Source organism: Bradyrhizobium sp., assembly GCF_016219575.1.
Classification (GTDB): domain Bacteria; phylum Pseudomonadota; class Alphaproteobacteria; order Rhizobiales; family Xanthobacteraceae; genus Bradyrhizobium.
The window spans coordinates 1-189,588 of sequence record NZ_JACRMG010000016.1 but is presented as its reverse complement, the minus strand read 5'-3'; the positions used below and the strand labels follow the sequence as shown (position 1 = coordinate 189,588).

The 189,588-nt window shown below is 64.2% G+C and carries 177 protein-coding genes, 2 tRNA genes and 4 pseudogenes; 98 read left to right on the top strand and 85 right to left on the bottom strand.

The genetic code is table 11. From position 1 onward, the window contains the following. Window positions 1-276: 276 nt before the first annotated feature. Window positions 277-1,371 carry an HD domain-containing phosphohydrolase gene (locus HZB49_RS15405; protein WP_291612785.1) on the top strand — a complete coding sequence of 365 codons (1,095 nt, stop codon included), beginning with the start codon at window positions 277-279 and terminating at the stop codon, window positions 1,369-1,371. Between the two features lie 189 nt (window positions 1,372-1,560). Here the strand turns inward: HZB49_RS15405 and HZB49_RS15400 are convergent, their stop codons facing one another. Both HZB49_RS15400 and HZB49_RS15395 read right to left on the bottom strand, forming a co-directional pair. Further along, on the bottom strand, window positions 1,561-3,147 hold the full coding sequence (locus HZB49_RS15400; protein ID WP_291612783.1) for an AMP-binding protein: 1,587 nt from the start codon (window positions 3,145-3,147) through the stop codon (window positions 1,561-1,563). 215 nt (window positions 3,148-3,362) lie between these two features. Further along, a complete protein-coding gene (locus HZB49_RS15395) occupies window positions 3,363-3,779 on the bottom strand; it encodes a VOC family protein (RefSeq protein WP_291612781.1) in 417 nt (138 codons plus the stop codon). Window positions 3,780-3,913: 134 nt separating this feature from the next. Here HZB49_RS15395 and HZB49_RS15390 point away from each other — a divergent pair, with 134 nt between their 5' ends. The 7 genes and pseudogenes from HZB49_RS15390 (at window position 3,914) to HZB49_RS15360 (ending at window position 7,904) form a co-directional block, all read left to right on the top strand. Continuing rightward, window positions 3,914-4,888 (top strand): tripartite tricarboxylate transporter substrate binding protein, encoded by a 975-nt coding sequence (locus HZB49_RS15390; RefSeq protein WP_291612778.1) that lies wholly within the window; start codon window positions 3,914-3,916, stop codon window positions 4,886-4,888. An 82-nt stretch (window positions 4,889-4,970) separates the two neighbouring features. Further along, complete coding sequence (locus HZB49_RS15385) at window positions 4,971-5,237, top strand: DUF3551 domain-containing protein (protein ID WP_291612776.1); 267 nt, start codon at window positions 4,971-4,973, stop codon at window positions 5,235-5,237. Between the two features lie 53 nt (window positions 5,238-5,290). After that, window positions 5,291-5,482, top strand: a pseudogene (locus HZB49_RS15380) (metalloregulator ArsR/SmtB family transcription factor); the annotation flags it as partial. 137 nt (window positions 5,483-5,619) lie between these two features. Next, window positions 5,620-6,084: an SRPBCC domain-containing protein gene (locus HZB49_RS15375; RefSeq protein ID WP_291612775.1), complete on the top strand. Its 465-nt coding sequence runs from the start codon at window positions 5,620-5,622 to the stop codon at window positions 6,082-6,084. A gap of 16 nt (window positions 6,085-6,100) precedes the next feature. Next, complete coding sequence (locus HZB49_RS15370; protein ID WP_291612773.1) at window positions 6,101-6,838, top strand: thioredoxin family protein; 738 nt, start codon at window positions 6,101-6,103, stop codon at window positions 6,836-6,838. A gap of 118 nt (window positions 6,839-6,956) precedes the next feature. Continuing rightward, on the top strand, window positions 6,957-7,316 hold the full coding sequence (locus HZB49_RS15365) for a DUF1428 domain-containing protein (protein WP_291612771.1): 360 nt from the start codon (window positions 6,957-6,959) through the stop codon (window positions 7,314-7,316). 141 nt (window positions 7,317-7,457) lie between these two features. Further along, the gene (locus HZB49_RS15360) at window positions 7,458-7,904 is read left to right on the top strand and encodes an aminoacyl-tRNA deacylase (RefSeq protein ID WP_291612769.1); all 447 of its coding nucleotides are present in this window, start codon (window positions 7,458-7,460) and stop codon (window positions 7,902-7,904) included. A 5-nt stretch (window positions 7,905-7,909) separates the two neighbouring features. Here the strand turns inward: HZB49_RS15360 and HZB49_RS15355 are convergent, their stop codons facing one another. Then, window positions 7,910-8,551: a glutathione S-transferase gene (locus tag HZB49_RS15355; protein ID WP_291612767.1), complete on the bottom strand. Its 642-nt coding sequence runs from the start codon at window positions 8,549-8,551 to the stop codon at window positions 7,910-7,912. A 55-nt stretch (window positions 8,552-8,606) separates the two neighbouring features. Between HZB49_RS15355 and HZB49_RS15350 the strand changes: the two genes are divergently transcribed. From HZB49_RS15350 to HZB49_RS15335, 4 genes are all read left to right on the top strand, one after another. Continuing rightward, a complete protein-coding gene (locus HZB49_RS15350) occupies window positions 8,607-9,233 on the top strand; it encodes an aspartate/glutamate racemase family protein (protein ID WP_291612765.1) in 627 nt (208 codons plus the stop codon). A gap of 14 nt (window positions 9,234-9,247) precedes the next feature. After that, window positions 9,248-9,526: a hypothetical protein gene (locus HZB49_RS15345; protein WP_291612764.1), complete on the top strand. Its 279-nt coding sequence runs from the start codon at window positions 9,248-9,250 to the stop codon at window positions 9,524-9,526. Window positions 9,527-9,668: 142 nt separating this feature from the next. After that, the gene (locus HZB49_RS15340) at window positions 9,669-10,160 is read left to right on the top strand and encodes a hypothetical protein (protein WP_291612762.1); all 492 of its coding nucleotides are present in this window, start codon (window positions 9,669-9,671) and stop codon (window positions 10,158-10,160) included. Window positions 10,161-10,400: 240 nt separating this feature from the next. Then, window positions 10,401-12,071, top strand: coding sequence for an adenylate/guanylate cyclase domain-containing protein (locus HZB49_RS15335; protein ID WP_291612800.1), 1,671 nt, complete (start codon window positions 10,401-10,403; stop codon window positions 12,069-12,071). A gap of 47 nt (window positions 12,072-12,118) precedes the next feature. On the opposite strand, the gene HZB49_RS15330 is transcribed toward HZB49_RS15335, so the two are convergent. After that, a tRNA-Arg gene (locus tag HZB49_RS15330) sits at window positions 12,119-12,213 on the bottom strand. A gap of 91 nt (window positions 12,214-12,304) precedes the next feature. Between HZB49_RS15330 and HZB49_RS15325 the strand changes: the two are divergent. The 7 genes and pseudogenes from HZB49_RS15325 to HZB49_RS15295 all read left to right on the top strand — a co-directional run. Continuing rightward, window positions 12,305-12,580, top strand: a pseudogene (locus HZB49_RS15325) (Arm DNA-binding domain-containing protein); the annotation flags it as partial. A gap of 27 nt (window positions 12,581-12,607) precedes the next feature. Next, a complete protein-coding gene (locus HZB49_RS15320; RefSeq protein ID WP_291612798.1) occupies window positions 12,608-13,591 on the top strand; it encodes a tyrosine-type recombinase/integrase in 984 nt (327 codons plus the stop codon). Between the two features lie 89 nt (window positions 13,592-13,680). Next, complete coding sequence (locus HZB49_RS15315; protein ID WP_291612760.1) at window positions 13,681-14,436, top strand: hypothetical protein; 756 nt, start codon at window positions 13,681-13,683, stop codon at window positions 14,434-14,436. A gap of 659 nt (window positions 14,437-15,095) precedes the next feature. Next, window positions 15,096-17,210 carry an AAA family ATPase gene (locus tag HZB49_RS15310; RefSeq protein ID WP_291612758.1) on the top strand — a complete coding sequence of 705 codons (2,115 nt, stop codon included), beginning with the start codon at window positions 15,096-15,098 and terminating at the stop codon, window positions 17,208-17,210. A 36-nt stretch (window positions 17,211-17,246) separates the two neighbouring features. Beyond that, the gene (locus tag HZB49_RS15305; RefSeq protein WP_291612757.1) at window positions 17,247-17,474 is read left to right on the top strand and encodes a hypothetical protein; all 228 of its coding nucleotides are present in this window, start codon (window positions 17,247-17,249) and stop codon (window positions 17,472-17,474) included. Window positions 17,475-17,535: 61 nt separating this feature from the next. Then, a complete protein-coding gene (locus tag HZB49_RS15300; protein WP_291612755.1) occupies window positions 17,536-17,838 on the top strand; it encodes a hypothetical protein in 303 nt (100 codons plus the stop codon). Between the two features lie 933 nt (window positions 17,839-18,771). Next, the gene (locus tag HZB49_RS15295; protein WP_291612753.1) at window positions 18,772-19,758 is read left to right on the top strand and encodes an HWE histidine kinase domain-containing protein; all 987 of its coding nucleotides are present in this window, start codon (window positions 18,772-18,774) and stop codon (window positions 19,756-19,758) included. 247 nt (window positions 19,759-20,005) lie between these two features. On the opposite strand, the gene HZB49_RS15290 is transcribed toward HZB49_RS15295, so the two are convergent. Beyond that, complete coding sequence (locus HZB49_RS15290; protein ID WP_291612751.1) at window positions 20,006-20,395, bottom strand: hypothetical protein; 390 nt, start codon at window positions 20,393-20,395, stop codon at window positions 20,006-20,008. Between the two features lie 198 nt (window positions 20,396-20,593). Further along, window positions 20,594-20,827 carry a hypothetical protein gene (locus HZB49_RS15285; protein ID WP_291612749.1) on the bottom strand — a complete coding sequence of 78 codons (234 nt, stop codon included), beginning with the start codon at window positions 20,825-20,827 and terminating at the stop codon, window positions 20,594-20,596. A 290-nt stretch (window positions 20,828-21,117) separates the two neighbouring features. On the opposite strand from HZB49_RS15285, the gene HZB49_RS15280 reads away from it, so the two are divergent. Both HZB49_RS15280 and HZB49_RS15275 read left to right on the top strand, forming a co-directional pair. Next, the gene (locus HZB49_RS15280; RefSeq protein WP_291612747.1) at window positions 21,118-21,366 is read left to right on the top strand and encodes a hypothetical protein; all 249 of its coding nucleotides are present in this window, start codon (window positions 21,118-21,120) and stop codon (window positions 21,364-21,366) included. 52 nt (window positions 21,367-21,418) lie between these two features. Further along, a pseudogene (locus tag HZB49_RS15275) lies at window positions 21,419-21,601 on the top strand (hypothetical protein); the annotation flags it as partial. Between the two features lie 20 nt (window positions 21,602-21,621). Here HZB49_RS15275 and HZB49_RS15270 read toward each other — a convergent pair. Together HZB49_RS15270 and HZB49_RS15265 are read right to left on the bottom strand one after the other, a co-directional pair. After that, window positions 21,622-23,691, bottom strand: a complete 2,070-nt coding sequence (locus HZB49_RS15270; protein WP_291612745.1) for an ATP-dependent helicase — start codon at window positions 23,689-23,691, stop codon at window positions 21,622-21,624. A gap of 116 nt (window positions 23,692-23,807) precedes the next feature. Beyond that, the gene (locus HZB49_RS15265) at window positions 23,808-23,993 is read right to left on the bottom strand and encodes a hypothetical protein (RefSeq protein ID WP_291612743.1); all 186 of its coding nucleotides are present in this window, start codon (window positions 23,991-23,993) and stop codon (window positions 23,808-23,810) included. A gap of 159 nt (window positions 23,994-24,152) precedes the next feature. Between HZB49_RS15265 and HZB49_RS15260 the strand changes: the two genes are divergently transcribed. Genes HZB49_RS15260 through HZB49_RS15250 form a run of 3 tightly spaced genes read left to right on the top strand, consistent with a single transcriptional unit; the run spans window position 24,153 to window position 24,781 of the window. Then, window positions 24,153-24,317, top strand: coding sequence for a hypothetical protein (locus tag HZB49_RS15260; RefSeq protein ID WP_291612741.1), 165 nt, complete (start codon window positions 24,153-24,155; stop codon window positions 24,315-24,317). A 3-nt stretch (window positions 24,318-24,320) separates the two neighbouring features. Next, a complete protein-coding gene (locus HZB49_RS15255; protein ID WP_291612739.1) occupies window positions 24,321-24,554 on the top strand; it encodes a hypothetical protein in 234 nt (77 codons plus the stop codon). Beyond that, window positions 24,551-24,781 (top strand): hypothetical protein, encoded by a 231-nt coding sequence (locus HZB49_RS15250; protein ID WP_291612737.1) that lies wholly within the window; start codon window positions 24,551-24,553, stop codon window positions 24,779-24,781. The genes HZB49_RS15255 and HZB49_RS15250 overlap by 4 nt, the downstream gene beginning before the upstream one ends. 163 nt (window positions 24,782-24,944) lie before the next feature. Here HZB49_RS15250 and HZB49_RS15245 read toward each other — a convergent pair whose 3' ends face one another. Continuing rightward, window positions 24,945-26,225: an O-antigen ligase family protein gene (locus HZB49_RS15245; protein WP_291612735.1), complete on the bottom strand. Its 1,281-nt coding sequence runs from the start codon at window positions 26,223-26,225 to the stop codon at window positions 24,945-24,947. A gap of 121 nt (window positions 26,226-26,346) precedes the next feature. Continuing rightward, window positions 26,347-26,910 carry a UDP binding domain-containing protein gene (locus HZB49_RS30055; protein ID WP_365858012.1) on the bottom strand — a complete coding sequence of 188 codons (564 nt, stop codon included), beginning with the start codon at window positions 26,908-26,910 and terminating at the stop codon, window positions 26,347-26,349. 240 nt (window positions 26,911-27,150) lie between these two features. Between HZB49_RS30055 and HZB49_RS15240 the strand changes: the two genes are divergently transcribed. Then, window positions 27,151-29,088: a hypothetical protein gene (locus HZB49_RS15240; protein WP_291612732.1), complete on the top strand. Its 1,938-nt coding sequence runs from the start codon at window positions 27,151-27,153 to the stop codon at window positions 29,086-29,088. A gap of 15 nt (window positions 29,089-29,103) precedes the next feature. On the opposite strand, the gene HZB49_RS15235 is transcribed toward HZB49_RS15240, so the two are convergent. The 6 genes from HZB49_RS15235 to HZB49_RS15210 all read right to left on the bottom strand — a co-directional run bounded on the left by HZB49_RS15235 (window position 29,104) and on the right by HZB49_RS15210 (window position 38,160). Next, window positions 29,104-30,762 carry a hypothetical protein gene (locus tag HZB49_RS15235; protein WP_291612730.1) on the bottom strand — a complete coding sequence of 553 codons (1,659 nt, stop codon included), beginning with the start codon at window positions 30,760-30,762 and terminating at the stop codon, window positions 29,104-29,106. Window positions 30,763-30,789: 27 nt separating this feature from the next. Beyond that, entirely contained in the window at window positions 30,790-31,626 is an 837-nt protein-coding gene (locus HZB49_RS15230) for a class I SAM-dependent methyltransferase (protein WP_291612728.1), read from the bottom strand. Between the two features lie 64 nt (window positions 31,627-31,690). Then, complete coding sequence (locus HZB49_RS15225; protein ID WP_291612726.1) at window positions 31,691-32,590, bottom strand: class I SAM-dependent methyltransferase; 900 nt, start codon at window positions 32,588-32,590, stop codon at window positions 31,691-31,693. Next, window positions 32,587-34,770 carry a bi-domain-containing oxidoreductase gene (locus HZB49_RS15220; protein ID WP_291612724.1) on the bottom strand — a complete coding sequence of 728 codons (2,184 nt, stop codon included), beginning with the start codon at window positions 34,768-34,770 and terminating at the stop codon, window positions 32,587-32,589. Before HZB49_RS15220 ends, HZB49_RS15225 begins: the two co-directional genes overlap by 4 nt. A gap of 27 nt (window positions 34,771-34,797) precedes the next feature. Beyond that, entirely contained in the window at window positions 34,798-36,723 is a 1,926-nt protein-coding gene (gene asnB, locus HZB49_RS15215; RefSeq protein WP_291612722.1) for an asparagine synthase (glutamine-hydrolyzing), read from the bottom strand. Between the two features lie 270 nt (window positions 36,724-36,993). Further along, on the bottom strand, window positions 36,994-38,160 hold the full coding sequence (locus HZB49_RS15210; RefSeq protein WP_291612720.1) for a glycosyltransferase family 2 protein: 1,167 nt from the start codon (window positions 38,158-38,160) through the stop codon (window positions 36,994-36,996). Between the two features lie 153 nt (window positions 38,161-38,313). Between HZB49_RS15210 and HZB49_RS15205 the strand changes: the two genes are divergently transcribed. Together HZB49_RS15205 and HZB49_RS15200 are read left to right on the top strand one after the other, a co-directional pair. Then, complete coding sequence (locus HZB49_RS15205) at window positions 38,314-38,514, top strand: hypothetical protein (protein ID WP_291612718.1); 201 nt, start codon at window positions 38,314-38,316, stop codon at window positions 38,512-38,514. 159 nt (window positions 38,515-38,673) lie between these two features. Beyond that, window positions 38,674-38,991, top strand: a complete 318-nt coding sequence (locus tag HZB49_RS15200; protein WP_365857989.1) for a hypothetical protein — start codon at window positions 38,674-38,676, stop codon at window positions 38,989-38,991. 170 nt (window positions 38,992-39,161) lie between these two features. On the opposite strand, the gene HZB49_RS15195 is transcribed toward HZB49_RS15200, so the two are convergent. The 6 genes from HZB49_RS15195 to HZB49_RS15170 form a co-directional block, all read right to left on the bottom strand. After that, window positions 39,162-39,344, bottom strand: a complete 183-nt coding sequence (locus HZB49_RS15195; RefSeq protein WP_291612716.1) for a hypothetical protein — start codon at window positions 39,342-39,344, stop codon at window positions 39,162-39,164. 55 nt (window positions 39,345-39,399) lie between these two features. Further along, window positions 39,400-40,986, bottom strand: a complete 1,587-nt coding sequence (locus HZB49_RS15190; RefSeq protein WP_291612714.1) for a recombinase family protein — start codon at window positions 40,984-40,986, stop codon at window positions 39,400-39,402. 86 nt (window positions 40,987-41,072) lie between these two features. Further along, window positions 41,073-41,936, bottom strand: coding sequence for a hypothetical protein (locus tag HZB49_RS15185; protein ID WP_291612713.1), 864 nt, complete (start codon window positions 41,934-41,936; stop codon window positions 41,073-41,075). Next, window positions 41,936-42,145 carry a hypothetical protein gene (locus HZB49_RS15180; RefSeq protein ID WP_291612712.1) on the bottom strand — a complete coding sequence of 70 codons (210 nt, stop codon included), beginning with the start codon at window positions 42,143-42,145 and terminating at the stop codon, window positions 41,936-41,938. Before HZB49_RS15180 ends, HZB49_RS15185 begins: the two co-directional genes overlap by 1 nt. Window positions 42,146-42,446: 301 nt before the next feature. After that, window positions 42,447-42,523 (bottom strand) — tRNA-Arg (locus HZB49_RS15175). A gap of 106 nt (window positions 42,524-42,629) precedes the next feature. Further along, on the bottom strand, window positions 42,630-43,382 hold the full coding sequence (locus tag HZB49_RS15170) for a GntR family transcriptional regulator (protein ID WP_291612711.1): 753 nt from the start codon (window positions 43,380-43,382) through the stop codon (window positions 42,630-42,632). 145 nt (window positions 43,383-43,527) lie between these two features. On the opposite strand from HZB49_RS15170, the gene HZB49_RS15165 reads away from it, so the two are divergent. The 5 genes from HZB49_RS15165 (at window position 43,528) to HZB49_RS15145 (ending at window position 48,104) form a co-directional block, all read left to right on the top strand. Then, a complete protein-coding gene (locus tag HZB49_RS15165) occupies window positions 43,528-44,535 on the top strand; it encodes a TRAP transporter substrate-binding protein (protein WP_291612710.1) in 1,008 nt (335 codons plus the stop codon). 74 nt (window positions 44,536-44,609) lie between these two features. After that, entirely contained in the window at window positions 44,610-45,158 is a 549-nt protein-coding gene (locus tag HZB49_RS15160; protein ID WP_291612709.1) for a TRAP transporter small permease, read from the top strand. Window positions 45,159-45,184: 26 nt separating this feature from the next. Beyond that, window positions 45,185-46,495, top strand: a complete 1,311-nt coding sequence (locus tag HZB49_RS15155) for a TRAP transporter large permease (RefSeq protein ID WP_291612794.1) — start codon at window positions 45,185-45,187, stop codon at window positions 46,493-46,495. 194 nt (window positions 46,496-46,689) lie between these two features. Next, complete coding sequence (locus HZB49_RS15150) at window positions 46,690-47,769, top strand: LLM class flavin-dependent oxidoreductase (protein WP_291612707.1); 1,080 nt, start codon at window positions 46,690-46,692, stop codon at window positions 47,767-47,769. 8 nt (window positions 47,770-47,777) lie between these two features. Continuing rightward, entirely contained in the window at window positions 47,778-48,104 is a 327-nt protein-coding gene (locus tag HZB49_RS15145) for a hypothetical protein (protein WP_291612705.1), read from the top strand. Here HZB49_RS15145 and HZB49_RS15140 read toward each other — a convergent pair. The 3 genes from HZB49_RS15140 to HZB49_RS15130 are packed head-to-tail and all read right to left on the bottom strand — an operon-like array spanning window position 48,101 to window position 50,429. Further along, window positions 48,101-49,468: a HAMP domain-containing sensor histidine kinase gene (locus tag HZB49_RS15140; RefSeq protein ID WP_291612703.1), complete on the bottom strand. Its 1,368-nt coding sequence runs from the start codon at window positions 49,466-49,468 to the stop codon at window positions 48,101-48,103. The two genes, HZB49_RS15145 and HZB49_RS15140, sit on opposite strands and share 4 nt — an antisense overlap. Further along, complete coding sequence (locus HZB49_RS15135; protein WP_291612701.1) at window positions 49,465-50,130, bottom strand: response regulator transcription factor; 666 nt, start codon at window positions 50,128-50,130, stop codon at window positions 49,465-49,467. Before HZB49_RS15135 ends, HZB49_RS15140 begins: the two co-directional genes overlap by 4 nt. Next, the gene (locus HZB49_RS15130; protein ID WP_291612700.1) at window positions 50,130-50,429 is read right to left on the bottom strand and encodes a PepSY domain-containing protein; all 300 of its coding nucleotides are present in this window, start codon (window positions 50,427-50,429) and stop codon (window positions 50,130-50,132) included. The genes HZB49_RS15135 and HZB49_RS15130 overlap by 1 nt, the downstream gene beginning before the upstream one ends. A gap of 175 nt (window positions 50,430-50,604) precedes the next feature. On the opposite strand from HZB49_RS15130, the gene HZB49_RS15125 reads away from it, so the two are divergent. Continuing rightward, complete coding sequence (locus HZB49_RS15125; protein ID WP_291612698.1) at window positions 50,605-50,871, top strand: hypothetical protein; 267 nt, start codon at window positions 50,605-50,607, stop codon at window positions 50,869-50,871. Between the two features lie 131 nt (window positions 50,872-51,002). Next, window positions 51,003-51,245 carry a hypothetical protein gene (locus HZB49_RS15120; RefSeq protein WP_291612696.1) on the top strand — a complete coding sequence of 81 codons (243 nt, stop codon included), beginning with the start codon at window positions 51,003-51,005 and terminating at the stop codon, window positions 51,243-51,245. 78 nt (window positions 51,246-51,323) lie between these two features. Here HZB49_RS15120 and HZB49_RS15115 read toward each other — a convergent pair whose 3' ends face one another. The 5 genes from HZB49_RS15115 to HZB49_RS15095 all read right to left on the bottom strand — a co-directional run bounded on the left by HZB49_RS15115 (window position 51,324) and on the right by HZB49_RS15095 (window position 59,101). After that, window positions 51,324-51,728: a YccF domain-containing protein gene (locus HZB49_RS15115; protein WP_291612695.1), complete on the bottom strand. Its 405-nt coding sequence runs from the start codon at window positions 51,726-51,728 to the stop codon at window positions 51,324-51,326. 88 nt (window positions 51,729-51,816) lie between these two features. Then, complete coding sequence (locus HZB49_RS15110) at window positions 51,817-52,884, bottom strand: diguanylate cyclase (protein WP_291612693.1); 1,068 nt, start codon at window positions 52,882-52,884, stop codon at window positions 51,817-51,819. Further along, window positions 52,884-55,922, bottom strand: coding sequence for an EAL domain-containing protein (locus HZB49_RS15105; RefSeq protein ID WP_291612691.1), 3,039 nt, complete (start codon window positions 55,920-55,922; stop codon window positions 52,884-52,886). Before HZB49_RS15105 ends, HZB49_RS15110 begins: the two co-directional genes overlap by 1 nt. 276 nt (window positions 55,923-56,198) lie before the next feature. Beyond that, a complete protein-coding gene (locus HZB49_RS15100) occupies window positions 56,199-57,965 on the bottom strand; it encodes an EAL domain-containing protein (RefSeq protein WP_291612689.1) in 1,767 nt (588 codons plus the stop codon). A 173-nt stretch (window positions 57,966-58,138) separates the two neighbouring features. Next, window positions 58,139-59,101, bottom strand: coding sequence for an HWE histidine kinase domain-containing protein (locus tag HZB49_RS15095; protein ID WP_291612688.1), 963 nt, complete (start codon window positions 59,099-59,101; stop codon window positions 58,139-58,141). A gap of 186 nt (window positions 59,102-59,287) precedes the next feature. Between HZB49_RS15095 and HZB49_RS15090 the strand changes: the two genes are divergently transcribed. Both HZB49_RS15090 and HZB49_RS15085 read left to right on the top strand, forming a co-directional pair. Next, window positions 59,288-60,127 (top strand): glucose 1-dehydrogenase, encoded by an 840-nt coding sequence (locus HZB49_RS15090; RefSeq protein ID WP_291612686.1) that lies wholly within the window; start codon window positions 59,288-59,290, stop codon window positions 60,125-60,127. Between the two features lie 104 nt (window positions 60,128-60,231). Further along, the gene (locus HZB49_RS15085; protein ID WP_291612684.1) at window positions 60,232-60,756 is read left to right on the top strand and encodes a cupin domain-containing protein; all 525 of its coding nucleotides are present in this window, start codon (window positions 60,232-60,234) and stop codon (window positions 60,754-60,756) included. A gap of 187 nt (window positions 60,757-60,943) precedes the next feature. Here the strand turns inward: HZB49_RS15085 and HZB49_RS15080 are convergent, their stop codons facing one another. Further along, window positions 60,944-62,320, bottom strand: a complete 1,377-nt coding sequence (locus tag HZB49_RS15080; protein ID WP_291612682.1) for a cytochrome P450 — start codon at window positions 62,318-62,320, stop codon at window positions 60,944-60,946. Window positions 62,321-62,570: 250 nt separating this feature from the next. On the opposite strand from HZB49_RS15080, the gene HZB49_RS15075 reads away from it, so the two are divergent. After that, complete coding sequence (locus tag HZB49_RS15075) at window positions 62,571-63,545, top strand: ABC transporter substrate-binding protein (RefSeq protein WP_291612681.1); 975 nt, start codon at window positions 62,571-62,573, stop codon at window positions 63,543-63,545. A gap of 34 nt (window positions 63,546-63,579) precedes the next feature. On the opposite strand, the gene HZB49_RS15070 is transcribed toward HZB49_RS15075, so the two are convergent. Continuing rightward, window positions 63,580-64,821 carry an LLM class flavin-dependent oxidoreductase gene (locus tag HZB49_RS15070; protein ID WP_291612678.1) on the bottom strand — a complete coding sequence of 414 codons (1,242 nt, stop codon included), beginning with the start codon at window positions 64,819-64,821 and terminating at the stop codon, window positions 63,580-63,582. A 416-nt stretch (window positions 64,822-65,237) separates the two neighbouring features. On the opposite strand from HZB49_RS15070, the gene HZB49_RS15065 reads away from it, so the two are divergent. Next, a complete protein-coding gene (locus tag HZB49_RS15065; RefSeq protein WP_291612676.1) occupies window positions 65,238-66,470 on the top strand; it encodes a PHB depolymerase family esterase in 1,233 nt (410 codons plus the stop codon). Between the two features lie 46 nt (window positions 66,471-66,516). Here the strand turns inward: HZB49_RS15065 and HZB49_RS15060 are convergent, their stop codons facing one another. Further along, the gene (locus tag HZB49_RS15060; protein WP_291612674.1) at window positions 66,517-67,203 is read right to left on the bottom strand and encodes an MBL fold metallo-hydrolase; all 687 of its coding nucleotides are present in this window, start codon (window positions 67,201-67,203) and stop codon (window positions 66,517-66,519) included. A 140-nt stretch (window positions 67,204-67,343) separates the two neighbouring features. Here HZB49_RS15060 and HZB49_RS15055 point away from each other — a divergent pair, with 140 nt between their 5' ends. Then, on the top strand, window positions 67,344-68,156 hold the full coding sequence (locus tag HZB49_RS15055; protein WP_291612672.1) for an RMD1 family protein: 813 nt from the start codon (window positions 67,344-67,346) through the stop codon (window positions 68,154-68,156). A 251-nt stretch (window positions 68,157-68,407) separates the two neighbouring features. Here HZB49_RS15055 and HZB49_RS15050 read toward each other — a convergent pair whose 3' ends face one another. Beyond that, on the bottom strand, window positions 68,408-69,526 hold the full coding sequence (locus tag HZB49_RS15050; protein WP_291612671.1) for a vWA domain-containing protein: 1,119 nt from the start codon (window positions 69,524-69,526) through the stop codon (window positions 68,408-68,410). 173 nt (window positions 69,527-69,699) lie between these two features. Here HZB49_RS15050 and HZB49_RS15045 point away from each other — a divergent pair, with 173 nt between their 5' ends. Further along, window positions 69,700-70,185, top strand: coding sequence for an MmcB family DNA repair protein (locus tag HZB49_RS15045; RefSeq protein ID WP_291612669.1), 486 nt, complete (start codon window positions 69,700-69,702; stop codon window positions 70,183-70,185). Window positions 70,186-70,253: 68 nt separating this feature from the next. Here the strand turns inward: HZB49_RS15045 and HZB49_RS15040 are convergent, their stop codons facing one another. Both HZB49_RS15040 and HZB49_RS15035 read right to left on the bottom strand, forming a co-directional pair. Further along, window positions 70,254-70,811 (bottom strand): ActR/PrrA/RegA family redox response regulator transcription factor, encoded by a 558-nt coding sequence (locus tag HZB49_RS15040; protein WP_291612667.1) that lies wholly within the window; start codon window positions 70,809-70,811, stop codon window positions 70,254-70,256. 108 nt (window positions 70,812-70,919) lie between these two features. Then, a complete protein-coding gene (locus tag HZB49_RS15035; RefSeq protein WP_291612665.1) occupies window positions 70,920-72,245 on the bottom strand; it encodes an ActS/PrrB/RegB family redox-sensitive histidine kinase in 1,326 nt (441 codons plus the stop codon). 95 nt (window positions 72,246-72,340) lie between these two features. Between HZB49_RS15035 and HZB49_RS15030 the strand changes: the two genes are divergently transcribed. From HZB49_RS15030 to HZB49_RS15015, 4 genes are all read left to right on the top strand, one after another. Further along, window positions 72,341-73,132, top strand: a complete 792-nt coding sequence (locus HZB49_RS15030) for an ABC transporter ATP-binding protein (RefSeq protein WP_291612791.1) — start codon at window positions 72,341-72,343, stop codon at window positions 73,130-73,132. Further along, window positions 73,129-73,953 carry an ABC transporter permease gene (locus tag HZB49_RS15025; RefSeq protein ID WP_291612663.1) on the top strand — a complete coding sequence of 275 codons (825 nt, stop codon included), beginning with the start codon at window positions 73,129-73,131 and terminating at the stop codon, window positions 73,951-73,953. The genes HZB49_RS15030 and HZB49_RS15025 overlap by 4 nt, the downstream gene beginning before the upstream one ends. A 126-nt stretch (window positions 73,954-74,079) precedes the next feature. Then, window positions 74,080-75,420 carry a polyhydroxyalkanoate depolymerase gene (phaZ, locus tag HZB49_RS15020; RefSeq protein WP_291612661.1) on the top strand — a complete coding sequence of 447 codons (1,341 nt, stop codon included), beginning with the start codon at window positions 74,080-74,082 and terminating at the stop codon, window positions 75,418-75,420. A 197-nt stretch (window positions 75,421-75,617) separates the two neighbouring features. Further along, on the top strand, window positions 75,618-76,457 hold the full coding sequence (locus tag HZB49_RS15015; protein WP_291612659.1) for a SprT family zinc-dependent metalloprotease: 840 nt from the start codon (window positions 75,618-75,620) through the stop codon (window positions 76,455-76,457). 151 nt (window positions 76,458-76,608) lie between these two features. Here HZB49_RS15015 and HZB49_RS15010 read toward each other — a convergent pair whose 3' ends face one another. Next, window positions 76,609-78,849 carry a PBP1A family penicillin-binding protein gene (locus tag HZB49_RS15010; protein ID WP_291612657.1) on the bottom strand — a complete coding sequence of 747 codons (2,241 nt, stop codon included), beginning with the start codon at window positions 78,847-78,849 and terminating at the stop codon, window positions 76,609-76,611. A 137-nt stretch (window positions 78,850-78,986) separates the two neighbouring features. Here HZB49_RS15010 and HZB49_RS15005 point away from each other — a divergent pair, with 137 nt between their 5' ends. Next, entirely contained in the window at window positions 78,987-79,412 is a 426-nt protein-coding gene (locus tag HZB49_RS15005; RefSeq protein ID WP_291612655.1) for a DUF1330 domain-containing protein, read from the top strand. Between the two features lie 105 nt (window positions 79,413-79,517). On the opposite strand, the gene HZB49_RS15000 is transcribed toward HZB49_RS15005, so the two are convergent. Then, on the bottom strand, window positions 79,518-79,880 hold the full coding sequence (locus HZB49_RS15000; protein WP_291612653.1) for a DUF1304 domain-containing protein: 363 nt from the start codon (window positions 79,878-79,880) through the stop codon (window positions 79,518-79,520). Window positions 79,881-79,967: 87 nt separating this feature from the next. Between HZB49_RS15000 and HZB49_RS14995 the strand changes: the two genes are divergently transcribed. Continuing rightward, on the top strand, window positions 79,968-80,489 hold the full coding sequence (locus tag HZB49_RS14995; protein WP_291612651.1) for a methylated-DNA--[protein]-cysteine S-methyltransferase: 522 nt from the start codon (window positions 79,968-79,970) through the stop codon (window positions 80,487-80,489). A 166-nt stretch (window positions 80,490-80,655) separates the two neighbouring features. Here HZB49_RS14995 and HZB49_RS14990 read toward each other — a convergent pair whose 3' ends face one another. Beyond that, window positions 80,656-83,454, bottom strand: a complete 2,799-nt coding sequence (locus HZB49_RS14990) for a [protein-PII] uridylyltransferase (protein ID WP_291612789.1) — start codon at window positions 83,452-83,454, stop codon at window positions 80,656-80,658. 228 nt (window positions 83,455-83,682) lie between these two features. On the opposite strand from HZB49_RS14990, the gene HZB49_RS14985 reads away from it, so the two are divergent. From HZB49_RS14985 to HZB49_RS14975, 3 genes are all read left to right on the top strand, one after another. Next, on the top strand, window positions 83,683-84,192 hold the full coding sequence (locus tag HZB49_RS14985) for an OsmC family protein (RefSeq protein WP_291612649.1): 510 nt from the start codon (window positions 83,683-83,685) through the stop codon (window positions 84,190-84,192). Between the two features lie 131 nt (window positions 84,193-84,323). Next, window positions 84,324-85,124 (top strand): hypothetical protein, encoded by an 801-nt coding sequence (locus HZB49_RS14980; RefSeq protein ID WP_291612647.1) that lies wholly within the window; start codon window positions 84,324-84,326, stop codon window positions 85,122-85,124. A gap of 92 nt (window positions 85,125-85,216) precedes the next feature. Then, a complete protein-coding gene (locus HZB49_RS14975) occupies window positions 85,217-85,930 on the top strand; it encodes a hypothetical protein (protein ID WP_291612645.1) in 714 nt (237 codons plus the stop codon). A gap of 25 nt (window positions 85,931-85,955) precedes the next feature. Here the strand turns inward: HZB49_RS14975 and mutS are convergent, their stop codons facing one another. Further along, a complete protein-coding gene (gene mutS / locus HZB49_RS14970; protein ID WP_291612643.1) occupies window positions 85,956-88,688 on the bottom strand; it encodes a DNA mismatch repair protein MutS in 2,733 nt (910 codons plus the stop codon). Between the two features lie 218 nt (window positions 88,689-88,906). Between mutS and pcaF the strand changes: the two genes are divergently transcribed. The 13 genes from pcaF to HZB49_RS14905 all read left to right on the top strand — a co-directional run bounded on the left by pcaF (window position 88,907) and on the right by HZB49_RS14905 (window position 101,509). Beyond that, window positions 88,907-90,115, top strand: coding sequence for a 3-oxoadipyl-CoA thiolase (gene pcaF, locus HZB49_RS14965; protein ID WP_291612641.1), 1,209 nt, complete (start codon window positions 88,907-88,909; stop codon window positions 90,113-90,115). Window positions 90,116-90,148: 33 nt separating this feature from the next. Continuing rightward, entirely contained in the window at window positions 90,149-91,042 is an 894-nt protein-coding gene (locus HZB49_RS14960; protein ID WP_291612638.1) for a dioxygenase, read from the top strand. Beyond that, on the top strand, window positions 91,042-91,959 hold the full coding sequence (locus tag HZB49_RS14955; RefSeq protein ID WP_291612636.1) for a DMT family transporter: 918 nt from the start codon (window positions 91,042-91,044) through the stop codon (window positions 91,957-91,959). The genes HZB49_RS14960 and HZB49_RS14955 overlap by 1 nt, the downstream gene beginning before the upstream one ends. Then, entirely contained in the window at window positions 91,956-92,894 is a 939-nt protein-coding gene (locus HZB49_RS14950; RefSeq protein ID WP_291612634.1) for an alpha/beta hydrolase, read from the top strand. The genes HZB49_RS14955 and HZB49_RS14950 overlap by 4 nt, the downstream gene beginning before the upstream one ends. A gap of 76 nt (window positions 92,895-92,970) precedes the next feature. Further along, a complete protein-coding gene (locus HZB49_RS14945; protein ID WP_291612632.1) occupies window positions 92,971-94,404 on the top strand; it encodes a 1-acyl-sn-glycerol-3-phosphate acyltransferase in 1,434 nt (477 codons plus the stop codon). A 230-nt stretch (window positions 94,405-94,634) separates the two neighbouring features. Then, window positions 94,635-95,834 carry an ABC transporter substrate-binding protein gene (locus HZB49_RS14940; RefSeq protein WP_291612630.1) on the top strand — a complete coding sequence of 400 codons (1,200 nt, stop codon included), beginning with the start codon at window positions 94,635-94,637 and terminating at the stop codon, window positions 95,832-95,834. A gap of 158 nt (window positions 95,835-95,992) precedes the next feature. Continuing rightward, window positions 95,993-96,883 carry a branched-chain amino acid ABC transporter permease gene (locus tag HZB49_RS14935; RefSeq protein WP_291612628.1) on the top strand — a complete coding sequence of 297 codons (891 nt, stop codon included), beginning with the start codon at window positions 95,993-95,995 and terminating at the stop codon, window positions 96,881-96,883. Between the two features lie 9 nt (window positions 96,884-96,892). Then, window positions 96,893-97,822 (top strand): branched-chain amino acid ABC transporter permease, encoded by a 930-nt coding sequence (locus HZB49_RS14930; RefSeq protein ID WP_291612626.1) that lies wholly within the window; start codon window positions 96,893-96,895, stop codon window positions 97,820-97,822. Further along, window positions 97,797-98,546, top strand: a complete 750-nt coding sequence (locus HZB49_RS14925) for an ABC transporter ATP-binding protein (protein ID WP_291612624.1) — start codon at window positions 97,797-97,799, stop codon at window positions 98,544-98,546. The genes HZB49_RS14930 and HZB49_RS14925 overlap by 26 nt, the downstream gene beginning before the upstream one ends. After that, window positions 98,546-99,274, top strand: a complete 729-nt coding sequence (locus tag HZB49_RS14920) for an ABC transporter ATP-binding protein (protein ID WP_291612622.1) — start codon at window positions 98,546-98,548, stop codon at window positions 99,272-99,274. Before HZB49_RS14925 ends, HZB49_RS14920 begins: the two co-directional genes overlap by 1 nt. Before the next feature lie 14 nt (window positions 99,275-99,288). Beyond that, a complete protein-coding gene (locus HZB49_RS14915) occupies window positions 99,289-100,200 on the top strand; it encodes a branched-chain amino acid ABC transporter permease (protein WP_291612621.1) in 912 nt (303 codons plus the stop codon). Beyond that, window positions 100,185-101,120, top strand: a complete 936-nt coding sequence (locus HZB49_RS14910) for a branched-chain amino acid ABC transporter permease (protein WP_291612619.1) — start codon at window positions 100,185-100,187, stop codon at window positions 101,118-101,120. The genes HZB49_RS14915 and HZB49_RS14910 overlap by 16 nt, the downstream gene beginning before the upstream one ends. A 2-nt stretch (window positions 101,121-101,122) precedes the next feature. Beyond that, window positions 101,123-101,509: a FixH family protein gene (locus tag HZB49_RS14905; protein WP_291612617.1), complete on the top strand. Its 387-nt coding sequence runs from the start codon at window positions 101,123-101,125 to the stop codon at window positions 101,507-101,509. Window positions 101,510-101,513: 4 nt separating this feature from the next. Here HZB49_RS14905 and HZB49_RS14900 read toward each other — a convergent pair whose 3' ends face one another. From HZB49_RS14900 to HZB49_RS14890, 3 genes are read right to left on the bottom strand one after another with little or no spacing between them, the layout of a single operon-like run. Continuing rightward, complete coding sequence (locus tag HZB49_RS14900; protein WP_291612616.1) at window positions 101,514-103,073, bottom strand: DHA2 family efflux MFS transporter permease subunit; 1,560 nt, start codon at window positions 103,071-103,073, stop codon at window positions 101,514-101,516. Window positions 103,074-103,080: 7 nt separating this feature from the next. Continuing rightward, a complete protein-coding gene (locus tag HZB49_RS14895; protein ID WP_291612614.1) occupies window positions 103,081-104,253 on the bottom strand; it encodes an HlyD family secretion protein in 1,173 nt (390 codons plus the stop codon). After that, window positions 104,246-104,725 carry a MarR family transcriptional regulator gene (locus HZB49_RS14890; RefSeq protein ID WP_291612612.1) on the bottom strand — a complete coding sequence of 160 codons (480 nt, stop codon included), beginning with the start codon at window positions 104,723-104,725 and terminating at the stop codon, window positions 104,246-104,248. Before HZB49_RS14890 ends, HZB49_RS14895 begins: the two co-directional genes overlap by 8 nt. 162 nt (window positions 104,726-104,887) lie before the next feature. Between HZB49_RS14890 and HZB49_RS14885 the strand changes: the two genes are divergently transcribed. Further along, complete coding sequence (locus tag HZB49_RS14885) at window positions 104,888-105,373, top strand: transcriptional repressor (RefSeq protein WP_291612610.1); 486 nt, start codon at window positions 104,888-104,890, stop codon at window positions 105,371-105,373. A 35-nt stretch (window positions 105,374-105,408) separates the two neighbouring features. After that, window positions 105,409-106,350, top strand: coding sequence for a DMT family transporter (locus HZB49_RS14880; protein WP_291612608.1), 942 nt, complete (start codon window positions 105,409-105,411; stop codon window positions 106,348-106,350). Between the two features lie 99 nt (window positions 106,351-106,449). Here HZB49_RS14880 and HZB49_RS14875 read toward each other — a convergent pair whose 3' ends face one another. Further along, window positions 106,450-107,322: a sulfurtransferase gene (locus HZB49_RS14875; RefSeq protein WP_291612606.1), complete on the bottom strand. Its 873-nt coding sequence runs from the start codon at window positions 107,320-107,322 to the stop codon at window positions 106,450-106,452. A 264-nt stretch (window positions 107,323-107,586) separates the two neighbouring features. Here HZB49_RS14875 and ispG point away from each other — a divergent pair, with 264 nt between their 5' ends. Then, the gene (gene ispG, locus HZB49_RS14870) at window positions 107,587-108,873 is read left to right on the top strand and encodes a flavodoxin-dependent (E)-4-hydroxy-3-methylbut-2-enyl-diphosphate synthase (RefSeq protein WP_291612604.1); all 1,287 of its coding nucleotides are present in this window, start codon (window positions 107,587-107,589) and stop codon (window positions 108,871-108,873) included. A 149-nt stretch (window positions 108,874-109,022) separates the two neighbouring features. After that, a complete protein-coding gene (locus HZB49_RS14865; RefSeq protein ID WP_291612602.1) occupies window positions 109,023-109,916 on the top strand; it encodes a TauD/TfdA family dioxygenase in 894 nt (297 codons plus the stop codon). A gap of 83 nt (window positions 109,917-109,999) precedes the next feature. Here HZB49_RS14865 and HZB49_RS14860 read toward each other — a convergent pair whose 3' ends face one another. From HZB49_RS14860 to HZB49_RS14850, 3 genes are all read right to left on the bottom strand, one after another. Beyond that, window positions 110,000-110,800, bottom strand: coding sequence for an outer membrane beta-barrel protein (locus HZB49_RS14860; RefSeq protein ID WP_291612600.1), 801 nt, complete (start codon window positions 110,798-110,800; stop codon window positions 110,000-110,002). Window positions 110,801-110,986: 186 nt separating this feature from the next. Continuing rightward, window positions 110,987-111,772 carry an outer membrane beta-barrel protein gene (locus HZB49_RS14855; RefSeq protein WP_291612598.1) on the bottom strand — a complete coding sequence of 262 codons (786 nt, stop codon included), beginning with the start codon at window positions 111,770-111,772 and terminating at the stop codon, window positions 110,987-110,989. Between the two features lie 191 nt (window positions 111,773-111,963). Continuing rightward, on the bottom strand, window positions 111,964-112,728 hold the full coding sequence (locus HZB49_RS14850; RefSeq protein WP_291612596.1) for an outer membrane beta-barrel protein: 765 nt from the start codon (window positions 112,726-112,728) through the stop codon (window positions 111,964-111,966). A 392-nt stretch (window positions 112,729-113,120) separates the two neighbouring features. Between HZB49_RS14850 and HZB49_RS14845 the strand changes: the two genes are divergently transcribed. Further along, window positions 113,121-114,404 (top strand): Rieske 2Fe-2S domain-containing protein, encoded by a 1,284-nt coding sequence (locus tag HZB49_RS14845; RefSeq protein ID WP_291612594.1) that lies wholly within the window; start codon window positions 113,121-113,123, stop codon window positions 114,402-114,404. A gap of 3 nt (window positions 114,405-114,407) precedes the next feature. Next, window positions 114,408-115,373 carry an N-acetylmuramoyl-L-alanine amidase gene (locus HZB49_RS14840; protein WP_291612592.1) on the top strand — a complete coding sequence of 322 codons (966 nt, stop codon included), beginning with the start codon at window positions 114,408-114,410 and terminating at the stop codon, window positions 115,371-115,373. A 7-nt stretch (window positions 115,374-115,380) separates the two neighbouring features. On the opposite strand, the gene HZB49_RS14835 is transcribed toward HZB49_RS14840, so the two are convergent. Next, entirely contained in the window at window positions 115,381-116,991 is a 1,611-nt protein-coding gene (locus HZB49_RS14835) for a Na+/H+ antiporter (RefSeq protein ID WP_291612590.1), read from the bottom strand. Window positions 116,992-117,168: 177 nt separating this feature from the next. Here HZB49_RS14835 and HZB49_RS14830 point away from each other — a divergent pair, with 177 nt between their 5' ends. Together HZB49_RS14830 and HZB49_RS14825 are read left to right on the top strand one after the other, a co-directional pair. After that, window positions 117,169-118,569: an FAD-binding monooxygenase gene (locus HZB49_RS14830; RefSeq protein ID WP_291612588.1), complete on the top strand. Its 1,401-nt coding sequence runs from the start codon at window positions 117,169-117,171 to the stop codon at window positions 118,567-118,569. Window positions 118,570-118,650: 81 nt separating this feature from the next. Continuing rightward, a pseudogene (locus HZB49_RS14825) lies at window positions 118,651-118,866 on the top strand (DUF6429 family protein); the annotation flags it as partial. 333 nt (window positions 118,867-119,199) lie between these two features. Here HZB49_RS14825 and HZB49_RS14820 read toward each other — a convergent pair. Next, window positions 119,200-119,574: a nuclear transport factor 2 family protein gene (locus HZB49_RS14820; protein WP_291612587.1), complete on the bottom strand. Its 375-nt coding sequence runs from the start codon at window positions 119,572-119,574 to the stop codon at window positions 119,200-119,202. Between the two features lie 347 nt (window positions 119,575-119,921). Between HZB49_RS14820 and HZB49_RS14815 the strand changes: the two genes are divergently transcribed. Then, on the top strand, window positions 119,922-121,712 hold the full coding sequence (locus HZB49_RS14815) for a caspase family protein (protein ID WP_291612585.1): 1,791 nt from the start codon (window positions 119,922-119,924) through the stop codon (window positions 121,710-121,712). 54 nt (window positions 121,713-121,766) lie between these two features. On the opposite strand, the gene HZB49_RS14810 is transcribed toward HZB49_RS14815, so the two are convergent. Together HZB49_RS14810 and HZB49_RS14805 are read right to left on the bottom strand one after the other, a co-directional pair. Further along, window positions 121,767-122,453: a DUF1345 domain-containing protein gene (locus tag HZB49_RS14810; protein ID WP_291612583.1), complete on the bottom strand. Its 687-nt coding sequence runs from the start codon at window positions 122,451-122,453 to the stop codon at window positions 121,767-121,769. A 10-nt stretch (window positions 122,454-122,463) separates the two neighbouring features. Then, a complete protein-coding gene (locus tag HZB49_RS14805) occupies window positions 122,464-123,381 on the bottom strand; it encodes a polyprenyl synthetase family protein (RefSeq protein ID WP_291612581.1) in 918 nt (305 codons plus the stop codon). A 213-nt stretch (window positions 123,382-123,594) separates the two neighbouring features. Here HZB49_RS14805 and mtgA point away from each other — a divergent pair, with 213 nt between their 5' ends. The 3 genes from mtgA to HZB49_RS14790 all read left to right on the top strand — a co-directional run bounded on the left by mtgA (window position 123,595) and on the right by HZB49_RS14790 (window position 125,396). Further along, window positions 123,595-124,272, top strand: coding sequence for a monofunctional biosynthetic peptidoglycan transglycosylase (gene mtgA / locus HZB49_RS14800; protein ID WP_291612579.1), 678 nt, complete (start codon window positions 123,595-123,597; stop codon window positions 124,270-124,272). A 157-nt stretch (window positions 124,273-124,429) separates the two neighbouring features. After that, a complete protein-coding gene (gene rpmF / locus HZB49_RS14795) occupies window positions 124,430-124,615 on the top strand; it encodes a 50S ribosomal protein L32 (protein ID WP_291612577.1) in 186 nt (61 codons plus the stop codon). Window positions 124,616-124,781: 166 nt separating this feature from the next. Then, complete coding sequence (locus HZB49_RS14790; RefSeq protein WP_291612575.1) at window positions 124,782-125,396, top strand: hypothetical protein; 615 nt, start codon at window positions 124,782-124,784, stop codon at window positions 125,394-125,396. Window positions 125,397-125,461: 65 nt separating this feature from the next. Here the strand turns inward: HZB49_RS14790 and HZB49_RS14785 are convergent, their stop codons facing one another. Beyond that, a complete protein-coding gene (locus tag HZB49_RS14785) occupies window positions 125,462-125,746 on the bottom strand; it encodes a hypothetical protein (protein ID WP_291612573.1) in 285 nt (94 codons plus the stop codon). A 205-nt stretch (window positions 125,747-125,951) separates the two neighbouring features. Here HZB49_RS14785 and HZB49_RS14780 point away from each other — a divergent pair, with 205 nt between their 5' ends. Continuing rightward, complete coding sequence (locus HZB49_RS14780; protein WP_291612571.1) at window positions 125,952-127,643, top strand: bifunctional diguanylate cyclase/phosphodiesterase; 1,692 nt, start codon at window positions 125,952-125,954, stop codon at window positions 127,641-127,643. A gap of 143 nt (window positions 127,644-127,786) precedes the next feature. On the opposite strand, the gene phaR is transcribed toward HZB49_RS14780, so the two are convergent. After that, on the bottom strand, window positions 127,787-128,383 hold the full coding sequence (phaR, locus tag HZB49_RS14775) for a polyhydroxyalkanoate synthesis repressor PhaR (RefSeq protein ID WP_291612569.1): 597 nt from the start codon (window positions 128,381-128,383) through the stop codon (window positions 127,787-127,789). 326 nt (window positions 128,384-128,709) lie between these two features. Between phaR and HZB49_RS14770 the strand changes: the two genes are divergently transcribed. From HZB49_RS14770 to HZB49_RS14760, 3 genes are all read left to right on the top strand, one after another. Further along, window positions 128,710-129,888 (top strand): acetyl-CoA C-acetyltransferase, encoded by a 1,179-nt coding sequence (locus tag HZB49_RS14770; RefSeq protein ID WP_291612567.1) that lies wholly within the window; start codon window positions 128,710-128,712, stop codon window positions 129,886-129,888. A 217-nt stretch (window positions 129,889-130,105) separates the two neighbouring features. Next, entirely contained in the window at window positions 130,106-130,831 is a 726-nt protein-coding gene (gene phbB, locus HZB49_RS14765; protein ID WP_291612566.1) for an acetoacetyl-CoA reductase, read from the top strand. A gap of 132 nt (window positions 130,832-130,963) precedes the next feature. Next, on the top strand, window positions 130,964-131,836 hold the full coding sequence (locus HZB49_RS14760) for an EamA family transporter (protein WP_291612564.1): 873 nt from the start codon (window positions 130,964-130,966) through the stop codon (window positions 131,834-131,836). On the opposite strand, the gene HZB49_RS14755 is transcribed toward HZB49_RS14760, so the two are convergent. From HZB49_RS14755 to gloB, 3 genes are all read right to left on the bottom strand, one after another. Continuing rightward, window positions 131,833-132,528, bottom strand: coding sequence for a flavin reductase family protein (locus tag HZB49_RS14755; RefSeq protein ID WP_291612562.1), 696 nt, complete (start codon window positions 132,526-132,528; stop codon window positions 131,833-131,835). The genes HZB49_RS14760 and HZB49_RS14755 overlap by 4 nt on opposite strands. A gap of 73 nt (window positions 132,529-132,601) precedes the next feature. Continuing rightward, on the bottom strand, window positions 132,602-133,030 hold the full coding sequence (locus HZB49_RS14750) for a cupin domain-containing protein (protein WP_291612560.1): 429 nt from the start codon (window positions 133,028-133,030) through the stop codon (window positions 132,602-132,604). 2 nt (window positions 133,031-133,032) lie between these two features. Further along, window positions 133,033-133,800, bottom strand: coding sequence for a hydroxyacylglutathione hydrolase (gene gloB / locus HZB49_RS14745; protein ID WP_291612558.1), 768 nt, complete (start codon window positions 133,798-133,800; stop codon window positions 133,033-133,035). Window positions 133,801-133,972: 172 nt separating this feature from the next. Here gloB and HZB49_RS14740 point away from each other — a divergent pair, with 172 nt between their 5' ends. Beyond that, on the top strand, window positions 133,973-134,704 hold the full coding sequence (locus tag HZB49_RS14740; protein ID WP_291612557.1) for a class I SAM-dependent methyltransferase: 732 nt from the start codon (window positions 133,973-133,975) through the stop codon (window positions 134,702-134,704). 137 nt (window positions 134,705-134,841) lie between these two features. On the opposite strand, the gene HZB49_RS14735 is transcribed toward HZB49_RS14740, so the two are convergent. The 5 genes from HZB49_RS14735 to HZB49_RS14715 form a co-directional block, all read right to left on the bottom strand. Then, the gene (locus HZB49_RS14735; protein WP_291612555.1) at window positions 134,842-135,612 is read right to left on the bottom strand and encodes a DUF4167 domain-containing protein; all 771 of its coding nucleotides are present in this window, start codon (window positions 135,610-135,612) and stop codon (window positions 134,842-134,844) included. A 471-nt stretch (window positions 135,613-136,083) separates the two neighbouring features. Then, window positions 136,084-136,956 (bottom strand): peptide chain release factor N(5)-glutamine methyltransferase, encoded by an 873-nt coding sequence (prmC, locus tag HZB49_RS14730; protein WP_291612554.1) that lies wholly within the window; start codon window positions 136,954-136,956, stop codon window positions 136,084-136,086. 129 nt (window positions 136,957-137,085) lie between these two features. After that, complete coding sequence (gene prfA / locus HZB49_RS14725; RefSeq protein ID WP_291612553.1) at window positions 137,086-138,165, bottom strand: peptide chain release factor 1; 1,080 nt, start codon at window positions 138,163-138,165, stop codon at window positions 137,086-137,088. Between the two features lie 55 nt (window positions 138,166-138,220). Next, window positions 138,221-140,488 carry a phosphoenolpyruvate--protein phosphotransferase gene (ptsP, locus tag HZB49_RS14720; protein ID WP_291612552.1) on the bottom strand — a complete coding sequence of 756 codons (2,268 nt, stop codon included), beginning with the start codon at window positions 140,486-140,488 and terminating at the stop codon, window positions 138,221-138,223. A 267-nt stretch (window positions 140,489-140,755) separates the two neighbouring features. Continuing rightward, complete coding sequence (locus HZB49_RS14715; protein ID WP_291612551.1) at window positions 140,756-142,012, bottom strand: aspartate kinase; 1,257 nt, start codon at window positions 142,010-142,012, stop codon at window positions 140,756-140,758. Between the two features lie 189 nt (window positions 142,013-142,201). Between HZB49_RS14715 and HZB49_RS14710 the strand changes: the two genes are divergently transcribed. From HZB49_RS14710 to HZB49_RS14700, 3 genes are all read left to right on the top strand, one after another. After that, window positions 142,202-142,672, top strand: a complete 471-nt coding sequence (locus tag HZB49_RS14710; RefSeq protein ID WP_291612550.1) for a PH domain-containing protein — start codon at window positions 142,202-142,204, stop codon at window positions 142,670-142,672. Between the two features lie 12 nt (window positions 142,673-142,684). After that, complete coding sequence (gene ubiG, locus HZB49_RS14705) at window positions 142,685-143,437, top strand: bifunctional 2-polyprenyl-6-hydroxyphenol methylase/3-demethylubiquinol 3-O-methyltransferase UbiG (RefSeq protein WP_291612547.1); 753 nt, start codon at window positions 142,685-142,687, stop codon at window positions 143,435-143,437. Window positions 143,438-143,688: 251 nt separating this feature from the next. Further along, window positions 143,689-144,588: an EamA family transporter gene (locus tag HZB49_RS14700; protein ID WP_291612545.1), complete on the top strand. Its 900-nt coding sequence runs from the start codon at window positions 143,689-143,691 to the stop codon at window positions 144,586-144,588. Between the two features lie 3 nt (window positions 144,589-144,591). Here the strand turns inward: HZB49_RS14700 and HZB49_RS14695 are convergent, their stop codons facing one another. From HZB49_RS14695 to HZB49_RS14680, 4 genes are read right to left on the bottom strand one after another with little or no spacing between them, the layout of a single operon-like run. Beyond that, complete coding sequence (locus HZB49_RS14695; protein ID WP_291612543.1) at window positions 144,592-145,074, bottom strand: DUF1178 family protein; 483 nt, start codon at window positions 145,072-145,074, stop codon at window positions 144,592-144,594. Beyond that, a complete protein-coding gene (locus HZB49_RS14690) occupies window positions 145,071-145,949 on the bottom strand; it encodes a carbon-nitrogen hydrolase family protein (protein WP_291612541.1) in 879 nt (292 codons plus the stop codon). Before HZB49_RS14690 ends, HZB49_RS14695 begins: the two co-directional genes overlap by 4 nt. Further along, on the bottom strand, window positions 145,949-146,221 hold the full coding sequence (gene grxC / locus HZB49_RS14685; RefSeq protein WP_291612539.1) for a glutaredoxin 3: 273 nt from the start codon (window positions 146,219-146,221) through the stop codon (window positions 145,949-145,951). The genes HZB49_RS14690 and grxC overlap by 1 nt, the downstream gene beginning before the upstream one ends. A 25-nt stretch (window positions 146,222-146,246) precedes the next feature. Beyond that, window positions 146,247-147,032 carry a ComF family protein gene (locus tag HZB49_RS14680; RefSeq protein ID WP_291612537.1) on the bottom strand — a complete coding sequence of 262 codons (786 nt, stop codon included), beginning with the start codon at window positions 147,030-147,032 and terminating at the stop codon, window positions 146,247-146,249. 78 nt (window positions 147,033-147,110) lie between these two features. Here HZB49_RS14680 and HZB49_RS14675 point away from each other — a divergent pair, with 78 nt between their 5' ends. Then, on the top strand, window positions 147,111-147,956 hold the full coding sequence (locus tag HZB49_RS14675) for a methyltransferase domain-containing protein (protein ID WP_291612535.1): 846 nt from the start codon (window positions 147,111-147,113) through the stop codon (window positions 147,954-147,956). Window positions 147,957-148,011: 55 nt separating this feature from the next. Here HZB49_RS14675 and mutT read toward each other — a convergent pair whose 3' ends face one another. Next, window positions 148,012-148,422, bottom strand: a complete 411-nt coding sequence (mutT, locus tag HZB49_RS14670) for an 8-oxo-dGTP diphosphatase MutT (RefSeq protein WP_291612533.1) — start codon at window positions 148,420-148,422, stop codon at window positions 148,012-148,014. 196 nt (window positions 148,423-148,618) lie between these two features. Between mutT and HZB49_RS14665 the strand changes: the two genes are divergently transcribed. After that, on the top strand, window positions 148,619-149,941 hold the full coding sequence (locus HZB49_RS14665; RefSeq protein WP_291612532.1) for a TadE/TadG family type IV pilus assembly protein: 1,323 nt from the start codon (window positions 148,619-148,621) through the stop codon (window positions 149,939-149,941). Window positions 149,942-150,092: 151 nt separating this feature from the next. On the opposite strand, the gene argJ is transcribed toward HZB49_RS14665, so the two are convergent. After that, a complete protein-coding gene (argJ, locus tag HZB49_RS14660) occupies window positions 150,093-151,334 on the bottom strand; it encodes a bifunctional glutamate N-acetyltransferase/amino-acid acetyltransferase ArgJ (protein ID WP_291612530.1) in 1,242 nt (413 codons plus the stop codon). Window positions 151,335-151,482: 148 nt separating this feature from the next. Continuing rightward, the gene (locus HZB49_RS14655; protein WP_291612528.1) at window positions 151,483-152,397 is read right to left on the bottom strand and encodes a peptidylprolyl isomerase; all 915 of its coding nucleotides are present in this window, start codon (window positions 152,395-152,397) and stop codon (window positions 151,483-151,485) included. A 391-nt stretch (window positions 152,398-152,788) separates the two neighbouring features. Here HZB49_RS14655 and secA point away from each other — a divergent pair, with 391 nt between their 5' ends. Then, window positions 152,789-155,635: a preprotein translocase subunit SecA gene (secA, locus tag HZB49_RS14650; RefSeq protein ID WP_291612526.1), complete on the top strand. Its 2,847-nt coding sequence runs from the start codon at window positions 152,789-152,791 to the stop codon at window positions 155,633-155,635. A gap of 165 nt (window positions 155,636-155,800) precedes the next feature. On the opposite strand, the gene HZB49_RS14645 is transcribed toward secA, so the two are convergent. From HZB49_RS14645 to HZB49_RS14635, 3 genes are all read right to left on the bottom strand, one after another. Next, a complete protein-coding gene (locus HZB49_RS14645; RefSeq protein WP_291612524.1) occupies window positions 155,801-157,261 on the bottom strand; it encodes a murein L,D-transpeptidase family protein in 1,461 nt (486 codons plus the stop codon). A 274-nt stretch (window positions 157,262-157,535) separates the two neighbouring features. Next, window positions 157,536-158,498 (bottom strand): acetyl-CoA carboxylase carboxyltransferase subunit alpha, encoded by a 963-nt coding sequence (locus HZB49_RS14640; protein WP_291612522.1) that lies wholly within the window; start codon window positions 158,496-158,498, stop codon window positions 157,536-157,538. Window positions 158,499-158,662: 164 nt separating this feature from the next. After that, window positions 158,663-160,402 carry a hypothetical protein gene (locus tag HZB49_RS14635; protein ID WP_291612520.1) on the bottom strand — a complete coding sequence of 580 codons (1,740 nt, stop codon included), beginning with the start codon at window positions 160,400-160,402 and terminating at the stop codon, window positions 158,663-158,665. A 361-nt stretch (window positions 160,403-160,763) separates the two neighbouring features. On the opposite strand from HZB49_RS14635, the gene HZB49_RS14630 reads away from it, so the two are divergent. Next, window positions 160,764-161,606: a caspase family protein gene (locus HZB49_RS14630; RefSeq protein WP_291612517.1), complete on the top strand. Its 843-nt coding sequence runs from the start codon at window positions 160,764-160,766 to the stop codon at window positions 161,604-161,606. Window positions 161,607-161,716: 110 nt separating this feature from the next. Here HZB49_RS14630 and HZB49_RS14625 read toward each other — a convergent pair whose 3' ends face one another. Both HZB49_RS14625 and HZB49_RS14620 read right to left on the bottom strand, forming a co-directional pair. After that, complete coding sequence (locus HZB49_RS14625; protein WP_291612515.1) at window positions 161,717-162,613, bottom strand: HlyD family efflux transporter periplasmic adaptor subunit; 897 nt, start codon at window positions 162,611-162,613, stop codon at window positions 161,717-161,719. A gap of 214 nt (window positions 162,614-162,827) precedes the next feature. After that, window positions 162,828-163,166 (bottom strand): hypothetical protein, encoded by a 339-nt coding sequence (locus tag HZB49_RS14620; protein WP_291612513.1) that lies wholly within the window; start codon window positions 163,164-163,166, stop codon window positions 162,828-162,830. Window positions 163,167-163,186: 20 nt separating this feature from the next. On the opposite strand from HZB49_RS14620, the gene HZB49_RS14615 reads away from it, so the two are divergent. Next, window positions 163,187-164,182, top strand: a complete 996-nt coding sequence (locus HZB49_RS14615; protein WP_291612511.1) for a tripartite tricarboxylate transporter substrate-binding protein — start codon at window positions 163,187-163,189, stop codon at window positions 164,180-164,182. Window positions 164,183-164,205: 23 nt separating this feature from the next. Continuing rightward, on the top strand, window positions 164,206-164,493 hold the full coding sequence (locus HZB49_RS14610; RefSeq protein ID WP_291612509.1) for a GlsB/YeaQ/YmgE family stress response membrane protein: 288 nt from the start codon (window positions 164,206-164,208) through the stop codon (window positions 164,491-164,493). Window positions 164,494-164,497: 4 nt separating this feature from the next. Here the strand turns inward: HZB49_RS14610 and HZB49_RS14605 are convergent, their stop codons facing one another. From HZB49_RS14605 to HZB49_RS14595, 3 genes are all read right to left on the bottom strand, one after another. Then, window positions 164,498-164,992, bottom strand: coding sequence for a septal ring lytic transglycosylase RlpA family protein (locus HZB49_RS14605; protein ID WP_291612507.1), 495 nt, complete (start codon window positions 164,990-164,992; stop codon window positions 164,498-164,500). A 462-nt stretch (window positions 164,993-165,454) separates the two neighbouring features. Next, on the bottom strand, window positions 165,455-165,763 hold the full coding sequence (locus tag HZB49_RS14600; RefSeq protein WP_291612505.1) for a HigA family addiction module antitoxin: 309 nt from the start codon (window positions 165,761-165,763) through the stop codon (window positions 165,455-165,457). 8 nt (window positions 165,764-165,771) lie between these two features. Continuing rightward, the gene (locus HZB49_RS14595) at window positions 165,772-166,068 is read right to left on the bottom strand and encodes a type II toxin-antitoxin system RelE/ParE family toxin (protein WP_291612503.1); all 297 of its coding nucleotides are present in this window, start codon (window positions 166,066-166,068) and stop codon (window positions 165,772-165,774) included. Between the two features lie 895 nt (window positions 166,069-166,963). On the opposite strand from HZB49_RS14595, the gene aroQ reads away from it, so the two are divergent. Further along, on the top strand, window positions 166,964-167,395 hold the full coding sequence (gene aroQ / locus HZB49_RS14590) for a type II 3-dehydroquinate dehydratase (RefSeq protein ID WP_291612501.1): 432 nt from the start codon (window positions 166,964-166,966) through the stop codon (window positions 167,393-167,395). A gap of 121 nt (window positions 167,396-167,516) precedes the next feature. Here the strand turns inward: aroQ and HZB49_RS14585 are convergent, their stop codons facing one another. The 3 genes from HZB49_RS14585 to HZB49_RS14575 form a co-directional block, all read right to left on the bottom strand. Then, complete coding sequence (locus HZB49_RS14585; RefSeq protein ID WP_291612499.1) at window positions 167,517-167,765, bottom strand: hypothetical protein; 249 nt, start codon at window positions 167,763-167,765, stop codon at window positions 167,517-167,519. A 303-nt stretch (window positions 167,766-168,068) separates the two neighbouring features. Beyond that, window positions 168,069-170,534: an adenylate/guanylate cyclase domain-containing protein gene (locus tag HZB49_RS14580; protein WP_291612497.1), complete on the bottom strand. Its 2,466-nt coding sequence runs from the start codon at window positions 170,532-170,534 to the stop codon at window positions 168,069-168,071. Between the two features lie 177 nt (window positions 170,535-170,711). Next, window positions 170,712-172,802: an AsmA family protein gene (locus HZB49_RS14575; RefSeq protein WP_291612495.1), complete on the bottom strand. Its 2,091-nt coding sequence runs from the start codon at window positions 172,800-172,802 to the stop codon at window positions 170,712-170,714. 173 nt (window positions 172,803-172,975) lie between these two features. Between HZB49_RS14575 and HZB49_RS14570 the strand changes: the two genes are divergently transcribed. Continuing rightward, entirely contained in the window at window positions 172,976-173,650 is a 675-nt protein-coding gene (locus HZB49_RS14570) for a Crp/Fnr family transcriptional regulator (protein WP_291612493.1), read from the top strand. 3 nt (window positions 173,651-173,653) lie between these two features. Here the strand turns inward: HZB49_RS14570 and HZB49_RS14565 are convergent, their stop codons facing one another. From HZB49_RS14565 to HZB49_RS14550, 4 genes are all read right to left on the bottom strand, one after another. Then, the gene (locus tag HZB49_RS14565) at window positions 173,654-176,815 is read right to left on the bottom strand and encodes an efflux RND transporter permease subunit (protein WP_291612491.1); all 3,162 of its coding nucleotides are present in this window, start codon (window positions 176,813-176,815) and stop codon (window positions 173,654-173,656) included. Beyond that, window positions 176,815-177,750: an efflux RND transporter periplasmic adaptor subunit gene (locus HZB49_RS14560; protein WP_291612490.1), complete on the bottom strand. Its 936-nt coding sequence runs from the start codon at window positions 177,748-177,750 to the stop codon at window positions 176,815-176,817. The genes HZB49_RS14565 and HZB49_RS14560 overlap by 1 nt, the downstream gene beginning before the upstream one ends. Window positions 177,751-177,960: 210 nt before the next feature. Continuing rightward, entirely contained in the window at window positions 177,961-178,620 is a 660-nt protein-coding gene (locus HZB49_RS14555; RefSeq protein WP_291612488.1) for an OmpA family protein, read from the bottom strand. Between the two features lie 139 nt (window positions 178,621-178,759). After that, complete coding sequence (locus HZB49_RS14550) at window positions 178,760-180,214, bottom strand: caspase family protein (protein WP_291612486.1); 1,455 nt, start codon at window positions 180,212-180,214, stop codon at window positions 178,760-178,762. Window positions 180,215-180,590: 376 nt separating this feature from the next. On the opposite strand from HZB49_RS14550, the gene HZB49_RS14545 reads away from it, so the two are divergent. From HZB49_RS14545 to HZB49_RS14535, 3 genes are read left to right on the top strand one after another with little or no spacing between them, the layout of a single operon-like run. Then, window positions 180,591-181,397 (top strand): N-acyl homoserine lactonase family protein, encoded by an 807-nt coding sequence (locus HZB49_RS14545; protein WP_291612485.1) that lies wholly within the window; start codon window positions 180,591-180,593, stop codon window positions 181,395-181,397. A 12-nt stretch (window positions 181,398-181,409) separates the two neighbouring features. Continuing rightward, window positions 181,410-182,300, top strand: coding sequence for an NAD(P)-dependent oxidoreductase (locus HZB49_RS14540; protein ID WP_291612483.1), 891 nt, complete (start codon window positions 181,410-181,412; stop codon window positions 182,298-182,300). 19 nt (window positions 182,301-182,319) lie between these two features. Next, entirely contained in the window at window positions 182,320-182,664 is a 345-nt protein-coding gene (locus tag HZB49_RS14535) for a RidA family protein (protein WP_291612482.1), read from the top strand. A 5-nt stretch (window positions 182,665-182,669) separates the two neighbouring features. On the opposite strand, the gene HZB49_RS14530 is transcribed toward HZB49_RS14535, so the two are convergent. Beyond that, window positions 182,670-183,185, bottom strand: coding sequence for a MarR family transcriptional regulator (locus HZB49_RS14530; protein ID WP_291612787.1), 516 nt, complete (start codon window positions 183,183-183,185; stop codon window positions 182,670-182,672). Between the two features lie 145 nt (window positions 183,186-183,330). Between HZB49_RS14530 and HZB49_RS14525 the strand changes: the two genes are divergently transcribed. The 5 genes from HZB49_RS14525 (at window position 183,331) to fahA (ending at window position 188,923) form a co-directional block, all read left to right on the top strand. Then, window positions 183,331-184,944 carry an FAD-dependent oxidoreductase gene (locus HZB49_RS14525; protein WP_291612481.1) on the top strand — a complete coding sequence of 538 codons (1,614 nt, stop codon included), beginning with the start codon at window positions 183,331-183,333 and terminating at the stop codon, window positions 184,942-184,944. Window positions 184,945-184,954: 10 nt separating this feature from the next. Then, the gene (locus HZB49_RS14520; protein ID WP_291612480.1) at window positions 184,955-185,182 is read left to right on the top strand and encodes a DUF2783 domain-containing protein; all 228 of its coding nucleotides are present in this window, start codon (window positions 184,955-184,957) and stop codon (window positions 185,180-185,182) included. Window positions 185,183-185,222: 40 nt separating this feature from the next. Then, on the top strand, window positions 185,223-186,182 hold the full coding sequence (locus tag HZB49_RS14515; protein ID WP_291612479.1) for an MBL fold metallo-hydrolase: 960 nt from the start codon (window positions 185,223-185,225) through the stop codon (window positions 186,180-186,182). Between the two features lie 2 nt (window positions 186,183-186,184). Continuing rightward, on the top strand, window positions 186,185-187,531 hold the full coding sequence (gene hmgA, locus HZB49_RS14510; RefSeq protein ID WP_291612478.1) for a homogentisate 1,2-dioxygenase: 1,347 nt from the start codon (window positions 186,185-186,187) through the stop codon (window positions 187,529-187,531). A 123-nt stretch (window positions 187,532-187,654) separates the two neighbouring features. After that, window positions 187,655-188,923 carry a fumarylacetoacetase gene (fahA, locus tag HZB49_RS14505; protein ID WP_291612477.1) on the top strand — a complete coding sequence of 423 codons (1,269 nt, stop codon included), beginning with the start codon at window positions 187,655-187,657 and terminating at the stop codon, window positions 188,921-188,923. A 93-nt stretch (window positions 188,924-189,016) separates the two neighbouring features. Here fahA and HZB49_RS14500 read toward each other — a convergent pair whose 3' ends face one another. After that, window positions 189,017-189,328, bottom strand: a complete 312-nt coding sequence (locus tag HZB49_RS14500; protein WP_291612476.1) for a DUF1272 domain-containing protein — start codon at window positions 189,326-189,328, stop codon at window positions 189,017-189,019. Between the last annotated feature and the right edge of the window lie 260 nt (window positions 189,329-189,588).

The following is a 189,588-nucleotide window of genomic DNA, read 5'->3' as shown; positions in this document are numbered from 1 at the left end:
TCAACACCAGACCCCGGAAAACCCTCGGCTGGAAAACACCAGCGGAAACTCTCGACGAATTTCTCCGAGTGAGCCATACCTGAAGTGTTGCGACGACCGGTTGAATCCGCCCTGGGTCGCCCGGTCAAGCCGGGCGATGACGAGAGTTGTATGCCGCCGCAACCGCTAAACCTTTAGCGATCGCGGCAAGGCCGTATTCACGACGCCCCTTAAGCTGCAGAGAACTCCTCGTCAGGTAGCGTTGTGCCAACATTGCTACGCGTAGCCGAGGGGTTCATGACCGCTTCCACCAACAAGACGTCGCCAAAGCGCCGCCTGCTGCTCGCTTCCGACCGGACCGACCACAGCAGCGAGCTCGCCGCCATCCTGCAGTCCGTCGGCGAGGTGGAAACGGTCGCCACCTCGCAGATCCCGGAAAAGCCCGACCAACTCTCCGGTGTCGTCGTCGACATCAATCTGCGCTCGCCCGAGAGCGTGCAGATGGTGCGCAACAGGATGCGCAGCGAGGCCTATCGCGAAATGCCGCGCCTGTTCGTGCTGGCGGATGCGCTGCATCACGGCGCCATGCAGGCCTGGGCGCTGGGCGCCACCGATACGATCTGGCGGCCGTTCGATGCGCAAGGCATCCTGCAGCGCATCCGCGCCGCCTTTCCCGACGCCAGCGAGTATGACGAGACAGATCGCGGCAAGAGCCTGAACCGCGGCGTCGAGGCTGCGCATGCGGTGATGGTCAAGATTTTCGAGAAGCTGCCGGCCGGCCAGCCCCTGAAATTCGACGACATCGTCCAGGCCGAAACCAGGATACTGAAAGCGATCAAGCATTCCTCGCTGCGCGAGTGGCTGACCACGGTCGGCTGCCACCATCATGCCAGCTACCGCCACTGCCTGTTCGTGACCGGCTTTGCCGTTGCCTTTGCCCAGCATCTCGGCATGCGTGAGGACGACCAGCGCCGGCTTGCCCGGGCAGCCCTGCTGCATGACGTCGGCAAGGCCTTCGTCCCGCTTGCCATCCTCGAAAAGCCCGACGGGCTCACAGAGGAGGAACGCGCCGCCGTCCGCGCCCATCCGCGGCGCGGCCATGAGGCGCTGGTGGCGCAAGGCGGCTTCCCCGCGGAGATGCTCGACGTGGTGCTGCATCACCACGAGTTGCTCGATGGCTCCGGCTATCCCGATGCGCTGTCGGGCAAGGAGATCTCCGACATCGTCCGGTTGACCACCATCGTCGACATCTATGCCGCCCTGGTCGAGAACCGCTCCTACCGCGTGCCCTATACGCGGCTGAAGGCGTTCACGATCATGGAAGAGATGGGCGGCAAGATCGACCAGCAATTGCTGCAGGCGTTCCGGCCCGTGGCGGTGGGGATCGGCTGAACTGCTTCGCCGCTTCGCAGAACGAGCTAGCGCCTCTTGCTCTTCTTCACCTCCCCCTTGCGTGGGAGGTCGGAACGCATCGCCAGATGCGTTCCGGGAGAGGGGTGGCGTCATCGGCAGTCTTTCCGCGGGCCCCTCTCCCCAACCCTCCCCCGCAAGGGGGGAGGGAGTCCAGTCAGCGTGTGTCCCTCACGCGCCTTCCAGCATCTTCCGCAGCTCCGCCTTGGCCACCTTCTCCAGGGTCGAGCGCGGCATGTCGTCGACGAAGCGGATCTCGCGCGGCACCTTGAAGTCGGCGAGCGCGCTCTTGCAGGCGGCCATCACGTTGTCGTGCAGTTCGGCCGGCATCCGCGCCACGCCGTCCTGCGGAATGATGAACACCACCGGCACCTCGTCCAGCATCGGATGCTTCTTGGCGACCACGGCGGCCTCGCGCACGCCGGGGATCACGGCGATCACCTGCTCGATCTCGGATGCCGCGACGTTCTCGCCGCCGACCTTGAGCATGTCCTTGGCGCGGTCGCCGAACTTGATGAAGCCGTTGCCCAATAGCTCGACGCGGTCGCCGGTGAGGAAGAAGCCGTGCTCGTCGAAGCTTTCGCGCGTGGCCCTTTCGTTGTGCAGATATTCCGCAAACAGCGACAGGCCGGGAACGCCCTTGATGGAGAGATTGCCGGTGTCGCCGACTTTCGTCGGCGCGCCGTCATCGTCGGTGATGCGGATGGCGTATTCCGGCGCGGCGCGGCCGATCGACATCGGTATGTTGGGCTGATCGACCTCGCCGACAATGCCGTGGGTGATGGTTTCGGTCATGCCCCACCAGCCGATCATCTTGATGCCGAAGGCGGCAAAGGGCGGTGGCTCGTTGATCGCGGTGCCCCAGAGCCGGAACCTGTGATTCTCTGGAATCTCGTGCTCGAGCAGCGCCTTCATGCAGAACGGAATGGTCGAGGTCCAGGTCGCGCCATGCTCCAGCGCCACCGGCCAGAAGCGGCTCGCCGAAAAGCGCGGCTGGACGATGCAGGTCGCGCCGACCCACAGCGACGCCAGCATGGAATATGCGAGCGCATTGGTGTGGAATAGCGGCAAATAGGTCTGGTGCACGTCGTCCTGGTGCAAATCCTCATGCGCGGCGTTGATCTTGGCGCCCCACAGGGCATTGGCATGGGTCCACAGCACTGCCTTCGGCCGCGACGTGGTGCCGGAGGTGTATTGCACGCTGCAGGGTGCGAGCGGATCGGTGGCGCGGCGCGGCCGGTCGGCGCTGTCGGCAAACAGCGATTCAAAACTGTCGCCGCGTTGCGGGGCCTGCGCGGGTGCTGCGCCTGCGTCGTGCGAGATCACCGCCATCCAGCGCAAGCCCTTGCAATTGGCTGCCACCAGCTCGGCATAGGCCGGCTGCGTGATCGCGGCGACCGCGCCGCAATGGCCGGCGAAATACTCGATCTCGGCGGCGGCCGAGCGCGTGTTGGTGGTCACGGCGATGGCGCCGAGCTCGACGCAGGCAAACCAGGCCAGCATCGCCTCGATGCAATTGTCGAGATGGATCAGGACATAGTCGCCCTGCTTAATGCCGCGCCTGGCCAGGCCCGCGGCGAGCGCGCCGACGCGTTCATGGAATTCGCCGTAGGACCATTTTCGCGCGGGCGCGTCGAACGGCGCCCAGATCAGGAAAGGATGGTCGCGCCGCACCTCGGCGCGCATCCTGAGCAGCCAGGGCACGTCGAGCCCGTCAAAGGGGCTGATGACGCCCGGCGCTTGCCGTGAATGGATCATGCTTCCTCCCGTGCGGCCTTCGGGCCGCTGATTGTTGTCTTGGGTGGAGGTCTTTCTGCCACTGGATTGGGCGGGGGGCAAATGGGGGACGCACTGCTCTTTCCTTCGTCATGCCCGGGCTCGTCCCGGGCATCCACGTCTTGACGGTATCGCGGTCACGCAGACGTGGATGGCCGGGACGAGCCCGACCATGACGAGTGAGTGGAGACACCGCGCTACTTCAATTCCCCATACGACGAAATCTCGATCAGGCTGCCGTCCGGATCCCGGCAATAGACCGAGCGCAGCGTGCCGCGGGCGCCCTGTTTTGCCACCGGGCCTTCCTCGATGCTGACGCCGTTCGCCTTCAGATGCGCGACCACCTGTTCCGGCGTGCTCGAGGTGAGGAAGCAGAGGTCATCGCTGCCTGCCGTCTCGTGGTCGGCGGTGAACCATTCCACCTTGTCGGCATCGCGCGGCCGCACGTTGATCTTCTGGTTGCCGAACACCAGCGAGGTCCGCGGCGTCTTGCCGGGGCCGGGATCGAACACCTTGATCTCCATGCCCAGAATGGTTGCGTACCATTTTGCGGAACGCTGCACGTCCGAGACGTTGATCACGAGGTGATCGAGCGCGTTGACCTTCACGGACATTCCTCATCCTTTCGTCGTGGCGTTCGGTACTTCTGTCGCACTGGCCGCTTCCGGCGTTGTTTGTTACAACGCTGCCCGCTTCGACTTCAACAGACAAGGGCCGGCATCGCACCGGGCCTGCAGGGAGAAACTTCATGATTTCACGCCGTTCCGCCATTGGCCTCATCGCGCTCGCCGCTGCGGCCACAGCCCCGATCGGAAGCGCCATGGCGCTGGATTATCCGACCCGGCCGGTGAAATGGGTGGTCGGCTATCCGCCGGGCGGCGCCACCGACATCATCGGGCGCCTGATCGGGGCGCGGCTGTCGGAACGGCTCGGCCAGCAATTCGTGATCGAGAACAAGCCCGGCGCCGGCAACAACATCGCGACCGAGTCCGTCATCAACGCGGAACCCGACGGCTACACGCTGCTGTTCATAAATCCGGCCAACTACATCAATGCTTCGCTCTACACCAATCTCAAATTCAATGTCATTCGCGACATTGCCCCGATCGCGTCCTTCAACCGCGTGCCGAACGTGATGACCGTCAACAAGGACGTGCCGGCAAAGACGCCTGCCGAGTTCATCGCCTATGTGAAGGCCAATCCCGGCAAGGTGAACCTGGCTTCTTCCGGCAACGGGACGTCGGTGCATCTGTCCGGCGAGATGTTCATGGCGATGACCGGCGCCAAGATGACGCATGTGCCCTATCGCGGCGCGGCGCCGGCCCTGACCGATCTGATCGGCGGCCAGGTGCAGGTGATCTTCGACAACATGCCCTCGGTGCTGCAGCACATCAAATCCGGCACGCTGCGCGCACTGGCGGTGACCTCGACCGGGCGCACGCCGCAACTGCCCGACGTTCCGCCGCTGGCCGAGACCGTGCCCGGCTATGAAGCGAGCGCGCTGTTCGGTGTCGGCGCGCCGAAGAACACGCCGAAGGAAATCATCGCCAAGCTGAACGCGGAGATCAATTCGATCCTTGCCGAGCCCGCCATCAAGGCCCGCCTGACCGAGCTCGGCGGCGAGCCGCTGATCCAGACGCCCGAGCAGTTCGGCAAGGACATCGCCGCCGAGACCGAGAAGTGGAAGAAGGTGGTCGAAGGCGCGGGCCTCAAGGTCGAGTGACTGTGATCTGGCGCACGGAACTTTTCCGGACGCCATGGCGTATCCAGAGTAGGGTGACGCGGCCACACAGGAGATTACGGCCATGCGCAAGACACTATTGGCAATGATGATGGTACTGGCAGCCGGCGTTGCAAGCGTGACCGGCTCCGCGCCGGCCGCGGCCTATGATTATCCCTACTGCCTGCAGGGCCGTGGCGTCGGCATTCCCGGCGACTGCTTCTATCCGAGCTACGCGTCGTGCATGGCGGCGGCCTCGGGCCGCGCGCTTTCCTGCAACATCAATCCGCGCGTGGCCTTTGGCCAGCAGCAGCAACGCCGCGTTAAGCCGCGCTATTATTATTACGACTGAGAATTCGAGGCGGGTCGCTTGACTCGCCTCGCTTTGCGCCTATACTAAACTCTATGGTTAAGTATAAGGATGCAACGCTCGACCGCACTTTTGCGGCCCTTTCCGACCCGACCCGTCGCGCCTTGCTGGCGCGGCTGGTGGAGAGGGAGAGCCTCTCCGTGAGCGAATTGGCCCAGCCCTTTCCGATGTCGCTGCCGGCGATCATGAAGCATCTCGACGTGCTGTCGGATGCAGGCCTCATCGCGCGCGAGAAGACGGGCCGCACCGTGGCCTGCCGCCTCACCGCGCAGCCGATGGAGCAGGCGATGAACTGGCTCACTCGCTATGCGCGCTTCTGGTCCGAAAGTTTCGACCGCCTTGCCGCCCTCCTGGAGGAAGAACCATGGCCCAACCCGCAGCAGCCAAGCCCGCCTTTGTCGAGCGCCCGAGCCTCACCCTCACGCGGCGCTTCCGTGCGCGCCCGGAAAAAGTCTGGGCCGCGTGGACCGACCCGGAAACGCTGATCGGCTGGTTCTGCACGACGAAGGCGAAGCCCGGGACCCTGCGCGCCGAGCTCGACGTCCGCATCGGCGGCCGCTACCGCATCTCTTTCGACATGGAATCCGGCGAGCATTCCGAGGTCGGCGGCGTCTACCAAGAGGTCGTGCCGAACGAGAAGCTGGTGTTCTCCTGGGCCTGGCATTCGACGCCGGAGCGGGAGTCGCTGGTGACGGTGGCGATCAAGCCCGACGGCGCAGGCAGCCTCATGGTCTTCACCCACGAACAGTTCTTCGACGAGACCGCGCGCGACAACCATACCAAGGGCTGGAACGAGCTGTTTGCGCAGCTGGAAGCCATCCTCGCCTGAATTACGGGAGGCCACCATGCAGCCGCACAAGGTCGTCACGCGCGAGGAATGGATCGAGGCCCGCAAGGTCCACATGGCGCACGAAAAGGAGTTCACGCGCGCCCGCGACCGGCTCGCCGAGGAGCGCCGCGCGCTGCCCTGGGTGAAGGTCGACAAGGACTATGTGTTCGACGGCCCGAACGGCAAGGCGAAGCTCGCCGATCTCTTCAGGGGCCGCCCGCAGCTCGTGGTGCAGCATTTCATGTTCGCGCCGGACTGGGACGCCGGCTGCAAGAGCTGCTCGTTCTGGGCCGACGGGTTCGAGCGCATGATCCCGCATCTTGCGGCTCGCGACACCACGCTGGTCGCGGTTTCGCGTGCGCCGCTGGCGAAGCTCGAAGCCTTCAGGAAGCGGATGGACTGGACGTTCGACTGGTATTCGTCCGATGGCGGCGACTTCAACTACGATTTCGCCGTGTCGTTCACGCCGCAGGAGATCGAGGCGGGGCATCATCGCTACAATTTCGGCACCTCCGGCTTCGGCATCGAGGACGCGCCGGGCATCAGCGTGTTCTACCGCGACGAGGCGGGCAACATCTTCAATACCTATTCCTGCTTCGCCCGCGGCCTCGACATGATGAACGCCGCCTATCACTATCTCGACCTTACGCCGCTCGGGCGGCACGAGGAGGGCCTGCCCTATCCCATGGACTGGGTGCGGCTACGTGACCAGTACCGGCCGGAGCCCGCTCAGGCATCATGTTGCCACAGCTGACGCGCATCATCCGTCATTGCAAGCGAAGCGAAGCAATCCATTTCTCCACCAGCGAACTTATGGATTGCTTCGTCGCTTCGCTCCTCGCAATGACGGCATGTAACGGAAGGAACGTCCCATGGCCTATGTCGACGGCTTCATCGTCGCAGTCCCGAAGAAAAATCTCGCCGCCTACACGAAGCTCTCGAGACTGTGCGGCAAGGTCTGGCGCGAGCATGGCGCGCTCGACTATCGCGAGTGGGTCGCCGACGATGTCAAGCCCGGCAAGTGGACGTCTTTTCCCCGCGCGGTGAAGAAGAAGCCCAACGAGACCGTTGTGTTCGCCTGGATCACCTACAAGTCGCGTGCGGCGCGCGACAGGATCAACGCCAGGGTGATGGCCGACCCGCGGCTGAAGGTGCTGATGGACGCGAGCAACGCGCCGTTCGACGCCAAACGCATGATCTATGGCGGCTTCGCGAGCCTCGTGAAGGTGTGAGCCGCCGTTCGCCCGGCGGAATTCCGAAACCCTTTGGATAACCGGCCGCGTGCGCTGGACGCGCACGGTCAGGAAGATATTCTCAATGCGATTTTCTGGCTGCGCAGAAAAACAAGAACCGCTGCGGTCCTGGGCATCTATTTGAGCATACAGATTGCGATCCTGAAGATATTGGCGAGCCACGGCAGCGGCCGAGCGACGCTTTCTTCGCTCAATCGGGACATCGCCATCCTCACATCCAGCGGCGGCGAATGGAATGCGCGGATCAGGCGGCTGGCCGCCCGCGTTCCCGCGATCGACATTTTCGGCGACGGCTATGTGATGCGCGGCGACGAAGGCTGGGAGATCACCGCCGGGGGCCGCGATTTCCTCGCCATGCTGGAGGCCGTCACGCAGGACAATCTGCCGCAGGAGACGGAGCCTGAGCCGGATGGCGCTGGCGCGGCCGAACCGCTCACCCGCGGCGATCTCATCGTGGTCGGCCACCGCTTCAGGAACCGGGTGCATCGCCCCGGCACGCCGCTGCGCCGTGCGCGCGGCATCGCCGGCAGCGCGGGCATCCGCCACGGCGAGAACGCGTCGAGCTGATCCTCCTACGTCAGCAGCAGCGTCATCCCGGGATCGCCCTTCTCCATCGCGCGCCGGTAGGCCGGGCGCTGCCCGATCCTGGCGAGATAGCGCACGATGTCGGGGCAGCGGCCGATATCGTAGGGCAGGAAGTAGCGCATCGTGGTCAGCGAAAAGCCGATCATGATGTCGGCGGAGGTGAATTCGCGTCCCGCCAGATAGTCCGCTTCGCCAAGCCGCGCATTGACCAGATCGAACGCGCGATCGACCCGGGCGCGGTTGGCCTGCAGCACCGGATTGTCGGCGGCGAGGTTGAGCCGGTTCAGGATCATGTTGCGGCCCATCTGGGCCTGCAGCGTGCCGTTGGCGAAATGGAACCAGTAGAGGAACGCCGCGAAGTCGGGATGGTCGGGCGCAAGCGCGAGCCGCCCCCTGCCGTGTCTGGCGATGATGTATTCGACCACGGCGCCGGATTCGGCGAGCGTCAGGTTGCCGTCGGTGATCACGGGGGCCGCGCCGATCGGATGCAGCGCCTTGTACTCCGGCGGCGCCAGCATGGTGACGCCATCGCGCGTGTAACGTTTCAGCGCATATGGAATTTCCAGCTCCTCGCACAGCCAGACGATGCGCTCGGACTGCGACTTGCCGAGATGATGGACGGTGAGCATGTCCGGCTTCCTTTGGCGGGTTGACACTGACGCTGCGGCGGGGAGACTTGAGCGCATGCGCATTACCCTGATCCACGCCCTCAAACATTCGATTGTGCCGATTGAGGCGTCGTTCGCAAGGCTCTGGCCCGAGGCGCGGCTGATGAACCTGCTCGACGATTCCCTCTCGGCGGATCTCGCCCGCGACGGCGGGCTGAGCGATGCGATGACCGCGCGCTTCCTCGATCTCGGGCGCTACGCCGCATCGACCGGGTCGGATGCGATCCTGTTCACCTGTTCTGCATTCGGGCCCTGCATCGAGGCGGTGGCCCGCGCGCAGGCGCCGATGCCGGTGCTCAAGCCCAATGAGGCGATGATCGAGCAGGCCGCGAAATCGCGCCGCGTCGGCCTGCTCTCGACCTTCGCGCCGACACTGGCCTCGATGCCCGCGGAATTTCCGGCGTCCGTCACGATCGTGAAGAAACTGGCGGAAGGCGCGCTCACGGCGCTCGACCGCGGCGACCGCGCCGAACACGACCGCCTGGTGGTGGAGGCTTCGCAGGACTTGCGCGATTGCGACGTGATCGCGCTCGCCCAGTACAGCATGGCGCCGGCAGCCGCTCTGGTCGCTCGGGCCACGGGCCGGCCGGTGCTCACCACGCCCGACAGCGCGGTGACGAAGCTGAAGAAGATGCTTGGCTGATTGCGGGATGGTCGATGCGCAGTCCGATCGCAGGTTCGACGCTTCTGCTCGCCGCGCTGACCGCGCTCGGCGGCGCGGATGGGGCAGGCGCGCAGTCGCTGACGCCGTTCCGCAGCCAGGCGCAGGCGCAGCGCTATTGCCCTGATGATGTCGTGGTGTGGCTCGATTTCGCCAAGGGCATCTACTACGCGAGGGGCCAGAAGCTTTATGGCCGCGGCTTCGAGGGCAGCTTCGTTTGCCGCGAGGAGGCCCGCTCCAGCGGATATCGCCGTTCCCTGCTCGGGCTGCGATAGCTGCCGCTCGCCCGTCTTTGATCCAGGTCACACAACCACTTGATGGCGGACGCCCAAAAAAGCGGCTAAGCTGAACCGGTTGGATGCCGGGACACCCCGGCCGGGACAATTCCCTCCGCGTGTTCTGAAGGGAGAAGCAGCCATGTTGCGAAAAGCGATCGTTACCATCCTTGCCGTGGCCGTCATCGCCGTGATGTCGGTGACGGGGGCGCTGGCGAGAGGCGGCTTCGGCGGCGGTGGTTTCCGCGGCGGCGGTGGCGGCGGATTCCGCGGTGGCGGTTTCGGCGGTTTCCGCGGTGGCGGCATCGCCCGCGGTGTAGGATTCGGCGGCATGCGCGGCGGTGGCATCGCCCGTGGCGTCGGCATCGGCGGTTTCCGCGCTGCCGGCATCGGGCGCGGCGTCGGCATGCGTGGCATCGGCTGGCGCGGTGGCGGCGTGCGCGGACGCGGCTGGGGACGCGGCGTCGGGCTGGTCGGCCTCGGCGTCGGGCTCGGCTACGGCCTGGGCTATCCCTATTACGGCTACGACTATCCCTACTATTACGGCGCCTATGGCGGCGATTGCTACTGGGTGTATCGGAACGTCATGACCCCGTGGGGATGGCGCCGCCGGCTGGTCCAGCTCTGCTACTGATCGAGGCGGCCGCGCATCGCAACGGTGCGCGACATCTTGGCCGCGCCCGTTGATCGGGCCCGGCGCGCGGCGTAATGCTGGCTGTTTCGATCTGTCGCGCAGGGCTCGTACTTGAAACAGCTTGGCTCCGCTTCCCCGGCCTCGCCGCAATCCATTCGCGGCGTCGTCAAGTCGTTTTCCCTGTTCAGCCAGTCGATCCGGCGCAAGATCGTCGGCGTCGCGCTCGGCCTGATCGTCCTGATGGTGGTCACCTCCGTCCTGTCGATGTTCATGTCGGCGCAGGTCGGCCGCCTCCTCGACGAGCTGACCAATCGCTACATCCCCGCCTATGGCAATCTCGCGCGCGCCAATATCCGCTCGCTGGAGCGCGCGCTGTCGCTGCGGCAGATGGTGATCGCCAAGATGCAGGTGCCGCCGGACGAGGACGGCTACAAGGCCCGGCTGAAGCTGTTCCGCGACAAGGACGGCGAGGTCGAGCAGGAAACCGGCGCCGCGCGAAAGCTGATCAACGCGATCATCGCCGACACCGGCACGCCCTCCGACAATGCCGCGCTGGCGCGGATCGACACCAGGATCGAGGTCGCCGTCACCGATCTTCGCCGCGAGCTCGCAGGCGAAAGCGCAAAACTCATTGCCGCGCTCGAGGCCGGGAAATTCGAGGAGGCGCGCAGCACGCTCGCGCATGTCGACGGGCTGCGCGACCAGTTCACCGGCAAGGTCGATGCGATCCGCGCCGACATGCTGTCGCAGCTGCTTGCCTCCAGCAGGGTCGTGATCGGCAACCAGCGCCAGGCCATCATCGTCTCGGCGGCCGTCACCGTGCTGGCCGCCGCAATCGGCTGGATCTTTTCGCTCCTTGTCGCGAGCGGCATCACCCGTCCGGTGCGCCAGCTGTTGCAGGGCACGCGCGAGGTCGAGGCCGGCCGGCTCGACCGCTCGATCGACGTCTCCACCCAGGACGAGATCGGCCAGCTCTCCGCCGCCTTCAACCGCATGGTCGAGCAATTGCGCCGCAACGAGCGCATCCGCGAAACCTTCGGCCGCTACATCGATCCCAGAGTGGTCGAAGGCCTGCTCGACCGGCCCGAGGTCACGCTGACACAGGGCCAGCGTCGCACCATGACCATCCTGTTCTGCGACATGAAGGGCTTTACCGCGATGAGCGAGGGCATGACGCCGCAGGGGCTCGTCAAGGTCGTCAACTGCTATCTCTCGACCATGTCGGCGCCGATCCGCAGTCACCGCGGCATCATCGACAAATATATCGGCGACGCCATCATGGCCTATTGGGGCCCTCCCTTCATCGACGAGGCCGACCAGGCGCGCTTCGCCTGCGCCGCCGCAGTCGACATGGCTGAGCGCGTGCCGTCGCTGCGCACGCAACTGCCGGAGCTGCTCGGCATGCGCGCGATCCCCGTCGAATGCGACATCCGCATCGGCATCGCCACCGGCGAGGTGCTCACCGGCAGCATCGGCTCGGAATTCATGATGAGCTTTACCGTGATGGGCGACGCGGTGAACCTCGCCTCGCGGCTGGAGGGAGCGAACAAGCTCTATGGCACGCGCGTGCTGATCGCGGGCGCCACGGCGGCGGCGCTCGGCTCGGCCTTCGAGCTGCGCGAGGTCGACCGCCTCACCGTGGTCGGCCAGCACGTGCCGCAGACGATTTTCGAGGTGATGTCGCGCAACGGCGAGCTCACCCCGCAGCAGCGCCAGCTCCGCACCCGCTACGGCGAGGCGCTCGCCGCCTACCGCGCCGCGCGCTGGGACGAGGCGCGCGCCGCCTTCAATTCGGCGCTGGAAATTTCCCCCGGCGACGGCCCGTCGCTCGCGCTGCTCGCGCGCATCGACCTGCTCGCCGCCAACCCGCCGGCGGACTGGGACGGGTCGTGGCACATGGAGCACAAGTAGCGCGCGCTTTCACTGCGTACGCGGCGGCCAGTCCGGAATTATTAGGCTGGCGCACCCGACACGATTCGAACGTGTGACCTTTGCCTTCGGAGGGCAAGGGTGGGGAGATAGCCCACGCTTACCCAAAATTGCCTCAAGTTGCCAAATGCGATATAGTGGGCCCAAATTGGCCTAAGTTGGGGGCTACGGTCGTTTACCGAACTTCCCCCGGTTTTCCGGTCCTTGCTTACCTGATGCTTACCTGGGGGAAAATGCCCAAGCTAACCAAAAGGGTCATAGATGGGGCTACGGCGACCGCTGGTGAGCTATTCCTTTGGGATGACGAATTGCCCGGGTTCGGCCTGAGGGTTAAGAAAAGCGGCGCCAAGTCCTTCCTGGTGCAATACCGGAACGCCAATGGTCGGAGCCGGCGACTCACCGTTGGAAGGTACGGGGTCCTTACGGCTGAGGAGGGCCGGAAGGCAGCCAAACAAGCGCTGGCGGAGGTCGTCGGTGGGGCGGATCCAGCGGAGAACAAGAAGCTCGCTCGCGGAGCCATGACGATCGAGGAGCTTTGCCGCGAATATTTGGCCAAAGCTGAGGCTGGGCTGGTCCTAACACGTCGCGGCGAGGCCAAAAGCGACAGCACGCTCTACAGCGATACGGGGCGGATCAATCGGCACATCATTCCCCTGATCGGCAAGCGGACGGTCAAGGACTTCACTCCCACGGATGCCGGCAAGTTCCAGCGGGACGTTATCGCCGGAAAATCGGCCGCCGACATCAAGACGAAGCTGCGAGGCCGAGCAATCGTCACGGGCGGGAAGGGTACTGCTGCGCGAACGATGGGGCTGCTAGGCGGCATTTTCAGTTACGCCGTCAGCGAGGGCTATCGGACTGACAATCCTTGCAGCGGCATTGTGCGCCCGAAGGATGGTACGGATGAATGGCGCCTCGATGATGCCGGCTACCGTCAACTGGGGAAATGCCTCGCTGCTGCGGAGGCCGGCGGCCACCACTGGCAACGAGTACTCGCCAGTAGGGCGGCAACGTTGACCGGGTGCAGGCTAGACGAGATCGAAGGTCTGCTGAAAACAGAAGTCGATGTCGCCGGAAAGGCGCTTCGCCTCGGTGACACCAAGACAGGAAAAAGCATTCGCCCCGTCGGGTCCGCCGTCATAGCGGTTGTGAAGGAAGCATCGGCAAAATCTAAATCGAAGTACGTCTTTCCGGCCGTCACGACGAATGCAAAGCACCATACCGGCCTGACCAGGTGGCTTCAGAAAATTGCAGCCAAGGATGTTCCAGGCATCACCTGCAAGGGACTCCGGCATTCGTTCAGTTCGACGGCAGATGACCTTGGCTATTCACTACCAACTATCAAGGCGCTGGTGGGTCACTCACGGGCGAGCGTGACCGAGGGATACATTCATAAGATCGACACGGTGCTACTTGCGGCAGCCGATCGGATAGCGAAACACATCGACGACGCGATGACAGAACGAAAGCCAAATAGGTCCGGCCATCGTCGGGCGGCCTGACGCCATCGGCGCGGCTAGGGTAGCTCCCGAAAAGCTGGTCCGCACCAGCCTGCCGCGTCGTCACCAAGCGGATGCGCGACGGTTTGCAAATGTCGAAGGCAGGAGAAGTACCTGACGCCGTACAATTTGATCCCTTAAAGCTCGCCTATTGGACCTTACCAATGGCGCTCGGCTGGATCATCTGGAGAACGCCAGAGGCGGTGAAATCTCAATGGGAGTTGTATGACTTCCATTTGAGGGATCTAAATCGCGCTGCAGACGGTTCGCGGCCTCAATCGAAATTGAGATCGCTCCACGATCTCTTGCTTTCAACGGAAGGCGACGAAGTCGATCAATCAGCAGTTCTCGTGAAAGGCGCCGCGGCGCGCAACGATCTTTGGAACAAGCTCGGCTCAGCCAAGCTCACCGCTACGGGCATTGGGGTCCAATCTGGAAAGCGCGAGCCGATTGCCTGCACCGAGTGGCAGGACCTCGACTCATTTGATCCTGGCCTTGGTTGGCCCCTCGATGCAGTCGGCAAAGGACATAAACATGAGCTTAGATTCAAGAACGTAAGTGTCTCCGCAAAAGACGCGCTCGATCTATGGCCGCCGATTAGTGGTAGCTCTCGCACAGAATCAGAAGCGCCGAAGAAACAGGAAGGAAAGCCCCGGTCTCCGCGAACACCGCAGTCTCAAATTGAGCCCATATTTCAAACCTGGCGCGCGGAGCAGCGAGACGGCTACCTTCCTACCTACAATGAGGATGTCGCTCACATGAAGCAGTTTGGCGTTGGCCGCGACAGAGTTAGGGACCTTCGAAAGAAGTATGACGTTAGGAAGCGGGGGGAAAAGAATCCCCGATAGTAACGGCAAACCAGCGAAGAAATAGGCGGATAATCGGCGGCTAAATTTGCCGCATATCTTTACTGCGAATTTCCCGATGTTCCATTTACCACGCACCCACGGAGATGGATCCGTGATGATGTGAGGCTATGATGGACGCCGACGTATCCTCTCCTGGTGAGCGCCACCTCCGCCGCAAGGAGGCCGCCAACTACGTTGCCAATACCTACAATGTCCCCTGCTCACCCAAGACGCTGGCTAAACTCGCCTGCGTGAGTTCGGAAGGCCCTCCTTTTCGGCTCGCCGGGCGCTTCCCGCTTTATCCCATTTCGGGGCTCGACGCCTGGGCTCAAAAAAAGATCGGGCCTTTGGTCAGGTCGACGTCGGAGCGTCGCCTAATCCCATCCCCCAAATGAAAACCCGGCGGCACGATCCATCTTTGCAGGATTTGTTCGTGCGCACCGGGCTCGAAAGGATTTCAACGTGAAGAAATATACCAAAGCCGTCCTGAAAAGTCACACGGTTTCTGGCCTCCCGCTATTTGATTGGCGTCAGGCCGTTGTAATACAGCCGCCCTGCACTCGCGCCGGCATTCACCTTGCGCGCCGCTACCGTGTTCACCCATCCATCGCGGACGTCGTCGCCGACCTTGCCGGCCTCGGACCCAAGGAGGCAACGCGATGAATGACGCCACCCAAGGATACATTGATGCTGCGATTAGCAATGAAGCAGCAGTCGTTGCCGAGGCCCAAGTTTCAAGCCGGAATCACGTTCTAAATCGATCGGCCTTTAAACTAGGTACTATTCCAGGAACGCGGTTGGATGCTGTGGTTGACACCCTTTTGCCGGCTGCTCGAGAGAATGGCTATTTGGCAGAGCACGGCGAGAGCGCCACTCGTAAAGTAATCGAGAGCGGCTTCCAGAATGGTCAGCGCAAACAACGAACAGTGCCTCGTCACAATCGAGCGGAACGTCGCTTGCGGACCTTTGAAAGCAAGCGCGCACCTGGCACCGGCTCGTCGCCAACAGCCCCTTCGCCGGTACCGGGTGCTCTTCCCGGCCGTTTAACCTTTCCGGTCCGCACCCAGCCAGATCGGGATGGGAAGCCGCGCTTCTTAATGGTTGGCAACGAAGGTCCGCCAAGGAGGGACGACGAAAAACGCCGTCACGTATATTTGCGAGAATCGGCGCCGGTGCGGATCAAGATCATGCTCAAGAACGGCGGGGCCGCGAATTGGTATCGCGTGCAGGATGCTGACGGCGCTCTCGGCTGGCAGGCCAGAAAACCCGACGGGTTCGTTGACGTGCCCTATGTCGGTGGAGCCGATCCTTTTAACCTAGAGGTCGTTTCTGATGAAATCTATTGGCCGGAAGGCGAGAAAGACGTGGATACCCTTATTCGCATCGGCCTTTCGGCAGTCACATTTGGCGGCACTGGTGACGGGCTGCCGGAGGGGTGCGCCGCATATTTCGCTGGACGCAATGTTGTTGTTCTCGCTGACAACGACACCGGCGGACGCCAACATGCTGAGAAGAAGGCGGCACTCGTGGCTCCAGTAGCGGCAAGCATTCGCGTAGTCCATTTCACTGAGCTGGCGGAGAAGGGCGACGTGTCTGACTGGATGGCCTCGGGCAAGGACCGGGGAGATCTTGAACGTCGGATTGATGAAACCCCTTCTTGGAAACCAGTTCGGGTAGTCGAGAGCCCAGCCATTGCCGGGCTTGATGTCGTGTGTATGGCCGATGTTAAGCCGGCCTCGATCGAGTGGCTCTGGCCGAACTGGGTCGCCATCGGGAAAGTGTCGGTACTTGCCGGCGAGGGTGGTCGCGGCAAGTCCACCGTCCTGTGTGATCTGGCTGCGCGTACGACGGCCAGCGATAGATGGCCTGACGGAGCGGCTGCTAGCCCCGCTGGCGGCGTCATTATCCTAGCTGCGGAAGATGACATCGGAGACACCCTGGCCCCAAGGCTCCGGGCAGCGGGAGCGGTTATGGCGCGCGTCTTTGTCATTCGCTCCGTTCGTGACGAGGAACGGAAGAGGCGCGGCTTCAATCTTCAGGCTGATCTGGAGCGATTGGAAGCCGAGATCAGGAAGAGGGACAATATCCGACTGATCATCATTGATCCCGTGTCCAGCTATCTGGGTCGTGTCGATTCACATAAGAACGCAGACGTTCGGGCAGTGCTGGAACCTCTTGGTGAAATGGCAGCGCGCATGCGGGTCGCAATCATCTGCAATAACCATTTCAGCAAGGGCGCAGGCAACGCAAACAGCCGCGTGATTGGCAGTGTGGCCTTCGTCAATCAAGCCCGCGCAGCGTTCATCGTCACGCCGGACGAAGAGGACAGAACCCGGATGTTACTCATCCCCTCCAAGATGAACATCGCCCCCATTCGACACGGGTTAGCTTACAGAATCGAAGGTTGTATGATCCATTCCGAAGGATCGGAAATCGCCGCCTCCCGGATCATGTATGAAAGTACCCCGGTCATGATCAGCGCCGATCAGGCGTTGGCAGCCTTGAACGCCCCAGGGGAAAACAAGTCGGATAAGTCCGAGGCGGTTCAATTTCTCAAGGAAGTGCTCAAAGCCGGCCCTGTAGCCGCCAAAGATGTCAAAAAAGAAGCCAATGATGCGGGCATTTCCTCGAAGTCTCTGCGTAGCGCCCGCGAGGCCCTTCGAGTCAAACCCGAGAAGGCCGGCTTTGAAGGCGGATGGGTTTGGAAGCTCCCGAAGATGCCCTCGGAGGCCGAAGATGCCCGTGAAAATCAAAGGGCACCTTCGAGGGACTGAGGGCATCTTCGACGAGTGGAGGAGCGTTTCACCGCTATGACAGACGCCGCCAGACCGTCAATCTCTCCTGCCGCCGCGCGCATGCGCCGCCATCGTCAGCGTCAGCGCGAGGGCATGCATTGCCTGACTGTCCAGTTACGCGAAACGGAAATCGACGTTCTCATACACAAAGGGCTGCTAAAGCCTGAAATGCGTCACAGTAAGAACGCTATCATCAATGCGCTGCATGCCTTTTTTGATCATACTTTAAGTAGGATGCCATGACGCGCAACGGTGTAGAACGAAAAACACGTTCCCAAATGATTTAGGAACCCGCGAGGGAATGATGACAAAGGTCAATCAGAAGCCAAAGGTCAAGAGGAGAAAACGCGACGATGAAAACTCGATGTGGAGCTGGTTCGAAGATTTTGTGATCGACGGCGATCTGTTTTCGTTTACTGATCATGCTGGAATTAAGCTCGAGGACGTGCCGCCGGAAAAGGTCTGGGACGTATTTCGGGACCACTACACGAGATCGGGCGCAATCGACATCCATAAGTTTGCTACGGATGTGGCAACCTGGGGGCGAATTGCCTCACGTGTCGTTGAACTTCAACTTGAGAGGTCCCGCAGTGCGCGCCGCGCCTAAGCGGCTGACCACGCAGGCGCCGCAACTGGATATTTGCCGACTTTCGAATCCGGGCGTATCCCGCCAAAGTGATGTCGTAACGGTGTTTTGGCGGGGCATCGTGTCGAGGATCGAAATTACCTCGACGGCCATGCGCCTCGGCGGGAGACGGGAATGGTTCAAATGCCCGGTCTGCTCCAAGCGGGTGCGGATCCTGTACGGTCCGAGTTTCGCTTGCCGATCGTGCCAGCGGCTGAACTATCCATCGACTAGGCAGTCTTCGCGAGACAGAGCCACCACTCGAGCCGTTCTGGTGCGGCGCAAGCTGGGTGGTGATGGCAGCCTCCTTGAACCCTTCCCCGGCCGGCCGAAAGGGATGAAGCGCAAAACCTGGTGCCGGCTCTTTGCGAAGGCTAGCCGCGACGAACAACGTGTTATTGCCGGAATGGCAGCGGCTGTGGCTAAGTTGTCGGCGCAATTAGGGCGTGGACGCAAAAGCGCGTAGCCAGATGCGGATAGTGGAGCCGCCGATGTCCGCTTTCAGGAGTGAAGCGGACATGCCGTCCGTGGCCGGGCATGTCTGCTTGTGACCCAAGTCGGACATCGGGGTCATCCCCGCACGGCGAACGCCGAAGCGGTCCTCAGGGCTGACTTGATCTCTCGCCATCGAGCCAATCCTGCTCCACAGCGAGCGATCGCCGTGCAGCCTCCATGCGCTTGAATCGACGAAATGCCGCGCCATCCACAGCGCGTTCGGCGAAGTGCGCGCAGTTCTCGGCGCTTTCCAAATAACCGTCCGACTGTTTCATAACTGTCGAAACGCTCTGGACAAATGGAAGTTCCTTGCAAGGAACCGAGTGACAACACTCACAATGGGTGCCTCATAAGAACCCGCGAGGTCGGGAAAGCGTGATATCGGTGCAGTTCTTTCTGCTTCTAGCGACGAGTATCGCCATGACCGGCCTAGTCTGGGACGTTAATAAACTCCGCATTGCAACGGACGCGGCGGGCATCGCCTTGTGGTCTTGGAACGTCGATACAGACCGATTGGAGATGGACGAGCGGGGCCATGTGCTCTGGGGAGTTCCAAACACCGGGGTCATCACCTTCGAGGTCCTGTCCGCATGCATTCACCCCGAGGATCTGGACCGGGTTCGAGCCGCCTTTGCGGCTACGCGTGATGTGCTGGGTGGTTACGAAACGGACTTTCGCATTCTGTGCGATGGCAAGGTTCGTTGGATTTCCGCAAGGGGACGCGGCGACGACCAAGGGATCGTCGGCAGGATTATGTATGGCGTGTTCATCGATGTTACGGAAAGGAAGAAGGCAGAGGAAGCCCGCGAAATGCTCGCTGGCGAAATGAACCATCGAGTGAAGAATATCTTCGCAATAACTTCAGCTCTTACAACAATATCTGCCCGTTCGACGACAACAAAAGACGAAATGGTGAAAGACGTCCGCCAGCGCATAATGGCACTCTCAAGAGCCCACGACATGGTTCGCCCCGATTTTGGCCAACAGAAAAAGGCGGCACAGCTCGGCGACTTGCTGGGTACGCTTCTGGCGCCCTATGCCAACGCGCATTCGGAAACGGAACGTGTTCACATTTCTACGCCAAAGTTGCTGGTGGGCGAAAAGTCAGCGACGACGCTGGCACTAGTCGTGCACGAGTTGGCGACCAATTCCGTTAAGTACGGAGCTCTGTCGACTGCCAATGGCACGCTCGATATAAAATGCAGCGTCACTGATGGTGAAGTAACGGTTGTCTGGAGCGAAAATGGCGGACCATTGGTCTTTAAACCGTCCGGGCAGTCCGGGTTTGGTACGAAGCTGGTTGTTAGCAGTCTTTCGGATCAGCTGGGGGGCACGATTTCGGCGAGCTGGCCACCGGCCGGCGCGGTCATCACCCTTAAAATGAGTGAGGCCCGGCTCGGCGCATAAGACGGCGAACTTGTCGGAGTTTAGCACCTTTGAGACATCCCGGGGCGGTCTGATCATGTCCGTTTCCGGGGCTAGACCGGAAGTCACCGCCAGACCGCCAAACCGACGCGAATGACCCTAAGGGGACATTCTAAAGCATGTCTTTGTAGTCCGTTTTCGGGTGAGAAGCGGACATGGACTGCCGAGCGCGCCCGGCCAATGGCCGGCTTATTCCGTAACATCTAGCTTGCGAATCCGGCCGCGATGTTCACATCGCCTGGAGCGCGCCGAATTTCTTCAAGAGCCAGTTCAGAGCCTCGGCTGTCACCGCATCGACGTCGCCGTTGCCTCGGCCGGCGACAACCGACCCCGGCGGGACCGACCCCGGGAGATTTTGCACTTTCGTTTTGAGAGCTTTGGGGAGAGCAGGCAGATAATCAGGCCAATTCTTCAGCTGATACTGCCAGATCCCAACAAGTTCGGCGGTCGCATCTCCAAAGGTCTGCGCGCGCAGCTCGGGCGCGAGCCGTCGCTGCAGCGTTTTTCGGTCGTTGTCGGAAATGCCAGGTTGATGTAGCACAAGAAACAATAGTCCCTTGTGTAGGTTGGATACCTTGGGACCCGTGTCATGCAAATGAACCGGCTTAATCTCCTTCATCTGATCACCTCCAGCGATGAACCTGCTTCGAAAGTGCTGCTCCACTTAATCTAGGCAAGATCCGGAAATGCCGTCCATTCATCCTAAGCGGGTATTTGTCCGTTCGCAAGCGTGGCTAAACTAGGCCACGGACCAACTAATTCCGTAACATCTGATTTTCGGAGTGTGGACGGGCGGCGCCGTTGGTCACAGCGCTGATCAGGCCGCCCGGCTTGGTGCGGTCTCATCTTCTGCTATTTCATCTCGCGCCATGTCGTCGATCGACGGCGAACCGGCAAGGTCCTGCGCGACAAGCCGCAGCATCAGCGCCTGCTGGCGAGGCGGCAGCGATGTGGTTTCGCGATCAAGAACGATTCGCAGACGCTCGCCGATCTCGTCGCAGATCGCGCGGCAATGCGAACTATCAATTTGCAGCCTGGTACCGGCGCTCATTGTCTGATCCCTGTTCGGTCGAGATGATAGGGCCAGCATTTTAAGGCTCCGGACCCGAACTGCCGCACATTCGAGGGGACGTGTTCAGAAGAAGTTCACCGTGCCGGCTGCTCGTTCCTGGCGCGGCAAAGCAACCAGTATCGAAAAAAGCCGGCGCGATTTCGCGTTCACAGCGCGAAAAATCGCCTCGAATAAGGCTTCATTTACGGGTCTCGGTCAGCTTCCCAACCCGGTGATCATTGCTGCGGCTGTAAAGAGGTTGCAGCTTCCCGGATGGGCAGTCCGCTCCGATGCTTGAATTCGATAGCTCCACGCTGGCTAACATGACGGCAGCACTGGATCATGGTTGCAAAATGCTGTCTGGCGACGTCGACACCGCCGGCAATCGTAAGCGCATCGGAGATGCCATCATTGCCGCGGCAAGATCCTACAAACGCTCGCTGCCCCAACTCAATGAGGTTGCGGAGAGTGAGGCCGCAGCAATCTTAGGTCATCGAGAGGGGCCGTTTTTCATTCGACTCAAACCGCATTGGTGGTGAGAACTCCACGGTTATGCGGAGCCTCCCGACCACCTTGCAGCGAGCCTCGAACAGATATCCGACCGTGATCCTTACAAGCGGATATAGCGAGGTCTTGGCGGAGAAAGCGCATATCGGGTTCGATCTGATTCAGAAGCCGTACTCCGTAGAATCGCCTTTTGGTCTGCTGCGAAAGGCGATCGAGCGGCCTGAAGCGCACGGGCTGATTTCCTGGCGTATGCCCGTTGAGTTTTGAACGGCTGAGTTCCGCGGCCGTTAGCGCCACATACCGCGCATTCGCTCGCGTATATCTATCCGTGGCGCTTGCCCGGGTGTTGGCTTGCTCGATGCGCTCGGTGCGGCCGGCCACGCCTGTCGTTCGAAAAGCTGCAGCAGGTGATCCGGAATGAAGCGCGTGCGCGAGGCATAGAGGTGACGATCGCCGCGCGAATGTTGGCCGTGTACGAAGAATCGCTGCGGGACAATGAGGTGGAGGGCGTCTTTGGCCCGCGTCATGGCGACGTAGAGCAGACGCCGCTCTTCTTCCAGTTCGGCCGTGGTACCGGCACCGAGATCAGACGGCATGCAGCCATCAACGACGTTCAGGGCGTAGACCGACTTCCATTCCTGGCCCTTGGCGGAATGAATCGTGGAAAGGATCAGATAGTCCTCATCGCGCAGTGGCGGTCCTGAGCGGTCGCTGGTCGCGTCGGGAGGATCGAGAGTAAGTTCGGTCAGAAAGCGTTCGCGCGAGGGGTAGCCGGCAGCAATCTGTTCAAGCTGCAGCAGGTCGGCGAGGCGGACTTCGCTGTCCTCATGGATGCGCTCAAGGTGGGGCGTGTACCAAAGCCTTGTCCGTTCAATGTCAGCCGGCCATTCGGAATGGCGGAGGTTTGTGATGGTTCGGACAAAGCCGGTCCAATCGTCGCCTGCGCGCGGTGGGACCGGCAGAGCGGCAAGTGCCGAAACGGGATCAGCTGCAACGGCCATCTGGTCAAGAATGCGCTGGGCCGACGCCGGCCCGATGCCGGGCAACAAATGAAGCACCCGAAAGCCGGCCACCCGGTCGCGGGGATTCTCCACAAACTTCAGGAGCGCCAGAACGTCTTTGACGTGCGCGGCGTCCAGAAACTTCAAGCCGCCGAATTTGACGAACGGGATATTGCGCCGTGCCAGTTCGACTTCCAACTGGCCGCTATATGACGACGTCCTGAACAGCACGGCCTGTTCCTTGAGGAGCGATCCTTCTTCCCGGCTGGCCAGCACCTGTTCGACGACATAGCGCGCCTGGTCGGCCTCGTCGCGCACCGTGACGAGCTGCGGAAGCTGTGCCGAACTGCGCTCCGTCCAGAGGTTCTTGGTGAACCGTTCCCGCGCCAGTCCGATCACGCCATTGGCAGCGGCGAGCACCGCCTGCGTAGAGCGGTAGTTGCGGTCGAGCGTGACGATCTCCGCCTTCGGGCTGAAGTGATCCGGAAAGTCCAGAATGTTCCTGACGGTGGCCGCGCGAAACGAATAGATCGACTGGGCGTCGTCGCCGACCACCGTCAGCCCCCGGCCATCTGGTTTGAGCGCGAGCAGAATTGTCGCCTGCAGCCGGTTTGTGTCTTGGTATTCGTCGACCATGATGTGATCGAAGCGCCCGCCGATCTCTACGGCGATTGCGGGCTCGGACATCATCTGAGCCCACCATAGCAGCAGGTCGTCATAGTCCAAAACGTTCTGCTTCTGCTTGGCTTCGACAAAGGCAGCGAACAGCTGCTTGAGCTCGCCGGCCCAGCCGGAGCACCACGGATAGTGCTGACCGAGCACCGTCTCGATCGGCAGCTCCGCATTCACGCAGCGGGAGTAGATGGCGAGACACGTGCCCTTCGTGGGGAAGCGGCTCTCGGCCCTGGAAAAACCAAGCTCGTGGCGCACCAGATTCATCAGGTCCGCCGAATCTTCGCGGTCGTGAATGGTGAAGGCAGGATCAAAGCCGATGCGCTCGGCATACTCCCTCAGGAATCGCGCTCCAATGCCGTGGAAGGTGCCGGCCCACGTCAGGGCGTCCGTCATGATGCCGGCTTTGTCGCTCAGGACACGGCGCGCGATGCGCTCGACGCGCTGGGTCATCTCTGAGGCGGCGCGACGCGAAAACGTCATCAGAAGAATCTTGCGGGGATCGGCGCCCTTGATGATGAGATGAGCCACGCGGTGGGCGAGCGTGTTGGTCTTGCCAGATCCGGCGCCGGCGATGACAAGCAGCGGCGAGCCGATCACACCATCCGGCCCGACGCCATGCTCCACGGCGCGGCGCTGCTCCGCGTTGAGGCCTTCCAGATAGTTCTCGGCGGTCGCGAGCACGAATCATTCTCCACGTCGATCCAAACGCTCTGACAATTCAGGCGTGCTCGCAATGAAAGATGTCGGAGATCCCGGTTAGAGAGGTTAAGAGCGGCTTGCCGTTGCCGTCTCCATTGTCAGAACGGGTAGGCCAGCGCGATTTCGCGTCGGAGCGCTTCGATGCGTCGTGCCGCTTCATCGGCCGAAAGATGCTCGGCGAATTGGCGGGGTTGGTACGCCTCGATGGCCAGTGATTGCAGCATCTCGGCCTCGCCCCTCGTCGTGGGCGCGTCCAGCCGGTCGGGAAGGCGGAGGCAGGACATCCAAGGCTCCAATTTTGATTCTTGAGGGCTTGCGCATGTGTTCTTTATTTGTTCTTATGGAGGACAAAGCGCAAGGGCTTGGCCATGGACAACAGAGTAAACGAATATCGACGTAGAATCAGCGCCTTAAGGTTAGAGATGGGCAGGGTTGAGGCGGCGATGCGCGCCGAAATTGCCCGCGATCAGGACTGTTCGGTGACGGCCATGCGGTTGATGGGTTTGCGCGCCGAGGTCGCTGAACTGGCCAGGCTGAGAACCAGCCTTGGCGATAGCGCTCCGATCGGCACGGCAGACATTCGAAAGCCGCGCTTTGCCAGGGGCTGATCGATGCCCGACATCGGATTTGTCCGGTCAGAGATCGAACGCCTGCGCGTTCAGCTCGCCGGACAACGCAGGGAGATTCTGCAGCTGCAGAAGGCCGGCATTTCGACAGCGGCGGCGGAAGCGCTGCTGCAGCGATTGCTCGACAGGATCGACGCGCTCTGTGTGCAGCGCGACCGGCTGAAGGCAGAACTCCCGGGGGCGCCCATGGTCAGGCGCGCGGGAGGTTCCCCTCGGTGAGCGGACATCCAAGGTATTTCTCGGATGAGATTGAACCGCCGGTCTGGCTGAAGGCGCTGGCCGAAGTCCGCCGCATGGCGCCCCGGCAGGGTTACTGCTTTCTGCACGTCCAGGCGATTACCGTTGCCATCGATCAGTACGCCGAAGCGGTGACGGGCAATCGCGACTACTTTCTCGACAAGCCGTACAGCATCGGCGGGAGTCGCAGGGGCGGCGACGTGCCTTAGCCGACTGTTATGCGAGGCTCGTTCAGCGGCCGACTTGTTTCATAACATCTGTTTTGCGAATCCGTGAAGCGGCGTTGCGAGATCGCGATGACCTCGAGCCCTTGATTGCCGGCGCCACGACATCGCCAACGGCCTTGTTGCTGGCACGCCAAAAATAGCCCCATCAGGCCGAAGTGCCTTCTTTGGCCTGTCTTGCCTGGTGCTGACTGCGAAGTTGCATGCCACCGGCAATCCCCACACCAAGAACGTATATCCAGCCTTCAGTGAAATCGAATAGATGCGAATTGAACAACGAACTGATGACATTCTGCAGGACGATTGTTGCACCGATACCCGCGGCCCAGCCGCCCTCACGAAACAGCAGGAAATGAGACAGCCACATTGCATAAAGAAGCAGAACTCCGAGCGTACCCCATTGAACGGCAACGTAGAGGGTCTGATTGTGCGGATTTCTGGTAACGACGGCCTCTGCGCCGCTCTTCCCGATCGCGGCCTTCTGAAAAAGATCGCGGATGGAACCCGTTCCGTGTCCGACAACGGGAGCTTCGTGGAAGAACTGCAGAGACTTCTTCCAGAACTCAACACGCAGCCCAGTTGACGTTTCGGCGTTGTCATCCTTGTATCGCTCATAGTCTCTGGTCGTATCAAACGTCGGGCACATACGAGGCGATTGCACCATTGCTACGCTCAACAAGACGGCAACAACAGACAAGGAAAGAGCCGCGCGCCAGTTTAGGCATCGAAAGGCGATCGCCGCCAGGAGGACCGGAAGTGTCAGGAGGGTAGTTCGCGATGCAACAACAAACGTCATGTTGAGAATGAAGCACAAAGCAAGGGTGATCGCCGCAGCACCCCAAGGCCATCGGCGTTCTTTTGGAAGAAGTGTCGCGCAATAGATCAGTGTGACTGCGCATAGGGCAAATTCCTGACCTTGATCGATGTAGTTCTTCACGAACACACCGCAGACTTCCGAACCTGGAGGCTTGATCGTAAAAGTTGGATTGAACGCGACAGCCCACGACATGGCCATGTTCACGGCGCAGGAGGCAACAAACGCCACCATCACCCACGTGCCGCGAGAAGAGCGTTCAAAATGATAAAACAATCCGGGCAGCATCAATAATCTTGCAGCAGGATTGATTGCGTGAGCGCGATCGCTCCACGTCGCCTCCGACCAGAGGGTCCCAGCGACCGCCAGTGCGAAGAACGCAAATGGCAAATAGCATATGGGCCGCTTCAGGCTCTCAAAGTAGACAGTGTAATCTATGGTCAAAGCGGCCGCGCCGAGCCAGCACAAGCCAAATACAATGACCATTGATGTCGACCACGGAAGTGCGCCGGCGGTCAACACTGCGAAGAAATCTGCAATTCCAGCAAACAGGGCCGTATTTCGCCAAAGCCGCAGAATTGCCGACGACGAGGGCTGTGTCTCACCTATTGACATGCGAGCAAACACCTTGCCCGACGTTTGCGGGCTGCAACCGAAAGAATAGCTTTGCTGCTGATTACGACAATGATTTGGACCATCGAAGGGGACAGGAACTATTGGACTGACGAAATGATACTTAAGTTAAGCACCACCGATGTGGCGGGGTCCGAGATCGCGGCCAACTGCAGCCACGTCTTTCACTAGCCACGTCTTTCACTCTGCACCATCCAGCACCCACGCCGAGACGTGTTGGCGGCCAAAGACCGATCGCATCGATAATGGTCTTTCCGATCGGTTGACGAACTACCTTCAGCTCGTGGTGTCCAACTAGCGCGACGATGATATCGCATTCCACAACGGCCTGGTCATACTCCATGAAGGTGAGGGCGCAAGCGCGATGGTCCCTCTGAATCGACGCGTCGCGACAAGGGTCGACCGCCACTACCCGTCCCGGCCAGAAAGCTGACAGCTTAAGCGTGTTCTGAAGCGCCGGACTTTCACGGCAATCATCGGTATTTGGCTTGTAGGAAAGTCCCAGACACGCGGCTTTGGCAGTCGGGCTGTGGCCAAGCTGGTCTCCACCTTCTGATCTTCCCTGGCGTAGTTTGAAGGGGCGGACATACGGAACACTGGGAAAAGCAGGAAAGCCAGCTGTTGCCGAATGGCAACAACTAGTACAAATCTGAAACCACCTGTCCACCAATCCGCTGGGCCCTGCTCCCCCAGGATACGGCCCCGACCGCTTCGCCTCATGCTGACGAGTCCATCAGCACAACGATTTTCCGCTACACCTCGAATCACCCGAGCCGAGCGAAGCGTACTATTGACTGGCGGACGAGGGCCTTTGAAGGCTGTCCGAAAAGCAATAAAGGCTCACATTCGAAGAGGGTTGCCGACCCGCTTTCGTTAACGGCAACGAAAACCAAATGAGGACGTAGGAGTGAATCAAATTCGCCTTGAGCGTGTCTGCGCCGTCCTGGCGGTGGCCATCGCAACCATCGTTGCGTGGTACTTCTGTGCTGCTGACCTTGATGCTCAAACAGCTTTTCTGGGCATGACGCCCGAAGAGTTCGCGATGACAACGCTGCATTCTGAACTCTTCACATCCGGATTCCCAAGCAGCAGCCCGACTCTCGGAAACTCCCTCACCTACAACATCTATCTCGCTGCCCACGTCCTCGGCATTTCCGTCAATGCAGTATGGAGCGTGATGATTCTTCTGGAGATTCTTGGCTTCATCTTCGCGGGCATTTACGCCGCTCGCATTCTGATGCCGACCAAGTCCTGGCTGGCCGCCGTAACCGCCGGCCTGCTTGTGGCATTTGGCGCTTACTGGACGCCGGACATCGCCAACTTCCACTTTCCCTACTACGGCTGGACGTACCACTGGAGTTATGCGGGATTTCTGTTGGCAATCACGGAAACAGCGCGCAATCGCCTGTCGCAGGCCGCGATCTGGACCGTTCTTTCCTTTGCCACTCATCCCGTAATCGGAGTGCTGACCGGTACGTTCGCCACCGGGATGGTCATCAGCTCGTGGCGAACGACCTCGTTCAAGTCGTTGATCGTGCCTGTCGTTATCGGCGTGGTCGGCTGCGGGCTGTGGGGCCTGTACGTCGCCAGTCGAACAACAATCTCTGGCGGCTCAATCAATCCGGAGTTATTCGCGGCCTTGAACAGGGCGCAGAATTTTCACTGGTATCCCGTTTATCAGGGCATTTTCTGGGAGGAGCATTATCGACAGTTTCTGCCGCTATTGTCGATGTTGTTGCTCATAGCTGTATCGCTGAACGGCAAACTCGCGGAATGGAGCTCGGTCGATCGCCAACTCGGGCTGGGTATGATGGCCATGGCTGTCCTCACAGTTTCCGGAGTCGCTATTTCATTGACCACAGCACCACCTACGCTGATCAAGCTCGCACTGCACCGAGCGGACACGAATTTGCTTCTCGCGGGCTTCTTCATTGTCTTTCGTCGCCTTTGGCGGGACATGACGCAAGGAAACAAGGTCGAGCGATTGATGGCTGCTGTTCTCCTCGTCGCCCCATTTATGACGTCGCTCGGAATGCCGGCTGGGCCCGTGCTCGTCCGGGCCGGCTGGGAATTTCGGGCCAACTGGCGCCAAAGGTCGTTTCCTCTGATTACGGCGCTGGCCGCCGCTCTCGCGGTGACGATCGTCGCGTTGATCGCTTTCTATTGGGCCGCGGGAGTAGTGAGGTTAACGCAACTCACTGAAGCCCACTACTCGGGCGTCAGCATTCGGGCTGTGATCGGTACGGCAATATTGGCCGGGCTGCTGGTCTGGCCGCCCGCAGCTCGCTTCTCCGGGCCTGTCATCCTGGCGATCGTAACGGTGCTGGTCTTGCGCATGGCGCACACGCTGCGTCATCTCCCTAATCCGGAGCTTCGCAAGGACGCCTACGCGATGCTCGATGCCGAACTTTGGGCGCGCAATAACACTCCGTCCGGCTCGTTGTTCATGCCGGACCCGAGCATGCAGGAGGCTTGGCGTGGAAAGTCGCACCGACCATCATTCGGAGTTGCGCGGGAATGGCTGCTTTACAGCACGCTCTACAATTCAAACACCGCTGATCTCGAAAATGGCTTGAGCCGCTATCGCGCGCTCGGGCTCGAGGCTCCGCCGCCCTACATATTCGACAAGTCGGAACGACGGATGTCGCCGCTCCTCGATCGCATAACGCGGTTCGCCCAGCAACGTTACTACACAATGGACAAGGCGGATTTTGTCCGTTTGGCGAACACCTACGCCATTCGTTATTTTGTGCTGCAAAGGAAGAACCTCGTGCAGCCTGTTTCGCTGGAGATCGTCTTTGAAAATTCGCACTACCTGATTGCCAAGGCTCCAACCGAGCAGTGACAGGTATGGCAGGAGTCAGACAGTAGAGCGAGCGCCGGAAGTCTCAATTGTTACGGTGCGCGCTCCGTTCGGAAGCTGCACGCTGGGCGGCGGGCACTCGACTTGCGGACCGAACCAATCGTGCATGTCCGCGTAGCGGGAAGATCCCATGTGGAATGGTACATGTCGCGCGATTGGAATCGGCGTTGCAGCGAGATTCTGGAGGCGGTCCGAAACGGCAAGCGTCCCGTCATCCCCGATCCGCACGGCCCTTTCTAATGAGGCAGGATGCCGAACCCTCCGTCGAATGAGAACGGAGACCAGCAATTGCTTCAATCCGCGCGCGATCGGCGGCCAACGACCGATCGTCAGCGTGAACACACGAAACAACAGAAAACGCCAGGGATCGAAGCGCGCATTCGGCAAGCCTTCAAACCTGACTCGAATGACGAACGACGCCGCATCTTCCCCGCCTTGCCACTCGCTTGCGCCTTGGGACGAGAACCATTTGTGCTTTTCCTGGACCGCATACCCGGCATCTTCATAGATCAGCGCATTCGATTGGGCGTCCCACATCTTCACCACGCCGCCGGTCGCCAGTCCTATCGCAGCTATTCGATCGGCTTTGCGGATCAAGGCCAGACCCGCGCGCTTGAACACGCGGGAGGCATCCGCCGCTTGCCAAGGCAATTGCCGCGGCTGGATATCCGTCGCCGCTTCCGCCGCGAAAAGGTAGTTATTGAGCATGGGAAACATGTTCCATGCGTCCATCTGGGCGGCACCGACGCCGCGCCCCTGGCTTATGCACTGCCGCAGATGAGCCGCTATTGCGGATGCCGCCTCGCTTTCCGCCGACAGAATCTCGAACGCGGCCGGAAAGACGAATTTAGTGCCTCGGCTGGCATATTCGCCACCCATCGTCCCATCTGGATGGGCAAACCAGGCGAGAAACTCACACCCCTCTCGCAGCCGCTGCAGAAGTTCGGCATTTCGGGTACGCCGCCATATCGCGGCGAGATAGAACATTCCGTGGCTTTGATAACCCGGATCGGCTCCGCCGTACTCGCGGAACCAACCCTCCTCACGATCCTGATTGTCATAGATTCGGCCCAGGAACCGGTCCCGCGCCGCGGCGAACCGATCCGTCTGCAGGACATCGCCAGCAACCTGTAGCGCCGCAGCAGCGGCCGCCAGGTGGTTCGACAGCACCCCGTGAAACTCATCGTTCCGCGTCAGCCAGAGCGCGGCCCTTTCGATCGATTGCAAGCCGTTCTCTAACGCAACGGCGTCGAGCGCACCACGTATGCGCTCGATACCGGCTGCAACATAGAACGTCGTGAATGCCGTTGCGGCCAAACTGCGCTCGAACGGATAGGCTTCGTCAAAACTTCCATCGGAGTGTTGCAGGGCGGACCAGAACCCGATGGCGGACGCCGCCTGGCGAAGCAGTCTTTCGTTTCTGCGCGCGCCATCAGGCGCATTTGCGGACCCATAGAGCCAGGCAAGCGTGTACACCCCCTCCTGGAATCGCGGCGCGGAAAAATCCGAGAACTTCCAACACCACCAGGTACGGTCGAAACTTCCCTGGCTCGGTGAGGTAGCCTCGGCGTCGAGAAATGACAGTGCCCGGCCGAGAACGGGTTCGCAAACCGCCAAATAGGCGTCTGCCGGTGCACCGACTCTCAATTCGCCCACGTTATGAATCTCCTGACAAATGCACCTTTACCGTCGGGCCTCTTTGTGCGCGATTGCGGTGTACATCAGGCCGAATCGCCGCGCCAACATCCGCTTGAACGGCGCGAGCAATCCCGCAACCGGACCGAACGCCCGCCGCGGAAAGTAGTATCGAAAGCTGCCCCTCACGTTGAGACCGACATTTCTGAACATCGCTTCGAATTGATCCGCGGTATACGACTTTCCCAACGGATTGCCGCTTCCGTCATAGAGCCTGACGATTTCATCGGGATCGCCGGATGCCAGCATGTTTGCGCGTCCCCTCCCCGGCAGCGACACCCAACCGCCGAGCACGAGCGCCGCGAGACGGGTCAATGCGCGCGAGCGAAGAATGCTGTTCTTGTAGTACACGCTGACCACCGCCAGGCCACCCGACTTCAGCACGCGCGCCATTTCGGCGATGCATCGCTCCGTATTCGGCGTGTGATGTATCACGCCGTGCGACACAACGCCGTCAAAGGTTTCGTTCGGGAATGGGAGGTTCTCCGCATCGCCGGTCTGGACCTCGGCAGTGAGTCCAAACATCGAGAGGCTGTGCCTGGTCAGCACAACCGCGTTTTCCGTCAGATCGACGGCGGACGTCCGGTATCCGCGTCGCGCCAGTTCGCGCGTCCAGATACCGGGCCCGCAACCGACATCGAGCACCGAAGCTCCTTCCGGAAATGGAAAGAAGACATCGGAAAACCCGCCCGCCAGCACATCGTTTCGATAGGTGTGCTCATGGCGCTCAAAGAATTCCCGGGACATCGGGTCGAGGTCAACCTCTCCCTTGAAGAGAGGATTACGCTCCCAGAACTCCTTCACCGCCTCCTTGCTGACTACCATGACCACTCTCCGAGGAGCGGACGAATTGCTACGGGATAACCGGCGGCCGAAGAATCAGGCTCGCTCATGATCGGATAACACTTAGGGCTGGCTTGCGTGCGATCGCGGTCAGCAGTGTAGTGGCACCGATGGCGCGCGACAATGCGAACACACTCTGCACGGCGAGACGCAGCAGGGGTTGCGACACGGCAAGTTCCGAGGATTCCAGTTCGCGCCCCTCAAGACGCACCACCTCAAAACCTGCCGTCTTCAGCAATAGCGTCAATGAATCCTGTGTGAAGTACTGAATATGAAACGGCGGCCACAGCCGCTCCTGCAATGGCCGCAGCAACCCCGACGTACCCGGCAGCGCCGCCAACCAGCGGCCGATCCGGTAGACCAGTCCACCATAGTTGGGTGTTTCAAGCGCGAGCGTTCCGCCGGGCTTGAGGACGCGCATGACCTCGCGGAGAAACCGGGCGGGATCGTCGACGTGTTCGATCAAGTCGAAACCACAGACCATATCGGCGCTTGCAGCCGGCAGAGCGACGCTTTCCAGCGTCCCCACCCTCAGATCGCGGCCTGCAGCCCGGCCAAGTTCAACCACCTTGGGGAAGATATCGATGCCAATGGACGTCATCTGCCGGCTTTCGGTAGCGTAGGCAACGAGGAGACCGAGATCGCAGCCGACATCGACAATACTCTTGTTCCTGAGCGATCCCACTGAGCGTTCGACACGCGACAGTTTCGCTTCGCATGCCGCCCGCACTGTCGTCGTCAGTTCGCGCCTCTCAAGAAAATACGGGTGGTTGAAGTAATCGTCGCTCCCGTGCAGTGCGGTCAGATCGAGCAAAGAGGGGCGCGGCTCCAGTAATCCAGAACCACAGGCACTGCATTCGCGGATGCCACCATACGTCAGCGTCAGTCGCAACGGCCGCAGCGCTACTGAACCACAAACGACACATGGTGCGCGATCGATCATCATGCGTCGTCCGACCCCGACCCGTCCTGCGGGGACCCGACTCCGCGAATTGCCTCAGAAACCGCGAGCGTCACCTCGGTCGTGGCAAGAAGGCCTTCCAGTGGAATTGCGGGATTTCCCGTTCGGCAGGCAGCTACGAATGCGGAGGCCTCTGCAGCGAAGCCTTTGTCGACACTCAAGGTACGGCGGCGCTCCGTCCTATTTGCGGCAACCAGATCCAGCGTGCGGAAATTGTCGAGGATCGCCATGCGCTCCTGCGCAAAAGCCTCGAACCGTTCCTTGGGATAACTTGCATCCCCGTTCGACCAGTAGTGCACGGTACCGATCGAGCCGTCGGCAAATGTTACAGTGAACGTGACGATATCGTCACCCGCCACGTCAGAACGGCGCGGATTGACGTGCGCTACCTGAACGGCCACGGGCAGTGATCCGGAAACGCTCTGCATGGTATCGATGAAATGACAGGCCTCGCCGATGATCCTTCCGCCGCCACTGGCGGGATCATGCACCCAGCTCAACTCGGACTTAAGCGGAATCCGGCCGGCATTGATACGATAGAGCATCGCCATCGGCTCCGACCGGCCGGCGAAATGCGTGGCCATGGCTTGCACGAGACGGGAGAAGCGTCTGTTGAACCCGACGGTCAGCGTAGCTGACGACGCACGGGCCGCGGCCTCAACCTCGGAAAGCTCATGGCGGGAAATCGCCAGCGGCTTCTCTACAAAGACATGCTTGCCCCGGTTCAGTGCCTCGATCACATAGCGGGCGTGACTGTCATGCCGCGTCGCGATCACCACGGCCTGGATCGAGGGATCGTCAAGCAGGGCGGCACCATCGTTGTGCGCGATGCGTGCCCCGTATCGCTCGGCGACGCTTTTGGCCGAAATTCCCTTGCCGGTGGCGACGCCGACCATGTCGAATGCCTTGGTGTCCATTAGCGCGGGCAATAGAATGCCCTTCGCGAACGTACCTGCGCCGATGACACCCAGTCCGATCTGACCCGATATCCGTTGCCGTGAAGGCGAAACAACAAGCGATGCCGATGGCGCTGCTTCCGTGGGATACTCGAGCACGATACCGACGCTGAAATCCTGCTTCTTGCCGGTGACGAGATCGTAAGCCTCGGCTGCCTCCGCGATCGGAAATCTGTGGGTCGTAAGCCGGGCCGGATCGAGCCGGCCATCTCCGATCAATTCGACAAATGAAGAAAGGTTGCGCCGTTCGGTCCAGCGCACGTAGCCGATTGGATAGTCCTGCCCCTTCGCCTCGTATGCCGGATCATATCTGCCCGGCCCGTACGAGCGCGATTGCAAAATCTCCAGCTCCTTTTCGAAATAGGTTCGCCGGGCGATATCCATCTTGACATCGCCGACCACGACAACGCGTGCGCGATCACGGCAAAGTTTCGCGACATCCTCGAACACCGCGCCGCTGTCGCGCGATCCCACCGTAAGCAATACTGCGTCCACCCCGAAGCCGCCAGTCACGTCGGCGATGCGGGCAGCGAGCCCGGAATCCGACGGCACCATGGCGACGGTCGCGCCGGCCGCGCGCGCCATGTCGAGCTTGCGTGGATCGAGGTCGAGGCCCACAACGCGCAGGCCCGCCGCCACGCATAGCTGCAGGGTAAGTTGGCCAACCAACCCGAGGCCGACGACCAGCACCGTCGCACCGATCTGCTGATCTGCTTGCCTCAATCCGTGCAAGGCAATCGCACCGAGCGTCACATAGCTCGCCTGCTCGTCACTCACCGTGTTCGGGACGCGAACGCATAGATTCTGCGGAACGGCCACCAGCTCGGCGTGATTTGCGTATCCAAGACCCGCGCAGGCAACGCGATCGCCAACCGAGATGTCACCGACGTCACGTCCCACTTCCACAGCCGTGCCAACGAGCGAGTATCCAAGCGGGATTGGCTCCGCGATCAGATTCTTCACAACCTTATACGTCGGCCAGAGTCCTTCGGTGCGGGCCCGATTGATGACCTTTCGTGCAAGATCGGGACGATCGAGAGCTTTTCCGAGGTATCCCTTCTTGCCCAGTCCGATGATCGCGCGATCGGTGCCGGAGCTGATCAGCGAACTGTGGGCTCGCACCAGAACCTGACCCGCGCCGGCACGCGGCGCCGGAACATCGGCAACCGATAGAACGCCGGTTTTGAAGTTTTGAACGACAATCTTCATACGGAACCTTTTGCGGCAACGCGCAAGTCAAGTCCAGCTTGAGGATGGGGCAAAATGCTCAAACCAAAGCTCCAGCATGACAATCGAAAACAGCCGCTTGAGCGGCAGGAACCCCTGGGCTCGACCAGCGGCGCGCTGCTTGGCGATCCACTGTGGACTGAAGAGACCCCGCTTCTTGACGCGCACCGGATCGAGCGCCCAATCGAAAATATCGGCAAGTGGCTTGGTGGTCGCATAGGCCTCAAGCGGAACATAAAAGGCCCGCTTGGGCGCCCGCAGGACTTCCGGCGGCAAGAGCCCGGACGCAAAGCGGCGCAGGGCAAGCTTGTTTCCCGACATCCCGATCTTGGTTGCATCCGGCAACGAGGCTGCAGCCGAGATGACCAATTCGTCCATGAAAGGAACCCGTCCTTCCAGAGAGTGCGCCATGGTCATCTTGTCCGCCTTCATCAGGATGTCGTCTGGCAGCCAATCGGGATACTGCATCGAAACCAGCGACTGCAGCACGGTTTCTCCTGGCTGCCGGGTCAGCGGCGGGCCGATTTTCTGACCTGCTGTCCCGGCAAGCCAGTGGTTCTCTGCCATGGCGCGAATATCGTCAGCGTCAAACAGCGAGATCGCCGACCTGTAGAGTTCGGGAAGCGACGCATCGCCCATGCGCTCCAGCATGGACACGACCTTGCGGCGCCCTTCATTGCCGAGCGCCCCCGGATAATCGAAGAGCTTCTCGAAAACAGCGACTGGAACCAGCGATGCCAGACGTGCAGCCACGGGGAACAGTTGTGCAGGCAAAAACGACTTGATCATCGCGATCTGCTGCAGCTTGCGATGAAACATGTACCCGCCAAGGATCTCGTCGGCGCCTTCGCCGGACAGTACAACCGTGACCTCTTTTCTGGCCTCGCGAGCGAGCACGCTCATCGGCACAACGATCGCATCGCCCACCGGCTCGTCCAACTTGATGGCGATATCCGGCAGACTTGCCATATCCTGCGCGCGACAATCGATCGGATGATGGTCGGTCCCGATGCGCTTTGCAGTCAGTGCGGCGAGTTCGCGATCATCATCGGGAAAGTCGGGAAAGCCGATCGAGAACGTCTTTACCGGACTGGCAGCAACCTCCGCCATCAGGGCAACGATAATGTTGGAATCGATGCCGCCGGACAGGAATGCACCAACCGGAACATCTGCAATCATGTGCCTGTGAACGGCGGTGCGTAGGGCTGCGCCGAGGCGATCCGCCGCTGCACGGATATCCAGCGCAGAGTCGAGCGCAGCCGGACCCGGGGGATGCCACCAGCGCCGCATCTCAATGTCCCCGTCGCACCAGACAAGGTCGTGTCCGGCAGGAAGCTTTTCAACGCCGGCCAGAAGCGATCCCGGTCCTGGCACATAACGTAGCGAAAGATAGGAGCGTACCGCAGTCAAATCGACGTCGGAGGAGAGGCTGCTGTCCGCCTGAAGCGCCTTGATCTCGGACGCAAACAGCAGAGTCCTGGCTTGACGAAAGAAGTAGAGCGGTTTGATGCCGGGCCGGTCCCGGACAAGCAGCAGTTTCGTCTTGGCTCCGCGTTCATCAACGATGGCAATCGCGAACATGCCATGAAGCCGCGCCCATGCCTCGCGCCCCCACGCCAGATAAGCGTTCAATACGACCTCTGTGTCGCTCTGGGTGGAGAAATGATAGCCGAGCCCCTGGAGTTCGGCACGCAGCTTGCGAAAATTATAGACCTCGCCGTTGTAGACGATGTGCACGCGATTTCCGTCGCCATGCAGCGGCTGATCACCGGTGTTGAGATCAATGACCGCAAGGCGCCGCATCCCGACGCTGATTTGCGCACGTGGAACGTCTTGAAATCCTGCACCGTCCGGCCCGCGGTGCGCAATCCTATCCGCCATGCGGCGCACCAGTGCCGGATCCACCCGGCCTGCGATTCCGACAATCCCGCACATCGTGTCAGCTGATTCTCACTAGGAATACCAACGCTGCAGGCTTCGCGGTCGGCGGGATGGCCGCGCCATATCCTCGCATCAGCACAGCGGGCGGGGGCTCGGGTGATTGATCCCGCGATCCGAGCATACACTGAACCGCTCGCTCGATGATCGCCTCCTCAATAAAGAAGGGACGAACGACCGATACAGCGCGTACACCAAAATCGAGCTTCTCAGGTGACATTGATCCCACGAGCTTACCTAGTCAAAGCGCCTTATGCCACACATCGACTATTCAGCCAAAGGTTTGTCGAGCGCCACGGGCGCGCCTCGCTGCGCGGCAGGCGGGTGCGGTAATGGATAGGAGCGCATCCAATCTTCTCGCATGTTCTCCCGCATCTGGAAAAACACAACGGAAAAGCCGAGAAAGAGCAGGCTGAAAAGCAGCATGATCAGCCCGATGATTGCGAGGAACACGGCCGGGCCATGTATGAGCAGCATCCACACTGCGGATGCAATAAATCCAAGGCCGACCAACAATGAGAGGACAGCGAACCAGGCAAAATATCGAACCGGTTGAGCAATGGCGACGAAGCGTAAATGGCTGTTGATCGTTTTTTGAATGTTTGTAGAGGACTTACGCTTGGACTCGGCGTGTCGCGCGAGCTTTTGGTCCTGCCAGGTAATTGTTGCGGGTATCTCGCTGACCTTGAATCCCAGCGTCAGCAGTTTGAGAAGCACCTCAAGGTGAAATTCTTTGCCGTTCTCATGCGCGACTAAAGGCTGGATCACGCCCCTCCGGTAAGCGCGCGTCATCCCCGTGTTCATGGTCACACCGGATGCAAAAAGGCCCCGAATGATTACGTTTCCAACGGTCGTAAGGAACGCGCGATTCAATGGTACATTGGCCAACCCGCCGCCGGGTAGGTGAGGGGACGCAACGACGAAGTCGATCTCGGGCCGTTCGACAAGAACATTCGCCAACCGCAGCACAATGTCGTCTCCCCAAGAACAATCGACTTCGGTTGTGACGATCACATCGCCGCGAGCTGCATCGATGCCTGTCTTGAGCGCGCGGCCACGCCCTTGATTGCGCGCAAGCCGGATCACGCGCACGGCTTCCGACTGATTTCCCAAAGTGCGAAGAAGCAGTTCAAGCGAAGAGTCTTTGGAGCCGTCATCGACAAGTATGAGCTCCCATCCATGGTGTCCGAGTTGCTGCCGCAGGTTGCAGAGCATGCGCAGCGCGGCCAACTCGATAATGGACTCCTCATTGAAAAATGGGCAGACGACCGAAATACGTATGCTATCGCCCATCAAAATGACCTCGCCCACGTTCTTCAGGGGGTTGTGGTCACGAATTGCAAAATACCGTAATTGAGTCAATACGCTATGAAGGACCAGACGGGATCGTGGCCGTAGCTCATGGCTATTTCCGAAGTTGATCTGGTCGGTCACCGGCCGATTTAAGTCATAACATCTCATATCGGAATCCGCCCGCGGCGCCGCTGCCGCCCCAGGAAATGTTCCGAAAAGCGGAAAAAGGACTTGCCCCGTCGGGCAAATCAGTGCTTAAAGGAGCGCCTTCGTAAAAGCAGAAGGAGGGCACCGATGACCGGGCAGTGCCAGCGACATTCCGATCTCGTCGAGATCGCCAGGCGCAACGGCGATTTCAGACGCAACTACGGAACGCTGATCGGCGCCTTCCTCTATCTGCGTTCGCTCAGTGCAGCACGCGGCAGCCCGGTGAGCTGGACCGGCCTCGTGCTCGCGCTGATGGCGGCCGCCTGGCCCTGGCCGCGACCTCATTGACCGCGAGGCTTGCAGGCCCGTCCCTGGCGTCGGCGTCGAACCTGGCCCGTATGGGGAAACGCATGAACCGCTTCACATCTCCCGAAGGCAGAAAACGAAGCCTTTCTAACCCAATCCAATCCGGCTAGGTTTTTTTGACATGCACAGAGGAGCACCACTTTGGCCAATCCGCCCCCCGACATCGATCCGACCGGCAAGGGACAGGCTCCCACCTTCGAGAACCGAAACGACATTCCAATTATCTATTTCGATATTGCGCCGGCCTACGGAGTCATGAGCGGGATCGTGCAGGTGGAGCTGGGCGCGCGGGTCCTGGTCCCGCACCAGGACGACACGGTGGATGTCAGATTCGTCTCGTGCGGGCGGCTGCGATGCAGCGCTGCGGCCGCCGTGCATCTGAGGAATGCGATCGACGCCTCTCTCAAGATGCTGGAACAGCCCCAGCCTAATCCGGTTGGCGCATCCAAGCTGAATTGACCATTGGCGCCGCGGCGGCCGAGGCGCCGGGTGTATCCCGCGTTCGCATCCTGGGTATCGAGGCGCTCACCTTGCAATAACTGGCAGCGACCGAGCCCCGGGGCCACGATCGACGCTGACATCGGTGGTGGCGACAACTGCCCGGCGCATTAAGCGTACGACACTTCAGCCTAGCTCGATTTTTTGACGATCTGGAACCCGTTGGCTTCAAGCTCCGCCAGCACCACCTTGGTCAGATGCGCGCTTTCTTCCGGCTGAATCCAGTGATCGTGCGAGGCGGGGTCATCTTCGCGGGGGTATTTGACAAAGGCAGAATGAATTGCGGCGTAAATAATATCTCTCGGATCGGTCATTGGGGCCTCCAGCCTGAAAAAATAGCACAGTCGACCCCAAAAAGTACCGACGAGATTACCTCTCGTGACGTTTCTGGCGGCGACCGGTCCGGTGCAGGACCGCCCTGGCCACGGCCGCCAGATTTTCGCAACGATAGGGCTCAAGTCGGCTCAGTCCAGCTTCCATGAAGCGGATTTTATCCTTCTTCATTTCGCGGGTAGGGAGCAGGAAATAATCCAGCACACCTTCGTTTGCTTCATCCAGCCTTATCGCGAGAATGAAACCGGTGAGCATAACGCTGCGGCGATAAATGGTCCAGATTGGGCGTCTGCCCTCGCTGAACCAGGACCGGGTTATCCGAAGCGACATTGCGACATTGTTTGCCATTAGTGTATCGGTCCCGGCTTCGTAGCGAGCAGCTGTGCCCGCCTTCCCTAATCTCGCGATCAGATCGGCCGCGGTGTTGTTGACGATTGAATTGAACGCATCCTTCCGGTCAATCCAGTCTGCATTCCATTTTTGCTGGTAGCCGATGAGGCGGTAGGCGTTCCGAAGACTGCCGAATCTCTTGCAGAATACCCCGATGGAAGGGACTCCCAGGGTATCATTGATGACCGCCTCGCTCAGCCGGCCTTGCTTTTCCAGCAGCGACCTGAGGCGCTGGAGTAGTTCGTCATCCGTCAGATGTTGCCAACGAAGAACCGATCGTCGCTGGGCACGAAGGAAAGTGCCTCGATCCACAATAGCCGGGATGACGCCTTTGCTTCTGACCCACTCGGAGGGCGGATTCGAAACCCTCTGCAAGCGAAGTCTGAATGACTTCCGATTGTAGACCGTGTTGCCGATGTAGTTCTCGTTTCGCAGGAGGTATGTGACGATCAGCCGAGTCCAGGGACGCCGCCGATGATTTGGAACGCCTTCGCGGTTGAGGCGGCGCGCGATTTCCTCTGCCGAAAGGCGCTCCTCAACATATTCTCGGAAGATCCTTCGGACCATCTCGGCTTCTTCGGGCGGACCGAGCCTGAGGACGACACGGTCCGCCTTCAGGTTCTTCTGCTGACCACGCCTGAGGGCGCCTTTTGAAACCCGGTTCTCATCGACCAGTTCGCGGCGAAGAGCATAAGTGAGCGGGCCGCCTACCCGGAAGCCCAGACCTGCAACCCGGCATTGCCCGGCATGAACCTTGGCGGAAAGTTCGCGGCTGAACTCCGCCGCCATCACGCGCTTGAGGTTCTTGACGATGCTCGACAGCAGGCTGCCATCGTTGTCGAACTGCTCTGCGCAGTATTCAACACTTATGCCGGCCTGACGGCAGAGAAATTCGTAGTGAGCGCTCTCATCGACATCCTGGAAGCGTCCCCAGCGGCTTACGTCATAGACCAGCACCCGGCTGAAGTCGGCGTGGCCCGAGCAGACATCAGCAATGAGCTGCTTCAGACCGCCTCGCTTATCGATCCTAAGGCCGCTAATGCCGTCGTCCCGATATGTTCGAACAATCGTGAGGTTGTAGCGCGCGGCATAAGCCGCAATCGCAGCCGCCTGGTTTTCGATCGAGTAGCGCTGATGGATCGTCGACATCCGAACGTATTGGGCAGCCCGCTGGCTAAGCTGGCCTCCAAACTTTGACAACTCCGCGCGGCGCACGATCAGCGACTTCGTCACAGGTAGACCCCATGTCGTGCAGGCAACCGCGATCTTGCATCGGGCCGGAGGGCTAGACCAGTGTTTTTCTGGCCTCGGTGCAGACGCTAGCGAGCGGATGACTGGCCGGCCAGGAAATGGTCGAACTGGCGTGCCACTAGGATCGCTGATCGCTCATCGAAATGAGAGGAATCGACCCAACGAAGTTCCTTGTCGGAAATTTGCAGCCATCGGCCTTCCTCGGGGAACGCATCACGCGCGAGGCGATGAGCCACGCGAAAATATGCGTTGTTCCTCAACTCCGGAACGACAGGAAGTTCGAATAGCACAACACGACAGCCACGTCGCTCCAACTCGCCAACCAGATCCGATAGCTCGCGCATTTGAGGGCGCATTATCACGTCCCAATCCTTGCCGGCAAATTCGGCGATAGTCGCGTTGACGTTGTCCCGTATGTCGTATGTTGACGGCGGCAAGAGAGGCAGACGCGTCACCTTTTCGACTTCGGAGCTGTATTTGACGTAGTAATAGACCCACGAAATGACGGCCCTTATAGGCTTGAACCATTGGTATGGCTCGGAGGGGTTGTCACCGAATGCATCAACCAGGTTCTGCTCGATGCGCCTGGAGAGGATATTGGTTTCTACCAGGATGAGCTTGGGCAGTGACCGATAACTGGCGACAATGGCGAGCCCAGTTGCCGCTGAACCGCCGCCGATTGATATGTTGCGCAGTGGAGTGCTGAAGTACCCTTCGTACATCCGAAATGACATCGAACTGCCTACGATTGCGACGTCGGGGGTTCGCTCGAAGGCATATCTGCTAAGGGCAGGGTAGGACCGGTCGAGTTTCACCCGGGCATAGAGAGAAGAGAAATTGACAGCGAAATAAGCGAGGAAAATCGCCAAAGCGATCCCGGCGAGGCGAAGCGGCCATTTCAGGGCCAGAATGGTCTTCGCAACAGGTCGCATCACGGAGCCAAAGCGTGCGTGGCCGATACCGGTGCGGACGCCAGAGTATGAAGTGCAATGGCAATAGCTGCGTCCACCGCGAGTCCTTCGTTTATCGCATTGAGGTCAATGTCTTGGCCGATTGCTGGCTCTCGCCGCAACTGCTGACCAGCTTTGAACTCCGTATCGATTTTGAAAATCGCATCGGTGGTAATTCGATCAATCGCCATGACATGTAAGCGAGCGGGGTTGTCAGGAGAACCGCCACGACGCAAACAACTGCGAATCCCATCAACTGCGGCAACTGAGTTACGTCGATCAATTTTCCAAGGCGAGTTCAAGTCTCAGTACAGCACGCTCGCGGCGCCGAGAAAATACCTTGGGAATGTTCGTCCGACCGCGTCGCGGGCGGCTGATGATCCCGACTTGGAGCGCTTATTCAGGATTCGAGAAAGGCGCTAGCCTGCTTACCCGGTGCTTACCCGGCGCTATCCATAAAAAGCCATAAGTTAGAAAAATTGCTTGAAATACTGGCGCACCCGACACGATTCGAACGTGTGACCTTTGCCTTCGGAGGGCAACGCTCTATCCAGCTGAGCTACGGGTGCTTTGAGCGCTCCCATTTAGCCGATTGGCCGGGCAGGGGCAACCTGCCGCCGGACCTGTCGGCGCCCGCGCCCGCGGGCGAACTGTCGACCGGCGGAGCGCCCGGGTTCAGGCGTCGGCCTCGCCAAAACGCAGCCGGTAGGCGTTGACATAGGCGAGCACCGCCGGCTTGAGGTGACGTCGCGTCAGGTCGACCAGATGGTCGCGGCGCGAGCTGTGCAGCGCCTTGATCATGGCGACGTGATCCCGCCTTGCATCGTTGAGCGCCTCCGGCATGGCATGCGCATAGGAGCGGATGCCGGAGGCCTTCTGCGCCAGATGCTCGATGGTTTCGATCAGGCAGGTGTTGCCGCACAGGCCGAACAGGGCGCGGTGGAACTGCACGTTATTGTGAAACACGGCCAGCAGGTCGCCGGCATCGACGGCCTTGCCATGCGCGTGCTGGATCGCCTCCAGCCTTGCGATGTCGGCATCCGGCACCGGAAACGGCAGGATATTCACCGCCATCACCTCGAGCTCCTCGCGCACGGCGTAGATATCGCGAACATCGCGCGGCTTGAGATCGCGCACGATAGCGCCGCGGTTCGGGATCCGCTCGACGATCCCCATCTTTTCCAGCTCGAACAGTGCGAGCCGGACGTCGCCGCGATGGGTATCGAACGCCACGCACAGATCCTGCTCGACCAGGCGCTCGCGCGGATGCCGCCGCCCGAGCACGATTTCCTCCTGCAGCTTTCTGACGATCAGGTCGACGATCGACGGCTCGCGCGCCTGGGGCTCGATCGCCCTCGATGACCTGCCGGTGAGTTCAGCCGTGTTCCTGCGGGACGGCGGTTTCCTGGAAGTTCTAGCGGTCGCCATTGGCGAAATCTGCCACCTTCCCAAATAGTATACAATATTAAAAACTATCTTGTTTGCAGAAATCGGCGGGTTGATAATGACCTGCCGGAACCGACGTCCGGCGAACGATCAGCCGGCAAAAGCGGCGACAGCAGGGGAGGAAGCAATGTCCGTTTCACGGTATCTGCCGCTCGCGCGCGGCATTCTGCTCGGCGCGGCGCTGGCGATCATCTCGTCCGCGGCGCATGCGCAGAAGCGCGAATTCTCGTTTGCCTATGACCAGCCCAGGAACAGCGGCTACGGCATCGGCGCCGACATGTTCAACAAGAAGCTGGGCGAGCTGAGCAAGGGCACGCTCTCGATCAATCAATATCCCGGCGCCCAGCTCGGCACCGAGGCACAGACCCTGCAGAAGGTGCAGACCGGCGACATCGATTTCGTGATGCTGTCGACCGCGAACGCCTCGACGGCACAGCCGGAGTCCGGCGTCTTTTCGATCCATTTCATTTTCCGCGACGAGGCCCACGCCATCAAGGTGCTGGGCGATCCCGCCGTGATCGCGGCGATGAAGGAGCTCTACGCGGCCAAGATGAAGGGCGCCCACATGCTGGGCCTGGGATCGCAGGGCCTGCGGCACATCTACGGCAAGAAGCCGGTCGAGAAGGTGGCCGACCTCAAGGGCATGAAGATGCGGGTGCAGGCGACCGTGACCGAAGACACGCTGTTCCCGGCTTACGGCGCCCAGGTGGTGCACATGCCGTTCGGTGAGGTCTATACCTCGCTGCAGACCGGCGTGGTCGACATGGCCGAAAACGGCATCAACAACTACCTCGTCAACAAGCACTACGAGCCCGCGCCGGTGCTCTCGCTCAGCGAGCACGAGGCCAACAACGCCGCGCTGTTCGTCAGCGACAAGGTCTGGAGCAGCCTCACCGACGAGCAGAAGAAATGGGTGCAGGCGGCGGCTGACGAAGTCAGCAGGAACGAGCCGACGGCCGCCTTCAAGCTCGAGCATGAAGCGCTGGCCAAGCTCGAGAAGATCGGCGTCAAGGTCGTCAAGAAGGTCGACAAGAGCGGGTTCGCCGAGATCAGCAAGCCGATCCAGGACAAGCTGGCGTCCGACCTCGGACCGCACGCCGTGAAGGTCCTCGGCATGGTGCGTAACGTCAAGTAGGTCCATTGCGTTCGCGAGGCGGGGAGCCGGAGCGCTCCCCGCCGCCTTTTTCCGGTTCGGACACCAGATCGATCATGAGCGGATTCGACAGCCTCGTCCTCGACGACCAGCGGCACCTGAAGTGGCGATCGCTGGACTGGCTCGAGCAGCTCCTGATGATCCTGTGTGGCGTGGCCATCACCGGATTTTCCGTGCTCGTGATGTGCGACATCGTCACCCGCACCATCGGCCGCCCCTGGCTCTGGCTGCAGGAGGCGACGATGACCTTCTTCATCTACGGCATCTTCATCGGCGTCGCCGCGGCGACACGGCGCAACGATCATCTCTATCTCGCCGTGCTCGCGGAATCGCTGACCGGCAACAAGCGGCTGTTCTTCGAGATCTTCAACCGCGTGGTCGTCGCCGGCGTTGCCGTCTGCATGATCTATTTCGGCTACCTGAATTTCCTCGACGGGTTCAAGAGCCTGCGCATGCCGTCGTTGACGCCGCTGTCGAGCCTCTATGCGGCGATCCCGCTGTGCGGCGTCCTGGTGCTGGTCTTCACCATCGAGCAAATGGTCAACGGCTGGAACAACGGCTTCGGCAGCACGGCGCATGCGGACGAGAAGAGGAAATCGCTGTGACCACCAATGGCGTGCTCATCTTCACGATGGGGTTCCTGTTCCTGTTCCTCGGCTATATGGGCGTGCCCGTGGCGTTCGCGCTGATCGCCGCTGTGCTGGTGGTGACTGCGTTCACGCCTGTCAGCCTCGCCTCAATGATGGCGCAGCTCTTCAACGGCATGGATACCGAAGCGCTGCTGGCGGTGCCGTTCTTCCTGCTGGTCGGCGACCTCATGACGTCGTCCAACGTCACCGGGCGCATGATCGCGCTGTCGCAAACCATGGTCGGCCACCTGCGCGGCGGCCTGGCGCAGGTGGTGACGATCTTCAGCATGTTCTTCGCCGGCATCTCGGGCTCGTCCGCCGCCGACGTCGCCGTACTGTCGCGAACGCTGGCGCCGGAAATGAAGCGGGAAGGCTACGACCTCGCCTTCACCGCCGCGCTGATCGCTTCCGCCTCGACCATGGCGAATTTGATTCCGCCCAGCATCATGGCCGTCGTGTACGGCGCCACCGGCAATGTCTCGATCGGCGGGCTGTTCCTCGGCGGCGTCGTGCCCGGCGTTCTCGTCGGCATCGGCCTGATGATCTACAGCCATTTCTTCGGACCGGTCGGTATCATGCGTCCGCGTGCGACGTTCGGCCAGTTCACCACGGCCACCAAGCAGGCAGCGGTGCCGCTGATGATCCCGCTCATCATCATGGGGGGCATCCTCACCGGGCAGTTCACGCCGACCGAGGCCGGCATCATCGCGGTCGCCTATATCGTGTTCGTAGCGATCCCGCTGCTCAACCCCAGGCATGTGATTCATTTGCCGCGTGACATGGCGATGACGGGACTGCTGTACTCCATCCCGCTGATCACCATCGGTGCGGCGTCGGTGTTCGGCTGGATGCTGGCCTATCTGCGCGGACCGGCCGTAGTGTCGGGCTGGATAGCGACGGCGGCGGGCGGCGATCCCTTCATGATCATGCTCTTGCTGGTAGTGCTGTTCGTGATCGTCGGCGACTTCATCGATGCCATTCCCGCGATCATCATCTTCATGCCGATCATCACGGACCTGACGCAGAATGCCGACATCAATCCGGTGCATATGGGTGTGGTCATCATCGTGACGCTGGCGTTCGGGCTGATCACGCCGCCCTACGGGCTGGCGCTGCTGATGGCGTCGAAATTCGTCGGCGTACGCTTTGGCAGGGCGATGTTCGCATCGCTGCCGATCTACGTGGTGTTTTTCGCGGCGATCGCCTTCTGTATCTTCTTGCCCGAAATCGTGCTGTGGCTGCCGAGGCATCTGCTGCCGGAATCGGTCGGTTGCTTCAAGAATCCGAGTGGTGCGGGCTATCTCTGCCCTTGAGCCGTTCCTGGGACAGCCGTCCCGGTTGGGCCTCTTCCATCATGTCGAGGGCACGAAGCGCAGGGCTTTTCTTGATCCATATTAAGAGACCGGCCGGTGCGCCCGATTGTCTCGCCCGCCGCAGCCTGTAAACTGGCCGGCAAAACGGCAACCGCGCGGGCTTCGTCCGCCGCGCAGGAACGGGAGAAACGCGCATGCGTCCGCTGGAATTTGGCTGGTACCTGCCGACGCACGGCGACACCACGGCCTATGGCCTGCCCGAGGCCCAGATTCCCGGCTCGGTGGAACTGTGCGACCGCGTGGTAGCCGCGGCCGAGCGGGCCGGCTTCGAATATCTGCTGATCCCGGTCGGCTCGGTGTGCTGGGAGGCGTGGATCGCGGGCGCCTTCATGGCGGCGCGCTCGGGCAAGATCAAGCCGCTGATCGCGGCGCGGCCGGGCTATATCAATCCGGTGCTGATGGCCAAGATGATCTCGACCTTCGACCAGATGTCGGGCGGGCGCATCTGCATCAATTTGATCGCCGGACAGAACGAGAGCGAGGTCGAGGCCGAGGGCGTGCGCTACGCCAAGGAAGAGCGCTATGGGCTGATGGAGGAGGAGGTCTCGATCCTGAAGGCGCTGTGGTCGACGCGCGGCCCCGTGCATTTCGACGGCAGGTTTCACAAGGTCTCCGGCGCCTTCATCCGGCCGCGGCCGCTGCAGCAGCCGCACCCGAAATTCTATCTCGGCGGCGGCTCGCGCCAGGCCTGGGAACTGTCGGCCAGGCATTCCGACGTGCATCTGTTCTGGGGCGACCTGCCGGAGAAGATCGCATCCAACATCGCCGAGATCAGGGAGCTGGCGCGCGCGCATGGCCGGGCCAGCGAGATCGGTTTCGGCATGCGGCTGCAGGTGATCTGCCGCGAGGACGAGAAGGACGCCTGGGAGGCGGCCGACCAGCTGGTGCGCCACGCCACCGAGCGGCAGAAGCAGGAGATCAAGACGCTCTACACCAGGTCGGAAGCAAATCTCCGCGTGCAGCAGCTCGCCCGCGAGCATGGCGACCTGCTGCTGCCGCATCTGTGGACCGGCATCACCAAGGTCCGTCCGGGAGCCGGCATCTGCGTGGTCGGCAATCCCTTGCAGTGCGCGGCGACCTTGCAGCAATTCATCGACGCCGGCTGCCACTCCTTCTGCCTGTCCGGCTATCTCCACGACGAGGAAGCCGAACGCTTCGGCCGGCTGATCCGCCCGATCCTCGCCGAGAACAACCGCGGGCGGCTCGCTGCCTAGGAGGAGTTATGTCGCGCAGGCTGATGCTTCCGCTAGCTCTGGCCGTGGTGATGCAGGCCGGCGCCGCCCATGCCGACGCCATCGACGGCGACTGGTGCAGCGCCGACGGCCAGCGCATGTCGATCCGCGGCGACAACATCACCATTCCCAGCGGCAGGCAGATCGCCGGCAATTACAGCCGCCACGCCTTCGACTACGTGATCCCGCCCGGCGACAGCGGCGCGGGTGACACCGTGAACATCATCCTGCGCAGCGAATATCTGGCCTTCTCGCGCCAGGGTGCAAATGGCGACAAGCCGACCGAATGGCGCCGCTGCAAGGATTTGAACAGCTAGCCGCCGTCGTCCCGATCTGCTGCGGCGCGCGGCTTGATCGTCGCACGCAGCCCGCCGAGTTCTGAACGGTCGAGCTGCACGGTCCAGCCATAGGCCTCGACCACGTCCTGGACGATGGCAAGACCGAGCCCGGCGCTCCCGCGCTGGTCGAGCCGTCCGCCGCGGGCGAGCACGATCGGGCGCATTGCCTCGGCAATGCCGGGGCCATCGTCCTCGACATCGATCTCCCCGCTGTCCGCGGCGGCGATCCGCACCCGGTTGTGGGCGTGGCGCGTGGCGTTTTCCAAGAGGTTGCCGAGCGCCTCGGCCAGATCGGAGCGCTCGAACGGCACGGTGACGGCGTCGGCCACTGCGATGTCGTATTCGATCCCTGCGCCTTCCGGCGTCCGCGCCAGCGTCGCCACCAGTGAGCGGCTCAACGGCGCGAGTTCTGTCGAAACATCCGGCTGCGAGCCGGCGATGCCGCGCAGCCGGGCCCGCGCCAGCTCGCGGTCGACATGGCGGCGCATGGTTCCGATCACGTCGTCGATGCCGTCGGCAATGTCCGGCTGTCCCGCCTCGCGCAGCCGGGCGGCATCCGCCGCCAGCGCCGCCAGCGGTGTCTTCAGCCCGTGGGCGAGATCGGCGGCGCGGTGACGGGAACGTTCGACTTCGGAGGCGCGGGCTGCGAGCAGCGCATTCACCTCCTCGACCAGCGGCCGTACCTCGTCGGGCACGCCGGAAGCGAGCTGAAAGTCGCGGCCGGCACGGATGTTCGCGACACCGCGCCTCAATACGTCGAGCGGCCGCAGCCCCAGCCCGACCTGGATTGCGGTCGCCGCCGCCAGCACGATCCCGAGCAGGCCGAGCGCGATGACGAGGTCGTTGGCGAACGCGGTGGTCGCCGCCGCCACATGCGCGGCATCGATGGCGACTGCGACCGTGATCGGGGTTTCGCGTCCGTTGATGGTGAGCTGAACCTCGCGTTCGGCGATCAGCACCTTTGCATCGCCCGGGCCGATCGCCACGTGCCGATGCACCTCGCCCGGGGCCGGCGTGTCCTTCGGCAGCAGCAGCGACGAATCCCACAGCGAGCGCGAGCGCAGCGTCTGGCCGCGGTCGTCGGCAACCTGCCAGTACAGCCCCGACAGCGGCTCGATGAATCGCGGATCGGCGGGGCCGCCGGTCATCACAATGCGGCCATCGGCGTCGACCTCGAGGTCCGCCAGAAGCTTCTTGAGATGGACGTCGAGATCCTGGGAAACCGTGCGGCCGACGTGACGCTCGAACAGCAGCGTCAGGCCCAGACCGGCCATCGCCAGGGCGAGGACGATCGCCGCCACGCCGGTAGCGACAAGGCGCAGCCGCAGCGAATTCCCCTTCATTCGACCGAATCCGGGATCAGATAGCCGAAGCCGCGCCGGGTCTCGATGAGATCGATGCCGAGCTTGCGGCGCAGCCGGCCGATCAGAACCTCGATCGCATTGGTATCCTGGGCATCGTCGGTGCCGTGGATATTCTCGCTGAGCTCGAGCTGCGACACGACACGGCCGCGCTGGTGGATCAAGCAGGCAACGGCGCGATATTCCAGCGCCGACAGGTTGATCGGAACGCCGCGGACGCTGACCTTCATCTGGCGCTCGTCGATGGTGAGGTCGCCGATCGTCACCACGGAAGAGGCGCGGCCGGCCGAGCGGCGCAGGATCGAGCGCAGCCGCGCCAGCAGCTCCTCCATCTGGAACGGCTTCGGCAGATAGTCGTCCGCGCCGGCATCGATGCCGTCGACGCGTTCGCTCCAGCTGCCGCGCGCGGTCAGGATCAGGACCGGCGTGGTGCGGCCGCTGGCGCGCCAGCGCTTGAGCACGGCCAGGCCGTCCATGCCGGGCAACCCGAGATCCAGGATGATCGCCGCATAGTCCTCGGTGTCGCCGCGGAACCAGGCGTCTTCGCCCTTGCTTTCGCGGTCGACGACATAGCCGGCCGCGAGCAGCGCGCGCTCGACATCGGCGGCGATCCTGCGGTCGTCCTCGACAAGCAATATGCGCATCATTTCTCCCGGGTGCGGCCGATCTCGCCGGTCGCCGCGTCGACATGAACCTCGAGAAGGCGTCCCTGCGCGCCGACGACCCGGAGTTCGTAACTCAGCCGTCCGTGTTCGCGTTCGAGCTTCACGCTCGTGACCTCGCCGGGAAGCTTGCCGCGCACGATCCGCAGGATCTCGGCCAGCGGCTTGATCTCGCCGCGTTCGACCGCCTGTCGCGCCAGATTGTGGTCGCGCTCATCGCTGTCGGCGCGCGACGCCGCCGGGGCGAACGCCGCAAGCGCCGCCGCTAACGCAACTGCCATGACTCTCGCATTCAACCGCATGACCGGACCCGATACCTCTCAGGCTTCTCCTCGCATGGATCACCTGACAATTCGCTGACATCGCTCAACAGGCGGCTGTCAGTGCTGCCGGCCGATAGTTCCCGGCGTCGCTGGCCGAATAGGCGGCCGGGACCCGAGACCAGGAGACACTACGATGCGCAAGATCATCATGCTGGGCACCCTCATCGCCCTGTTCGGCGCCGGAGCCGTGGCACAGGCCGAGGAGGCCGTCACGACGCAACCCGGGGCCGCCGTCGGGGCAACCCGGCCGGCGATGCGCGGCGAAGAGTATCGACGTGAGCGCCACCATGATTCCCGCAGCGAGTACCGCGAGGCCCGTCGTGGCTACCGCAATCATCATGACGACGATGGTCACGAGCGCCATGATGAGAGCAGGGAACACGGCCGGTACCACCGCTGACGAGTAAGGCTACCGATGGGGCGCCGGTCATTCCATGACCTGGATCAAAAGCGTCCCATCGGCGCCGATCACCCCGCTTCCAGACCCACGCCAGTGCCTGCGGCCGGCGCCAATCATGACGGAGATCTTCCATGACCAGAACCGCAATGCTCGCCACCAGAATCCTTCTCGCTACAATGACCCTTGCGAATGCCAGCGGCCCCGCCGATCCCCACGCCGGGGTGCCGCAAGGCCAATGGCCGTCCCTCGATGCCGTCCAGGCCAGGCTTGAGTCGCTCGGCAACAAGGCCGCGCCCAAGGTCACCTGCGGCATGCCGGGTACAATCGACTGGCGCGCCGTCCCGATCTCCGGCGCCATCGCTGGCCAGTCGTAGCGGAGGCCCGGCCGTGAGCGGGGGCAGGGGCCGAGTGATGCGAGGCTTCAGTCCCACCAGCCTCGCGGAGGTCGCTTGCTACGCCGGCACGATCGTCCTGCCGATCGGCCACAGCGCAATGCCCGCGAGCTTGAGATGCGCCCAGGCGAAGGGCAGCCCGATGATGGTCACCGCCCAGATGATCGCGGTGATGAGATGGCCGAGCGCCAGCCACCAGCCCGCGAGCACGAACCAGATGATGTTGCCGATCACGCCGAGCGGTCCGGTGCCGATGTCTGACATGCCGGTCACCTCGTCGCGGCGCACCGCGCGCGAGCCGAACGGCAGCAGCGTATAGACCGCGATATTGAACGCCGCGCGCGCCCAGGGCAGGCCGATGATGGTGATCGCCATGATCACGGCCGCCACCAGCCAGCCAAACGCCATCCAGGCGCCGCCGATCAGGATCCAGAGGATGTTGAGGATGATGGAGACCGGTTGCATGGCAAATCCCTCACGCCTTGGGTGACGAGGGGCAATATAGGGACGGCAGGAGTGGCGCGGTAGGGCTTGCGCCCGGCGGATGGAAGAACTAGCCGCGCGCCTTTTTCGGCTGGTCCTGCGCCGGTTTGCCGGTGCCGGCGCGGATCAGGCGCGCCTTGGCGAGCTCGAGCAGCATGCTGTCGGTGGAGACCACGCGATTGCGGCCGAGATGCTTTGCGGCATAGAGCGCCTGGTCGGCCTGTCCGATCAGCCAGTCGGGCCCGACGACGTCCTGGCCGGGGACATAGGTCGCCACGCCGACGCTGAGCGTGACGCATGAATCGGCCGCAGGCTCCCCGAGCGCGATGCGCATCTCGGCGACCGCGTGGCGCAGCCGCTCCGCCACCGCGCAGGCGGCAGCCATGTCGGTATCGGGCATGATGATGGCGAATTCCTCGCCGCCATAGCGGGTGGCGAGGTCGGTCGGCCGGATCGCGGTCTTGCCGATCATGGCGGCGATGTCGCGCAGGCACTCGTCACCGTGCTGATGGCCGTGATTGTCGTTGAACAGCTTGAAATGATCGACGTCGGCAAACAGCAGCGCCAGCGGCCGGCCGGAGCGGTCGGCGCGCGACCATTCCATCTCGATCGCCTGATCGAAGGAGCGGCGGTTGGCAAGCCCGGTCAGTCCGTCCTTGGCGGCCAGCGTCTTCAGCGCCATCTCGGCGCGCTTCTGGTCGGTCATGTCGCGCAGCGTCTCGACCACGGCGATCAAATTGCCGTCGTCGTCATGGATCGGGCCAGCGTCGATCGCGAGATAGAGGTGATTGCCGAGCCGCGGCATCACGCACCAGTTTTCCGCGCTGGAGCCGATGCTGTCGTCCTTGGTGACGACGAATTCCGCATAGAGATCGCCGATCAGGTCCTGGCGGCCGAGCGCCACGAGGTCGGCGAGGCAATAGCGGTTTTGTTCATAGAAGCCCTGCCAGTGATTGCGCGTGCCCAGCACCTCGGTGGCGGAAACGCCGGTCAGGCGCTCGCAGGCGCGGTTCCAAACCACGACGCGGCGGTCGGCGTCGATCACGAAGGTCGGCACCACCAGGTGCTGCAGCAGCCGCGCGGCATAGTGGTCCGCGGCGTCGCCGGTCTTGCGGTTCCTGGTCGGATCGTTGGCCATCACGCCACCGCCGCCACGTCGTCGGAGGAGGAGGGGACGAGCAGCTTGCGCACTTCCGCGCTCGGCCTGGCGCCGGAGAACAGGAAGCCCTGCATCTGGTTGCATCCGAGCGCGCGCAGCAATTCCTTCTGCTGCGGCGTCTCGACGCCTTCCGCCACCGTCGTCATGTTGCAGGAGGCCGCGATGTTCACCACCGCCTGCACGATCACCGACGAGCCGTCGGCTTCGGCGATGTCGGTGACGAAGCAGCGGTCGATCTTGATCTTGTCGAAGGGGAAGCGCTTCAGATAGCTCAGCGAGGAATAGCCGGTGCCGAAATCGTCCAGCGCGATCCGCACGCCGATGGATTTCAGCTCATGCAGGATGGCGAGCGCCGTGGCGTCGTCGCCGATCAGCACGGCCTCGGTGATCTCGATCTCCAGCCGGTTTGCCGGCAGGCCCGAGGCGGCGAGCGCGCTGGCGATCCTGAGCGCCAGCGTCGGCTCGCGCAGCTGCACGGGCGACACGTTGACCGCGAGCCGGACATGCTCCGGCCAGTTCGCCGCCTCGGCGCAGGCCGTGCGCAGCACCCATTCGCCGAGCTCGACGATCAGGCCGGTGTCTTCCGCGACCGGGATGAACGCGGCAGGCGAGATCATGCCGCGCTCCGGATGGCGCCAGCGCACCAGCGCTTCGCACCCCGTCACCTGGTCGTTCCTGAGGTCGACCAGCGGCTGATAGTGGATTTCGAAGCCGCCATTGGTCAGCGCGTGGCGCAGATCCTGCTCCAGCGCGAGCCGCGCCTTGGCGCTGGCGTCCATTTCCGGCTCGAAGAAGCGATAGGTGCGGCGGCCGTCGGCCTTGGCGCCGTACATCGCAAGATCGGCATTCTTGATCAGCTGGTCGATATCGGTGCCGTCCTGCGGCGCCAGCGCGATGCCGATCGAGGCGTCGGAGGACAGATGATGGCCCAGGCACTGGAACGGCTGGCGCAGCGCTTCGTGGATCCGGGTGACGACGTCGAGGACGTCGTTGACGCCCTTGACGGAGGTCTGGATCACGGCGAATTCGTCGCCGCCGAGCCGCGCGATCATATCGCTCTCGCGGATGCAGCCCCTGATCCGCCCCGCCACCGCCTTCAGCAGCTCGTCGCCGACATGGTGGCCGAGCGAGTCGTTGATGCCCTTGAATTCGTCGACGTCGATATAGAGCAGCGCGAATTGATCGCCGCGCGAGACCTTCTGCAATTCCCGCTGCATCTGCTCGCGGAACAGCACGCGGTTCGGCAGGTCGGTCAGCGGATCGTAATGGGCGAGATGGGCGATCCTCTCGTGGGCACGACGGTGTTCCGTGACGTCGTTGACTACGTTGACGATGTAGCGGACGTCCCCGCCGTTGTCGCGGATGCCGATCCGGGTCGAGGTGATGTAGCGCTTGCCGAGCGCCTGGCTGTCCCAGAGGTGCTCGTCCTTGAACAGGCTGCCGGACTGCAGGGTCTTCTCGTCGTCGGCGTTGATGATTTCGACGGAATGCGGCGGGAACAGGTCGGGAGCGGTCTTGCCGACGATCTGTTCGCGCGGCATGCCGAACTGTTCCTCCGCAACGCGGTTGGCGAGCAGGTAGCGGCGGTCGCGGGCATCCTTCACCGTGATCTGCGAGGGGATGTGGTCGAGGATCTGGCTCAGGAAGGCGTAGTTGCGGTCGCGTTCCTGCTCGAGCCGCTGCCGCTCGGTGACGTCCTCCATGGTCGCAACCCATCCGCCCTGCGGCAGCGGCTGGTTGACGATCTGGAACGTCCGGCCGTCCCTGGAATTGACGATCGACGTGGTGACCTCGCCCTTGGCGACACGGAGCTGGATTTCGTCGTGGAACTTGACAGGGTCGCCGTCGAACGATCCCGTTGCATGGCGATGCTTCATGATGTCGAGCGAAGACGTGCCGGGTTTGACCATATCCGGCGACAGTCCGAACATGTTCATGAATCGCTGGTTGCACAGCACCAGGCGCTTCGAACCGTCATACAGCACCAGCCCCTGCGTCATGTTGTTGAGCGCGGTGTCGAGCTGCTGCTTCTGCGATTCCAGGCGCTGCTGGGATTCGCGGTTCTGCCGGCCGATCTGCCGGATGATCAGGAGCAGGGTGGCTCCGATCGCCAGCATCAGCAGGCAAGCGCCCGCGATCATGGCGTGGGTCTGGTCGCGCCAGTCGGCGAGCACGTTGGCCAGCGTCGTGGTCACAACGATCGTGATCGGATAGTCGCGCAGCGCCGCGGCGGTGCCGATGCGCTCCTTCCCGTCCACCGGGCTCCTCACCTTCATGGAGCGGACCCCGCCATGGGTCTGGACGCTTTCGACCAGGGGCGCGTTGAAAAGCTTCTGCCCGATCATCGCAGCGACATGCGGGTGGCGCGCAATCAACGTGCCGTCGCGGTGGAACATGGAGATCGCGGCGCCCTTGCCGAGCGAAAGGGAAGCGAAGAACTTCTCGAAATTGGCGGGATCGATGCGGCGGCCCATCGCACCGAGGAAGCTGCCGTCGGGACCGCTCAGGCGGTGGGCGACGACCGTCGTCCAGTTGCCGGTGAAGTAGCTGCGCACGGACTCGGCGAGAACCGACTGGTAGGGAGGACCGGAGCGCAGCGTGGAGAAATAGGCGCGGTCGGAGATGTCGATCTCCGGCAGCGGCCATGAGCCGGAGGAATTGATCAGCCGCCCGTTGATGTCGAAGAAGTTGACGTCGCCGATATAGGACAGCACGCTGACCTTGGATTTCAGGGCCTCGTGCGCCTCGAAGGTCGACAGTCTCTGCCGGAACTCATCCGGCGAGGTGACATGCGGAATTCCCATCTGGGCGATGATGTTCCGCGCGATGGTGTCGGAATCCTCGAACTGCTGGTCGAAATGGCGCGTCAGCAGCAGGACGGTGTTTTCCAGCTCGCGCTGCCCGTTCGCCAGCGCGCGCTCGCGGAACTGGTCGATCATGACGACGGTACCGACCAGGATCGCCGCCGACAGGACGGCGCCGCACAGCACGAGCCACGTCACGGGGCCGCGGAGCATGGATGTGGCTTTGGCGCGCGATTCATCGGTCGCGTTGACCCAACCAATCCCGGAAAGCAATTTGCGCATCCACCCTGGCCCCATGGAACCCATGGGTACGACAGCAGAAATGGCATTCGCGTTAGGAAATCCGGTTACCTCGTTCTTAATCGATGCTGCAGTTGCGCAAGGAGCCTGCCCATCGTGCCTAACGCGGGGTTAAGACCGAAGCATGCGCCAGATTCCTGATTTGACGGTTTCCTTCAGGCGCGCGGCAGGCTTTCGCTTGAAAGCGCCCTAGCGGCGGTAGCCGGCGGCGCGCGAATAGCCGGTGCGGTTCTCCTGCACCGGACGGCTGGCAAGGCGGCCGCGCGACTCGCTGGTCGGCGGGGTCGCGCGCTTGAGATCCTCGAGGAAGATCGGCTTGTCGAAATAATAGCCCTGCGCGTAGCGGATTCGGGTCGCCGCCTGCAGGTAGGCGAGTTCCTCGTGGGTCTCGATGCCTTCCGCGACCACGGTCATGCCGAGCGCTTCGGAGAGCGATTCGATGGCGCGCAGGATGCCCTGGCTGCGCGGCCGCTTGTGGATGTCCGTGATGAAGGAACGATCGATCTTGATCTCGTCGGCGGTTATGTCGGCAAGGGCCGACAGCGACGAATAGCCGGTGCCGAAATCGTCGATCGAGATGCCGACGCCGATCCTGCGCAGGATCGGCAGGATCTCGTCCTGGAACGAGGTCCTGGTGACGAAGGCGTCTTCCGTCACCTCGATCATGAAGCGCTTCGGGAAGCCGGTCTGCTCCAGCGCCTCCGCGAACGGGCGCATGAATTCGGGATTGCCGGCCTGTTTGGCCGCGACGTTGATGCTGATGGTAGTTTCATGACCGAAGGTCTCGTTGATCAGGTCGATCGACCTGACGATATCGGCCAGCACCAGGCGCGTCAGTTCGTCGATCAACCCGAGCTCGGTGGCGAGATTGATGAAGGTGCCGGGCGCCTGGATCACGCCCTGATCGTCACGCAGGCGGACCAGAGCCTCGATGCCGATGACGTCGCGGGTACGGATGTCGACCTTGGGCTGGAACGCGCAGCAGAAGCGTTTCTCCAGGATGGCGAGCCGCAGCGACTGCTCGACCTTCATGCGCGCCTGTGCTTCGCGCTCCATGCTGTCGTCGAAGAACGCCGCCGCGCCCTTGCCGGCGTTCTTTACGCGGTACATCGCGATGTCGGCGTTGTGGCGCAGCGCGTCGTAGCTGCCGCCGTGCTCGGGATAGAGGCTGACGCCGATCGAGGTGGAGGCGAAGATTTCCGAATCGTCGATGAAGAACGGCGCCTTGATCCGCTCCAGCATGAAACGGATGAACTCGGCGACTTCCTCCTGGCCCTGCACGGGATGCAGCAGCAGCACGAATTCGTCGCCGCTGATCCGCGACAGCATGTCGGAAGCGCGCAGGTTCATGGCGATGCGGCGCGCCATCTCGACCAGCAGCGCATCGCCGATCGCGTGGCCGTAATAGTCGTTGATGTGCTTGAAATTGTCGACGTCGAGGAAGGCCAGCGCGAAGGGCGAGGTCTCGCCGGCCTGGAGCAGCTTGTTGACGCGGTGCTCGATCACCCGCCGGTTCGGCAGGTCGGTCAGTTCGTCATAATAGGCCGAGCGGAACAGCTCGTCCTCGAACGCCTTCTGCTCGGTGATGTCGGCGGAGCTCGACAGCAGGAGATCGCGTTCGGCGATGCGGACCGGGTGGTGGCGGGTGAGGAACACCTGGCGGCCGCCCTCGTGGACGAAGCTTTCCTCGGCCACCAGTGGCTGGCCGGTACGAAAGGCTTCGCGCGCGGCTTCGCGGCGGTGTTCGTGCCCGGGAATGCCGTCCGCGCCGATCTGCAATTGCGCGGCTGCCGCGTCGTTGGCCAGCAGCACGCGGCCATGCTCGTCCTGCACCGTGACGCCGTTCGGCAGCATTCTGAGAACATCGCGCAGGATGCTCAGTTCGGAGGCGGCTTCACCGTCGTTTCCGGGCGTCGCCGCGCCGGATTCCGGGACGGCATTGCGGGGGCGGTACATCAGGCGAGAGTGGCGAAATCCGTTGTAATTTTAGTTAAATGAAGCCGATAAAGCCTGGATCATCGCACCGGCAGCGGCAATCGAAGGGGCGTTGCCGCGGACGTGATTAACGGAACGTCAACCTCCACCCGCGGCAGTTGCGCGTGAGACACGGTTCGTTCGGGCAATTGCGCTCAATCGGCGGGGATCCGGCACTGCATGATGCAGTGAATGCCGGACTTCAGGAAGCCGATCTCAGTCTTGCCGTCGAACGGCCGCAGCGCGGAATTCAGCAGCTTCGTGCCGAAGCCAGGCTGTCCGACATTCTCCACCGCCGGGCCCTCGGTCTCGTCCCAGGTGATGCTGAGCCGGTCGCCGGAAACCGTCCACGACACCTGAAGGAAGCCGCGGGCGGATGCGAAGGCCCCATACTTGCTGGCATTGGTGGCGAGCTCGTGGAACATCAGCGCCAGGCTGACGGCGAGCCTTGCCGGCAGGAACAGCGCATCCCCGTTCAGGTTGAAGCGGACATGGCCGTAAGGGCCGAGTTCGGACCGCAGGAGATCGCGGATGTCGCATCCCCTGCCTTCCACGCGGGCAATCAGGTCGTCGGTTGCCGAAAGTGCCCGAATGCGCCGGTCAATGGCGCTCCAGATTTGCGGCTGGTCGGCCAGCACCTGGTGCAGCACCGCATGGACAGTCGAAATCTTGTTCTTCAGCCGGTGCTGCAGCTCGTCGACCAGCAGCTTGCGGTATTCCTCTTCCTCGATCAGACGCCTGGAGATTTCGCGCTGATGCGCCGCGATGGCGCGGTAATGCTCGACGCCCCAGATCGTCACGCCGCATACCGCCCAGTAGATCACGAGCAGCACGAAACGCGCCGAGTCCGCCGTCGCATTGCTGAAATTGACCGTCATGCCGAGCGCGCCGGCCGCGAGCGCCGTTAGAATGCCGATCCGGTAGCCGCCGAACATGGTCGCCAGCACCACGGCCGGAAAATACGGCGTGAAGAACACGTCGGGCCGGATTTGGGCCAATCCCCATCGCGCCAGCGTCGACAGCGCCAGGCAGACCACCGCAAAGCCGATGGCAAGCGGCAGCGCGGGCTGGGAAGCCCCCCGCCAGGCCCGTCGGAATTCGTCGATCAATTTTGCCATGAGTCTGTCACTTCACGTGATCAGCCGCACCAAATTATGGCCGAGCATAGGGCAAAACACCCGTTTTACAGAGCGGCGATGCCCGCAACCGTGTCATGCCGCCGTGCCGCCCGCGCTTGCGCCGGTTCCGCGCTGCGGGGATAGTGTCAGCAACAAGACAGGCATTTGCGACAAAGGGGAAACATCATGGGGCGGCTAGACGGCAAGGTTGCGGTGATCACGGGCGCAACGAGCGGCATCGGGTTGCGCACCGCGGAGCTCTTCGTCGCCGAAGGCGCCAAAGTCGTGATTGCTGGGCGCCGCGTGCCCGAGGGCGAGGCGCTGGCCAGGCAGCTCGGCGGCGCCTGCGTCTTCCGCCAGACCGACGTCACCCAGGAAGACCAGATGCGCGCGCTGATCGCGCTTGCGGTCGACAAATTCGGCAAGATCGATTGTCTGTTCAACAATGCCGGCGGCCCTGCGCAAACCGGCGGCATCGAGGGCCTCGAGGTGGATCGCTTCGACGCTGCGATGGCGACTTTGGTGCGCAGCGTCATGCTCGGGATGAAGCACGCTGCGCCCCACATGAAGAAGCAGGGTTCCGGCAGCATCATCAACAATGGCAGCATCGCCGGGAACCTCGCCGGCTTTTCCTCCTCGGTGGTCTATGGCGCGGCCAAGGCGGCCGTCATCCATCTCACCAAATGCGTGGCGATGGAGCTCGGCGAGTCCAATGTCCGCGTCAACTCGATCTCGCCGGGCGCGATTGCGACTGGCATCTTCGGCAAGGCGCTCGGGCTCTCGACGGACGCCGCCGAAAAGACTCCGGCCGTGATGCGCGAGGTCTACAAGACCGCCCAGCCGATCCCGCGCGCCGGGCTGCCCGACGACATCGCGTATGCGGCGGTGTTCCTGGCCAGCGACGAATCCTCCTTCGTCAACGGCCATGACCTCGTCGTCGACGGCGCCATCACCGGCGGCCGCAACTGGACCCAGCAGCAGCAAGGCTACGTCGCCCTGCGCAAGGCGTTCGATCAGGGGACGTGAGGCTTGCCGTCATTCCGGGGCGCGCGAAGCGCGAACCCGGAATCTCGAGATTCCGGGTCTGGTCCTTCGGACCATCCCGGAATGACTGGGAAGGAGATTCGACCATGCTCGCAGCAACCACCCTCAAACTACCGGACGTGTCGGCCGTAGCTCAAAGAGCGAAGGCCGAAGCCCGCCCGTTCCATCTTGCGGTCATCGCCGGCCTCGCCTGCGCGTTCCTGATCGCGAAAACCGCGCCGCTGACGCGCGATCTCGTCGCCGCCGTGATCGAGCCGCTCTGCATGACATCGGCGTCGTCCCAGGACGTGGTCGAGCCCATCAGCTCGCATGCGCTGCCGAACGTGCCGGGCAAGCGCGTCACCGTGGTGCGCGTGTTCTACGGCCCCGGCGGTTTCACGCCGGCGCATTATCATTCCGGTTCGGTGACGGCCTATGTCACCAAAGGCGAGATCCGCTCGCAGCTCGGCGGCGGACCGGTCGAGACCTTCAAGGTGGGGCAATCCTTCTTCGAGCCGCCGGGCTCGACGCATCTGGTTTCGGCGAACGCCAGCAGCACCGAGCCCGCGGAACTGATCGCGATCTTCGTCGCCGACGAAGGAGCCCAGCTGACGACGCTGCTGAAGCAGTGAGAGAGCCCTTCCTTCTCTCCTTGTGGGAGAAGGTGGCGCGCACGGAGTGCGCGACGGATGAGGGGTTTCTCTCCGCGGACGCCGGCTGGCTGATACGAGGGATGCTCGCTCGGGGAGGCAAACCCTCACCCCGCTTCGCGTTCCGCGAAGCGACCCTCTCCCACAAGGGGGAGAGGGTAAGCCCTCATCACACCGGCTTGATCTTCACCTTCAGCCCATCGCGTGGTTTCGGGATCGGCCACATCTGCCAGTCCGGCTTGTAGCCGGGCTCCAGCGACACTTCGAGGTTCTGCAGCAAGTGCCGCGCAAAGGTCTTCGCCTGCATGTAGGCGAAGTGCAGGCCGAGGCACATATGCGCGCCGCCGCCGAACGGTACCCAGGCAAAGCGGTGGCGGGTGCGCTGCGCCTCGTCGGTGAAGCGCATCGGATCGAACTTGTCCGGGTCCGGCCAGATCTCCGGCATGTGGTGCGTATACAGCGGGTTGACGCCGACCGAGGTGCCGGCGGGAATGTCGTAGCCGCGGAAGGAAAAATCGCGCACTGCGCGGCGCGGCATCGACGGCACCGGCGGCTTCAGCCGCAGCGCTTCCTTGAACGCCATTTCCGACAGCGGCATCTTTTCCAGATTGTCCATGCTGGAGGGATCGTTGGCCTCGATGCCGAGGCCCTTGACCTCCTCGCGCAGCCGCGCCTGCCACTCGGGATGGGCGGCCAGCTCGCCGACGAAGGAGGTCAGCGACGACGTCAACGTGTCATGCGCCGCCATCATCAGGAAGCTCATGTGGTCGATGATGTCCTGGGTCGACAGCAGCGCGCCGTCCTCGTGGGTGGCCTGGCACAGCTGCGAGAACAGATCGTCGCCGCCGCCCCGCGCGCGGCGGACCGGAATCTGCTCGGAGAAATAGTCCACGATCCGCTTGCGGCCGCTGACACCGCGGCCCATCTGCGTGAACGGCAGCGGCTGCCTGATCGGTGCGACGGCCGCCGCCACCATGTCGACGAAGGCGCGGGTGATGTCGTCGACCTCGGGCCCGATCTCGGCGCCGAGAAAGGATGTCGCCGCGAGATCAAGCGTGAGCTGCTTCATCGCCGGGTAGACCAGCATCTCGCCTGGCTGCTTCTTCCACTGCCTGACCCGCGCGGCAATGCCGCGGTCGAGATCGACGAGATAGGACTTCATCGGCCCCGACTTGAACGCCACCGACAGCGCGCGGCGGTGCAGGCGGTGCTCCTCGAAATCCAGCAGCATCAGCCCGCGCGGAAACAGCAGGCCCAGGATCGGCCCCCAGCCGTGGGTGGAGGAGAACAGGCGCGCCTGATCGAACAGCACGAGTTCGTTGGCGTCGGGCCCGAGCAGCGTCACGCTGGTCTCGCCGAACAGGCGGGTGCGGTAGATCGGGCCGTATTTGGCGGCCTGCCGTTCGATCTGCCCCTTGGGGTCGGCCAGCACCTTCAGCGTGTTGCCGACGATCGGCCAGCCCTCGTCGCCGGGGATGTGCCGCAACGCCCTGGGATTGGGCGGCACCGGGATATTGGCAGGGGAAAGCACGCTCTGCATCGACATGGCGACTACTCCGGTTGGCCCGGCAGAAAATAGCCGGTTGTGCGCGTGCTGCAAAGCCTTCCCTGTTCGCGCAATTGGCGTCACAAAGCTGCAACGCCGTGCTACGCTCACCAAAATGTCAGAACAGCAGGTGGCGACGCCATGTCGGAATCGTTGCGCGCGGTCACGATTGTCACTCTAGCCGCCGTTGCGGCGCCGGTGCCTCAGGCCGGACTGACTTCGACCGAGTAACGTGCGCCGGGGCGATTTCATGAAGCGGCGCACGTTCATGGCAGGCGTTTGCGCGATGTCCGCGCTGCCGTTTGCCGTTAATGCGCAACCGGCGGCCAGGAAGACCATCGGCGTTCTCGGTGCGACGACTCCGGAGCTTGGAAAGCCCTGGATTGCCGTATTCGAGCAGAGGCTGCAGCAGCTCGGCTGGGTGCAGGGGCGCAACCTGACCATCGAATATCGCTGGGCGGAGGCGAGCCTCGAACGTTACAACGCGATCGCGGCGGAATTCGCGGGCCTCAACGTCGATGTGATCGTAACCTGGGCCTCCGCGCCTGTACTGGCCGCGAAGCGGGCAACCACGAAGATCCCCGTCGTGTTTGCCGCACAAATGGACCCGGTCGGCACCGGCGCCGTCAGCAGCTTGGCCCGGCCCGGCGGCAACGTGACGGGCGTATCGATCCAGCAAACCGACACCGCGGGCAAGCGAATTGCGCTGCTGCGGGAACTCGTGCCGGGACTTACCCATCTGGCCGTCATGGCCAATGCAGGTGCACCGGGTGCGATGCTGGAAATGCGCGAAGTGTTGACGGTGGCACGCGCGCTCGGCCTTGAGGCGACAGCTCTGGAAATCAAGGACGCTGCCGAGATTGCGCCGCAGATTACAGCCCTCAAGGGACGCGCCGAGGCGCTCTATGTCGCGACGGACCCCTTGATTTTCGGCAATCGTGTCCGCATCAATGCGCTGGCGCAGGATATGCGCCTGGCGACGATATATGGCGGCCGTGAATACGTCGACGCCGGTGCGCTGATGTCTTACGGACCTTACTGGGCCGATCTTTTCCGGCAGGCCGCCGATCAGGTCGACAAGATACTGCGCGGCGCCAAGCCTGCCGACATTCCCGTCGAGCAGCCGACGAAGTTCTATCTCGTCGTCAACCGCCGCACGGCGACAGCGCTCGGTCTGACCATCCCGCCGTCGCTGCTCGCCACCGCCGACGAGGTGATCGAGTGAGGCGGCGCGGCTCGTAGCCGCACCGCCGTCAGCGTCAAGCCTTGCGCTTCGCCGCCTCCTTCTGCAGGTCGGGCGCGTTCGCCGTTGCCATCGGGACGCGGCCCGGGCCGGTATCGGCGAGCGCGGCGGCCGCCTTCTCGTTGCCCAGGATCTTGGCCATCACGGCCTCTCCGGCGCGCTCGAAGATGGCGCGGTTCTCGATCACGAATTTCTGCGACTTGCGTAGGCTATCGATATAGCCGTTGATCTCCGGCACCACATAGCGCGCCACCAGATCCCAGCTGCGCCGCGTCGCTTCGACATTGGCCCAGTCATGGGCGAAACCGATGATGGCGCCGACGCCGCCCGACAATTTCATCACGTTCTTGATCAGGTTGACGAGATCGTCCGGCGTGCCGATGGCGGACGCCGCGCCGTCGACGAAGGCGGTCTGGTCGACGGCATCATCGGGCGATTTGAACGCAGTGACGCCCGGCCGCATCAGCGTGCCGACATTGTACTCATTGTGCCAGCGCATCAGCCCCTCCCGGGCCTCGCGCCGCGCCTGCTCGCGGGTCTCGGCGATGTGCCACGTCAGCAGCACGCGCCAATTCGCGCGGCTGACGGTCGTGCCGTTCTTCTTCGCCGCATCCTCCGCGAATTCCCATTGTTGCGCCAGCGACATCAATCCCTTGGTCGACATCGAGCCGAGCGAGATGATGCCGATGCCGTATTTGCCGGCCATCGTCATGCCTGACGGCGAGATCATGGAGGCGACCACGCACTCCATCTCTTCCTGCATGGGCAGGATCTGCAGCGCGGCGTCGTTCATCGTGAACCAGTCGCTCTTCGCCGTGACGCGCTCGCCGGCGAACAGGCGGCGGATGATGCCGACCGCTTCGTCCTGACGGTCGCGCTGCGTCATCGGATCGATGCCGAGCGTATGCGCGTCGGACGCCAGCGCGCCGGGGCCGGAGCCGAAGATGGCGCGTCCGCCGGTCATGTGGTCGAGCTGCACCATGCGCTGCGCGACGTTGAAGGGATGGTGGTAGGGCAGCGAGACCACGCCGGTGCCGAGCCTGATGCGCTTGGTGCGCTCGCCGGCCGCCGCCAGAAACATCTCTGGTGACGCAATGGTTTCCCAGCCCGAGGAATGGTGCTCGCCGCACCAGAATTCGTCATAGCCGAGCCCGTCGAGCTGCTCGACGAAATCGAGGTCGCGGCGGAATTGCAGCATCGGATGCTCGCCGATCGGGTGATGCGGGGCGAGGAAAGCTCCGAACTTCAGGCGCGCCATGTGCGTTGTCTCCCGAGCATTTATTGTTATGGGTTTTCGGCGCCCAAGGTACGGGCTGGCAGCGCCCAAGGCAATCGCGCCAGCACAGCCTGCGATGCATGGTGGCCGTGCAAGCCATGTGTCATGCCATGGGTCGGAATGCGCAATAGCCGATTGACGCAAGTTTCATCGTCGGGCCGGCGAGGCGAACCAGGTCGCTCGAACGCCGGCTGTTCATTTCGGTGTCATTGATTGCTCTCGCAATCGTTACCGCCGCCGCATTCCTGTCATGTATGCGCCGCGTGCTGCCGTGATGCCGAATTAACACTTCACCGACATTTCAGGGGACCGTCAGCTTACGGTCTTTTTATTCCGCGCCGCAGCAACTATGTCTGGAATTCTGCGCCAAGAATCACGACTGCTCCCAGGGGCCGCTTTTGCGATCGCTCGCCGCCAACATCGATTTCCTGCGCCGTTTTCCAAAGCTGCCGCACCTCAACGGCTTTGGCTTGTACGGTCGTGGCCGGCCGCCTGGCGTGCGCAGCCCGCTCACCGAGGTGACGGATTTCGGCGCCAATCCCGGCGCCTTGCGCATGTTCACCTATCTGCCGCCGGAGCTGCCAAGTCGTCCCGCGCTGGTCGTGGTGCTGCATGGCTGCGGCCAGGATGCCGCCACCTACGATCACGGCGCCGGCTGGTCCACTTTGGCGAAGCGCTACGGCTTTGCGCTGCTGATGCCGCAGCAGCAGGAAGTCAACAACGCCAACGCCTGCTTCAACTGGTTCAGTCCGGAAGACACCGCGCGCGACCAGGGCGAGGCCGCCTCGATCCGCCGCATGATCGACAAGATGGTCCACGACCACAACATCAACCGCCGCCGCATCTGCATCACCGGCCTCTCCGCCGGCGGCGCCATGACCTCGGTGATGCTCGCCACCCATCCGGAACTGTTTGCGGCGGGTGCGATCATCGCCGGCCTGCCGTTCGGCATCGCCGGCAATATGCGGGAGGCGCTCAACGGCATGATGGCTTCGCCTTCGCGGCCGGGACGCGAGCTCGGCGATCTCGTGCGCAACGCCTCGAACCATCGCGGGCCGTGGCCGCGCCTGTCGGTGTGGCACGGCAGCGCCGACCGCACCGTGCATCCCGGCAATGCCGACGAGATCGTCAAGCAATGGCTCGACGTGCACGGCCTGCCGGAAGCTGCGATGTCGGAAGCGGATGTCGACGGCCATCCGCGCCAGGTGTGGTGGAATGCGGAAGGCCAGACGCTGGTGGAGTCCTACACTATCTCCGGCATGGCCCATGGCACGCCGCTCGGCCTTGCCGACAATGACGAGCGCTACGGCGCCGAGGGCGCGTTCCTGATCGAGGCCGGCATTTCCTCTTCCTACCACATCGCAAAATTCTTCGGCCTGACGAAGCGTGTGCGTCACAGCAAGGTGCAGGCCGAAGCTGCCGCGAAAAACGTGTTGAGCCTTGCCGCAAGGGAACGCGCAAAACCGTTTCCGGCCGTGGCGCCCGTCACGCTGCAGGCCCCCGATCCCTCTGCAACGCCGTGGCCGCGCACGACGGCCGTGGGTCACCCCAAACCCGCAAAGCCGCGCCGCGGCCTCGATGTCAGCGGCATGATCACCCGCGCGCTGACTGCGGCCGGGTTGAGGAAATAACGCAAATTCACCGTCATGCCGGGACAGGCCCGGCCATGGCGAGGTATCAGCCCTCGATCTCCCCCGTCAGGAACGGATTCGTCATCCGCTCCTGGCCGAAGCTCGAGCCTGCGCCATGGCCGCAGACGAAGCCGATGTCGTCGCCGAGCGGCAGCAGCTTGGTCGTGATCGAGCTGATCAGCTCGGCATGGCTGCCGCCAGGCAGGTCGGTGCGGCCGACCGAGCCCGCGAACAGGACGTCGCCGACATGGGCGAAGCGCAGCTCGTTCGAGAAGAACACGATCGAGCCGGGCGAATGGCCGGGGCAGTGATAGATGTCGAAGCTGAGATTGCCGACCGTGACCGTCTCGCCTTCGTCGAGCCAGCGGTCGGGTCCGAAATTGCGCACGCCGGTCATGCCGAAGCGCGCGCCGGACGAGACGACATTGTCGAGCAGGTGCTTGTCGGCGATGTGCGGGCCTTCGATCTTCACGCCGAGCGCGTCGCGCAATTCCGCCGCGCCTCCGACGTGATCGATATGGCCGTGGGTGATCCAGATCTTCTCGACCGTGACGCCGGTCTGCTTGATCGCATCCAAAATCTTCGGCACGTCGCCGCCGGGATCGATCACGACCGCCTTCTTCGTGGCCTCGCACCAGATGATGGTGCAGTTCTGCTCGAACAGCGTCACCGGCACGATCATCGCGCCGGCCTTCGCCTTGGTCTGCTCGTCGGTCTGGGTTTGCTCGTTCATGAGGCCACCATAGCTCTCCCGCCGGAGGGGTCAACCGAGGGGGCATAAGCGCGGCCCGCCGGCATGTGATAGGATCGTTTCGATCGAACAGCTGTGGGGCGAGGCCGATTTCCGCAAGGGTTAAGGCCGCGTATTTTGGCATGAATCAGGCATCGAAACCGCCGCTCGGCGGAACACGCGTCACCGCGCGCGCCTTCTTCGTTGCGGAACGCATCAACACCGCCGGCCTCGAGCGCGGCGACGTGCTGTCCACCGCGCCGCTCGCATTCCGCGTCGGCGACGACGGCGTCGCCGTGCTGTTCCGCTACGGCGTCGTGGTGCTGATCGGACTCAACGCGCTGGCGGAAGACGAATTCCTGCGCGGCCTCGATCGTCGCATGACGGGCGCCTTCGCGCGGCGCGAGGAGGAGATTGCGGCCATCGAGCTCATGCCCGACAAGGAAGACCAGATTCCGCCGGGCGGGCCGATCTGCCTGCAAGGCCTGTCGCCGGAGCGGCTGATCCTGGTCGGCGAGGCATTGGCCAAGAGCGTCGTGCTGGCCCGGCACGAACGCGAGGTCGCCGCCGTGTTCGAGAAGACCGAGCCGTTCGCGCGCCAGCTTGCCGAAAGCGGACAGATGCATGGCGGCCGGCGCGCGATCCTGCAGCAGATCGGCAATGCGCTCTCGGTGCAGCATCGCGTCACCGGGCCGGTCGCGGTCTCCGAGAAGCCCGACATCCTCTGGGACCGGCCACAGCTCGAGCGGCTCTATGCGCGGCTGGCCGACGAATACGAGCTGAAGGAACGCGCCGAGGCGCTCAACCGCAAGCTTGCAGTGATTGCCGAGACCGCGCAGGTGCTGACCGACATCATCGATACCCGCCGCTCGCTGCGGCTCGAGCTGATCATCGTGTTCCTGATCCTGTTCGAGGTGCTGATCACCGTCTCCCAGCTCGCCGCGCGGTACCTCTGACCGCCGCGGCGCCTCGCGCGCCGCGTTGCCCGACAAGGCCGTGTGCATTGTGACCTCGCCCCGCTTGCGGGGAGAGGCATAGGCCGCCTTCGGCGTCCGTCCTTGAGAACGACGAAGCGAAGCTTCGGCTATGTCGCATCGCCAGATGCGATCCGGGTGAGGGGGTACAGGTCGATCGTTGGAGCGACCGTGGCGGAGAGAGCCCCTCACCCCGACCCTCTCCCCGCGAAGGGCGGGGAGAGGGAGCAGGGTCACCGCTTGATCTGCGCGCGCAGCGTATCCTCGACCACGCGGTCGAACGACGAGGCCTTCGGCGGCGCCTTGTCGCGCGCTTCGGCGACGAACTTGTCGCGCTTGGCCACCAGCGCCCCGAGCTTTTCGTTCAGCGCCTTGCGGCTTGCCATCTGCCGGTTGACCTCGGCCATGCGCTCTTCCGGCTTCATGGCCCGCAGATTCGCCGGCAGGTCGTCGTCCTTGATCGCGGAGAAGGAGGTGCGGCCGGCATTGAGGTCGGCGACGAGATCGCCGTCGCCGGTCACGGCTTCCGAATTCACCTTGGCGCGCTTGTTGAGATAGCTCGCCATTTCCGAGGCCTGCGCGGGTGCGGCGGCTGCGACCTGCGACAGCTGCTTGGTCTTCTCCTCGGTGCGGCGCTGCAGGGTGCGCGGGCCGTAGGGGATCACGGTGCCGTTGATCTCGCGCTGCAGGATGATGATGTCCTCGTCATAGGGCGTCTCGATGATCACGACCTGGCCGCCGTCCTGCGGGATCGGGATGAAGCGGCCGTTGCCATGCTGGGCGATGTCGCGCCACACCCGCTCGGTGTCGCGCGCGACGCCGGCCAGCACCGCGTTGACGATGATGTCCTTCTGCTTGGCGACCTTCAGCGTCACCGGATATTTGGTGTCCTGCTCGTAGTCCATGTGCGGCGGGGCATCGCCGACCAGGAAGACGATGCGGCGGACGTCGCCGCCATCGGTCCACTTCATCTTGTTGACGGCGGTATCGAGCGCTTCATTGACGCTCTCCGGCCAGTCGCCGCCGCCGCGCGCCTTCAATTCCAGCAAATTGGCGTAGAGATTCTGGATGTCGGTGGTGAGCTCGAATTTCCGGGTGACGTATTCGTCGCCGATGTCGCGATAGGCGACGAGGCCCATGCGGATGTCGGCGTCGGGATTGGAATCGACGATCGCAGTCGCGATCGACCAGATCTTGCGCTTGGCGCCCTCGATCAGGCCGCCCATCGAGCCCGTGGTGTCGAGCACGAAGGCGACTTCGACGGCGGGTTTTGCGATGGCGACCGAGGGGGTGGCGAAGGGCAGGGCGGCGAGGGCGGCGAAGACAAGCGTTCGGGTGACGATGCGCGGCATCGTTGTTCTCCTCCAGAGTGTTCGTCCCCTGTGAGGCAGGTTCCCCCGCCTTCGCGGTTCCCTGAGGTCGAAATCATGGCGCGCCGCGTACCAATTTGCGGCCGGTCCGGCCCAATGATGAACGGGTGTTGGCCGATGTGCGTCAGCGCGGAAATGGGCTAGGCTTGCCCGGCATGGAATCGCCCGCCCGCCAGATCCACCTCGTGCCCCCGCCGGACCGCCGCCAGTCGGAGACGGCGCTGGCGATCGCCCGCGGCACGACGCGGCTGTTGCGTTCGCTCGGCTTTGCCTGCGTCGCCGAATTGCCGCTGCCCTCCGGCCGCCGCGCCGACCTGGTGGCGCTGAACGAGAAGGGCGAGATCTGGATCGTCGAGATCAAGTCCTCGGTGGAGGATCTGCGCGCCGACCAGAAATGGCCCGAATACCGCGCCCATTGCGACCGGCTGTTCTTCGCCTTCACGGCCGAGATGCCCTGCGAAATCTTCCCGGCCGAGACCGGCCTGATCGTCGCGGATGCCTATGGCGCCCACCTGCATTGCGGCGCGCCGGAGCATCGCCTGCCTGCGGCGACGCGCAAGTCGATGACGCTGCGCTTTGCCATGGCCGCAGCGCAACGCATCAACCGCCTGGTCGACCCGCAGGGTCACGAAGAGATTTAGAACACTACACTAACAATCGTCATGGCCGGGACAAGCCCGGGCATGACGGAGAAACAAAATCGAAGTTGTCAGCGCGGCGCGCGCTTGGCGAGAATGCGCTGCAATGTGCGGCGGTGCATGTTGAGGCGGCGCGCGGTTTCCGAGACGTTGCGGTTGCACATCTCGTAGATGCGCTGGATGTGCTCCCAGCGCACGCGATCCGCCGACATCGGGTTGGCCGGCAGTTCCGACTTCTCGGTGCCGGTGGCGAGCAGCGCGGCGACGACATCGTCGGCATCCGCGGGCTTGGAGAGATAATCCACCGCGCCCATCTTCACCGCGGTGACGGCGGTGGCGATGTTGCCATAGCCGGTCAGCACGATGGCGCGCGCCTCGGGGCGCTTGCGCTTCAGCGCGGAGACCACGTCGAGGCCGTTGCCGTCGCCGAGCCGCAAGTCGACCACCGCGAAGGCCGGCGCCGCGCGGCCGATCTGGGCGAGGCCGTCCGACACCGTGTCGCAGGAAGTGACGGTGAAGCCGCGGGTCTCCATGGCGCGCGACAGGCGCTCCAGGAAGGGCTTGTCGTCCTCCACGATCAGGAGCGAGCGATCGGCATGGTCGGCGAGTTCGGGGGCGGCAGCGGTCAAGTCGGTCGTCCCTGTTGTGAACAGTCACCAACATATGGCGCGCCAATCGGCCACTGCCAAGGCCGCAATAGGTCTGACCCGGCGCGGCGAAATACCGCGACGGCTTGGTTAACCCGTTGGTTCGTCTGCAGGTTCCGCAGGTTCCGTCGTCTCGAAGCGATTGCGGGGCCACACGATCTGCACCACGGCGCCGTGATCGGGAAAGGTGCGGTTGGAAAACGACACCTTTGCGCCGGTGCGTTCCAGCAATGTGCGGGCGATGAAGACGCCGAGCCCGAGGCCCCTGCGGACGCCGTCCTCGGCGCTCGGGCGGCGCGACACATAGGGCTCGCCGATCCGCCTCAGCATGTCGGGCGCAATGCCCGGGCCGTCATCGGAAATCACGATCTCGACCGTCTCGCTGTTCCACCATGCGTTCACCTCGACCGCATCGCGGGCGAAGTCGACGGCGTTCTCCAGGATATTGCCGATGCCGTAGAGGATCGCCGGGTTGCGCGCGCCGACCGGTTCGCTGGTCGGCGCGACCGCGATGCGAACCTTGATGTCGACGCCGAAATCGCGATGCGGCGCCACCACCTCCTCGATCAGCAGCGACAGCTTCATGTGGTCGAACGGCGCGCCGGAGGAGGAGAGCTGGGCGATTTTTGCCAGGATGTCGCGGCAGCGCGTCGCCTGTTCGCGCAGCGTCCGGAGATCGGCGGAGAGCGGACCCTCCGGCACGGCCTTCTCCAGCTCGCGCGAGATCAGGAAGATGGTCGACAGCGGCGTGCCGAGCTCGTGGGCGGCGGCCGCCGCCAGGCCGTCGAGCTGGGTCAAGTGCTGCTCGCGCGCCAGCACCAGCTCGGTGGCGGCCAGCGCATCGGAGAGCTGGCGGGATTCCTCGGTGACCTGGAACGCGTAGAGACTGGTGACGCCGATGGCCAGCGTAATGGAGAGCCAGACGCCGAACAGATAGATCGGCGGCAGCACCAGCGGGTCGTCGGAATCCCAGGGCAAGGGGTAGTGATAGAATACGAGGTTGGAGGCGCAGGCGACCGCGACAAAGCCGAGCGCCATCGTCAGCCGGGCCGGCAGCGCGGTGGCGGAGATCAGCACCGGCGCCAGGAACAGGAACGAGAAGGGATTTTGCAGGCCGCCGGTCAGGAACAACAGCCCGGCCAGCTCGACGAGGTTGAGCGCCAGCAGCGCCGCCGCCCAGAACGGGTCCAGCCGCTGCATCGGATTGAAGATGCTTTGCACCGCCAGATTGATCATCGCTGACAGGCCGATGATCACGAGGCAGGGAACGACCGCGAAGCTGAAATTCAGTCCCTGCGATACGATGAAAACCGCGGCGAGCTGGCCGAGCACCGCGAGCCAGCGCAGCCGCAGGATGGTGTCGAGACGGACATAGCGGCTCGGCTGGCGGAATTCGGAAGGCGCTACGTCGGTCATGTCCGGAGTTTAGCTGCCTGTCGGCGCGATCACAAATTGGCCAGGCGGGCGCAAAGCCTTGCGCTGGCGTCGCCGATAGCCCAATGAACGGCATTATGACACTCGTCGCCGATGCGCCCGCAAAGCCGCCCGCCGCCGACCCGAAATCGGCGGCGATCGATGTCGAGCATCTGGTCAAGCTCTACAAGACCACCCGCGCCGTCGATGACGTCAGCTTCCACATCGCGCGCGGCAGCATCACCGGCCTGCTCGGCGGCAACGGTGCCGGCAAGACCACGACCATTGCCATGATCATGGGGCTGGTGCTGCCGACTTCGGGCCGCATCCATGTGCTCGGCCATCCGATGCCCGAGGAGAGCGATGCGGTGCGGGGCCGGATGAATTTCGAGAGCCCCTATGTCGACATGCCGATGCGGCTGACGGTGCGGCAGAACCTCACCATCTTCGGCAAGCTCTATGCGGTGGCGGACTTGCGGGCGCGCATCGCGCAGCTGGCGGACGATCTGGACCTCAACGATTTCCTCGACCGCGCCAATGGCAAGCTCTCGGCCGGGCAGAAGACCCGCGTGGCGCTGGCCAAGGCGCTGATCAACGAGCCCGACCTGCTGCTGCTGGACGAGCCGACCGCTTCGCTCGATCCGGATACGGCCGACTGGGTGCGGCAGCATCTGGAGGATTACCGCAAGACCCACAACGCCACCATCCTGCTGGCCTCGCACAACATGTTGGAGGTGGAGCGGCTCTGCGACCGCGTCATCATCATGAAGCGCGGCCGCATCGAGGACGACGACACGCCGGAGCAGATCATGGCACGCTATGGCCGCGACACGCTGGAGGAAGTCTTCCTCGACGTCGCCCGCGGCCGCGACCGGGAGGAGCTGCGATGAGCGAGCTTGCCGCGGGCGAGGGGCGGGGCATCGCGCTGCATCGTATCGGCGCGATGGTGTTGCGCTACTGGTATCTGTTGCTGTCGTCCTGGCCGCGGCTGCTCGAGCTGATCTACTGGCCGGCGCTGCAGATCATCACCTGGGGCTTCCTGCAGAGCTATATCGCGCAGAACGACAGCTTTTTCGCCCGCGCCGGCGGCACGCTGATCGGTGCCGTGATCCTGTGGGACATCCTGTTCCGCGGCCAGCTCGGCTTCTCGATCTCGTTCCTGGAGGAGATGTGGGCGCGCAACCTCGGCAACCTCATGATGAGCCCGCTGAAGCCGATCGAATTCCTGCTCGCGCTGATGATCATGAGCCTGATCCGGCTGGCCATCGGCGTGATCCCGATGACTTTGCTTGCCTACTTCTTCTTCGGCTTCAATTTCTATTCGATCGGCCTGCCGCTGATCGCCTTCTTCTGCAACCTGATCTTCTTCAGCTGGTCGATCGGGATCTTCGTGTCGGGCCTGGTGCTGCGCAACGGGCTCGGCGCCGAAAGCATCGTCTGGACGCTGATGTTCGGCGTGATGCCGCTCGCCTGCATCTACTATCCCGTCAGCGTGCTGCCCGGCTGGCTGCAATATGCCGCCTGGGCGCTGCCGCCGACGTACGTCTTCGAGGGGATGCGTTCGCTGCTGATCGACGGCACCTTCCGGGCCGATTTGATGCTTGATTCGCTCGTCATCAACGCCGTGCTGCTCGTTGCATCATTTCTGATCTTTCTTGCCCTTTTGCGCAGCGCCAAGCGGCTCGGATCGCTGCTCGGGGGTGGCGAATAAGTCACATTTCCCCGTGAAATTGCGGGCCTTTTCGCATTTCCGCCCCCAACCATTAACTAACCGGTACATTGACGCTTTATTACGCTTCTTGCAGTATGCTGCGGCGCAACAGGGTTTGAGGGACAGATGCCGATTGGTGAATTTGGCGGTGCACCGCCACTGGTAAGCGAAGGAAGTCCGGTACTCACGACGCCGATGTACTGGATGTACGAGATGGCACACGCCTCTCTCAATCCGGCCCGCGCCGTCACCGACGCCACCAAGATCCTGTTTCAGAATCCGCTCAATCCCTGGACCCATACCGAGCTCGGCAAATCGGTCGCCGCTGCCTGCGAGCTGTTCGAGCGAACCACGCGCCGCTACGGCAAGCCGGATTGGGGCCTCGACGAGACCCAGGTCAACGGCGTCCGCGTCCCCGTCGAGGTCCGCTCGGTGTGGGAGAAGCCGTTCTGCCGGCTCCTGCACTTCGACCGCAAGGTGACACGTCCGCTGAACAGCCCGGCGCCGCGTGTGCTGATCGTGGCGCCGATGTCCGGCCATTACGCGACGCTGCTGCGCGGCACGGTCGAGGCCTTCCTGCCGACGCACGAAGTCTACATCACCGACTGGTCGGATGCGCGCATGGTGCCGGTCACCGAGGGCCGTTTCGACCTCGAGGACTATGTCGATTACCTGATCGAGATGCTGCATGCGCTCGGCGGCAACATGCATGTGGTCGCGGTGTGCCAGCCTTCGGTGCCGGTGGTGGCTGCGGTCTCCGTCATGGAGGCCAACAACGATCCCTATGTGCCGATTTCGATGACGCTGATGGGCGGCCCGATCGATACCCGCCGCAATCCGACGTCGGTGAATGCGCTGGCCGAAGATCGCGGCATCGAGTGGTTCCGCAACCACGTCATCACCAAGGTGCCGTTCCCGCATCCCGGCGTGATGCGCGACGTCTATCCGGGCTTCCTGCAGCTCAACGGCTTCATCACCATGAACCTCGACCGGCACATGGACGCCCACAAGGCGCTGTTTGCCAATCTGGTGAAGGGCGACGGCGACCTCGTCGACAAGCACCGCGAATTCTATGACGAATATCTCGCGGTCATGGACCTGCCTGCCGAGTACTATCTGCAGACCGTCGATCTAGTTTTCGTCAAGCACGCGCTGCCCAAGGGTGACATGACTCATCGCGGCCGCCCGGTCGATCCCTCGAAGATCCGCCGCGTGGCGCTGATGACGGTGGAGGGCGAGAACGACGACATCTCCGGTCTCGGCCAGACCGAGGCCACGCATGCGCTGTGCCCGCTGATTCCCGCCCATCGCCGCGTGCATTACGTGCAGAAGGGCGTCGGCCATTACGGCGTGTTCAACGGCTCGCGCTTCCGCTCGGAGATCGTGCCGCGCATCAATGATTTCATGATCTCGGCGGCGACCAACAAGAAGCCGGCGCTCAAGGTGGCGCATTCAGCCGCTGAATAATGGAAACCCGAACGCGAATCGGCGTTCGGGTTAACCCCCTGAATCGGCACCGGTAATCGGGATTCGCACCCCTCCGAACGAATGAGTTTGGACTCAGTTTTTGAGTCCCCTGTTTGGTCCGGAATCGACCTAATTTTTTTGGTTCCAGCCCCTGCCCCTAGGGGCGCCGGGCGGCCCGACCCCTGTATATTGGGCAAATGATTTGTTTTTGCGCCGAGCGATTTCCCTGGCGGCGGATATGGCAGATTCCGGGCGAACTACTCCTCCCCGGACTTCCAGACATGGCTACTCGCGCGCTCCTGTACCGGCGGCCCGCCGAACCCTCGACTATCGTGGTCAGGCACGGCTCGCAGTTCTTCTCCGTCAAGCTCCGCCGGCACCGGCGCGCGCGCCGCTACACCTTGCGCATCCACCCGACCGACCGCGAGGCGATCCTCACCATGCCGCCGCGCGGCACCATCGCGGAGGCAAGGGAGTTCGCCAACATGCATGGCGGCTGGATCGCCGCGCGCCTCGGCCGCCTGCCGAAGGCGGCGCCTTTCCAGGCCGGCACGGTGCTCCCGCTGCGCGGCGTGCCGCACCGGATCGTGCACCGCGCCGGCGAGCGCGGCACGGTGTGGACGGAGACGCGCGACAGCGGCGAGAGGATTCTCTGCGTGGCCGGGGGCGGCGAATTTACCGAGCGCCGGGTGCACGACTATCTCAAGCGCGAGGCACGCAAGGAATTGCACAAGGCTTCGCTGGCCTATGCGGAAGCCCTCAGCGTGCGGGTCAAGCGGGTTTCGATCCGCGACCAGTCCAGCCGCTGGGGCTCCTGTACCTCGGCGGGCTCGCTGTCATTTTCCTGGCGGCTGATCCTCGCGCCGCCCTTCGTGCTGGATTATCTCGCCGCCCATGAAGTCGCCCATCTCGTCGAGATGAACCATTCGCCGCGGTTCTGGCGCGTGGTCGGCCGCGTCTGCGTCCACGTCGAGCGCGCGAAAGTCTGGCTCGATACCCACGGCAACGATCTGCATCGTTACGGGATCGAGGATTAGCAGCTCTTCGAGCGGCCTTGCTCAAGGTTGTCGTCGCCCGCGGATGCGGGCGATCCAGTATTCCAGAGACAGCAGCGATTGAGCCGCGAAGCCGCGGCGTACTGGATGCCCCGCATGCGCGGGGCATGACAATGGAGGGTGCGGGCGCGGCCTAACGTCCCCCGAACAGCCGGTCCACCAGCCAGCCATCGAGGCCGGCGGCGGGTTCCGGCCGCGCATTCGGCTGGGGCGGCGGTGCGGAAGCGCGGGTCGGCGGCGGGCGGTAGCCGCCATCCGACGGCATCGGCCGCGGCGGCGCCTGCACCGGCGCGACGCTCGACGGCGCAGTGTTCTGGAAGAAATTCGACAGGAAGCCGCCGACGCCGCCGCGCGAATTCGGCAGGCCCGCCACCGGCACGCCCTGATGGGCTGTACGCATGAAGCGGGTCCAGACTTCCACCGGCAGGCCGCCGCCAGTCGCCTTCTTGGTCGGCGAGTTGTCGTCATTGCCCAGCCAGACGCCGGTCACGAGATTGGCGGTGTAGCCGATGAACCAGGCGTCGCGGAAATCCTGGCTGGTGCCGGTCTTGCCGGCCGCGGTCCAGCCGGGGATGTCGGCCTTGCGTGCGGTGCCGCTGGCGATGGTCTCCTGCATCATGGTGTTCATCATCGCGACATAGCGCGGCTCGATCACCTGGTTGACCTGCTCCGCCTGGCGCGCATAGAGCAGCTTGTTGCCTTCCATGGTGCGGATCTTCGTCACCACATGCGGCGACACGGCCTGGCCGCCATTGGCGAGCGCCGCATAGGCGCCGACCAGTTCTGTGACCGAGACTTCCGAGGTGCCGAGCGCGATCGACGGATTGGCTTCCAGCTTGGAGGAGATGCCGAGCCGGTGCGCGGTGCGCACCACGTTCTTAGGCCCGACCTCGATGCCGAGCCGCACCGCCACCGTGTTGAGCGACATGGCGAGCGCCTGCGTCAGCGTCACCGCGCCGAAATATTCGTGGGTATAGTTCTCCGGCCGCCAGCCCTTCAGGTCGAGCGGCGCGTCCTGCCGGATGGTCTCCGGCGTCAGTCCCGATTCGAGTGCGGTCAGATAGACGAACGGCTTGAACGCCGAGCCGGGCTGGCGCTTGGCGGTCACCGCGCGGTTGAACTGGCTTTCCGCATAGTTGCGGCCGCCGACCATGGCGCGCACGGCCCCATCCGGCGTCATCGCCACCAGTGCGCCCTGCGTGACGTTGAACTTCACGCTCTTGGCCGCGAGTTCGTCGATGATGGCAGCTTCCGCTACGCCCTGCAGCTTCGGATCGATGGTGGTTTCGACCACGATGCTCTGGTCGATCTGGCCGACGAGGTCGTCCAGCACTTCGCCGATCCAGTCGGCGACATAGTTGACGGTGCCGGCGCCGGCCGGCTTCACCTTGTAGGAGGGATGGCCGATCGAGGCCTGCGCCTGCGCATCCGTGATGAAATTGGCGTCCGCCATGGCTGTCAGCACGATCTGCGCGCGCTGCTCGGCGCCTTCCGGATTGCGGTTCGGCGCCAGCCGCGACGGCGACTTGACGAGGCCGGCGAGCATCGCGGCCTCCGCCAGCGTGACCGATCTCGCCGACTTGCCGAAATATCTCTGCGCGGCCGCCTCCACGCCATAGGCGCCGGAGCCGAAATAGACGCGGTTGAGATAGAGCTCGAGGATCTCGTTCTTGGAGTGCTTGCGCTCCAGCCACAGCGCCAGCTCCACCTCCTGCAGCTTGCGCTTGAAGGTGCGCTCCTGGGTCAGGAACAGGTTTTTCGCCAGCTGTTGCGTCAGCGTCGAGCCGCCCTGCGAGACGCCACGGTGCAGCACGTTGGTGACGGCGGCGCGCGCGATGCCGACGGGGTCGACGCCGAAATGCGAATAGAAGCGGCGGTCCTCGATGGCGATGAAGGCCTTCGGCAAATAGGGCGGCAGATCCTTCAGCGCGACATTGGAGCCTGCCATTTCGCCGCGGGTGGCCAGCACGCTGCCGTCGAGGCCCGTGATCTGGATGGTCGGCGGCCGCTTGGGGATTTCCAGCGACTGGATCGCCGGCAAATGCGCACCGGCGTAGATCACGAGGCCAACAATCATGATGACCGCCCAGAGCGACAGCACCGCGCCCCAATAGACGAGGCGGCCGAGGCGGAAGCGCCGCGGCGATTTCGCGCGTCGTTTGGCGCCGCTCTTGCTCACGCGGGATTTGCGCTCCGGAGGTGGGGGCGGGGCATCGTCGTCATCATCGTCCGCCCTCCGTTTGGCGGATTTCTTCGGCTTATCTTGGGCGGCGGGAATGCGGTCCTTGGGGTCGAGGCGCAAATCGGCCATCGCGGCCGCCAGGCCGAATTGCGGCTCCTTGCGTCCGCTGCTTTTTTTCCGTCCCCACGCCATACGCCACGCCGTTCACACCGGGTCCCCGCCGCACGCTACGGTGCGGACTTTAAGGGGCGGTTAGCAAGAGGTTAACCCGGGATTAGGAGCTGGGGCGGCGCGTGCTAGAAACCCCCTCGCAATCAAGGGAGAACGGCATGGGCCATATCGATCCGACCAAGGAAGTCTTTGCGCAGTTCCGCGACAATGATCGGCCCGGCCCGATCCACATGCTCAACCTGGTGCGGCTGCGCGCGCAGGCTGCCTATCCCGACGGGCGCAAGGCGACCGGGGCGGAGGCCTATGCGGCCTACGGGCGGGAGAGCGGGCCGGTGTTCGAGCGGGTCGGCGGGCGGATCGTCTGGCAGGGAAAGTTCGAGCTGATGCTGATCGGCCCCGAGGCCGAGCGCTGGGACCACTGCTTCATCGCGGAATACCCCTCCGTCGCCGCCTTCGTCGAGATGATCCGCGACCCCGTCTATCGCGAGGCCGTCAAGCATCGCCAGGCCGCCGTGGAGGATTCCCGCCTGATCCGCCATGCCGTGCTGCCGGTGGGGAAGACGTTCGGGGAGATTCCGAGGTAATGCGCGCGCCAGCGGAACGCAGCGCAGCACGAATGTTGCGAGCCGGACCCCATTCTACTTTGCATGGGGTTGTTTTCGCGATTTTGTATCGGGCGGGCGCCAACTTCAGGCGAACCAGAGAATGATCAAAGCGAGGGCAGCAGGCGCCGCCTGCACAAAGAGAATCCTCCGGCTGACCGAGTAGGCGCCGTAGGCACCCGCGACGATCACGCAGACCAGGAAGAACACCTTGATCTGGAACGCGAAGGCGGGAACCGAGTGCAGCAATCCCCAGAACAGGCCGGCAGCGAGGAAGCCGTTATAGAGGCCCTGGTTGGCGGCCAGCACCGCCATCGCCTCGGCGCGTTCCGGGGTGTTGCCGAACGTCTTCAAGCCCACCGGCTTGGTCCAGAGAACCATTTCCAGGAACAGGAAATAAACGTGCAGCAAGGCGACCAGCGCCACCAGGACATTGCCGATCACGATCATGTCTTCCCCCAAGCATCCGGTTTTCGGGTGGACGCTAACACGGCCGGCATGGAGAGTGCGAGATACCAGTAACTTCGGGATGCGCCGATGACCGCCGGAAGGCCTGACGTTTTTCGCCTCGACCGGCTGAAAACGCCGATCGGTATCGCGCTGTTTGTGACCGACGGGGACGGCGTGCTGCGCGCGCTGGACTGGGAGGATCATGAGCCGCGCATGCGCGAGCTGCTGCGGATGCACCACGGTGCGGTCGAACTGAAGAATGCGCGGGCGCCCGCTGCCGTGAAGGCCGCGCTGTCCGGCTATTTCCGGGGCGATCTCGACCGCCTCGGCGACATCGACTGGCGCGTCAATGGCACGCCGTTCCAGCGCAAGGTGTGGCATGCGCTGCCGAAGATTCCCGTGGGCTCGACGCTGAGCTATGGCGCGCTGGCAGCGAGGCTCGGCGCGCCGCGCGCGATGCGCGCCGTCGGACACGCCAACGGCGCCAATCCGGTTTCCGTCGTCGTGCCCTGTCACCGCCTGATCGGCGCCGACGGCTCGCTCGTGAAGTATGGCGGCGGGCTGGCGCGCAAGCGCTGGCTGCTGCGGCATGAGGGCGTGGAGGTGTAGGCGGCTCTCTCCATCGTCATTCCGGGACATCGCGTAGCGATGAGCCCGGAATCTATCCCCAGGCGGATGTTGGTTCAAAGAAAGCCGTCGACGAGTCCTTAAGCCCGTCAAGGTCACGGCGTATGGGTTCCGGGCTCGCGCCAAGTGGCGCGACCCGGAACGACAGTTACGCCGCCGGCTGCGCGGCCTTCTCGTCCTGCGCCAGCAGGTGCAGCAGCGCGCTCTTGATCGCAGCTTGCCGGGTCGGCGCGTTGATCTGCGCGCCGAGGAGGTCGGTGACGTAGAACACGTCGCGCGCCCGCTCGCCAAAGGTCGCGACATGGGCGGAGGCGATGTTGAGGTTGAGCTTCGAGATCGCGGTGGTGAGTTCGTAGAGCAGGCCGGGCCGGTCGAGCCCCGACACCTCGATCACGGTGTAGCGGTCCGACCACTGGTTGTTGATGGTGACTTCCGGCTCGACCACGAAGGCGCGCACCTTGCCGTTGCTCTTGGCGGTGCGGCGCGCCACCACCTCGGGCAGGCGCAGCTTGCCTTCCAGCACCTGCTCGATCATCTCGCCGATCCGCGTGGCGCGGCGGCCCTCGTCCTCGTCGCGGTCGTATTCCCTCGAGATGGCGATGGTGTCGAGCGCGCGGCCGTCGGTGGTGGTGTAGATCTGCGCATCGACGATGTTGGCGCCGGCGGAGGCGCAGGCGCCCGCGATGATCGACAGCAGCCAGGGATGGTCGGTCGCCAGAATCGTCAGTTCCGTGACGGCGCGCGCCTCGTCGAACCCGACATTGATCGCCAGCTTGTGATCGGCCTGCTCGCTGCCGCGGATGAAGCGTGCATGGCGGATTTTTCTCGGCAGGTCGACCTTGAGCCAGTAGGCCGGATAATGCCGGGCGATGTAGGCGTTGAGTTCGGCTTCCGGCCATTCCGTGAAGTTGGCGCGGAACTCCGACTGCGCCACGGCAATGCGCTGGGCGCGGTTCACTTCCGAGAAGCCGCCGGTCAGGACCGGCTCGGTCTCGTAATAGAGCGTGCGCAACAGCTGCGCCTTCCAGCCGTTCCACACCCCGGGGCCGACGCCGCGGATGTCGGCGGTGGTGAGGATCGTCAGCAGCTTCATCTGCTCGACCGACTGCACCACGGCAGCGAAATTCTCGATGGTCTTGCGGTCGGAGAGGTCGCGCGACTGCGCGACCGTCGACATGGTCAGATGCTCCTCGATCAGCCAGGCCACCAATTCGGTATCGGCTGCCGAGAAGCCGAGCCGCGGACAGAGTCGCCGCGCCACCTTGGCTCCCGCGATCGAATGGTCCTCGGGCCGGCCCTTGGCGATGTCGTGCAGCAGCGTCGTGATGTAGATCACCGCGCGGTGCTCGGGACGGATTTTCCGGAACAGGTCGCTTGCGAGCACAAACTCGTCATTGCTGCCGCGCTCGATCTCCTGCAGCCAGCCGACGCAACGCAGCAGGTGCTCGTCCACCGTGTAGTGATGATACATGTTGAACTGCATCATCGACACGATCTTGCCGAAGGCGCGGATGAAATGGCCGAGCACGCCGGTTTCGTTCATCCGCCGCAGCACCGACTCGGCATTCTGGGATGTCAGGATCTCGAGGAACAGCCGGTTGGCTTCCGGATCCTCCCGCAGCTGCGTGTTGATCAGCCGGAGCGAGCGCGTCACCGTGCGCATCGCGTCGGGATGGAACGCGAGATCGTTCTTCTGCGCCAGGCGGAAGATGCGGATCAAGTTGACCGGGTCGTGCTTGAAGACGTCGGGCGCGGCGAGATTGATGCGGTTGTTGTCGATGATGAAGTCGTCGGAGTCGGGCACCCGCCGCCGCTTCGTGCTCGGGCGGAATTTCGCCACCATGCGGGAGAGCACCGGCGCCGGCTTGGCGTTCTCGTCCTCGAGCTTGGCGCACAGGATCGCGGTGAGGTCGCCGACGTCCTTGGCGACCAGGAAGTAGTGCTTCATGAAGCGCTCGACGTCCTGCATGCCCGGGTGCGAGGTGTAGCCGAGACGGACCGCGATCTCGCGCTGCATGTCGAAGGACAGCCGCTCTTCGGCGCGGCCGGCGAAGAAGTGCAGATTGCAGCGCACCGACCATAGGAAGTCGGCGCAGCGGCGGAACGTGCGGTATTCCTGCGCGTCGAACACGCCGCGCTCCAGCAGCTCGTCGGTCTCGCGCACGCGATAGACGTATTTGGCGATCCAGAACAGCGTGTGCAGGTCGCGAAGCCCGCCCTTGCCGTCCTTCACATTGGGCTCGACCAGGTAGCGCGACTGGCCGCCGCGGCGATGCCGTTCCTCGCGCTCGGCGAGCTTTGCGGTGACGAATTCGGCCGCGGTGCCCTGCACCACTTCCTTGTCGAATCGCGCGACCAGCTCGTCGTAGAGCGGCTGGTCGCCGGTGAGAAAGCGTGTCTCCAGCACGGCGGTGCGGATGGTCATGTCGCCGCGCGCCTGCCGGATCGACTCATCGACCGAGCGCGTGGCATGGCCGACCTTCAGCCCCATGTCCCACAGGCAATACAGGATGGCTTCGGCCACCTGCTCGCCCCATGCGGTCTGCTTGTAGGGCAGGATGAAGAGCAGATCGATGTCGGATTCCGGCGCCATCAGCCCGCGGCCGTAGCCGCCGGTGGCGACCACGGCCATGCGCTCCTCGCCGGACGGAATGTGCGAGCGATAGAGGTGGCGGGTGGCGGCGTCGTAGAGGATGCGGATGATTTCGTCCTGCATGAAGCACAGCCGCTCGGCGCAGCGCCGCCCGTGGCGATCCCTGAGCAGGATCGCCTGCGCCTTGGCGCGCGCGTCGACCATCTCGGCCTTGAGCAACTGCGCCAGGGCCGAGCGGAACACGTCCTCGCGGCCGGCATGCTTTTCGGCGAGCGCATCGACCGCCGCGGTGATCCGCGCGGTCTCGAAACGGTCGTCCGCTTCGCCGCGGCTCTCTTTCACGACACTATCCATGTTGCTAAGGGGATAACGGACCGCGCCCGCGCTGTCACGGGCCATTATTCCGATGCCACAGCTCTGCGCCGGCTAGGTCGTGGCGCGTGCCGGGCGTGACTGCGGGACGAATAATTAACTGATTGAAATATCGTGAATTTCCGCCGCGCATCGGTGCCGGCAAAGGTCGGGAGATGACACGCGTTCCCGGCGGCGCTACATCAGGACAACAGCCGGGAGAAAAAGAAGATGGACGCCGCCGAACTCCGCGCCCTGCAGGCCCCGATCAAGGAGCGCTACAAATCCGACCCCTCCGCCGCCGTCATCACGCTGAAAGCCAAAGGCTCGATCGACAATGAAGGCATTGCCTGCAAGGTCGAGACCGGCCGGGCGCTGGCGGTTGCCGGCCTCCACCCCGGCACCGGCGGCTCCGGGCTCGAGCTCTGCTCGGGCGACATGCTGCTGGAAGCGCTGGTCGCCTGCGCCGGCGTGACCTTGAAGTCGGTCGCCACCGCCGTCGAGGTGCCGTTGAAGTCCGGCCATGTGATCGCCGAGGGCGATCTCGATTTCCGCGGCACGCTCGGCGTCGACAAGGAAGCCCCGGTCGGCTTCGCCGAGATCCGCCTGCGCTTCGAGGTCGATACACCTGCGCCGCAGGACAAGCTGGATTTGCTGCTGAAGCTGACCGAGCGTTATTGCGTGGTCTATCAGACCATCAAGAACGGCCCGAAGGTGTCGGTGTCGATGAAGCGGGTGTGATCCGTCGCCCCGGCGAAGGCCGGGGCCCATAACCACGACTTCACGTGATTATGCCCGGCTGGAGTTCCAGTTCGTCTCAACAACAAACATTGGTGGTTATGGGTTCCGGCTTTCGCCGGAACGACGGTTAGATGTCCCCCGAACTCTCCTTCCTCCTGATCCTCCTCTTCCGCATGGCGATCACCGCGGCGTTCGTGGTGTCGGCCTCCGTCATCACCGAGCGTTCCGGGCCGGTGATCGGCGCGCTGGTCGCCACGTTGCCGATCTCGGCGGGGCCGTCCTACGTCTTCCTCGCGCTCGACCATGATGCGGCGTTCATTGCCGAAGGCGCGCTGGCCAGCCTGCCGATCAATGCGGCGACCATCTTCCTGGCGCTCACCTATTCGGTGCTGGCGCAGCGCTTCAGCCTGGTGATCAGCGCCGGAGCCGCCATGGTCGTGTGGCTGGTGCTGGCAACGATCATCCGTCACCTCGAATGGACGCTCTCGGCAGGCGTGATCGTCAACGTGATCACCTTTGCGGTGTGCGTGCCGCTGATGCGGCCCTATATGCTCGTGAAGAAGATGCCGCCGATAGACCGGCGCTGGTACGACATTCCCCTGCGCGCCGGACTCGTCGCCACGCTGGTGGCGACCGTGGTCACGACGTCAAGCTGGGTCGGTCCGAAAATCTCCGGCATCATCGCGCTGTTTCCGATCGTCTTCACCAGCCTGATGCTGATCCTGCATCCGCGCATCGGCGGGGTGCCGACCGCGGCCGTGATCGCCAACGGCGCCTGGGGCCTGATGGGATTCGGCCTCGCGATCGCCGTGATGCATGGCGCGGTGCTGAGATTCGGCTCGGCGATGGGCTTAAGCCTCGGGCTTGCGACCTGCATCGGCTGGAACCTGGCGCTGTGGTGGAACGGCCGGCGCAAGGCGTCGCGTTCCTGACCCCCTTGGGACTTCAGGCCTGCGTCAGCATCGATAGTTACCGATGCCGGCAGACCCGCTAAGGTAGCAGCCCAGCAGGACCGGGGCGCGCGGTGGAGGGATTGTACAAGGTCGAATACGACATCAACGACGGCTCCGGCCGCAGCGTGCTGTACGCGCATGCCGGGAAAATGCTCGGCGGCAACACGGCATTCGCCCATTTCGGCACCTACGAGAATGTGGACGGCGAAATCGTCGCGAGGCTCAGGACCCGGCGCCATAGCCGGTCGCCGCAGCGCCGGTCGCTGGTCAGTTCTGATGCAGTCACCATTCACATCCGCGGCAGGCCGCAGGGCAAACTCTGGCGTTTCGAAGGAGACGTGGTGGAGGACGCCTCGCTGTTTCGTGCCGTGATGACGCCGCTCGGCGACGACGACGTTCCGCCGGCAGGTTGGGTCGGCGAGGGCGGCATCGTCAGCGGATTGTATTCGATCGACATCCGGATGCTGGACGGGATTGCCGGCGGCCACACCGGCGTGATGCTTCTGCATGACGGCCGCATTCTCGGCGGCGATGCCTTCTTCTATTATCTCGGCGCCTACTCTTCGGCGAACGGCCGCTGGAAGGGCGAGTTCGTCAATCAGGAACACACGCCGGCGAAGAGCGCGCACCCCTTGTTCGGCGGCTATGAGGTGGGCATCGGCTTCTCCGGCCGCTGCGATGCCGAGGGCGCCGAAATAGAAGCGACCGCGCTGGCCGGCAAGCGCAGCATCCGCCTCGCCGCCACCTTGAAGTTGATCGAGCCGTTTGCCAAAACGGGCCGCTGAGTGGCCTCTCCGTCATTGCGACGAGTTATTTCGGCAGCTTGGCCTTCAGCGCATAGAGCGCCTCGAGCGCTTCGCGCGGCGACATTTCGTCGGGGTGCAGCGCCTTCACGGCTTCCATCAATTGCTCGGCCTCGCTCGGCGGCGCATTCTCGGCCGCGGCGCGCGAGGGGACCGCGAACAATGGGAGGTCGTCGACCAGCGCGCGGGCGGTCTGGCCGCGGTCTTGCGCTTCGAGTTTTGCCAGCACCGATTTGGCGCGGGCGATCACGGCGGGCGGCAGGCCGGCGAGTTTCGCCACCTGGATGCCGTAGGAGCGGTCGGCCGAGCCGGGCAGCACCTCGTGCAGGAACACGACGTCGCCCTGCCATTCCTTCACCCGCACCGTCGCGTTGAACATCCGCGGCAGTTTCGCTGAGAGCGCGGTCAGTTCGTGATAATGCGTGGCGAACAGCGTGCGGCAGCGGTTGGCCTCATGCAGATGCTCGATCGCGGCCCATGCGATCGAGAGGCCGTCGAAGGTGGCGGTGCCGCGGCCGATCTCGTCGAGGATGACAAGCGAGCGCTCGCTCGCCTGGTTGAGGATGACGGCGGTCTCGACCATCTCGACCATGAAGGTGGAACGGCCGCGGGCGAGATCGTCGGCGGCTCCGACGCGCGAGAACAGGCGGTCGATGATGCCGATGCGCGCACGCGTTGCCGGCACGAAGGAGCCGATCTGTGCCAGCAGCGCGATCAGCGCGTTCTGGCGCAGGAAGGTCGATTTGCCGGCCATGTTGGGACCGGTGACCAGCCAGAGCTGGCCGTTGTTCTGTGACGGCCCCGGCGAGAGGTCGCAGGAATTGGCGATGAACGGCTGGCCGTCGCGCTTCAGCGCCTGCTCGACCACGGGATGCCTGCCGCCTTCCACCGCAAACGACAGGGAATGATCGACGTCGGGGCGCACATAATTGTCATCGACCGCGAGCCTTGCAAGCGCGGTTGCGACATCCAGCATGGCAAAGGCATGCGCGGCGGCGCGCAGATCGTCGCTGGCAGCGAGCGCCATCGCGGAAAGGCGGTCGAAAATTTCCAGCTCCAGCCCCAGCGCGCGGTCGCCGGCATTGGCAATCTTGGCTTCGATCTCGCCGAGCTCCGATGTGGTGAAGCGGACTTGCCCGGCCAGCGTCTGGCGATGGATGAAGGTCGCGTTCAGCGGCGGCGACATCAGCTTGTCGCCGTGCTGGGCGGTGACTTCGACGAAATAGCCGAGCACATTGTTGTGCCGGATCTTCAGGCCCTTGATGGAGGTGTCATCGGCGTAGCGCGCCTGCATCGCCGCCACCACGAGGCGGGAGGCATCGCGCAGGCTGCGCGTCTCGTCCAGCGCGGGCTCGTAGCCCTCGCGCACGAAACCGCCGTCGCGCTTGACCAGCGGCAAGTGGTCGGCCAGCGCACGCGCAAATTCCGCTGCAAGGTCGCGCGAGGGACGGCGCAGCGCATCCATCACGGCCGCAATTTCCGCCGGGGGATCATCGAGCCATTCCAGCCGCGTCAGCGCCTGGTCGGCGGCCAGGATGCCGTCGCGAAGCCCGGCCAGATCACGGGGGCCGCCACGGCCGACGGAGAGGCGCGCCAGCGCCCGCGACATGTCCGGCGCATTGCGCAGGGCATCGCGGATATCCTCTCGCGCAGCGCTGTCGGCGACGAACTCGGCGACCGCATCGAGCCGCCGCGCGATGGTGGCGCTGTCGGTCAACGGCGCCGCGAGCCGCTGTGCCAGCAACCGCGATCCCGCCGGCGTCACCGTGCAGTCGATGGCATCGAGCAGCGAGCCGCGGCGCTCGCCGGCGAGCGTGCGCGTCAGTTCGAGATTGGCGCGGGTCGCCGGATCGATCGCCATGGTGGTGCCGGCGGCCTCGCGTGCCGGCGGCGACAGCGGCGGGCGCTTTCCGACCTGCGTGCGGTCGATATAGGTGACGGCGGCGGCCGCAGCGGTCGCTTCCAGCCGCGACATGGCGGCCAGGCCGTCCATGGTGGCGACCGCAAAATAGTCGCACAGCCGCCGCTCGGCGGTGGCGCCATCGAAGACGTCGCGGGTCAGCGGCGTCACCGCGGTCAATTCGCGCAAGACCGGCGCCAGCTCGGTGTCGGAATAGAGCGCGTCCGCAACGATCGCTTCATTGGGATTGATGCGCGCCAGCGTCGCGGCGAGTTCGCTGCCTGCGCATTCCGTCACCATGAATTCGGAGGTCGAGATATCGATCCAGGCGAGCCCGAAGCGGTCGCCGCCGGAGGACGAGCGCGCCCGCGCGACCGCCAGCAAATAGTTGTTGGTGCGGGCATCGAGCAGCGTGTCTTCGGTCAGCGTGCCCGGTGTCACCAGCCGCACCACGTCGCGGCGGACCACGCTCTTGTTGCCACGCGCCTTTGCCGCGGCCGGGTCTTCCATCTGCTCGCAGACCGCCACGCGAAAACCCTGTGCGATCAGCCGGTGCAGATAGTCGTCGGAGCGCTCCACCGGCACCCCGCACATCGGGATGTCCTGCCCCTGATGCTTGCCGCGCTTGGTCAGCATGATGCCGAGCGCTTTCGAGGCGATCTCGGCGTCCTCGAAGAACAGCTCGTAGAAATCACCCATCCGGTAGAACAGCAGGAGGCCGGGGTTGGCGGCCTTGATCTCCAGGTATTGTTCCATCATCGGCGTCACGCGCGCAGGCGGTTCCTGCGTGGAAGCAGGCTCTGATGGCGCGGGGGCAGGGATGGCCTTCTGGACGGTCATGGGCAGCGGAAATTACAGAATTTCGCCGCGCGGTCCTACCGCTTTGCCCCTGCGAGCGGCGTTTTCCACCTGATCCACGGCTATTCCGCATGGCGGGCATCGCGGCAATGCGCCCGGTTGAGGCATCGCGGTCGATTGACCTGCCGCAGGGGCGCTCCTACAACTCGCCTCAACCCGTCATCAGGCGCGAGAAAGCGCGGCATTTTGGGAGAGAATCGATGCGTGATGTCTTTATTTGCGATGCCGTGCGTACTCCGATCGGCCGTTTCGGCGGCTCGCTCGCCAAGGTGCGCGCCGACGATCTCGCGGCCGCCCCGATCAAGGCGCTGATGGCGAAACATCCGAAGCTCGACTGGTCGCAGGTGGACGAGGTGTTTTTCGGCTGCGCCAACCAGGCCGGCGAGGACAACCGCAACGTCGCGCGCATGGCGCTCTTGCTGGCCGGCATGCCGGAGACGGTTCCCGGCCAGACGCTGAACCGCCTCTGCGCTTCCGGCCTCGATGCGGTCGGCGCCGCGGGCCGCGCCATCCGCGCCGGCGAGATCGAGTTCGCGATTGCCGGCGGCGTCGAATCGATGACCCGGGCGCCGTTCGTGATGGGCAAGGCGCCGGAAGCCTTTGCGCGCACGGCCGACATTTTCGACACCACGATCGGCTGGCGCTTCATCAATCCCCTGATGAAGGCGCAGTATGGCGTCGATGCGATGCCGGAAACCGGCGAGAACGTCGCGGAGGAATTCCAGGTCTCGCGTGCCGACCAGGACGCGATGGCGATCCGCTCGCAGCAGCGCGCGGGCGCGGCGATCGCATCCGGCTATTTCGCCGAGGAAATCACGCCGATCTCGGTGCCCGGCGGCAAGGCCGGTCCCGTGATCGTCGACAAGGACGAGCATCCGCGTCCCGAGACCACGCTGGAGGGTCTCTCGAAATTGAAACCGATCGTGCGCAATCCCGGCACCGTCACAGCGGGCAACGCATCCGGCGTCAATGACGGCGCCGCCGCGATGATCCTCGCCTCGGAAGCCGCGGTGAAGAAGCACGGCCTGACGCCGCGTGCGCGCATCCTCGGGCTCGCATCGGCCGCGGTGCCGCCGCGCATCATGGGCATCGGCCCGGTACCGGCGACGAAGAAGCTGGTGGAGCGGCTCGGCATCAAGGTCAGCGATTTCGACCTGATCGAGCTCAACGAAGCTTTCGCCTCGCAGGGCATCGCGTGCCTGCGGCAACTCGGCGTCAAGGACGACGCCGATTTCGTCAACCCGCATGGCGGCGCGATCGCACTCGGTCATCCCCTGGGCATGAGCGGCGCGCGGCTGGCGATGACGGCGGTGCACGGCATGGAGAAGCGCGGCGGCAAGCTCGCGCTCGCCACCATGTGCGTCGGCGTCGGCCAGGGCGTCGCGCTCGCGATCGAGAAGCTGAATTAACCGCGGCGGCGCCGCCGTGACAGTGGAGGCGCCATGATCATCGAGCGCGAGCAGGATGTGACGGCGGCGGCGCTGGCGGCGATGCAGCGCGCCGCCGATCCGCGGCTGCGCGAGATCATGGTCTCGCTGGTCAGGCATCTGCACGGTTTCGTTCGCGACACAAGACTGACCGAAGCGGAATTCCGCGAGGCCACGGCCATCCTAGCCGAGATGGGCCGGCTCACCAACGACACCCATAACGAATTCGTGCTGATGGCCGGCTCGCTCGGCGTCTCCTCGCTGGTTTGCCTGCTCAACAATGGCGACAACGGCAATACCGAGACCGACCAGTCGCTGCTCGGGCCGTTCTGGCGGCTGAACTCGCCGCGGGTCGATAACGGCGGCTCGATCGTCCGCTCCGACACGCCGGGCGCGCCGCTGTTCGTGAACGGGAGGGTGGTCGACAGGGATGGCCGCGCCATCGCGGGCGCCGAGGTCGACGTCTGGCACGCTTCGCCGGTGGGGCTCTACGAGAACCAGGATGCCGGGCAGGCCGACATGAACCTGCGCGGCAAGTTCACGACCGATGCCGACGGCCGCTTCGCCTTCCGCTCGGTGATGTTCGTCGGTTATCCCATTCCGACCGACGGCGTGGTCGGCCGCCTGCTGAAGGCGCAGGGCCGTCATCCCTACCGCCCCGCGCATCTGCATGCCCTGATCTTCAAGCCCGGCTTCAAGGTGCTGATCTCGCAGGTCTACGATCCCGCCGATCCCAATATCGAGAGCGATACGCAGTTCGGCGTGACGCGCGCGCTGATCGGAAAATTCGTGCGGCATGACGGACCGCATCCGGCCGCGCAAGACGTCGCCGCGCCTTGGTACTCGCTCGACCACACCTGGCGGCTGGAAGCGGGTGAGGCGGTGTTGCCGCGTCCGCCGATCAAATGATGCAATTGAAATCCGGCAAGGTGCGGGAGGTGCTGGGCCTGCTCGGCTTTCTCGTGCTCGCGACCGCGCAGGTCTCCAACATGATCCTGGCGCGCGGCGTCGCCGGCTCCGTGCCGCCGTTCTCCATCGCGTTCTTCCGCTGGTCGATCGTCGCGGTCGGCCTCTCGCCGCTGATCGTCGCCGCGCTACGCCAGCAGCCGGGAATCCTGCGCAAGGAAGGGCTCGGTATCGCAGCCGCCGGCTTTCTCGGCATGTTCGTTTGCGGCGGTCCGGTTTACCTCGCCGGCACGACCACTTCGGCGATCAATCTCGCGCTGATCATGGCGATGGCGCCGCTGATGGTGCTGCTTTTCTCGCTGGTGATGGGACTGGAGAAGGTCAACCGCTGGCAGATCATCGGCATGATCATCGCGCTGTCGGGCGCGGTGCTCGTCATCACGCGCGGGCAAACGTCGGGCGAGCATGGCCTGACCCAGGGCGATATTCTGGTGGTGTTCGCGATGCTCGGCTGGGCCGGCTACACGCTGGTGCAGAACCGCATCGGAGCCGGCGTGAGCTTTCTTGCGCGCATCGGCATGTTTGCGGCTGCGGGGGCGCTGTTCTCGCTGCCCTTCGCCATCCACGAGATGTGGTCCGATCCATCGGCCGTGCTGAGCCTCAAGGCGGCGGAAGTATATCTCTTTGCCGGCCTCGTGCCGGGCCTGTTTGCCTATTCCGCCTATTCATATTTCGGCTCGGCGTTCGGCGCGCTTTCGACGTCGCTCAGCATGTATCTCGGCCCCGTGGTCGGGGCGGTGCTCTCGATCATCTTCCTCGGCGAGGCGCCGACCATCGTTCACCTGATCGGCGGCGCCTTGTCGCTTGGCGGCATGTGGCTGAGCCTGCGCCGCAAATCCGGCGGCGGTGCCGCGGCATGACGCTCATCTCCATGCCAGGCAACCCGATTCCCGATGGCGCCATCGTCGGCAAGCTGAGGACGCCTGATGGCGTCGAGTTGCGCTTCGCGCGCTGGGATTCGACATCCGGCAAGGGAACGGTCTGCGTCTTCGGCGGTCGCGGCGAGTTCATCGAGAAATATTTCGAGACGGTCAACGACCTCCGGCAACGCGGCTTTGCGGTCGCCGTCATGGACTGGCGGGGGCAGGGGCATTCGTCTCGCCAACTGCCGGATGCGCGCAAGGGGCATGTCGGGAACTTCGGGGAGTACGAGGCCGACCTCGAGACGTTCATGCAGCAGGTGGTGCTGCCGAATTGTCCGCGGCCTCATTTTGCACTTACCCATTCGATGGGCGGAGTGGTCGTGCTGCGCGCCGCGCATTCCGGCAAGCGCTGGTTCGAGCGCGCCGTGCTCGTTGCCCCGATGGTCGATTTTCCCCGCGCCTGGATCGCGCGGCCGCTTCGCATCCTGATCCGCGCTTTGCGCCTCGCCGGCCTCGGCGAGCGCTTTGTTCCGGGCGGCAACATCGATGGCGGGCGGACGTCGCGCTTTGCCGGCAATCCACTGACTTCCGACCCCGCGCGTTACGCACGCAACGCCGCTGTTGTCGCCAACGACCCGACGCTCGGGATTGCCGGGCCAACCGTGGCATGGCTGGACGCGGCGTTCGATACGGTGGCTGCGTTCGGGGCCGCCGACTACCCGCTGCAAGTCGATCAGCCGACGCTGATGCTGGCGGCGGGCGCGGACAGCATTGTGTCGTCGGCCGCGATCGGGCGATTTGCCGCGCGGCTTCCCTCTGGATCGCATCGCTTGATCGAGGGAGCCAGGCACGAGATCCTGCAGGAGCAGGATGGTTTTCGCGCGCAGCTGTGGGCAGCGTTCGATGCCTTCGTGTCGGGGCCGTCGATTTAGGCGAGCATTCGGCAACAAAGCCCTTGCAGCCCGGTGTCGCCTCGATGGTATCCTGCGTCCCCGAGGGGGGATCGATATGGGGACGCAAGTTACCCTTCCGCTGTGGGCAGCCATCATACTGGCATTGCTGGCGGCGTGGGCTGCGATCGATCGCATCCTGGTGCCGAGCGTGCGCTGGGCGGTGCGGCGGCGCGCCAACCGCGCGATCGAAGAACTCAATACCCGCCTCAAGCTGCGCATCCAGCCGTTCAAGCTGACCAAGCGCCAGGTGCTGATCGATCGCCTGGTGTTCGATCCCGAGGTGCTGCATGCCGCCGACGAGTATGCGAGCGAGGCCGGCGTGCCGCGCGAAGTCTCGATGGAGAAGGTGAAGCGCTACGCCGCCGAGATCGTGCCGTCGTTCAGCGCCTACGCCTATTTCCGCATCGGCACCCGCATCGCCCGCAGCATTTCGCAAATGCTCTATCGTGTCCGCATCGGCTATCGCAACGACGACGCGCTCGCCGCGGTGGATCCGTCGTCGTCCGTCATTTTCGTCATCAACCACCGCTCCAACATGGACTACGTGCTGGTGACCTATGTCGCGGCGACCTCGTCGGCATTGAGCTATGCCGTCGGCGAATGGGCGCAGGTCTGGGGGCTGCGCGGGCTGATCAAGTCGATGGGGGCCTATTTCATCAACCGCGATTCCCGCGAGGCGCTCTATCGCAAGGTTCTTGCGCGCTACGTGCACATGGCGACGTCGGCCGGCGTGACCCAGGCGATCTTCCCGGAAGGCGGCCTGAGCCGCGACGGCAGGCTGCGTCCGCCGAAGTTCGGGCTCCTGAGCTACATGGTGTCCGGCTTCGATCCGCTCGGGCCGCGCGACGTCGTGTTCGTCCCGGTCGCGGTCAACTATGACCGGGTGCTGGAAGACCGCATGCTCACGTCAGCCGCCAGCGCCGAGCCGGGCAAGAAGCCGGTGTTCGGATTCAACGCCGCCGTCTTTGCAAGTCACGTCTTCCACCACATCTGGATGGCGATACGCGGCGAGTGGTATCGCTTCGGCTACACCTGCGTCAGTTTCGGCGAGCCGGTGTCGTTGCGCAAATATGTGTCGGAAGCCGGAATCGATTTCCGCCTGCTGGGTCCGGAAGCGCGGCATGCCGAGACCGAAAAGCTGGGAAACAGCCTGATGCAGGCCGTCGGTCGCGTGGTTCCGGCGCTGCCGGTCTCGCTGGTCTCGACCGCGATGCTGGAGGCCGGCGACACCCCGCTATCCCTGCTCGACATCAAGCAGCGCGTCTCGAACCTGATCGGCGAGCTGGAGCGCCGCGGCAGCTACGTCCACATACCCCGCACCGACCGCGACTACGCGATCTCGGTGGGCTTGCGCATGCTGACGCTGCGCCATCTCGTTCTGGAGGAAGACGGCAATTACCGCGTCAATCCGAATGAGTTGATGCTGCTGAAATACTACGCCAATGCCATTGCGCATTTGTTCGAGCATACGGCGAAGCCGGCGCCATGATCCGCCGGAGCTCCTGGCGGCGGAGGATCGCGGCTGGCGGGCGGCAGCCGGCCCGGCAATTGGCTTGACAGGTTGGACAGCGGTATCCGAAACTCACGCCATCGCTTCGCGGGACCATGCTCAAGGTGTCGCTATCCGACGATATTCCCGCACTAGAACCGGGCGCCAAGTTCCGGATAATTGCAGATTTCGCCGCCTACGATGCGGTCGCCGATCGGGAGGGAAACGTCATGATCAAGAAGTCTCTGACTATCATTGCTGCTCTGGGCGCATTCGCCGGAGCCGTCGTTGCCGTACCCGCCGAAGCGCAGGAGCGTGCGGTCAAGATCGCAGGCTTCGGCGCCAAGTCCGGTGTCGTGCGCGTCTTCGGCATCAACAGCGAAGCGGCGCTGAAGGCCGCGCTCGAGCAGATCAACAATGCCGGCGGTGTCACGCTCGGCGACGGCACCAAGGGCAAGATCGCCCTCGAATACTACGATGATCGCTGCAATGCCGAAGAAGGCATTTCCGTCGTGCGCCGCATCGCCTCCACGGAGGCGATCATTGCGGTCGGGCCGACCTGCTCGAATGTCGCCGAATCGCTGTTCGGCATTCTGCAGAAGAAGGTCGGCGACAGCTCTGACTCGGGGCTGCAGTTTCCGATCATCGCCGACGTCGCGGCGAAGGGCGGACTTGCCAAGATTTCGGAGTGGGCATTCCGCAACGTGCCGAGCGAGTTCGAGATGTACAAGTCGTTGTTCGCCTGGGTGAAGACGCAGTACCCGGACGTCAAGACGATCTACGGCGGCGTGGAGAAGGACTTCGCGCATTCCAACGCCACCTTCGGCGTCATCAAGGCACAGGCCGAGGCCGGCGGCCTCCAGCTGCTGGGACAGGGCGAGTGGCTCCTGAACGACACGACGTTCTCGACCCAGGTGCGCGAGATGAAGCGCGCCAACGCGGACGTGGTGGCGATTTCCGCCCATCCGTTCACGACCTGCGGCGTGCTCAAGGAAATGCAGCGCCAGGGCGTCAAGCCGAAGCTGCTGATCGGCCTCACCTCGTCGTCGTCGATCGAAACGCTGCAGGGCTGCGGCGTGCAAGCCGAAGGCATCGTGATCCCGACCAGCTTTGCGCCGGTCACCCCGGAAGCCGCCAAGGCCGCCGAGCAGGTTGCCAAGTTCGGCGGCAGCGCCGATCTGCACAGCGCTGCGGCATACGAGATCGGTTTCATCCTGAAAACCGTGATCGAGTCCCAGAAGGTCATGGGCAAGCCTGACACGGTTGCCGCGGATCGCGAGAAGATGCGCGCGGGGCTCGCGGCATTGAAGGAGACTGACGGTCTGCTCGGCAAGGTCGGCCGGACGGCCGATCGCGAAGCGATCAAGCCGTTCCTGTTCGTCCATGCCAAGGACAGCACCTGGAAGGTTCTGCATCGGCCGGGATCCTGACCACGCACGGCGGGGCGAGCCGGTCTTGACCCGGCTCGCCCCGCCGGCGGCATCGACGAGCCGGCGATCCATTTCCGGGATCATGAAGGCCCGTTGTTCGGCGCGACCCGCTGTTCGGCGCGAAATGACTCAGCTTCACCGGCCCGGATCCCCAAGGCATGTCCTATCTCGACGTCATCGACACGCTGCAATCGATCGCCGATGGCGTTCTGTTCGGCGCAACCTATTCACTGCTCGGGATCGGCTTCACGCTGGTGTTCGGCGTCATGCACAAGATCAACCTGTCCTACGCCGCGGCGTCGATCGGCGCGGCCTATGCCAGCCTGATCGTCCTGTCGGTGGTCAAGGCGCCTGCGATCTTCATATTCATGCTGGCGGGCCTCTCCGGCGGCATCATCGGTTTCGTGATCTACGTCGTCTGCTTCCGCTTCATTCCACAGGCCAATCCGCTCGCCACGCTGATGTCGACGGTCGGCGCGCTGCTGCTGATCGACGAAATCATCGTGCACGCGACCGTGGGCATCCCCGTGCCCTATCCCGCGCTGTTCTCAGACGTGATCGTCAATGCCGGATCTTTCACCCTGCGCGGCGATCTGATGTTCATGTTCGCGCTGGGCTGCCTGTCGATGCTGCTGCTGCTGGTGTTGCTCTATCGCACCAAGCTTGGCATCGCGACGCGCGCGGTCGCGCAGCAGTCCGTCGCGGCGCAGTTGTGCGGAATTTCAATCCCGCGCATCAACGGCCTGACCTTCGTCATCACCGGCGTGGTCGGCGGCATCGCGGGCGCCATGATCGGGGCTGCCATCGGCGTGTTGTCGCCGCTGTTGTCGCTGCCGCTCACCACCAAGGGCCTGATCGTCACCGTGATCGGCGGACTGGGTTCAATTCCGGGCGCGATCATAGCCGGCCTGCTGGTCGGCGGTTTCGAGAACCTGTTTCAGTATTTTCGCGGCGTTACCGAACGTGACCTCTACGTCATGCTTCTGCTGTTCGTATTTCTGGTGTTCCGGCCGGGTGGCATTTTCTCTCCCGCCGCCGGGCGGGACTGAGGGGACCGCATGGATTTCTATCTCGGGCTTGCCCAGATCGTCGGCGTCCACACCTTGCTGGGGCTCTCCGCCTATTGCGTTCTGCTGACCGGCCAGGTCAGCCTCGCGCAGGCAGGGTTCTTCGCCATCGGCGCCTATGTCGCAGCGATGCTGACGGTGCTGGCCGGCTGGCACATCGTCCCCGCGCTTGCTGCCGCTTCGCTGGTCGCCGGCGCAACCGCCTGCGCGGTCGGCTTTCCCGCGCTGCGCGTCAGGGGCTTGATGCTGGTGGTCGCGACGCTGGCGTTCGGCGAGGCGGTGCGGCTGTTCTTCTTCAACTTCGACTACCAGGTTGCGAAGGGCGAAGTGAAGATCGGCCCGGCAGGCGGCGAAGGCTTCCGGCAGATCAGGTTCTTCCCGGAGAACGGCTGGTCGACGCTCGACGTCCTGGTCTTCATCTGGGTATTCGTCGCGCTGGTGATGACGGCGCTGTGGTGGATGGACCGTTCGCGCGCCGGCGCAGTGCTGCGCGCCGTCGGTGAGGACGAAGTCGCGGCCCAGAGCGCCGGGATCAACGTGACGGCGGTCAAGGTGTCGGCGATGACCGTCGGCGGCTTCATTGCCGGCCTTGGCGGCGGAATCTTCGCCCATTACACCGCCCACATCGAGCACGCCCAGTTCGGCGTCGCGCTCGCCACCTTCGCAATCGCCTACCCCATCCTCGGCGGCCTTTCCAGCGTGTTCGGAACCCTGATCGCCGTCGTCTTCGTCCAGGCCTTTCTGATCGAGGGGCTGCGCTTCCTCGGCGACTGGCGCAACCTGCTGTTCGGCGGCCTCATCCTCTTCGCCATGAACGTCAGGCCGCGCGGGCTCATCGATGCGGCCACCATCGCTGCGGTCAAACGCATGCGGATTCGCAACAGGGAGCCGGGCAATGCTCGAACTCAAGGCGCTGAGTAAGCATTTCGGCGGCGTGCGCGCCGTCGACGGTCTCGACCTCCATGTTCGGCAGGGTGAGGTGTTCGGCCTGATCGGTCCGAACGGCTCCGGCAAGTCGACGGTCGTCAATCTCGTCTGCGGGCTGTTCCCGGCCACCGCCGGCCAGGTTCTGCTGCGTGGCGAGGACATTACCGGGCTCGCCTCGCATGTGCGGGTTGCGCGCGGGGTTACCCGCACCTTTCAGAACATCCGGCTGTTCGGCCAACTCAGCGTCTGGCAGAATCTGTGGGTGGCGCAGAACTCGACCGAACACCGGAGCGAAGGAATTCTGCGCCGCTGGCTTGGCGGTCCGGGCCGCGCACGCGAGGAAATCGACCGGATCCTCGAGTTTTCCGACCTGTCCGGCAAGCGCGACGAACTCGCGGGCAATCTCGCATTCGGCGAACAGCGCCGGCTCGAACTCGCGCGCGCCATCGTCGCCAAGCCGGTGCTGCTGCTGCTCGACGAACCGGCCGCCGGAATGAACGCCGAGGAGATCGACCAGCTCGACGCCCGCATCCGCAAGCTGAAGCAGGATGGACTGACGGTGCTGCTGATCGAGCATCACATGGAGCTTGTGATGGCGGTGACGGATCGCATCGCGGTTCTCAATTTCGGACAGAAGATCGCCGAGGGTACGCCGGACGAGGTGCAGACCAACCGGCTGGTCCAGGAAGCCTATCTCGGCGTGGCGGAGGCGGCGTGATGGAGGCGATGCTGGAGATTGCCGAAATCGTCACGGCCTACGGCAAGATCGAAGCGCTCAAGGGCGTCTCGCTCAGCGCAAGCCGGGGCCGCATCACCTGCCTGCTGGGGCCGAACGGGGCGGGCAAGACGACGCTGATGATGACGATTGCCGGCCTCTTGAAGCCGCGCCAGGGCTCGATCAAGCTCGAGGGCAGCGAGCTTGTCGGCCTTTCGCCGGCCCGTATCGTCGGCAACGGCGTCGCGCTTGTCCCGGAGAACCGGCTGGTGTTTCCGCAGATGAGCGTGCGCGAGAACCTGCTGGCGGGCGCCTACCAGCGCAGCGATTCCGTCGAGGTCGCCGCCGACGTCGAGCGGATGTATGCGCGCTTTCCGCGGCTGAAGGAGCGCCGCGAGCAGCTTGCCGGAACGCTGTCCGGCGGCGAGCAGCAGATGCTGGCGGTGGCGCGCGCGCTGATGTCGCGTCCGCGGCTTCTGCTGATGGATGAACCGTCGCTCGGGCTTGCTCCTATCGTGGTCAAGGAAATCTTCGGGATCATCGCCGAACTGAACCGCGAGGGTGTGACGATCTTCCTGGTCGAACAGAACGCCCATCTGGCGCTGCAGGTTGCGCACCATTTCTATCTGATGGAACAGGGTTGCGTCACCTTCTCCGGAAATCCCGGCGAACTGGCGGAGGATGAAGTCATCAAGCGTGCCTATCTCGGCACGCGCCGCTCAGCCGGTTGACCGGATTGGCGCCCATGATCCCCTTCATCCAGACCACGCTCGACGGTCTGATGGTCGGTTCCTCATACGGGCTCCTTGCGCTCGGCTTCGCACTGATCTTCGGCGTCATGCGCCGGCTCAATCTGAGCTATGGGCCCTCGATCATGGTCGGCGCCTATCTCGGCACGCTTCTTTACATCAAGTTCGGCGCACCGACCTACGTTGTGGCGATCGCCGCGGTCGCAGGCTCGGTGATGGCCGGGGTCTATGTCGAGCGGCTTTGCTTCGCGCCGCTCGGCGTCGGTGCGGGCGTCGCCTCGATGGTGTCGAGCTTCGCCATCTGGATGCAGCTCGAACAGGCTAGCCTGCTGATGCTGCCGCGCCACAGCTACCCGTTCCCGTCGCTGACCGGCGGTGAGCTCTGGTCTCTGGGACCGCTGGTGGTGCGTCCCGACTATCTGATCATGCTCGGCGCGATGCTGGCGATCACGGCTTTTCTCCATGTCCTGCTCTATCGCACCCGGTTCGGCCTGGGCTTGCGCGCCATCATCGAAAACAGCGTCGCGGCGAGTCTTTCCGGGATCGACGTCCAGCGCACGTTGTTGAAGGCCTTTGCGCTGGCGTCGGCGATCGGCGGCGTCGCCGGCTTTCTCGTGCTGTCGGCCAACCAGCAGGTCACCGCGATGCTCGGGATGTGGGCGACGTTGAAGGGGCTGATCGCCATGATGATCGGCGGTCTCGGCTCGATCCCCGGGGCGATCGTCGGCGGCCTGGTTCTCGGCGTCGTCGAGGTCCACAGCCAGAGCCTGTTCGGGCCGCAGGTTCGCGATCTGGCCGCCTATGCCGTGCTATTCGTCCTGCTGGTGTTGTGGCCGGGCGGCATCCTCGGCGCCACGGCGATCCTGGGGAGCAAGGGCGAGCGGGGGGATCGATGGACGACCACCTGATCGGCATTCTCTCCAATATCGGCGTGATCTCCTTCGTCGCCTTGTCCGCCTATCTGCTGCTGCTGACCGGGGAAATCTCCTTCGGCCAGCAGGCCTTCTTCGCCATCGGCGCCTACACGGCCGGCGTCGTCACTGCGATGTGGCAGTTGCCGTTCGCAGTCGGGCTCGGCGCGGGTGCTGTGGCAGGTGCCGCCGCCGCCCTGCTGGTCGGGCTGCCGACGCTGAGGCTGCACGGGCTACAATTCGCCATCGCCACGCTGGCGTTCGCGGAGGCCGTGCGGATCCTGTTTGAACTGTTCCGCTACCAGGTGGTGCGGGACGGCGAACCGGTCGGACCGAACGGCATCGAAGGCTTCCGCAACATCCGCTATATCTTCGAGAACGACGTCAGCGCGATCCAGTTCATGCTGATCGTCTATGGATTGCTCGGCGCGACGCTGGTTGGATTTCTCCTGCTCGAACGGTCGCGGCTCGGCACCGCCTTCCGCATGATCGGGGAGGACGACGTGCTCGCCGCGATCAATGGTGTCCCGGTGATCCGCGCAAAGTTGATTGCGGCCTGCCTGGCCGGCGCCATCGCCGGCCTCGGCGGCGGGCTCTATGCGCATCTCACCACCTATGTCGAGCCCGCCATCTTCGACGTGATGCTCGGGGTGCACAGCCTGGCCTATGGCCTGATCGGCGGCCTCGGCACCGCGCTCGGCCCGTTGCTCGGCGTCGTCGTCGACATCGGTTTCCTGGAGTCGACGCGCTGGTTTGCCGGCTATCGCATGATCGTGTTCGGCGGGCTCGTGGCGGTGCTCCTGATCGTACGCCCGCGCGGGCTGCTCGACGAGCGGCTGGTGCACCGGATAAGGCGCATGCTCGGCCGCCGTCCACCGCTGGCGCCCGCGAGCCCCACCGCTCCCGGAAAGGAATAGCCATGATCGCTGCACGGAACCTGGCGCTGTCGCTGCTTGTCATACTGGCCTCCGTCGAGCGCGGACTGGCGGCCGACATCAAAGCCAAGGCAGAGGTAAGCTGCACACCCACCGCAAGACCGCTCGAATACGACTGCGCGATCAAACTGTCGGACTCGCGAAGCGGGGAGGCGCTGACCGGCGTCGAGGTGACGGTCGGGGCCGACATGCCGTCGATGCCGATGGCTCACAACGTCAAACCCGTCAAGGCCGCTCCTGGCGGCGAGCCGGGAGCCTATCGCGCCCGCATCCTACTGGAAATGTACGGCGACTGGGCGGTCAGGGTCGATCTCGCCGGCCAGGTCAGGGACCGCATCGTCAAGTCGATGCGGTTCGAGCCGAAGCGGTGAACCGCTACTCGATGATGGCATCCTCCGGCGGCGACGACTGCCTGCGCAGCGTGGCCTTGGTCGAGCCGATCATGATGGCGAGCGGGATGGAGCAGAGGATGAACAGCGTCACCATCTGGTAGTCGTGGGAGAAGGCGATGATCTGCGCCTGCGCCTTCAGCATTGCGTCGGCCATGGCGCGGCCGGCGTCGGTGGAGAGGTCGATCAGCCGGCGGACATCCGGCATCTGGATGGCGTGATTGAACGGATTGATGTGCTCGTTGAGGATCGCGTAGTTGCGGCGCGAACCTTCGGTGAGCTGCGAGATCACGATCGAGATGCCGATCGAGCTGGCGACATTGCGCATCAGGGTCAGCATCGACGTGCCGTCGGTGCGCAAGTGAGGGGATAGCGTCAGGAACGCCACGGTCGAAAGCGGCACGAAGACGAGGCCGAAGCCGAATCCCTGTGCGATGCTGATAGCCGCGATCTCGTTCGTGCCGGTCTGATCGGTCCATCCGGACATGTGGTAGAGCGTCCAGGCGGTCAGCGACAGCCCGCTGACGATCAGCGTGCGCGCCTCGATATAGCGCATCAGGCGGCCGACCATCATCATGGACAGGAAGGTGCCGAAGCCGCGGGTGGCCAGCAGCAGCCCTGCCGAGATGACGGGATAGCCGATCACGTTCTGCAGGAACGGCGAGGCCAGTGCCATCGTGGAATAGAGCACGAGGCCCATGACAGCCATGAAGATGCAGCCGGTGACGAAGTTGCGGTCCCTGAACAGCGAGAACTGGATGAAGGGCGACGAGGCAGTGAGGGAGTGCGCAAAGAAATAGTAGAAGCCGACCGCCGAGATGATGAACTCGGCGATGATCTCGTTCGACTCCAGCCAGCCGAGCTGCTCGCCGCGGTCGAGCGCGAGCTGCAGCGAGCCGATCGCGACCGCGAGCGCCGCAAAGCCGAACCAGTCGAAGCGCAGCGCCTGGTCCTTTTTGGTCTCGTCCATGAAGATCAAGAGGCCGAGCACGGTGAAGATGCCGAACGGCAAATTGACCAGGAACACCCAGTGCCAGGAATAGGTTTCGGTCAGCCAGGCGCCCAGCGACGGGCCCATGATCGGGCCCATCATCACGCCCATGCCCCAGATCGACATCGCCTTGGCACGTTCCTGCAGCGTGTAGGAATCCAGCATCACTGCCTGCGACAACGGCACCAGCGCGGCGCCGAACACGCCCTGCGCCAGGCGGAACGCCACCATCTGCGTGATGTCCTGCGCGATGCCGCACAGCACCGAGGCGATGGTGAAGCCGGCCGAGCAGATGATGAAGATGCGCTTGCGCCCGAAGCGGTTGGCGACCCAGCCGACCGGGGCCGTCATGATCGCGGCTGCGACGATGTAGGAGGTCAGCACCCAGTTGATCTGGTCCTGCGAGGCCGACAGCGTGCCCTGCATGTAGGGCAGCGCCACATTGGCGATGGTGGTGTCCAGCGCCTGCATGATGGTCGCGGTCATGGCGCAGATCGTCACCATGTTCCGGCGCAGGCCGGGAACCATGCTGGACGGTTGCGCGGTCGCGTTCATGCCGGGATCAGTCCTTGTCGTGATCCGAGTTGGCCGTTGCCGACAGGCCGAACAGGCGGGCGAGCGAGCGCTTGTGCTTTGTGTCGATCGTCGCGTAGACGCTCATGCCTGCCTTGAGCTTCTTCACCATGCGGTCGTTCTTGTCGAGATAGATCCGCACCGGCACGCGCTGCACCACCTTGACGAAATTGCCGGTGGCGTTCTGCGGCGGCAGGATCGCGAATTGCGCGCCGGTGCCCGGCGACAGCGAGCCGACGGTGCCCTTGAACACGTGGTTGGGGAACGCATCCACCTCCAGCGTGACGCTTTGTCCGACCGCGACATAAGTGAAGTCGCTTTCCTTCGGATTGGCGTCGACCCAGGGATTGCCGACGTCCATCACCGAAAACACCGGCGTGCCCGCGGTGACGAAGCGGCCGAGCTGGATCTGCTCGACCTGCGTCGCCGTGCCGTTGATCGGGGCGCGGACCGTGGTGAGATCGAGATTGCGTTGCGCGTCGTCGAGCGCGGCCTTTGCCTGCAGGAAAGCGGGGAATTCCTCCAGCGGCAAGTCGGGATTGCCGAGCAGTTGCGTCAGTGCGTTGGAGCGCTGCTGCCGCACCAGCTGCCGTTGCGCCTGCGCCGTGACCAGATCGGTCGAGGATTTGTCGAGATCGAGCTGCGAGCCGACATTGCTCTTGACCAGCGAGGACTTGCGCTCGACGTCGCGCTGCTTGATCTCGATGCCGGCGGCAACGATTTCCAGTGTCTGCGAGTAGAGCTTGACGTTGGCGACCAGGTTGGCGTGATTGGTCCTGGCGTCCTCGAGCTTGGCGCGCGCCTGCGCCAGCGCCAGCTGATAGGGCACGGGATCGATCTGGAACAGGGCGTCGCCGGGCGAGACGATCTGGCCTTCCTTCACCGCGATGCTGACGATCTTGCCGGAGACGTCGGGCGTGATCAGAACCTTCTGTGCACCGACATAGGCGTCGTCGGTCGTCACGTAACGGCCGCCGTTGAGATACAGCGTGAAGCCGGCCATCGCGGCCACCAGCGGCACCACCACCAGCAGCAGGAAGCGCCGGTAGCGGCGCAGGCCCGCCATCAGGCGGCGGCGCGGTTCGGCGGCGAGCTTCGTGCGTCCGGGCGAGGGTGGATTGCCCTTCTGCTCCGGCGGGAATTTGAGAACGGGATCAGCCATAACGCTGCTCCTTTCCGGAGGCGTCGGCGGACGGATTCTGGATCGCGTTGCGGACGTTCTCCTTGATGGCCTCCAGCTGCGCCAGCATGCGGTGGGCGTCGGCGGGATTGATGCCTTCGAGCGCGGTCGCGGTCAGTTCCGAGCGCAGGCCGGCGAGCTTGCCGAGCAGCGGGCGCGCGGCCTTCTTCAGATAGAGGCGGTTGACGCGGCGGTCCTTCTCGTCACCGCGGCGCTCGATCCAGCCATTGTCGCAGAGCTTGTCGATCAATCGCGTCAGCGTGATCGGCTGCATCTCCATCTGCTCGGCGAGTTCCGACTGCTTCATGCCCTCGTTGCGCTCGATCTTGGCCAGTACGGCCCATTGCGCGCGGGTGATGCCGTAGCGCGCGGCTTCACGGTCGGCCCAGGCGCGCACCATGCGCTGCACCTCGCTGAGCGTGAACAGGAAGTTCATATCCACGGAACCGCGCATCCTGGCCCTCGCCTTGTCTCGGTAAGCTTGTGATATAATAAGCTAGCTTATGAATTCCGCATGGCGTGTTAACCGGGGCCTGCCCTGCGGGGCGGGCATGGCTGAAGCGCCGCAACCGCACGGGCTTTGGCATTGCCGGCCAAAATGCTACAAATCGGGGCAATGACACTGGCAAAACCGGCTTTTCCCGCGCCCGATCACGATCACGGCCGCTGCACTGCGGAAGCGATCGCGCATGCGGAAGCGGTTTGTGCGAAGCGCTCGCAGAAATTCACCCCGATCCGCCGTCAGGTGCTGCAGGCGCTGCTGTCGAGCCACAAGCCGCTCGGCGCCTACGAGGTGATCGACGAACTCGCCAGGTCGATGCCGCGCCCGGCGCCGATCACGGTCTATCGCGCGCTCGACTTCCTGATGGAGAACGGCCTCGTGCACCGTATCGAGAGCCGCAACGCCTGGCTTGCCTGCGCGCACGACCATGACGAGACCGCGATGGTGGCGTTCCTGATCTGCGACCTCTGCGGCTCCGTCGGCGAGATCCCGGCCGCGCCGGTGGCGAGGAGCGTCAGCGCGGCGGCGCGCGCCTCGGGCTTTGCGCCGAAAATGAGCGTGGTCGAGATCGCCGGCACCTGTGCGCACTGCCAGAAGTAACAAGACCGGCGCTGCAGGCCGGCCCTAGGGGAACAATGTCTTCGACACCGCAATCACCTTCCGCCGGGCGGCCGCTCAGCCCGGGCGCCATCGCCTTGATGCTGATGCTGTGCCTGAGCTGGGGTTTCAACCAGATCGCGGTGAAGCTGGTGCTGCCGGACGTGCCGCCGATGCTGCAGGCGCTGTCCCGCTCCGCCGGCGCGCTGCCGGTGCTCCTGATCATCGGTTGGTTTCGCGGCGTCAAATTTTTCGACCGCGATGGCACGCTGTGGGCGGGCGTCTCCGCCGGCATCATTTTCGGCATCGAATTCGTGCTGATCTATCAGGGCCTGCTGCTCACCTCGGCCTCGCGCGCCGTGGTGTTCCTCTACACCGCGCCGTTCTTCGTCGCGCTCGGCTCCTACGTCTTCCTCGGCGAGCGCTTGCGCGCGGCGCAATGGGCGGGACTGGGTCTGAGCTTTGCCGGCGTCGCGCTCGCCATCGGCGTGCCGCAGGCCAATGTCGATGCAAAGGTCCTGTTGGGCGACATGCTGATCGTGGGCGGCGGCGCGCTGTGGGCGGCAACGACGCTGATCGTCAAGGCGACGCCGCTGATCCGCGCTCCCGCGGAGAAGGGGCTAGGCTACCAGGTCGCGCTGTCGATCCCGATCTTCATTCTGGCCGCCTGGTTCGGCGACGAGAAGCTCACGCACATGCCGAGCGCGCTGTCGCTGTCGCTGCTGGCCTATCAGGCGTTCTGGGTGGTCGGCCTGACGTTCCTGTTGTGGTTTGCGCTGGTAAAGGCCTATTCGGCGAGCAAGCTCTCGGCCTTCACCTTCATCACGCCGCTGTTCGGTGTGGTCGCGAGCTATTTCATCATGCACGACACGCTGACGCTCGCCTTCGGCGCGGCGGCGCTCCTGGTCATCGCCGGGCTCTATCTCGTCAATCGGCCGGAATCCGCGCGGGCGGAAGTGGCGCCTGATCCGAACGTGTAGCCCCTCGCAGTCCGTAGGATGGGTAGAGCGCAGCGAAACCCATCAATCTTCGGTAAAGGCGATGGGTTTCGCTGCGCTCTACCCATCCGACGCGATCCCTCAATCCGTCTCGATCGGCAGCGATTCATCCTTCGCCCATTCGCCCATCGAGCCGTCGTACAGCGTGATGTCGTCATAGCCGAGGCGATATAGCTGGAACAAATCGATGGTGGCGGAGATGCCGCCGCCGCAATAGGCGACCACGCGCTTGTCCTTCGTCACGCCTTGTGCGGCGAATTTCGGCGCGACCTCGTCTGGCGGCAGGAAGGTCTTGGCCTGAGCATCGATCAGCGTCGCCGCCGGCACGTTGACGCTACCGGGGATGCGGCCGGGCCTGCCGTAGCGGCTGGGCTCCAGCCCCTTGTGGAATTGCGGCCCCAACGCATTGACGACCACGGTCGAGCGGTTGGTGCTCGCCTTCTGCGTCTCGCGCCTGTCGATGAACAAGCCGGGCTTCGGCTTAGCGGCGAATGTCGCGGGCGGATAACCTTTCGCAGGGCCCGTCTCGATCGCGCGGCCCTCGGCCTTCCATTTGTCGAGCCCGCCATCGAGCACAAGTGCGTCGAAGCCGAGCGATTGCAGCATCCACCAGAACCGTGTCGCCCACATCGCCGTGCCGATGGAATAGAGCACCAGGCGGCTGTCATTGCCGACCCCGTGACGCCCGAACGCCGCTTCCAACTGCGCAATGCCGGGCATCATGAATCTCAGCTCGGTGGTTTGATCCGAAAACTCGCCCTGCAGGTCGAGGAAGTCTGCGCCCGGGATGTGGCCTTCCGCGAAGGTGCGCTTGCCCGGCACGACGAGATAGGGGACGCCGCTTCCTTCCGGCTGATAGTCGAGATAGGTCGTGCAGTCGTACACGCGCAAGTCAGTTTGGCCGAGGAGGCCAGCGAGTTCCTGGGTCGAGATCAGCCCGCCGCGCTCCGCCATGTTTCGCTCCCCTGACATGATTGGCTGCGATGCTAGGGTGTTAGCCCTGTCGATGGAAAGACAGCGCGGCCCTTTAATCTCTGTTTCCGAGCCCCGATATACGGCTCACGATCGCCATGACAGACGCCGAATCGGTGCCGTAAGTCACTGAATCAATGCCGGAAACCGCCTTTCTGATGGTGGCCGGTTCCGCGCGTCGCGCAGAGGCCGTCCGCTGAACCGCCCCCTTGGTGAAGATGACCAAAACCTGATATTCGAGACCGCATGAACAAGCCCGAAACCATGAACCCTTCCGACGTCGCCGGCCCCCGGCCGCGGCACCAGACCACGCAAGTGATGGTCGGCAATGTCGCCGTTGGCGGCGGTGCGCCGATCGTCGTGCAGTCGATGACCAATACCGACACCGCCGATGTCGAGGGCACCATCGCGCAAGTGGCCGCGCTGTCGCGCGCGGGCTCCGAGATGGTCCGCATCACGGTTGACCGCGAGGAGGCCGCCGCCGCCGTGCCGCATATCCGCGACGGCCTGCGCAAGCGCGGCATCACCACGCCCCTGATCGGCGATTTCCATTACATCGGCCACAAGCTGCTCGCCGAATATCCGGCCTGCGCCGAGGCGCTCGACAAGTACCGCATCAATCCCGGCAATGTCGGCTTCAAGAACAAGCGCGACACGCAGTTCGCCGACATCATCGAGATCGCCAACAAGAACAACAAGCCGGTGCGCATCGGCGCCAATTGGGGCTCGCTCGACCAGGAGCTGCTGACGAAGCTGATGGACGAGAACACAGCCTCGCCCACTCCGCGCGATGCCCGCGCGGTGACGCGCGAGGCCATGGTGCAGTCGGCGCTGCTCTCGGCGGCCCGGGCGCAAGAGCTCGGCATGCCGAAGAACAGGATGATCCTGTCGGCCAAGGTTTCGGCCGTGCAGGATCTGATCGCGGTCTACCAGGATCTGGCGCGCCGTTCCGACTACGCCATCCATCTCGGGCTCACCGAGGCCGGCATGGGCTCGAAGGGCATCGTCGCGTCCTCGGCGGCGCTCGGCATCCTGCTGCAGGACGGCATCGGCGATACCATCCGCATTTCGCTGACGCCGGAGCCCGGCGGCGATCGCACCCTCGAGGTTCAGGTCGCGCAGGAATTGCTGCAGACCATGGGCTTTCGCACCTTCGTGCCGCTGGTGGCGGCCTGCCCCGGCTGCGGCCGCACCACCTCGACCACATTCCAGGAGCTGGCGCGCTCGATCCAGGATTTCATCCGCGAGGAGATGCCGGGCTGGAAGACGAAATATCCCGGCGTCGAGCAGCTCAACGTCGCTGTCATGGGCTGCATCGTCAACGGCCCCGGCGAATCCAAGCACGCCAATATCGGCATCTCGCTGCCCGGCACCGGCGAAGCCCCGGCAGCCCCCGTGTTCGTCGACGGCAAGAAATTCCGCACCCTGCGCGGCACGACGATTGCCGCCGACTTCAAGGCGCTGGTGATCGACTACATCGACCAGCGCTACGGCGAAGGCAGGAAGCTGCCGGAGACCACGGCGGCGGAGTAGCTCCCCGGAATCGTTGAATCGTAGGGCGGATTAGCGCAAGCGTAATCCGCCTTATTTTTTGCGTGCGCGAAGCGGCGGGTTACGCTTCCGCTAACCCGCCCTACATTGCTACCATGCTGCCCAATCAAGAACGATCGGGAGGACCGCCCATGAGCTCGCTGTCCGGCAAACAGGGCCCGCGCTACCGCCATCTCGTCGGAGAATCCGAGCCCTATGAGACCATCGCGGTCGAGAAGCTCACGCCGATCATCGGCGCCGAAATCACCGGCGTTGACATCGCTAAGCTCGTCTCGGACGAGGCGCGCTCCAATCGCCAGATGGACGAGATCCATCGCGCGCTCGCCGAAAACCTCGTGATCTTCTTCCGCGACCAGCACATCACGCCGGCCCAGCATCTCGCCTTCGGCCGCAAGTTCGGCGAGCTGCATGTGCATCCGGCCGCGCCCAACGAGGGCGATCCGGCCTTGATGAGGATCTATGCCGACAAGGATTCACCGCGCGCCAATGGCGAGGGCTGGCACTCGGACGTCTCGTGCGATCTCGAGCCGCCGATGGGCTCGATCCTCTACATCAAGCAGTGCCCGCCGCGCGGCGGCGACACGCTGTTCGCCAACATGTATGCCGCCTATGAGGCGCTGTCGGATCGCATGAAGGTCTATCTCGATGGCCTGACCGCGTTGCATGACGGCGAGCAGACTTATCGCGGGCTCTACGCCAATTATGGTGTCGCCGACAAGCAGACCTATCCTCGCGCCGAGCATCCGGTGATCCGCACCCATCCGGTGACGGGCAGGAAGGCGCTCTACGTCAACCGCGGCTTCACCCGCTTCATCGTTGGAATTCCGCGCGACGAGAGCGATGCGATGCTGGCCTATCTCTACCAGCACACGGAGAACCCGCTGTTCCAGTGCCGCTTCCGCTGGACCGAGAACGCCATCGCCTTCTGGGACAACCGCTGCGCGCAGCACCGCGCGATGTGGGATTACTGGCCGCATACGCGCTCGGGCACGCGCGTCACGGTGAAGGGCGAAAGGCCGGTTTAGCGGGACCGGAATTCGGTCTGCCCATACCCCAAGAAAAAAGCCCCGGACGATGCCGGGGCTTTTGTTTGTCGAGGAGTGAGCGATCAGTACTTGGCGACGACCGGGCCGCCGAAGGTGTAGTTCACGCGAACCGTCCCGATGTCGACGTCCTGACGGATGCGGTGGGTGAACGCAAGGCCGGTTCCAAACGGCGGGATCAGGTTGGTGTTGACGTCCCTGGTGCCCATGAACAGGTGATCGTATTCGAGCGCAACCGACCAGCGCGGCGCGAAGCTGAATTCGATGCCGACACCCGCCACACCGCCCCAACGGGTCTCCGAGCCGGTCGCGAAGGTTTGACCCACGGCGGCCAGCACACCGTTGACGAAGACATTGGGCTGGTTGACCGATTGGGAGTACTTGTCGCTCACAACGGCCGCGCCGCCCTTTGCATACAGGAGCACGTTGTTGAAGGCGTAGCCGATCTGCCCCGTGAAGAGGCCGAACGCATCGATCCGGGTGGTGTTGTCGACGACATTGGCGATGGCCGGATTGACGTTGCTGCCCCTGAAGTTGGCCCAGTTGCCCTGCGCTTCCAGGCCGAACACCCAGTTGGTGGCCTGCCAGCGATAGCCGATCTGACCGCCGGCGGTGCCGCCGGTTGCGTCATGACAACCTTCCGGAAGCGCCGGATTCACCGGTCCGTTAGCGCCACCGATGAGGTCCCAGCACTTGTGAGCCGAACCGCCACCGCCGTTGAGGCCAATATAGAAGCCGCCCCAGTTGTAGACGGGTGCGACAACCGGCGCCGGCGCCTTGGCGTAGGGACGGGCGGCGAGGTCAGCGGCGGAGGCCGCGCCAGTTGACAGGCCCGAGGCAGCGACGAGCAGGATGATCTTTTTCACGACAGTTCTCTCGCGGGGAGCCACGGGGCGCGGTTCCAATGCCGGGAGTTTATCGCGGGGCGGCGGGCGCGTCTGTCGCGCGTCGGCAACAGTCCGCTGGTCAATGGAAGCGGGCCCTGGTGGATTCGACCCAAAAGAAAAGCCCCGAACGATGCCGGGGCTTTTGATTGCGGGAGAGAGCCTCCCTCAGTACTTGGCGACGACGGGGCCGCCGAAACGGTAGTTCAGGCGAATGGTGCCGACGTCGACGTCCTGGCGGATGTTGTGGAAGCTGGCCGGGCCGGCCGCGACCGGCGGGATCAGGTTGAGGCCGACGTTCTTGGTGCCCATGAACAAATGGTCGTATTCAGCCGCGACCGACCAGTTCGGCGCGAAGCCAAACTCGATGCCGACGCCGGCCACGCCACCCCAGCGGGTTTCAGTCCCCTCGCTGAAAACGACGCCTACCGGCACAACCACGCCGCCGCCGAGGTTGTTGTACTTGTCGTTGACGACCGCCGCGCCGCCCTTGGCATAGAACAGCACGTTGTTGACGGCATAGCCAACCTGGCCGGTGAAAAGACCGAAGGCCTCGACCCGCGATTGGTCGGTGAACCGGAAAGCCAGGTTTTGCGGAGCCTGGTTCAGGTTGCTGCCCTTGAAATTGGCCCAGTTGCCCTGTGCTTCGACGCCGAATACCCAGGTGCTCGCCTGCCAGCGGTAGCCGACCTGTCCGCCAGCCGTGGCCCCAGTGGCGTCGTGGCAGCCTTCGTCGATCGCGGGATTGACCGGCACGCCGGCATTGTTGGTCAAATCCCAGCACTTGCGCGCCGAACCGCCGCCGCCGTTGATGCCGACATAGAAACCGGTCCAGTTGTACACGGCCACCGGCGCGACCGGCGCCTTGGTGTAGGGACGGGCGGCGAGGTCTGCCGCCGAGGCGGCGCCGGCAAACAGGATCGAGGTAGCGGCAAGCAGGACAATTTTTTTCACGGGGCTCTCTAGGTTGGCAATCGGATTTCAATAGACGCGGCGCGACCTTAGAGCCCCGCTCGGGCCGAGTCTGTCACTAAAGGGCAACAGTTCTGACCATTCCGGGGAACCCGAACCTGTCGCAGATCGATCCCAAAAGAAAAAGCCCCGGACGATGCCGGGGCTTTTGTTTGTCGGAGAGAGGGCGCCGATCAGTACTTGGCGACGATCGGGCCGCCGAAGCGGTAGTTGATGCGGGCGGTGACCATGTCGATGTCCTGACGGATCGTCTCGCCGCGGGAGAATGCACCGACGGGCGCGATCGCATTGTAGAAGGAGACATCGCGGCTGCCCATGAACAGATGATCGTATTCGAGCGCCAGCGACCAGTTCGGGGTGAAGCCGAACTCGATGCCAGTGCCGACCACGGCGCCCCAGCGGGTTTCGCTTGCACGATCAAACACGATGCCGGTGCCGGTGATGACTCCCTCGTACTTGTCGCGCGCGACGGCGGCGCCGCCCTTCACATACCAGAGCACGTTGTTCCAGCTGTAGCCGACCTGACCGGTGAACAGGCCGAACGCATCGACCTTGGTGCGGTTGGTGGCGCCGAGGAAGAACAGGCTGCTGTTGGAACCGGTGAAGTCGGCCCAGTTGCCCTGCGCTTCGAGGCCGAACACCCAGTTGCTGGCCTGCCAGCGGTAGCCGACCTGACCGCCGACGGTGGCGCCGGACGCAGTGTGGCAGCCTTCACGGAAGGCCGGGGCGACGACGGCGCCGAGGTTGTTGTAGATGTCCCAGCACTTGTCGGCCCAGCCGCCGCCGCCGTTGACGCCGATGTAGAAGCCGCCCCAGTTGTAGACGGAGGCCATCGCCACAGGAGCCTTGGTGTACGGACGGGCCGCGAGGTCGGCGGCCGAAGCAGCGCCGGTGAGCAGCAGGGTCACAGCGGCAGTCGCGAAAGCAATTTTCTTCATTTTGTATTCCAGGTCCTCTTTGATTGAACGCGAGTCGATTTCGAACTTGGCGCTTACATACAGATGGCCCACCCGAATGTCCGTCACCCATCGGCAACAGTCGTCGGCGATCGAAGCTGGAAAGATATTGCCGTGCTGCGAACCGGCCTTGGAAGGGCCGCTGATCCGGCTTGGAAGTAGCAGAATTATACATTTAGATTCAAATACTAAGCAGCTCCTCTTTGCGACCTGCGATGCGATCGAAAAAAGGCGCGATTGCCACAATTGTGGCATGCGTTGACGCTCCGGCGACCGTGAGTCTAGCTTTACGCCGAGTTAAAAAATTCGGGGGTCCGCCCATGCTCCGCGCAGAAGATAACCGGTTCTTAACCGAGAGCGATTCGGGCACGGCAATGGGCGAACTGTTGCGGCGATTCTGGCTGCCGGTTCTGCTCTGCGAAGAGCTGCCCGAGCCCGACGGCGAGCCGAAGAAGATCACGGTGCTCGGCGAAGAACTGCTGGCGTTCCGCGATTCGCGCGGGCAGGTCGGCGTCATCGACCAGTATTGCCCGCACCGCGGCGCCAATCTCTGGCTCGGCCGCAACGAGGAATGCGGCATCCGCTGCGTCTATCACGGCTGGAAATTCGACACCGACGGGCACTGTGTCGACATGCCGACCTCCTATCCCGATCTCAACGCCAAGGATCACATCCGCATCAAGTCCTATCCGGTGCGCGAATGGGGCGACATGATCTGGGCCTATATGGGCCCGGCCGGCGAGTTGCCGGAATTGCCGGCGCTGGAAATGGCGCTGCTGCCGGCCTCGCACCGCTACGTCTCCAAGAAATGGCAGGACTGCAACTGGGTGCAGGCGCTGGAAGGCTCGATCGACACCGCGCATTTCACCTTCGCCCATCTCGCCTTCGAGAAGGAAGAGAACGAGATCCTCGACATCAGGAAGCATTTCGTGAATCCGCTGGTGCGGGTGGCGACCGACCACATGCGCTGGATCGCCGAGGACCCGCGCCCGGTGATCAAGATCAACCCGCATGAGGCGGGACTGACCATCGCCGGCGGCCGCCTCACCGGGTCGGACAACATCTACTGGCGCATTGCGCAGTTCCTGATGCCGGTCCACGCCTATGCGCCATCGGCGATGCCCGGCGAGAATATCTTCGGCCAGAGCTTCGTGCCGGTCACCGACACCAATTGCTGGATCTACACCTACGCCTGGAATCCGGAGCGGCCGATCACGCAGGCCGAACGCGAAGCCTATGACCGCGGCAACGGCGTGATCGCGGAGGTCGACGACAACTACGTGCCGCTGCGCCACAAGGGCAATGACTATCTGATCGATCGCAAGCTGCAGAAGACCAGGAGCTACACCGGCATCAAGGGCGTCTCCGAGCAGGACGCCGCCGTGCAGGACAGCCAGGGCCCGATCGCCGACCGCACCCGCGAGCATCTCGGCCCCACCGATCTCGGCATCATGCATTTCCGGAAACTGGTGATGGAGGCGGCCCGCGCGCTGCAGCAGGGCGAGGAGCCCGAACAGCTCGAGCACCAGGACCGCTACACCGTGCGCTCCGGCGCCTGCGTCACCAGCAAGACCAAGGACCTGACTGCGGTTATGATCGAGCGATTCGGCGATCCCGCGGGCTTTGTCGGCCCGCCCCGGATCGCGGCGGCGGAGTAGGCATTGGCGCAGGGCGGGCGCGATAATTCTTCCAGAGGTGCATGGCCGTGCAGCCGCGCCGTCATCGCCCTGGTGCTTGCATCTGCGCTGCTGCCGACCGGCGGCGCTCGCGCCGCGCCTCCGAGCGAAACCACAGCGGCCGCGCCGGCGGCGGCATCGGCCGATTCGAAGTGCGACCGCGCCAAGTTCCGCATCATCCTCGACGTCGGTCACACCGCCGAATCCTACGGCGCAATGAGCGCGCGCGGCGTCCCCGAGTTCGAATTCAATCTCAATCTCGGCAAGCGGATCGACGAGCGGCTGAAGGCGGACGGGTTCGCCGAAACCGTCCTGCTGGTGACGGAGGGCAAGGCGCGGCCGAGCCTGATGAAGCGCGTCGCAAGGGCCAACAAGAAGGGCGCCGATCTCTTTCTCTCGATCCACCACGATTCCGTGCCCGGCATCTATGCCGAGAAGTGGGAGTTCGAAGGCAAGAAGAGCATATTCAACGATTTGTTCGGCGGTTATTCGGTGTTCGTCTCCAGGCAGAACCCGCATTACCAGGAGAGCCTGCGTTTTGCCCGCCTGGTCGGCAACCAGATGGCGTCGAAGGAGCTGCAGTTCGCCCGGCAATACGATCAATGGTTCATGGGCAAATTCCAGCGGGAACTGCTCGATATCGAGGCGGGCGTCTATCGCTACGACCAGCTCATCGTGCTCAAGATGACGAGCATGCCGGCCGTGCTGCTGGAAAGCGGTTCCATCATCAACCGCGAGGAAGAACTGGTGATGGCCTCCGACGACCACAAGAACAAGGTCGCCGCGGCCGTGTCGGCGGCGGCGCTGGAATATTGCGGGACCCGCGGCCCGGCATCGCCGCAGGTGGCGCAGCCTCCGCCCAAGAGTTCGAAGCCGGCGCAGCGCGTGGCACAGCCGCGCGTCGTGCAGCCGAAGAAGCCTGCTGCGGCGCGCGCGGCACAGAAGCGCTGACGGCTGCCTACAAGGATATCCTCCGGAATTCGCGGTTGGCGAGGCTCGCCTCCTCGAGGTCGAGGTCGCGCTCGATCCGCCGCCGGGTCTCGTCGGTGATGCTGCCGTTGCGCAGCAGGGTGTGGATGCACTTGCGCTCGATTCCGATCAGCTCGCGCGTCAGGTTGGCGCCGATGGTCGTCACGGCGCGGCTGTCGGGGTCGAGCGAGGCCGGCAGCTGGCTGGTGCGGGTTTCGTGCCGTGCGCGCAGCAGCCTGAGCACCTCCTCGGACATTTCCGGATCGCTGCTCCGCGCTTCAAGCGATTCCAGCGCCTTCGCCAGCGCATCGCGCCGCGCGGCGATCTCGGCCTCGTGCTCGGCGGCATGTTCGCTGCGCCCGTCGCCGGCGACCCCGAGCCAGCGCACCAGGGGCGGCAGGCCGAGGCCGGTGCCGACCAGCGTGACCAGGATCAGGCTGAAGGTGACGAACAGGATGAGGTCGCGGTTCGGAAAGGGATCGCCGTTGGCGAGCGCGTAGGGAAGCGCCAGCGCAGCCGCCAGCGACACCGCGCCGCGCACGCCGGTGAACGCGATCACGAACACGGTGCGCCAGGACGGGTAGGGGTCGCGCTCGCGCAGCCGCCGGCTCAGGAGGCGCGGCAGATAGGTTGCGGGATAGACCCAGGCAAAGCGCGCGACGATCACGATGACGATCACGAGGCCGGTCGCAAACAGGATGTCGTGCAGCGGGAACGCCCTCGATTTCTCCAGGACCATGCGCATCTGGAAGCCGGTGAGCAGGAACAGGAGGCCCTCGATCATGAAGATCACGAGATCCCAGAAGAAGATGCCCTGCAGCCGCGTCGCCGCCGAGATCAGCAACGGACCGTTCCAGCTGACATAGAGACCGCAGGCGACGGTGGCGATCACGCCGCTTCCGCCGAGATGCTCGGGGATCCAGTAGGCGATGTAGGGCGTGATCAGCGACAGCACGATCTCGACCTGCGGATCGCGCGCGTAGTGGCGCGCCCGCAAGGAGACCCATCCGACCGCGACGCCGAAGACGATTTCGCTCGCCACGATGGCGAAGAACGTGCCGGTCGCCTGCGGCAGCGAGAACAGCCCGGTCGAGATCGCCGCCACCGCGAATCGGTAGAGGATCAGTGCGGTGGCATCATTGGCGAGCCCTTCGCCCTCCAGCACGACGAGAATGCGCCGCGGCAGCCCCAGCTTGCGTGCAATCGCCAGCGGCGCCACCACGTCGGGCGGCGCGACGATGGCGCCGAGCAGAAAGCCTACGGCCCATGGCAACCCGATCAGGTAATGTGTGGCGGCGGCGACCATGAAGGCGGTGAAGATCACGCAACCGACCGACAGCAGCACGATGACGCGCAGGTTGAAGCGGAACTCGCGCCAGCTCATGGCAACCGCCGCCGAATAGATCAGCGGCGGCAACACCAGCAGCAGCACCAGTTCCGGCGGCAGCTCGACCTGCGGCATGCCCGGCACGAAGGCGAGTGCGATGCCGGCCAGCAGCAGCAGGATCGCAGGCGCGGCATTGATCCGCCGCGCCAGCAGCGCGGTGCCCGCGAGCACGGCCAGCAGGATCAGGAAAATCTGGAATCTGGCTTCGATCATTGTTCCAGTTCGCCCGGAAGTCACGGTGCGGTCAATGCACCCGGCGGCTCACGGCAAGCCCGGCCGGCGGTTTCAGACCCCGCCTGACATTTTTGTGACCGTTCGCTCCCGGCGGCCGACAAACCGGTTCCGGCCGGCCTGCGTATCAGCGGAGGTAGAGAGAGCGGGAGCATCACCATGAAGCGGATCGGCGAGCATGCGGTTGTGATCGGGGCGAGCATGGCGGGCCTGCTGGCCGCGCGGGCGCTTGCCGATTTCTATGGCACCGTCACGGTGCTGGAGCGCGACGCCTTTACGGTCTCCGACATTCCGCGCAAGGGCGTGCCGCAGGGGCGTCACGCCCACGGCCTGCTGGCGCGCGGCCGCAGCGTGATCGAGCAATTCTTTCCCGGCTGGACCGACGAGGTGGTCGCCGCCGGCGGCGCGCGCGGCGACATCGCCGGAGACGTCAGCTGGATCGGGCACGGCGTCACCATCAAGAGCGCGCCAAGCGATCTGGTCGGGCTGTTGGCGTCGCGGCCGGTACTGGAGGGCCATGTGCGGCGCAGGCTGCTGCAGCTTCCGAACGTGCGGGCGATCGAGAACTGCACGGTGCAGGGGCTCGTTGCCGGCGACGACAATGCCGCGATCAGGGGCGTGCGCGTCAAGATCGGCAGCAGCGAAGAGATCATCGATGCCGACCTCGTGGTCGATGCGTCCGGGCGCGGCTCCTCAAGCCCGGCCTGGCTGGAGAGCCTCGGTTATGCGAGGCCCGAAGAAGAGAGGATCGAGATCGGCATCGTCTACACCACGCGCGTCTATCGCCGCCGCCCCACCGACCTGAACGGCAAGTACGCGGTGGTGGTTGCCGGCAGCGGCCCGAACTGGCGCAACGGCGTGGTGCTGTACCAGACCGAGGACCGCTGGATCGTCTCGATCGGCGGATTCTTCGGCGATCACGCCGCCGATGACGAGTTGCTGTTCGCAGCCTATGCCGGCTCGCTGCCGACCTCGGAAATCTACGACATCGTGGCGCATGCCGAGCCGTTGTCCGATTTCGTCAGTTACCGCTATCCCGCCAATCTGCGGCGGCGTTACGAGAAGCTGAAGGACTTCCCGAAAGGCTATCTCGTGCTCGGCGACGCCGTGTGCAGCTTCAATCCGGTCTACGGCCAGGGCATGACGGTGGCGGCGCAGGAAGCGGCACTTCTGCAGCAATGTCTCGAAGCAGGCGATGCCGACCTGGCGCGGCGCTTTTTCGTGGCGGCAAAGGATGCGATCGACGTTCCCTGGGACATCGCCGTCGGCAACGATTTGCGGCACCCGAAAGTCGTGGGCCCGCGTTCGCCGAAAGTACGCTTCATCAACTGGTACATCGGCAAGCTGCACATGGCCGCGCGCAACGATGCTGAACTTGCGACCGCCTTCCTGCGCGTCGCCAATCTCGAGGCGCCGCCGACGCTGCTGCTCAGTCCCGCCAACCTGCTCCGGGTGATCCGCGGCAATCTTTCGCGCGCCAAGCCGTCGCACGGTGCGGATCGCGCGGGGCGGGTTAGCGACTTGTCCGCCGAAGCTCGGCGGGCGAAGGCGGAAGCCTGATCCGCCGCAGCTTCCGGACATGGAACGCCGTAGCCAATCGGGTTAGGGTTGCGGTGTTATTGCCTGCGGAGGCTTTTTGCGATGGCGGTCGATACCGATCGAATCGATGATGCGGTTTTGGCATTGCTCTATCTCACATTGCACGATCGGGATCGGGCCTGGAAAGGCTTCGATTGGGATGCCCTGGGCCGATTGCACGAAAGAGGGATGATCGAAGATCCGCTGAACAGTTCGAAATCGGTCGTGTTCACGCCCGATGGACTGCAGCGTTCAAGGGAGTTGTTCGAGTCGATGTTTGCCGGGCCCGCGACGGCAGCGCCGGTCTCGGCAACCGTTGCCACGGAGCAAGCCGCCAAATATCCAGGTGTCCGGGTTGAACTCGCAGACCTCGGCGGTGAGATGTATCCGATCCTGCGCCGCGTCAGCTATGCCTTGAGCGATGCCGACATCGACGACGCCGAGATCGAACGCTACAAGAGCGAAGTGAAGGCAAGCGACGATCCGGTCGGCGTCAGCCGCCGTTGGGTTACCGTCGCGTAGGGCGGATTAGCGTAATCCGCCAACTTATCGTCGTTTGATTTGGCGGATTACGCCTTCGGCTAATCCGCCCTACGGCTCGACACCTGCGAATCACTCCTTCAGATCGTACCGATACGACTTCGACACGATCTTCCAGCCGTCCTTCAGCTTCATCGCCACCAGGTAATCGGTGAAATAGCGCGGCGGCAGCTGGCAGCGCACCTTCACGAAGGCGGTGTTGTCGTCGGAGCGGTCGATGGTGACGATGAAATCCTCGCGCGGCTTGCCTTCGGCTTTCGCCGACGGGCGCTTGCGAACGCGCTCCAGCCAGTCCGGCACGGTGAGCACCTGCAACTCGCCCTTCTCGATCCAGCGCAGGTCGGCGCTGGAATCGAAGATCGCTCCCAGCTTGTCGGCATCGCCTTCATAGAGCCCGTCGAAATAGTGCTTCACGACGGCTTCGACGGTCGAACGATCGGTGCTCACGGCCTATCCTCCCCACGACATTTTTTGAGCCGGCGTACGGCGCCAGGCCGCGTATGGTTAGCGGGACCCGAGCGGCCGGTCCAATCAGAAGAACAGAAGGCAGGTTTTCCGGGCGCAAAACCCCCGCAATACGGCCCGAATTGCCGCATTGTGTGGTGGAGGTCACGGAACCCTAACCTCAAGGAAAACTGGACGCCATGCAAAGGTATTTTGGCGAACCCGCAGGCGCTCCGGGGTACTAAATCCTAGAGGAGGCCGGTCCGCCCGTTGGGTGACTGGCCTCACAAAGCCCCGCTTTGGCGTTTGCTAATCCAGGGGCCAGAAATTGCCAGTTTACCGGTGTCGCCATGACAAACCTGTTCGGACGTACAAAGTTTTATCAGTTCTTCCTCGCCGCGGCGTTGCTGCTGACGGCTGGGCCGGCCCTTGCCGAGAAGCGCGTGGCGCTGGTGATCGGCAACGCCGCCTATCAGAACGTGCCGAAGCTGCCGAATCCCGTCAATGACGGCAACACCATCGCGACAACGCTGAAGGATGCCGGATTCGACGTGGTCGAAAACCGCCATGACATGTCGGCCGCGGACACCCGCCGCGCGCTGCGCGATTTCGCCGACCGCAGCAGGGATGCCGATATCGCCGTCGTTTATTACGCCGGCCATGGCATCGAGGTGGACGGCGGCAATTATCTGATCCCGGTCGACGCCAAGCTCGAGCGCGACACCGATGTGTATGACGAGGCGCTGTCGCTCGATCGCGTGCTGCTCGCCGTCGAGCCCGCCAAGAAGCTGCGCCTGGTGATCCTCGATGCCTGCCGCGACAATCCCTTTTCCAGGAACATGAAGCGTACCGTGGCCTCGCGCGCGATCGGCCAGGGTCTCGCCAAGGTCGAGCCGAACAGCCCGAACCTCTTGATCGCCTACTCGGCGAAGGCCGGATCCACTGCCGCCGACGGCGACGGCAAGAACAGCCCGTTCACGTCGGCTCTGTCGAAGCATCTGACCACGCCCGGCCTCGACGTGCGCCGCGCCTTTGGCTTCGTGCGCGACGACGTGCTGAAGACCACCAACAACCGCCAGGAGCCGTTCGTCTATGGTTCGCTGGGCGGCGAGGACGTGCCGCTGGTGCCCGCGCCGAAGGTTGCGGCTCCCGCACCCGTTGCCAATCCGCAGGCCGACATGCGCCGCGACTACGAGCTCGCGCTGCAGATCGGCAACAAGGCCGCGCTGAACGCTTTCCTCGCGCAATATCCCGACGGCTTCTATGCGAGCCTCGCCAAGCTGCAGCTCGAGAAGGTCGCAGCTGAAGATGCCCGCGTGGCCGCCACCGAAAAGGCGCGTCTCGCCGAACAGGAACGCGCCCGCCTTGCAGCCGAGGGCGCGCAGAAGGCGGCGCAGGCCAAGGCCGACGCTGACGCCAAGGCCGCCGAACAGGCGCGAATTGCGGCCGAGAAGGCCAAGGAAGTCGCGCAGGCCCAGGCAGCTGCCGGCGAGCAGAAGCGCCTCGAGACCGAGAAGGCTGCGGCCGATGTTGGCACCAAGGTTGCCGCGATCGCGCCGGCTGTCTCCGGCGACAAGCCCAATCTGGCTTCGCTGAGCGCGGGCGCTCCGCAGGCCGACGTGACCAAGTCGGTGCAGAGCGAACTGCGCCGGGTCGGCTGCCTCTCGGCTGAAGCGGACGGCAACTGGAACACCGCGTCGCAGCGTTCGCTGTCGCTGTTCAACCGCTATGCCAAGACCAGGTTCGACACCAAGCTCGCATCGACCGACGCGCTCGACACGATCAAGACCAAGACCGCGCGGGTCTGCCCGCTGGTCTGCGACCACGGCTTCAAGACGCAGGGCGATGCCTGCGTGAAGATCGTGTGCGCCGAGGGTTCGTTCCTCAATTACGACAATGAGTGCGAGAAGCGCCGCGAGAAGAAGCCGGTTGCCAAGCGCGAGAAGCCGGAACCGAGGCAGGCTCCGGCAGCAAGGCTCGCTCCGTCGGCGCCGCAATATCAGACACCGCAAGCCAGGCAGGCGACCGCCGGGCGTCCGAATGGCCCGGGCCTCGGCCAGAGGGGCCAGGTGCTTACCGGCCAGGAACGCGCGCAGGGCTGCAATTCATACAGTGCTATCATGTCGGGCGTGTGCCCATAACCATCGCCGCTGTTCAAGGCCACATTGGCCCCGCGAGAGCGGGGCCAATTGCTTTCAGATCGCGCTCGCCGCGATGTTTACCATCAGCGCCAGCAGGGCCGTGTTGAACGCGAACGAGATGATGCCGTGCACGGTGGCGGTGCGGCGGATGATCCTGTCGGTGATGCCGACGTCGGAGACCTGCGCCGTCATGCCGATGACGAAGGAGAAATAGACGAAGTCCCAGTAGTCGGGCTTTTCCTTGGCGTCGCCGCCCGGGAACTGCAGGCCGCCGGGCTTGCTGCCGCGATAATAGTCATGCGCGTAATGCAGCGCGAAGGTGGTGTGCACCAGTGTCCATGACAGCGCGATCGTGACCACCGCGAGCGTGAGCCCGGCAGCGCTCTTCCTGGAAGCGCCGAGTTCGAACACGATCGCCGCAATGCTGGCGAGCGCGCCAAGCTGCGTCAGGACCATGATGAGGAAGCGACCGTCGTCCTGCAGGATGGCGCTCGGCTTGATATGCTCATGGCCGCAGCGAAGCATCATCGCGTAGGCTGCCACGAGATAGATCGCCGCGAACACGTCCCAGCTGACCAGCACGCGCGTCACCAGCCGCCGCGACTCCGGTATCAGGAAAAATGCGACGATGGCGATCGCGAGGCCGACAAAGGTGCGCGGTCGCGACACGACCACGCGCAAGAACATCGGTAGCTTTCGGAAGCGGGCAAGGCGTTGTTCGAACTCCTTGTCGTCCGCCATCGATATTGCTCTAGTTTTTCCGCTCCGCGACGAAGCGCGAGGTGGCGCGGAGCACGTCGCCGCGGCTGCCGAAGATCGACAGGGCAGCATCGCCGCGCGCCAGCAGATCGCGCACGCGCTGCTTGGCGCCGTCGATGCCGAGCTGAGTGACGAAGGTGGTCTTGCCCAGAGCCGCGTCCTGGCCGGTCTGCTTGCCGAGTGCGGCCGCATCGCCCTCGACGTCGAGCAGGTCGTCGGCGATCTGGAAGGCTTCGCCGAGCGCGCGGCCGTAATCGTCTAGCGCCTGATGTTCCGCTTGCGTCGCCTGGCCGAGGATGGCGCCCGCGATGCAGCCATAGCGCAGCAACGCGCCCGTCTTCATCTGCTGCAGCCGTGCGACGTCCACCGGCTCGCGGTCGCCGAAGCGGCCTTCGCCGGCGAGGTCGAGCATCTGGCCGCCGACCATGCCGCCGAGCCCGGAGGCGCGGGCCAGCGCCCGGGTCAGCAGCAGCCGCACGGTGGGATCGCGGTGCACCTCGTCGCGGCTGATGATGTCGAAGGCGAACGTCAGGAGGCCGTCGCCGGCGAGGATGGCGGTGGCGTCATCGGTCTTCTTGTGCAGGGTCGGGCGGCCGCGGCGCAAATCCGAATTGTCCATCGCCGGCAGATCGTCATGGATCAGCGAATAGCAGTGGATGCATTCGAGCGCCGCGCCCACGAGCAGCGCGGCCTGGCGCGGCACGCCGAACACGGCCGAGCTCTCCACCACCAGGAACGGCCGCAGGCGCTTGCCCCCGCCGAGCGTGGAATAGCGCATGGCCTCCATCAGCCGCTTCGGCCGGGCGATCTCGTCGGGCATGAGCGTATCCGACAACAGCTGCGCCAGCAGCCGCTCGGTCTCCTCGGCGGTCTGGTCTAGTCGCTTGGCGAAGTCGGCGGCGGTCGTCATTCGGAAGGGCTCCAGCAAAGGCTCTAGGGTCGAATTCGGGGGCGGACAATCGTTGATGGGGCGGGCTTCGTCAATTGCCGGATGCGGCCTCATGGCGCCTTAAAAGTGCTGGAAAATCCGCCTGATGTCGTCACCATGTCGTTTCCCCCAGGGCCTTGTGATCGCCTTGTGATTGCCTCGTCATCCCCGGCATCAGAACCAGAAGCCTCCCATTTGCGCATCCTCCGCTACCTGCTCCTGATCGTCCTGTTCCTGCTGTTGCTGCCCTATCTGGTGGCACCATTCTATCGCGTCGGCCATCCGGTCTCGACGCTGATGGCCTGGCGCTGGCTCAAGGGCGCGCCGGTCACGCGGCATTGGGTCGATCTCACCGCGATGTCGCCGCACCTCGCGCGCACGGTGGTGGCATCCGAGGACGCCAAATTCTGCAGCCATCGCGGCGTCGACTGGGACGCGCTGCGTGAGGTGATGGACGATGCCGAGGACGGCGAGGTGACGCGTGGCGGCTCGACCCTCACCCAGCAGGTAGCGAAGAACCTGTTCCTGTGGCCGGGCCGCAACGTGGTGCGCAAGGCGCTGGAGCTGCCGCTGGCACTGTGGATCGACCTCGTGCTTTCCAAGCAGCGCATTCTCGAAATCTACCTGAACATCGCCGAGCTCGGCCCGTCCGGCCAGTTCGGGGCAGGCGCGGGGGCCGCCTACGCCTTCGGCAAGCCGGCATCGGACCTGTCGCCGCGCGAGGCGGCGTTGCTGGCGGCCATCCTGCCCAATCCGGTCAGGCGAAGCGCCCGCAATCCCGGCCCCGGCGTGAGGCGGCTTGCCGGGATCTACATGGCGCGGGCACAGGCCTCGGCGCTGCAGCGCTGCTGGGCCGAGAAACGCGGCTTCTGAGCCGATTTTGGGCCATTTTTACCCGCTTCGGCTCTGGATTTACCTAGGCCCATCCTCTATAAGCGCGGCCTTGTCGGCATCTTGAGCCCGCGCTTTTGTGAGCTGCGGGCCGTCTTATTTGGACAATGCCTCCGCGATACCCCTAGAGGATACCGAAATGGCCGTTCCCCGCAGAAAAACCTCGCCGTCGCGCCGTGGCATGCGCCGCTCGGCCGACGCGCTCAAGAAGCCCACTTATGTCGAGGACAAGGACTCCGGCGAACTGCGCCGTCCGCACCACCTCGACCTCAAGACCGGCATGTACAAGGGCCGGCAGGTGCTGAAGCCCAAGAAAGAAGCTTGAGCGGGAAGCCTGAGGCGGGGGTCGCCTCACGGCATTTCCTGCGAAAGCAGTGGGCAGGTCGCCAACCTGCCTGAATTCGGCCAACGAGTGAGTTAAGACGGTTCCCGGGGCGGATGGATCCGCCCGGGATTACGGATTTCTCCCCTTCGCAAAAAAGCCATTGGCCATGGTCGGTTTTCCGCTGCTTCTGATTCCGCTCGCGGTCTACAACATCATCGTGCTGCTGATGCGCGAGGTGTCGCTCGGCGATCCCGTGCTGAAGCTGCCGCTGATGTCGGGTGCGGAGTGGTCAATCTCGCTCGGCGACATGCTGCTGGCCCTCGCGGCCGTCATGCTGCTGCTCGAGATCGTCAAGGGCGCGCGGCCGGGTGCGAAATTTCTCATGGACCATCTGCTGTCGCTGGTCGTGTTCGGCGCGGCCGCCGCGGAGTTCCTGCTTCTGCCGAAGTTCGGCACCTCCATCTTTTTCCTGCTGGCGCTGTTTTCGCTGGTCGATTTCCTTACCGGCGTGACGCTGCGCCGGCGGCGCTATGCGGCTGCCGCGGCATCTGTGCCCGTCGCGCGGAAGGCCGTGCGGCAGGCCGAGCCGGAAGCAGCCGAGCCGCCGCGCGAGCCTGCTGCGGCGCCGGTCCCTGCGGCTCCGGCCCCGTCGGCGGCATCCGTCGCCGAATCCGTGTTGCTCGATCATCCCGAGCCGTCGATGTCGCAGCCCGCCGTGCCCTCGCCGGGCATCCAGCCGGGCAATGGCACGCATCCGTCGTCGCCGGACGCGCCGCGCTGAACCCATGGCGTTTTCAAGCGAAGTGGGAACCGGTTCGCGTCAAGAAAACGCGTCAAGAAATAGAGCTAGATGATCTGCTTGGTCCGCCGCGTCACGCTGCGGCGCTCGGTGACGTGCGGGCCGTAGGCCGCCTGCGCGTCGGCAGGCGATCCCCGGCGCAGGCTGCGGGTCTGGGGGACATGATCGGCGGTGGCGATCAGTTGCGTGACGAAGCTCGCATCGGGCCGGTTCAGCGCCGCCGCCGGCGGAACGTCGGGGCGGGCGGAGAGCGGCACGAGCTCGACCGAGGCGGCCGGGATGTCCACGAACTCCGCGTCGATAACCACGTCCGGGCGCCCTGTGCCTGTCATCGCCAACCTGTCGCGTTTTGGGACGGTCGATCCGCCTTTCACTTCTCCTCGCAAGAGATGTGCCTCGGCATGCCCTTTGGTTCCAGACAACCGCAAAACGTGGTTTGCGGACTGTTAATGAACTTTACCTAGGGTCAAGGCTGCGAGTCGCCCTATCCTTGGGTGGAGAATCACCCGGGGTGCTGTCCCGAAACGAGGCGAGCTGATGCCGTCTGTCCCGCAAGCCGCCGACATCCTTGCCTCGCTCGGCCAGGCCAGTTTTGTCTGGGACATCGGCAGCGACCGGCTCACCTGGAGCGAGAATGCGGCTTCCGTGTTCGCCGACATCCCGGCGGAATCGCTGGAGAGCGGCGCGGCTTTCGCCAGCCTGATCGAGCCCGCGCGTTCCATCCGTCAGGACGCGTTGACCCACGCGCCGCCCACGCGTGCCGATGAGGGCGTGCCCTACCGTATCGAATATGGCATCCGCGCCGTCACCTCCGTCCCGGTGATCTGGATCGAGGAGACCGGCGTCTGGTTTGCCGGTTCCGACGGCCGGCCGTTGCGCGCCCAGGGTGTCATGCGCATCAACAACGAGCGCCACGCCCGCGACGAGCAGCTCCTGAAGCTGTCGCGGCACGATCCCCTGACCGGCGAGCTCAACCGCACCCATCTGATCGCGGCCCTTGCCGAGGCGATCGAGGAGAACACGCGTTTCCGCTCGGCCTGCGCCTTCATGCTGATCGGGATCGACCATCTGGCGCGGGTCAACGACGCCTTCGGCTTCGACGTCGCGGACGCCGTGATCGCGGAGGTCGCCGCCCGCATCCGCACGCGGCTGCGCGCCGGCGACGTGCTCGGCCGCTTCTCCGGCAACAAGTTCGGCCTGATCCTGAAGAACTGCACTGTCGACGACACCAATATCGCTGCAGAGCGCTTTCTCGCCGGGATCCGTGACGAGGTGGTGCCGACGAGGTCCGGGCCCGTCTCGGTGACGGCATCGATCGGCGCGGTCAGCGTGCCGCGCTACGCCCGCAATGCCGACGAGGCGATCAACCGCGCCCAGGAAACGCTGGATGCCGCCAAGCGCCGGCGCGCCGGCTCGTTCGGACTGTGGCGGCCGAATGCCGAGCGCGACGCGCAGCGCCGCGTCAATATCCGCGTCACCGACGAGATCGTCACCGCGCTGAACGACCGCCGCATCGTCGCGGCCTTCGAACCCGTAGTGACTGCGCACTCGCGCGAGCCCGCCTTCTACGAATGCCTGGTGCGGATGGAGCATGGCGACGGCCAGATCCTGCTGGCGCCCGACATCGTGCCGGTGGCGGAGCGGCTCGGCCTGATCCGCCTGGTCGATCACCGCATCCTCGAGCTGGTGGTCGCCGAGCTGATCGCCTCGCCCAAGGTGCAGCTCAGCCTCAACATCTCGCCCGAAACCACCATGGATCCGGACTGGTCGGCGACGATCGAGTCGTTGATGGGCACGCATCCCGGCGTCGCCGAGCGCCTGATCGTCGAGATTACCGAGACGGTGGCGATCCAGGACATCGACGACATCAGGGGCTTCGTCACGCGGCTGAAGAATTTCGGCAGCCGGATCGCGATCGACGATTTCGGCGCCGGCTACACCTCGTTCCGGAATTTGCGCAAGCTCGGCGTGGACATCGTGAAAATCGACGGCGCCTTCGTGCAGAACATCGCGCGCTCCGCCGACGACCGTGCCTTCGTGCAGACCCTGATCGACCTCGCCCGGCGGCTCGACATCAAGACGGTCGCCGAATGGGTGCAGGACGAGGAAGCCGCCGCGATGCTGCGCCAATGGGGTTGCGACTACATCCAGGGCCGGCTGATCGGACTGGCCTCGCCGGAGCGGCCGTGGGCGGTGACGCCGGCAGCCGCAGTGCCCGTCGCGGGCTGATTGTCGTTCCGGCGCAGGCCGGAACCCATACCCACAACTGAAAAAGATCAAGCACGCTGGGGGGCTCCAGCGTGCTCACCAACTCGCATCTGTGGCTAAAGGCCCCGGCCTTCGCCGGGACGGCGGAGAGAGGCGAGGAAGGACTACTCTTCCTTTTTCGCCGGCTCCTTCGACATGCGCTCGAGGCGCTCCTGCATCTCCTTCATCTGCTTGCGCAGATCGTCGATGTTGTCCTCGTCGACCGCGGGCTCCGGCACCTTCTCAGGCTCGCCCGATCCGGTGCGCGACGGCACGAACGGCTTGAACATCGAGAAGGTCTGCTGGAACAGCTCCATGTTGCGGCGGACGTGCTCTTCCAGCGGGGCGAAGGGCGTGCCGCTGAAGGTGTTGGTGAGCTGCTTGCGGAATTTTTCCTGCTCGCGCGTCAGCGTGTCGATCGATTGCTCGAGATATTTCGGCACCACCATCTGCATGCTGTCGCCGTAGAAGCGGATCAGCTGCCGCAGGAAAGTGGTCGGCAAGAGGTTCTGCCCCGCCTTGTTCTCCTGCTCGAAGATGATTTGCGCCAGCACCGAGCGCGTGATGTCCTCGCCGGTTTTGGCGTCGTAGACGAGAAAATCCTCGCCTTCCTTCACCATCGCCGCGAGATCCTCGAGCGTCACATAGGTGCTCGTACCGGTATTATAGAGCCGCCGGTTAGCGTACTTCTTGATCGTGGTGGGTGTTTCGGATTTTGCCATGGGTTCACACAAGACCAGCCGAGAGCGGGAACCCGACGGCGCAGCCGCAGGGTCGAATGCAACGCATCGCAGCAAAGGTAAGCATTTTCAAAGGGCTTCGGCTACCGTTTTGTGCGGCACGGTTAATCCCAAGGCTCGGCCAAGGCTTCGGGACTGCTCAGGAAACTCCCGGCCCCGCCATTTTGGATGCGGCGCGGCAGCTTTTCGCTGCAGGGCGATTGACATGCCTCAATGACGTTAACAGGATGGGAATTAAGACTGGCCCGCCAACCCGGCCCGCCCGCCGTCAAGAAACCAACCCAAGAAAACCCAAACAGGAGATGTCCATGTCAGACGATGTCGTCATCGTCAGCGCCGCCCGCACCCCGGTTGGCAGCTTCAACGGCGCATTTGCCACCACCCCGGCCCACGATCTCGGCGCCATCGCCATCAAGGCCGCGCTGGAGCGGGGAGGCATCGAGCCCGGCCGCGTCTCCGAAGTCATCATGGGCCAGATCCTGACCGCGGCGCAGGGCCAGAACCCGGCCCGCCAGGCCTCGATCGCGGCCGGCATCCCGGTGGAAAGCCCGGCCTGGGGCGTCAACCAGCTGTGCGGCTCGGGCCTGCGCACAGTGGCGCTCGGCTACCAGGCGCTGCTCAACGGCGATTCCGAGATCGTCGTCGCCGGCGGCCAGGAATCCATGAGCATGGCCCCGCACGCGCAATACCTGCGCGGCGGCGTCAAGATGGGCGGCCTCGAGCTGGTCGACACCATGATCAAGGACGGCCTGTGGGACGCCTTCAACGGCTACCACATGGGCAACACCGCCGAGAACGTCGCCCGGCAATGGCAGATCACCCGCGCCCAGCAGGACGAGTTCGCCGTCAAGTCGCAGCAGAAGGCCGAGGCTGCGCAGAAGGCCGGCAAGTTCAAGGACGAGATCGTCCCGGTCATCATCAAGACCCGCAAGGGCGACATCGTGGTCGACACCGACGAATATCCGCGTCATGGCGCAACCCTCGAAGGGATGGCCAAGCTGAAGCCCGCCTTCGAGAAGGAAGGCACGGTCACCGCCGGCAGCGCCTCTGGCATCAATGACGGCGCCGCCGCCGTGGTGCTGATGACGGCCAAGCAGGCCGCCAAGGAAGGCAAGAAGCCGCTGGCCCGCATCGTGTCCTGGGCCCAGGCCGGCGTCGATCCCAAGATCATGGGCTCGGGCCCGATCCCGGCCTCGCGTGCCGCGCTGAAGAAGGCCGGCTGGAATATCGGCGACCTCGACCTGATCGAGGCCAACGAGGCCTTCGCGGCGCAGGCCTGCGCCGTCAACAAGGACCTCGGCTGGGATACCGGCAAGGTCAACGTCAATGGCGGCGCGATCGCGATCGGCCATCCGGTCGGCGCCTCCGGCGCCCGCGTGCTGGTGACGCTGCTGCACGAAATGCAGAAGCGCGATGCCAAGAAGGGCCTCGCCACGCTGTGCATCGGCGGCGGCATGGGCATCGCGATGTGCATCGCGCGCGACTGAGCGCATAGCGATTCCGGGCGAGGAGTAAATGAGGCAATGAGGCGCGCCCAGCGATGAAAACATCATCTGTCAAACGCGGCTCAAGCTGCTAGGAATGAATGCCCGGCCTCGCGCCGGGCATTTTCGTCTCAAGCGCTTGTTTGAATTGTTCGCTTGAGAAACGTCAAAAGACCGGGACAATTCCGGTCTATGAAAAGACTACCAAGGAGGAAATTACATGGCACGTGTTGCATTGGTCACCGGGGGAACGCGCGGCATTGGCGCATCGATCAGCAAGGCACTGAAGGCGGCCGGCTACAAGGTTGCGGCCAGCTATGCCGGCAACGATGCCGCCGCCGAGAAGTTCAAGTCGGAAACCGGCATTCCCGTCTACAAATGGGACGTCTCCTCGTTCGACGCCTGCGCTGCCGGCATCAAGAAGGTCGAGGCGGACCTCGGACCGGTCGATGTGCTCGTCAACAATGCCGGCATCACCAAGGACGGCGCCTTCCACAAGATGACGCTGGAGCAGTGGAACGCCGTCATCAACACCAATCTCGGCGGCCTCTTCAACATGACGCGCCCGATCATCGAGGGCATGCGCGCGCGAAAATTCGGCCGCATCATCAACATCTCCTCGATCAACGGCCAGAAGGGCCAGTTCGGCCAGGTCAATTATTCCGCGGCCAAGGCCGGCGACATCGGCTTCACCAAGGCGCTGGCGCTGGAGAATGCCAAGGGCGGCATCACGGTGAATGCGATCTGCCCCGGCTACATCAACACCGAGATGGTGCAGGCGGTGCCGAAGGATGTGCTGGAAAAATCCATCCTGCCGCAGATCCCGATCAATCGCCTCGGCGAGCCCGAGGAAATCGCGCGCGCGGTGGTGTTCCTCGCCGCCGACGAGGCCGGCGCCATCACCGGCTCCACGCTCACCATCAATGGCGGGCAATACATGGTGTGACGGCGCGCTTTCTAATCTCCAATGAGTCGTCATGGCCGGGCCTGTCCCGGCCATCCACGTCTTTGCAGACGCGCGTGTGCCAAGTAAGACGTGGATGCCCGGGACAAGCCCGGGCATGACGAGAACCCCCGAATGTCACCCCGCACCGCCACCCTGATCGGACTGACGGCGATCCTGATGTGGTCGCTGCTCGCGGTGCTTACGGTGGCAACCGGAAAGACTCCGGCGTTTCAACTTGCCGCCATGACCTTTGCGATCGGCGCACTGGTTGCGTTTGCGAGCTTCCTCTTCCGTCCTTCCGCCTTCGCGGCATTGAAGCAACCGCTCACCGCCTGGATCGTCGGCGTCGGCGGGCTGTTCGGCTATCACGCGCTGTATTTTCTCGCGCTGCGCTTTGCTCCGCCTGCGGAAGCTGGCCTGCTGAATTACCTCTGGCCGCTACTCATTGTACTGTTCTCCTCGTTGCTGCCCGGCGAGCGCCTGCTGCCGCACCACATCATCGGCGCGCTGCTTGGGCTCGCTGGCACAGTTCTGCTGTTGATGGGTAATGGCGGGAGCGGCTTCGAGGCCGGCCAGTTGCCCGGCCTGTTCGCGGCCTTCGTCGCGGCGTTCGTCTGGGCGTCCTATTCGGTGATGTCGCGCCGGCTGAAGGCGGTACCGACGGATGCGGTCGCGGGCTTCTGTCTCGCGACCGCGATACTCGCCGCGATCGTGCATCTCGTCGTCGAGAACACCGTGTGGCCGGAAACGGCGGCGCAATGGCTCGCCATCGTCGCGCTCGGCGTCGGCCCGGTGGGCGCGGCGTTCTTCACTTGGGATATCGGCATGAAGCGCGGTGATATCCGCGTGCTCGGCGCCGCTTCCTACGCCACGCCGCTGCTCTCGACCGCATTCCTGATCCTCGCCGGCTTCGCCAAGCCGACCGCGACCATTGCCGTCGCCGCGATCCTGATCGCCGGCGGCGGCCTGATCGCGGCGAGAGATATGTTCCGGCTTCGCGCCTAAGTGGCCGGCCGCCAGTCTGGCGGCTTGTACATGCTTTCCGGAATCTGGCCGAGTTCAGAGCGCTGCAGTTTTTTCGGCGTGAGCCCGTAGAATTGCTGGAAGCTCATGATCAGCGGCCGCCATTTGTCGGGGTCGATGCGGTTCGGCTCGCCCGCCATCATGATCTGCGGATGCGCGTGCACCCGCGTCACTCGTACCTCGATGGCGGTGAGATTGCCGCGCCATACGGCGTCCTCCTGCGCCATCTCATGGACATGCGCGAGCTTTGCCTCGATCTGAACGGGGCATTCCAGTGCGCGAGGTGCCGCGACCGTGTCGCCACGCGTGGCTGTCAGCCCGCAAAGCCCGAACTTGTCCTTCTCATGCCGGTAGCCGCGCCAGAGCTTTCCGGGCGGCACCGGGTCTGAGCCGGTGCTGCGGGCGAGGCGATCGACGGCGCCGACCAGCCCGGCCGACGGCAGGTTGAGCACGCATTCGCCGCTGCGGATCAGGTTCGCCGTCGTCTTGGACTCGCGCGCCAGCCCCAGCATGCAGCGCCAGCCGACCCACCAGGCCGACGACATCGGCGCGAGGTTGTATGAGCCGTCCTCATTGCATGTGCCGACCAGCACGACCGGCGTGCCGAAATAGAGGATTGCCGGCTCGATGATGTCAGCCGTTGCGATCGTCGGGGATTCAATCGTGTCTTGCATGTCTCTCTCCAGATGAGGCTCTGGAGGTAAGCGAACGCATCGGGTGTTCCCACCCGATTCCCGACCAGGGCCGTCAATCCGAGGGCGTCCAGTCGTTCGCCGCGAGCTCGAACTTCGCGAACTCGAACGCCGGCGCCACGCTGCATCCGACCAGTGTCCAGTCGCCGGTGCTTTCCGCCGATTGCCATGCGCCCGCCGGCACGATCGCCTGCGGCCGTTCGCCGGCGCCGACATCGGAGCCGAGCGTGATGGTGTGCGGCGCGCAGCCGTCATTGGCGATTCTGAGCGTCAGCGCCGCGCCCGAATAATAGTGCCAGACTTCCACCGCATCGATGCGATGCCAATGCGAGCGCTCGCCGCGCGCCAGCAGGAAATAGATCGCGGTCGAACACGCGCGGCCCTGCGCGTCGGTGCGGACGTCGCGGAACGTCTCGCGGTAGTACCCGCCCTCCGGATGCGGCTTGAGCTCGAGCCGCGCGATGATGTCGGAGGCTTCTCGCATGGTCAGGACTTGTTCTTGCGTTCGCGCAGCTCGCCGAACACGTCGGCGGCAGCCGCGCCCTTCATGTGCAGCGCTGCCGCGACCGCAGGATCGTCGGCACGCAGGAAGACGTTGGATTTCTTCTCCTCGCCGAGCAGCACGGGAATCGTCGCCCTGTTCTGCGCGCGCAGTCTTGCCACTTCCTCGGCGCGTGCCTTCAACGCGGGATTGTCGCCGTCCACGGTGAGCGCGAACTTGACGTTCGCTGCGGTATATTCATGGCCGCAATAGAGCGAAAAATCGTCGGGCAGCGCGCGCAGCTTCAGGAGCGAGTCCCACATCATCGGATGTGTCCCTTCGAAGACACGGCCGCAGCCGATCGAGAACAGTGTGTCGGCGGCAAACACCGCCTTCTCCCTGTCGAACACGTAGGACACGTGGTCGAGCGTATGGCCTGGCGTTTCCAGCACCCGCGCCATCAGATTGCCGACCATCACCACGTCGCCATTGGCGACGCGCAGATCGGCATTGGCGATCGCCGCCTTCTTTTCATGCGGGGCGACAACGCGGCACTTGTACTTCTGTTTCAGTTCCGCGACGCCGCCGACATGGTCGTGATGGTGGTGGGTGATCAGGATATCCGTCAGCGCCCAGTTCTCCTGCGCCAGCGCCTTCAGGATGGGCGCGGCTTCGGGCGCGTCGATCGAGGCGGTCGCCCGGGTTTCGGTATCGTGGATCAGATAGCCGAAATTGTCGGACAGGCAGTTGAACACGCGAATTTCGGCAGCCATGATTTCTCCACCAACTTGGGTCCGAGCCGGTCCAAGAGATATGGCGTTAACGTTGCTGCGGCAATGCCAATTTGGCCGCTTCGCCGGGAACATCCTCGTGTTACACTATGATCGACGCGTTTTCTTCACGCGAACCGGTGCCCACTTCGCTTGAAAACGCCATGGGAATCCTATGGACGTCATCGATCTCCGCGATTTCTATTCGCAGCGCCTCGGCATCGTGGCGCGGCGGCTGATCAATCGCGGCATCCATGCCTGCTGGCCGGATGCGGAGAGCCAGCGCGTGCTCGGCCTCGGTTATCCGACGCCTTATCTCGGGCTGTTCCGCGACAACAGCGAGCGCTGCGTCGCCTTCATGCCGGCGGCGCAAGGCGTGCTGAAATGGCCGACCGGGCGGCCGGCGCTTGCGGCTCTGGTCGACGAATTCTCGCTGCCGCTGCCGGACGCCGCGTTCGACCGCATCCTGCTCGTGCATGCGCTGGAAATGTGCGACGACCCGGAGAACCTGTTGCGCGAGGTGTGGCGCGTGCTCGCCCCCTCGGGCCGCATGATCGCCGTCGTGCCCAATCGCCGCGGCGTGTGGACGCGCACCGACAACACACCGTTCGGGCACGGCCGGCCCTATTCGCGCGCGCAGATCACGCAGCTGTTGCGGCACACCTGGTTCACGCCGGCCTCCTGGGGCGAGGCGCTGTTCATGCCGCCGGTCGGCAATAGCTGGTTCCTGCGCTCGGCGATGGCGTGGGAGCGCGCCGGCGAGGCGCTGTCGATGCCGTTTGCCGGCGTGCATATCGTGGAAGCGACCAAGCAGGTCTATCGCGCGCTGCCCGCGCATCGCGAGCGCGCGCGCCTCATTCCCTCGCTGCAGCCGGTGCTGGTGCCATCGCCAAGCACGCGGGGATGAACGTGCCGTAGGGTTGGGCAAAGGCGCATGGCGCCGTGCCCACCGTTTATCCGAGATGCCGGAAAGAAAAAAGGTGGGCACGCTTGCGCTTTGCCCACCTTACGATTCTGCGCCGAGGCGCGATGTCGCTCGCGCGACTACTCGTTGCCGATGTCCTCGCCCGAGGCGGCAGGCGCTGCGCCCGCCATGCCGTTGTCGGGGCGGGGGCCGCCATGCGGCCGGCGGCGCCGGCGCGGAAACCGCTCGCCGCCACCGCCGCCTTCATAGGAGCGCTCGCCGCCATTGATCTGCGGCTGCGGGCCGGTGATGAAGGAGGGCAGGCGGTCGACGCTGTCGGCAATGGCCGGCTGCGGTTGCGGTTGCGGCGGCTGGTATTGCGGCTGCGGGCGGTGTTCGCGATCGCCGCGATGCTCGCGGTCGCCGCGATGTTCGCGCGGCTGCTGGTCGCGCTGATAGGACGGCTGGTCGCGGTCGCGCGGATTGTTGTCGCGCATATAGGGCTGGGGCTGCGACTGCTGCGGTTGCGGCACGAAGCCCGGCTCCTGGCCGAACGGCGAGAAACCGTCGCCCTCATCCTCGCTCTCGTCCACCGACATGTCGTTGTCCGGGCGCGGCTGCTGCTGATGCTGCGGCTGGTTCTGCCTGAACTGCTCCTGGGCGGCCGCGATCAGGCGGAAATAATGCTCGGCGTGCTGATAGTAGTTCTCGGCGGCGACGGGGTCGCCGGAAGAGCGCGCGTCGCGGGCGAGCTGGACGTATTTCTCGGCGACGTGGGAAGCGGTGCCGCGGATCTTGATGTCGGGCCCGTTGGATTCGTAGACCCGGGTCATCGGGTTCTGGCCGCGCCGGTTCTGATTGTTGTTGTTGTTCCGGTTGCGCATCCGCTGCTTGTTTTGACCGTTTCTCATGTGTCGCCTTTATTCCAGCCCTAAGAAGTTGCCTTGAATTGCAGAAGTCGGTTTGGATTGCCCGTTCATGGCGCGGCATGCCGCTCGCGTGCACCGAATCACGGTGCCGACACGCGCATTGCCGATTTTGCCAACATTCGCGTTCAACAACGACGCGTTCCCCAACCGCCGGCGCTCACCGCCGGCGACCAATCATTCACCTTGCCGAAACAAGCCCAGCTCTGTTGCGTAGATGTTCAAGCGCAATATCAGGCTTTCGTTCGCTTTGCGGTCGAGAGCAGCACAGCTTCAGCCATTGCGCTCAAAAGACCTTTGCGTTCTGGAACCGTTAATCGGCGGGGCTAAAGTGCCTCTGGTTTCATCCCGCTTCTCCTGCGGGGCCAGCCTGCAACCCTTTGACCGATGTTGTGGCCGGAACGTAGTCGTTCCCGGGGGCAATTCCAAGAGGTTTTTTTGCGTTCCAATAGGACTTTATCGGGGCATTTTGCGGGCCCCGACCGCCCTCGGAATACCGCCCAGATCGGCCTTGGGAGCCCCGTGGGGCACCAATCCCGCCGCAGTCATCAAAGCTTCAATCTGGGCCGCCTGGCCCTGTCCGGCCTCCACAACCAGTGCGCCGCCGGGGCCAAGGATTCGCGCCGCCTGGGGAATCAGCGCCCGGTAGGCATCGAGCCCGTCGGGTCCGCCGTCCAGGGCTTTCCTGGGATCGTGGTTGCGCACCTCGATCGCGAGACCGGCGATGACGCCCGAAGGGATATAGGGTGGATTCGACACGATGAGATCGAACGGGCCGGTCAGCCCCACGGCATAGTCGCAGCGGACAAAACTCGTGCGGTCGGCGAGGCCAAGCCGCATCGCATTGCCGCGCGCAGTCTCCAGTGCCTCCTGCGAAATGTCGGTGCCGACGCCGACGGCGCCGTGCAGTTCGGACAATAGCGCGAGCAGGATCGCGCCGGAGCCGGTGCCGAGATCGGCAATACGCGTGCCCTGCCTTGCGGGGTTCGCGCGCAGCATCTCGAGCGCCAGTTCGACGATCGTCTCGGTGTCCGGCCGCGGCACCAGCGTTGCCGGCGACAGCGCAAGCGACAGTCCCCAGAATTCCTTGCGGCCGAGGATGCGCGCGACGGGTTCACCGGCGAGCCGGCGGCCGGCGAGAGCTTCGAGACGATTCGATTCGTCCGCGGTGAGGGCGCGATTTGCAGACCGAATCAGGCCGGTGAGATCGAGGCCGAGCGCGTGGCCGATCAACAGTCGCGCATCGAGCTCGGCGGAGTCGATCCCGGTGGTTTGCAGCCGCCCAGCCAGCGCGCGCCGTGCGACTTCGATGGTGATGGATTCACTCATGCGCTGCAATCGCGGTGTCGCCGGGACCCATACGCCGCGGCCTGTCGGGAGAGGCAGGTGGAGTTGCCTTCATGAACAACGACTCACACTCGTGGTTATGGGTCCCGGCCTGCACCGGGACGACATCTGTTATGCCGCCGCGCCCTGCGCAGCGAGTTGCGCCGCCTGGTGCTCCGTGGTCAGTGCGTCCACCAGTTCGCCCAGCGCTTCGCCTGAAATCACCTGCGGCAGCTTGTAGAGCGTCAGGTTGATGCGATGGTCGGTGACGCGGCCTTGCGGGAAATTGTAGGTGCGGATGCGTTCGCTGCGGTCGCCCGAACCGACCTTCTCCTTGCGCTCGGCGGAGCGCGCCGCATCCTGCCGCTGCCGCTCGGCGTCGTAGATGCGCGAGCGCAGGATGTTCATGGCGGAGGCGCGATTTTTGTGCTGCGAGCGGCTGTCCTGCATCATCACGACGATGCCGGTCGGGATATGGGTGATGCGGATCGCCGATTCCGTCTTGTTGACGTGCTGCCCGCCGGCGCCGCCCGCGCGCATGGTTTCGATGCGCAAGTCGTCGTTCTTGATGTCGACGTCGACGTCCTCGACCTCGGGCAGCACCGCCACCGTCGCCGCCGAGGTGTGGATGCGCCCTTGCGTCTCCGTATCGGGTACGCGTTGTACGCGGTGCACGCCGGATTCGAATTTCAGCCTGGCGAAGGCGCCGCGGCCCCGCACCTCGGCGATGATTTCCTTGAAGCCGCCGACGGTGCCTTCGCTGGCCGAGATCACCTCGACCTTCCAGCCCTGCAAATTGGCGAAGCGCTCATACATGCGGAACAGGTCGCCCGCGAACAGCGATGCCTCGTCGCCGCCGGTGCCGGCGCGGATTTCCAGCACGACGTTGCGGTCGTCCATGGCGTCCTTGGGCAACAGCGCGACGCGGATCTTCTGCGCCAGCTCGTCGCGCTTCGCCTGCAGCTCGTCGCGCTCGGCTTCCGCCATGCCGCGCATTTCGGCGTCGGTTGCGGGATCGGCGAGCAGGGCTTCCGTGCCGGCAAGCTCGGCTGCCACGCCGCGATAGGCCTTCACCGCCTCGATCAGCGGATTGAGGTCGGCCAGCTCGCGCGTGATCTGCACATAGCGGTCGGAGCCGACCTGGCCGAGCAGCTCGTTTTCGAGCGCGGCATGGTGGGCGAGCAGGATATCGAGTTTGGCTTCGGGCAGCATGGCGGTTCTCAAATAGCAGAAAAGCTGACGGGGCGGAGCGAGGAACAGAGCCTCGCTACAATGACAGCCCCTCGGCCTCCGCGAATTCCGCCAGCTTCTGCTTGATCGAGACGCTGCCGGCCGGTGCATCCAGCAGCGGGTTGATCATCGCCTCCGCCTTCCTGGCGTCGAGGTCGAGGATCATCGCCTTCACCGGGCCGTGCGCGGTCGCCGACAGCGACAGCGAGCGATAGCCGATCGCGATCAGCGCCAGCGCGCCGAGCGGTTTTGAGGCCATCTCGCCGCACAGCGAGACGCCCTTCTTCGCAGCATTGGCCTTGCGCACGATGTCGCGGAGCGCGCGCAGGATCGGCGCCGACATGGTGTCGAACCGCTCGGAGACCTTTGCGTTGCCGCGGTCGACCGCGAACAGGAACTGGAACAGGTCGTTGGAGCCGACCGAGACGAAATCGACCTTCTTCAGCAGTTCGTCCATCTGGTACAGCAGCGCCGGCACTTCCACCATGGTGCCGATGTCGATGCGCTCCGGCAGCGAATGACCGTGCTGGCGCAAATATGTCAGTTCGCGCTCCACGATCGCCTTCGCCGCATCGAACTCGGCTACCTCTGAGATCATCGGGAACATGATCTTCAGGGAGCGCCCGCCGCCGGCGCGCAGCAGCGCGCGGATCTGGCCGCGCAGCAGGCCCGGCCGGTCGAGACCGAGCCGGATTGCGCGCCAGCCCAGCGCCGGATTCTCCTCGATCACCGTCTCCATATAGGGCAGCGCCTTGTCGCCGCCAATGTCGAGGGTGCGAAAAGTCACCGGCTTGTCGCCGGCCGCATCGAGCACGGTGCGGTAGAGCGCGAGCTGGTCAGAGGAACGCGGCAGGCTCGCACTCACCATGAACTGCAGTTCGGTGCGGAACAGCCCGATGCCGGCGCTGCCGGTGTCCTCGATATGCGGCAGGTCGATAACGAGGCCGGCGTTGATCAGCAGTTCGACCTTCTGGCCGTCTTTGGTCTTGCAGGGTAGGTCGCGCAGCGCCGAATATTGCGCCTGCCGCCGCGCGCGCAGCCGCACCCGCTCGGCATAGGCGGATTCGATCTCGTTGGACGGACGCACATAGATCGAGCCCGAGGTGCCGTCGACGATGATGGCATCGCCGGGATCGGCAATGCCCGGCGCGTTCGGTACCTCGCCGACCGCGGGGATGCCGAGCGCGCGCGCCACGATCGCGACATGGGAGTTGGCAGTGCCTTCCTCCAGCACGAGGCCGCGCAGCCGCTTGCGGTCATAGTCGAGCAGCGCCGCAGGGCCCATCGCGCGCGCGATCAGGATGGCGTTGTCGGGCAGCTGTTCCCTTGACGGCGCGTGGTCGCGGCCGACCAGCTGGCGCATCAGGCGGTGCCCGAGATCCTCGAGGTCATGCAGCCGCTCGCGCAAATAGGGATCGGTCGAGCGCAGCATGCGCGCGCGGGTGTCGGACTGCACGCGTTCGACCGCGGCCTCCGCGGTGAGGCCGGTGCCGACGGCCTCATGAAGCTTGTGCGACCAGCCCTGGTCGTTGGCGAACATGCGGTAGGCCTCCAGCACGTCGCGGTGCTCGCCGCCCTCGGCGACGTCGCCGCGCTCCAGCATGCGGTCGAGATCGGCGCGCAGCATCGCCAGCGCCGCGTCCAGCCGCTTGATCTCCTTCGGCAGGTCCTCGGCGATGTAGTCCTTGATGACGACGCGCGGCTCGTGCAGCACGACATGGCCGAGCGCAATGCCTTCGGACAGCACGCTGCCGCTCTTGTGCAGGGAGTGCCGCGCCGCCGGCTCGGCGCCGGGTTGCGCCAGGGACGATAATTCGCCCGAGGCGATCATCTCCGCCAGCACCATGGCGGTGGTCTGCAGCGCCTCGACTTCTTCCTCGACGTAAGTGCGCTTGGCGCGGTTCTGCACCACCAGCACGCCGAGCGTGTTGCCGGCGCGCAGGATCGGCACGCCGAGGAAGGAATGGTAGATTTCTTCGCCGGTTTCCGGACGGTAGGAGAAGGCCGGGTGGCTCTGCGCGTCCGAGAGATTCAGCGGCGTCGCTTCGCTCGCGACCAGGCCGACCAGGCCCTCATGCGCGCTCAAGACCGTGCGGTGCACGGCTTCGCGCTTCAGGCCCTCGGTGGCGTAGAGCTCGAGGGTGGTGTCGACGCGCAGCACGTAGCAGGAGCAGACCTCGGCCACCATGTTGGCCGCGATCAGCACCACGATCTTGTCGAGGCGTTCCTGTGCGGAGACTTGCTCCGCCATGGTTTCGCGGAGCCGTCTCAGCAAGACGCGGGGACCTCCCGACGCGCTCCGCATGATCAGCCAATCCTCCCCCGCGGGGCCAGTCCACAGTCTGGCCGGCCACTGGCGTAATACCCGTACAAAACAACAATTTTATTCATTTCGGCGCCGGCGCGAGCCCCTCCCGGCCGAATCGGGCACAGCAAAACTGTGGCACAGTTTGCGGCAGCTCACCTATCAGGCCGTATAGCCAATCGAAGCGAGTTTTGCCAAGCAAAACGCCTGCCAGAGGCAATAACGTCTCTGTGGGGCCGATGCTGCGACCGCTAAGAGAAAGTTATTCTAAACCTGGTCGAGCCCGTAGAGCGTGTGCAGGGTGCGCACCGCAAGCTCGGTATAGGCGGCGTCGATCAGCACCGAAAACTTGATCTCCGAGGTCGTGATCGCGCGGATGTTGATCTGGCGCTCGGCGAGCGCGGAAAATGCCTTCGCCGCCACGCCGGCATGGCTGCGCATGCCGCTGCCGATCACAGAAACCTTGGCCACGTCGGTCGCGCTGTCGAGCCGCGCATAGCCGATCTTGGCCTTGGACGAGGTAATGGTTTCCCGGGCGCGGGTATAGTCGGAGGCCGGCACCGTGAAGGTGAGGTCGGTGGTCTTGCCGTCCTCGGAGACGTTCTGCACGATCATGTCGACGTTGATGTTGGCATCCGCCAGCGGTCCGAAGATCGCGGCAGCGACGCCCGGCTTGTCCTCGATCTGGCGCACGGAAATCTGCGCCTCGTCCTTGGAGAAGGCGATGCCGGTGACGACGTGGTTTTCCATGATTTCCTCCTCGCTGCAGATCAGCGTGCCCGGCGGCTGACTGGCGTGCGGGTCGATATCCTCGGGCTTGTCGAAGCTGGAGCGCACGAAAATCGGCATATTGTGCACCATGCCGAGTTCCACCGAGCGCACCTGCAATACCTTGGCGCCCTGCGAAGCCAGCTCCAGCATGTCCTCGAACGCGATCTTGTCGAGCCTGCGCGCTTTCGGCACCACGCGCGGGTCGGTGGTGTAGACGCCGTCGACGTCGGTATAGATGTCGCAGCGGTCGGCGTGGATCGCCGCCGCCACAGCCACCGCCGAGGTGTCGGAACCGCCGCGGCCGAGCGTGGTGATGCGGCCCGTCTGGGGGTTGATGCCCTGGAAGCCGGCGATGACGGCGACCTCCTTGCGGTCCTTGAAGCGCTCGATGATCTCGGACCCGTCGATTTCGAGGATGCGCGCGGAGGCATGCGCGTCGCTGGTCTTGATCGGGATCTGCCAGCCCTGCCAAGAGCGGGCCTGGATGCCCATGCCCTGCAACACGATCGCAAGAAGGCCGGAGGTGACCTGCTCGCCGGACGCCACCACGGCGTCATATTCCCGCGCATCATGCATGGGAGAGGCTTCGCTGCACCAGGCCACCAGCTCGTTGGTCTTGCCGGCCATCGCCGACACCACCACGGCCACGTCATGGCCGGCGTCGACCTCGCGCTTCACATGGCGCGCGACGTTGCGGATTCGGTCGATGTTGGCGACGGACGTGCCGCCGAATTTCATCACGAGGCGGCCCATGACGACGCGTGCATTCCCTGGAAGGATAGGTTAGGGGGACCTGCGCTTAAAACCGGCAGCGCAGCCACCGAAACGCGCGTATACATAGCGGCGCGGCCGGGGGCAAGCGGGTTCCTGCGGGGTCCCGGGACGGCTGGCTTGCGGGCGTGGCGCAGAAGCTGTGGCGCAGAGGTAACTGAGGCAAGGCGTATGGGTCGGTATATCGACGAAAACCTGCAGCCGGGGGAGAAGGTGCTGTATTCCACCAATGCGCACTGGATCTTCTTCCTGCCGGCGGTCGGGCTCTGGATGCTGGCCGCCGTGTTTCTCGCCCTGTCGGGAATGGTTCCGGTGGGCAGCCCGCTGATCGTGGCGTGCTGGGCGCTGGCCGGCATCGTGGCCCTGTTCGCGCTGTACAGGACGGTCACGGCCTGGTTCCAGCACTGGACCACCGAGACCGACGTGACCAATCTGCGCGTGGTGCACAAGACCGGCTTCATCAACCGTCAGACGTTCGAGATGAGCCTCGACAAGATCGAAAGCGTGGATGTGGAGCAATCCATCCCGGGCCGCATTTTCGGCTATGGCAACGTAACCATCACGGGCGTGGGCAAGAGCGAGGAAAAGCTCGCCACCGTCACCTCGCCGCTGGCGTTTCGTAACGCCATCACCGCACGATAGAGGCGCCGCGACATGCCAACGACTTCTGCAGGCGCCACGGGACCCACGGTCGATCCGGCCGAAGTGGCGAAATTCTCGAAGCTGTCGGCCGAGTGGTGGGATCCCAACGGCAAGATGGCGCCGCTGCACAAGATCAATCCGCTGCGGCTGGCCTATATCCGCGACGCGGCGTGCCGGAAATTCTCGCGCAACGCCAAGAGCCTCAACTGCCTCTCGGGCCTGCGCATGCTCGACATCGGCTGCGGTGCGGGGCTGCTGTGCGAGCCGTTCACGCGGCTCGGCGCGCAGGTGATCGGCATCGATCCGTCCGCGACCAACATTGCGGCGGCGAAGCTGCATGCCGACAAGGGACATCTCTCGATCGACTACCGCTGCACCACGGTGGAAGAGATGGACCACCGCGAGCGCTTCGACATCGTGCTTGCGATGGAGGTGATCGAGCATGTCGCCGACGTCGGCATGTTCCTCAACCACTGTGCGGCGATGCTCAAGCCCGGCGGGCTGATGGTGGTCTCCACCATCAACCGCAACTGGAAGAGTTTTGCGCTCGCCATCGTCGGCGCCGAATATGTGCTGCGCTGGCTGCCGCGCGGCACCCATGAGTGGAACAAGTTCGTCACCCCCGACGAACTCGCGCGCCATCTCGCCGCCAGCAAGCTCGCCGTCACCGAAGAGACCGGCGTGGTCTACAGCCCCTTCGCCGACAAATGGGGTCTCTCCGCCGACATGGACGTCAACTACATGGTGGTGGCGGAGGAGATGTGAGTTTTCCTTACCTCGCCCCGCTTGCGGGGAGAGGTCGGATCGCATCGCAGATGCGATCCGGGTGAGGGGGACTCTCCGCGCGTCATACTCCCACTTCTCTTGCGGAAGCAGCCCCTCACCCCAACCCTCTCCCCGCTAAAGAGCGGGGAGAGGGAGTGAGAGGGAGCCCGCGCAATCCTGTCATGCGCCGCCCCCGTTGACCGCGTAGCCTGCACCCGGCACCTTGGCGGTCCCGCCGCCCGGTCGCTCCCATGTTCACCGTCGCCTCGCTCTGGATTCCCTTCACCATCGTCGCTGCGCTCGGCCAGGTCGCGCGCAACGCGATGCAGCGTTCGCTGACCGGGCCGCTCGGCACCTGGGGCGCGACCAATATCCGCTTCCTGTTCGGTTTTCCGTTCTCGGTGGTCTTCTTCGCGGTGGTCGTGGCGGTCAGCGGCGACCGCGTGCCGTGGCCGACCGCTTCGTTCTGGCCGTGGCTGCTGCTTGGCGCGCTCAGCCAGATCGTCGCCACCGGGCTGATGCTGCTCGCGATGAACGAGCGCTCCTTCGTGGTGACTACGGCGTATCTGAAGACCGAGGCGATCCAGACCGCGATCTTCGGCTTCGTCTTTCTCGGCGATCACCTGACCTGGCTGAAGGTGCTGGCGATCGTCATTGCCACGATCGGCGTCGTCATCACGGCGCTGCGGCCGGGCGGCGAAAAGGGCTTTGCCGAATTGCGGCCGACCATCATCGGCCTCGTCGCCGCCGGCTGCTTTGCGCTGTCGGCGATCGGCTTTCGCGGCGCCATCATCACGGTGCCCGGCGTGACCTTCGTGACGGCGGCGTCCTACACGCTGGTGTGGGGCCTGTTCGTGCAGTCGCTGGTGCTGACCATCTATCTGCTGGCGCGCGCGCCCCAAATCCTGAAGGCGATCCTTTCCCTGTGGCGGCCCTCGATGCTCGCCGGCTTCATGGGCGCCTTCGCCTCGCAATTCTGGTTCCTGGCGTTCGCGCTGACGGCGGCCGCCAACGTGCGCACGCTGGCGCTGGTGGAAGTGCTGTTCGCGCAGGCGGTGTCGTATTATTCCTTCAAGCAGCCGGTGTCGGCGCGCGAAGGGGTTGGCATCCTGCTGATCGTGGTGGGCGTGGCGCTGCTGGTGGCGGTGTAAGCGTCAGTTCCGGTCTTCCGGCAGCGTCGGCAGCGGCGAGACTTCGACACCCTCGTCGATCAGCGCGCGCGCCTCTTCGGGCGAGGCCTCGCCGTAGATCGGGCGGTGTTCCTTGTCGCCGTAATGCATGGCCCGCGCTTCGTTCGGGAAACGCTCGCCGACATTGTCGGCGTTCTTGACGATGTGGTCGCGCAGTTCCTTGATCTTGGCGCGCAGCTCGCGCTCCTGCGCCATCATCAGCGAGGTCGGCTCGTTGGCCGGCGCTTCCGCGGGCGCAGCGGCTTCCACCGGTGCAGGCGCCGGCGCCTTGTCGCGGCCCTTCTTGCTGACGATGCGCGGGGCCATGATGGCCTTTTCGACCTTGACCGAGCCGCACACCGGGCAAGTGACGAGCTTGCGCTTCACCTGCTGGTCGTAGGCGGCAGAACTCTGGAACCAGCTCTCGAACGAGTGGCTCTGCTCGCAGCGCAGCGTGTAGCGGATCATGCCGAGCCCCGCACCAGGTGCAGATGTTCGGGCCCTGCCTTGGGATCGGCGATGCCGAAGCGGCGGCCATGCTGCAGCGACGGAATGGTCTTGCGCGCGGTCTCGACCTTGGCCGGATCAATCTCGGCCATGAACACGCCGGGCTCGACACCGCCCTCGGCGATGACGACGCCCCAAGGATCGATGATCAGCGAGTGCCCGAAGGTCTCGCGCTTGTTCTCATGCATGCCGGCCTGTGCTGCGGCGAACACGAAGCAGCCGGTCTCGATGGCGCGCGAGCGCAGCAGCACATGCCAGTGCGCCTCGCCCGTCTTGCGGGTGAAGGCCGACGGCACCGTGAGGAAGGAGGCGCCGCTCTCGGCCAGCGCTCGATACAGCGCCGGGAAGCGCACGTCGTAGCAGATGGTGAGCCCGATGCGGCCCCAGGGCAGGTCGGAGATCACCGCCGTCTCGCCCGGCTGGTAGTTGGCGGACTCGCGGTAGCTCTCACCGCCGGGCAGGTCGATGTCGAACATGTGGATCTTGTCGTAGCTTGCCAGCACGGCGCCGTCGGGCGAGATCAGGAAGGAGCGGTTGACCGCCTTCTCGGCCGAGAACTTCAGCGCCAGCGATCCGACATGGAGATGGATTTTCAATTCCTTCGCCAGCGCGCGGTACGCCTTCAGCGACGTGTCGTCTTCTTCCGTCGCCAGATGCTCGAACAGCGCCTTGCGGTTCAGCTGCATCATGTTGCTGACCTCGGGCGTCTGCACATAGTCGGCGCCCTGCGCTGCGGCCTCGCGGATCAGCTTCATGCCCTGCTCGAGGCTCGGCTCGGGTAGAAGGGAGGTGCGCATCTGCACCATCGCGGCGGTGAATTTGTTGTCTGTGCCCATCAGAGCACGCCTTCGGCTGCAAGCAGCCCGTCCAGTTCGCCGGCGCGGTCGAGCGCATAGAGCTCGTCGCAGCCGCCCACATGGGTCTTGCCGATGAAGATTTGCGGGAAGGTCGAGCCGGCGCCCGCGCGCCGATACATCTCGTCGCGATAGGCGGGGTCGGCCGAGAGGTTGAACTCGGTGAACGGCGCGTTCTTGCGCGTCAGCAGCGTCTTTGCAGCGGTGCAATAGCCGCAGCCCGGACGGGTGTAGATTTCAATGGCAGCCGGCATCTCGATTCCTGCGAATACGCCCCGATTATATGGGCGCTTTGTGGCTGTCCACAACCCGGGCGAACACCAGCACGTCGACCTGCGCTGCTTTGGCGCGCAGCAATGCCCGGGCGCAGGCATCCGAAGTGGCGCCGGAGGTTAACACGTCGTCGATCAGCACCACGCGGCGGCCCTGGATGTCAGCCATGCGGTCCGGTGCGACCTTGAACGCGCCCTGCACATTGCTGGCGCGCTGGGCACGCGAAAGGCCGATCTGCTGTTCGGTCGCGCGCACCCGCCGCAGCGCTTCCGCGGCCACTTTCACCCCGCTTTGCCGCCCGATCGCCTGCGCCAGCGCCCCGGACTGGTTGTAGCGGCGGCTCCAGCCGCGCCGCCAATGCAGGGGAACCGGCACCAGCACATCGGCTTCATCAAGCAGCTCGCGGCCCGCCCGCGCCATCCAGCGTCCCATGGTCGGAGCCAGGTCGGTGCGGTCATGGTATTTCAGCGCATGCACCAGAGTGCGCGCGACGTCGTCATAGCGCACCGCAGCGCGAGCGCGCCGGTAGGCCGGCGGGTTGGCGATCGCCTCCATCGACAGCAGCTCCGGCCCGGGATCGTAGACAAAGGGGATGCCGAGCCGCGGGCAGTAGGGCGGTTCGATGAACGACAGCTTTGCCCAGCATTCCGCGCAGACGCCTTCGCCATCCACTGGCTCGCGGCAGGAAACGCACAGCGTGGGCAGCGCGATATCGAGCGCGAATTTCGCGGCCACAGCCCAGGCGCCGCGCAGATGGCCGACGATCGAGGGGAAAGAGGTTTTGGCATCCATGGGTCGAGGCTAGCGCCGCCCCGCACGCTGCTCAAGCAGGCGATTGCAGAGCCGGGCCCGTCGGCGTACCAACCGGCCATGGCCGCGACCGCCAATCCCACGCCCCTCCTGTTCGACCGCGCGCTGCTGCGCGCGCGGCAGGCGCGGGCGCGCAGGCAGGGAGAGGCGACCTTCCTGCTCGATCGCGTCGCCGAAGACATGGCCGACCGCCTTGCCGCGGTGACCCGCGATTTCGCCGATGTCGCCGACATCTGGACGCCGGGCGAGGTGCTGCGCCCGCCGCTGGCCGACCGTTTCAGATCGGTGGCGCGGATCGCGCTCGATGGCGGCAGCGAGGTCCTGCCGCTGCAGCCGGAATCGCTCGATCTCGCCGTCTCCGCGCTCGCCTTTCAATTCGTGAATGATCTGCCCGGTGTGCTCGCGCAAATCCGCCGCGCGCTGCGGCCTGACGGTCTGTTGCTGGCGGCCATGCTCGGCGGCGACACGCTCACCGAGCTCAGGCAATCCTTTGCCCATGCCGAAGCCGAGATCGAGGGCGGCGTGTCGCCGCGCGTCGCACCCTTCGCCGACCTGCGCGACATCGGCCATCTGCTGCAGCGCGCGGGACTGGCGCTGCCGGTGACCGATCTCGATCCCGTGGTGGTGCGTTACGACAATGCCTTCGCGCTGATGCAGGATCTGCGTTGCATGGGCGCGACCAATATTCTCATCGAGCGGCGGCGCAAGCCGACGCGCATCGCCACCATGCTGCGCATGTCGGAAATTTACGCCGAGCGCTTTGCCGATCCGGACGGCCGCATCCGCGCCACCTTCGACATCGTCTGGCTCTCCGCGTGGGCGCCGCATGAGAGCCAGCAAAAGCCGCTGCGCCCGGGTTCGGCGAAGGCGAGCCTCGAGGCGGCGGTGAAGAACGTGAAGCCCTAGCGTCTTGCTCCGTCATGCCCGGGACAAGCCCGGCCATGACGACGTTGAGTGCGAGCTACAGCAGCAAGTCGATCAGATGCGGGATCAGCGGAATGTCCGCGGGCGGCATCGGATAGTCGCGCAGCTTGGTCGCGCGCACCCAGGCGAGGTTCTGGCCCTCGCGCGCCATCACCTGGCCTTCCCAGCGCCTGCAGATGTAGAGCGGCATCAGCAGATGAAACGTCTCATAGCCGTGGCTGGCGAAAGTCAGCGGCGCCAGGCACGGCTCGGCGACGTCGATGCCGAGCTCCTCATGCAGTTCGCGGATCAGCGTCTGCTCCGGCCGCTCGCCCGGCTCGACCTTGCCGCCCGGGAATTCCCACAAGCCCGCCAGCGTCTTGCCTTCCGGCCGCTGAGCGATCAGCACCCGCTTGTCGGTATCGATCAGCGCGCAGGCGACCACGAGGGTGAGTTTGAAGTCGGCCATGCGAAGCGCGGTTTGCCTATTTTGAGTGCAGCTGTCGGGAATAATACGGACTTCCATAGCCGCCGGACCGGCCTTCACCAACTGCTTTGTTCATCCCGCCTGCGTCGCGTGGCCCGTTAAGCCTGAAATTAACCGATTGGGTGCAAAGCTGCACTTGTATTGTCCAGACAAGTCTTGCCCAGAACAGGCGTCCCTAATGCGTGCTTTGCTTCGTGAATTCAGCCGTTTCCTCGGCGACCGCTCCGGCAATATAGCCGTCATCTTCTGTCTCTCGCTGGTGCCGATGGTCTCGGCGGCCGGAGGGGCCCTCGACTACATCCGTGCGACCGCGATCAGGTCCAAGCTGCAGGCGGCCGCTGATGCCGCCAGCGTCGGCTCGGTGGCGAAGAAGTCGCCGGCCTTCATCGCCGCCGGCAATATGAGTTCGGATGGCGCGATCGCCTCCGGCGTCACTGACGCCACCAACCTCTTCAATGCCAATATGAGCGGCGTCACCGGCTACACGCTGAAGGGCCTGACCGTCACCGTCAACAAGGTGAGCGGCGTCCTCACTTCCAAGGTGGATTTCTCCGCGGAGGTGCCGATGATGTTTCTCGGCGTCGCCGGCCTGAGCAAGATGACGGTCACGGGCGCCTCCACCGGCACCGCCACGATGCCGCAATACGTCGATTTCTACCTGCTGCTCGACAACTCGCCGTCGATGGGCGTCGGCGCGACGACTGCGGACGTCGCCAAGATGGTGGCCAACACCAAGGATGCCTGCGCCTTCGCCTGCCACGATCTCAAGGATTCCAGCAACTACTACAATCTGGCGAAGTCGCTCGGCGTCACCACGCGCATCGACGTGCTCCGCAGCGCGACGCAGCAGTTGATGGATACGGCCGCCAACATGCAGACCTATTCGAACCAGTTCCGCATGGCGATCTACGACTTCGGCGCTTCCGCCTCAACCACCGGGCTGCGTAACCTGTTCTCGCTGTCATCGAGCCTGACCAGCGCCAAGTCGGCGGCGGGCAATATCGACCTGATGACGGTCAACGGTCAGAACGAGAACAAGGACCAGCACACGCAGTACACCAACATCTTTCCGGCGATGAATTCCGCGATCTCCTCGCCGGGGACGGGTACTTCCTCGGCGCCGCTGAAATACCTGTTCTTCGTGTCCGACGGCGTTGCCGACGAAGACAATTCGGGGTGCCTGAAGCCGGTGACGTCGGGCTCGCGCTGCCAGTCGCCGATCGATCCCGCGCTCTGCACCACCATCAAGAACCGCGGCATCAAGATCGCGGTGCTCTACACCACCTATCTCGATCTGCCGACCAACAATTGGTACAATAAATGGATCGCGCCGTTCAACGCCGGCCCCTATGGCCCGTCGCCGAACAGCGAGATCGCCCAGAACATGCAGAGCTGCGCCTCGCCGGGCCTGTATTTCGAGGTCAGCATGACCCAGGGCATTTCCGATGCCATGAACGCGCTGTTCAAGAAGGCAGTGGCAGACGCGAGGATATCGGGTTGACGCTGTTGTTCCGCTTTGGGGCTTCATCCTTCGAGACGCCACGCTGTGCGTGGCTCCTCAGGATGAGGTCTAACTCCTCATGGTGAGGAGCGCGGCATCGCCGCGCGTCTCGAACCACGAGGCCCCAACACACGCGCCTTGAGCCGGAGTTCTACGACCTGTAGTCGCCGTTGATCGCGACATATTCCTTGGTGAGGTCGCAGGTCAGCACGCGGTCGCGGCCCTTGCCCAGGCCGAGCGCAACCTTGATCTGGACCTTCGGCGCCTTCATCGCCTCCGACACTTCCGTCTCGTTGTAGGAAGGGTCGCGCGCACCGCTTTTCGCCACGCGGATGCCGTTGAAGGAGATCGAGAGCTTGTCGCGATCGGCGGGTTGGCCTGCCTTGCCGACCGCCATGACCACGCGGCCCCAGTTGGCGTCCTCGCCTGCGATTGCCGTCTTCACCAGCGGCGAGTTGGCGATCGACATCGCGATTTTCCGCGCGGAAGCCTTGGTGGTCGCGCCCTCGACCACGACCTCGACCAGCTTTCGCGCGCCTTCGCCGTCGCGCGCCACCTGTTCGCTGAGATCGGCGAGCACCTCGTAAAACGCCTTGGCAAACGCCTTCAGCCGGGGATCGCTGGCGCGCGTGATCTTCGGCGCGCCGTTCGCGGCGGCGGCGCCCGTCGCGAAGGCCAGCAGCGTGTCCGACGTCGACGTGTCGCCGTCGATCGTCACCGCATTGAAGGTGTCCTCGACGCCGCTCTTCAGCAGCGACTGCAGCACGGCGCTCGACAGCGGCGCATCGGTGAACACGAACGACAGCATCGTCGCCATGTCGGGCATGATCATGCCGGCGCCCTTGGCCATGCCGTTGATGGTGACGCTGGCCTTGCCGAGCTTGACGGTGGCGGTGGCGACCTTGGGAAAGGTATCGGTGGTCATGATGGCGCGCGCGGCGCTCATCCAGTCGCCGGGCACGGCCGTTTCGTTGAGCTGCGCCAGCACGCCGTCGAACTTCGTCGCATCGAGCGGCTCGCCGATCACGCCGGTCGAGGCGAGGAAGATGTCGTTGACCGTGCAGCCGACGGCCTTTGCCGCGATCTGCGCCGTCAGCGCCGTCGACTGCTTGCCGGTCTTGCCGGTGAAGGCGTTGGCATTGCCGGAATTCACCACCAGCGCGCGGGCCTGCCCGCGCTTGAGCTTGGCGCGGCACCATTCCACCGGCGCCGAGGGGCATTTCGACTTGGTGAAGACGCCCGCCACCGTGGTGCCCTCGTCCATCACCGCGAGCAGCACGTCGGTGCGTCCCTTGTAACGGATGCCGGCCGCCGCGGTCGCAAGCCTCACGCCGGCGATTTCGGGCATGGCGGGCACGTCGGTGGGGGCAAGGGGCGAGACGGCAGTGGACATGGGTCAAATCCAAAAAAAGATAGGAGGAATCGTCATGGCCGGGTTTGTCCCGGCCATCCACGTCTTTCTTGGAGGGTCTTAAGACGTGGATGCCCGGCACAAGGCCGGGCATGACGTCAAATTACTGAAATTTTCCTGCGAAGTCGATTTACTTCTTCGGCGGCGCCATCTTGGAATCGGACTTGGCCGGCTCCTTGGCGGCTTCCGGCTTTGCATCCGCCGGCTTGGCGGCGTCGGCCGGCTTGTCGGTGCGCTCGACCTTGGCGGCTTCGCGGAGCTTTCCGACATACTCGGCCTGCGCCTTGCGCGTCACATAGGTCTCGATCTGGCCCTTGACCTGGTCGATCGGCGGAGCCTGGCGGTTGCGCTTTTCCTCGACCTTGATCACGTGCCAGCCGAACTGCGACTTCACGGGGTCGGAAATCTTGCCGGGCTCCAGCGTGAAGGCGACCGCCGAGAATTCCGGCACCATCTGGTCCTTGGTGAAGAAGCCGAGGTCGCCGCCGTCGGAGGCGCCCGGATCCTTCGATTTCTTCTTGGCGAGTTCGGCGAAATCGGCGCCCTTCTTCAGCTCCTCAACCACGGCCTTGGCCTCGGCCTCGGTCTCGACCAGGATGTGGCGGGCGCGCACCTCAGCCTCGCCGGTGATCTGCTTGGCGGCCTCCTCATAGACCTTCTTCATGGCCTCTTCGGTGGTGGCGGCCTTGCCCTCGGCGGCGAGCAGGCTGTCCATCATCAGCCGCTTGCGGGTGAAGGCGAGGCGCTTCTTGAAGTCGTCGGTGTTCTCGATCTTCTTGTCTTCGGCGGCCTTGGCCACGATCTGCAGGTCGATCAGGAAGCCCAGCACGTTCTCCTTGCGGGCGGCGGGGTCCATCTGCTGCAGCGACGGCGCCAGCTCCTCTTCGGCGAGAGCCACGTCGCTCTCCTTGATCTCCACCCCGTTTACCTTGGCCAGCACCTTGTCGTCGGCGCGTGCCGGCGAACCGGCAATCAGGGCCAAAGCGACGGCCGCGGCAAAGCCGAGGCGCAGGCCGGTTTTCGTTTCCGGGAACGAGGCGGTCATGCAAAATCCTTGAACTTGAGACGGGGGGGTGTTCGGGCGGCGGGACACTCGCCCAATCGAGGGGGCTTGGCAACGCGAAAAACCTGTCAAAATGATGAATTTCCTGACATTCAGCGCGCTCTCGAGGCGCGCTCAAAGCGCCCTTGGGCCACGTTGACATCGCCCCGGCCCGGCCATATCTCTCCGCCAACGTATCGACGGCGATGGCGTTTATTTTGCTCGCGTTTTTTGCCGTTGAACCTCGGATTGCCCGTTTCCCACTCAATTGGCGGATCACCCCGGGCCTTGCCCGTTTCCCGGGGCCGGCACCGCGAAGCGTCACGGTGAGTTGATGGGCTATCCAGACCAACTCGCGGCCTTGACCTGAGGACCGCAGCAACAGGACTTGTCCATGATCGGCGCGCTCGCCCGCAAGCTTTTCGGCACCCCCAACGACCGCCGGGTCAAGGGTTACCAGTCCCGCGTCAACGCCATCAACGCGCTGGAGGGCGAGGTCGAAAAGCTCTCCGACGAGGCGCTGAAGGCGCGCACCGAGGAGTTCCGCAAGGAACTGGCCGAAGGCAAGACGCTCGACGACATCCTGGTGCCGGCCTTCGCCACCGTGCGCGAGGCCGCCAAGCGCACCCTCGGCCAGCGCCATTTCGACGTGCAGCTGATCGGCGGCATGGTGCTGCATGAGGGCGACATCGCCGAGATGAAGACCGGCGAAGGCAAGACGCTGGTGGCGACCCTTGCCGTCTACCTCAACGCGCTCGCCGGCCGCGGCGTCCACGTCGTCACCGTCAACGACTACCTCGCCCGCCGCGACTCGGCCTGGATGGGCCAGATCTACTCCTTCCTCGGCATGACCACCGGCGTGATCGTGCACGGCCTCGACGACGCCGAGCGCAAGCAGGCCTACGCCTGCGACATCACTTACGGCACCAACAACGAATACGGTTTCGACTATCTGCGCGACAACATGAAGTACCGTCTGGAGGACATGGTCCAGCGCGGGCACTTCTACGCCATCGTCGACGAAGTCGACTCCATCCTGATCGACGAGGCGCGCACGCCGCTGATCATCTCAGGCCCGCTCGATGATCGCTCGGACTTCTACAACACCATCGACACCTTCATGCCGAAGCTGGAGAAGAAGACCGATTACGAGGTCGACGAGAAGCAGCGCACGGTGACCCTGACCGAAGGCGGCATGGAGAAGATCGAGGTGCTGCTGCGCGACGCCGGCCAGCTCAAGGGCGACTCGCTCTACGACGTCGAGAACGTCTCCGTCGTGCACCACATCAACCAGGCGCTGCGCGCGCATTCGCTGTTCACTCGCGACAAGGACTACATCGTCCGCGACGACGAGGTCATCATCATCGACGAGTTCACCGGCCGCATGATGCCGGGCCGCCGCTATTCGGAAGGCCTGCACCAGGCGCTGGAGGCCAAGGAGCACGTCCAGGTCCAGCCGGAAAACCAGACGCTCGCCTCGATCACCTTCCAGAACTATTTCCGGATGTACGAGAAGCTCGCCGGCATGACCGGCACGGCGGCGACCGAAGCCGACGAACTGTTCGACATCTACAAGCTCGAGGTCGTGGAAATCCCGACCAATTTGCCGGTGGCCCGCCTCGACGAGGACGACGAGGTCTACCGCACGCAAGGCGAAAAATACGCGGCGATCCTCGCCGAGATCGAGCGCGCCAACAAGCGCTTGCAGCCGGTGCTGGTCGGCACGGCCTCGATCGAGAAATCCGAGGTGCTGGCCGATTTCCTGAAGAAGAACGGCTACAAGCAGATCGAGTTCGGCAACGAAAACGCGATGGAGAAGCTTTATGCCGCCGCGCGCGCCGGAAAGCCGGCAAAGCTGTTCGCGGTTCTGAACGCGCGCTTCCACGAGCAGGAAGCCTATATCGTGGCGGAGGCCGGCGTGCCCGGCGCGATCACGATCGCCACCAACATGGCCGGCCGCGGCACCGACATCAAGCTCGGCGGCTCGCTCGACATGCGTATCCAGCAGGAGACGGCCGGCATCACCGACGAAGCCGAGAAGGCGAAAAAGATCGAGCAGATCAAGGCCGACATCGAGCGCTTCCGTGACATCGTGCTGAAGGCGGAAGAGTCCGTCGAGCTCGAGCCGGCCAAGGGGAGCAAGCCCGCGCGCACCGAGCAGAAGCCGGGCGGCCTCTACATCATCGGCTCCGAGCGCCATGAGTCCCGCCGCATCGACAACCAGCTGCGCGGCCGTTCCGGCCGTCAGGGCGACCCCGGCCGCTCGAAATTCTTCCTGTCGCTGGAAGACGACCTGATGCGAATCTTCGGCTCCGACCGGCTCGATTCCATGCTGCAGCGGCTTGGCCTCAAGGAAGGCGAGGCCATCATCCATCCCTGGATCAACAAGGCGCTGGAAAAGGCGCAGCAGAAGGTCGAGGCGCGCAACTTCGACATCCGCAAGAACCTCCTGAAGTTCGACAACGTCCAGAACGACCAGCGCAAGGTGATCTTCGACCAGCGCATCGACCTGATGAAGGACGACAGCGTCGCCGAGACCGTTTCCGACATGCGCCACGCCTATGTCGACGACGTCGTGGCCAAGCACATCCCCGAGCACGCCTATGCCGAGCAGTGGGACGTCGCAGGGCTGAAGGACGAGCTCAACCGCGTGCTCGGCCTCGAGCTCCCGGTCGACGAATGGGCCAAGGAAGAGGGCATCGCCGACGAGGAGATGCTCGCCCGCATCGAGAAGCACGTCGACGAGCACATGGCGGCCAAGGTCGCGCAATGGGGCCCCGACGTGATGCGCTACGTCGAGAAGACGATCCTGCTGCAGACGCTCGACCATCTCTGGCGCGAGCACCTGATCATGCTCGACCATCTGCGCCAGGTCATCGGCCTGCGCGGCTACGGCCAGCGCGATCCGCTGCAGGAATACAAGTCGGAAGCCTTCAACCTGTTCGAGACCATGATCGCGCATCTGCGCGAGGCGGTCACCGCGCAGCTGATGCGGGTCGAGATCGTGCCGCCGGAGCAGCCGCCCGAGCCGCTGCCGCCGATGGAGGCGCACAAATACGATCCGAACACCGGCGAAGACGAACTGGCGTTTGCCGGCGCCTCGCTGGTCCCGGCCAACGGCGGCAGTGCCGAGCAGCGCGACCCGCAAAACCCCGCCAGCTGGGGCAAGGTCGGCCGCAACGAGGACTGCCCCTGCGGCAGCGGCAAGAAGTACAAGCACTGCCACGGCAAGTACGCGTAAGGCGATAGCACGCGCAACGCTTACGCAATGCTGTCATCATCCGCGAAAGCGGATGATCCAGTATGCTGCGGCTTCTCCGCATTTCACAACCGTCATTGAATACTGGATGCCCCGCTTTCGCGGGGCATGACGGCTATCGTTGTGGAAGAGAAGCGCGCTCGCGCTTTACTTCATCGCGCCGAAACGGCTCTCGAACGAGTTCGCTGGTACGACCGGCTGGGCGCCGGCGATCGTTGCGGCCGGCGCGGGTGCTGCTGCGGCAGGGGCAGGCGCGTCGGAAACCGACGGCTTCAGCGCAGGCGTTGCCGCCGGCTTGGCTGCGACCTGCTTCGGGGCGGCGGCGAGGGCGCGCACGACCGACGGCGGCGAGAGCTTGCTCTCCGACTTTGGTTTCGCGGCGGGCGCGGGCGGCGGGGCGCTGGCGGTGGTGTCGGAGCCGCCGAGGCCGACCTTGCGGGCGAGGTCGGAGAAGAATCCGCCGGACGAGGATTGCGCGGGCTGCTGTGCCGGCGTGGCGGCTGCGACGCGCGTGGCGGGCACGGCGACAACAGGCTCTTCCTCCGGCGTCAGCTTCGGCTTCGGCGGATTGACGTGCGAGGGGATGGTGCCCGGCGCGCGCGAGATGGCGAGCAGCGAGAGGCCCTGGCCGTCGCCGCCTTCGGACAGGCCGGTATTGCCGTCGGGCAGCTTCGCCGCAAACACCCTGTGCATGCCGCCGTCGATTCCGGTATTCATGCGCGCCACCGGCGTGCCGCGCGAGATCAGCTTGTTGGTCTCGGCCTGGTCGTGCTGCTGCTTCTCGCGCACGGCGTCGGCGACGTCTTCGGGGATCGCATAGGCCGGGCATTTCGCCGACGCGTTGAACACCGGCTCGCTCTTGGCGTTCGGTGCGCGCATCGCATCGAAGACGTATTTCTTCTCGCAGAAATCGACCTTCGGCTCCTGCCGCGTCACCTCGAAATGATCGTAGCCTTCCTTGATCATCCGCCAGAACGGCATGTGCGGATTGTTGCGATGCTTCGCCATGTTGATCGGCGTCATCTTGAACGGGAAGGCCTGCAGCTGGAAGGCGCGCTGGCCGCCGAAGAAGGACTCGCGGCCGAGCGAATAAATCTCCGAGATCTGCTCGTCGGTCATCGCGTAACAGCCGCGCGACGAACAGTCGCCATGCACCATCAGCTGCGAACCGGTGCGGCCGAGCGCGGAGTCGAACGCGTTGGGATAGCCGGTGTTGAAGGCGAGGTAGAACGACGACTGCGGATTCATCTGCGCCGGCGTGATGGTGTAGAAGCCTTCCGGCGCCTGGCGGTCGCCTTCGCGGATCTTCGGACCGAGATCGCCGGACCAGCGGCAGATCGGATAGGTCTTGAGCAGCGCAAAGCGGCCGTCGCGATCCTGCTTCCAGACCTCGAGCTCGGCTTCCTGCTTGAAGATGCGGACCAGGATCGGCGAGTTCAGGTCCATGTTCTTTTCGGTCATGGCCTGGATCAGTCTTGGCGGGACCGGCTGGTTGGCCTTGGCGTTGCTGGCCAGCGAAATTTCGTCGGTGTTGCAGCCGGCCAGCATCACGCTGGCCGCGAGCGCAGCCGAGGTCACAAGCAGCCGAACGGGAAGGCGAGAAATCAAGCCGAAAGCTCCACACCCACCGGGCAATGTCGGCAACCCCAACATCCGCTCATCGCCCTGAAGCCATTGATTAAAATATTACCCGTCACGCCTGTGCGTCGCAACCCGAACGGGGTCGTTCCGCGAGCCTCGAAGCAGCCATGGTCAACAGAGCTTAAACAGGCCGCTCGCGGCCTAATTGCGGCCGAAAACGGCTATTTTTGCCAAGGTGTTGCCGCAATTCTTTGGGGCTGGACTCCTGACGTCGTCATGGCCGGGCATGACGGTTATGGCCTCACCCCAGCTTGCGGCCGATATCGAGAAACTTCTGCCGCCGCTGCCGGCGAATACCGTCGGCGTCGAAATTGCGCAGATCGTTGAAGGCCTGCGCGATGGCCTCGCCGGTGCGGGCGATCATGGCTGACGGGTCGCGGTGGGCGCCGCCCGCCGGCTCGCTCAGGATGCGGTCGATGACGCCGAATCGCAGCATGTCCTGCGCGGTGATCTTCATGCTGTTGGCGGCTTCCTGCGCCTTGGTGCCGTCGCGCCACAGGATCGAGGAGGCGGCTTCCGGCGAGATCACGCTGTAGATCGCGTGCTCGAACATCAGCACCTTGTTGGCGGTGGTGATCGCGATCGCGCCGCCCGACATGCCCTCACCGGTGACGATTGCGACATTGGGGACACCAAGAGACAGGCACGCATCGGTGGAGCGCGCGATCGCCTCGGCCTGTCCGCGCTCTTCGGCGCCGATGCCGGGATAGGCGCCGGCGGAATCCACGATCGAGAGCACGGGGATGCCGAAGCGATCCGCCATCTCCATCAGCCGCACCGCCTTGCGATAGCCTTCGGGACGGGCCATGCCGAAATTGTGCTTGATGCGGCTCTCGGTCGAGTTGCCCTTTTCCTGGCCCATCACGCAGATCGGCTCGCCCTGGAAGCGGCCGAAGCCGCCCATCAGCGCCTCGTCCTCGCCGAACTTGCGGTCGCCGGCGAACGGCGTGAATTCCGTGATCAGCGCGTTGATGAAATCGGTGAAATGCGGCCGCTGCGGATGCCGCGCCACCAGCGTCTTCTGCCACGGCGTGAGGTTGGCGTAGAGCTCGGCCAGCGCCTGCGCCGACTTCTCCTCGATCTTCGTGATCTCGTCGCCGATGTCGCTGCCGTTGGCCGCGAGCGTGCGCAGCTCGTCGATCTTGGCCTCGAGTTCGGCGACGGGCTTTTCGAAATCGAGATAGCTGCGCATCTGGTCCGGCATCAAATCAATATAGGGACAACAGCGCTGTCAGGCGAAGCGGTTTTGCCGATTCGAAAGAAAGTGCGTGTCTTCAACGATTTAGCGCGCATTCCAGTCCGGGATGGACCGGCGTCGAATGCGCGCCGGGCGGGTGCAGGCGTCTTTCTGCGGAAGCCGCGCGGAAGTCAAGCGGTTCGGCCCGCCTGCCGCAGCGCCCGCCGCGCCAGCGCGAGCCCCATCAGCACGAAGGCGGAGGTCACCTCCGGCCCGCCGACCAGGATCCGCGTCGGCGTCTTCATCTTGTTCCACTCATAGGCCTTGTAGGGCCCGTGCCGGCCGCCCTCGCCGAGCGAGGCGACGATGACATGCAGCGCCGGCGTGAAGGTGGAGACGTCGGCGCCGAGATGCGTCAGCGCCATCAGGGCCAGCGCCGCGTCGAACGCGTTCATCTCGTGCGCGATCAGCTCGCGCTCAACATAGGCGAGCACGCGGGTGCGGATCAGGGCAAACGAGCCGTCCGGGTCGATCGCGCGCTGCGCGGAGACCGGCAGCGCCATGAAGGCGGCGTAGCAGCGGCCGAAATAGGCGGAGTAGAGCTCGGGCAGGTAATAGATGTGCGAGCGCGGATTGGCGAAGGCGCCGCTGTCGGCGAGCTTGCGCTGGAAGGCGATGATGCGGTGGACCGTCTCCAGCCGCGACGGCGTCTCCAGGATCTTCCAGCGCGACAGGTTGCGGAAGGAGACTTCGAGAATGTCGAGATTGAGCGTGGGATCGAGGTCGTTGCCGTAGGGGCGGTCGCCATTGAGGTTGTCGATCCAGGTGACGACCGCGCCGTCATAGTCGATGTTGTCGTTGATCGGCACGGTCACCCGCGGCTCGTTGGCGCCCGCGCGCACCTGGTAGCCGCGGTAGAAATCCAGCAGCGGCTGGTCGAGGATGGGATCGGTGGAGCCCGCCTGCGTCGCCGCCGAGAACGAGCAGGCCGTGGTGTCGCAGTCCGGCACGTAGATGCCGAAACCGAGGTCCTGCTTGATCTGGGCGAAGAAGCGCGAAAAGCGCGGATGCGGCAGCGGCGCCAAGGCCGTGATCACGTTGACGGTCGAGCCGTCATGCGAGGGCACTTCCTCCCGGCTGGTGTCGAGACAGAAGTTCACCATGTCGTCGATGGCGCGCCGCGCCTCGGCGGTTTCCTTCGCGGAAGCAAGCCCGCTCTCGATGTAGCCGAGCAGCGCCTCGGTGAAGAACGCGTCGTAATAGGCCGAGCGATGGCGGATCTGCATCGGCTCCCACATCGGTTCGGCAATCCCCGTCCAGGGCGGGTTGATCAGCGCGCGCGCCGGGGAGTGGGCAATGAAGATGCGCGCCAGCGAGAACAGCAAGGTCGAATTCTTGTAGCCGCGCGAGTTCAGGCCCGTCAGCGCCATCACCATCTCGCGCCCGCCCATGTCGGCATCGCCGAGCAGGTTGAAGGCGGCATAGGTCGGCAGGAAGCCGTTCCCGGAATAGGAACGCAGCAGATGCTGTGCGCAGCTGCGGATCACCTTGTCGATTTCGGCGAGCCCGGGCGGGTGGGCCGCGGCCTGCGCCGGGGCTGGCTTGGGGTGCTGCACATCGATGCCGTCCATCAGCGCGGCCACGGGAGCGCCGATCGCGGCCCAGTCCGGCGCCTCGTCGTCGCGGGCACGGGAGATGGCGGCGCGCAGCTCGGCGAGCTGCTTGTCGTCCTTCAGGGCCGGCAGGCCGGTCCGCCGCAGCAGCGGCCGCAGCGCGGGGTTGCCAAGCGCGGTCCGGTAGAACTGGCCGAGATGGGCGTCGCCGCCCTGGTATTTCAGCAGCAGGGGATCGCAGACGTCGTACAGCGACGGCCCATCCTTATGGGCCGTCAGCGCCCGGAACGCGGCGCCGGCGAAATATTGAAACCCCATCAGCAAAACTCTCTGCGCCGGCGTCGAGGCAGTCTGGAACTTTAAGTTATTGGAAAAACTATACGAACGGCAGGGATTTACCAGATGTGACAGAGGTCACAGAAGGGCCGCGATTTTTCCCTTTCAATGAGCTCGGAGCAGGCAGGGGGAAGATAAATTTCTGCTATCGAAACAATAGCTTGAATGGGGGTCGACGTTCTGGCTTGCCGGGGCGGATATTGCGGGTTAAGGGAATGTTTGCTGCGGCGCCGCAAAATCAGCGTAATTCGGCGGCACCAACCCGGCCAACCCCTCAAACCTAAATCCGACTGGCGCGACTACCGTTTGGCCGCGCCTTTTGACGATGACAGGAAGTACCAGGATGAAAGTCAGCCAGTTCATCTCCCCTCGCACGGTTGCCGTGGTCGCCGGCCTCGTTGGCATGGTGTCTCTGGCGATCGGCGCCCATGCGGCGCTGAACAAGCGTGCGCTGGATGCGGCCAAGGCCATCGGCACCGAGCAGGCGGCTGACGCCGCCAAGAAGCCGTCGCGCCTCGCCCTCGTCATCGGCAACGGCCATTATCCCGACGCCGCCGCCCCCCTCAACCAGCCGATCAACGATGCGCGCGCGCTCACCGCGACGCTGCGCCAGTCCGGCTTCGACGTCGACGTGGTGGAAGACGCCAGCAAGGATGACATGCAGCGCGCCGTCGGCCGGCTGAAGTCGAAGATCAAGCCGGAATCCGTCGTGATGCTGTTCTTCGGCGGCTACGGCATCCAGGCCGGCCGCGAGAGCTACATGATCCCCGTCGATGCGCGGATCTGGAAGGAAGGCGACGTCAAGCGCGAAGGCATTTCGGTCGAGTCCGTGCTCGACGGCATCAAGGAAAAGGGTGCGCGCGCCAAGCTGGTCGTGATCGACGCCTCCCGCCGCAACCCCTATGAGCGCCGTTTCCGTTCCTACTCGCACGGCCTGGCGCCGCTCGCGGCGACCGACAACGCGCTGATCCTCACCGCCGCCACGCCCGGCAAGGTCGCCGACGATTCCAGGGGCAGCAACAGCGTGCTGGTTTCCGCCCTGCTCGAAAATCTGAATGCGCAAGGCGCCGGCGGCATCGAGGGCGTCTTCAACAAGACCCGCGTCACCATCTCCCGCGCCTCCGACGGCGCGCAGGTGCCGAGCGTCTCCTCCTCGCTGCTGGACGAGATCCGCATCGGCGGGTGAGGCAAATTCCGGGTGTCATGCGCGGGCTTGACCCGCGCATCCATCCTTCTTCGTAAGAATCTCTTGTGAGCGATGGATGGCCGGGTCAAGCTCGGCCATGACGCTACGCGTCACTTCGCTTCCGCCGCCGCCGTCACCGGCCGCACCGGATCGCCTTCGCGCAGCAGCGCGCCGGCGCGTGCCACGACGATATCGCCTTCCTGCAGGCCTTCCTTGATCTCGACCTGGCCCGCGGCCATCAGCCCGGTCTCGACGCGCCGCGTCTCGATGCGGGCGCGGCGGACCACCTGCACCACCGTGCCGGCGCTGCCGTAGAGGATCGCGGTCAGGGGGACTGCGATGCCGCAGCTCTGGCCGATCTTGATCAGCGCGCGGCCGCTGGAATTGATCAGGAAGCGCCGCGCCGGCGTGATGCCGATGAACACCTGGCCGAGCTGGCTGTTCGGCTCGATGGTCGGCGCGATGCGGCGCACCCGCGCGTCGACGTCGCCTGCGCCGATGATCTTGATCCGCGCCGGCTGGCCGACCTGCAGTTTCGCGATGTCCCTTACCGGCACCATGCCGACGAGATCGTATTCGCTGCGCGCCACGATGTTGAACAGCGCTTCGCCCTTGGCGCCGACCATGCCGCCGATCTGCGCCGTGGATTGCGAGATCAGCCCCGCCACCGGCGCCTGCACCGTGATGCTGCCGCCCTCGGGCGGCGCGATCCGCGCCAGCACCTGGCCCGCGGTCACGGTGTCGCCGGCATCGGCCAGGATTTCGGTGACCTTGGCGCCGAGCCGCTCCGGCCGCACGGAAGTTTCCTCACGCGCCAGCACGATGCCGGACACCTCGACATTGTTGTTGAAGCAGTATTTTGCCACCTTCAGCACGGTGACCGCCGGTCCCCGCGGCGCGCCCTCGCCTTCCTCACCTGCCGCGAGCGCAGGCTGTGCGGCAAGGAGCGCTGCGGCAACGAGCGCCGCCAGCTTTCGGGAAGGAGCGCGGGTGATGCAATAGTTCATCGGCAAATCCAGTATTTTCCAGCACCCTCGATAGCAGAACGCGGCCCTGCGGCAAAGCGCCGGCGGCACCCGTCCGGGCCACCGGAATTGGTATTTTGCCAGCACGGACTGGTTCGATGTTTCCGTCATGGCCGGGCTTGTCCCGGCCATCCACGTCTTGGCTTCAGCGACAAGAAAGACGTGGATGCCCGGGACAAGCCCGGGCATGACGCGGTTAAAGCCCGAACACCGCCACCGCGCGGGTCGGCAAAGTGGTGCCCTCGCGCTTCTTCAGCGGCAGGCCGATGAAGGTGGAAATGCAGATGCCGGGCATGATGCAATTCCCCATCTTAACGTCGAAGTCACTCATGCTGGTTTTGCGGCTTGCCCGCCTTGAAATGCCGGCCGCATTTTCCGTGTGGCGCAACTGGCGTGCGTTGTTGCAGCGCATCCGCCTGCCGGGAAGATCGTGTTCATGCAAACTGTCGCGTCGGCGGCAGTTGACCGGACGCGCATCCGCCGCTTCAATCCGGGCAACAAAAGCAAGAAACGGCAGCCACGTGAAAAAAAACACCGCTCCCCGGGAGGATGCCGATGCCTGCGCCCATTAGCCGCCGCCGATTGCTCTCGCTCGCAGGCGGCGCGGCCGCCGCGCCTTTCATCATTCCCTTGGCCGCACGATCGCAGGAAGCCGCCTGGCCGGCGCGCTCCGTGAAATATGTCAACGCCTTCCCGGCCGGCGGGGCCACCGACGTGCTGTCGCGCATCCTCTGCCAGCGCATGAGCGAGATTTGCGGGCAGTCCATCGTGGTCGAGAACAAGGCCGGCGCCGGCGGCGTGCTCGGAGCGGATTCGGTGGCGAAGTCGGCGCCGGATGGCTACACGGTCGGGCTCGGCGGCATCGCCAACAATGTGCTGTGCGTCGGCTCCTACGCCAAGCTGCCTTACCACGCCGCCAATGACTTCACCTTCATCTCCGGCATGTGGCAATTGCCGAACATCCTTTCCGCGCGGAAGGATTTCTTCTCCCAGGATCTCAAGGAGCTGCTCGCCGCCTTCAAGAAGGAGCCGAAAAAATACACCTACGCCTCCGCCGGCTTCGGCACCACGCTGCATCTGAGCGGCGAGATGATGAACGCCATGGCGGGCGTCGAGGTGATGCATGTGCCCTACAAGGGCGCCGCACCTGCCCTGAACGATCTGCTCGGCGGCCGCGTCGATCTCCTGTTCGACAACCTGCCGGGTTCGTTGCCGAGCGTGAAGGCCGGCCTGATCCGTCCCGTCGCGGTCACGTCGAAGAAGCGCCTGCCCGATCTGCCCGACGTGCCGACGATGGCGGAAGTGCTGCCGGGATACGAGATGACCTCCTGGGCCACCATGATCGCCCCCGCGGGCGTTGCCGCCGGCGTCATCGAGCGCGCCAATGCGCTGACCGTGAAGGCGCTCGCCGACGACGTCGTGAAGAAGCGCTACGCCGAGCTCGGCGCCTCGCCCTGGCCGACCACGCCGCAGGAAGCCGCCGCCTATCGCGAAAGCGAGGAGAAGCGGCTCTTGCCGATCATGAAGGCGGCGGGCATCAAGCCGGAGTGAACTGAACGGCAAAGGAGGGTGCGATGACGATGCCGACCGTTGCGCAGATGATCGTCTGGATCGTCGTCGGCCTGATTGGCGGCGGGCTCGCTTCGCGCCTCATCACCTGGGACCGCGAGGGCTTCGGCACCTTCCGCAATCTCGGCCTCGGCCTCATCGGCGCGCTGATCGGCGGCCTGCTGTTCCGCTGGCTCAATCTGCTGCCCGGCCTCGACAAGGTCGCGGTCTCGCTGCGCGAGATCGTTGCTGCCGTTGCGGGATCGCTGCTCGTGCTGCTGGCGATCTGGCTGTACCGGCGCTACGCGAAGTGAGCCTTCACTGCACGACGTCGAGCTTCACCGGCGCCACGCCGCGGCCGACCATGCCGAGCTGCTCGGCGGCGGAATAGGAAACATCCACCACGCGTCCGGGCACATAGGGCCCGCGGTCGTTGACGCGCACCGTCACCGAGCGGCCGGTGTGCTGGTTGGTGACGCGAAGTTTTGTCCCGAACGGCAGGGTGGGATGCGCAGCGGTCAGCTCCTGCGGATCGAATCTTTCGCCGTTCGCGGTCTTGGTGCCCTGCCAGTAGAAGCTGGCGATGCCATGCGACTTGCCGCTTGTCCTTTCCTGCGCCTCGCTCGCCTCCGGCGCAGGTGCGCGCCGCACGACGGAAGCGGTCGAGACCGGCCGGCGCGGCTGCTCGATTGCGGCCTGCCGCGTCGCCGAGCCGCGCAGGTCGGAATGCGAGGTGCGGAACGGCGATTGCCCGCAGGCCGCCAGCGTTGCGGCACCGGCGATGATCGCGGCTAGTCTTAGGAATCGAGACATGATCTGCCCCTCCGTTCGCGGCCAGTCACGTTCCGCAATCGGGGCAGTTCCGGGGCGCATTGTGGCTTCGCGCGCGGATTTGGATGGGGCTGTGGCCGGCCGGTCACACGCAGCACGAAAGCGCCACGATGTTGACACGGCATCGCCGCGGCACGACCAGCAACGATCATCTCTTCGGCAATTTTTTTCGACGCTTCGCCTTGGCTCTAGGGCTCGATATTTCCGTAAATGACCGGCCGGATCGCAGCCAAGCGACGATTCTTTGCGCCACTAGCTCTGCACCTTGATCCTTCACCGAACATTCCCAGACTATGCCGACTCTCCAGCCAAGCTTTCGAAGGCTCTGGAAGTTCTTCCTGTCTCGCTTCACCGTGTCGCGAAACTTGGGCTTCCAGAAGCCGGCGTTGGAGGCTGGCACGCATTGTTCATCCTTCCTCGCCGCCGGGCGCGAAGGGGCGGCTGTCATGCCGCCGACGTCAGGGGACGCGCGCGTTCGATTCGCTTGCGGTCGCGCGGCGAATGCATCGCTTCCCAGAGGTCGCTGCGGCGCTGCACATTGAGCCAGAAATCCGGGCTGTTGCCGAACACGCGGGCGAGAATGAGTGCGGTTGACGCGGTGACATTGCGGCGATCGTTGCACAACTCGTTGACGTGCTTGCGTTGCACGCCCATGGCGTCGGCCAGGGCGCCCTGCGTCAACCCGAGCGGCTTCATGAATTCCTCGACCAGGATTTCGCCGATCGTCGCGGGTTTGCGCTTCGTCATCAACATGGCTTGCCTCACCTGTAGCTGTGATCGTCGAGATAGAGATCCTTCGCCTCGCCCCGCCCGCTGTCCCACCGAAACACCAGCCGCCATTGCTGGTTGACGCGGATCGAGTGCAGGCCGTCGAGTTGGCCCCGCAGCTTCTCGAAATGATTGCTGGGCGGTGATCTCAGATCGCGGTCCGTCATCGCATCGTCGATCATCTGGAGCTTGCGGAACAGGCGATCTCCGAGGTCTGCCGGGATTCTCCTCGATCTGACGTCGTTGACAAAGAACTCGCGCAACCAGTCGTCCCGGAAGCTCACGATCACGGCGTGACTCCATTTGAGCTACTGTACCACTCCATGCCTCACATTGCAAGGAGAGCGGCCCGCGACAACGCCCGGGGGTCGTAATTTATCACCCCGATGCCGATGGTCCCTTCCGGGGGCGATTCGCCGCGACTGACTTTGCGCGGTTCAAGCAGAAGGCGCGGCATTTCCTCCGAGCTCACGAAGATCACATCGTGCTGCACAAGGTCCGGCAGGGCCGCCCATCGAGGCTAGGGTCGTCCGCCTTGTCGGCAAGATTCGCGAGATCAACGAGAGCGCGGTGGCCTGAAGCTGCGACAAACTGGCACGACGGGAAAATCACTTCGGTTTCGCGGAATCGTGTCAAGCCCTGAAATGAAAAATATTCTGCTTTTCATAATACGCAAATCAATGCTATGACCCTTCCCGTTCCTGGCCGGTGAGGCGCGTATCGCGATCGTCACGGCACGTTGGTCGGGAATGCGGTGGACGCAGCTGGTGTCAGTGCGGGCTTGCCCGTGCGGACGAAACGCCGGCTGCGTACGGCGAAATCGTGTGGTCCTGGCGCCGCGACCCTGGCGTCCATCCCCGCCGGCCTGTGCCAGCGGGGCAACGGGGGCAAGAAAGGCCGTTCCCCGAGGAGAGCGCGTATAAGCCGTAAAACCATTGCGCGGGGAAGGTCGGGTTGTCCCGGCTGTACCTGTCAAACCCGTGTGCATTTCTGTAGCACTTCTCCGCACACGGTGATGCGGGTGCCGCCGGCACCCGGCCTTCCCTGCGCCCTCTCTTTCGGGAGGCGCGAACGTTTCGGCAAACCTCGGGCTTTTCGCGCCGCGAGATCGCGGACGCTTGTCTTTGACAATCAAATCCGAAACCGCGCTACATTCCCCCCGCAATTCCAGGGAGGAAGCAATCGATGAAGCGCGTGATGATCCTGAACGGCCCCAACCTCAACATGCTCGGCATCCGCGAGCCGCACATCTACGGCACCACCACGCTCGACCAGATCAAGGCGAGCTGCGAGGCCAAGGCAAAGGAGCTGGGGCTGTCGGTCGACTTCCACCAGTCGAACCACGAAGGCGTGCTGATCGATCTGATCCAGTCGGCGCGCGAAAAGGCCGATGCCATCATCCTCAATCCCGCCGGGCTTTCCTTCACCTCGGTCGGCATCATGGACGCGATCAAGACCTTCGAGGGACCGACGCTGGAGGTGCACATCTCCAACATCCACGCCCGCGACGAATATCACCGGCACTCCAAGATATCGTTCGTCGCGACCGGCGTCATCGCCGGCCTGGGCCCGTTCGGCTACATCGCCGCCCTGCACGCGATCGCGAACATGAAGTGAGGGAACGCGGAGGACTTGTAGGGTGGGCAAAGCGAAGCGTGCCCACCGTGCCTAGGCGAATGATGGTGGGCACGGCGCTTACGCGCCTTTGCCCACCCTACGAATCCTCGCTTGACCGCCGCTAATTGCAATGCGTCCGGCGTACCCACACACCGAGCTCGTTGCGCTCGCGGGTGTGGTAGCAGTGCAGCCTGATCCTGGCGTCGATCATCAGCGGCCGCACCTTGACGTCCGGGATTGACGGGGTCGCGCGGAGGCTGCTGAGCCCCGGGTTTACATTGATGTTGTTCATGCCGGCCTGGGCGGCGGAAACGGAGAGAATGGCCGCAAGGGCCGCGGCAAGCGTGATCGAGGCGGTGCGCAAACGCATGACAAAACTCCGGCCGGGTTGCGGGGCTCGCATCGCGGCGAGCAGGTCCCTCCTTGGTCGCAGCGACGGCAAAACGGGTTCGGTGCGGCGGAGCCCTTCTGTCGTCCCGGACAAGCGAGCGGAGCGAGCGCGATCCGGGACCCATAGCCCCAAATGCCTGTTGTTGGAAAAGGTTGCGGGCCCCGGCGGGCCGAAGCCAGTACCAGCGGTGGTTATGGACCCCGGCTTTCGCCGGGGCGACAGCTTGGATGGGGCGACAGCGACGACGGGACGACCGCGAGGACGGGGCCCCGGCCGGGCCGCCTACTTTTTCCGCCGCTTCGCCGTGGCAGCCGAGGCATCCACGACGTTGTCGACCTCCTCGCGCCAGTCCAGGATCTCGGCGGCCAGCACCGGGTGGTTGAAGCCTTTGAGGTTGAGGTCGTCGATCGGCCGGCCCTCGACCCACTGCTCGACCATGCCGTAGACGCGGCGGCTGACCACGATCTGGCCGGCCTCGGCCTCGTCGCACAGCCGCGAGGCGAGGTTGGTGACGCTGCCGATGGCGGCATATTCCAGCCGCTGCTCGAAGCCGATCTGGCCGAGCGTGGCATAGCCGAGCGCGATGCCGATGCCGAAGCCGAGATTGTGGCCGCGGTTGCGCCAGCGCTCGCACAGGCCGCCGATGGTGTCGCGCATCTCCACGCTCATCTTCACCGCGCGCTTGGTGTGGTCGGCGAACTGGATCGGCGCGTTGAACAGGATCATCACGCCGTCGCCGGCATAGCGGTCGAGCGTGCCTTCGTAGCGGAAGATCAGTTCGCCGAGCGCGGCATGATATTCGCGCAGCACGTTCATCGCCTCTTCCGGCTCGGTCTGCTCGGTGAAAGCGGTGAAGCCTCTGAGGTCGCAGAACACGACCGTGACCTCGCGGCGGTGGCTGTCGAGCAGCCCCTCATGGCCGTCGGAGGAGGCGATCAGCTGCGCCACCTGCGGCGCCAGGAAGCGCTCGAGGCGGCGGATGCGCTCGATCTCGCCCAGCTGCGTCTCGACGCGGTCCTCCAGCGACTTGTTCCAGTCCTTGAGCTGGTCGGTCTGCTCCTGCAGCTTCGCCGCCTGCTGCTGCACCGTGGAATGCGCGATCTCCAGCTCGCTGCTCTTCTGGTTCACCTCCGAGAACAGCCGCGCATTGCGCATGGCGAGCACCGCCTGGTGCGCAAAGGTCTTCATCAGGCCGATCAGGTTCTGCGGGAAGTCGCCGGCGTTGCGCCGCAGCACCACCAGCGAGCCGAGCACGCCGGTCTGGTCCACCAGCGGCACCACCAGCACCGAGTAAAAGCCGGCCTCGACCGCCACATCGCGCAGGGGAATGTCGCCGGCCTTGTGCAGGTTCGGAATCGCGATCGGCTCGCCGGAGCTCGCCGCCTCGCCCAGCGTCGAGCCTTCGCGGTCGATGGCGCGGTGGCTGCCGTCGGCGTTCTTATCGACGCCGATCGCCTCCGTCAGGTTGAAGCGGTCGTTGGCCGCGTCGAAGGTGTAGATCAGCACCGCGTCGGCATGGGTGATTTCCAGCGCGCGCGCCGCCACCGTCGGCAGCACGGCGTTGAGGTCGAGCGAGGAGGCGACGGCACGGCCGACCTCCTCCAGCACCTTCAGCTCGTTGATGGACTGCGCGAGGTCGCGCGTGCGCTCCTTCACCTTCCATTCGAGGTCGGTGTAGGTCTCCTGCAGCTGCGAGGCCATGCTGTTGAACTGGCCGGCCAGTTCCTCCAGCTCGTCGGCGGTCTTCACCTCGATTCGGTGGCCGAACTTGCCTTCGCCAAGCAGCCGCGCGCCGGAGGAAAGCGCGTTGATCGGGATCAGCATGCGCCGCGCCAGCACCGTGCCGGCCAGCATGGCCACGATCAGGCCTAGCCCGATCAAAAGTGCGCTGCGCACCAGCTGGTCGCGGATCGGTGTCAGCGCCTGCGCAGTCGGCTGCTCGAAGAACACGTTCCACTTGAATTTCGGAACGGTGGAGGACGCGGTCAGCACCGCGTGTCCGCCAAAATCCTTGCCGGTGGTCTCGTGCGAGCCGGCCAGCGCCGCCGCCACCTGCGGGAGCGTGGAGAGATCCCTGTCGATATCGGGGCCCTTGCTGGAGGCGGCCAGCACCAGCCCCTGGGAATCGACGACGAAGGCAACGGTGTTGCGGCCGACCTGGCCGTCGCCGAGATAGTCGGAGAGGAAGCGCAGGTCGATCTCGGCCACGGTGACGCCGACGCCGGCGCCGCTGTAGCCGGTATGGGCCATGGTGAGCGAGATGAATGGGCGGCCATCGCGGAAATAGGCCTGCGAAAAGCTGTTGGCGCCGCGCGCCAGCGTTTCGGTGAAACGGGCGTCGCGGGAGAAATCCACCGTGCTGCCGTAGGACACGCCGCCGCCGCGCGACAGGCGCAGTTCCTCGCGGCCCTGCGCCGAGATGAAGGAAACCTGGCTGACCGCGGGCACCTGGTTGAGGAGCTGGGTGTAGTCGACGCGGCGCTGGTCGGTGGAGAACTGGTTGGCGCTGGCGCGGGTGACCCAGCTGGACTGCCGCTCCAGATCCGACATCGCCTGCTCGATGCGCCGCGAGGTCGCCTCGGCCTTCTCGGCCATGCCGTCGATCAGCGAGGTGCGGGTCGCACGATAGCCGATCCAGGTCTCCATCAACCCGTTGACGGCGAGCACGAACACGACGAGGCCGACGAGCGCGAACACGTATTTGGCGAACAGGCCGCCGCGCCAGCTCTTGTCCTTGACCGCGTCCATCAAAACCCTCGGGCGCGGCGTCGGACCGCGCGCATCGGTTGCTCAATTCGCAAAGGGAGCCGGAAGGCCGGGGCCCGCGGCACCTGTCGAATTTTAGCACAGATCGGCAGCGCAGACCGGCTATTGCCCGGCATGGTTAGCCCGGATTTCAGGCAATCCGGCCTGTTTCCAGTGGAATCAGCGGTTGAAAAGCTGCCGCAGCACGTCGTTCATCGGCTGGCTTTCCTGGGTCGCGGGCGCCGGCTCGCTCGCGGCGGCGGGTGGCGGGGAGGTCGTCTGCGCCTGCGGCAGGGGAGCCGGATTCGACCCGGGCGAGGGGATGCTGCGGCCTTGCGAGCGTCCGCCGGCAGGTGGCTGACCTCCGGCCTGCGGCTGCTGGCCGGGTGTGGCCGGCTGCGGCTGGCCGAGCCCGCCGAGGCCCTGCTGCAGCAGGTTGCCGATCGTGGCGCCGAGGTCGCCGCCGAGTGCCGGCTGTCCGCCGGTGCTGCCGGTGCCGGGCTGCTGGCCCGGCTGGGCGCCGCCCTGCTGCATGCCGCTGAGCAGGCCGCCGATCGCAGCGCCGAGCCCGGCGCCGTCCTTGCCGAACAGGCCCTTGCCCATCTCGCGCAGCTTGGCGTAGGCGGCTTCCGGATTTTCCAGGATGCCGCTCATCTCGGGATAGATGCGCGGCTCCGACCACGGCCCGTCGATGATCACGGGGATGCCGAAGCCGACGGGATCGGACGCGCGGCCCTGGCCCTCGGTGGTCATCACCAGCTTGGGCTCGACGCGGAATCCCATCTGCTTGGTGCCGAGGTCGACGGTGCCGACGCCGGTGACCTTCACCAGCGGGCCGACGAGGTTGAGGTCGTAGGTGGTGGCCTGGCCCTTGTCGATCTTGAAGGAGGCCGAGAGCTGCGTGAGGTCGGTCGCCTGCTGGCTGTTCTCCTGCCAGCCGGAGAGCGGACTCGCGGTCAGCGAGCGGATCATCTGCGCCACGTTGAGGCCGCGGATCTGGCCGTCCTGGAACAGGGCAAACACGGTGCCGGTCATGTTGCTCATGATCGCGCGCTGGCTGTTGCCGGTGGAGCGCACGGAAATCTTCGCCTGCATCTTGCCGTCGAGCTTGTCGAAATCTGCCGCACCCTGCAGCAGCGGCAGCGCGCGCACGCCGACGAGGTCGGTCAGCAGCGTGTAGCTGGGCACCGCGGTCGAAGCGTCGATGGTGAGATCGCCGTTGGTCTGGCCGCCATAGGTGCCGAGATTGGCGACGCGCAGCTTCAGCACGCCGCTCTCCAGATTAGCTTCGATAGCGGCTGGCGCAAATTGCGCGTCGCCGAGATTGAGCTGCGCAGCCGAGATGCGCGCCTGCGCGTCGACATAATTGAGCCCGTTGATGTCGATGGTCGCATTGCTCCACGGCGCCTTCGCCGAGCCGGGCGTGCTCTTTGCCACGGCGACGTTGAGCCGATGGAAGTCGAGATCGAGCTTGACCAGCGGCTTGCTCCCGACATCGACCGAGGCCCAGCCGTTGAACGCACCGTCGCCGAGCATGCCGGACAGGCCGTTGATCTGGATGATGCTGCCGTTCAGCCGCACTTCGGCCTTGCCGGCGGCGGGGGCCGGCAACAGGGCCGGCGCGTCGAGGGTGAATTCGGTCGGGATGTTCTGCCGCTCCAGCGGCGCGGCCGGCGCGGTCGCTTTGATGTCGAACTTCAGCGGATGCTCGCCGGTGCGGGCATTGCCGGTTATCCGCACCTTGCGGTCGGACGTCATGATGGCGTCGGCGTTGATGCCTTCGATCCTGTTTTCGACGCGGTCGCGCAGATTGGAGAACACCATCGTGCCGCCGGTGACGACGATGTGCTCGATCGAGAAGGACGGGGTGGCCGCCGTGCCGGACGCCTTCGACGGAATCTCGCGCGACCGCTGGCGCTGCAGCGGCAGGTTCACGATCGGGCGCACGATCACGAGCTCGGTGATCTCGGGCTTGCCGGACCAGACGCTGGCGAGCGTCACGTCGGCCTCGATGCTGGCGGCGGTCAGGCGATTGGTGATGTCGCGGTCCTTCGGGTCCTGCAGCGTGACGTCCTTCATGGTCACGTTCAGCGAGGGCCAGATGCCGATCTTGGTCGAGCCATTGATGGTCAGCTTGAAGCCGGTGTCGCGCTCGACCCGCTCCTGGATGGCGGAGGTCAGGAATCCGGAGGGGACGCCGACGATCAAGAGCAGCGCGATCACGACGATCACGGCAGCAATGGCGGCGCCTGCGATTCTAATTGTTCTCATTTCGACGTTCCAGACAGGCGAGGGCGAGCTTACCGCGGATCAGGCGGCCGGCTCAAAGGAGGCAAAAATAATCCGGGGGGACTGCAAAGTTATGTGACTTATGGCACACTTCCTCCGGGCCGAACCATGCGACAGCTCCCATTCCCCAGGGCCGGACTTGAAAAGGCATTGCCATGAGCAAACAGGCCGAATTTGCGGTCATTTTGAAGATGAATCCGATGTTCGCGGACCTCGGGCCCGATGAACTGCAGCGGATCGCCGGGCTCTGCCATACCCAGCAAATGGCGGCGGGCGAGGTCCTGTTCCAGAAGGGCGACGCGGGCGATGCCCTGTTCGGGGTGCGCCGCGGCCAGGTCCGGATCGAAACCGGTGCGTCGGATGGCAGCAGGCTGACGCTGAACTTCATGGGCCCCGGAGATCTCTTCGGCGAGGTAGCCGTGCTCGACGGCCAGAACCGCACGGCGGACGCCACCGCCGGAGAGGCCTCCGAACTGTTCGTGCTGCGCCGCGAGGATTTTCTCAGCTTCCTCGAGCGCGAGCCCAAGGTCGCCATCAAGATCATCATGTTGCTGTGCCAGCGCATCCGCTGGCAGAGCGAGCGCATGGAGGAATCCATGCTGCAGCCCCTGCCGGTGCGGCTGGCGCGGCGGCTCTGCGCGCTGGCGGCCGATTTCGGTTCCGAGGTTCATATTTCCCAGGAGCAGCTCGGCGTCTTCGTCGGCGCCGCCCGCGAAAGCGTCAACCGCCAGCTCCAGCTCTGGCGCAAGGACGGTATCCTCGACCTGCAGCGCGGCCGCATCCTGCTGCAGAACCTCAACAAGCTGACGGCGGTGGCGCGGAACGAGTAGTCCTCACTTCGCCGCGGGTGCCACGCGGGGCGGCAGCGGGGGCGGGCCCTTGGCGGGCGGCGGCGCCGGATGGTGATGGCTTGACGGCGGCTCCTCGTCCTCGCCGTGGGAGACGATCAGCCGTTTGCCGAAGCGCCAGATCAGGCTGCCGACGTCGTCCATCAGCATGAACATCGCAGGCACGAACACCAGCGACAGCACCGTGGAGAATATGAGGCCGCCGATCACCGCCAGCGCCATCGGCGAGCGGAACTCGCCACCGGCGCCGACTGCGAGCGCGCTCGGCATCATGCCTGCGACCATCGCGATGGTGGTCATGATGATCGGGCGCGCGCGCTTCATGCCGGCGTCGATCATCGCTTCCTCACGCGACTTGCCTTCCCTGATGGCTTCGATGGCGAACTCCACCAGCATGATGGCGTTCTTGGTGACGATGCCCATCAGCATCAGGATGCCGATCCACACCGGCGTGGTTAGCTGCTTGCCGGTGAGCAGCAGTGCACCGACCGCGCCGCCGATCGAGAGCGGCAGCGAGAATAGGATGGTGAGCGGCTGCAGGAAGGTGCCGAACAGCAGCACCAGCACGGCATAGACCATCATCAGGCCCGCGGTGATCGCGGTGGCAAAGCCTTCCGAGAGCTCGTTGAGACTTTCGGCGTCGCCCGACGGGCTGACCCTCACGCCCTTCGGCAGGCTCTTCATGACAGGCAGGTCGTAGATGGCCTTGGTGGCATCGCCGAGCGCGGAGTTGCCGACCAGGTCGGCCGCGACGGTGGCCTGCCGCTCGCGGTCGTAGCGGTTGATGCTGGTAGGTCCCTGGTCGAGCTGGATGTCGGCGACGACGGACAGCGGCACGCCGCCGCGTTCGCCGCGCTGGCCGAGCGGCACGCGCAATTGCTGCAGCATCGAAAGATCGCCGCGCGCGGAATCCTCGAGCTGGACCCGGATCGGCACCTGGCGGTCGCCGGCGTCGAATTTCGCCAGCGCAGGTCCCACGTCGCCGATGGTGGCGACGCGGATGGTCTGCGACAGGCTTTCGGTAGAGACACCGAGCCGCGCGGCCAGTTCGGCGCGCGGCCGGATGCGCAGTTCGGGCCGGTCGAGCGAGGTTTCCGAGATCACGTTGGCGATGGTCGGAATCCGCTTCATCTGAGTCGCCAGTTCGCTGGCAACGTTGTTGACGATGTTGCTGTCGATGCCGGTGACGACGAGCGAGATCGCGCGCAGGCCGTTTTCATCGAGGAACCAGAAGCGGATGTCGGGGATGTTCGCCATCTCGTTGCTGATCGAGAGCTCCAGCTCGCGCTGGGTGATCTTGCGATCGCCCTTCGGCGTGTAGTTGACGATCAGCGCGGCGCGGCGGACTTCCTGCAGACCCGGCGGGACGCGGCCGCCGTCGACGAAGACGTTCTTCACCTCGGGCCGCTTGCGCAACCGCGCCACGATCTCTTCGGTGACCTTCTCGGTGTAGGCGAGCTGCGTGCCGGGCGGCAGCTCGATGGCGAGCAGCGAGCGTGCGGTGTCCTGCGCCGGCAGGAAGCCTTGCGGCAGCAAGGTGATGCTCCAGATCGAGGCGGCGAAGACGCCGAAGCCGATAAGGATGGTGATGAAGTAATGCTTCACCGACAGGGTCACGAGCTTGTGGTAGTTGCTCAGGATGAAGCCCGGCGGCGGATCCTCGTGGTGACTGTCCTTCATGAAATAGGCCGCGAGCATCGGCGTGACGAAGCGCGCCGCGAGCAGCGAGAAGAACACCTGCACCGAAACCGTGATGCCGAACTGCTTGAAGAACTGGCCGGCAATGCCGGACATGAAGCTTGCAGGGGCGAAGATCGCGATGATCGTCAGCGAGATTGCGATCACGGCCAGGCCGATCTCGTCGGCAGCTTCGAGTGCGGCTCGATAAGGCGACTTGCCCATGCGCATGTGGCGCACGATGTTCTCGATCTCGACGATGGCATCGTCGACCAGGATACCCGTCGACAGCGTGATGGCGAGGAAGGAAACGAGGTTGAGCGAGAAGCCCAGAATGTCCATCACCCAGAATGCCGGGAAGATCGACAGCGGCAGCGACACGGCGGCGATGATGGTGGCGCGGAAATCGCGCAGGAACAGCATCACGATGATGACGGCGAGCACGGCGCCTTCGAACAGCGTCGATATCGCGGCTTCGTAATTGCCCTTGGTGAAGTCGACCGAGGTGTCGATCATTTTCAGGTCGACATCGGGGTAGGCGACCTTCAGCGCATCGATGCGCTTCTGCACGGCGGCTGCAACCACCACGTCGGAAGCGCCCTTGGAGCGCTTGATGCCGAGTGCCACCACCGGCTCGCCGTTGAAGCGGGCGAAGGTGCGGCGGTCGGCGATGGTGTCGGTGACCGTGCCGAGGTCGTCGAGCCGGACCTCGCCGCCGGAAAACAGCGGGATCATGGTGCCGGCGAGCTCGTTCAGCGTCTTGGCGCCGGCCAGCGTGCGGATCGCCTGGTCGTTCTTGCCGATCTCGGCCCGGCCGCCGGCAACGTCGACATTAGTGCCGCGCAGGATCTGGCTGACATTGACGGCGGTCAGGCCCGCCGCCTGCAGCCGGTCGGGATCGAGCGAGACCAGGATCTCGCGCTCGACACCGCCGATGCGCTCGACCTGGGCGACGTTGCGCACGCCCTGCAGCGCGCGCTTGACCACGTCGTCGACGAAATAGGAGAGCTGCTCCGGCGTCTTGCCGGGCGAGATCGCGGCGTAGGTGACGATCGGCAGGCCGATGACGTCGACGCGCTGGATCAGCGGCTCGGTGACGTTCTGCGGCAGGTTGGCGCGCACGCGGGTGATGGCGTCCTTGATGTCGTTCAGCGCGCGGTCGGTGTTGGTCTCCAGCGCGAACTGGATGGTGGTCAGCGACAGGCCGTCGGTAATCGACGAGGAGATGTGGCGCACGCCCTCGACGCCGGAGACGCCGTCCTCGATCGTCTTGGTGACCTGCGACTCAAGTTCGGAGGGAGCCGCGCCGAACTGCGACACCGCGACCGAGATCACGGGGATGTCGGCCGACGGCAACCGCGTCACCGCGAGCTTGGTGAACGACACCCAGCCGAGCACCAGAAGGATGATCGAGAAGACGATGGAGGGAAGCGGATTGCGGATCGACCAAGCGGAAATATTGAGAGCCATCAGCGTACCCGCACACGATCGAGTTCATCAGCAAACATGGTCTTGACCTGGTCGCCGTCATGCAGCGAGGTGCCAGCGTCGGCAACGACGACTTCGCCCACGTCGAGGCCTTCGAGAATCTCGGTGGAGGTATCGGACGACAGCCCGACGCGAACCTTGCGCGTCTCGATCGTGTTGCCCCCCTTCACCACCTGCACGGTGAGGCGATCGATTGCGGTGTGAGGCACCGCGACGCCGCAGCTGCGCTTGGCGTCGATATTGGCGCGCGCGAACATGCCGACCTTGAGCGAGGGATTGCTGGTCATCGAGATGCGCACCTTGCCGAGCTGGCTGGTGCGGTCGATCTGCGGCGACACCAGGCGGACCCGGCCGACGAGGTCGGGGGCGCCGTCGCGGCTGATGCGGGCGGTCGCGCCGGGATTGAGCTTGAGGATGTGGACGCTCGGCACTTCGGTGTCGAGCTCGATCTCGTTGTTGACGGCGATGCGGAACATGGGCCCGGCCTGCGGCGAGGCGGGGGCGCCGACGATGGTGCGGACTTCGGTCAGGAGACCTGCGGCGGGCGCCTTCAGCGAGATCGGGCCGCTACGGCCGCCCTGCTGTTGCTGGCCCGGCTGCTGTGGCGGTGGCGACAGGCGCGCCAGCTCCTGGTTCTCGGTGACGAGGTCGCCCTCGCGGACGAACAGGTCGGTGACTTTCGAGCCTTCCTGGTCGGCGCCGACCACGGCCTCGCGCTTCGGCACGATGAAGCCGGTGACCCGCACCATGTCGGAGAAGCAGGCATTGACGGTCTTGGCGACCACGACCAGCGCCTGGCCGGTCGTCTCCGGCTTCTCGCGGTGGGGGCGGTGCTCCCACCAGTAGTAGCCGGCGACGAGCACGAAAAAGACGACCGTTCCAATCGCAGGCTTGATATATTCGGTGAGTGGCTTCATCGCCGGATCATTCCAGAACCAGATTCGTGTGGAGCGGGCGCCGTCGCGCTGGGCAGGCGAGCCATGTTAGCGCGTTTTGCCGTGCTGTGGATACCGTCCGGCCGCGGCATACCGCCGGGGCGGCGAGAAAAAAGCCTCCGCTCGGGACCGGCCCGGACGGAGGCTGTTCTCTGCAATACCCGAAAGCACCCACGCCAGTCGGCTTAGAGCTTACTTCTGCGCGGTGACCTTGGTTTCCATGTTCACCACCTGCACGCGCCGGTTGGCTTCAGCGAGCGGCTGGGCCGGATCCTTCAGCTTGCTCTTGCCGTAGCCGACGGTGACGAGGTCGCTGCCGTTGATGCCGTATTTGTCGACCAGATACTTCTTGATCGAGTCGGCACGGCGCTCGGACAGGCTCTGATTATACTCCTCGCCGCCCGCCGCATCGGTGTGACCGGCAACAACGAAGGTCGAGCCCTTCAGCTCGGCATTGGACAGTGCGCGGCCCAGCGCCTGCACCGAGGGGATCGACTTGGCGCTGATGTCGGCCGAGTTGTAGTCGAAGGTGATCTCCAGATCGATCTTCGGCTTGTCCTGGACGATGGCGGCGATTTCCTCGCGCTCGGTTCGCGACAGCGAACGGGTGGTGCGGCCACGGACGCTGGTGACCAATTTGGCTTCGGCGGGGTTGGCGGCCGGCTCGGCCGACCCGCCGACCGACAGGCCGCGGGTGAGCGGCTTCTTGGTCGGGGTCAGGGCCCTCAAGATCTGGTCTTCGGTCACCTCGTCGGCGGCCAGTGCCGCGCCGATTCCAAAGGACAATGCCGTGCCAACGGTCAAAATCGCGGCGAATGCGGTTAGATTCCTGGTTCCTGAAAACTTTGCCATTGCCAGTCCCTCCTGCGCTGCCCGCGCGGTTCCAATCAGCTTACCAAATGGACGGCCGGACCTGATCGGTCGCGGCGTTGATTCTCATTAGTCTCCGGCGCCTGCCCGGGGTTCGAAGGCGGCGCCGCCTCCAAACGCGTCACTGCACCCCGTAATCCGCGAATTCCTTGACAATATTCGGGTCCATCGCCTTGGCGTTAGCTATATCCAGGTCGCCCTCGGCAATCGAGCCGTTTCTCCGCTTGGCGAGCCCCCGTCCATATAGCGAGGAGGTCAGACGGGGATTGATCCGCAGCGCGGCATCGAAATCGGCAATGGCATTCTTGGTCTGGCCGCTCTTGAGATTAAGCAGGCCGCGGCTGTCCAGCGCGTCGACGAAGTTCGGCCGCAGCCGCAGCGCCTCGTTGCAATCCCTCAGCGCCGCCTGGAGGTCGCCGATCACGGTCCGGGCCCAGCAGCGGTTGTTATAGGCCTCGACGTCCTTCGGGTTCAGGCGCAGCGAATTGTTGAAATCCTTGATCGCGAGATCATAGGCGCCCTTGCTGGCATAGACCTGACCGCGTCGGTACAGCGCTGCCGAATCGTCCGGATTGTCGTTGAGCTTGGCGGTCAGGCTCTTGATGGTCGGGTCGTCAGACAACGCGTTTTCGGTCCTTGCCGGCTGCTGCGGCGGCGGGGGAGGCGGGATATTGACCTCGATCTGCTTCGGCGGCGGCGGTACTTCGACCGGCGGCGGGATGCTTGCCTGCTGCTTGCCCGGAGGCGGCGGGGTCACCGTTTGCTGCACCGGGGGTGGCAACGGCGGCGGGCTCTTGGCCTGCGTCGACGGGGTCGAGGGCCGCGAGCCGCCGGGAATGAAGGAAAAATCCTCCGCCAGCGAGGACGAAATCCACGGCACCTGCTCGCTGCGCGAGGCGCGCGTGACGCCGACCCGGGTGCGGTTCAGCGTTTCCTCGGCCGTCAGGTCGGGGACGCGGATTTCCTTGAGCAGTTCCCGCACGAACAGGCTGCGGTCGCCGCCACTGTCGGCAACCACGGAAGACAGAGCCGCCGAATACATCACCAGCGTGCCGTTCGGCGCGATGACCGGTGCAAGCCCGGCGGAGAAGCTGCGGAACCGGCGTTCGAACGGGTTGCGCCTGGAGGCATCGATCAGTGCGATCTTGACGCCTGCTCCGCGGCTGTTGATCTCGCCCAGCACCTTCTCGAGGCTGAAGCCGTCGCGGCGCACGTCGGGCTCGGTCCAGATCTGGGCGTCCACCGGAATCATGTAGCTCTGACGGCCGGACTCGATGCCGAAGCCGGAGAAGAACAGCAGCACGATCGAGCCGGGCTTGATCTTGCCGTACAGGCGGTCAAAGGCGCGGCGCATCTGCTCGGCGGTCAGGTTTTCGCCGGTCTCGACGGCAAAGCCGTCGCGCTTCAGTTCGTCGGCGACGTCGCGGGCGTCATTGATCGGCTCGCGCAGCGGCGCCTCGGCGTCGGGATATTTTGCATTGCCGATGACGAGGGCCAGGCGCTCGCCGGCAGCCAGCGACGGCACGGCCGAGGCGACCGAGAGGAGCAGTGAAAGAAGCAATACGCGGATTTTCATAGCGGCGGCGGTCCAGCCCAATAGGCGCCGATCCAGCTTGCGCCGCGGCGACCTTACTTGACGAAAAGCGCATTATCAAACCCGCCTTGCAGACCGTCAACCGATTGCCGCTTCACCGTTAATTGCGACAATTCACCGCTACGAAATATTGCGAGCGGGCCGGAATAAATCCCGGCTGGTGCGCGCAGGGGGCGCGCGATGCGGTTCCCGGCCCGATAGTCCTGCCAAATCAATGTGATTGGCCTCACATTGCAGCCCTCGCGGGCACACGCCTGACATGCGCGGCTGCGGTTTGACCTTTGCCTGTCACGATGGCTTGGTGCGGGCGGTCCGACCGTCAAGCAATCAAAAAGCCAAGCCTCAAAAAGCAATAGCCATGGGAAACGCCTACGAAATCTACGCGCTGCGCTACGCCACCATGTCGCCGCGTACCCCCCAGATGAATTTCCTCGCTCCCGATCCGCATGACACCACCGCGCAGGATCTCGATTATTTCGTCTGGCTGATCCGCGGCGGCGGCCGCGACATCCTGGTCGATACCGGCTTCAACGCGGAGGAGGCGAAGTCGCGCGCCCGCAAGCTGACGCTCAATCCGGTCGACGCGCTCGCCAATTTCGGCGTCAGGGCTGAAGCGATCAGGGACGTCATCGTCACCCATCTGCATTACGATCACGCCGGCAATCTCGACCGCTTCCCCAATGCGCGGTTTCATCTGCAGGACCGCGAGATGAGCTATGCGACCGGGCGCTGCATGTGCAACGGCATGCTGCGGCATCCGTTCTCGGTCGAACACGTCACGCTGATGGTGCGCCATGTCTATGGCGAGCGCGTCACCTTCCATTCCGGCGACGGCGAGATCGCACCGGGCGTGACCGTGCATCGCGTCGGCGGCCATTCCGACGGGTTGCAGGTGGTGCGGGTCGAGACCGCGCGCGGCCCGGTGGTGCTGGCGTCGGACGCCGCGCACTACTACGCGAACCTGCAGAAGCGCAGCCCGTTCCCGATCGTCTACAATGTCGGCGACATGGCGCAGGGATGGGAAATCGTCGAGCGGCTTGCCGGCCATCCGGACCGCTTCATTCCCGGCCACGATCCGATCGTCAGCGAGATCTATCCGCGCGCCAGCGACAAGGTCGATGCCTTTGCGCTGCATCTGGCCCCATCGCGATCCTTTGCGAAATAGGTTTCCGGGAAAATGACCGAGTACAAGACCATCGGCTTCATCGGCCTTGGCGTGATGGGCGAGCCGATCTGCCGCAATGTCGTCAAGAAAAGCGGCCGCCGCGTGCTGGCCTTCGATCTTTCCGCCGAGCCGCTGGCACGGCTGCGCGGCGAGGGCGCGGAGGTCGCGGCCTCCGTCGCCGACGTGCTGAAGCAAAGCGATCTGGTGTTCCTCTGCCTGCCCAGCGCCAGGCATGTGCGCGCGGTGTTCGAGGGCGACGGCATCCTGAAAAATGTCCGCGCCGGCCAGGTCGTCGTCGATCTCGGTACCTCGTCGGTGAGCCAGACCCGCGATTTTGCTCGCCAGTTGGCGGCGAAGGGCGCTTCCTGGGCGGATGCGCCGATTGCGCGCACGCGGCAGGCGGCGCAGGACGGTACGCTGAGCGTCATGGTCGGCACGACGGCCGCGCTCTATGCGGCGATCGAGCCCCTGATCCGCTGCTTTGCCACCGACGTCACCCATTGCGGGGACGTCGGCGCCGGGCAGGTGACGAAGATCCTCAACAACATGGTGCTGTTCGAGACCGTCAACGCGCTCGCCGAGGCCGTTGCAGTCGCCCGGCGCAACGGCGTCGATGCAAAACTGCTGCTGGAGACGCTGTCAAAGGGCTCGGCCGACAGCTTTGCGCTGCGCAACCATGGCATGAAGGCGATCTTGCCCGGCGTGTTTCCGGAGCGCGCGTTCTCTACGGAGTATGCGCTGAAGGATCTTTCCTACGCGCTGGAGCTGGCGAGCGATGCCGGGTTGAAGATTCGCGGGGCGGAGCTCGTGGGCACGATCCTGCAGGAAGCGATCGATGCAGGATCGGGCGACAATTATTTCCCTGTGATCGCGAAGCACCTTGGTGAGAGCAAGGGCAGCTGAATCCATTCGGAGACGCCCCATGATCACGCGCTTTGCCGGTCTTACACCTACCCGCAGCCGTGCGGTCGCCCACGACGATCTCGTTTTCACCGTGGCGGTCGCTCCCGATCCAGTCAGTCCCTCGATGTACGAACAGAGCGTGAAGGCGCTCGCCCGCATCGACGAAAGCCTGGCGCTGTGCGGTACGGACAAGAGCAGGATCCTCTCGGCCATCGTCTATATCGCCGACATCGAGCGCAAGGCCGAGATGAACCGCGCCTGGGATGAGTGGGTCGATCGCAAGAATCCGCCGATGCGCGCCTGCATCGGCGTCGAGCTCGAGCCGCCGCACATCGTGGAGATCGTGGTGACGGCCGTGAAGTAGGCCGCTCAGTACGCCTCCTTGGCGTCGGCTTCCTCGCTGGTCTGCACCAGATTGAGGCCGTTCTCCAGCTTGCCCAGCAGCGTCGCCAGGTCGCGGCGCTCCTGCGCCGACAGGCAGGCCAGGATCTCCTGCTCGCGCTGCAACAGGCGCGGCAACAGCTCCTCATACAGCGCGCGGCCCTTGCGGGTCAGGCGCAGGCGGAATTCGCGTCGGTCGTTCTCGTTCTCGACGCGTTCGATGAACTGGCGCTTCATCAGCGCCGTCACCGCGCGGCTGATGGTCGACTTGTGCGTCCGCGTGCATTCCGCGACATATTGCGCGCTGCAGGCGTCCTTGCGGAAGCCTAGCGTGGCCATCACCCGCCAGGCGGGGATGTCGAGCCCGTAGCGGTCCTGGTATTCGACGGCGAGCGCGCTGGAGACCTCGGCCGCCAGCCGGTTGAGGCGGAACGGCACGAATTTGAACAGGTCGAGCCGCTGACTCTTCCTCGCCGCCGCGTCCTCGCGGGGCGGGGCCGCCAGCTCGCCCGACACTGCCTTTGCCGGGGACTTTGCCAAGGACCTTGCCAAGGATCGCTCCAATTTGAGTTGACGGCGGGCCGCGGATTAAGATAGTTGCATATGAGACTAATTACCAGTGCCACCGACTGTTGGCCAGAGCAAATCCATGCCGCACAGCAAAGTCCAGTTCGGATACCGCAGGCATCCCGACCAGGATCGGCCCGCCGCGACCCCGGCCGAACATGCGGTGGTGGTGGTCGGCGCGGGTCCTGTCGGCCTGTCGCTGGCGATCGATCTGGCCCAGCGCGGGCAAAAGGTGGTGCTGCTGGATGACGCCGACCGCATCGGCGAAGGGTCGCGCGCGATCTGCTTCTCGAAGCGCGCGCTGGAATACTGGGACCGGCTCGGCGTCGCCGACCGCATGGTCGAGAAGGGTGTGGTGTGGAGCGTCGGCAGGATCTTTCACGGCGCGTCCCTGCTCTACCAGTTCAACCTGCTACCGGAGGAGGGCCACAAGCGGCCGGCCTTCATCAACCTGCAGCAATATTATGCCGAAGCCTATCTGGTCGACCGTATCGCGCAATTGCCCGACGTCGATCTGCGCTGGCGCAACAAGGTGAGCGCGCTCGAGCGGCGGAATGATTACGTCGCGCTCACGATCGATACGCCCGAAGGGCCCTACAAGCTGCACGCGCAATATCTGATCGCCTGCGACGGCGCGCGATCCTCGCTGCGGCAGATGGTCGGCGCGGAGTTTTCCGGCCAGGTGTTCGAGGACCAGTTCCTGATCGCCGACGTCAAGATGACGGCCGCGTTCCCTACCGAACGCTGGTTCTGGTTCGATCCGCCGTTCCACGCCGGCCGCTCGGCGCTCTTGCACAAGCAGCCCGACGACGTCTGGCGCATCGACCTGCAGCTCAGTCCGGACGCCGATCCGGCGGTCGAGAAGAAGCCGGAAAACGTGGCGCCGCGGATCGCGCGCATGCTCGGCCACGAGAACTTCGATTTCGAGTGGATATCGCTCTACAAGTTCCAATGCCGGCGGATGGACCGTTTCCTCCATGGCCGCGTCATCTTCGCCGGCGATTCCGCACACCAGGTCTCGCCGTTCGGCGCGCGCGGCGCCAATTCCGGGCTGGAGGACGCCGAGAACATCGCCTGGAAGCTCGATCGCGTGCTGCGCGGGACTTCGCCGGAAAGCCTGCTCGAGACCTATGACACCGAGCGAAGTGCTGCGGCGGACGAGAACATCCGCGAGTCCACCCGCGCCACCGATTTCATGGCGCCGGTGACGAGCCAGGAAGCGCGGCTGCGCAAGGCGGTGCTGTCGCTTGCAAGGGAAACCGAATTCGGCAAGCGCATGGTCAATGGCGGCCGGCTGTCCCTGCCTTCGGTCTACGAGACGCCGCTGTCCACGGCCGATACCGACAATTGGCGCGGCGGTCCGCGGCCGGGAACTTCGATGCCGGATGCGCCGGTTTCCGACCGCACGGGCAATCCGATGTTCCTCACCGAGGCCTTCATGCGCAAGGGAACGCGCTTCACGTTGCTGACGTTCGGCAATGGCAAGGTCGTCGATGCGCCGGAAGGCCTTGGCACCATCCGCGTCGGTGGCGAGGATGGATTGATCGATGCGTCCGGTTTGGCCGGCCAGCGCTATGACGCCGAAGGCGGCGCGACTTACCTGCTGCGGCCGGACGGCTACGTCGCCGCCCGCTTCCGTCACCCGACGCGCCCGGCGATCGAGGCCGCGCTGGCGCGCGCCTGCGGGCTCAATTGAGGTTTCCACAATGCCGCTGTCGACCAGTTCGAACTTCGCCAGGCCCGACGACGCCTTCCGCGCGGTTGTCGAGGCGCATCGCGGTTTGAGCGAAGCCGAGAGCGCCGATCTCGACGCGGCGCTGGTGCTGGTGCTCGCCAACCACATCGGCGACATCGAGGTCCTGCGCGAAGCGATCGCGCTGGCAAAACGGCGCATGCTTGATGCAGACCAGCAGCAACAACAGCAACAACAATAACAACCGCAACAACAATAACGGCTCAAGGGAATTTGTCGCAATGGCTACCGTCAGTTTCGCATCCACCGGGGATCTCGCGGAGAAGAAAGTCACCTTCTCGGAGATCGGTCCCGATCTCTACGCCTTCACCGCCGAGGGCGATCCGAACTCGGCCGTGATCGTCGGCGACGACGGCTGCCTGGTGTTCGATGCGCAGGCAACTCCTGCAATGGCGAACAAGGTGATCGAACGGGTGCGCACTGTCACCGACAAGCCGATCAAATATGTCGTGCTGTCCCATTACCACGCCGTGCGCGTGCTGGGAGCCTCCGCCTACAAGGCGCAGGGCATTGTCGCATCGCAAGAGACTTATCGCCTGATCCAGGAGCGCGGCCAGCAGGACTGGGACTCCGAGTACGGCCGTTTCCCGCGCCTGTTCCAGGACGCGAAAAGCATTCCCGGCCTGACATGGCCGACGCTGACCTTCGAGACCGACATGACCATCTATCTCGGCAAGCGCGAGGTGCGGCTGATGTCGCTCGGGGCCGGCCACACCTCCGGCGATATCGTCGCCTGGGTGCCGGATGCCGAGGTGATGCTGTCGGGCGACCTGATCGAGTATCACTCCGCCTGCTATTGCGGTGACGCCTACTTGCGCGAATGGCCGGCGACGCTGAACGAGATCCGCGCCTTCAATCCCAAGGCGATTGCGCCGGGCCGCGGCGACGCGCTGAAGGGTGTTGCTACCGTGCGCGATGCCATCGCCATGACCCGCGACTTCGTCACGACGCTCTACGGTGCAGCCGAGACCTCGGTCGCACGGGGGCGCACCTTGAAGGAATCGATGGCGGCGACGCGTGAGGTGATGGATCCGAAATTCTCGAGCTTCGCCATCTATGAACATTGCCTGCCGTTCAACGTCTCGCGCGCGTTCGACGAGGCCTCGGGCATCGACGAGCCCGTGATCTGGACTGATGCGCGCGACCGCGAAATGTGGGCCGCCCTGCAAGGAGGAGGATAGACATGAACATCAATACCTCGCCTGACACCATCAGCCGCAGCTCGGCGCAGATCGCGCCCGGCTACATGTCCGGCTTCGGCAACAGCTTCGAGACCGAGGCGCTGCCCGGCGCGCTGCCGCTGGGGCGCAACTCGCCGCAGCGTTGCGCCTACGGGCTCTATGCCGAGCAGCTTTCCGGCTCGCCCTTTACCGCGCCGCGCGGCTCCAACGAGCGCTCCTGGCTCTACCGCATCCGCCCGTCGGTGAAACATTCCGGCCGCTTCACCAAGGTCGATATGGGCTTCTGGCGCACTGCGCCCTGCCACGAATACGATTTGCCGATCGCGCAGCTGCGCTGGGATCCGCCGCCGCTGCCCAAGGCCGACGTCACATTCCTGCAGGGCGTGTACACCATGACCACCGCGGGCGACGCCAATACCCAAGGCGGCATGGCGGCGCACATGTACCTGATCACCAAATCGATGGTGGAGCAGAATTTCTACAATGCCGACGGCGAGCTGATGTTCGTGCCGCAACAGGGCAACCTCCGCCTCGTCACCGAATTCGGCCGCATCGACATCGAGCCGGGCGAGATCGCGGTGATTCCCCGCGGCGTGAAATTCCGCGTGGAAATCCCCGGCGGGCCGGCGCGCGGCTATCTCTGCGAGAATTACGGCGGCGCCTTCACGCTGCCGGAGCGTGGCCCGATCGGCGCCAATTGCCTCGCCAATTCGCGCGACTTCCTGACGCCGGTGGCCGCCTATGAGGACAAGGACACGCCGACCGAGCTTTTCGTGAAGTGGGGCGGCTCGCTGTTTCGGACCGAGCTGCCGCATTCGCCGATCGACGTCGTCGCCTGGCACGGCAATTACGCGCCCTACAAATACGACCTGCGCACCTTCTCGCCGGTCGGCGCGATCGGCTTCGATCATCCCGATCCCTCGATCTTCACAGTGCTGACCTCGCCGTCGGAGACCGCGGGCACGGCGAATATCGATTTCGTGATCTTCCCGGAGCGCTGGATGGTGGCGGACAACACCTTCCGTCCGCCGTGGTACCACATGAACATCATGAGCGAGTTCATGGGGCTGATCTACGGCGTCTACGACGCGCGGCCGCAAGGCTTTGTCCCCGGCGGCGCATCCCTGCACAATTGCATGCTGCCGCATGGCCCCGACCGCCAGGCGTTCGATCACGCCAGCAATGGCGAATTGAAGCCGGTGAAGCTGACGGGCACCATGGCCTTCATGTTCGAGACGCGCTTTGCCCAGCGCGTGACCGAATACGCGGCAAGGTCGTCCACGCTGCAGGACGACTACTCGGATTGCTGGAAGGGACTCGAAAAGCGCTTCGATCCTGGCAGGCCGTAGGTCGCACCCCTCTACCACTCGTCATGCCCGGGCTTGTCCCGGGCATCCACGTCTTGAGACAAGAAGAAAGTCGTGGCGGCCGGGTCAAGCCCGGCCATGACGACGCTCTAGCCGGAGGAAGCCTTGCCCCACCCCAACGATCCCAAACTCCGCTCCTTCATTCCCGTCGACCCCGCCTCCGACTTCCCGATCCAGAACCTGCCCTACGGCGTGTTCTCCGCGAAGGACGGTCTCGCCCCGCGGGTGGGCGTCGCGATCGGCGACCATGTGCTCGATATCTGGCAACTGGCGCAGGATTGCCGCATCGATGTCGTCGAGCCGAGCGTATTTGCTGCTGCAACGTTGAATCCGTTCATGGCGCTGGGTCCGAAAGTCTGGTCGAAGACGCGGGCGCGTATCAGCGAATTGCTGCGCCACGACCATCCGGAGCTGCGCGACAATGACAGGCTGCGCAAGCGTGTGCTGGTGCCGATGGCGGATGTGAAACTGCATCTGCCGATCGCGGTGTCCGGCTATACCGATTTCTATTCGTCGAAAGAGCACGCCACCAATGTCGGCGTCATGTTCCGCGGCAAGGACAATGCGCTGCAGCCGAACTGGCTGCACATGCCGATCGGTTATAATGGCCGCGCTTCCACCGTCGTCGTCAGCGGCACCCGGGTGAAGCGACCGCGCGGGCAACTCAAGCCGCCGAACGTGGATGCACCGAGCTTCGGGCCATGCAAGCGGCTCGACTTCGAGCTGGAGATGGGTGTCGTCGTCGGCCAGGCCTCGAAGATGGGCGAGATGCTGACCGAGGCGCAGGCCGAGGAGATGATCTTCGGCTTCACCATCCTCAACGACTGGAGCGCGCGTGACATCCAGCAATGGGAATATGTGCCGCTTGGCCCGTTCCAGGCCAAGGCGTTCGCGACATCGATCAGCCCCTGGATCGTGACGCGCGAGGCGCTGGAGCCGTTCCGCCTGCAAGGGCCGAAGCAGGAGCCGGAGCCACTGGCTTATCTGAAACAGGCGCGGCCGAACAATTACGATCTCGAACTCGACGTCGCCCTGCGTGCCAGCGGCATGAACGAGGCGAAGAGCATCTGCCGCACCAATTTTAAATACATGTACTGGTCGTCGGTTCAGCAGCTCGTGCACCATGCCTCCTCCGGCTGCGCCATGAATGTCGGCGATCTCCTCGGCAGCGGCACGATCTCAGGTCCCGAGAAGAACCAGCGCGGCAGCCTGCTCGAGATCAGCTGGAACGGCACCGAACCGGTGGAGCTGGCAGCCGGCGTCACGCGTTCGTTTCTCGAAGACGGCGATTCGCTCGTGATGCGCGGCTGGTGCCAGGGCGACGGCTACCGCGTCGGCTTCGGCGAGGTCGAGGGGACGATCGTGGCGGCCTAATGTCATTCCGGGGCGATGCGAAGCATCGAACCCGGAATTTCGAGATTCCGGGTCTGGTCCTTCGGACCATCCCGGAATGACGATGTCGAGTCCTCAGCGATCCTGAGGCGCGATGTCCTTGACCCGGGCGGAATGCGCCGCGATGTCCTCGATACTGTACTTCAGATGCACGCGCTTGTCGGACGGCGGCTGTTTCACCGCGCAGACGCCGGGGCGCCATTCCTTCGAGGGGCGGATCGGGCGCGGCACGAAACCGCCGCCGCAATTCGGGCAGACGTTGCCGAGCTTGTTCTCCGCGCAATCGGCACAGAAGGTGCACTCATAGGAGCAGATGCGCGCGTCGGTGGCCGATGGCGGCAGATCCTTGTCGCAATATTCGCAGTTCGGGCGAAGTTGCAGGGCCATGATCGTCTCGTTCGGATTCGGTTTGCGTGGAATGATTGCAGACGAACGGGGAAACTCGAATGCCGGATTTCCCTCGATTTCAGCCAAGGGCGTTGCTCTTTCTTCTCCCTCTCCCCGTGCTTGCGCAGGGCTGTCCGGGGAATGATTCACTATGTCGCGGTGCATGCCCGGCGCGACCGAGGCAAATCGGTCATTTCTGGTTGTCGAGACACAGAAGGCCGAGCATGCGATTTCGCGATAGCATTTTCAGTAAGCTGCTT

Excerpts from the sequence above, each read along its gene's own strand:
- HZB49_RS15405 (WP_291612785.1), top strand. The coding sequence starts at position 277 with ATGACCGCTTCCACCAACAAGACGTCGCCAAAGCGCCGCCTGCTGCTC.
- HZB49_RS15400 (WP_291612783.1), bottom strand. The coding sequence starts at position 3,147 with ATGATCCATTCACGGCAAGCGCCGGGCGTCATCAGCCCCTTTGACGGG.
- HZB49_RS15395 (WP_291612781.1), bottom strand. The coding sequence starts at position 3,779 with ATGTCCGTGAAGGTCAACGCGCTCGATCACCTCGTGATCAACGTCTCG.
- HZB49_RS15390 (WP_291612778.1), top strand. The coding sequence starts at position 3,914 with ATGATTTCACGCCGTTCCGCCATTGGCCTCATCGCGCTCGCCGCTGCG.
- HZB49_RS15385 (WP_291612776.1), top strand. The coding sequence starts at position 4,971 with ATGCGCAAGACACTATTGGCAATGATGATGGTACTGGCAGCCGGCGTT.
- HZB49_RS15375 (WP_291612775.1), top strand. The coding sequence starts at position 5,620 with ATGGCCCAACCCGCAGCAGCCAAGCCCGCCTTTGTCGAGCGCCCGAGC.
- HZB49_RS15370 (WP_291612773.1), top strand. The coding sequence starts at position 6,101 with ATGCAGCCGCACAAGGTCGTCACGCGCGAGGAATGGATCGAGGCCCGC.
- HZB49_RS15365 (WP_291612771.1), top strand. The coding sequence starts at position 6,957 with ATGGCCTATGTCGACGGCTTCATCGTCGCAGTCCCGAAGAAAAATCTC.
- HZB49_RS15355 (WP_291612767.1), bottom strand. The coding sequence starts at position 8,551 with ATGCTCACCGTCCATCATCTCGGCAAGTCGCAGTCCGAGCGCATCGTC.
- HZB49_RS15350 (WP_291612765.1), top strand. The coding sequence starts at position 8,607 with ATGCGCATTACCCTGATCCACGCCCTCAAACATTCGATTGTGCCGATT.
- HZB49_RS15345 (WP_291612764.1), top strand. The coding sequence starts at position 9,248 with ATGCGCAGTCCGATCGCAGGTTCGACGCTTCTGCTCGCCGCGCTGACC.
- HZB49_RS15340 (WP_291612762.1), top strand. The coding sequence starts at position 9,669 with ATGTTGCGAAAAGCGATCGTTACCATCCTTGCCGTGGCCGTCATCGCC.
- HZB49_RS15335 (WP_291612800.1), top strand. The coding sequence starts at position 10,401 with ATGGTGGTCACCTCCGTCCTGTCGATGTTCATGTCGGCGCAGGTCGGC.
- HZB49_RS15320 (WP_291612798.1), top strand. The coding sequence starts at position 12,608 with ATGACGATCGAGGAGCTTTGCCGCGAATATTTGGCCAAAGCTGAGGCT.
- HZB49_RS15315 (WP_291612760.1), top strand. The coding sequence starts at position 13,681 with ATGTCGAAGGCAGGAGAAGTACCTGACGCCGTACAATTTGATCCCTTA.
- HZB49_RS15310 (WP_291612758.1), top strand. The coding sequence starts at position 15,096 with ATGAATGACGCCACCCAAGGATACATTGATGCTGCGATTAGCAATGAA.
- HZB49_RS15305 (WP_291612757.1), top strand. The coding sequence starts at position 17,247 with ATGACAGACGCCGCCAGACCGTCAATCTCTCCTGCCGCCGCGCGCATG.
- HZB49_RS15300 (WP_291612755.1), top strand. The coding sequence starts at position 17,536 with ATGACAAAGGTCAATCAGAAGCCAAAGGTCAAGAGGAGAAAACGCGAC.
- HZB49_RS15295 (WP_291612753.1), top strand. The coding sequence starts at position 18,772 with ATGACCGGCCTAGTCTGGGACGTTAATAAACTCCGCATTGCAACGGAC.
- HZB49_RS15290 (WP_291612751.1), bottom strand. The coding sequence starts at position 20,395 with ATGAAGGAGATTAAGCCGGTTCATTTGCATGACACGGGTCCCAAGGTA.
- HZB49_RS15285 (WP_291612749.1), bottom strand. The coding sequence starts at position 20,827 with ATGAGCGCCGGTACCAGGCTGCAAATTGATAGTTCGCATTGCCGCGCG.
- HZB49_RS15280 (WP_291612747.1), top strand. The coding sequence starts at position 21,118 with ATGCTTGAATTCGATAGCTCCACGCTGGCTAACATGACGGCAGCACTG.
- HZB49_RS15265 (WP_291612743.1), bottom strand. The coding sequence starts at position 23,993 with ATGTCCTGCCTCCGCCTTCCCGACCGGCTGGACGCGCCCACGACGAGG.
- HZB49_RS15260 (WP_291612741.1), top strand. The coding sequence starts at position 24,153 with ATGCGCGCCGAAATTGCCCGCGATCAGGACTGTTCGGTGACGGCCATG.
- HZB49_RS15255 (WP_291612739.1), top strand. The coding sequence starts at position 24,321 with ATGCCCGACATCGGATTTGTCCGGTCAGAGATCGAACGCCTGCGCGTT.
- HZB49_RS15245 (WP_291612735.1), bottom strand. The coding sequence starts at position 26,225 with ATGTCAATAGGTGAGACACAGCCCTCGTCGTCGGCAATTCTGCGGCTT.
- HZB49_RS15230 (WP_291612728.1), bottom strand. The coding sequence starts at position 31,626 with ATGGTAGTCAGCAAGGAGGCGGTGAAGGAGTTCTGGGAGCGTAATCCT.
- HZB49_RS15225 (WP_291612726.1), bottom strand. The coding sequence starts at position 32,590 with ATGATGATCGATCGCGCACCATGTGTCGTTTGTGGTTCAGTAGCGCTG.
- HZB49_RS15220 (WP_291612724.1), bottom strand. The coding sequence starts at position 34,770 with ATGAAGATTGTCGTTCAAAACTTCAAAACCGGCGTTCTATCGGTTGCC.
- asnB (WP_291612722.1), bottom strand. The coding sequence starts at position 36,723 with ATGTGCGGGATTGTCGGAATCGCAGGCCGGGTGGATCCGGCACTGGTG.
- HZB49_RS15205 (WP_291612718.1), top strand. The coding sequence starts at position 38,314 with ATGACCGGGCAGTGCCAGCGACATTCCGATCTCGTCGAGATCGCCAGG.
- HZB49_RS15195 (WP_291612716.1), bottom strand. The coding sequence starts at position 39,344 with ATGACCGATCCGAGAGATATTATTTACGCCGCAATTCATTCTGCCTTT.
- HZB49_RS15185 (WP_291612713.1), bottom strand. The coding sequence starts at position 41,936 with ATGCGACCTGTTGCGAAGACCATTCTGGCCCTGAAATGGCCGCTTCGC.
- HZB49_RS15180 (WP_291612712.1), bottom strand. The coding sequence starts at position 42,145 with ATGGCGATTGATCGAATTACCACCGATGCGATTTTCAAAATCGATACG.
- HZB49_RS15170 (WP_291612711.1), bottom strand. The coding sequence starts at position 43,382 with ATGGCGACCGCTAGAACTTCCAGGAAACCGCCGTCCCGCAGGAACACG.
- HZB49_RS15165 (WP_291612710.1), top strand. The coding sequence starts at position 43,528 with ATGTCCGTTTCACGGTATCTGCCGCTCGCGCGCGGCATTCTGCTCGGC.
- HZB49_RS15160 (WP_291612709.1), top strand. The coding sequence starts at position 44,610 with ATGAGCGGATTCGACAGCCTCGTCCTCGACGACCAGCGGCACCTGAAG.
- HZB49_RS15155 (WP_291612794.1), top strand. The coding sequence starts at position 45,185 with ATGGGGTTCCTGTTCCTGTTCCTCGGCTATATGGGCGTGCCCGTGGCG.
- HZB49_RS15150 (WP_291612707.1), top strand. The coding sequence starts at position 46,690 with ATGCGTCCGCTGGAATTTGGCTGGTACCTGCCGACGCACGGCGACACC.
- HZB49_RS15145 (WP_291612705.1), top strand. The coding sequence starts at position 47,778 with ATGTCGCGCAGGCTGATGCTTCCGCTAGCTCTGGCCGTGGTGATGCAG.
- HZB49_RS15140 (WP_291612703.1), bottom strand. The coding sequence starts at position 49,468 with ATGAAGGGGAATTCGCTGCGGCTGCGCCTTGTCGCTACCGGCGTGGCG.
- HZB49_RS15135 (WP_291612701.1), bottom strand. The coding sequence starts at position 50,130 with ATGCGCATATTGCTTGTCGAGGACGACCGCAGGATCGCCGCCGATGTC.
- HZB49_RS15130 (WP_291612700.1), bottom strand. The coding sequence starts at position 50,429 with ATGGCAGTTGCGTTAGCGGCGGCGCTTGCGGCGTTCGCCCCGGCGGCG.
- HZB49_RS15125 (WP_291612698.1), top strand. The coding sequence starts at position 50,605 with ATGCGCAAGATCATCATGCTGGGCACCCTCATCGCCCTGTTCGGCGCC.
- HZB49_RS15120 (WP_291612696.1), top strand. The coding sequence starts at position 51,003 with ATGACCAGAACCGCAATGCTCGCCACCAGAATCCTTCTCGCTACAATG.
- HZB49_RS15115 (WP_291612695.1), bottom strand. The coding sequence starts at position 51,728 with ATGCAACCGGTCTCCATCATCCTCAACATCCTCTGGATCCTGATCGGC.
- HZB49_RS15110 (WP_291612693.1), bottom strand. The coding sequence starts at position 52,884 with ATGGCCAACGATCCGACCAGGAACCGCAAGACCGGCGACGCCGCGGAC.
- HZB49_RS15105 (WP_291612691.1), bottom strand. The coding sequence starts at position 55,922 with ATGCTCCGCGGCCCCGTGACGTGGCTCGTGCTGTGCGGCGCCGTCCTG.
- HZB49_RS15100 (WP_291612689.1), bottom strand. The coding sequence starts at position 57,965 with ATGTACCGCCCCCGCAATGCCGTCCCGGAATCCGGCGCGGCGACGCCC.
- HZB49_RS15095 (WP_291612688.1), bottom strand. The coding sequence starts at position 59,101 with ATGGCAAAATTGATCGACGAATTCCGACGGGCCTGGCGGGGGGCTTCC.
- HZB49_RS15090 (WP_291612686.1), top strand. The coding sequence starts at position 59,288 with ATGGGGCGGCTAGACGGCAAGGTTGCGGTGATCACGGGCGCAACGAGC.
- HZB49_RS15085 (WP_291612684.1), top strand. The coding sequence starts at position 60,232 with ATGCTCGCAGCAACCACCCTCAAACTACCGGACGTGTCGGCCGTAGCT.
- HZB49_RS15080 (WP_291612682.1), bottom strand. The coding sequence starts at position 62,320 with ATGTCGATGCAGAGCGTGCTTTCCCCTGCCAATATCCCGGTGCCGCCC.
- HZB49_RS15075 (WP_291612681.1), top strand. The coding sequence starts at position 62,571 with ATGAAGCGGCGCACGTTCATGGCAGGCGTTTGCGCGATGTCCGCGCTG.
- HZB49_RS15070 (WP_291612678.1), bottom strand. The coding sequence starts at position 64,821 with ATGGCGCGCCTGAAGTTCGGAGCTTTCCTCGCCCCGCATCACCCGATC.
- HZB49_RS15060 (WP_291612674.1), bottom strand. The coding sequence starts at position 67,203 with ATGAACGAGCAAACCCAGACCGACGAGCAGACCAAGGCGAAGGCCGGC.
- HZB49_RS15055 (WP_291612672.1), top strand. The coding sequence starts at position 67,344 with ATGAATCAGGCATCGAAACCGCCGCTCGGCGGAACACGCGTCACCGCG.
- HZB49_RS15050 (WP_291612671.1), bottom strand. The coding sequence starts at position 69,526 with ATGCCGCGCATCGTCACCCGAACGCTTGTCTTCGCCGCCCTCGCCGCC.
- HZB49_RS15045 (WP_291612669.1), top strand. The coding sequence starts at position 69,700 with ATGGAATCGCCCGCCCGCCAGATCCACCTCGTGCCCCCGCCGGACCGC.
- HZB49_RS15035 (WP_291612665.1), bottom strand. The coding sequence starts at position 72,245 with ATGACCGACGTAGCGCCTTCCGAATTCCGCCAGCCGAGCCGCTATGTC.
- HZB49_RS15030 (WP_291612791.1), top strand. The coding sequence starts at position 72,341 with ATGACACTCGTCGCCGATGCGCCCGCAAAGCCGCCCGCCGCCGACCCG.
- HZB49_RS15025 (WP_291612663.1), top strand. The coding sequence starts at position 73,129 with ATGAGCGAGCTTGCCGCGGGCGAGGGGCGGGGCATCGCGCTGCATCGT.
- phaZ (WP_291612661.1), top strand. The coding sequence starts at position 74,080 with ATGCCGATTGGTGAATTTGGCGGTGCACCGCCACTGGTAAGCGAAGGA.
- HZB49_RS15015 (WP_291612659.1), top strand. The coding sequence starts at position 75,618 with ATGATTTGTTTTTGCGCCGAGCGATTTCCCTGGCGGCGGATATGGCAG.
- HZB49_RS15010 (WP_291612657.1), bottom strand. The coding sequence starts at position 78,849 with ATGGCGTGGGGACGGAAAAAAAGCAGCGGACGCAAGGAGCCGCAATTC.
- HZB49_RS15005 (WP_291612655.1), top strand. The coding sequence starts at position 78,987 with ATGGGCCATATCGATCCGACCAAGGAAGTCTTTGCGCAGTTCCGCGAC.
- HZB49_RS15000 (WP_291612653.1), bottom strand. The coding sequence starts at position 79,880 with ATGATCGTGATCGGCAATGTCCTGGTGGCGCTGGTCGCCTTGCTGCAC.
- HZB49_RS14995 (WP_291612651.1), top strand. The coding sequence starts at position 79,968 with ATGACCGCCGGAAGGCCTGACGTTTTTCGCCTCGACCGGCTGAAAACG.
- HZB49_RS14990 (WP_291612789.1), bottom strand. The coding sequence starts at position 83,454 with ATGGATAGTGTCGTGAAAGAGAGCCGCGGCGAAGCGGACGACCGTTTC.
- HZB49_RS14985 (WP_291612649.1), top strand. The coding sequence starts at position 83,683 with ATGGACGCCGCCGAACTCCGCGCCCTGCAGGCCCCGATCAAGGAGCGC.
- HZB49_RS14980 (WP_291612647.1), top strand. The coding sequence starts at position 84,324 with ATGTCCCCCGAACTCTCCTTCCTCCTGATCCTCCTCTTCCGCATGGCG.
- mutS (WP_291612643.1), bottom strand. The coding sequence starts at position 88,688 with ATGACCGTCCAGAAGGCCATCCCTGCCCCCGCGCCATCAGAGCCTGCT.
- pcaF (WP_291612641.1), top strand. The coding sequence starts at position 88,907 with ATGCGTGATGTCTTTATTTGCGATGCCGTGCGTACTCCGATCGGCCGT.
- HZB49_RS14960 (WP_291612638.1), top strand. The coding sequence starts at position 90,149 with ATGATCATCGAGCGCGAGCAGGATGTGACGGCGGCGGCGCTGGCGGCG.
- HZB49_RS14955 (WP_291612636.1), top strand. The coding sequence starts at position 91,042 with ATGCAATTGAAATCCGGCAAGGTGCGGGAGGTGCTGGGCCTGCTCGGC.
- HZB49_RS14950 (WP_291612634.1), top strand. The coding sequence starts at position 91,956 with ATGACGCTCATCTCCATGCCAGGCAACCCGATTCCCGATGGCGCCATC.
- HZB49_RS14945 (WP_291612632.1), top strand. The coding sequence starts at position 92,971 with ATGGGGACGCAAGTTACCCTTCCGCTGTGGGCAGCCATCATACTGGCA.
- HZB49_RS14940 (WP_291612630.1), top strand. The coding sequence starts at position 94,635 with ATGATCAAGAAGTCTCTGACTATCATTGCTGCTCTGGGCGCATTCGCC.
- HZB49_RS14935 (WP_291612628.1), top strand. The coding sequence starts at position 95,993 with ATGTCCTATCTCGACGTCATCGACACGCTGCAATCGATCGCCGATGGC.
- HZB49_RS14930 (WP_291612626.1), top strand. The coding sequence starts at position 96,893 with ATGGATTTCTATCTCGGGCTTGCCCAGATCGTCGGCGTCCACACCTTG.
- HZB49_RS14925 (WP_291612624.1), top strand. The coding sequence starts at position 97,797 with ATGCTCGAACTCAAGGCGCTGAGTAAGCATTTCGGCGGCGTGCGCGCC.
- HZB49_RS14920 (WP_291612622.1), top strand. The coding sequence starts at position 98,546 with ATGGAGGCGATGCTGGAGATTGCCGAAATCGTCACGGCCTACGGCAAG.
- HZB49_RS14915 (WP_291612621.1), top strand. The coding sequence starts at position 99,289 with ATGATCCCCTTCATCCAGACCACGCTCGACGGTCTGATGGTCGGTTCC.
- HZB49_RS14910 (WP_291612619.1), top strand. The coding sequence starts at position 100,185 with ATGGACGACCACCTGATCGGCATTCTCTCCAATATCGGCGTGATCTCC.
- HZB49_RS14905 (WP_291612617.1), top strand. The coding sequence starts at position 101,123 with ATGATCGCTGCACGGAACCTGGCGCTGTCGCTGCTTGTCATACTGGCC.
- HZB49_RS14900 (WP_291612616.1), bottom strand. The coding sequence starts at position 103,073 with ATGAACGCGACCGCGCAACCGTCCAGCATGGTTCCCGGCCTGCGCCGG.
- HZB49_RS14895 (WP_291612614.1), bottom strand. The coding sequence starts at position 104,253 with ATGGCTGATCCCGTTCTCAAATTCCCGCCGGAGCAGAAGGGCAATCCA.
- HZB49_RS14890 (WP_291612612.1), bottom strand. The coding sequence starts at position 104,725 with ATGCGCGGTTCCGTGGATATGAACTTCCTGTTCACGCTCAGCGAGGTG.
- HZB49_RS14885 (WP_291612610.1), top strand. The coding sequence starts at position 104,888 with ATGACACTGGCAAAACCGGCTTTTCCCGCGCCCGATCACGATCACGGC.
- HZB49_RS14880 (WP_291612608.1), top strand. The coding sequence starts at position 105,409 with ATGTCTTCGACACCGCAATCACCTTCCGCCGGGCGGCCGCTCAGCCCG.
- HZB49_RS14875 (WP_291612606.1), bottom strand. The coding sequence starts at position 107,322 with ATGGCGGAGCGCGGCGGGCTGATCTCGACCCAGGAACTCGCTGGCCTC.
- ispG (WP_291612604.1), top strand. The coding sequence starts at position 107,587 with ATGAACAAGCCCGAAACCATGAACCCTTCCGACGTCGCCGGCCCCCGG.
- HZB49_RS14865 (WP_291612602.1), top strand. The coding sequence starts at position 109,023 with ATGAGCTCGCTGTCCGGCAAACAGGGCCCGCGCTACCGCCATCTCGTC.
- HZB49_RS14850 (WP_291612596.1), bottom strand. The coding sequence starts at position 112,728 with ATGAAGAAAATTGCTTTCGCGACTGCCGCTGTGACCCTGCTGCTCACC.
- HZB49_RS14845 (WP_291612594.1), top strand. The coding sequence starts at position 113,121 with ATGGGCGAACTGTTGCGGCGATTCTGGCTGCCGGTTCTGCTCTGCGAA.
- HZB49_RS14835 (WP_291612590.1), bottom strand. The coding sequence starts at position 116,991 with ATGATCGAAGCCAGATTCCAGATTTTCCTGATCCTGCTGGCCGTGCTC.
- HZB49_RS14830 (WP_291612588.1), top strand. The coding sequence starts at position 117,169 with ATGAAGCGGATCGGCGAGCATGCGGTTGTGATCGGGGCGAGCATGGCG.
- HZB49_RS14815 (WP_291612585.1), top strand. The coding sequence starts at position 119,922 with ATGACAAACCTGTTCGGACGTACAAAGTTTTATCAGTTCTTCCTCGCC.
- HZB49_RS14810 (WP_291612583.1), bottom strand. The coding sequence starts at position 122,453 with ATGGCGGACGACAAGGAGTTCGAACAACGCCTTGCCCGCTTCCGAAAG.
- HZB49_RS14805 (WP_291612581.1), bottom strand. The coding sequence starts at position 123,381 with ATGACGACCGCCGCCGACTTCGCCAAGCGACTAGACCAGACCGCCGAG.
- rpmF (WP_291612577.1), top strand. The coding sequence starts at position 124,430 with ATGGCCGTTCCCCGCAGAAAAACCTCGCCGTCGCGCCGTGGCATGCGC.
- HZB49_RS14790 (WP_291612575.1), top strand. The coding sequence starts at position 124,782 with ATGGTCGGTTTTCCGCTGCTTCTGATTCCGCTCGCGGTCTACAACATC.
- HZB49_RS14785 (WP_291612573.1), bottom strand. The coding sequence starts at position 125,746 with ATGACAGGCACAGGGCGCCCGGACGTGGTTATCGACGCGGAGTTCGTG.
- HZB49_RS14780 (WP_291612571.1), top strand. The coding sequence starts at position 125,952 with ATGCCGTCTGTCCCGCAAGCCGCCGACATCCTTGCCTCGCTCGGCCAG.
- phaR (WP_291612569.1), bottom strand. The coding sequence starts at position 128,383 with ATGGCAAAATCCGAAACACCCACCACGATCAAGAAGTACGCTAACCGG.
- HZB49_RS14770 (WP_291612567.1), top strand. The coding sequence starts at position 128,710 with ATGTCAGACGATGTCGTCATCGTCAGCGCCGCCCGCACCCCGGTTGGC.
- phbB (WP_291612566.1), top strand. The coding sequence starts at position 130,106 with ATGGCACGTGTTGCATTGGTCACCGGGGGAACGCGCGGCATTGGCGCA.
- HZB49_RS14760 (WP_291612564.1), top strand. The coding sequence starts at position 130,964 with ATGTCACCCCGCACCGCCACCCTGATCGGACTGACGGCGATCCTGATG.
- HZB49_RS14755 (WP_291612562.1), bottom strand. The coding sequence starts at position 132,528 with ATGCAAGACACGATTGAATCCCCGACGATCGCAACGGCTGACATCATC.
- HZB49_RS14750 (WP_291612560.1), bottom strand. The coding sequence starts at position 133,030 with ATGCGAGAAGCCTCCGACATCATCGCGCGGCTCGAGCTCAAGCCGCAT.
- gloB (WP_291612558.1), bottom strand. The coding sequence starts at position 133,800 with ATGGCTGCCGAAATTCGCGTGTTCAACTGCCTGTCCGACAATTTCGGC.
- HZB49_RS14740 (WP_291612557.1), top strand. The coding sequence starts at position 133,973 with ATGGACGTCATCGATCTCCGCGATTTCTATTCGCAGCGCCTCGGCATC.
- HZB49_RS14735 (WP_291612555.1), bottom strand. The coding sequence starts at position 135,612 with ATGAGAAACGGTCAAAACAAGCAGCGGATGCGCAACCGGAACAACAAC.
- prmC (WP_291612554.1), bottom strand. The coding sequence starts at position 136,956 with ATGAGTGAATCCATCACCATCGAAGTCGCACGGCGCGCGCTGGCTGGG.
- prfA (WP_291612553.1), bottom strand. The coding sequence starts at position 138,165 with ATGCTGCCCGAAGCCAAACTCGATATCCTGCTCGCCCACCATGCCGCG.
- ptsP (WP_291612552.1), bottom strand. The coding sequence starts at position 140,488 with ATGCGGAGCGCGTCGGGAGGTCCCCGCGTCTTGCTGAGACGGCTCCGC.
- HZB49_RS14715 (WP_291612551.1), bottom strand. The coding sequence starts at position 142,012 with ATGGGCCGCCTCGTGATGAAATTCGGCGGCACGTCCGTCGCCAACATC.
- HZB49_RS14710 (WP_291612550.1), top strand. The coding sequence starts at position 142,202 with ATGGGTCGGTATATCGACGAAAACCTGCAGCCGGGGGAGAAGGTGCTG.
- ubiG (WP_291612547.1), top strand. The coding sequence starts at position 142,685 with ATGCCAACGACTTCTGCAGGCGCCACGGGACCCACGGTCGATCCGGCC.
- HZB49_RS14700 (WP_291612545.1), top strand. The coding sequence starts at position 143,689 with ATGTTCACCGTCGCCTCGCTCTGGATTCCCTTCACCATCGTCGCTGCG.
- HZB49_RS14695 (WP_291612543.1), bottom strand. The coding sequence starts at position 145,074 with ATGATCCGCTACACGCTGCGCTGCGAGCAGAGCCACTCGTTCGAGAGC.
- HZB49_RS14690 (WP_291612541.1), bottom strand. The coding sequence starts at position 145,949 with ATGGGCACAGACAACAAATTCACCGCCGCGATGGTGCAGATGCGCACC.
- grxC (WP_291612539.1), bottom strand. The coding sequence starts at position 146,221 with ATGCCGGCTGCCATTGAAATCTACACCCGTCCGGGCTGCGGCTATTGC.
- HZB49_RS14680 (WP_291612537.1), bottom strand. The coding sequence starts at position 147,032 with ATGGATGCCAAAACCTCTTTCCCCTCGATCGTCGGCCATCTGCGCGGC.
- HZB49_RS14675 (WP_291612535.1), top strand. The coding sequence starts at position 147,111 with ATGGCCGCGACCGCCAATCCCACGCCCCTCCTGTTCGACCGCGCGCTG.
- mutT (WP_291612533.1), bottom strand. The coding sequence starts at position 148,422 with ATGGCCGACTTCAAACTCACCCTCGTGGTCGCCTGCGCGCTGATCGAT.
- HZB49_RS14665 (WP_291612532.1), top strand. The coding sequence starts at position 148,619 with ATGCGTGCTTTGCTTCGTGAATTCAGCCGTTTCCTCGGCGACCGCTCC.
- argJ (WP_291612530.1), bottom strand. The coding sequence starts at position 151,334 with ATGTCCACTGCCGTCTCGCCCCTTGCCCCCACCGACGTGCCCGCCATG.
- HZB49_RS14655 (WP_291612528.1), bottom strand. The coding sequence starts at position 152,397 with ATGACCGCCTCGTTCCCGGAAACGAAAACCGGCCTGCGCCTCGGCTTT.
- secA (WP_291612526.1), top strand. The coding sequence starts at position 152,789 with ATGATCGGCGCGCTCGCCCGCAAGCTTTTCGGCACCCCCAACGACCGC.
- HZB49_RS14640 (WP_291612522.1), bottom strand. The coding sequence starts at position 158,498 with ATGCCGGACCAGATGCGCAGCTATCTCGATTTCGAAAAGCCCGTCGCC.
- HZB49_RS14635 (WP_291612520.1), bottom strand. The coding sequence starts at position 160,402 with ATGGGGTTTCAATATTTCGCCGGCGCCGCGTTCCGGGCGCTGACGGCC.
- HZB49_RS14630 (WP_291612517.1), top strand. The coding sequence starts at position 160,764 with ATGAAAGTCAGCCAGTTCATCTCCCCTCGCACGGTTGCCGTGGTCGCC.
- HZB49_RS14625 (WP_291612515.1), bottom strand. The coding sequence starts at position 162,613 with ATGAACTATTGCATCACCCGCGCTCCTTCCCGAAAGCTGGCGGCGCTC.
- HZB49_RS14615 (WP_291612511.1), top strand. The coding sequence starts at position 163,187 with ATGCCTGCGCCCATTAGCCGCCGCCGATTGCTCTCGCTCGCAGGCGGC.
- HZB49_RS14610 (WP_291612509.1), top strand. The coding sequence starts at position 164,206 with ATGACGATGCCGACCGTTGCGCAGATGATCGTCTGGATCGTCGTCGGC.
- HZB49_RS14605 (WP_291612507.1), bottom strand. The coding sequence starts at position 164,992 with ATGTCTCGATTCCTAAGACTAGCCGCGATCATCGCCGGTGCCGCAACG.
- HZB49_RS14600 (WP_291612505.1), bottom strand. The coding sequence starts at position 165,763 with ATGTTGATGACGAAGCGCAAACCCGCGACGATCGGCGAAATCCTGGTC.
- aroQ (WP_291612501.1), top strand. The coding sequence starts at position 166,964 with ATGAAGCGCGTGATGATCCTGAACGGCCCCAACCTCAACATGCTCGGC.
- HZB49_RS14585 (WP_291612499.1), bottom strand. The coding sequence starts at position 167,765 with ATGCGTTTGCGCACCGCCTCGATCACGCTTGCCGCGGCCCTTGCGGCC.
- HZB49_RS14580 (WP_291612497.1), bottom strand. The coding sequence starts at position 170,534 with ATGGACGCGGTCAAGGACAAGAGCTGGCGCGGCGGCCTGTTCGCCAAA.
- HZB49_RS14575 (WP_291612495.1), bottom strand. The coding sequence starts at position 172,802 with ATGAGAACAATTAGAATCGCAGGCGCCGCCATTGCTGCCGTGATCGTC.
- HZB49_RS14570 (WP_291612493.1), top strand. The coding sequence starts at position 172,976 with ATGAGCAAACAGGCCGAATTTGCGGTCATTTTGAAGATGAATCCGATG.
- HZB49_RS14565 (WP_291612491.1), bottom strand. The coding sequence starts at position 176,815 with ATGGCTCTCAATATTTCCGCTTGGTCGATCCGCAATCCGCTTCCCTCC.
- HZB49_RS14560 (WP_291612490.1), bottom strand. The coding sequence starts at position 177,750 with ATGAAGCCACTCACCGAATATATCAAGCCTGCGATTGGAACGGTCGTC.
- HZB49_RS14555 (WP_291612488.1), bottom strand. The coding sequence starts at position 178,620 with ATGGCAAAGTTTTCAGGAACCAGGAATCTAACCGCATTCGCCGCGATT.
- HZB49_RS14550 (WP_291612486.1), bottom strand. The coding sequence starts at position 180,214 with ATGAAAATCCGCGTATTGCTTCTTTCACTGCTCCTCTCGGTCGCCTCG.
- HZB49_RS14545 (WP_291612485.1), top strand. The coding sequence starts at position 180,591 with ATGGGAAACGCCTACGAAATCTACGCGCTGCGCTACGCCACCATGTCG.
- HZB49_RS14540 (WP_291612483.1), top strand. The coding sequence starts at position 181,410 with ATGACCGAGTACAAGACCATCGGCTTCATCGGCCTTGGCGTGATGGGC.
- HZB49_RS14535 (WP_291612482.1), top strand. The coding sequence starts at position 182,320 with ATGATCACGCGCTTTGCCGGTCTTACACCTACCCGCAGCCGTGCGGTC.
- HZB49_RS14525 (WP_291612481.1), top strand. The coding sequence starts at position 183,331 with ATGCCGCACAGCAAAGTCCAGTTCGGATACCGCAGGCATCCCGACCAG.
- HZB49_RS14520 (WP_291612480.1), top strand. The coding sequence starts at position 184,955 with ATGCCGCTGTCGACCAGTTCGAACTTCGCCAGGCCCGACGACGCCTTC.
- HZB49_RS14515 (WP_291612479.1), top strand. The coding sequence starts at position 185,223 with ATGGCTACCGTCAGTTTCGCATCCACCGGGGATCTCGCGGAGAAGAAA.
- hmgA (WP_291612478.1), top strand. The coding sequence starts at position 186,185 with ATGAACATCAATACCTCGCCTGACACCATCAGCCGCAGCTCGGCGCAG.
- HZB49_RS14500 (WP_291612476.1), bottom strand. The coding sequence starts at position 189,328 with ATGGCCCTGCAACTTCGCCCGAACTGCGAATATTGCGACAAGGATCTG.